Origin of the sequence: Arthrobacter sp. HY1533, from assembly GCF_027568515.1 — a bacterium.
Classification (GTDB): domain Bacteria; phylum Actinomycetota; class Actinomycetes; order Actinomycetales; family Micrococcaceae; genus Specibacter.
Window position 1 is genome coordinate 57,287 of sequence record NZ_JANKZF010000003.1, and the last position, 213,283, is coordinate 270,569.

The window sequence follows — 213,283 nt, forward strand, 5'->3', positions numbered from 1 at the left end:
CGTTCTCCTTGGCCTGCCGACCCACCAGGGCACTGACGGCCTTTTGGTGGTTGAGGTCCAGGGAGAGCAGCGGCTCGTCGCACAGCAGGACCTTGGGGCTGGCGGCCAGGGCCTGGGCGATCCGCAGGCGCTGCTGCTCGCCGCCGGAGAGCATGCCCACGGGGATGCGGCCGTAGCTTTCGGCGCCCACCGCAGCCAGCAGTTCATCCACCCTGTTGCGGTAGGCGCGGCCGCGGATGCGGAAGCCCCACTTGTCGCCGTCAACGCCCAGTCCCACGAGGTCGCGGGCGCGCAGGGCGGTGTCGGGGGCAAAGTTCTTTTGCTGGGGCACGTAGCCAATGGTGCGGCTGCCGCGCTTGGCCGGTGACCCGTCGAGCATGACCTGCCCGGAGCTCAGCTGCGCCAGGCCCAGCAGGATTTTCAGGAAGCTGGTCTTGCCGCTGCCATTGGCGCCCAGCACGGCCAGGAACTCACCCGGGCGGACCTCAAGGTTGAGGTCCTGCCACAGGGTGCGCGGACCGTATTTCAGGGTGGCGCGCTTGAGGCTGACGACGGCGGGGGCCTCACCTTGGAGTGGACTCACGGGGCGGCCGGGGACTGCAGCGCCTTTTCCAGGCTCGAAACGTTCGTATCCATCCACTCAATGTAGCTGGTTTCCTGGGGCAGGGTTTCGGCGAAGTCGGCCACGGGGACGCCGGCGGCCGTTGCCGCTGCGCGCACCTCTTCTGTCTGCGGGCTGCCGGTCTGCTCGTTGTAGGCCAGCAGGTCCAGCTTGCCCGAGCCCATCAACTCAAGGGTTTCCTTCAGGACTGCGGCGGGGACGTCGCTGCCGTTTTCCACGGCCTCGGTGAACTTGTCGGGGGTTTTGTTGACCAGCCCGGCCTGCTCGAGAAGGTAGAGCGGGACGGGCTCGGTGATGGCAGCCGGCTCGCCGTCGTGCTTTTCCTTCAAGGCGGCGAGCCGGGATTCCAGCGCTGCGACCTTGGCCTTGAAGGCGTCGGCCTGCTTGGTGAAATCGGCCGCCTGCTCCGGGCGCAGGGCGCTGAAGCGCCCGGCCAGGTCATCTGCCAGCTTGGTCATGGTGGGCAGTGAGTACCAGACGTGCTCGTTGAAGCCGTCACCCGTGTCCAGGCCCGAGAGTTCGCTGACGTTGATGGTTTCGGCAGGGTCCAGCTGGCCCTTGGCGAGCTGGCCGAAGAAGTCGTCGTAGCCGCCGCCGTTTTCAATGCCAACCTGGGCCTTGGACACGGCCAGCTTGTCCTGGGCATTGGCCTCGTAGCCGTGGGGATCGGCCCCGGCCTTGGAAATGATGGAGTGCACGGTGACGTGGCTTCCACCAATCAATGCGGCAATGTCGCCGTAGACATTGGTGGAAGCCACCACCGCAATGGTCCCGTCCGCGCCGGCCGCCGCCGGGGCCGCATCCCCGGCCCCGGAACAACCCGAGAGTGCCAGGGCGGCGGCCGCGGCAGCACCCGTGAGAAGAAGTGTCCGGCGCGAGAAGAGCATGTGATTCCTTTGCAGCTTGCTAATGAGAATTGTTACCAATAAGACCAGCATAGCGCATATTGGGAATCATTCGCATCAAGCCTTCTTGCGCTCCTGGATGTGGGTCTGCGTGGCGTCGCGGATCTCGCCCACAAGCTGCTCAATCACGTCCTCCAGGAACAAGACACCCATGGTCTGGCCGCCGCCGTCGATCACGCGTGCCATGTGGGTGCCGGTGCGCTGCATGGTGGCCAGCACATCCTCAATTTCCTCATCGGCGGACAGGTTCGCCATGGAGCGCACGCGCCCCTCGCCAATGGGCATTTCGTAGCGCTCCAGCGGAATCCGCAACACGTCCTTCAGGTGCAGGTAGCCCAGCAGGGTCCCGGCGTCGTCGGTGAAGACAAACCTGGAGAAGCCGGTCTTGCCCACCTTGTGCTCGAAGTCCACGGGGGTGGAATCGGCCGGCAGGGTCACCAGCTCCGACAGCGGCACCATGATGCTCTGTGCCGTCTGGGAGGAGAATTCCAGGGCGCCGGTGATCAGGCCTGTCTGGTCATCCACCAGCCCGCTGCGCGTGGACTCCTCCACGATGGACTGCACCTCTTCCAGCGTGTAGCTGGAGGAGACCTCGTCCTGGGGCGTGATGCCGAACAGCCGGACAATGTGGTTGGCCGTCCAGTTCAGCGACACGATGACGGGGCGCACCACCTTGCTGACAAGCACCAGGGGCGGGGCCAGCAGCAGGGCCGCCTTGTCGGCGGCGGAAACGCTCATGTTCTTCGGCACCATTTCACCGAAGGTCACATGCAGGAACGTCACCAGGGCCAGCGTGATGACGAACGCCGCAGGGGCGGCAATGTTGTCCTCGATGCCGATCGCATGCATGGGTTCCGCCAGCAGGTGGTGGATGGCGGGCTCGGCCACGTTCAGGATCAGCAGCGAACACACCGTGATGCCCAGCTGCGAACAGGCCAGCATGAGGGAGACATTTTCCATGGCGCCCAGGGTGATCTTGGCGCGCTTGGACCCGGCGTCGGCCAGGGGTTCGATCTGGCTGCGGCGCGCGGTCATGACGGCAAACTCGGCGGCGACAAAGAAGGCGTTTCCCAGCAGCAGCACCACCAGCCAGGCTATTCCTGCCCACGGGCTCACAGGGAACCACCTTCCTTGGAGTCTTCGGCCGGGCCGGCGTCGTCCTTGGCCGGTGCAGGGATGAACTGGATCCGGTCAACGCGGCGCTTTTCCACCCGGTCCACCACCAGCAGCCCTCCTTCGACCTCCACGGTGTCGCCGACGGCGGCGATGCGGCCAAGTTCGGCCATCATGAAGCCGCCCACGGTTTCATAGCCGGCCTCGTCAGGGACGTTGAGCGGGCCGATGCGCTCGGAGACCTCGTCGGGGCGCATGAGGCCCGGGAAGAACCAGGTGCCGTCGGCGCCCAGCAGGATGCCTGGCTTGACGCGGTCGTGCTCGTCGGTGACTTCACCGACGATTTCCTCCACGAGATCCTCCAGCGTGGTGACGCCGGCGGTTCCGCCGTATTCGTCCTGGACAACTGCCATCTGCAGGTTTCCCTCGCGCAGCTCAAGGATGAGCGCATCGAGGTGGACGGTTTCAGGCACGCGCAGCACATCGGTCATGATGGCGCCAACCTCAATGCGGGGGCGCTTGTGGAACGGGATGGACACGGCCGTCTTGAGGTGGACAACGCCCAGCACCTGGTCCGCGGATTCACCAATGACGGGGAAGCGGGAGAAGCCGGTGCGCCGGGCGGCGTCGATGATCTCATCGACTGTCTTGGTGCTTTCTATGGTTTCCACGCGCATGCGGGGCGTCATGACGTCCGCGGCGGTGCGCTCGGAGAAGCTCAGGGTGCGCGCCACGAAGGTGGCGGTGCCGGCGTCGAGCGTGCCCATGGCTGCCGAGCGGCGCACCAGGGAGGCAAGTTCCGACGGCGATCGCGCGCCGGAGATTTCTTCCTTCGCTTCCATGCCAAAGAGGTTCAGGACCTTGTTGGAGAATCCGTTCAGGACCACGATTGCCGGCTTGAACACGGCGGTGAAGATCAGCTGCGGCCGGGCCACGGCCTTGCCAATTTCAAAGGCCTTGGCGATGGCCATGTTCTTGGGCACGAGTTCACCGATGAGCATGGACAGCAGCGTTGCCACCACCATGGAGATGGCCAGCGCGACGCCGGTGACGGCGGCGTCCGGGACACCCAGGGAGGCGAGGGGGGTGGCAAGCAGGGCACCGAGCGAGGGTTCGATGAGGAAGCCTGTCAGCAGTGTGGTCAGGGTAATGCCCAGCTGGCAGCTGGAGAGCTGGGTGGAGAGGGACTTCAGGCAGCGCAGCAGGGGCTCGGCACCTTTGTCGCCTTCGTTGACGGCGCGCTGAACGGCGGACTGGTCAAGGGCCACGAGGGCAAATTCAACGGCAACGAAGAATCCGGTGCCAAGGATCAGCAACAGGCCTGCGGCCAGGAGGATCCATTCCATTTACTGCACCCCCCTGGTACCGGCGAGGATCAAATGCGCTGCGCTGGTTTGGGGGTTGGCCGCCGGCGGGGGGTGGTCGGCGCCAGGGCCGGCCACTGCGGGGGTCGAAGGGCTGTGGTCACGTGTGCGGGGTTTGCCGGCATGTGCAGTGTGCGTGCAGGAGGCAGATTGACTGCCCCGCAGGCTGGTGCGCCGGCCCCTAGATTTACTTTCCATAGGATTTTCAGTCTACCCCAGCGCCTCCGCCGCCCTGCGGAGGAAGCGCGGCGCAAAGGTGAACGTCAGCTGGGAATTTGCCGGGTACTTCCTAGCCGGCGAGGATGCTGTGGCCGCCCAGGGCATGGAAATTCCGGCTGTGGTAGACCAGCGGTTCACCGGCCGCGTCCGGGGCAATGATGTCCAGCACCTGGGCGGCCAGGAGCAGGGAGCCGCCGGCCGGCGTGCGGCTCAGGATGGCGCAGCGCAGGGCAAATCCGCCGTGGTTGAGCAGGGGTTCGCCGCCCTCGAGCCGGGTCCAGGCCATGGACTCCGTGAAGCGCTCGCTCGTGGAGCTGGCAAAGGTGCGGGCAAGGCCAAGGTCGGCGGTGGTCAGCAGGTGCACCACAACGGTGCCGGCCACGGCGATGGCGGCCGCGGAGCCGCTGGCGGCGGCGAGCGAGAAGGCCAGCAGGGGCGGTTCGGCCGAGACCGATGCCACGGAGGAAGCCGTGATGCCCACGGGGCCCGTTGCGGAGTCGGCGGTGATCACGGCAACGCCGGCGGGGTGGCCACCAAAGGCTGCCTTGAAATCCGCGGTCAGTCCGGGCGCTGCCTGCACTGTCATGGCCAAAAATATCCTCTCACCGTGTCCCGCCCCGTGGCAGGATCCCCCCTGACTCTAGAACCTCAACAATAGTTGAGGTCAAACCGGGCGGCCATGACGCCTCTCACACCGGCGCCGGAGGCGGAAGCTCCGGAGCCTGCCGGCTACAGCGCCCCGTCGAAGGCGCGGGCGCCGGGGCCCTGTCCGGCCACCTCGTCGTCGGGGTTCACAAATCCGCACTCGGCCAGCGACAGGCAGCCGCAGCCGATGCAGCCGCCCAGGCTGCCGCGCAGCTTTTGCAGGGCGGCAATCCGGGCGTCCAGTTCCGCCTGCCAGTGCTCGGACAATCGCTGCCAGTCGGCCTGCGTGGGGACGCCGTGCTCGGGGAGTTCACCAAACACTGACGCGACAAGCGAGAGCGGGATGCCGGCGCGCTGCGCGGCCCGGATCACCGCGACCCGGCGCAGCACGGAGCGCTCGTAGCGGCGCTGGTTGCCGGAGGTGCGGGTGCTGTTGATCAGGCCCTGGCGCTCATAGAAATGCAGGGCGGAGACCGTGACGCCGCCGCGCTGGGCAACCTGGCCCACGCTCAGCGCCTCCTGCGCGCGGTGCCCGGTCCCGGCGTCGTACGCGGGCTCCGGGGAGCCGGTGCTAGTCACGGGTAATGGCGCGAATCCCGGCCACGGAATGGTCCAGGATCTCGGCCATGGTGGCGGAAATGTCAACCACGACGGCGGACTCGTCGCCTTCCAGCGGTTCCAGCGCATCCAGCTGGGAGGCCAGGAGCTTGGGCGGCATGAAGTGGCCGGAGCGGCCCTCGAGGCGGGAGCTGAGCACCTCCAGCGATCCGTCCAGGTGCAGGAAGACAGTGTCCGGGGCCTGGACGCGGATGGCGTCGCGGTACCGCCGCTTCAGGGCCGAGCAGGCCACCACAATTCCGCGGGCCTGCGTGTTGGCCAGCTCGTGTCCCACCAGGTCCAGCCAGGGCCAGCGGTCCTCGTCGGTCAGCGGCGTGCCGGCGGCCATCTTGCGGATGTTTTCCAGCGGGTGCAGGGAATCGGCATCCACGAACGGGAAGTTCATGGCGTCCGCCACGAGGGTGCCGATGGTGCTCTTGCCTGCCCCGGAGACGCCCATGACCACAACACGGGTCACTGTGGATTTCGGCGCGGGGGAAGCAGCTGCGGATTCAGAGGAAGTCATGTCCTCTTGTATACCAAAGGTTGACGCAGATCACCCCACGGGGCCCGCCCGGGCGGCAACACGGCACCGCTTGCGGTTCACAATCCGGTGCCGGGGACTGACCTCAGGGCTGGTTGCGGGCGCGCCCGGCCAGGATGGTGCGCAGGGCCGGCTCCCCCGCCTCGAGGAACGATTCCTCGATCATCCGCACGTAGCCCTCGGAGGATTTCATGTGCTCGCGCATGGCGGCCTCGGCGGCATCGGCGTCGCCGGCCCGGATGGCCTCGGCAATCCGGCGGTGCTGCTGCTGCTCATCGCCCACCAGGTCGTGCACTTCACGGTAGCGGCGCACCTCAACCATGACGGTGGTCAGCTCGGTGCGCAATGCTTCGCTGAACCATTCGAGGGCGCCGTTGCCGGTGGCGCGGGCGATTGCCATGTGGAAGGCAATGTCGAGCGCGGGGTAGCCCTCCGTGTCCAGCAGGGCGTCGTCCATTTGGGCCATCAGGCCGTCGAGCACCTCAAAGTCGCCGCCGGTGGCCCGTTGCGCCGCTAGCCGTGCGGCCTGGATTTCCAGCGGGATGCGCACGTCCATCATGTCCGTCAGGGGGCGCTGGTTGTTGTGCAGGACCCGGGACAGGAACATCTTGATGAGGTGGCCGTCTAGTTCCTTGACCACGGCGTTGCGGCCGTTGTGGACCTCCACGAGGCCCACCGCCTCCAGGGCACTGAGGGCCTCCCGAACCACGGGACGGCTCGTTGCAAACTGCTCACAGAGCGTGGCCGTCGAGGGCAGGGCGCTGCCGGGCTGCAGGTCATCCTCGACGATGTGGGCAATCATGGCGTCGAAAATCTGCAGGCTCAGCTTGGTGCGAGTCAATGGCGTGTGCACGCATCCCCCTCGAAACGGCGCCCGCATCGGCGCATGATGGCTGTGGACCAATTCCACCACCTCATCATAGCGGTGCCCTTTATGCCTGTCATATAGGTTGACAGGCTTATAGGTTCGGGGATAGTTTGTGACTCATGCCACCTACCCCAACAACATCCAGCCAGGCCGCAGCCGTGCTCTCCGGCCCCGGTCTGCTGCAGATACAGCGCCGCGGTCGCCCCACGCCGGGAGCCGGCGAGGTGCTGGTGAAAGTCCACTCCGTGGGCATCTGCGGCTCGGACACCGCCTACTTCAACGGCACGGCCGCCTACACCGTCCAGGAGCCCTTCGTCATGGGCCACGAGGCCAGCGGAACCGTCGCAGAACTTGGCCCCGGCGTGTCCGGCCCGGCCGAGGGAACCGCCGTGGCCCTGGTCCCCAGCCTTTCCTGCGGAAGCTGCGAGCAGTGCAGCTCCGGCTTCGACAACCTGTGCCGGCAGACCCGCTACCTGGGTTCCGCCGCCGTCAACCCGCACCGCGACGGCGCGCTGCAGGAGTACCTGATCCTCCCCGCGAGCCACGTCCTGCCGCTGCCCGAGGGCATCTCCCTGGCCGAAGGGGCCCTGCTTGAACCCATGGCAGTTGCCCTGCACGCGGCAAGGAAGACGGCGGTTGCCGACGCCTCGGTGCTGGTGGTCGGCGGCGGCGCGATCGGGCAGCTGACGGCGCTGGCGGCCCGGGCCCTGGGGGCTGCCACCGTCACGGTCGCCGACGTCAGCAGCCGCCGCGCGCGCACCGCCGTCGAGCACGGCGCGGACAACGGCCTGACCACGGCCGAACTGGCCGCCCACCTTGCCGGCGGCGGCAACTTTGACGTGGTCTTTGACGCCTCGGGCCACCCCGCCGGCGTTGAAGCCGCCCTGAAGGCTGCGCGCCCGGGAAGCGGCCGGGTTGTGCTGGTGGGCAACCTCCCCGCGGGGTCCGGCATCTCGTTCAAGCACATTTCACAGTCCGAATCCTGGGTCACCTCAACGCTGCGCTTTGCCGGCGGGCTGGCACCGGCCCTGGACTTCCTCCTTGAGCACCGGCTGGACATTTCCTGGCTGGTGGAGCAAACCGTCCCCTTCGGCGAGATCCTGGGCGCCTTTGCGGCGCCTGCGGCGGGCGAGGCCCCCCTGAAGGTCCACATCCACTTCACCGAGAACACTTCATCACCGACCACAACGAGCAAAAGGACACAATGATGCGTCACTCACGGAAAATCAAGGGACTTGGCGTCCTGGCGGCACTTTCACTGCTGGCAACGGGATGCTCCACGGCAGGAAACGGTGACGACGCCGTCGCCGCGGACGGGCTGGGCGCCCCCTCAGCCGAGGTGGCGCAGGCCGCCAAGGACTTCCAGGGCACGTTCAGCTATTGGATTGGGCTGACGTTCCCGGAATCCAGCAACGAGCTTGAAGCCGCCCGCATCAAAGCCTGGGGCGACAACCTCGGCATCAAGACCGACATCGTCAAGGTCAACCAGAACGAGGTTGTCCAGCAGACCTCCGGCGCCATCGAGGCCAAGTCGCTGCCCACCGCTATGACGGTGCCCTACGACCTCATGTCCACCATGGCCACAGCAAACCAGCTCACACCGGTTCCCGAGACCTACGCAGCTGTGGGCGGGGCACATGGCGGCTGGCTGGACTCCATTGACGCCGCCACCAACGCCAAGAGCTTTGGCGGAAAGGTCTACGGCGTTCCTTTCGGCTTCTTCGGCAACGTGCTGTTCAGCCGCGCGGACCTGCTCAAGGAGAAGGGCTTCACCACCCCGCCGAAGACCTGGGACGAGCTGCTGGCCCAGTCCAAGGCAACCCAGGACCCGCCCTCCACCTATGGCATGGGCTTTGCACTCTCCAACGTCCTGGACGGCAACCTGACCACCTCCATGATGCAGTCCTTCGGCGGCCGCGTGGCCGACGACGCCGGCCAGAAGTGCACCATTGACAGCCCCGAGACCGCCAACTTCCTGGGCTGGATCAAGGGCGCGTTCGACGCCGGGCAGTTCCCGCCGTCGGCCGTCACCTGGGACGGTGCCGGGGACAACAACTCCTTCACCTCGGGCGAGTCCCTGTTCATCGTCAACACCGGCAGCGTCTACCAGTCCATGAAGAAGGACGATCCCGACCTGGCCGAGTCCAGTGCCTACTCAGCCCTGCCCGCAGGCCCGTCCGGACAGGTTGCCCCCGTGGACCCGCGCTACCGCGTGGTCCCCAGCAGCACCTCCGAGGCCGGCAAGATCCTGGCGCAGGACCTGTTTGAAACCCTGGCCGATGACACCTACATGGCCAGTTTCATGGAAAACGCAACGTACGGCCCGGTCCTGAAATCGCAGCTTGACTACCCCGTCTTCACCGACAGCCCCGTCCACGCGGGCCTGCTGGAACAGGCTGAAAAGGGCACCGCCCCGGCCTTCCCCGACACGGCCAACGCAGCCTACTCCGACTACCAGAACGCCTTCTCCACCCCGCGCATGGTCCAGCGGGTGCTCGTGGACAAGGTCGCCATTGACAAGGCCATGGCCGAAGCCCAGGCCTCCTGCCAGAAGATCTACAGCCAGCATGCAGGCTAGGACTGAACAGGACGCAGTTGCTGCCGGCGCCAAGGCCCCGGCAGCAACTGCGGGCACCGCGCGACGGCCCCGCAAGCCCGTGGCGGCCGGCAAGGAGGCCAGGCTTGGCCTGCTGCTGGTGATTCCGGCAGTGGCCGTCATCGCCATCCTCATCGGCTACCCCACCATCTCCTCCATCTGGTACAGCTTCACGGACAGGATGGTGGGCTCCCCCGGCCGGTTCATCGGCATTGAGAACTACACGCGGCTCGCCACGGACTCCGGATTCCTGTCCGCGGCTGCCAACCTGGTGTTGATCGTCGGCGTTTCACTGCTCCTGAAGCTCGTGCTGGGCACAGTGGTGGCAGTTGTCCTGAACCGCCCCATGCCGGGCCGGAACTTGTGGCGCCTGCTGGTCATGTTGCCGTGGGCCATGCCGGGCTTCGTGGCCTTCATGGGCTTGCGCCTGATGTTTGAGTCGCCGTACGGCGCCATCAACGTGGCCCTGGAAACGTTCACCAGCCCCGTCCCGTTCCTCAGCGACCCCGACTGGGCACGCGTCTCAGTGGTGCTGGCCACCGTGTGGCGCGGCTTCCCGTTCTGGGCCATCTCCATCCTGGCTGCACTGCAGACCATCCCGAAGGAGCTGTACGAGGCCGCCCGCATGGACGGAGCGTCGGCCTGGCAGCAGTTTGTCCACATCACCGTGCCGCAAATCCGTTCCACAGTCGCCGTCGTTGCCGTCATCTCCGCGATCTGGACGGCGAACGGCTTCGAAAACATCTGGCTCATGACCCAGGGCGGGCCGTCAACCACCACCATGACGTTCCCCGTGCTGTCATTCCTGAGCCTGCAGAGCCGCCAGTTGGGGCAGGCAGCAGCCTACGCCGTGGTGATCCTGCCCGTCATGGCGCTGTTCATCATGTTGCTCAGCCGCCGAAAGAAGGAAATCTAATGCAAAAACGGGGCCGCCTGGCCACCGTGCTTGGCATGGCATTTCTTGCCATCCTCGTGGTGCCGCCTGTCTACTACATGATCATTGTGTCGCTGAAGCCGCGCTCGGCCATCTACCGGACGCCATCCTGGCTGCCGGAGCGGACCAGCCTGGACAACTACGCCAAGGTCCTCTTCAACGACCACTTCCTGGTCAACATTGGCAACAGCCTCATCGTGGCCCTGGCCACGACCCTGCTGGCCATGATCCTGGGCGTGCTGGCGGCGTACGCCATTGCCAGGTTCAAGTTCCCCGGCCGCAATGCCGCCAGCCAGCTGATCCTCATGAGCTACCTGACGCCCATGGTGCTGCTGTTCATCCCGCTGAGCGTGGTGGTGGGAAACCTGGGGCTGGCGGACACCCTGCAGGGCCTGGTCCTGGTGTACCTGACCTTCGCAGTGCCGCTGTGCACGTGGCTGATCCTGGGCCACTTCCGCGAGTTCCCGCGCGACCTGGAGGAGGCCGCCTCGATCGACGGCGCCTCCAAGATGCGCACGCTTGTCAGCATCCTGCTCCCGGTCTCCGCCCCGGCGCTGGCCACGGCGGCCTCGCTGGCGTTCATGATGGCGTGGGGCGAGCTGTTCCTGGCATTGACCTTCGTCAAAGGCCAGGGTGTCATGACGGCGCCGGTTGCCCTGCAGCACATGAGCACGGGCGACGTGCAGCAGTACGGCCCCATCATGGCAGGCGCCGTGTTGTCCGCCATCCCGGTGCTGGTTGTCTACTACATCTCCCAGCGCTGGGTGGTCCAGGGCGCCGCAGACGGCGCCTTCAAAGGCTAGCTTCCCGTCAGGAACGCTGAGGGCCGGGTCCGATCATTGATCGGACCCGGCCCTCTTTTTCACTTTCCTGGCGCCGGGTCCGCGCAGCAGGCACAGCCATCCGCCTCCTCGGCCGCCGGCACGGCCTGGTGTGCCACAGGGGCGCAGCAGGCATCGCCGCGCCAGGCGTCCAGGCCCTCCTTGACCGCGACGCCGGCAATCATCAGGGCGGCGATGGGGTCGGCCCACGACCAGCCGAGCACGCTGTTCAGGAGCAGGCCCACAAGGAGCACGGCGGACAGGTAGGTGCACAGCAACGTCTGCTTGGAATCGGCCACGGCGGAACGGGAGCCCAGTTCGCGGCCGGCCCGGCGCTGCGCCCATGAAAGCACAGGCATGATGGCCAGGCTGGCAGCGGCCAGGACGATGCCCACCGTGGAGTGGCTGGCTTCCCTGCCGGTCAGCAGGGAGCCGAGGGCATCGGCCGTGACAATGGCAGCGAGCCCAAAGAAGGAGATGGCAATGATCCGCAGGGCTTTTTTCTCGCGGGTCTCGGGGTCGCGGGCGCTGAACTGCCAGGCAACCGCGGCCGCGGAGGAGACTTCAACAATGGAGTCCAGCCCGAAGCCAACGAGCGCGCTGGAGGAGGCAACGGCACCTGCGGACAGGGCCACGACGGCCTCAATGACGTTGTAGGCGATGGTGGCGCCGACGAACCAGCGGATGCGCCGGTTCAGGATGCGGCGGCGCTCAGCCCCAGGTACGGCCGTTGCCGGCAGGGCGGTGGCGGCCATCAGCAGCAGCCGTCCGTCGCCGATGCCGCGCAGTGCTCCGGGTCCACTGCCAGCACCACCTCAAGCAGGTCCGCCAGGGCGTGCCCGATCTTCGCATCCGCCAACTCATAGCGGGTGCGCCTGCCCTCCGGCACGGCCACCACCAGCCCGCAGCCGCGCAGGCAAGCCAGGTTGTTGGACAGGCTCTGGCGGCTGATGCCCAGGGCCTCGGCCAGTTCCGAGGGGTACGCCGGGGCATCCCGCAGAGTCAGCAGGATCCGGGCCCGCTTGGGATCCGAGAGGGCATGGCCAAAGCGGCCCAGGACGGCTGAATGCACTGCTGTTTCCATGCCCCCAACTGTACAGAATTTTCTGTATTCAGGGAATCGTGAACTTGGCCTAGAGCCTCGTGTCGAAGGAATTGCAGAAAACGTTCTCGTTGAACGTGCCCTGGAATTCGGAGAGGCCCTGGATCTTGTCCACCGTGACCCGGATGGCCTCGCGGGTGTCGGCATGGGCGTGGATGGCCGTCTTGACCATGGGCACGTCGATGAGGTGGTTGGGTTGGTTGAGCGAGACAAACACGGTGGGCACCTCGGTGACGTACCAGGGGATCTCGGCGGCCATGGGCGAGGACCACTTGACGCGGATGGCCGCCTCCTGGGCAAAACCCTTCACGTTGGCAACCACCAGCGCGGCGTCATACTTCTCGGGGTAGTCGGCCGTGGCCTCGTCGGAGATGACGGACATGAAGTTCACGCCCTCCTCCCCCGCCGCCTTGCGCTGCTCCGCCGTCTTGAAGATGTGGACCTCAAAGCCCACCCGTTCCAATTCTTGGGCCACAACGTCAAGGTAGCCCAGCGGGTCAGCCATGGTGAAGTCGGATCCGCCGGAGATGCCATACAGGCGGATTTTCTTGTGCGTTGCCGGCGTCAACGGCAGGTTGTTCTGCGTGTCCTTGACCAGGGTCACTGTCTTGTCGGCGATCTCGGCGGCAATGGCGCGGTGTTCGGCGGAGCCGATCACGGCCAGCGCATCCACGGCCGGAACCAGCTCCGAGCGGTCCGCCAGGTGCAGGCCCAGCGAGGCCTTCAGGGCCAGGATCCTGCGCAGGGCGTCCTGCAGGCGCTCCTCGGTGATGACCCCGTTGCGGTAGCCATCCAGCATGAAGCCAAAGTCCTCGGCAGGGTTGCGGAAGAACAGGAACATGTCACAGCCGGCAGCGATGGCGGCCGGCACCAGGTCCCGGCGCTTCATGGCCTGGGTCATGCCGATCATCTGCGACGCGTCGGTCAGGATGAGCCCGTTGAAGCCAAGCTCGCCGCGCAGCAGCTCCCCAAGGAGTTCCGGGGCCAGCGTGGCGGGAAGAATGTCGCCGTCGGCCAGTTCCGGGCGGAAGCGGCGGGACAGGGCCGGGGCGCCGATGTGACCGGCCATGATGGACTGCACGCCGTGGCCGATCATTTCGCGGTACACATGCCCGTATGTGCGGTTCCACTCCTCGTAGCCGAGGGTGTTGTAGGAGGTGACAACGTGCTGGTCCCGCTCGTCGATGCCGTCGCCCGGGAAGTGCTTCATGGCGCAGGCGGTGGGAGACTCGCTGATGCCGTCGAAGTACTCCTTGGCCCGTTCCACCACCACCTCTGGCGTGTTGCCGAAGGCCCGCGTGGAGATGACCGTGTTGCGCCAGTTGTAGTGGATGTCCACAATCGGGGCAAAGGCCCAGTTGCAGCCCAGTGCCGCAGTTTCAATGCCCGCAATTTGGCCCATCTGGCGTGCGATGGCCTTGTCCGGGTGCGATCCGGCCTGCAGGTGCGTGGAGACAAAGGTGCCGTCGTCGCAGCTGCCGGCACCGCCCATTTCCGGGTTGGATGCAATGAGCAGCGGGATCTTGGTCTTCGACTGGGCGTGGCGGATGTGCGCCTGCACGGCCGCCGAGGGCCCGGGCCGGTAGCGCATGCCGCCCACGTGGAAGTTTTCCAGCACCCCGTCCAGGTACTCCGGCTCGTAGCTGTTGTTGTGGTTGATGAACAGCTGGCCGATCTTCTCTTCCAGGCTCATCGACGCGATGGTCGACTCCACCCACTCGACGGCTGCGGCATCAAGATTGAACGGTGCGGCGGTCATGTCAACGGCGTACGGCATTGAAACTCCTTGGTTCCTGGGTAAATGGTGTCTCTAGTGGCGCTGCTGGATGCGCACGACGGCGTCGCCCACCAAGGCGGCAACCGGCGCCGAAATGTCAATCACCACGGCGGCCTCGTCGGCCTCGAGTGGTTCAAGCGTGGCCAGCTGCGAATCGAGCAGCGTGGCAGGCATGAAGTGCCCGGAACGGCCCTCGAGGCGGGACCCCAGCACCTCGCGGCTGCCGTCCAGGTGCAGGAACACAGCCCCCGGCGCCTGGGCGCGGATGGCGTCTCGGTAGGAGCGTTTCAGCGCCGAGCAGGCCACCACGAGCCCGTTGGCCGAGGAGGCGAGTTCCCGGCCGACGATTTCCAGCCAGGGTGCCCGGTCGGCGTCGTCAAGGGGCGTGCCGGCGGCCATTTTGGCAATGTTTTCCACCGGGTGGAGGGAGTCCCCGTCCGTGAACGGCAGGCCGAGCTCGCGCGCCACGAGGGCGCCGATCGTCGTCTTGCCGCAGCCGGAGACTCCCATCACCACAATGTGCTGCTTGTGTGAAGCGTCGATCACCAGTCGTGGACCGTTCCGTCAACCAGGCGGTTGTAGGGCAGGTAGGCCTGCTGGTACGGGAATGCCGCGGCGGCCTCCTCGTTGAATTCCACGCCGAGGCCGGGGGCATCGCCCGGGTGCAGGTAGCCGTCCTTGAAGGTCATGGACTGCTGGAAGACCTCGTTGGTCGCATCCGAGTGCTGCATGTACTCCTGGATGCCGTAGTTGTGGATGGCCAGGCCCACGTGCAGCTGGGCGGCGAAACCGACAGGGGAAATGTCGGTGGGGCCGTGGAAGCCGGACTTGATCTGGTACTGGGCGGCGAAGTCCATGACCTTCTTCAGCGGGGAGATGCCGCCGAAGTGGGTGGAGGCTGCACGGACGTAGTCAATGAGCTGTTCCTTGATGATGGTCTGGTAGTCGTAGACCGTGTTGAAGATTTCACCGATGGCCAGCGGGGTGGTGGTGTGGTGGCGGACCCAGCGCAGGGCTTCCTGGTTCTCGGCCGGGGTGCAGTCCTCGAGCCAGAAGAGGTCATACGGTTCCAGGGACTTGCCCAGCTTGGCGGCCTGGATGGGCGTCATGCGGTGGTGGCCGTCGTGGAGCAGGGGAAGCTCGGGGCCAAACTCGTTGCGGACTGCCTCGAAGACAGTGGGCAGGTGGCGCAGGTAGGCGCGGGTGTCCCAGTCCTCTTCCTGCGGGAAGGCACCACGGCCGGCGGGCTCGTAGTCGTAGCGCTCACCCGAGGCCTGGGCCTGGGCGGCAACACCGTAAACAGCCTTGATGCCGGGGATGGCCGTCTGGATGCGGACTGACTTGTAGCCAAGTTCCAGGTGCTCACGCACGGAGTCGAACAGCTGCGGGATGTCGGCACCGGAGGCGTGGCCGTAGGCGCGCAGGCCGTTGCGGGAGGCGCCGCCCAGGAGCTGGTAGACCGGCATGCCGGCCAGCTTGCCCTTGATGTCCCACAGGGCCATGTCGACGGCGGCGATCGCTGCCATGGTGACCGGGCCGCGGCGCCAGTAGGAGCTGCGGTACAGGAACTGCCAGGTGTCCTCGATGCGGTGCGGATCCTTGCCGATCAGCAGCTGGGCAATGTGTTCCTTGAGGTACGCGGCAACGGCGAGTTCACGGCCGTTGAGGGTGGCGTCGCCGATGCCCACGACGCCTTCGTCGGTGGTGACCTTCAAGGTGACGAAGTTGCGGCTCGGGCTGGTGACAAATACTTCTGCGGAAATGATCTTCACGTCGGTATTCCTTCCGGGTTTTTGCTGGGCTGGGTGGTAACTGCGGTGATGCGGTGGTGCTGGAATGTCTAGGAGTTTTCCTCGGAGTCGCGGCGGTTCAGGGCGGCGTCGAGGCGTTCCTTGCGGCGGCCTTCAATGTCGGCCACGATTTCCTTGTGCTTGGCGTCGGTGAGCGGGTACAGGAACATGATGGCAATGGCGAGGATGGCGAACACCATGGGCAGCAGGCCCGATCCGACGCGGATGCCGAGCAGCGCGTGGTCACTTTGTGCGGCGCCGCCTGAGGCGTAGCCGCCCCAGGCCAGGGCGTATGCCGCCAGGGCTCCGCCCACTGCCTGCCCGGTCTTGCGCGTGAAGGAGAACAAGGCGTAGGTGATGCCTTCGGAGCGGACGCCGGTGCGCCATTCGCCGTACTCCACGGTGTCGGCCTCCAGGGCCCAGACCAACATGTTGGCCATCATGATGCCCAGCTGGGCGATCAGCACACCTGTGAACGCGAACCAGACCATGGAGGCCGGGGCGATGAAGACGATCAGGCCGCCAACGGCCATGAGCAGTCCGGCCACCAGGTAGAGGCGTTTCTTGCCCGCGAGGCGGACCAGTCGCGGCAGCAGTGCAGCCAGGCCGAAGGTGAGGAAGATGTTCACGATCGCCATGACGGCGTAGAGCGGCAGGGAATGCAGCACGTCGCGGAAGTAGTAGATCTGGATGGAGCTGATGGCCAGCTGGCCCGTGAGAAACAGGAAGGAGCTGATGCACAGCAGCAGCAGCGGCTTGTTGCCCTTGAGCGTGGACATGCTCTGCTTCAGGGACACCTTGGTCACCTCGCGCACCACGCGCTCCTTGGCGGTGAACACCGTAAACATGTACAGGCCCGTGCCGACGACGGCGAAGATGATTGTCAAGGTGGTGAAGAGCGGCTGCAGGTTCTCCCCGCCCTTCATCAGGGGGGCGATGAAGATGCCAAGGAACGATCCGACCGCGACGGCGCCAATCGTGCGCGCGCTGGCCAGCTTGGCCCGTTCGCTGGATACCTGCGTCATGGCCCCGGCAAGTGAGCCGAAGGGAATGTTGACGAAGCTGTAGGCCAGGCCAAGCAGCGTGTAGCTGACGTACGCCCAAATGAGCATGCCTGTCTGCCCGATTTGCGGGATGGAGAACGTGGCAACGCTCAGCAGCAGCAGCGGCACCGAGCCGAACATGATGAACGGGCGGAACTTGCCGAGCTTCTTGTGGTAGGTCTTGTCCACCATGCGGCCGGCGAAGACGTCGGCGAAGGCGTCGAAGATGCGAACCACCAGGAGCAGCGTTCCGGCCGCGGCGGCGCTGATGCCCACCACGTCTGTGTAGTACAGCAGCAGGAACATGGTGGCCGTGGTGAAGGCGAGGTTGTTGGCGGCGTCGCCGGCGCCGTAGCCGATGATGCTGCGCTTGGGCAGCGGGGCCACGGCGGGGGCCGAGATGGCCTGCGTGGAATTCTGTTCAGTCATTGTCATCACTGGGCTCCTTTACCCGTTCCTGGCGCCTGTGGAAGGCGCCAGGTGCACTCACGGATCCAAAAGGCCGGATGCCCTGCGTTGGGCCTTCACGGTGATTCAGAGGCAATGGTTGTTCGGCAAACCCTGTGTGAGCCGACTAACCAAGTGAGCTGTATTACTTCCAGTAAAGCAGCTCTGACAACATTTGGCAACCGCTTGCCACCAGTTTCTTAATTTATGTTTTCGGGCTGCCCGGCCCCGGGCTCGGCCGCAAAACAGAAACGAACGGCGGGCAGTTGCTGATGTTCGCCTCAAACATCAACAACTGCCCGCCGTTCGAAGGGCGTGGCAGCCTCCGGTCCTATGCCCGGACGGCAAACCCGTCGGCCAGGGCTGCCACGGAGGCAACTGCCTGAGCATCTGCGGCGAGCTCCGTGTCCAGCAGGGACACAAGGGCTGCCAGCGACGCGTCGCTGTGGCCGCCGGAGCCGTCAAGCGCCAGCGCGGCGGCAATGGCCGCGGAACCGGCGGCGTCGGCGATGGCGCGCCCGTCGGCATGGGATTGGCGGATGAAGGCCACCCAGGCGGCAACCATGCGCAGGGCCCCGGTGCCGGGGCGGCCAGCAGCGCGTTCAGCCGTATACACCGGAACGGCGCGCATGCGCAGCTTGTTGGATCCGTCCATGGCGATCTGGGCCAGGTGGTGCGCAATCCGGGCGTTGCCGAAGCGTTCCAGCAGCGCTGCCCGGTAGGCGGGGATGTTCAGGCCCTCAGCAGGAAGGTTGGCCTCGGCCTCGTTCCAGAACTCCTGCACCCAGGCGGCACAGACGGGGTCGGCCAGGGCCTGGGCCACGGTTTCATGGCCACGCAACTGGCCCGCGTAGGCCATGAGCGAGTGGGCGCCGTTGAGCAGCCACAGCTTGCGGTTCTCATAGTGCTCGATCTCATCCACAAACACGGCGCCGGCGCTGGCCCAGTCGGGGCGGCCTGCCGGGAAGTCGCCGCTGAGGACCCAGTCGCTGAAGGGTTCGGTGACCACGGGAGAGGAATCCGCGTAGCCGCACTCGGCGGCAACCAAGGCAATTTCGGCGTCTGTGGTCCGGGGCGTGATGCGGTCAATCGAGGTGCCCACAAAGCTGACGTTCCCGGCGACCCAGGCACCCAGGCCCGGATCCACCACATCGGCCAGGCCACCAATGGCGGCGCGCGCCGCGATGGCGTTGTTGGCGAGGTTGTCGCAGGAGACGACGGCGATGGGACCGGCCCCGGCGGCACGCCTGCCGGCCAGCGCCTGGACAAGCCGCCCCGACGCCGTGCCGGCGGCAGGCGGGTTGCCGGCGTCGTGCGCCCCGTCGGGGCTGGTCAAGGCCCGCAGCGCATCAACGTCCGCCTGCACGGCGGGGTTGGCCAAATCCAGGGTGCCGTCAGCCGCCAGGTTGTACGCCGCCTCGGTGATGGTCAGGGTGACCAGGGCCGTGGCGGGCGCCGCAACGAGGCGTTCCAGGGCCGCGACGTCGGCGCCGTCGTGGGCCTCGACGATGCTCGTCATGAGCTCGAAGGAGTCACCGTCGCCGGCCCGCTCGATGAGCGTGAACAGCCCGTCCTGGGCTGCAAGCGCCGTGGCCGCGTCGGGGCGGCGTCCCGTAAACGCCGCAATCCCCCACTGCGCCCCGTCGCTGGCGCGCTGGGTGTACCAGGCCTGATGGGCGCGGTGGAAGGCGCCCAGCCCCAGGTGGACGATGCGCACGGGGGCGGCCGGTCCCGCCTTGGCGGTGCTGCGGTTCAGGGTGGGCAGTATGTCTTGTTCGTGGCTCACAGCTTGAAGGCCCTTCGGGGTGCGGCGTCGACGATGTCGACGATGATCTCGTGTGCGCGGGACTCGCTGACACGGCGTTCGGCCACAAGGCGGGCCAGGAAGCTGGCCTCGATGCGGCGCGAGGTGTTGTGGCGGGCCGGGATGGAGCAGAAGGCGCGGGTGTCGTCGATGAAGCCCGAGGAGCGGGAGAATCCTGCGGTCTCGGTGACGGCGGAACGGAAGCGCAGCATGGCATCCGGGGCGTCGAGGAACCACCAGGGCGCACCGATGAAGACCGACGGGTAGAAGCCGGCCAGCGGGGCGATTTCACGGGAGAACACGGTCTCGTCGATCGTGAACGGGATGAAGTGGAAGCCGGGCTCCGTGCCAAAGTCCTCCAGCATGGGGCGCAGGGCCTCCGTGTAGCTGACGGCGAATGGGATGTCATGGCCGGTATCGGCGCCGAACTTGTTGAACGAGTCCGTGTGGTGGTTGCGGAACACGCCCGGGTGAATGGTCATGACCAGGCCGTCGGCCACGGCCATGCGGGCCATCTGGTACATCATGTGCGCCTCGAAGACGTCGGCATCCTGCGCCGTTGCCTCGCCGCGCAGGGCCTTCTCGAACAGTGCGGCGGCGGCGGATTCATCCAGTTTCAGGGTCATGGCGGTGCGTGCCCCGTGGTCGCTGGAGACCGCGCCGTGCTCCACGAAGTACTGGCGGCGGTTCTCCAGGGCGCGGATGTAGCCGGCGTAGCCGCCGATTCCGTCGCCGGCCGTCTCTATCAGCCTTGCCACGCGTTCGGCCCAGCCGGACGCGGCGAACTTGATGTAGGCATCCGGGCGGAAGGTGGGCAGCACCCGCCCGGTGAACGTGGGGTCCTTGGCGATGGCCGCGTGGGAGGCCAGGTCATCCAGGGGGTCGTCGGTGGTGGCCAGGACTTCGATGTTGAAGTCCTTGAACAGCTGGCGGGGCCGGAAGGCCGGGCTCTTGAGCTTGGCGTCGAGCTCGTCGAAGAGGGCATCAGCGTTCTCGGCGTTGACTTCGCGGCTCAGGTTGAAAACATGCTCAAAGGAGTCGCGCATCCAGTAGCCGGATGCCGTGCCGTCAAACAGAGGCCAGGCCTTGGCGAACTCGCGCCAGGTCTCGCGGGGTTCCACGGCTGCGGTGCCGCCCATGCGCAGGCGCTCGAGCGGGACGCCGCTGGCGTGGATCAGCCGGGTGACGTAGTGGTCGGGGCTGACCAGCAGCGTTGCCGGGTCCGGGAAGGGTGTGTCCAACTCCAGCATGGACGCCTCAACGTGCCCGTGCGGGGAAATGATGGGCAGGTCTTCAACGCGTGCCAGCAAATCGCGGGCGATGGCGCGCGTTCCGGGGTCGGCAGGCAGCAGGCGGTCGGGGTCGGCGGCGGGGGACGGCAGTGTCCCGGCGGCGGACTCACTGGTGTCGGTGGGCGCAAGAGAGTGTGACATAGATCAATCGTCCATCCACCCGCCAGTTTTGTCAACCGGTTGCCAAACATTGCCAAACTGTGGTCAGGCCACGCGGGCGGCCCCCGTGGAACCGCGCAACACAAGTTCCGTGTCGGGCACGGGGCCCGGGCCGGGCCCCGTGCCCGAATCCGCACCTGCACCTGCACCTGCACCGACCGTGTCAAGGACCTGCATGAGGGCGGCAACGCCGAGTTCATGCAAGGGCGACTTGATGGTGGACAGCGGAGGCGTGGTGAAATCCGAGCCGAAGATGTTGTCGAAGCCCAGGATGCTCAGCCCGGCCGGGACATCCACCCCGGCGGCCTGCAGTTCGCGCATGAGCCCAATGGCCATGAGGTCGTTGTAACAGAAAACGGCAGTGGCCTGGCCGGCCCTCACGGCGGCCGCAGCCCGGCGGCCGCCCTCCACTGTGGGCACGCCTGCTGCCACCTGCGACAGGGCAATGCCGTGCCAGTCGCAGCGGGCCTTGATGGTTTCCCAGCGCCTCTTGGACATCCAGGAACGTTCCGGGCCGGCCACGTAGGAGATGGAGGTGTGGCCCATGGCGGCCAGGTGCCGCACGGCATCGGCAACGCCGGGCTCGAGGTCGGCCACGACGGAGCAGACGCCGTCGACCTTGCGGTTCACCAGGATGACGGGCTTCTTGGCCGCCAGCACCTGGATCTCCTCATCTGAAAGGCGTGGACTGGCAAGGATCAGGGCGTCCACGGTTGCCAGCATGCGCCGCGCCGCCGTCATTTCGTGCTCGGCCGATTCCGTGGACTCGGCCAGCATCAAGGTGTAGTCACGCGCTGCGGCGGCGGTCTCGGCCCCGCGGATGATGTCGAAGAACGCCGGGTTGGTGATGTCGGAAACGATCAGGCCCACCGTCTGCGTCCTGCCCGTGGGCAGCGCCCGGGCAAAGATGTTGACCTGGTAGTTCAGTTCCTCGGCGGCGTCCATGATCTTCTGCGCTGTCTTGGCGCTGACGCGTCCTGGCTTGCTGAGGGCCCGGGAAACCGTGGAGGGATTCACCCCGGCGCGCTCGGCGATGTCGTAGATTGTGGGCGCGGCCTTGGCCGCCCTTGCCCGGCTGCCGGGCTGCTCCGTGCCGTCGTTGGCCGGGGTGGTTTCAGTCATGGGATCCTCCGCAATTGGTTGCCAACGCAAGCTTAACCCAGCAACCGGCCGGTCCCGTCGAATGACGGAGCCGGCCGGCCTGGGCGCCCGGCCAAGGAGGCGGGCGGGAGGCGAAGCAGGGCTAGTGGCGCTCGGGGTACTTGCCTTCTTCGCGGATACGGTCGTTGAGCATCGAAAGGTATTCGTCCTCATCGAAGTCCAGGCCCACTTCCTCGCCCTTCCAGCTGGAAAGGTGGATGGCGTTGGCCAGGCGGACGCCGTTGATGCCGTCGGAGCCCGGTGCCAGCAGCGGAGTGCCGTCGAGGATGTTGGCGGCAAAGTTCTCCAGCACGCCTGCATGCTGTGCGCCCCAGACAGAGTCGAACTCGACGATTTCGGTGGTGCGCAGCTCGTCCATGTCCAGCTGGCCCATGAACAGCTTGCGGACATCGTCCAGGCCCATGCTTTCGCTGATCTCGCGTTCCTTCTTCTTCAGGCGCGTGACGGTGGCGGTTTTGGAGCCCTCCACCACGATCTTGCCCGCATCGCCCAGGATCTCGAAGCGGTCGGTGCCCACCATGTCGTGGGTGGCCGTGACAAAGGTGCCGGTGGCGCCGTTGCCGTAGTCCACCAGTGCGGTGACCTCGTCCTCAACGGCAATGTCGCGGCGGAATCCGTAGGAGACCTTTGCGAACACGGACTTGGGCACGCCGCAGATCCACTGCCACAGATCCAGCTGGTGGGGGGCCTGGTTGACCAGGACGCCGCCGCCCTCGCCGCCCCAGGTTGCGCGCCATTCGCTGGAGTTGTAGTAGCCCTGCGGACGCCACCAGTTGGTGATGATCCAGTTGGTGCGCAGGATCTCGCCGATCTCACCGTTGTCCACGATTTCCTTCAGGCGCTGGTACAGCGGGTTGTTGCGCTGGTTGAACATGATGGCGAAGGACAGCTCGGGCTTGGAGGCAGCGAACTCATTGAGCTCCTTGACCTGCTTGGTGTAGACGCCGGCCGGCTTCTCCACCAGGGCGTGGATGCCGCGGGAGAGGGCGGCCATGCCCATTTCCGGGTGCAGGAAGTGCGGGACGCAGGTGACGATCGCGTCGACGTCGCCGCTTTCCATCAGGGCAATGTAGTCCTCATAGACGTTGACGCCGGCGTAACTGGACTGTGCCAGTTCGCGCTTGGAGGGGTCGGTGTCGGCAATCGCGCCGATCTCCATGTTCGGGACCATGCCGTCACTGATGAACTTGGCGTAGGCGCCGCCCTGCTGGCCCAGGCCGATGATGCCGAGACGTACTTTCTTGCTCACTGTGTTGCTCCGTTTCGTAGCTGTAATTCGAATAAGTATGGGGGTCTCGACAGGCTCGACCACCGGGCGGTCAGGACAGGCTCGACCACCGGGGCCAGGACAGGCTCGACCACCGGGGGCCAGGCGTCAGAAGAGGTTGCCGAAGCCCATCGCGGTCAGGTTGCGGTGCGAGGTTTCCAGGGCTTCCCACACGGTGCGCCCGTACAGTTCGTCCTGTTCCACGAGCAGGTACTGGGCGCCGGCGGCTTCCGCTGCGGGAATGATGGAGGGGAAATCGAGGTTGCCCTCGCCCACTTCGGCGAACTGGACCACGTTCTTGAACTCCGTCATGAAGTTCACGAAGTCACCGCTTTCCAAGTAGCCCAGGGCCGACTCCGGCATTTGCCCAATCCTGTAGTCCTTCAGGTGGACCATGGCAGTGCGGCCGGCGTACTTCTCCAAGGTGCGGACCGGGTCAAGGCCGCCGCGCTGCACCCAGTGGACATCGATTTCCAGGCCCATGGCCGGGGAGTTCTCGTTGATGATGTCCAGCATGTACTTGCCATCAAACTTCGCGAACTCAATGTGGTGGTTGTGGTAGTAGAGGCTGATGCCGTGTTCTGCCAGGCGTTCGGCGTAGCCGTTGGTTTCCTTGGCAAATTCAATGACGGCGTCAATGGACGTCATTGCTCCGAACGGCAGCATGCCAATCCGCACGAGATTTGTGTCAAGACGCTTGGCATCATCGACGATCTTCTCGAAGTCTTCCTTGAGGGATTCCCCGGGGCGGCCCACGGGCTTTTCCATCATGACCGAGAGCGAGGCAACGTCCATGCCAAGGTCCGCCTGGGCACGCTCCAGCTCGCCCACATTCTTGGCATCCATCGGGATCTGGGAAATTTCGACGGCGTTGTACCCCAGTTCACTGACCTTGCGCAGCGTCTCAAAGGCGCCAACCTCCGCAAAGCTGTCCTTGAGCATCATTGCCTGCACACCGATTTTTGCCATGATTTTCCTTTCGTTGGCCGGCCCTCGACGGGCCGGCCGGAATTGAAGCTGTTTGAAATTGTGGGCGGCCGCTACGCCGTGACGGCGGCCGTGAGCCTTTGTGCCGCGAGCAGTTCGTGCCGGTCGTTGCGCCGCTTGGCCTGGCGGTCCGGGTCGGGCACCGGCGAGGCAAGCAGCAGCCGCTGGGTGTAGGGGTGCTGCGGGTCCCGGGTGACTTGTTCGGAGGTGCCCTGTTCCACGATTTCGCCGTGGTACATGACTGCCACACGGTGGCTGATGTGCCGCACCACGTCCAGGTCATGGGAGACGAACAGGTAGGAGACGCCCGTGTCGCGCTGGATTTGCAGGAACAAATCCAGCACCACGGCCTGCGTGGACAGGTCCAGGGCGCTGACGGGTTCGTCGCAGACTATCAGCTTGGGTGAGAGGGCCAGGGCCCGGGCGATCGCAACGCGCTGGCGCTGCCCGCCACTGAATTCGCGCGGCAGGCGGTTGATGGCATCGGATGGCAGACCCACCTGGTCCAGGAGCTCACGCACGCGCTTGCGGGCGGCGTCGGGCGACTTGCCCTGGACCCCCAGCGGCTCGGCCAGGATGTCGCCGATCTGCAGGGACGGGTTCAGGGACGTATAGGGGTCCTGGAACACCACCTGCAGGTCACGGCCAAGGGATCGGCGCTGCTTGCGCCCTGCCTGCGTGATGTCGTTGCCTTCAAATACCACTGAGCCGCGGCTGATGGGCGCGAGGCCCAGGATGGCCCGGCCCAGGGTTGTCTTGCCGGAGCCCGACTCCCCCACCAGGCCCAGGGTCTCGCCCTGCTTGATGTGGATGTTGATGTCGGTCAGGGCGCGGAAGGGCTTGCGCCGGAACCCCTTGAGTGGGTACTCCACATCGACGCCTGAAACGGTCAGGAGGTTCTCCCCCTGGTTTTCGACGCCGGACGGCTTGCCTTGGGTGCGGGTCACAGGACTGCCTCCTTTTCGTCTTCCGGCTTGGCGGCCGGCGCGCCGGTCGACACCAGCATGGTCATGGGTTCCTTGCCCTCGAGCATGGAGCCCAGGAGCTTCCTTGTGTAGGGGTCCTTCGGGTTGCGCAGGATCTCGCGGACGGGGCCGTCCTCAACGAGGCGCCCGTTCTGCATGACAGCCACGCGGTCGCAGAGGTCGGCAACCACACCGAAGTTGTGTGTCACCAGGATGACGCCAACATTGAGCCGCTTCTGGAGATCGCGGATCAAGTCCAGGACATCCGCCTGAACGGTCACATCCAGGGCCGTGGTGGGCTCGTCCGCGATGATCAGGTCAGGCTCGCAGCTGATGGCGCCGGCGATCAACACGCGCTGGGCCATGCCACCGGAAACCTCGTGCGGATAGGCGTTGAACGTCTTCTCCGGGAACCGGATGCCGACGTCGTCGAGCAGCTTCAGCGCCCGTTCCTTGGCCTCGGCCTTGGAAATCTTCAGGACCCGGACCATGGGGGTCACCAGCTGGTGGCCAATGGTGAAGGCGGGGTCCAGGTTGCTCATGGGTTCCTGCGGGATGTAGGAGATCCTCTTGCCGCGGAACTCACTGAGCCGGGTCTGGCTGACGCGGTCGTCCGTGGGTGCAACTGTGTATTTGCCGTCAAACTGGATGCTGCCGGCCACGATCCTGGCTGCTTCAGGCAGCAGGCCCAGGATGGAGAAGGCGGTCTGCGACTTGCCCGAACCGGATTCCCCCACGATGCCCAGAACCTCACCGCGGTCCACATGGAAGGAGACGTCATCAACAACCTTCTTGACGGATCCGTCGGCCTGCGGGTAGCCCACGCCGAGGTGGGAGACCTTGACCAGGTGGTGTTCGGTTCCGGTTTCGACGGCGGATCCGCTCGCACCCTGGGCGGGGCGGACACGCTCGGCCGCGCCGGCTGCACCGGTGCCGCGCTTGGGTGCCTTGATCTTGTCTGCATCTTCCAGGGCGTCGCGGATGGCGTTGCCGAGCAGGACCAGGGCGCCGATCGTCAGGCCGATGGCCGCGGCGGGCCACACGAGCAGCAGCGGGTTCAGGTAGACGTTCTTGAAGCCCTCGTTGAGCATGACGCCCCAGGTGGCCACGGTGGGATCGCCCAGGCCCAGGAATTCAAGGCCGGACTGGATGGCAATGGCCACGCCGCAGATCATGGAGGTCTGGATGATGATGGGAGCCCGGACCACTGAGAAGATGTGTCGGGAGATGATGGCGGCGTCGCTCAGGCCGGCCACGCGGGCAGCATCGACGTAGAGCTCGTTGCGAACGGACTGCACGGCTGTGCGGGTCAGGCGGAAGTAGCCTGGGCTGATCAGGATGCCGAAGGCAACCATGGAGATCCAGACTGACGGTCCCATGGCGGCACGAACGGTCAGCAGGACGATGATGCCCGGCAGGCTCATGAGCACATTGGTGACCCAGTTGGCTGCGGCGTCGAACTTGCCGCCGTAGTAGCCGCCGATGAGGCCGGCGGGCAGGCCGATGGCAATTGCCACGGCGGCGCACAGCAGGGCCGAGAGCAGCGTGGTCCGGGCGCCGAAGACCAGGCGGGACCAGACGTCGCGGCCAACGCTGTCGGTGCCCAACAGGTTTTCCCCGCCGGGGGCGGCCAGGGTCTTGCCAATGTTGGCGAAGTTTTCGTCAAAGGGGGCCAGGAAGTTGGCGAACACGGCCAGGCCCACCATGACGGCCAGGATGGCCAGGGCCAGCAGGCCCAGGGGGTTTTTGACGATTTTCTTGACGACGGAGGACCGCACAACCGTGCCGGTCTGTCCCGTCAGCTCGACTGTTTGACTCATGACACACGCACCTTGGGATTCAGCCAACCGTTGATGAGGTCCACCAGGAGGTTGACGATGATGACGATGATGACGGTGTACAGCACGACGCCCATGACCAGGGGAATGTCACCCATGGTGGTCGACTGCACTGCGAGGGCACCCATGCCGGGGAGGGCAAAGATCTGTTCGATGATGACCACACCGCCAAGCATGCCCACAAACTGCAGGCTCAGCACTGTCAGCCCGGCCGGCGCGGCGCTGCGCAGCACGTGCTTGAACAGGATTTCTCGCTCTGAGATGCCGCGGCTGCGAAGGGTCCTCACGTAGTCCTTTTCCAGCTGCTTGATGACGGCACTGCGGATTTGCTGGGCCGAGCTGGTGACGCCGTTGATGACCAGTGCGATCACGGGAAGTGTCATAGACAGGACCCAGGCGTTGGCCCCGGAGTCCGGGGCGATGCTGCTGGTGGCGGGGAAGAGCTGGAGCTGGATGGCGAAGATGGTGACCAGGATGATGCCCAGGACAAAGTTGGGGATCGCGTCGCCAACCACGGCCGCCCCTTGCACGAGCCGGTCGATCCAACCGCGCTTGACGGCGGCGGCCATGCCCAGCAGCGTCGCAACTACTGCGATGCAAACGATGGAGACGACAACCAGGGTCAGGGTGATGGGCAGGCGGGTGGTGATCGCCTGGACCACGCTTTCAGAGTTGAACCATGAAGTGCCAAAGTCGCCTGTGATGGCGTGGCGTGCCCAGTCGAAGAAGCGGGTGAGCAGCGGCTGGTCGAGTCCGAGCTCGATCTCCTTGGCTGCTACTTGTTCCTGGCTGGCGTACTCGCCCAGGATGTTGCGGGCGATGTTGGTGCTGGAGAAGTACAGCAGGATGTACGTGAAGAAGGAGATGGCCGCCAGGACAACAACACCGGCGCCGACTCGCTTCAAGATGAAATTAAGCATGATTCGCTCCAAAAGCGTGGCTCAGGGGTGGGGTGGGGCGGGGGCTGGTAAACACAAACCCCCCCCCGGGCCCCCCCAACAGGGGGGGGGGGCGTTGTAGATGGAAGGAACGGCCTGCTGCAGCTGCGGCTGGACGTCAATCTTCTTGTTGGAGTAGAACATCTGGTTCAGGCGGTACATGGGCACGAACCAGGCGTTTTCGGTGATGTATTCATTGACCTTCTTGGCGGCTTCGCCGCTCTTCTCGCCCGCGGCCTGGACGTCCTTGATCAGGGCGGTCAGTTCGGGGGTTTCGGTCTTGAAGGCGTTGTACAGGGCTGTGGTGGAAACCATCTGGTTGATGGCAACCCAGGGCTCGCCCTGGTACAGCTGGAACGTTGCGGCCGAGTACTTGGCACCGGCAATGTCTGCCACCAGGTTTGCCGGCGGGATGCTCTCGGTCACGAGGGTGATGCCAATGTCGGCCAGCTGCTGCTTGAACACGGCGTTGATGCCGTCAAATGCCGCCACGGTGGGGATCTTCAGGGTGAAGCCGTTGGGGTAGCCGGCTTCCGCCATGAGGGCCTTGGCCTTGGCGGGGTCGTACGGGTAGCGGTTGTCGAGGGAGTCGACGTAGGCGCCGCTGTCCGGGCCGAAGACCTGGTTGGTCACGGTGCCCTGGCCCAGGTACTGCTGGTCGAGGATGGTCTTGCGGTCGAACGCGTAGTTCATGGCCTGGCGCACCTTGACGTTCGCCAGTTCGGGGGTGATCTTGCCGTCGCGGTCCATGAGCAGGAGCCCCTGCCAGTCCACCTGGCTCGCGTGCAGCACCATGCCGGAGCCTTCCGCCTGCTTGCCGGACTTGGGGTCCAACAGCGCAGCGTCCACCTGGCCGGAGACCAGGGCGTTGGTGCGGGCGGTCAGGTCAACGAGGTACTTGATGGTGATCTTGTCGAACTTCTGCAGGTCCTTGTTCCAGTAGCCGTCGCGCTTGGTGAAGACGTACTGCGAACCCTTGACCGTGTTCTTGGTGTCGAGCTGGTACGGGCCGGATCCCTCGGGGTCGGTCTTGATTCCCGGGGTGCCCAGCGCCTTGGGGCTGGCCATGAGGCCGGCTGCCTGTGTCAGGTAGTAGGTGAAGGCCGGGTCGGGGGCGGTGAGTGTGATGGCCACGGTTGCCGGGTCAACAACCTCAACGCCCTTCAGGGAGGCGACCTGGTAGACGTCCTGGCCCTTGGCCTCCTTATAGTGTTCCAGGTTGGCCTTGACGGCGGCGGCGTCGAACTTTGCGCCGTCCGTGAAGGTGACGTCGGTGCGCAGCTTCAGGGTCAGGACGGTGTTGTCCGCGTTGTACTCCCACGATTGCGCCAGCATGGGGCTGAGCTTGCCATCCGGTTCCCGCAGGATCAGGGAGTCGTACGCTGCCTGGTAGAACGGCATGGTGTGGCCGATGTGGGCGTCGCTGGGGTCAAATGTCTTCAGGTCGTTGACGCTGGCAATTGTCAACGAGCTAGCTGCCGGGCCGTTGTTGCCGCCGGCATTTCCGGCTCCGCCGCCGCCACAGGCGGCCAGCGCCAGGGTTGCGGCCGTGACTGCTGCAAGTACCGCAGCTTTTGGACCAAACTTCATTGTTGGCTCCTACTTCTCAGTGGATGAAATCATTGGGGGCAAACTGTGGCGTGCACCACATTTGTCGTTGCATGAAACACATTACTTGGGTTGCCCATTTTTGGCAACCGATTGTCAAAAGATGCCGCAAATCGTTACATTCGAGTCAATTTCCCCCGGAATACTCACCTTCACATGGCACAAAAGCGGTGACAATCGGTGGCTTTGTGTCGTCACAAACGGGTGGCATGGCAATGCCCGGACGGTAATCGTCCGGGCATTGTTGGTGTGGTGCTGGTGCCTGTCTGCCTAGGAAACTTCTGCCACCCGGTCCGGGTAGCTCTGGGCGTAGACGTCCTTGATGATGCGCAGGGTCTTCAGGGCCTCGTCCGGGTTGATCCAGAACGGCCCGTCCTGGCCCAGCTGGGAGTAGAAGTCGGCAATGTACAGCTGGTGGGAGACGCCCCAGTAGTCTCGCCCGCCCGATTCGGCGCGGCGTTCCTGCACCACTTCCTCGCGGCCGTCGGAGTGCGTGATCGCCAGGTCCCCGCGCAGGTGCAGCGTGGCCTTCTCGGCCACGATGTCCACTGTGATGGGTGCATTGACGGAGTTGGCAAGTGTTGCGTAGAAGACGCTGCGGGCGCCGTTGGCGTGGGTCAGCACCAGCTCGGCGGTGTCCTCCACGTCAATGGTTGCGCCCAGTGCATGGGTTGCCGCATGGCCCGAGACGCTGGTGGGCTCGCCCATCATCCACTGCAGCAGGTCAAGGGTGTGGATGGCCTGGTTCATGAGCAGGCCGCCGCCGCCACCCTCCCAGGATCCCCGCCACGGCCGGTTCAGGTAGTAGCCCGCGTCGCGGCTCCACATGACAGTGCCCGAGCCGCCCAGGATTTCGCCAAATTCACCAGAGGCAAGCCGCTGCGCCATGGCGGCAACCGCCTGGTTGTAGCGGTTTTGGAAGCACACGCCAATGCGCGCCGAACTGGCGGCGGCAGCGGCGGCCAGCCGTTCGCCGTCGGCCAGGGTGCTGGCAAGCGGTTTCTCGCTGATGACGTTGATGCCGCGCTCCAGTGCCGCAATGGCGGGGTCGGCGTGCTGGTTGTGCGGCGTGCAGACGTGGACCACGTCGGGGCGCACCTCATCGAGCATGGCCGCCACATCCGCATAGCCGGGCACGCCGCGGGCCACCGACGCCTCGGCAAGGCGGCCCGGATCGGTGTCGCACACCGCGACCAACTCTGCCCCCTCGATGGCGGCAATGGCCTCGAAGTGGACTGTGGCAACGTCTCCGCAACCAATGACGGCAACTCTGGGCATGGTGACTCCTTTGTCTGGTGCTGGTGGTTGATGCTGGGTCAGGCGAGCGTGACGCCAATGGCGTCGGTTGCCGCACGGAATGCCCGTGCCGCCTCGCCAAACGCCTCGGGGCCGGAGAAGCCGCCCAGTTCATGCTGGGCGGCCAGGTGCGGTTCCAGCGATGCGAAGCCTGTGTAGCCGTCCTGGCTCAGGGCCGTCAGGGTCTCCACCAGCTGGCCGTCGCCGCGCCCCGTGGGGACAACCTCGCCGCTGCCGGCAATGGCATCCTTGACCTGCAGGTATTCCAGGTAAGGGCGCAGCATGGCGTAGGCGTCGGTGTAGGGCTTGACGCCCACCTGGACAAAGTTGGCGTTGTCCCAGGCTGCGCGCAGGGCCGGGGAGTTGACGGTTTCCAGGATGTCCAGGACGCGCTCCGGGGTGTCGCCGTAGATGTCTTTTTCGTTCTCATGGATGAGCACCACGCCGGCAGCCTCGGCTTCGCCGGCCAGCAGGGTCAGGCGCTCCATGACGGCGTCGCGGATGTCTTCCGGGCTCTTGTCCTCGGCACGGAAGAAGGAAAACATGCGGATGTACTTGGTGTCCAGGGTCTTGGCAACCTCGATGATGCGGCGTAGGCGCTCCACCTCGTGGGCCGCGGGAAGGCTGGCATCCACCTTGCCGATGGGGCTGGCGACGGCGGAAACCTTCATGCCGGAGGCGTCAAGGATCCCCTTGAGTTCTGCCAGCTGGGCATCGCTGAGTTCAACAACATTGACGCCCCAGGCACTTCGCACCTCAATGTGCGAGGCGCCCAGCGCCAGCAGTACTGCGGCCTGGACCTTGGGGTCCGGGTCGATCTCGTCGCCGAAGCCGGAAAGAGTCCAGGTGGGGTTTTGGGCGTTGCTCATGCGGGCCTCCAGGATTGTTGCCGCATGCCCGGCTGCGCTCCGGCAGCCGGCAATGCGGTGATTGAGTTCACAATAGTTTGCTTGTGGCCTAGCCTATCGCCGAAGCAACCGCATGACAACCGATTGCCATTTCTGGCCAAAGTCCGTATTCTTGCGACTAGGACAGTGCTGTCCATCACATTTTGGCCGCCGGGCAATGCTGCCCCCACGGTCCTTCCCCCAATCACAAGGACGTGTCCCATGAGCGCTCCCCCCAGCACCGGCTCCGGCGCCCACACAGGCAAGCCGGCGACGATCCACGACGTTGCCGCACTTTCGGGCGTGGCTGCCTCGACGGTCTCCCGCGCATTGTCAACGCCGGCCCGGGTCAACTTCCGCACCCGGGCACGCATCGAGGCGGCCGCCGCAGAGCTGAAGTACGTTCCCAATGCCCAGGCCAAGGCGCTGAGTTCGGGGCGGACCAAGGCTGTTGCCGTGCTGGTCGCGGACATCACCAACCCCTTCTACTTCGACATCATCCGCGGCACCCAGCTGCAGCTCAAGGCAGCTGGCTACACCCAGCTCCTGGTCGACACGGAGGAATCGGACGAGGTGGAGGTCAACACCATCGAACAATTGCTGCAAACGGCCGACGGCGTCATCCTCACCGCCTCCCGGCTCAGCGACAGCGCCATCGCCGAAGCGGCAGCCAAAATGCCGCTCGTCACCATCAACCGTGACGTCCCCGGCGTCCCCACGGTCCTGCTGGACACACCCACCGCCACCAACCAGGCCCTGGACCACCTAATTTCCCTCGGCCACTCCCACATCGCCTACCTGGGCGGCCCGGCGTCCTCCAGCTCCAACATCCGGCGCTGGGCAGCCCTCAGCGCAGCTGCGGAGGAGCGCGGGGTTTCGGTGGTCAACCTGGGACCCTTCGCGCCGCGGACCCATTCGGGTGCCGCCGCGGCAGATGCCCTGGTCCATTCCGGGGCCACCGCCGGCATTGCCTTCAACGACCTCATGGCCATCGGCATGTTGCAGCGGCTGGCGGCCCGCGGCGTCAGGGTGCCGGCGGACATCAGCATCGTGGGCTGCGACGACATCTTCGGCGCCGACTTCTGCAGCCCTCCCCTGACCACCGTCACGGCCCCCGTGGAGCAGGCCGGCCGTGTTGCCGTGACCATGCTGCTGAGCCAGATCGACCCCGGGCTGGGGTCCCTGCCCCGCAACCAGTCGGTGCTGCCAACCTTCCTGACCATCCGCGACTCCACCGGCCCCGTGGCCAGCTGAGCCAAGCGCCAGCTACCAGCTTTGCGGCAGCGGCCGGCCTTCCTCATAGCCGGCCGCCGACTGCACACCCACAACGGCACGCTCCCGGAACTCGGCCAGTGACGCGGCACCGGCATAGCTGAAGGAACTGCGCAGCCCTGCCGTGATCATGTCCAGCAGGTCCTCGACGCCGGGCCGGGCAGGGTCCAGGTACATCTTGGAGGTGGAGATCCCCTCTTCAAACAGGCCCTTGCGGGCGCGTTCAAAGGCGCCCTCGCTGGAGGTGCGGTTTTGCACGGCACGCGCCGAGGCCATGCCAAAGCTCTCCTTGTACGCACGCCCGTCCGCATCGAGCTGCATGTCGCCCGGGCTTTCGTACGTTCCGGCAAACCAGGAGCCGATCATGACCTGGCTGGCACCGGCGGCCAGGGCCAGGGCAACGTCGCGCGGATACCGCACTCCCCCGTCGGCCCAGACGTGGGCACCGAGTTCGGCAGCCGCCGTCGAGCATTCCAGCACGGCGGAAAACTGGGGCCTGCCCACGGCGGTCATCATGCGCGTGGTGCACATGGCGCCGGGGCCCACACCCACCTTGATGATGTCGGCGCCGGCCTCCACCAGGTCACGGACGCCGGCGGCGCTGACCACGTTGCCGGCGGCAACGGGCACGGCGGGCGAAAGTGAGCGCACTGCCCGCAGGGCCTCCATCATCTTTTCCTGGTGCCCGTGCGCCGTGTCCACCACCAGGGCGTCAACGCCGTACTCGAGCAAGGCGGCGGCCTTGGCGGCCACGTCCCCGTTGATGCCCACGGCCACGCCGAGGCGCAGGCGGCCGGCGGCGTCAAGGGCGGGCTGGTAGATGGTGGAGCGCAGGGCGCCGGTGCGGGTCAGCACGCCCACCACCTCGCCTGAGCGAAGCACGGGGGCAAAGTCGGTTCCGGCCGCATCCAGGACGGCAAAGGCCTCCCGCAGGGCGGCGTCCGTGAGCGCCTTGGCGGCGGCAGGGTCCAGGGTGCCGGCGTCGGCCTGTTCCCGGATGGCGTCAAAGGGGGCGGCGTCGAGCGTCAGCGCGTTGGGGCGCATGACCGAGGCGAGGGAGGAGAAGCGGTCCACGCCCTCGCAGTCGGCGCCGCGGACCACCCCCACAAAGCGGTTCCCGTCAACCACCACAACGGCGTTGTGGGACCGCTTGCCCATGAGGTGCACGGCGTCGATGACGATGTCGGCCGCGTTCACCAGCAGCGGGGTTTCATAGAGCGAATCGCGCAGCTTGACCCATTCGCTGACGCTGCGCAGCACCTCCAGCGGAATGTCCTGCGGCAGGACTGCCATGCCGCCGCGGCGTGCCACGGTCTCCGCCATGCGCTTGCCGGAAACGGCCGTCATGTTGGCCACCACGAGCGGGATGGTGGTGCCTGTGCCGTCCCCGCTGGAGAGGTCCACGTCCAGGCGCGAGGTCACGGTGGATCGGGAGGGCACCAGGAACACGTCGGAGTAGGTCAGGTCGGTTGCGGGCTGGTTCAGAAAACGCATTACACTCCCTTGCTGTGGCACGCGCCCGAAGGCAGCGTTCGCGGGGCGGACGGCTGCCGCCGGGTTCGAGTCTAGCCACCAAAAAAAGGCGTTCGCCGCAATATCGCCCACAATTACGCCCCTGCTGTGGCGCGCCGCGCCCGAGATTGGCCTACAGGCGGTGAGTCTTACTAGACTTGCAGCGGAACGGGGTTACTTGGCCCCGGGACAACTTTTTATTAGGCTTGGCAGGTTTGCGCCCTGCGCATCCGGCAAATCCGGGTGTGTGCGGCTTGCGCAAAGATGCACAGCGGGCAACAAGAACTCATGGAAGAGGCGTAATACACGTGCCAGAGCAATCCATCCACCGTCTACCCGAAGAATTTGGCGGCAACGAGTGGCTCGTCGATGAACTGTATGAGCGCTACAAGGGCGACAAGAATTCAGTGGACACAAAGTGGTGGCCACTCTTTGAAGGGTTCGCCGCGGATGATGCGGCAGGCAATGGCCGCCACACCGCAGCACCGGCTCCCATCACCGCCCAGATCCCGGTAGTGCCGGCCCCCGCAGCAGCCGCGCCCGTGGCCCCTGCCGCTCCCGCAGCAAGCACGACGGCGGCAGCTCCGGCCGCCGCCCCGGCAGCACCCGCCGCGGCCCCCAAGGCCCAGGCCGCACCGCGGCCCCCCGCCCCCGCCAAGGACGCAGCCCGCACCGGCACCACGCCCATCCCGGCCCAGCTGCCCAAGACTGCCAAGGACAAGTCCGTCCCGGAAGAGTCCGTCAAGACCATCCTGCGCGGCCCGGCCAAGGCCATTGCGGCCAACATGGTCACGAGCCTGGAAGTGCCCACGGCCACCAGCGTCCGTGCCATCCCGGCCAAGCTGCTCATTGACAACCGCCTGGTCATCAACTCCAACCTTGCCCGTGCCCGCGGCGGCAAGGTCTCCTTCACCCACTTGATCGGCTACGCCGTCATCAAGGCCCTGGCCGCCTTCCCGTCCATGAACGTGATCTACGACGAGATCGACGGCAAGCCCGTGGCCGTCCAGCCCCCGCACGTGAACTTCGGCATTGCCATTGACATGCCCAAGCCCGACGGCACCCGCCTGCTCATGGTGCCGAACATCAAGCGCGCCGAGACCATGAACTTCGCCGAGTTCTGGCACACGTACGAGGACCTGATCAAGCGCGCCCGCGCCAACAAGCTCACGGCAGATGACCACTCGGGCACCACTGTCTCGCTGACCAACCCGGGCGGCATCGGCACCGTGCACTCCGTGCCGCGCCTGTCCAAGGGCCAGGCCGCCATCATCGGCGTCGGCTCGCTGGACTACCCGGCCGAGTACCAGGGCGCCAGCCCCAAGATCATCGCCCAAAACGCCGTCTCCAAGATCCTGACGCTGACCAGCACCTATGACCACCGCGTCATCCAGGGTGCCGGCTCCGGCGAGTTCCTGAAGAAGGTCCACCAGCTCCTGCTCGGTGCCGAGGGTTTCTACGACGAGATCTTTGAATCCCTGCGCATCCCCTACGAGCCCGTCCGCTGGAGCCTGGACGTCCAGGTTGACCCGGCCGACGAGATCAACAAGGTCGCCCGGATCCAGCAGCTCATCCACTCCTACCGCGTGCGCGGCCACCTCATGGCCGACACCGACCCGCTGGAATACGTCCAGCGCAAGCACCCCGACCTGGACGTGCTCACCTACGGCCTGACGCTGTGGGACCTGGACCGCGAATGGCCCACGGGCGGCTTCGGCGGCAAGGCCAAGCTGCTGCTCCGCGACATCCTCGGAGTCCTGCGCGACGCCTACTGCCGCACCACCGGCGTGGAGTACATGCACATCCAGGAGCCGGAGCAGCGTGCCTGGTTCCAGGACGAGCTGGAGCACCCCTACTCCAAGCCCAGCCGCGAAGAGCAGCTGCGCATTGTCTCCAAGCTGAACTCCGCGGAGGCGTTTGAGACGTTCCTGCAGACCAAGTTCGTGGGCCAGAAGCGCTTCTCCCTGGAGGGCGGCGAATCACTGATCCCGCTGCTGGACTCCATCATCTCCGACGCGGCCGACGACGGCCTCGACGAGGTTGCGATCGGCATGGCCCACCGCGGCCGCCTGAACGTTCTCACCAACATCGCCGGCAAGACCTACGCACAGGTCTTCCGCGAATTTGAGGGAACCCAGGACGTGCGCAGCATCCAGGGCTCCGGCGACGTCAAGTACCACCTCGGCACCGAGGGCACCTTCACCTCCGACGCCGGCAACGAGACCAAGGTCTACCTGGCCGCCAACCCCTCGCACCTGGAAGCCGTCGACGGCGTCCTGGAGGGCATCGTCCGCGCCAAGCAGGACCGCCTGGACCAGGGCGAGAACTTCCCCGTGCTGCCCATCATGGTCCACGGCGACGCCGCCTTCGCCGGCCAGGGTGTTGTTGCCGAAACCCTGAACCTGTCCCAGCTGCGCGGCTACCGCACAGGTGGAACCATCCACATCGTGGTCAACAACCAGGTTGGCTTCACCACGGCGCCGTCGTCCTCGCGCTCATCGGTGTACTCCACCGACGTGGCCAAGATGATCCAGGCCCCCGTGTTCCACGTGAACGGCGATGACCCGGAAGCAGTGGTCCGCACGGCCCAGCTGGCGTACCAGTTCCAGCAGCGCTTCCGCAAGGACGTTGTCATCGACCTGGTCTGCTACCGCCGTCGTGGCCACAACGAGGGTGACGACCCCTCGATGACCCAGCCGCTGATGTACAACCTGATCGAGGCCAAGCGCTCGGTGCGCCGCCTGTACACCGAGGCATTGATTGGCCGCGGCGACATCACCGAAGAGGAAGCCACGCAGCTGCTGCGTGACTACCAGGAACGCCTGGAGCGTGTCTTCGCCGAGACGCACGCCGCCCAGACCTCCCCCATCCCGATCATCACCAAGGATTCGCAGGCCGTGTCCGACCTGGAGCGCCCTATCGCGCAGCAGGCCGACTCCGGTGTCAACGATCCCCAGGTCACGGCCATCAGCGCCGACGTGCTGGCACACATCGGTGACACGCATCTGGCCATCCCGGAGGGCTTCGAGGTGCACCAGAAGCTCAAGCCGCTGCTGGAAAAGCGTGCCGCAATGTCCCGTGAAGGCGGCATTGACTGGGGCTTTGGTGAGCTCACGGCCTTCGGTTCGCTGCTCATGGAAGGTGTTCCCGTCCGTGTGGCCGGGCAGGACTCCCGCCGCGGCACGTTCGTGCAGCGCCACGCGGTCTTCCACGACCGCGCCAACGGCAACGTGTGGACCCCGCTGGCGGAGCTCAGCGAGGACCAGGCCAAGCTGTGGATCTACGACTCCCTGCTGAGCGAATACGCCGCCATGGCGTTTGAGTACGGCTACTCGGTGGAACGCCCCGACGCCCTGGTGGTGTGGGAGGCCCAGTTCGGCGACTTCGTCAATGGTGCCCAGACGGTCATTGACGAGTTCATCTCCTCGGCCGAGCAGAAGTGGGGCCAGCGTTCCTCGCTCGTGCTCATGCTGCCGCACGGCTACGAGGGCCAGGGCCCGGACCACTCCTCCGCCCGCATCGAGCGCTTCATGCAGATGTGTGCAGAAGAGAACATGATCGTGGCCAACCCGACCACGCCGGCCTCGCACTTCCACCTGCTGCGCCGCCAGGCCTACCGCCGTCCGCGCAAGCCGCTGATCATCTTCACCCCGAAGCAGCTGCTGCGCCTGAAGGCTGCGGCATCCTCGGTGGAGGACTTCACCCAGGGCGGCTTCCGCCCCGTCATCGGGGAACACGCGGCACTGGACAACAACGCCGTCGACCGCGTCATCCTGGTCTCCGGCCGCCTGTACTACGACCTGCTCGCCGCACGCGACAAGGCCGGGGACACCAAGGCAGCCATCGTCCGCGTGGAGCAGCTGTACCCGCTGCCCCTGGATGAGATCAAGGCAGAGCTGGCCAAGTACCCCAACGCTGACATCGTCTGGGCGCAGGACGAGCCGGCCAACCAGGGACCGTGGCCGTTCATGGGCCTGAACTTGGCCCCCGAGCTGGACCGCAAGCTGGGCCGCAAGCTGGGCCGTGTTTCACGCCCGGCCTCGGCCTCCACGGCAACGGGTTCGGCCAAGAACCACGCTGTTGAACAGACGCTGCTGGTCAAGCAGGCGTTCGAGCGCAGCTAGAACCACACTGATGCCCGGTCTGCACCATCAGGCCGGGCATCTTTTTATTTTTTTCGCTTGAAGTGCACAAGGAAGAGGGCGCCGTGGAAAAACGGGAACTGCGAATAGTGGCTGTTGGGGACGAGCTGGTTGCAGGTGTGGGCGACCCCCGCGCCCTGGGCTGGCTGGGACGGGTCCTGGCCCGCACGCCGTCGGACGCCGTCTTGATCGAGCCGTTTGTCATGGCGGCCCCGCGCGAGGGCACGGAGGCGCTGGCCGGCCGCTGGCTGCAGGAAGCCGGCCGGCGCTTTGACGACTTCCACGAGAACCGGCTCGTGATCGGCCTCTCCGGCCGCGACATCGAGTACGGGCTCTCCACTGCGCGCAGCCGGCTGAACCTGGCCAACATCCTGGACGGCGCCACGCAGCTGAACATCCCGGTGTTTGTTGTGGGCCCCCCGCCGTCCCTGGACCCGGCGCTGAACCGCAAGCTGGCAGAGCTGAACACCGCGTTCGCCGACGTCACCACACGCCGCAAGCACCACTATGTTGACACCTTTGCCCCGCTGCAGAACCACGAGCAGTGGCGCAACGATGTCGCCGCCAACGCCGGATCCCCCGGACAGGCCGGCTACGGCCTCATGGCTTGGCTCGTGCTGCACCGCGGCTGGTACCAGTGGCTGGAGATTCCCGAGGCGGTCTAAGGCTCCCTCCCGCGCCGAAGGCGCAGTTGTTGCCGGTATCCACGCGGATAACGGCAGCAACTGCTCCTTCGGCGCTTTTTTATTTCGCGATATATCTTGATCTGCGGCGAAACGCGTTATATCGTGAAGTCATACACGCGATATAGCTCGAAGAAGGGAGCAGTCATGGACCAGGAATCATGGTCGGTCAGCGAACCGCAGACCATTGAGCTCGCCGGCGTCGCCGAGGTCAAGGTGGCGCTGGTCAAGGGCCGGTTCGACATAGTGGTCACGGAAGGCACCGGCACCACCTTGGAAATCTCCGAGGTGGACGGCCAGCCGCTGGAGGTCAACTTCAGCAACGGCACGCTGAAGGTGGAGCACTTCAACGCATCCAACTGGCTGCAGCGCCTCATCAACTTCCAGCAGGCCGCCACGGCCGTCATCAGCATCGCCGTTCCCGCCGGCACCTTCGTCACGGCCAGCACGGTCAATGGCGACGGCATGGTCAGCGGCAGCGCCAAGACCACCCTGCGCACTGTCACCGGATCCCTCATGGCCGACGCCACCGAGGGCATGCTGAACCTTGACACCGTCAGCGGGGAGATTATTGCCCGGGACCACCGCGGCCCCCTGGTGGTCAAGAGTGTCTCCGGGGAGGTCATGGCCTCGGGCCAGATGAGCGATGTCCGGGCCAGCACAGTCTCCGGAAACGTCAGCTTTGACCTGCACGGGCACCCCAGCAGCGTCAACGCAAAGTCGGTCTCGGGCGACATCACGGTCCGCGTGCCGCAGGACTGCGGCGTCAACGCCACAGCCACGAGCGCCTCGGGCACGCTGCTGCTCAACGGCGAACGGTTCAGCAACCTGGGCCAAAACACCAACGCCTCGGCCGGGCCGGATTCGCCGCGGCTCACGGTGCACACCTCCACCGTCTCCGGCACCGTTTCGATTGTGCATGCCCAGCCGGAACGGCAGAACGGGCCCTCGCTTGCAAAGGAGGACTCCTGATGCCTCCCGTCTTCGCCCACGGCGCCCTCCGGCTTTACCTTTTGGCAGCACTCGAGGAAGGGCCCCAGCACGGCTACGAAATCATCCGCGCCCTCACCGACCGCTTTGGCGGCACCTACTCCCCCAGCGCCGGCACGGTGTACCCGCGGCTGGCCAAGCTTCAGGAGGAGGGGCTGCTGGAAACCACCATGGACGGCCGGCGCACCATTTATTCGCTGACGCCGGCCGGGCACGCCGAGCTTGACCGCCGGCGGCACGAGCTCAACGAGGTGCAGGCCAACATCACCGCCTCCGTGCGCCGCCTGGCCGACGACATCCGCACCGATCTGCAGGAGAACATGCGCAGCCTCAGGGCAGACCTTGCCGCGACTGCGGAGACGGCCAGGACTGCGGCCAGGCCCGCCCCCAAGGCGCCCCACCGCGAACCCGCAGGAACCGGCAGGGCCCTAAAGGAGGCCGAATTTGCCTTGGCGCAGTTCCGCGACGACATGCGCATTGAGCTGCGCCTGCACGCTGCCAAAAACGGCCTGGACGAGGTGGCAGTTGACACCCTGCGCAGCGTCCTGGACCAGGCCGCCACGGCCCTGAGGTCCACTTTGGGGCGGTGAACCGGCCCGCCGGTTAGGTGCGCATGTGCCACTTATGCGAAACTAGAAGCAGATCGGTTTTGAAGATCTTTTAGATGATTGGAGGCAGCTATGTCGAAGCGTTCACGTAAGCGTCGGGATCGTAAGCGTGGCGGCGCTAACCACGGTAAGCGTCCCAACACGTAAGTCTTGACTTATAAAAACGAAAGCCCGCTCCGCCATCCGGCGGGGCGGGCTTTCGCATGTCCGAAAGACAGCGATGCCGGCGGCTACACTGCGGCCGGGCTGCTTCCATGCAGGCGTGCCAAAATGGCGGCCTTGAGGGTCTCCGGCGCCGCTTCCTTGCAGGAGCGCTTCACGACGGAGCGGATGACGCACTCAAGGTCGTACTCGTCCGAACAGTCGGTGCAGGTGTCAAGGTGGGACTTGATGTCACCCAGGTCCTCGCGGGACAGTGCACCGTCGAGGTATTCATAAATCCGAACGATGCGCTCGTCGCTGCAATCGCCCAGGCTGTGGCAGTCGCCCATGGTCATTTCTCCGTTTCAGTCATTGGGTCGGCATCCTTGAGATACCCGCGTTCCACGGCGTAGTCCGCCAACATTTCACGCAATAGCTTTCGTCCCCTGTGGAGCCGTGACATCACGGTTCCAATGGGGGTGTTCATGATTTCCGAGATTTCCTTGTACGCAAACCCCTCCACGTCGGCGAAGTACACAGCCAGGCGGAATTCCTCCGGAATGGCCTGCAGTGCGCTCTTGACGTCGGAATCGGGCAGGTGGTCCAGGGCGTCGGCCTCCGCGGAGCGCAGGCCCCGGGACGTGTGCGACTCGGCCCTGGCAAGCTGCCAGTCCTCAATGGAATCCGCATTCGACTGCAGCGGTTCGCGCTGCCGCTTGCGGTAGAGGTTGATGTACGTGTTGGTCAGGATCCGGTACAGCCACGCCTTCAGGTTGGTGCCCGGCTTGTACTGGTGGAAGGCGGAAAACGCCTTGGTGTACGCCTCCTGGACCAGGTCCTCGGCATCGCTGGGATTGCGGGCCATGCGCATCGCCGCCGAATACAGCTGGTCGACGTACACCATGGCATCGCGCTCAAAGCGGGCGCGCCGCGCCTCGGTGCTTTCATTGGCAACGTCCACGTCCGCGACGTCCGTCACGGCAGCAGCTTCGGCCTCGGTTTCAATGGCAGGCACGGCAGTTTCGGGCACCGCAACGGCTGCAGCGGTCGCGGATTGCGCCGCGCCGGCGTCCTGTGCGGAGTCTATGGCTTGTCCAGGCTCGGAAATGTTCATCACTGCTGAGTCTATGCGCACTCGCAGTTTCAGTCCCGTTGCCGGTGGTGCCAAGTGGCCCAGAGTTTGCATTGCCGCCTTTCCTTCGCGCCGGATGTACCAGTGGATGGCAACGCTTCCCGCGTTGCCCGGCCGGCACCTTTCACACGGCGTCGACAATCATGCAAACCGTGCAAAGCCGCCGGATATTCCGCATGCACCGCAAACGGTGCGGCAAATCATGGGAGACTTGAACACAGCATGAGCCAACGGCCAGGCGGCCCCGGCCGCTTGGCCGTTGGCTGCCGGCACCACTGAAGGAGACTTCCTTGTCAATTGTTCGCGCTCTCGCCCGCCCCATGCTGGCGTCCTCATTCATCTTCTCAGGCCTGGACAGGCTGCGCCACGCGGACCAGACGGCGGCCCAGCTTGCCCCGGTCCTGCGCCCGCTCAGCTCCGCGCTGCCCATTGAGGCCAGCGAAAAGACCCTGGCCCGGGTCCTCGCCGGCACGCAGCTCGGCGCAGGCGTCCTGCTGGCAGCCGGCAAGTTCTCCCGGCCCGCCGCCGTCGTGCTAGCCCTGACGGCCGGGCTGACCACTGTGGTTGAGTACCGCAGCGCGGACACCAGCACCAAGGAAAACCGGGCACACCGCCGCAACCAGCTGACCAAGAACATTGGCCTGGTGGGCGGGGCCCTGCTGGCCAGCGTGGACACCGCCGGCCGCCCCGGCCTGGCCTGGCGCGCCGAAAAGCTCGTTGAGAGCGGCAAGAAGACAGCCAAGACCCAGTTGAAGAATGCGGACAAGCAGGTCCGCGCGCTCGCACACGACGTGACAGGACAGTAACCACCCATGAGCACCGCCCTTTGGCCCGCACCGTTTTGCGCAACACCCCTGGATGCCACTGTGAGAATCCCGGCATCCAAGTCGCTGACCAACAGGTACCTTGTCCTGGCCGCCATTGCCGACGGCGAGTCCCGGCTGCGCTCCCCCCTGCAGTCCCGTGATTCCGAACTCATGGTGGGCGCGCTGCGTGCCCTGGGCGCCGGCATCACCGAGGTCCCCGGCACGGGCGATGTCCCCGACCTGGTGGTCACCCCCATCCCGGCCGGCTTCCAAGCTCCCGCGGGCGGCATCGCGGTGGACTGCGGACTGGCCGGAACTGTCATGCGCTTTGTCCCGCCGCTGGCCGCCCTCGTCACCGGCGCCGTGAGGTTCGACGGCGACCCCGGCGCGCTCGTGCGCCCCATGGCCCCCATTGTGGCCGCCCTGGAAGGCCTCGGCGTGCGGGTCGAGGACGGCGGCGACGGTTTCCTGCCGTTCACCGTCCACGGCACGGGTTCCGTGGACGGCGGCCATGTAAAGATCGACGCCGGCAGCTCCTCGCAGTTCATCTCCGCCGTGCTGCTGGTGGCCGCCCGCTTCGGCAACGGCATCCACCTGGAACACACGGGCGAATCCGTGCCCAGCGTGGACCACATCAGCATGACAGTTGAGATCCTGCGATCCATGGGAATCTCGGTGGACGATTCCACCCCGAAGCACTGGATCGTTCAGCCGGGCCGCATTGCCGGCTTTGACGTCTCCCTGGAGCAGGACCTCTCCAACGCCGGCCCGTTCCTGGCCGCAGCCCTGGCCACCGGCGGCACGGTGCGCATCCCGGAGTGGCCCGCCAACACCACCCAGGTGGGCGACAAGTGGCGTGAAATCCTGCCCCAGTTCGGTGCCACGGCATCGCTTGAGGACGGCATCCTGACTGTCACCGGCGGCCCCGAAATCCGAGGCGTGGACCTGGCCGACACCTCCGAGCTAGCCCCCTCCATCGCCGCCATCTGCGCCCTGGCCGCAACGCCGTCTCGCCTGCGCGGCATTGCCCACCTGCGCGGGCACGAGACCGACCGCCTCGCCGCCCTCGTGGCGGAGATCAACGCCCTGGGCGGGAGCGCCGAGGAGACCGAGGACGGGCTCATCATCAACCCCGCTCCCCTGCACGGCGGCGTCTTCCACAGCTACCATGACCACCGCATGGCCACGGCCGGGGCCATCATCGGCCTGGCAGTGCCCGGCGTCGAGGTGGAGAACATTGCCACCACCTCCAAGACCATGCCGGAGTTCCCGGCCATGTGGGCTGCCATGGTGGCCCAAACGGCCGAGCCGGGCGGCGGCATGGACCATGCTGCGGCGGTTGAAGCCGGGGCATAGGGCATGGCAAAGGACTACAGCAACTGGGACGAATCCGATGTTCGGGTGCGGGCCAACAAAAAGGGCAGCCGCCCCCGCACCAAGGACCGGCCCGCCTACGAGGAAGCCATCATTGGCCGCATCGTCACGGTGGACCGAGGGCGCTACACGGCCATCATCGATGAGAATGAGCCCAGCGAACGGACACTGATCGCCGCCAGGGCCAGGGAACTGCGGCGCAACCCCGTGGTGGCCGGAGACTTCGTGGCCCTCGTGGGAGACACCTCAGGCAAGCCGGACACCCTGGCCCGCCTGGTGCGGATCGAGGAACGCCGCACACTGCTGCGCCGCAGCGCCGATGACACGGATCCCGTGGAGCGTGCCGTGGTGGCCAATGCCGACCAGCTGGTCATCGTGGTGGCCGCAGCCAACCCGGAGCCCCGCACCGGCTTCATCGACAGGGCCCTGGTGGCCGCCTACGACGCCGGCATTGCACCGCTGCTGTTGATCACCAAGGCGGACATCAAGGACCCCTCGGAGCTGCTGGCGAACTACGAGCACCTGGACATGACAGTCATCATCAGCCGGACGGCAGCGGACGGCGCGTCAGGCATTGACGCCCGCAGCGACGACGGCGACTCCGCCCTGCTGGCCGGCGGCGCCGTGGAGCAGCTCCACGGCTACCTGGACGGCAAGGTCAGTGTCCTGGTGGGGCATTCGGGCGTGGGCAAGTCCACCATGGTCAACGCCCTGACGGGCTCCCAGCGCGCCACCGGCGGCGTCAACGCCGTCACGGGCCGCGGCCGCCACACCTCCTCCTCGGCACTGGCACTGCGGTTGCAGGACGCCCAGCCGGGGTCCTGGATCATCGACACCCCCGGCATCCGCTCCTTCGGCCTGGCCCATGTGGACGCGGACCGGATCCTGCAGGCCTTCCCCGACCTGCAGCCCGGCACCGACGACTGCGAACGCGGCTGCAAGCATGACACCGCCGCCGTGAACTGCGGCCTTGACCCCTACGTTGCCGCAGGCCACGCAGGCGACGCCGGACCGGCCCGCCTGGCTTCGCTGCGCCGCCTCCTGGGCACCAGCGACCGCACGGAAGGCCGCGCCGCGGAGAAGGAACTGGGCGTCACGGAGTAGTCCCCACCCGCCGGCCCGGGCACCCGGCGAGGCGGAGCAGGCGTTTTTTGTAGGCGACGTAAAGGAGACGCCAAAGGCCGCCCGCGGCCGACGTGTCGGATAGTCGCCGGAAAAATGCCTGGCCGCCCCGACTGCAAACCATCGCCAACGTTCAGCAACTGTTCACCCCGCGGCACTGGCGTCCTGGCGGGGGTTGGCACTAAACCGCGATAGCGTGAACTACATGACGACCGAACCCCAGACGTACAACGACGACCTCCGCCTGGCCCATGTCCTGGCCGACAGCGTGGATTCCCTGACCATGTCCCGCTTCAAGGCGCTGGATTTGGCCATTGAGACCAAGCCCGACCTGACGCCGGTGACGGATGCCGACAAGGCCGCCGAGGAGTCCATCCGCAGCCAGCTGGCCCGGGTTCGCCCGCGCGACTCCGTGCTGGGCGAGGAGTTCGGCAGCAGCGGCCACGGTTCACGGCGCTGGATCATCGACCCGATCGACGGCACCAAGAACTTTGTGCGCGGCGTGCCTGTCTGGGCCACGCTGATCGCCCTGGTCGATGACGGCGTCCCCGTGGTGGGCCTGGTCAGCGCCCCCGCATTGGGCAAGCGCTGGTGGGCTGCAAAGGGCACGGGCGCCTACATGGGCAAGTCATTGGCCGCCGCCACGCGCATCCGCGTCTCCAATGTTGCCGAGCTCAAGGACGCATCGCTGTCCTACTCCTCGCTGGGCGGCTGGGCCGAGCGCGGCAACCGCGAGGAATTCCTGGCCCTGACCGACGACGTCTGGCGCACCCGCGCCTACGGCGACTTCTGGTCATACTGCATGGTGGCCGAAGGCGCCGTCGACATCGCCTGCGAGCCGGAACTGAACCTGTACGACATGGCTGCCCTGGTCCCGATCGTGCAGGAGGCCGGGGGCCGCTTCACCTCGCTCGAGGGTGCAGACGGCCCGTTCGGCGGCAACGCCCTGGCCACCAACTCGATCCTGCACACCGAGGTCCTGCGGCGCCTGAACCCGAGCTGGGACGACCTCCTGGCCCAGTAGCACAGCTGAGTTAAGGAACGACGGCGGCCTCCCGCCGTCGTTCCTTTTTTTGCACCTTCCGCCCCGGTCCGGCGGGCAGGGGCAACGAAACGTAATAAATGCGGTGCCGAAAAACTTGGGCTACCATTTTTCTTAGGTCACGAGTGCCAGCGCTAAACCCCGGTTTGCTGGCCGGCAACCCTCCTTTCGCGGCGGGGTGCCCCGGGTGACGACCTGGCCAGGCCGGAGCGGTCATGGCAAGCGCGGACTACTTGGCAACCCAAGTGTCCTTGTAGTTGAAGGATTCACCCATGAGCCACGCCCTGCTGGAAAAAAACACACCCGAGGCACCGTCAATTGCCGCCTCCCCCCTGCTGCCCGTGGTGGGCCAGGACCTCGCAGCACCCCTCATCCAGGGCGGCCACGTCCGCTACGCAAACCTTGACTACGCGGCCTCGGCGCCCGCCGTCGAAGAGGTGGCGCAGCACCTGAACGAGGTTTTGCCGTACTACGCCAGCGTGCACCGCGGCGCCGGCTTTGCCTCCCAGGTGAGCACCTCGGTGTACGAGAACGCACGCACCATCGTTGCCGGCTTTGTGGGGGCCCGCCCCGATGACACCGTCATCTTCACCCGGAACACCACCGATTCGCTGAACCTGCTGGCCGGCTGCGTGGAGTCCATCCTGAAGCAGCGCGGCTATGCCGAGGGCCGCTCCAACGTCCACGGCGAAGTCCTGTACCTGGACATTGAGCACCACGCCAACCTCCTCCCGTGGCAGGCCCTCCCCCACCGCTCAGTCGTGGCCGCCGGTTCCATCGCCTCAACCTTGGCACGCGTGGAGACCCAGCTGCGGGCCGGAAACGTGCTGCTGCTGGCCGTCACGGGTGCCTCGAATGTGACCGGCGAGGTGCTGCCCGTGGCCGAACTGGCCGAACTGGCGCACCAATACGGCGCCCGGATTGTGGTGGACGCCGCCCAGCTGGCCCCCCACCGCCGGATCGACCTGGCCGCCAGCGGAATCGACTACCTGGCGTTCTCCGGCCACAAGCTCTACGCCCCCTTCGGCTCCGGCGTGCTGGTGGGCCGCCCCGACTGGCTCGACGCCGGCGCCCCGCACCTGGCCGGCGGCGGCGCCGTCCGGGAGGTCCGGCTGGAGTCGACAACCTGGACCGAGGGCCCCGCCCGGCACGAGGCAGGCTCCCCCAATGTGCTGGGTGCCGCCACCTTGGCCAAGGCCGCCAACGTGCTGTCATCGCTGGATGCCGACGACTGGCACTGCCACGAGCAGGAGCTGCGCTCCCACCTGGTTGACGGGCTCAACGCGCTCGAGGGCGCCACTGTGCACTCGCTGTTTTCCGACGCCGACACCCACCCGGGCTGCGGCAGCATCGGCGTGGTGAACTTCTCCGTGACCGGCTATGACGCCGGCTTGGTCGCCGCCTACCTGTCCGCCGAGCACGGCGTGGGCGTGCGCGACGGCAAGTTCTGCGCCCACCCCCTGCTGAACAGGCTGGGCCTGCCGTCCGGCTCGCTGCGTGCCAGCTTCGGCGTGGGTTCCCGGCTCGAAGACGCCCAGCGTCTCATCGACGGCGTTGCAGCCCTGCTGCGCGACGGGCTGGGCTGGGACTATGTGGTTGATGCCGGCCGCTGGGTCCCCGCCAACGACAACCGCGTGTACCCGCACTGGGCCCCGAACACCCCGGGCACCGCCGGCGCGGCCCCCTGCACCACGGAGGACTGAGCGGGCCGGCCCGTGCCGCGGCCGCGGTAAAGTTGTACGGCGGCAAACCGCACAACTTTTCCAAGGAGCGTACATGACAGGCACCGGCGGACCGGTCTTCGACGCCGAGCGGCGCAGGCACATGGCCGCGGCCTTCCTCGAAGGCGGGGACCACTACCACCGGGTCCGTCCGGGCTACCCCGCCGATTCGCTGGACTGGCTGCTGGCCGGCGCCCCTGCCCCCGTCCGGGACGTGCTGGACGTAGGGGCCGGAACGGGCAAGTACACCCAGCTTTTGGCACAGCAAGGCTGGAGCATCACCGCCGTCGACCCTTCAGCGGACATGCTCGCCCAGCTCGCCGCCAGCCTGCCGGAGGCGCGCACCATGGTGGGCACCGCCGAGCGCCTCGAATTGGCCAGCGCCTCCATGGACCTCGCTGTGGTGGCCCAGGCCTGGCACTGGTGCGATCCCCTGGCCGCCAGCACCGAGATTGCGCGCGTGCTGCGCCCCGGCGGAACACTGGGTCTCGTCTGGAACCAGCTCGACGTCGGCATCCCCTGGGTGCACCGGCTGGCCCGGATCATGCACGCCGGTGACGTGCACAAGCCCGACTTCCGCCCCGCGGTGGGCCCGGAGTTCTCCGTTGCGCAGCCGCACGACAGCCGCTGGTCCCAGACCATGACTCCCGAGGGCATCATGGAACTGGCCAAGTCCCGCAGCTACTACCTCAAGGCCTCCGGGCACACCAGAGCCAAGGTCATGGCGAACCTGGCCTGGTACTTCTTCGAGCACCTGGGCCTTGCCCCGGGGCAGGAATTGGAACTGCCCTACGTGGCGCAGAGCTGGCGGGCCCGGAAGCTGTAACAAACAGCCCCCACACTCGACAGCGGCCCATCACACCCCCTATAGTTTCGGTATGCCTAAATATTTGAATTAGGTCTGACGAAGGATGGAATTGTGCTCGACACCGCCAAGGAAACACGGCTGCGCCGCCCACGCGGTGGACTGCTCCTGCTGCTGGGACCGGCCTTTGTTGCGGCCATTGCCTATGTGGATCCCGGCAATGTGGCCGCCAACCTCACCTCCGGCGCCAGCTACGGCTACCTTCTGGTGTGGGTCCTGGTCGCGGCCAATGTCATGGCCATGCTGGTGCAGTACCAGTCCGCCAAACTGGGTGTGGTCACGGGCAAGTCCCTCCCGGAGCACCTGGGCCAGCGCTTCGGCACCCGCAGCCGCCGCCTCTACTGGCTGCAGGCCGAGCTCGTGGCCATGGCCACCGACCTGGCCGAGGTGGTGGGCGGCGCGATTGCCCTGAACCTGCTGTTCCGGATCCCCCTTCCCGTGGGCGGGCTCATTGTGGGCATCGCCTCCATGGTCCTGCTGAGCGTGCAAAACCGGCACGGCCAGCGCCCCTTTGAATCGGTCATCATCTTCCTGCTCGTGATCATCACGATCGGCTTCCTCGCCGGCCTGGTGCTGAGCCCGCCCGACCCCGCGGGCGTGGCGGGCGGTCTCGTCCCGCGCTTTGACGGCGCCGGAAGCGTCATGCTCGCCGCCGGCATGCTGGGGGCAACTGTCATGCCGCACGCCATTTACCTGCATTCCCAACTAGCCAAGGACAGGCACCCGGACTCACGCAGCACCCCGGCGCGCCTGCGCCAGATCATCAAGGCCACCCGGGTGGACGTGGTCCTTGCCCTGATCCTGGCCGGCGCCGTCAACATCGGCATGCTGCTCCTTGCTGCCTCGACCCTCGGCGGGATTGCCGGAACCGACAGCATCGAGGGTGCCCATGCGGCAATCGTGGACAACCTGGGGCCCGTGATCGGCGTCGTGTTTGCCGTGGGCCTGCTGGCCTCGGGCCTGGCCTCCACCTCGGTTGGCGCCTATGCCGGCGCCACCATCATGCACGGGCTGCTCAAGGTCCGCATTCCGCTGCAGGCCCGGCGCATGGTCAGCCTGATCCCCGCCGTCATCTTGCTGTCGGCCGGAGTGGACCCCACCTGGGCGCTGATCGTGAGCCAAATTGTGCTCAGCTTCGGCATTCCCTTTGCCCTCATCCCGCTCCTTCGCCTGACGGCCAGCAAAGACATCATGGGCGTGCACCGCGACGGCCTGCCCCTCCGCCTGGCCGCACTGGTCAGCGTGGTGCTCATTGTGTCCCTGAACGCCGTGCTGCTGTGGCTGACGTTTACGGGCCAGGCCTGATCCGGCGGCAATCCGCCGGCGGCAGCGGGTAGGCTGGGGGACGTGAAACAGACAGCCACCTCCTCCAGCATCGAAGACTATGTCAAGGTCATCTATGCGTACACGGAGTGGCAGGACAAGCCCATCACCTCCTCCGCCCTGGCCGCCAGGCTTGGCGTGGCGAACTCCTCGGTGTCCGAGATGGTGCGCAAGCTCAAGGACCAGGGCCTGGTTGACCACCAGCCCTACAGCCCCATCCACCTGACCCCCAAGGGCCTCACGCTCGCACTGGCCATGGTCCGGCGGCACAGGCTCCTGGAGACGTACCTGGTCCGGGAGCTGGGCTACACTTGGGACGAGGTCCACGACGAGGCCGAGCAGCTTGAGCACGCCGTTTCCGAGCACTTTATTGAGCGCATGAGCGCCAAGCTGGGCCATCCCGTCCGCGACCCGCACGGCGACCCCATCCCGGACCCGCACGGCCGCATCACCATGGCGCCCTCGCACCGGCTGGACGAGCTCGATGCGGGCCACACGGGCCGCATCTCGCGCATCAGCGACCACGACCCCGAATTGCTGCGCCATCTTGAATCACTGCATATAGGCCTCGACACTGAACTGACGGTGGTGGGCCGGCCCCGCTTTGGCGCAGGGCTGCAGGTGCTCCTTGCCGGTTCCACGCCCGACGCCGGTCCCCAGACCCTGGGCGAAGAGGTTGCGGCATCGCTGTGGCTGGCTTCCACGCAAACGCATCCGGGATGCTCCGTGCAGGAGCTCACCGGGGGCTCGCTCATGAGCCCGCACACCGCGCACTAGGGCGGCCACTGCCCGTTCAGCGGGCCAGGTGCCGGGAGACGGCCAGGTTCGCCACGGCGAACACCGCCATCAGGGCGCCCAGGACAGGTGCCCCGGCGGCAAACAGGGCCGCCGATCCGGCCAGGAAGGCGCCCAGCGACACCCAGCGGACCGCACCTGCCCCCAAGCGGCGTTCGCTGCGCGGCGCCAGGAAGACGCCCCACAGCACCACTGCCACGGCCGGGATGCCAATGCCCAGCAGCATGTTCCAGGGCGGGGCCTGTGTGAACCCCCAGAAGACGAAGGCCGAGAGCATGGCCACCTCCAGCGCGAACCCCACGAGCGCGTTGGCCAGCCCCAGCCCGGCCCCAGCCCGGACCTGTGCCCTGGCGCGTTCCCGGGATTCGGCGCGCTGTGCCGTGTCGACACCGGGCTGCCGGGTTGTCTGCTTGTCCAAGATTTTCCTTACGTCCCCTGCTCCTGCTGGTCCATGTCGGCGCGCCGGCGGCGCAGCACGTAGCGCTGCACCTTGCCACTGGGCGTTTTGGGCAGTTCCGCCACAAAGTGGATCCTGCGCGGGTACGCATGGGCGGCAAATTTTTCCTTCACGAGCTGCTGCAGTTCCGCAGCCAGCGCATCGGAGGCCTCCGCCGGGTCATCGAGGACAACAAAGGCCTCAAGAACCTCGCCACGGATCGCATCGGGTGTGCCGATCACGGCGGATTCGGCCACGGCCGGGTGCCTGGCCAGCACGGATTCCACGTCAAAGGGGCCAATCCGGTAACCGGCCATGATGATGACGTCGTCATCCCGCGAGGAGAAGTAAATGCAGCCGTCGGCGTCGCGGCGCCCCGAATCCCCAGTGATGTACCACTGCCCGTCGGCGGACTGGCGCTCGGCGGTCTTTTCCGCATTGCCCACGTAGCCGGTGAACCACATGAATGGGCTGCCGGGGACATTGACAGCCACCCGCCCCGCTTCACCGGCGGCGGCCGGGGCGTCGCTGTCCGCTGCCAGCACATCCACCTGCCAGCCGGGCAGCGGCCGGCCCATGGAGCCGGGCCGCAGCGGTTCGCGCAGCCCATCCGCCCAGGCGTTGCCGGCCACCATGCCCAGTTCGGTTTGTCCGTAGTGGTCCCGGACCTCAATCCCAAAGGCTTCCCTGCCCCAGTCAATGACGTCCGGGGTCAGCGGCTCCCCGGCGCTGGAGGCGCGGCGCAGGGCATGGGCGCTGCCGGCGGCCGAGCCTGCCCGCAATGAGCGGTACACGGTGGGGGCGGCGGCGAAGTTGCTGACCGCAAACTTGTCCATGACTGACCATGTCAGGCCGGCATCAAAGCCGGCGGTCAGCAGAAGGGAGCGGTGCCCGGCGGCCATGGGGGCGATGATGCCGAAGTAGAGTCCGTAGGCCCAGCCGGGATCGGCCATGTTCCAGAAGACGTCGCCGTCCTGCACGTCCAGGCCAAATTCCTGGTAGCCCACAAAGGAGGCCACTGCGCCCAGCGGAATGGGGACGCCCTTGGGGGTGCCGGTGGTGCCAGAGGTGAAGAGCTGCACGAGTGCACCTCCGCCGCCCACGGCGACGGGGACGCCGTCGGGCTTGTCATTGGGGTCCGCCACAAGTGAAAACGGACCGGTTCCGGCCACCATCTCTGCCATTGAGTGGTCATAGCCGAAGGCTTCTCCCCTGGCCACGACGATGGGCAGGGAGGCGTCGGAGGGGACCTCGCCCGGGGGGACAAGCTTGCTGCGCTGTCCGGCGTCGCAGATGGCCAGGCGGGCGCCGCTGGCCTGCAGGCGGAAGTCGATCGCGTCGTGGGCGAAGGCGGTGAACAGGGGAACATCCACGGCACCCAGGCGCCAGATGCCCAAAAGGGCTATGACCAGTTCCGCGGACTTGCCCATGAGCGTGGCCACGTGGTCCCCGCGCCCCACCCCCAGGGAGCTGAGCGCGGCGGCGAACCGCGTGGATTTCTCCCGCAGTTCGCCGTAGCTGATGTCGACGTGGCCCAGATGGGCGTCGACGACGGTAAAAGCAGTGTTGCCCGCCGGGCGCCGGTCGCACAACAGCTCGGCCGCGTTCGCACCGGGCACCGCAAAGGTGTCCAGCAGCTCCTGCACTCGTGAGGTCATGGTCGGCTCCTGTGGTGGGTCGCGCCCTGGCCGGCGGCACGCAGCTGCGCACCGCCTTGGGTCAGGACTGTTTAGCCTTCACAGTCCTTGCAGAAGAGCAGTCCGTTCTTTTCACGCGCAACCTGGCTGCGGTGGCGGACCAGGAAGCAGGACGAACACGTGAATTCGTCCTCCTGGGCCGGGATGACCTGGATGATGAGTTCCTCGTTGGAGAGGTCTGCACCGGGCAGGTCCGTGCCTTCTGCCGTGTCTGAATCTTCGACGTCGATGTGCGCCGTCTGTGCACCGCCGCGCTGGACCTGAAGAGCCTGAAGTGACTCTGTCTCGTGGTCTTCGTCCTTGTTGCGGGGTGCGTCGTAATCCGTTGCCATTCGGTTTTCAAACTCCTGAAGTGCTGGTGGTTGTGGCTGGGTCTTTCAGCGCCCCATCCTAGCCCTAGAAAGCAGGATTTGTGCCGTTAAATTCCCAATGTTTTCCCACAGCATAGGTGATGGTGCCCAAATTGTGGTGTATTGTCACGAATTTTCGCATCGCGACCCGACGCCATCGCCGGAATTGTGGGGATTCTCACCCCCAAATACGCTCCGCCGGCCACCATCGCGGGGTCCCCGGGCGTGCCACGGCGGCCCCGGCAAACTAAACTTGATCCAACATGGCAAACAACTCTTCCTCCCGCCCGACGCTCAACCGCCGGCAAGTGGCCCAGGCCCTGAACATCCCGCCGGAAATGGCTGCGCGGAACGGCATCCCCTCGCGCATGGCCGCCGAGGAGGTGGCCGCCATTGACGCGAACCCGCCAGCCTGGCTGGCCCAGTCCCGTGCCAACTCCACCGGCAAGCGGCCCGTGTGGGTTGAGTTGCGCTGCTACCTGTGCGACTTCCATGAAGTGGCACGGCCCAAGAAGTGGTGGCCCGAGTTCAGCTTTGTGATCTGCGATTTCCACGGGAACTCCGAGCTGCCTGATGCAGCCCCCGGCTGGCGCCGCAGCGAGTACGACGGCGTGGGCTCGCGTTTCCGTGGCATCGTCGACTCCCAGGACCCCTGAGCCGCCCTCGGGGCGCTCCCGGCTTCCTCGCGTAGACTTCTCGGCGTGACGGTCCCGGCAAAACTCTTTCAGCAATGGCTTGGCGCCGTTGCCGGCAACACCAGCCAAGCCGCTGTGTGCCGCGCAGCGGGCATCAAGCGCTCCACCCTGGCCCAGCAGCTCGTGCGCGGCCGCGTCTCCGTGGCAACGGTGGCCGCCGTGAGCCGATCGCTGGACCTGCCCGTCGTGGGCACCCTGACGGTTTTCCCCAAGTTCAGCGACCTGTCCTCCGGCATGAAGCCACCCACCAACGCCGAGTTGATCAGCCAGATTTCCTACGCGGACCTGCTCCAGGAAATCCTCAACCGCAACGTCGCAGTCGAAACGGCCGCCGCCGCGGAGACCATCAGGCTATCCCCCGTGCCGCACAGGTTTTCCGTGCGGGACTGGCTGGACGCCATCGACGCCTCCGACCTGAGGCAGCAAGTGGCCCGGCGGGTCGCCATCGCACCGCAAAACCTTTCAGCCCAGATCAGCGCCAACAGGCTCACGGCCGAGCTGGCCGTTGAAAGCGCCCGCATCGCCGGGGTGGGCCTGGCCAACGGCCTGGTCTCCACCGGGTTCCTCAGCCCCGAGGAGGCGGGCTGGGAACCGGATTCCCGGTCGGCCGCGCTGAAGTCAACCTCCAACAGCGCCCTGGTGCTGCTGGCCGCCCAGCGCCTGGACGCACTGGGCAAGGTTTTGCGGCGCAATGAAGACGACACGGCGGCAGCACAGAGCATTTGGGAGAACCTGGGATGACATTGACACTTCAGTGGGTCGCCTTGGCAGTTTGCCTGGGGTGCACGGCCTGGCGCATTCCGGCCCTGGCACAGCGCCGCAACCGCGGCATGTTTTGGACCTTTGCCTTTATCTCCATCTGCGTCGCCCTGAGCATCCATGCCATCTACATGCCGCTGGACGGTCTTCTTGGCGGGCGCAACCTGACAAATGTGTTCCTGCGCCTGAGCCTGTTTGCCGTCTTCTACCTGCTGGCCTCCAGGGTTGCCGCCGCCTACAACTCACCGCTGGCCAGAAGGCTTATCAAGGGACCCGTGGGGCTGGCCATACTCATTGCCTGCTCCCTGGGCATTTGGATCAGCTACTTCCTCTCGGATGTGGACGGCTCCAGCACGGGGATGGCCAGCCTTGCCGACCAGCCCTCCATTGAGGCCTACAAATGGTTCGGACAGGCCTACATGGCCTACGCCGCAGCCGTGGTGGTCATTCCCACGGCGAAGGCAGCCTTCTCCAACCGGCCCCCGCTGGACCGGGCCGCAGCACTGTTGATGTGCATTGGCTTTGCCATGGTCTGCGCCACCATGCCACTGCAGCTGCTGGAAGACGGGGCCATTGAGACACGTGTGGCCTTCGCTTCAATCATCTTCGTGGCGGCCGGACTGGCGCTGGTTTGGGTGTCGTTCATGCGCAGGCCGGTGCCCCCCAAGCCGCGCAGCTAGCAACAATCCAGGGCAGCCCGGAACTCGATGTACACAAATCCATTAGTCTCTGGCATAATAATGAATGTGTGAACATGGTTTGCCAAATCACAATGCACATAACTTTGGGGGTGGGTGGTGGCCCGGTCTAGCGACCAGGCCACCACCCAATTATTTAACCCCCCGGAACACGAGCTGTTGCAGTTGACATACACTGATGTGGTTGTGGCTCCACGCAATGAAGTACCGGGGGAAGGGACTTGCGGGTCGCATGAGTTTGGCCGAATACGACTATGACGGAGCCCTCGCGGGCCGCGCGCCCCGGTTGCCCGGCAACCACTTAGTTCTTTCCCGTCCCCGCCTGACTGACCTTCTGGAAGCGGGCGCGGCGGCTGCCTTGTGCATCCTGCGCGGACCCCGAAACAGTGGCAAGTCAACGGCCCTGCGGCAATGGGCAGCGGCCACGGACCGCACGTTGGTGTGGCTTCACCTGACGGAGGATACCGGGTCCGTGGCGCAATTTTGGCACCAGTTCCAGGGTGCCTGTGCCGCCGCCTTCGGCACCGCCCCGCCCCTGCAGGAATTTCCCCGCGCGGGCCCGCCCCCATCACACGCCATTGCTGCCATGATCCACGGCGTGCCACCCTTCACGCTTGTCATCGAGAACTTCCACTGGGTTCAGTGCCCGGATGTTGAGGCGGGGCTGTTGCGGCTGCTCGACCATGCCCCGGGGCTGGGCATCGTCCTGGCAGCCCGGTCTGCCCTGGTCGTAGAAGGCCTGCAGGCCACCTCGGGCGTTGACTTGTGCGTCGTGGGACCGGAGAGCCTGCGCTTTGATGCAGCGGAGGCAGCGGCCTTCCATGCAGGCAGCACGCTGGCTCCAGTCAGCGCTCCGCTCAACGAGCGGCTCCATGGTTCGCCTGCTCTGCACGGCTCGGCCAGGCGGGCTTCAGCGCAGCCGCGGAGGCAGAACGTGAGTCTCGTCGAGGACATTGCCCTCAAGGTTGCCGCGTCATTGGGCAGGGAATTCTCCGCCACGAGCTCGGAATGGCTGGATGACAGCATGGCAGGGTTTGTGGCAGCCACAGTTTCCCTGCAGCATTTCGACCTTGACCTTGCCCGGATTGTGGCACCCGGCCGTGACGCAGAAGCCATGGTGCGCCAGCTGCAGGAGATGGGCTTCCTGTGGTCCCGGGATGCGCATGGGACTGTCGTCCACGGCTATCCGGAGATCATCCGGCAGTCCCTGGACACCGTTCTGGCGGGGGAAATTTCCGCCCGCCGGACCGAATCATTGTTGGCGGCGGCGGAGGCTGAATCAGCCAGGGAAGAGTACCTGCCTGCCTTCAGCTACGCGATTGCCTCCGGAAACTACAAGATGGCCTCAAGCTTGATTGTCCGTTCCGGCCTCCAGTTGTTGTTTGAGGCCAATGCCGAGTTCGCCAAGGCCCTCAAGTCCGTCCCCCACGTACAGATCGTCAAGCATCCCTTGTTGGCACTGGCCCTGGGCCTGATCCATACCGTGGACAGCAGGACCCGCTTGACAGGTTTGGAGTACTTTGACTTGGTGCTGGCCTCTTCCAGCGTCCCTGGCCGGACTCTTCCCCCTGAGGAGCGCCTGGCACTCAACCTGGCCCAGACCGTCGCACTGAGATTGACGGGCCAGTTCAAGCAGGCGGCCGCGATGTCCCGGTCGTGCCTGAAAGACCACACCGAGCTCGCGCTGGCCGACAGGGACCAGCTGCCACTCCTGGAATCCATCGCGCTGGCCCATTGGGGCTTGTCGCTGATCTTCGCGGGCGACTTTGCTGCGGCTACCAAGGCCCTGCACCGCGCAGTGGCTGCCGGTGGCGCTGCCGGCGGAGCTGCGGGGTCGGAGCAATCAGTGTTCTTTGCGACATCCCTGCTGGCCTACCGCTACGCCATTGACGGCGACCTTCACCTCGCGGCCGAGTACGCCTCATCCGCGCAGGCGTGCATGCCAGATGCCCTCACCCTTGAGCTGTACCACCAGACACCCCTTTACGCGGCCCTTGCCATGGTCGAGCTGGGCAGATTGGCCCCCGAGACGGCCGCCGGCCACCTCGGGAAGGTCCTTTCGGAGGCCACGACCAGCGAGTTTTGGGGCAGGTTGAGGGTCATTGAGGCACAGATTGACTTGCTGCGTGGCCACGCGGGCATTGCCTCGGGGCGGTTGGAGCTGGCCCTGGCCAACAGGAAGGAACTGCCGGCATTGAACCCCTTGGATGCCGCCGTCCTCGGGGCAGTGCAGTCCGATCTGCTGCTGGCCAGCGGCAACGCCTCCGCCGCTGCCGCCCTGCTGGGCAAAAACGGCGGCGGCAGGGGAACGTCTGCCAAGTTGGCCCAGGCCCGCCTGAGCCTGTCGATGGACCGCTCCGAGGAGGTGGTGGGATTGTTGGGCGCACCACTGCACCGTCCCACCGCCGTGCAGTCCCTTGACGCCCTGGTGCTGCTGACGGCCGCCCGGCTGCACTTGCAGGCACCACCCACACTGCGTGCCGACATCGAAAGAATCTCGGGCATCGCTGCTGCGCTGGGAAACAGCTGGCCGCTGGCCATGTTGCCGGCCAAGCCTTTGGAATGCCTGACCTCGGCATGGAGCCAGCTGGGTGTCCCAGGTCCACCGGAACCCGCAACGGCACTCATCCCGGCGTCACTGTCAATGGTCACGTTGACCGCCCGCGAAGCGTCGATCCTGGCGACCCTCGCCACGACGGGCGACCGTGCGGCGATTGCCCGCATCCATTTCGTCAGTCTCAACACCATCAAGTCCCAGCTGCGCACGCTGTACCGGAAACTGGGCGCGGCCAGCCGGGAGGAGGCGCTCCTCGTGGCGCACCGGGAGCACCTGCTCGACTGAGCGGCCGGCACTCGCGCGAGGCGCCCGCCTCTCGTGCCTGCCCACATAAAAACAGCTGCGGCCCTGCCCCCTTTCGGGTGCAGGGCCGCAGCTGCCTAGCGGACTCTCACATTAGTGCCGTGCCGGGGATTGACGACGGCGCCGGGCAGTGAGTGCCACCGCGCCACCTCCCAGCATCGTCAGCAGCAGGCCCATTGCCATGAGCACTGGGCCGTCGAAGCCGGTATTGGAGAGGTTCCCGGCGGCCGGAGCCGTAGTGGCCGGTACAGGAAGAAGCACAAAACCGAAGTCCAGGCTCGGATCCCGCTCGCCATCCTTGCTCAGGCCCTCAGAGGTGGCAGTCCAGGTTGAGGAATCCCCGGTCCGATCACCCTGGCCGGCCGTGGTGGGCTGGTACGGAGCGAGTGCGTTGGCGGAGGCCTTGCGGTCGATCGTGACGGTGTAGGACTCGCCGTCCTTCAACACCGGCAAGTTCTCGAAGGAGTACTTCCCGTCCTTGTCAGTCTTGACCGGCTCAACAACGTTGCCAAACACATCAACAACGGGCTTGCCATCCGGACCAGCAATGGTCAGAACAACATCCTTGATGCCAGGCTCGCCGGCATCCTGCCGTCCGTTGCTATTGCTGTCGACCCATACATAGTCACCCACGGAGACCTTGGGCAGAACAAAACCGAAGTCCAGGCTCGCGTCACGGTCCCTGTCCTTGCCCAAACCTTCAGAGGTTGCTGTCCAGGTAGAGGAGTTCGTGCCACGATCGACACCCGTGTCAACGGTAGGAATGTACGGCGCCAACGGATCCTTCGAGGCCTCTTTGTCGATGCTGACGGTGTAGGACTCGCCGTCCTTCAACACCGGCAGGTTCTCGAAGGAGTACTTCCCGTCCTTGTCAGTCTTGACCGGCTCAACAACATTGCCAAACACATCAACAACGGGCTTGCCATCCGGACCAGCAATGGTCAGAACAACATCCTTGATGCCAGGCTCCTTGGCAGGATCTCCCTGAACACCATCACGGTCAGTATCAACCCACACGTAATCACCCACGGAGACCTTCGGCAGAACAAAACCGAAGTCCAGGCTTGGATCCCGCTGACCATCCTGAGTCAGGCCTTCAGAGGTGGCCGACCAGGTCGAGGAATCGCCTCCACGGTTCCCCTCGGTCTCAACCGTGGGGATATACGGCGCCAACGGATCCTTCGACTTCTCCTTGTCGATGCTGACGGTGTAGGACTCGCCGTCCTTCAACACCGGCAGGTTCTCGAAGGTGTACTGGCCGTTTTCATCTGTCGTGACCGGCTCAACAACGTTGCCGAACACATCAACAACGGGCTTGCCATCCGGACCAGCAATGGTCAGAACAACATCCTTGATGCCCTTCTCACCCTCGGACTGCAGACCGTCTCGGTTGGTATCAACCCACACGTAGTCACCCACGGAGACCTTCGGCAGAACAAAACCGAAGTCCAGACTCGGATCATGCTGGCCATCCTGAGTCAGGCCCGTCGAAGTAGTGGTCCAGTCAGATGAATCGGTGCCCAGATTGCCCGAACCCTGCACGGTCGGAATGTACGGCGCCAACGGATCCTTCGAGGCCTCCTTGTCGATGCTGACGGTGTAGGACTCGCCGTCCTTCAACACCGGCAGGTTCCCAAAGGAGTACTTGCCGTTCTCATCAGTCTTGATCGGCTCAACAACATTGCCGAACACATCCGTCACGGGCTTGCCGTCCGGAGCCGTGATGACCAGAACCACATCCTTGATGCCCTTCTCACCCTCGTCCTGCACGCCATCACGGTTGGTGTCAACCCACACATAGTCGCCCGCAGAGACCTTCGGCAGAACAAAACCGAAGTCCAGGCTCGGATCCCGCTGACCATCCTGAGTCAGGCCTTCGGATGTGGCCGTCCAGGTTGAGGAGTTCGTCCCCCGGTCGGCACCCGTGTCTACTGTCGGAATGTACGGTGCCAACGGATCCTTCGACTTCTCCTTGTCGATGCTGACGGTGTAGGACTCGCCGTCCTTCAACACCGGCAGGTTCTCAAAGGTGTACTTGCCCTTCTCATCCGTCTTGACCGGCTCAACAACATTGCCGAACACATCCGTCACGGGCTTGCCATCCGGACCAGCAATGGTCAGAACAACATCCTTGATGCCAGGCTCCTTGGCAGGATCTCCCTGCACGCCATCACGGTTGGTATCAACCCACACGTAATCACCCACGGAGACCTTCGGCAGAACAAAACCGAAGTCCAGGCTCGGATCCCGCTGACCATCCTGAGTCAGGCCTTCAGAAGTGGCCGTCCACGTCGAGGAGTTCGTGCCACGATCGGCACCCGTGTCAACTGTCGGGATGTACGGCGCCAACGGATCCTTCGACTTCTCCTTGTCGATGCTGACGGTGTAGGACTCGCCGTCCTTCAACACCGGCAGGTTCTCAAAGGTGTACTTGCCCTTCTCATCCGTCTTGACCGGCTCAACAACATTGCCGAACACATCCGTCACGGGCTTGCCATCCGGACCAGCAATGGTCAGAACAACATCCTTGATGCCAGGCTCCTTGGCCGGATCTCCCTGCACGCCATCACGGTTGGTATCAACCCACACGTAATCGCCCACGGAGACCTTCGGCAGAACAAAACCGAAGTCCAGGCTCGGATCCCGCTGACCATCCTGGGTCAGGCCTTCAGAGGTTGCTGTCCAGGTTGAGGAGTTCGTGCCACGATCGGCACCCGTGTCAACTGTCGGAATGTACGGCGCCAACGGATCCTTCGACTTCTCCTTGTCGATGCTGACGGTGTAGGACTCGCCGTCCTTCAACACCGGCAGGTTCTCAAAGGAGTACTTCCCGTCCTTGTCAGTCTTGACCGGCTCAACAACGTTGCCGAACACATCCGTCACGGGCTTGCCATCCGGACCGGCAATGGTCAGAACGACATCCTTGATGCCAGGCTCCTTGGCCGGATCACCCTGAACACCATCACGGTTGGTATCAACCCACACGTAATCACCCACGGAAACCTTACCGGGGGTCAGCACGAAGCCAAAGTCCAGGCTGGGGTCCCGGTCGCCATCCTTGCCCAGGCCCTCAGAGGTGGCAGTCCAGGAAGACGAGTCTCCCTCCCTGTCGCCTTGGCCGGGCTTGGTCGGGTGGTAGGGCGCCAGCGGCTTGGCCGATGCTTCCCTGTCGATGCTGACGGTGTAGGACTCGCCGTCCTTCAACACCGGCAGGTTGTCGAAGGTGTACTGGCCGTCGCCGTCCGTCATGGTTGGCAGCACGGGGTTGCCGAACACATCGGTGACCGGCTTGCCGTCCGGACCAGCAATGGTCAGGACCACATCCTTGATGCCGGGCTCATCCTCATCCTGGCGGCCGTCCTTGTCCTCGTCGATCCAGACATGGTCGCCCACTGAGACTTTTTCCGCCGGGACAGGGCGGAAGGTGATGCCTGTCTTGATGGGTTCCTGGCTGCGGTAGTCGGCCTTGCCGTTGACGATGGCCCTGGCGTGGTAGCCAAAGGAGTTCCATGCCGGCGCCAGCGCTTGAACACCTTCAGGCATCTCAGTGGCCGACTGCGTGGTGAAGGTTAGTGACACCTCGCCATTCGGTTCGAGACCTTGGGGGAAGTCCATGACCAGCTTGATGCCACGGATTTCTTTCGGGTTGGCGGGGCGGTCAATGACCCAGTTGGTGTCGCAACCAGCCCACGGATCCTGTTTGTTCTTGCCGTTGGGCTTGCATGTGGCAGGGTCCCCGGTCAGGTACGAAAGGACCATCTTTGTTTCGGCCGGAACCACAGGCAGCTTCACATCCAGAAGGATTGGTGTCCACTGCGATTCACGGGACTTGCCGTTCTGCGTCGAGGTGACACCGGTATCGCCCGGGAACGGGAAGATATCCAGGATTTCCAGGTGCTGCGCATCAACATTGCCCGTGTTGGCCACGCTGAGTTTCCATTCGGCGGTGCCGCCGGGTTTGGTCTCCACGACGCAAGGGTAACGGTAGAAGCCGCCGCCGAAGTCGTAGCACGACTTGTCGTTTTCTACGCCCGTCTTGACGTTGTGCACACCAGTGGGTGCAGTCTGGCCTTCAACGGGAACTTCCCGCACCAGCTTGCGGGATGCGTATGCCTGGCCTTCGATGAGATTGACCTTGGCTTCGCCGCCAGCGGTGTCAGTCTTCTCGCCACCGAATTCGACCTGGTTGGTGAGGTCTGTGCCTGCCCTCAATCCCGCACGCACTGTCACAGGAATGACGATGGTGTAAGACTCACCCGGGTACAGCTTGGTTCCGGCGGGGAAGCTGAACGTTATCTCGTTGCCGTTGCGCAATTCGGCTTTGACCAGATCGGCATCTTTGGTCATCGAGGTGCCCGGGGGCGCCTGAAGGAATTTCGGTTTGAAGTCGTAGCTCAGTTGCGACACCCAGTCGTCGTCAAGCTGCAGCAGGAGCCCTTGGGCATCCTTCGGCAGTTTGTCGGTGATTGTGGGGTTCAGAATTGCCTCGGTGCCGCTGTTGCTCACCTGGATGGTGTAGTTGACGGCCTCACCGGCAGAAATTCCATTGGGGTTGGCGTTCGAGTCCTTCGTGACACCGGCCTTGCTCTTGCCTGGGATGAACTGGTACTCAGCCTCATCTTTTAGGTCACCGTAGCCCTTGCCCAGGCGTTCGACTGTCGCTGTGGCGTCGTTCTCCACCGTGGACTTGGTGGCGTTGTCTGCCTCGCCAGGGTTGGAGGTTTGCCCATCTATGCTGTTCAGCTCACCTGTGCGCAAAGTGTAGCGCGGCAGGACATTGAACTTGACCACGTTGACGGTCTTGTTCAACGGTTCGTAGTCGTTGCCCTGCATGGTGACGCGAAGACCCTGTACATCTGCATTTGCAGGTGCCTTGGTAGCCCAGGTACCACCCTGGACCTTGACGTTTCCGTTGTCGGTAGTGAAGACAGCGCCACTGAAGTACTCAATGGTGACCTTGCCGTTGCTGGCCGGAACGGGGTTCCAACCGGCAAAGTCGAAGGCGTTCCAGAAGGTTTCATCCACGTCCTCGATGACAATCTTGTCAGCGGCGTCGGTGCCTGTGTTCAGGTTCAGGGACACCGTGACCGGCTTGGGCGTCCCGTTCTCCGGGAAGAAGGTGAGCGCACCGGCCGGGTCGAAGGACTTTGTCAGAACCGGCTTGATGACAACCGAGTTCTTGGTGATGACCTTCACCGGTGCTGATTTGTCCTCTGATACGTCCGGGTCGCCTGCACGCTTGATGGTGGAGGTGGCGGTGTTCGGGATCGAGTACTTCGGATCGAGTTCAGACAACGCAACGTCAATGAGCTTGGAATCGTCTGTGCGCAGCCTGTCACGCAATGATGTGGGCACCGTGAGATCGAACCCGGCTCCGCGAATAACTTTGTGCTGGCCGCTGGGCAGGAGCGAGAATCTAAAGCCGACAACGTCAGCCCAGCTCTTTCCGTCCGTGAGAACAGGCTTCAAGGCCGCTCCGCCTGTGAACGAAGCGGTTGCACCGCCATCGAAAGTCACTTCAAGGTTGGCCGTGGCGGGATTGACACCTGCGCGAAGTGTGGCTGTGAATCCGGTGATGTTGACGTAGTTGAACGGGTTTACGCCGCCTGCCTTCGGATCCACGAGGGTCAGTGAGTCGACAGGGTACGTCGAGGCGTTGACTGCGTTGAGCCTCAGCACATTCGTGGGGTTCATGTCTGACGGTTTCTGCACAATGGTCGTCTTGCCCCATGACTTGCCGCTGCCGAGCTTCATGACCTTGTCGACGGTGACGGTTCCGGTGGAGTCCTTGCCGTTGTTGATGCCAAGCGTATTGCTGAACACAAACTTTTCGGCGGCAAGGTCCTGGAGTTCAAAATCAACCTTGGATACAACGTTCTGGCCATGCGGGAACGATCCTGTGCCGCGGGTGTAAGTCACGCGAACACCGGTAACGTCCTTGCCCTCAAGGATCAGCCGTTCCTTGTCCAACGCGGCATCTTTCAGGACAACCCAGGCGCCTGCAGAATTGCGGTACTCAACAAGTACGTTGTCGGCCTTTTGCGAGTTGTCCACAGTGATTCCGGTAGCTTTCCATGCCGGATACATGTCATGTGTTTCGGGATTGTCGTCTAAGAAAATGTCAGTCTGCACGATCTTGCGCACGTCGACGTTGGTGCTGGTGGGGGCGCCGTCAACCTTGGTGTCCAGGATGGCCGTCGTTGTGTCGCCCTTGATGCCTTCAACGGTGGCTGGACTAAAGGCCTTCGCTCCAATGAGGGTTTCCTTCGGATCAACAACCGTGATGCTGTCAGTGGCATTGTTCTCTACCGCAGGGCCGCCTGCCAGCGGGTCGCCGCTTGCGAGGATCGTGTTGCTGTATGCCTCGGTGCGGGCTGTGGTGCCCAGTATGGAAAAGTCCAGCGCGAAGCCTGACCCAGGCGCAAACTCGCCGGCGAAGCCGATTTCGAAGGACGTGACGTTTTTTCCAGCGGGCAGCCCGGCCGGGAATTTCAGCTGGCCGTTGTTGTTGGTCAGTTCGTAGGGCGTTCCGGCAATAATAATTTGGCCCGAAGTTGCGCCTGCCGGCCAGGTGCCGGAGATGAACTTCTCAAAGTCAATGCCGTTGCCGAACGGCGCCGTGCCGCTGGCCGGTTCCTTGATGCTCATGGTTTTCAACGGCTGGTTGGAGCCGTTTACGGCACCAATCTTTACCGTGGAGCGGTTCTTGCCGTCACCAATGCTGGCTTCGTCACCAGCAACAACAAACTTTGGTGTGAATGACTTGGTGGCGGCAATCGCGTAGTTGGTTTCCACAATGACAAAGCTGTCTTCGGCGAAGGCCGGCTGTGAGTTGCCCTTGGGTGTCTCCGCGGAAATGCTGACTTTGTTCTTGACTGGCTTGTCTGCTGGGGCGGGCTTGGCGCCATCACGGAGCTTGGTCTGCAGGACAATGGAACCTGCGGCACCGTTGGCTGCAATGCCGCCCTTCTCAGCGGTGGATGCTGAGGAGCTGAACGTGAATTCAAAGCCGGTGATCCCCGGGAAATCTGTGCCTGCCGGGAATGCGGGTGGCGCATTGGGTGCGGCGGTGAGTTTCTTCACCTCTCCGGCAATTGTGTAGCTGACCTGGAGGCGGTCTGCGCCTTCAGGATAAACAATGTTGCCGAAACCGGTGAATGCGACGGCGGCGAATGGATCGGTGCCGCCTGTCGGTTCGACGATGGTCAGCGAGGTGGCACCCACCTTGGAGGTGTTCTTGATGCCACCAAGCGTGAGCGCATTGTCCTGGCCGGACCCTTCAAGCACGCTATCCTTGGCCCATGCCTTGCTGATGGAGGCGCCGGGAGCTGCATCTACTTTGACCCCTACCGGGTCAGCTTCATCGGTGACCTCGCCAGCCTTCGAGGTGAGCGTCGCCGTGTTGGTCAGTTCAGCGCCGTCCCACTCGGGGGACAGTGCTGCGGGCAATTTTGCCGTGATCGTGACGGAGTAGTCGGCGCCGTCGTTCAGGCCCGTGCCCTCACCATCCGGAAACACCTCGTTGAAGGTCAACTTGACCCGGTTGTCGCCCTCGGCGCCATCCTGTGTGACTGGTTTCTTGAAACCGAAGGTGGTGACCTTTTTCAGGACGAGCGGTGCAGGCAGTACGTCCACGAGCGTCGCATCGGCGCACGGTTCCGTCAACCCCGTGCAGCCAACAATGAGCTCGTACGTCACCTCGTCGCCAGGCCCAACCGGTCCGGCGGTCGTCAGTGTCTTGGTCAAGGCCATCCCGTCGCCGCCGGCTTTCGCCCCGGCGTCGGACTTTTCCCCCTGAACCAGCAGACCAGGAGCACCAGGTGAGGCAATCGCCATGGATCCCCCTGTCCCCAAAGCAAGTAGCAGCGCAAGCACAATGGCCAGACCTCTGCGCAATCTCAACATCAATTCCCCTATTTGAAGGGCTTCGGGCATGCCTGGGGCCTGCCGTTCACCACGTGCCTACTAACGTTTCGCCGACGCACTGCACATTCCGTCACAGCTGTCCATCGAACATGCTTGCACTGTCCAAACGGACAGTTTTGCCCAAACGCGAGAAATCACCCCGGGGTTCACCCCCAAGCGCCCTGCGCATGTGAGCCACTTCACGCCATGGAGCCAGATGGATGCGGTCCCGCACTTCCCACAAGGGACCGGCGGTAATATTGGTAGCTACAGCAGACGTCACAACGGATGCGCCACAGCCTCGAGAAAGACCAAGCCATGAGCGTCGGTGTTTTTGATTTGTTTTCAGTGGGAATCGGTCCCTCCAGTTCCCACACGGTGGGGCCAATGCGTGCCGCAGCCGCCTTTGTCAGGGAAGTTGAACAAGCCGGCCTGCTGGCACGCGTTGACGCCGTGCAGGTGGATCTCTACGGCTCCCTTGCGGCCACGGGCCGGGGCCACGGCACCATGACCGCCGTGCTGCTGGGCCTGGAAGGCAGGGAACCGGAGTTGATCCTCCCCGCCGAGGTGGATGCCCGACTTGCCGCCTTCGCCGCCGGGGAGCCGCTGCTGCTGGGCGGCAGCCGTGCCTTGGCGTACGGCGCCGAGGACATGGTGCTGCACCCGCTGACCATCCTGGACCGCCACACCAACGGCATGAAGTTCTCCGTGTCCGACGCTGCGGGCCACGCGCTGCACGAGGCCACCTTTTTCTCCGTGGGTGGCGGCTTCATTGTCCGCGAGGGCGAAATTGATGCTGCAGCCGCGGAATTGGAAAGTTCCAAGGCAAAGCTCCCCCATCCCTTCCGCACGGCCGCGGAGCTGCTGGAGCACTGCGGCAGCACCGGGAAGAATTTCAGCGGAGTCATGCTGGCCAATGAGCTGGTGGAGCGCACCGAGCAGGAAGTCCGCAGCGGCCTGCTGCACATCCGTGACGTCATGGAAGACTGCAAGAATTCCAGCCTGGACCGCAGCGGCCTGCTGCCGGGCGGGCTGAAGGTTCGCCGACGGGCGCCGGACTGGCATGCCCGGCTGCGCAAGGAAGACCCGGACCGTGATCCGAAGTTCTGGCAGGAATGGGTCAACCTGGTTGCCCTGGCCGTCAATGAGGAAAACGCCTCGGGCGGGCGTGTTGTCACGGCCCCCACCAACGGCGCAGCCGGCATCATCCCGGCCGTCATGTTCTACGCAACCCACTACACAGAGGGCATGGCGGGTGCCACGCAGGAGAAGATCGACGACGTGGTGGTCACCTTCCTGCTCGCCGCCGGAGCCGTGGGCGTTCTCTACAAGGAACAGGCTTCCATTTCCGGCGCCGAGGTGGGCTGCCAGGGCGAGGTGGGATCGGCGTCGTCCATGGCGGCGGCAGGACTCGCCGAGGTCATGGGTGGCACCCCCGAGCAGGTGGAGAACGCGGCGGAAATCGCCATGGAACACAACCTGGGCCTGACCTGCGACCCCATCGGAGGACTGGTGCAGGTGCCCTGCATCGAGCGCAACGCCATCGCCGCAGCGAAGGCCATCAACGCCGCGAAGATGGCCTTGTGGGGCGATGGCCAGCATCGCGTCTCCCTCGACGAGGTCATTGTGACCATGCGCGAGACCGGCCGTGACATGAGCTCCAAGTACAAGGAAACCGCCATGGGCGGCCTGGCCGTGAACGTGGTGGAGTGCTAGCCACCCCATGAAAAAGGCCTGTCCCCCGCCGAAGCGGAGGACAGGCCCAATAGGGATGTGGAGATGGGGAGAATTGAACTCCCGTCCGATGTTGTGTTGTCAGGGCTTCTCCGGGTGCAGTTTGCAGCGGTTTTTCTCGGCCCCAGCTGTCTCGCAAACAAGCAGCTGCCAGGCCCAGTTGCATAAAAGTCCCCCAAGTTCCTGCAACAAGAACTTAGAGCAGTGGCCCTCTAGATGACGCCAGGATCCGGGACGAGAGCATTCCCGGGCTGACGGACTGTCTTACTGCTTAGGCAGCAAGAGCGAAGTCAGTGCGATTTGATTCAGCACTTATTTTTTTACAGAGATCGTTTACGAGATAACCCTGTATCCTCGACCCGCTTCACCTGTCTCGACATACACCGTCGAAACCGATCATCCCCTATTGTTTTTTCAAATCCACGTCCGGCTCCCTTGCGGGAAACTATCCGTGGACTATCCATGCTAGCGCATGTGGCGCCGAAAATATTCCGGCCACCACCCGCTCAGCCAAGCAGCCCTTTCGCCACCTTGGCCTGCAGGACCAGCAGTGCCGCCGCGTCCACGGCCTTGGCGAAGGCCGGATCCGCCTTGGCCGCATCAACCATGCCGGCATACATGCCCGGCAGCAGTGCCTGGTTGGTGCACAGGGCCATGGTGCCGCCGGCCGCGATGAACTTGACGCCGCGTTCGGAAACGGGCACAGCGGAAACCTGGACGGCGTCGCAGATGTCATCACTGACGATGATCCCCTCGAAGCCCAGGTCGCCGCGGACCATGTCGTTGACGATGGTCCGGGAGAACGGGGCCAGCTGGCCGGGGTCGATCTTCGGGTAGTCCGCATTGGAGATCATGAGCCACGGGACACCGGCCGCGGCTGCGTCGCGGAAGGGCAAAAGGAATGGGTCGTTGCGGACAGTGGTGGCGTCGGTGACGTCGGCGTCCACATCCGTGTTGGCGGTGACCCTGCCCAGTCCGGGGAAGTGCTTGACGGTGGCGTCAACGCCGGCAGCCGCCATGCCACGGGCAAAGGCGAGGCCATGGCTGGAGACAGCCTCCGGGGTGTAGCCGTACTCCCGGCCAAAGGCGCCGATGGGCGCATTCTGCGGGGCGAAGGCGGCACTGGGGACGGTGTCCAGCACGGGTGCCAGGTTGACGTTGACCCCCACTGCCGCCAGCTGCTGCCCCCACGCCGTGGCGTCGGCCTGCAGGGCGGCGGGGTCCAGCTGCCCCTGCTCAATGGCCTGGGGCATCTCGGCAAAGCCGGGCCCGCGCATGATCTGCACAAGCCCGCCTTCCTGGTCCGTGGCCACAAAGGGGCGCACCCCCTGGGTTCGGTCTCCGGACACATGCGCGGCAATGTTCGCCACCTCGGCGCCGATCCCCGCCGTTCCGGCGGTGCTGCGCCCCTTCATGAAGATGTTGCCCACGTAGAGGGTGTCCAGCGCGTAGAGCGAGTTGGCGTCGGCCCCGGTCACGGGCGAGGACACCATGAGCACCTGGCCCACCCTTTGCTCCAGGGTCATGGCCGCCAGCTTGGACTCCGCCACGCCCTGTGCCGGGGCGGACGACGCCGGAGGCGGGCTTGCGCTGGGTGGCGGCGCCGCCGTCGTGCTGGGTGACGGCGACGGGGAGGCGCTGGGCGAACTGCCTGCGGCCGGCTGCGGGCCTGCACTGTTGGTGAAGAGCACGGCCAGGACCGCCGCCAGGGCCGCCGCGAGCACAGCTGCGCCGATGATCCACTTGTTCCGCTGTGTCAGTGCCACGGCTCCCGCCTATCCGCGTTGGTGCAGGTGGGCGGCATTGAGCTCGTCCATCTGTTGGTCTGTGAGCTCATCCAGGATTTTCCGTTCGCCCCTGTCTGATTTGGCCATGCGGACAACGAGGAGGATCAGGACCGGGAGGTCCATGATCTCGGCGACGAACCACAGCCAGTCCCCCGCGAGCTGCTGGTCAGCCAGTGCGGTGGGAAACCAGGCCGGCCTTGCCCCGCCCAGGGCGGCTGCGCCGTCGAACACTGTGGGGCTCAGGCGCATCAGCAGGCCCGGGATGGCGTCAGCGAGCAATTCGATGAAGGCAAACACGAACTGCACCATGATCAACCCCGTGCCCACCCGGGTCTTCTCCTCCACCATGGGGAGCACCATCAACAGGCCCAACAGCGGAATGGCCATCCCCAGCAGGCCCTCCCACAATGGACTCATGCGGGTGATCCCGGCCAGCGGCGTCAGCATCATGGACAGCACCACAAGGCCAAGAACGGGGGCCACGGCGCTGTTGGAGAAGAGCCGCACAGGCCTGCGGGCCACGGCGGCCAGGACGGAGCGCAGCCGACCTTGCCGAATCGCCACTTTCGCCAAGCCGAGTGGGAGGCCCAGCGCCAAACCGGCCGGCACCACAAACAGGAGCAGGGCTATCCGGATGGAAAATGCCCAGCGCAGTTCAGGTGAGTGGGTGCCCAGGAAACCGAAGCTGATGGCCGCGTAGCTGCCCAAGCCCACCATGTAGAAGGCCGCAATGCGCCACAGCGGCCAGCGGCTGCCAGCCCGGGAAGCCCTGAGCAGGCCCCAGGCGTACAGGCCCCCGGCCGCAAGCAGAAAGCACAGCGCCCACAGGTCCAGGCTCCAGGTTCCCAGGAAAGTGTCCAGCGCCGGCATCAGTGGCTAGCCGCGGTTCTTCTCGCGCATGACCCGCAGTGCCTCGCGGTTGTCCTGCTTTTCGCGCAGTGACTGGCGCTTGTCGTAGTCCTTCTTGCCTCGGGCAATGGCGATTTCCACCTTGGCGCGGCTGTCCTTGAAGTACAGCTGCAGCGGAACAATGGTGAAGCCGGACTCGCGGGTCTTGCGGTCGATCTTCTCCAGCTCTTCGCGGTGCAGCAGGAGCTTGCGGCGGCGGCGTGCCGTGTGGTTGGTCCAGCTGCCGTTGAGGTACTCCGGAATGTAGACGCCCTCGAGCCACAACTCGTCGTTGTAGAACGTGGCAAAGCCATCCACCAGCGAGGCCCGTCCCTCACGCAGGGACTTGACCTCGGTGCCCATCAGGACCAGTCCGGCCTCATAGGTGTCCATGATGTGGTAATCATGCCGGGCCTTGCGATTGGTGGCCACCACCTTCAGGCCACTTTCCTTGGGCACGGTACAACTCCTCTTGTGTTTGCGGGCCGCCGGATGGCAGCGGTCCCAGTTTAGCAACAGCCCACACGGGGCCGGGACTGGCTAGAGCAGGCCCATCGGGTCCACGGGTGCCCCGTTGAGCCAGGTTTCAAAGTGGGCGTGGCAGCCGGTTGAGTTTCCGGTGTTGCCCGAGTAGGCCACCAGCTGGCCGCGTTGCACGGTCTGGCCGGCCGAGACCAGGACCGCGGAGTTGTGGTAGAAAACTGTCATGAGGGCGTTGCCCTGCATGACGCCGTGGCTAATCCACAGCACGTTTCCGCCGCCCCACACCACGTTGGTCTGCCCCGCGAGGGTGACCGTGCCGTTGGCCGGCGCATAGATCGGGGTGCCGCAAGGGGCGCCAAAGTCGATGCCCGTGTGGTCGTAGTAGCCGGTGCCGTTGAAGTCGGCGGTTCCCGGGGGAACCGGGCGGTTGCGGACAAACGGGGAGGTGATCGGGATGTTGGCTGCGAACGGGTGCTGCAGGCCGAATGCGGACACGTTGCCCTGGGCCGGTGGCACGTAGGGCGGGGGCACGAACCCGCCGCCGCCACCGCCGTTGTTGTTTGCGGCTGCCTGCTCCCGGGCAATGCGCTCTGCCTCGGCCTTGGCGGCGGCTTCGGCTGCTTCACGTTCCTTGCGCTGGATCTCGGCGATCTGGGCGGCCACGGAGCTCTGCTGGGCCTGGACGGCCTTGAGCTGCTGCTGGATGCGCGGCTTCTCGGCCTCCAGCTTGGCGTTCAGGGCGGCGGAATCGCTGATGAGCTTGTCAACCGTGGCCTTTTGGGCAGCGGCCGCGTCGCGGGCCACCTGCTCCGCTGCCAAAGCTGCCTCGGCCTGCTTCTTGAGGTCCTTGATCTCCACTTCAACGGCAACCAGGCGGGCCTGGGCGTTTTGGTTGGTGGCCTTCTGAGCCGTAAGGGCCTCGAGGGCGGCCGTCTGGCTGCGCAGTGCCTGCTCGGCCAGGTCGATCGAGTTCGCGAGGTCGTTCGTGGAGCCGGCGCCCAAGATGAGCGTCAGGTTTACCGGAAGCCCGCCTGCCTTGTAGGACTGTGCGGCAATCTGGCCGATCATGGCCTTGGTTTCCGTGGCCTTTTCGGCATCGGCGGCTATCTGGGAGGTGATCTTGTCCTTGCTTTGCTGGGCAAGGTCGATGCGGGCGGCGAGCGAATTGACCTCGGCGGTGGCCGCAACAACGCGGTTCTGCGCATCGGCCAGGGCAGCCTGGGCCCCGGGGAGCTGGCCCTGGTACATGACCAGGTCCGCGGCGGACTTGGCAATGCCGGCGTCGACAAACTCGAGCGAGGTCTCCACGTCCTGGGCTTGCTGCGCCAGGGCGGCGGCCTTGTCGTTGAGGTCCTCGGCCTGCGCCGCGGGCACGAGTCCCAGGAGTCCCACGGCCAGCAGTACGGTGACGGAGCCGGCAATCCCGCGGGCAACGCGGCGCGGGTTCGCACGCCGAGTTACCCCGCTTGGTTTCGAATACATGCCGCGATGCTCCTTCAATAAGCCTGCTAAATTCATGCCGGACCTGGCTGACAACGCCAGTCACACAAGTAACACCTGTAACAGTGCCACCCTCCACCTTACACTTTCAGGTTTTTCCTCAGGGAGACGGCCGAGGCCACCCCTGCCAGGACCACTCCCAGCAGGATCAGCACAGGGTAAATCACAAAGGCGTCCGAGGCGGAAATGAAGGGTGTCCCGGAGTTGGAGGCGGCCAGGTATCCACCCATGAAGAAGTGCACAATGGACCACACCGCGCCCGAGGCCAGCAGCGCACCCACGGTGGCTGCGATGACGCCCTCCAGCACGAAGGGAAGCTGGATCACGGTTCGCGAGGCGCCCACCAGGCGCATGATTTCAATCTCCCTGGTTCGCGACTGGGCGGAAAGCCGGATCGTGGTGGAAATCAACAGCGCCGCACAGACTGTCATGAGGGCTGCCACACCGATGGCAACGTACGTGGCGATGTTCATCCAGGAGAACAGCTTTTCCAGCACCTTGCGCTGGTCCACCACGGAGTCCACACCGGGGGTGGCCGAGAACGTTTCGTTGATGATCTGGTACTTCTCGGGGTCTGTCAGCTTGATGCGGAACGAGGAGGGCAGGTTCGCGGCCTCCACGGAGTCCACCATCGGGGAGTTGGCAAACTGCTCGCGGAAGTGGGCCAGGGCCTCGTCCTGGCTTTCAAAGGACCAGGTCTCGATGTACGGCTTGACGGCGGCCGATTCCAGCATGCCCTCGATGTTCGCCTTCTGGTCCTCGGTGACGGGCCCGGACACGCAATTTGTGTTGGCAGGAACGTCGTTGCACAGGTAGATGGTGACCTGGACCTTGTCGTACCAGAAGCCCTTGAGTTGGCCGATCTGCATCTGCAGCAGGCCGGCGGCGCCAACAAAGGTCAGGGACACGAAGGTCACCAGGATGACGGAAATGACCATTGTCATGTTGCGGCGCAGGCCACTGCCCAGCTCGCCCATGATGAAAGCAAGTCTCACTTGAGGTCCTCAATCATAGAAGTCTCTGTTTCGGCGACTGCCGCCACGGGGAGGCTGTCGCGCCGGCGCACGAGGCGCGGCGGCATGGACTCCTCGTCGGGGCCGCTTGCCTGGGCGGCACTCACGATGCGCTGGCGGCGCGTCTGGGGCTCGGCGTCGTCCTGCACGGAAGGCTCGACGGCGGCTCCCTGGCCTGCCGCCGGGGCCACGATCGGGATCATGGAGGTGTATTGCGCGGCGGGCTCGTCGCGGATGACCTTGCCGTGGCGCAGCTCAATGACGCGCTTGCGCATGGAGTTGACGATGTCCTCGTCGTGCGTGGCCATGACCACAGTGGTGCCGTTCTGGTTGATCTTGTCCAGGATCTCCATGATGCCGGCGCTGGTGGTGGGGTCCAGGTTTCCCGTGGGCTCATCTGCCAGCAGGATGCCCGGCTGGTTCACAATGGCGCGGGCAATGGCCACGCGCTGCTGCTCACCGCCGGAAAGTTCTGTGGGCTTGCGGTGGCCCTTGTCCGCCAGGCCCACGAGCTCCAGCACGCGGGGCACCTCGGAGCGGATGGCGGCGCGGGACTTGCCCAGCACGGCCATGGCATAGGCAACATTGGCAAAGACCGTCTTGGTTTGGATCAGGCGGAAGTCCTGGAACACCACGCCAATGCCGCGGCGGAACTTGGGCACACGCCAGCTGGGCACGGTGGCCACGTTCTGGCCCGCCACGTAGATCTGGCCGTGCGGGGTCTTGTACTCCCGCAACACCAGGCGCAGGAGCGTGGACTTGCCGGAGCCGGAGGAGCCCACCAGGAACACGAACTCGCCGCGTTGCACATCCAGGGAAACGTCATCGAGCGCAGGCTTGGACTTGCGGTCGTAAGCGATGCTCACATTTTCAAAACGAATCATGACTTTTTCATTGCCGGGCCGCGGGGGTGGCGGCCGCCGGTGGCAGGGCAGGGTTTGGGGGAAGAAGCCGCCAGCATAACGACTATAGGCGCGAAAATCGGCGATTGCCGGTTCCGTGGCGGTGTGTCGGGCCTTGGGCCTTGCTGTGAATCCGTGGGCTTTCCGGGCCGGCGGGGGCCGGGGTTCAGCCCGCCAGCGGCACCATGTCGCTATGTTCGTCGCGGATCGGGGCGTTGATGAGGGCGTGGTCGTAGAGGACCTTGGCGTTGTTTTGAACAATGAGTTCGTTGGCAATTTCGTTGCCGGTGCGCTTGTCACGGACGCTGCGGTAGACCTTGTTGCGCCTGTAAACGTCCTGGCCCACGGCCTGGAAATGGGCGTCCTGTTCCTTCAGGTGGTACTTCACGCCCAGGGCTTCGGCGGCCCGCAATTCGCCACGCAAATGTTCCTCGGTGAGTGAGATGCGGAACTGGAAGGTGTTCTGGGTGGGGTTGTGCACGCGGTAGTCCAGGTAGTTGTACACAATGGAGGTGCCCGTGCCGAAAGGGATCTGCCGGTTGAAATCCGGGAACAGGTCAATTTCACCGTGGTGGTGGTGCTCAACAATTTCCAGGGGGCTGTGCAGCACCATCCAGTGCAACAGGTTGGTGAACTGGCACATGCCGCCGGCGATGCCGGAGGCGGGGCCGTTGTTGTTGATCGTCAGGCCTGTGCGGTAGCCCTTCCTGGCTGAGCAATGGCCCACCAGCTTCCAAAACGAGAAGGTCTCCCCCGGCCGGATCAGGACGCCGTCAATGTGCGGGGCGGCGAGTCCCAGGCTGATGGCCTTGTTTTCCTGCAGGGCCACATCGACGTTGCCCAGCTTGCGCCTGATCAGCGAATTGTGGCGGTACACGGCCACCGGCAGGTCTTCCATGCTGCGGGTTGTTGCAAGATTGGTTCGCCGGAGCAGGTCGGAGACCTGGCGTGCGATGATCTGCCGCTTGACGGCGATGGCATACGTGAACGGGGAAATGTCCCCAAAAAGCTTCCGGCCCAAAGTGCTTGCGTCCCCCACAACTTGGGCGCCCCTGCAGGGCGCCCGTCAATGCCGCACGGCGGCCCGGACGAAATCCAGGCGCCGTTTCGGCCCAATGTAAGTAACGCTACCGCCCGTTCTTGGCCGAGGCGGCATCGTGCGGCATTGTTACGGGCAGAGCTGGCGCCTAGGCCTTTTCGGCGTTCCGCTGGTCGGCGCGCCAGCGGATGCCCGCGTCAATAAAGTCGTCGATTTCACCATCGAGCACGGCTGCGGCGTTGCCGACTTCGTGTTCGGTGCGCAGATCCTTGACCATTTGGTAGGGGTTCAGCACGTAGGAGCGCATCTGGTCACCCCACGAAGCCTTGACGTCGCCGGCCATGGCCTTCTTCTGGGCGTCTTCCTCCGCCTTCTTCAGCAACAGCAGGCGCGACTGCAGCACGCGCATGGCGGCCGCCCGGTTCTGGATCTGCGACTTCTCGTTCTGCATCGAGACCACGGTTCCCGTGGGGAGGTGGGTCAGGCGCACGGCGGAGTCGGTGGTGTTCACGGACTGGCCGCCGGGGCCGGAGGAGCGGAACACGTCCACGCGGATGTCGTTGTCAGGGATCTCAATGCTGTCGGTTGACTCGATGAGCGGGATGACCTCCACGGCGGCGAAGGACGTCTGGCGCCGGCCCTGGTTGTCGAAGGGGCTGATGCGCACCAGCCGGTGCGTGCCGGCTTCAACGCTCAGGGTGCCAAAGGCGTAGGGCGCCTTGACCTCAAAGGTGGCGGACTTCAGCCCGGCTTCTTCGGCATAGGAGGTGTCCAAAACGGCCGTGGGGTAACCGTGGCGTTCGGCCCAGCGCAGGTACATGCGCAGCAGCATCTGGGCAAAGTCTGCCGCATCCACGCCGCCGGCGCCGGAGCGGATGGTGATGACGGCCTCGCGCTCGTCCCATTCGCCGGCCAGCAACGTGACAATTTCCAGCTCTTCCAGGGCCTTTTGCAGGCTGGGAAGTTCCTTGGCGGCCTCGGCGAGGGAATCGGCGTCGCCCTCTTCCTCGGCCATCTCGACCAGAACTTCGAGATCGTCGATCCGGGCCTCGAGCTTGCGCAGCTTTTCCAGCTTGGACTGGGCGTGGCTGAGCTTGGAGGTCACCTTCTGCGCGGCGGCGGGGTCGTCCCACAGATTGGGCGAACCGGCCTGGTCCGAAAGGTCCTCGATGTCTTCAAGGAGCTTCTCCACCTCGGAGACCTGCTCAATGGAGGTGTAGGTTGCGCGGAGCGCCTTGAGTTCTGCGGAAAAGTCGATCGCTGCCATGATATTCAAGCCTACGTCATGTGTGGCGCCGCCGGTCACTGGCGGCCGGCCCCTGCGTCACAGTTCCAGGTTGGCGCGGGCCGTGCTGGTGACCTTGATGGGGATGCCGTCGGGCACCAGGAAGTTGATGAACAGGGGATGGACGACGGCGGTCATGGCCACGTACGCTGTGTGCCCGTCGGGTGCGCCTGTGCCCGGGGCCAGGGCAATGCCGCCAATGGTGGTGGGCGTTTCAATCCCGGCGAGGTAGTCCTGCGCGGCGGAGAGCACGCCCTGGTTGTTCAAGAGCGTGCCCGGGTCCCCCGTGGAACTGCCTCCGCTGAGCACAAAGGTGTCGGCGGCTGCGAGCGCTGCGCCGTCGGCAATGGACAGCAGCTTCTTTTGGCCCAGGTAGAGGCTTCCCGCGGCGGCAACCACCGTGACCACCAGCAGGGCCAGCAGCACGTAGCCGATCATCAGCACCATGACATGCCCGGCGTCCGTGCCGTCATGCGGCTCCGGCACCTTCCTCACCTGAACCTCCCCACCTTTTGCGATGCCGAGGCATCCACGGTGGCCGCCGTGGCCGTGACGCCGGGGACGGAGCCCACCACGGGCAGCTCAATGCGCAGTTCCACGCGGGCGTGGACCGTGGCGCCGGCGGTGAGGCAGCCGCCGTCGCACGTGATGGCGAGCGTCGCATTGGCCGCGTCGAAGCCCATGTCCTCCACGGCGAGCCTGACCGCCTGCTCGGCCGCCTGCTGCGCCGAGGGGAGGTCGCCGCTGAGCACGTACACCTTGGCGGCCTGGTCGGCGGCACCCACCACAGCGTAGGCCCCGGCCTGGACCTGCCCCACAGTCAGGATCAGGTACACAACGGGAATCATGAGCAGCACGGCCAGGAAGATGAACTCCACCACTGCGCTCCCCCGCTCCGTGGTCCCTTCGGGCACTGGATCCCCCGGCGCCGGTTCCTGCGAGGCACGTCCCTGGCCGCTACCTCGTGATGACAGCATGGCCCGTCATTTCCAGGGTGCGGGCGGGCCCGAACAGCCCAATGAGCGGCAATGGGGCACTGATCGACACGGTGAGCACGCGCAGGCCGTCACGGCTCTCCACGGCGGCCCGCACATCCTGGGCGTAGCCCGGCCCCAATGCCGATGCCACCAGCAGGCGTGCCCGGTCCTGCGCATCGGCGGCCGTCCTGTCCCCCAACGCCCCGTAGCGGGCTGCCGAGGAGGCGGCGTCGGCCACCGTATTGCGCACATGCTGGGCCAGGGCCAGTTGGATCAGCGCGACAAAGATGACAGTGACCAGGGCGCCGACCAGCACAAAGTCGACGACGGCCGAGCCGGCCTCGCGGGCACGCAGCCTCCGCCCATGCGGCGGGGCGGCCCCGTCCCCTAGGGCTGAACCTGCTCCATGGCCTGGTTGAACAACTGCTGCAGGGCCGGCCCGGCGATGGCCAGGAGCCCGGCCACCAGCACGGCAGACATTAGTGTGATCAGGACCCAGCCGGGAACGTCGCCGCGGGAACTTCCGCCCACCGGACGCGGCACGGTCAATCGGCGGGTGAGCGCCCCCAACGTTCGTGCCGGGCCCGCAAGCTTCCGCCCCAGCGCGACATGCAGCGACGCTGCGATTCCCAACAACTTGTTGCTGAATTGCATGGTTCTTTCCCTCCACATGGTGACTTGCATATTGAAGCTGTGGTTCCCTGCCGGTGCGGTGGCCAGTGTCCATCTAGAAACCGATCTGCAGCATGGCCAGGCCGGGGAAGACGGCGAAGACAACTGTCAGCGGCAGGACGCCGAAGATGAGCGGGACCATCATGCCGATCTCCTTGCGGCCCGCGGCCTCCATGAGTTCACGCTTGGCCACGTCGCGCACGTCCTGCGCCTGTGCCCGGAGAACATCGGCCAGCGGCGTTCCGCGGTTGATGGCAACACTGATTCCATCCACAAAGCGGGACAGTGCTGCGACGTTGACGCGGGCGGAGAACTGGTTGAGGGCCTCCACCAGTGGCATGCCGGTGCGGGTCTGGGCCAGCACCTTGGAGAATTCCGCCGACAGCACCCCATTGGAGGTCCGGGCCACGCGGTCCAGTGCGCTTGCAGCGCTCTCGCCGGCACCGACTGCGAGCGCCATGAGCTCGGCCAGGGCCGGAAACTCCGCCAGCATGCGCGCCTGCCGGTTTTTGATGCGCCTGCCCAGGAGGTGGTCGTAGAGCATGTAGCCGCACACCATGGGGCCCAGCGTGAGCGCAAGGGCGCCCAGGGGATTCAGGCTGCCACGCCAGAGCAAGAACAAGGCAAACACCACACCCGCAAGCAGGCCTGCGCCCGCCCACAGGAACTGCATGGCCCGAAATTCCAGGGGTGATTCACTCCGTCCGGCCTGTTCCAGCCGCGCGCCGAGGCCGTGCACGCTGACGTTGAGGCGGCCCAGGCGGTGCACGGCATCGGACAGCACCAGCCGGAAGATCTTCTCCAGCGGCCCGAAGAGTGTGCCGGGCCCGTCGCCGTCCATGAGCCGGGAGCGGCCAACCACATTCCGCAGCTGCGGCTCCACGCGCTGGGCAAAACTTGGCCTGCGCATGGCGGGGAGCCGCAGCCATGTCAGCCACAACCCTGCTCCCAAGACCAGCCCCACGCCTGCAACCGCCATCAGGTGCCCGTTCACTGGAGCACCCGCTGTTCCCCGGGAAGTGCCCCGATGCGCAGCATGATCCGGTAGCAAACCAGCGAGGTCAACAGCCCGCCGCCCAGAACCGCCCAGCCCGCGGGCGAGTTGTAGGCTGCGATGGCCTCGGGCCGGGTGGCCATCAACATGAGCACGATCCAGGGCGCGGCTACGGCGAGGCGGGCTGCGTTGACGGTCCATGACTGCCTGGCCTCAAGTTCGCTGCGCGTGCGGGCGTGGTCGCGCAGGAACTCGGACAGGGTGCCCAGGAGCTTGCCGAGGTCGGAGCCGCCCACGTCCCGGGTCAGCCGCAGGGCTTCAATGATCCTGTCCGCCACCGGGTCCGCCAGGGAGGACTTGAGCCTTTGCAGGGACGCCTCGAAGTGGCCCGAGGCCCGGTAGTCGGCGGCGAAGGAGTTGAACTCGGGGCGGAGTTGCACCGGGCCCTTGTTGCCCAGCTGGACCAGCGCCTCGGGGAGTGACAGCCCGGCCCGGATGGCCGAGCGCAGGTGGTCCACAACATCGGGCCAGAGTTCGCGCAGCACGGTCGCCCGGCGTCGTGCCCTCATCTTCAGCAGCGCAAAGGGGAGGTAGGCGCTGATGAGGCCCAGGCAGGCGGCGATGGGCGGAGCCCCGGTCAGCACAAAGACCAGCAGCATGACCAGCACGGCCAGGCCCACTGTGCTGGCCACGAGTGACGCCGGGGTGACCTGCGGGGCGCCTGCCTGCTGCAGGAGCTGCTCGAGCTTGCTGCGGCGGCCAAGGCCTGGCCGGCGGACGGGTGAGCTCCAGCAGGCGGTCCAGACCAGGAACAGGCCCATTCCGGCCAGCAGGCCCACGACGGCCGACATCAGGCATCCCCCATGAGGGCTGCAACGCTGTAGCCGGCCAGGGCAAACTTTTCCGGCGGCGGCAGGGCGGTGTCGGAGGCGGTCAGGCGGCCCTCGACCGTGCTGAAGATGAGGCTGGATTCAATGATGCCGTTCTCCACGCGCCTGCCCAGGGCCAGTATTTCCCCAACGCTGCGGCGGCCGTTCGGGGCACGGACGCAGTGCACCACAAGGTCGATGCAAGCTGCCACAGTGGGGACCACGAAGGCCGCCGTGATGTTCTCGCCGGCCAGCAGCGGCAGGGTGCAGATCTTGACGACGGCATCGTGGGCCGAGTTTGCGTGCACGGACGCCATGCCGGGCATTCCGCTGTTCAGGGCGATGAGCATGTCCAGGCTTTCGGCCTCGCGCACCTCCCCCACGATGAGCCGGTCCGGGCGCATGCGCAGCGCCTCCTTGACCAGGCGACGCAGAGGAATCTCCCCCATGCCCTCGAGGTTGGGCTGGCGGCACTGAAGCCCAACTACGTCCCGAAGCGGCAGCCTCAGCTCGAAGATCTCCTCCACCGTGACCACCCGTTCGCGGGATCCGATCCCTGCGGCCAGGCAGTTGAGCATGGTGGTTTTCCCGGCCTGGGTGGCTCCGGACACCAGGATGTTCAGCCCGCTGCTGACGGCGGCGCCGAGGAACCTGGCGGCCTGCGGGGTGAGGGAGCCCAGGTCCACGAGGTGTTCCAGGCGGCTGGCGCGGGCAGTGAACTTGCGGATGTTCACTGCCCAGTGGGTTTGGGTGATGTCGGGGATGACAACGTGCAGGCGGCTGCCGTCGGGCAGGGCGGCGTCCACGAAGGGGCTGCTCAAGTCGAGGCGGCGGCCGGAGCTTTTGAGCATGCGTTCCACCAGGTCCCGGACCTGCTGGGGTGTAAATACTATGCCTGTCAGTTCGGATTCGCCGTGGCGGGCCACATACACCTGGTCGGGTGCATTGAGCCAAATTTCCTCGATGTCCGGGTCGTCCAGCAGGGGTTGGAGCTCGCCGAACCCTGCAACGGCGTTGAAAACGTGGCGCTTGGCGTCGTGCCCCTGGGCCAGGACCGGGACGGCTCCGAGCAGCGACCTCTCGCCGTAGTCGTTGACAGCCGCCTCGACCAGGGCGCGCACCTCGTGCCCCTGCCTGAGGGGATCCAGGCCCCTGCGGCGGATGAGTTCACGGACCTCATCTTCGAGAAGTGCCAGCGCATCCAAACCAGATACCTCCGCCCCTTTGCGGCGCCCCCAACGCTGTTGTAGTTCAGGAGCCTAGACCTGACACGGGCGCCACGCCAGAGGCAGTCCGTAACTGTGGACAACTGCCATCGGGACTCCTACATCACTTCCCAGCCTCTCGAGACCGCAATGCGCTGGCCCAGGGCAGGCATCAGAGCCGCCGGAGGCAACGCACTGGGCGATGCTGCTGGCAGACCGGGCGTTGAAACTGACGCCAATGACTTCAGTCTCCGAGCCAACAGGGCCCCCTTGAATTCCTCGAACTGCGAATCGGCCACGACCATCGTCGTCTTTTTGACTGGCGATCTCCTTGAATTGGCTGCAACCGGTGACAATTCCCGGGTTGCTCGTAGCCATGGCGCCTGCGCCGCTTTGTCGCGCGGAAGCCAGCGCCAACTCGTTCGCATGGAGGCGAAGTTGCCATGATTTGCACCCAACCGCCCATATGTTGGGCACCAACCGGCGAGGGGTGCCCCGGGGCCTGGCCGAGACCCGAACTCCGAATTGTTAGTATGGTTAGTGGCCCCGGTCAATTACGCAGCACATTTGGGCATGTGCCCGTAGGAGAGTTCTAGACTTTATGACTTGGTTTCAAGCCCTGCCCGCGTTGGCAACGGCCCTGCTCATAGTATTTCTGCCAGGCACCGTGCTGGCACGTTGCCTCGGTGCCCGTGGAATGACCTGGCTCGGAGTCTCCGCGCCCCTGTCCATGTCACTGGTCGGTGTTGGCGCAATTGCCACCCAAATGGTCAACGTTCGCTGGTCACTGTTGGCGCTGGCACTCGTGACACTGCTGGCATCGGGTGCCGGTCTGGGACTTCGATACGTCCTGGTCATTCGCAAGTCGGCCCCCGCACCCTTGTGGATTCGGCCCACTCCGGGCATGGTTGCTGGCATGTTGGCCGGCCTCGGTTTCGGCGCCGGCGTCATTGCGTGGCGGTTTACCAGGATGTTTATCCATCCGGGGAACATCTCCCAGTCGTACGACAACGTGTTCCACCTGAACGCAATCCGTTACATCATCGATTCAGGCAACGGATCCTCACGCTTTCTGGGAACGCTCGAGGCCGGAGGCGGCACTTCCTTCTATCCTGGCGCATGGCACGACCTGGTGGCCCTGGTGGCCCAAGGCAGCCAGGTTTCCATTCCTGTCGCCATCAACAGCGTCAACATTGTGCTCGGTGCGCTGGTATGGACCGTGTCGAGCATGTACCTTGCAAGCCGCATTGCCGGCACCCGGCCTGCCACTCTGCTCGTGACAGGCGCCCTCGCCGGGGCGTTTGCGGCATTCCCGTACCTGCTTGTGGATTTTGGGGTTCTGTATCCAAACTTCCTGGCTATCGCGGTGCTCCCTGCCATGATCGCCCTGGGTTGCGACGCATTGGGGCTTTCATCAAGTTCGGCGCCACACCCCGTACTGGCCTGGGTCCTTCTTGCCACGGCTGCCCCTGGCCTGGCCCTGGCGCACCCCAATGTGTTCCTGGCCATGGCCGCCTTCGCGGTGCCCATGCTGCTTTTTTGGCTGGTCCTGCAGAGCATCCGAAAGTACAGGAAGTCTGCCGGGTGGTTGCAATACGGCGGCTCGGTCGTGGCTGTGGCTGCCTATCTGGTCCTCCTGCTCACGGTTTGGGAAAAGGTCCGCCCCAGCAAGGCCGCGTCATTCTGGCCACCCACCCAAACAATCGCACAAGCATTTGGCGAAGCAATTTCCAGTGCCCCACAACGTGGTCCCATTTCCTGGGTCATTCTTTCCCTGACGGCCCTGGGCCTGCTGGCTATATCCAGGGACGGCAAGAAACTGTGGTTCCTCGGGGTCTACGCGGTCGGTGTCATGTTCTATGTGGTGGTCTCGGGATTCGCCACGGGAGACTTGCGCTCATTCATTACAGGCGTCTTCTACAACGACAGCTTCAGGTTGGCTGCAATGCTGCCCGTGGCTGCCCTGCCGCTGACAGTCCTGGGCGCCGTCTGGCTTTTCAGCTCGCTGCTTGAACGGGTGCCCACCCGCTGGCGGGAATCTCGAGCAATCTGGTGCAGCATTCTGGTGTTGGGTTCCGCGGCAGCCTTGGCGACGGGTATTGCTGCCCAGGACAACTCAGTTGACACAGCACAGGACAAGGGTTTCAACATGTACGAGCTGACCCCCGACTCACTGCTGCTATCCACCGATGAGGCCAAGCTCATTTCCCGCGCCTCCGCTTCCATTCCGGAGGGCTCCACCGTCATCGGCAATCCGGCCACAGGTGCTTCATTGGTGTATGCCCTTGCCAACCGCAATGTCATTCTGCCGGCAGTGGCAAGCAGTCCCAGCACCGACGACAAGATTGTCACCGAACGGCTTGGCCAAATCCTTGCCGACCCAACAGTGTGTGAGGCTGTCGAGCGCCTCAACTCGTTCTACGTTTTGGACTTCGGTGAAAAAGCAGTCAACAACATAGTTATTCCGTTCCCAACATCAGAAGAACTGGCGGCAAATCCAGGGCTGACGTTGCTTGACCAGGAGGGCCCGGCCAAGCTTTACAAGATCAACGCCTGCAGATAGGGCCATCCAAGGCGCATCTGCGGGCCCCGAGCCTTCCCGGGCCCTGAACGAGTGTGTCCCTGCAGATTGCCTGCAGGGACACACTTTGCCAGTGGCAGGTCAGTGGGGCGCAGCGCCTGCTATGCGCCGTAGCCCTGCGGGTTGTTGAACTGCCAGCGCCAATGGTCTTCACACATTTGTGCCAGGTTTCTGTGGGCGGACCATCCGAGGTCGGCCAGGGCCGACGAGGGGTCCGCATAGCTGACAGCGGCATCGCCCGGACGGCGCGGGGCAAATTCGAAGGGCACCGGCTTGCCGGCCGCATCCCCAAACGCCTGGATGACCTCGAGAACCGACGAACCGTTTCCTGTCCCCAGGTTCCAGCGGAACACACCAGCGTGGGCTGGCAGGTAGTCCAGGGCCGCCAGGTGTCCGGCAGCCAAATCCATGACGTGGATGTAGTCCCGGATGCCCGTGCCATCCGGTGTGGGGTAGTCGTTCCCAAAAACCATGACTTTTTCGCGCCGGCCCACGGCAACCTGTGCGACGAACGGCAGCAAATTGTTGGGGATGCCTGAGGGGTCCTCACCGATCCGGCCGGATTCGTGGGCGCCCACCGGGTTGAAGTACCGCAGCAGGGCCACCCGCCAGCTGGGATCGGCGGCACCCAGGTCGGTGAGGATGTCCTCGATCTGTTCCTTGGTGCGTCCGTAGGGGTTCGTGGCGTCCAGCGGCATCTTTTCGATGAGCGGGACTTCCTCGCTGGCGCCGTACACCGTGGCGGAGGAACTGAAGACGAGCGTGCGAACGCCGTGCTTGTCCATTGAGGCAAGAAGGTTCAGCGTGCCGACAATGTTGTTTTGGTAGTAGCGCAGCGGCTGGGCAACAGACTCGCCCACAGCCTTCAGGCCCGCAAAGTGGATGACCGCGTCAATGCCTTCGCTGGCAAATAGGGCGTCGACGCCCTGTGCGTCCAGCAGGTCCAGTTCCACGAACTTCGGATGCCTGCCGGTAAGCTCCTCCACCCTGCGCAGTGATTCGGCCGAGGAGTTTGCCAGGTTGTCCAGCACGACGACGCTGTGCCCGGCTTCCAGCAGGCAAAGGACGGTGTGCGAACCAATGTATCCGGCGCCGCCGGTGACTAGTACTTTCATGCGATCCAGCCTATACGGGGTTCCCGGTAGAATTTAATGTTGTGTCCTCCTACAGCTCCATGGAAAAAACCATGGTCTCCCCTCCTGCCACCCAAGCCACACGCCGCACGGCCGCGTCCTTCCGGCCGGAGATTCAGGGTCTTCGCGCAGTGGCGGTCACTGCCGTCGTGCTCTACCACCTCTGGCCCAAACGGCTCACGGGAGGATTTGTGGGCGTCGACGTATTCTTCGTCATCTCCGGGTATCTCATCACCGCCCACATGTACCGCGAGATCAAATCCCCATCCGGCTTCTCCCTCATCAAGTTTTGGGGCCGTCGCATCCGCAGGCTGTTGCCCGCTGCATTTGCTGTCCTGCTTGCCTCACTGGCCGCCGTGTTCTTTTTTGTTCCTCAGACACTGTGGCAGTCCAACGGCAAGCAGATCGGGGCCAGTGCCCTGTACCTGCAGAATTGGGTTCTCGCCGCCGACGCCGTGGACTACTCGGCACTGAATGCAGATGCCACAGTAGCGCAGCACTACTGGTCCCTTTCCATTGAGGAACAGTTCTATTTCTTGTGGCCACTGGCCATTGTTGGCCTGTTGTGGCTGCTGGGCAAGGTGGCCAGGCGCGTCCCGGCACTGGCCCTTTCTCCCCGCTCGGCGTTGATTGCAGGGCTGGGAGCCATCGGCGCGGCGTCACTGCTCCACTCAATTCACGAAACCTCCGTGAACCCTGCTGCCGCATACTTCGTGACGCCCACACGGGTGTGGGAATTTGTTGCCGGCGCCCTGGTCGCCCTGATCTTCCTGGACCGCCAACTGTCCGGGCCGGTGGCAACCACGCTGGCGTGGGCCGGCCTGGGCGGAATCCTCGTCTCGGCGGTGCTCTACAGCGGGCAGACCCCGTTCCCGGGGTACACGGCCCTGCTGCCCGTCGTGGGCACCGCATTGTTGCTTTGCTGCAGCGGCAACACCTCCATTGCCGGCCCGGCGTGGCTGTTGTCACGGCGGCCTGCCACCTTTGTCGGGGACATCTCCTACGCCGTCTACCTGTGGCACTGGCCCCTGATAGTCATCGCCCCCTTCGCGCTCACATCAGATCTCAGCTGGGACACAAAACTGGGCATCCTGGCCCTGTCAATCCTGTTGTCCTGGCTGACCAAGGTGTTGCTGGAAGACCCGCTCCGGAGAGGGTCCCTGCTGCGCGGTTCCGCCCGGACCTACTCCTTTGCCGCGGTGGGGATGCTGGTGGTTGCCGGCTTGTCACTTGGGCTGGTCTCACTTGCCAACGCCCCGGCCCCTGCGGACACGGAATTTCAGTCGTCGCATTGCTACGGCCCGGCAGCCTTGGATCCAGCCAACGCCTGCGCCACTGTACTGGGTTCCTCGGCCCCCAACCCGCCGGCAGTGTCAGTCTCAAAGGAAAACACCACCCCTCTCTACCCCGGGTGCCAGGCCAGTTTTGCCGGCTCGGAGCTCGTGACGTGCAGCCTGGGTGTTCCTGCGGCCTCCGCCACGGCCACGGTTGCCATGGTTGGCGACTCCCATGCCACCGCCTGGTACCCGGCGGTGGAAGCCTTGGCCAAGAAGCACAATTGGCGTGTGGTCACCTACGCAAAGGCGTCCTGCCCTGTCACGAGCGCCCTGCGCATCCTGGACAACGAGAAGACGCCGCAGAACCAGGCGGATTGCCATGCCTGGGTGCAGAAAGTCAATGAAACGCTGACAGCCGATCAATCGATTTCAACGATTTTCACGGCGTCCTACTCATCCGCCTACACGTACACTTCGGCGGCGGGAGAGGAGCTGGGGAATCCTGCCGTTGACGGCTTCACCCGCATGTGGGCTGGTTGGCAGGCCGCCGGGAAGCAGGTTGTCGTTTTCGACGACGTGCCGCGCACCAACGGCCAGTACATTCCCACCTGCCTGGCCCAAAACGCACAGGACCCCATGAAGTGTGCCTCGCCCGTCAGCCAGGCCATTCCTGCCACCATGAACATCACCCGGGCCGCCGAAGCTGCCGCCAAACACGGAATCATCCGGATCAAGTTGCGCGAACAGTTTTGTGATGCCCAGTGGTGCTATCCGGTGGTCGGCTCGGTGATCGTCTACCGCGACTATTCCCACCTGAGCGCCTCCTATGCCCGGGCGCTGGTACCGTTTGTTGATGCCCAGCTCCAAGCCCTGAAGATTGGACAACCATGACCGCCCACAGCGACGGCGCCCGCATCCTGCACCTCGGAGACATCTCCGGAACATCCAAAAGTGTCATTGAGGTGGCCCGCACGAAGGGCCTGGATTGGGTGCTGCGTGACGTTCCTGCCGGCCGGGGGGCGAATCCTGCGCTCATCATGGCGCGCAGGCTGCGTGACCTGGTTTCAGTCCGTGCCCTGCGGCCGCGGCCGGATGTCCTGCACATCAACTACGGGGTCTCCGGCTACTACGGCTGGGGGCGAAAGAACGTTGTCCTGCACCTCCACGGAACTGACGTGCGCAGCGACCTGTTGTCACCAGTCCTGGGGCCAGTGGTCCGCCACTCCATCAAGAGCGCCGATGTGGTTCTGTTCTCCACGCCCGACATGGGCGACGCCGTTCATCGCCTCAGGCCCGACGCGCAATGGTTTCCCGCACCCCTGCCGCCCGCCGCCGCAACGATGCAAACCCTGAAGAGGCCACGCGCAGGCAAGAAGATCTTCTTTGCCAGCCGCTGGGACGATTCCAAGGGCGCACCCGGCCTCCTTGAGCTTGCGGCATCGCTGCAACGCCACCGCACAGACCTTGAACTCGTGGGCCTGGACTGGGGCAGCCATGCCGGGCAAGCCAGGGACCTTGGCCTGCGCCTGCTGCCGCTCATGTCCACCGAGGAGTTCCGGATGCAACTGGCCGAGTCCGACGTCGTGATTGGACAGATTGCCGTGGGGGCCCTGGGGCTCAGCGACCTCGAAGCAATGGCCCAGGGCCGGCCCCTCGTGGCCAGATTCACCCTGGACGCCGAGTACGGCGGTCCGGCGCCCTTGTTCAACACCGAGGACGCCGCCCCGTTGTCGCTGGTCCAACAGATCCTGGCCGACCCTGCCGCGGCGGCGGAGGTGGGCGCCCGGGGACGGGAGTGGGCGTTGGCACACCATGGCGCAGAAAAACTGGAAGCCCGCTTGGAAGCGATATACGAAAAACTCCTGTAGATCGCCGCCCCGGCACTCCGGGCACGACACTGGCCCCAGCCACGGCAGTGTTTCTAGCGCGGCAGCTAAGCTATTGGCACACCCTATAGAAAGTCCGAGGCCGGCAGTGTCAGAACTCAGTGTGATCATCCCAGTCAAAAACGGGATGCCCTACCTTCCACGCACCATTTCCAGCACGCTGCGGGCAATGCCCCGGGATGCTGAACTGCTGGTCATGGACGATGGCAGCACTGACGGCACCGCGGGATACCTCTCCAGCGTGCGTGACAAACGCCTGAAGGTGTTCCGCAATGACGAATCCGTGGGGGTTGCAAACGCCGCGACTGCCCTGCTGGGTCATGCGGAGGGCAAGTTCGTGGCACGCATGGACGGCGACGACATCTGCCTGCCCTGGCGGTTCGCTGCCCAACGCCGGTCGCTGGGAGACGCGGACCTCCTGTTTTCCGGGGCCTTGTTTGTCAACGGACAGGGAAAACCATTTCCACCCACGTTCCAGCCGGGGATTTCGCCTGCTGCCATGCCGATTCACTTGTTGATGACAAACGTCCTGATGAACCCCACCATGTATGGCCGAAGGACCGTCCTGGAGGGACTTGGGGGTTATCAAAAGACTCCCACGGAAGACTATGACCTCTGGCTCCGTGCTGCTGCATCCGGGGCGCGCATGAAGCGCATGGCATATGTGCCAACAATCGTTTACCGGCGCCACGCCACCCAGCTGAGCCAGGCGCGCGCCTGGGCCACGGAAAACGGCGACACCATACTGTCTGCATCCTTCCGCGCCTTGGCTTCACAACAATTGGGCTTCCAGGGCTCAGCCTCCACCATCCTGTACAACCGCCCCATGGCGGGTCAGCCGTATCCCGAAGACCCCGACATCACCGACTTTGCCCACCTTGTCCTCGAAGCAGCCGGACGATTGGGCGAAAAGGACCGCAAAGGCGTTGAGGACCGACTGCGGTCCATGTACCGGCTGTGAGCTAAACACCCCTTTTGGCGTTTCACACGTCCTGGCCACTTACACTTAGGCGGATTCATTCCATGTTCTCCACGTCGGCGCCGCGATTCATCAGCCACACCCCTGAACCATCACCCCATAGGCTGGTGCGGCGGGCCTGCGCCAGCGTTGTGGCCGTCGCGCTGATCCTTGGAATGGGCGCCCTGCCCGCCGGGGCCGCTCCCGCACCCACCCCTGCCGTGGATGCGCCGACACCCAGCAGCCTGGCCAGCCCCACACTGGAGGGTGCCGCCCCTGAAGCTGGGTCCACCCCGACGCAGGTCCCGGACGCAGGCCCCACTGGGCAAGCCACGGCCACCGCCACAGCGGAAACGATGCCTCCCGCCAATCCCGGCGCCTTTATGGGCCAGGGCGCCTCCCGGGCCCTGCGCGGGGTAGCTGCCAATGCGCCGATGTCCGCTCTCCTGGGTGAAGTGGAAGCCGCGCAGCCCTACGACGCCAGGGCCCTTCCCTCGGGAGTGCAGGGGATGGACGTCAGCGGTTGGCAGGCCGATCCGGAAACGTACTCGGTCAGCCAGGTAAATTGGGCCCAGCATTGGTCCATGGGGTCGCGTTTTGTGTACGCCAAGGCCACCGAAGGCGACTATTTCGTGGACGCCTCACGCCCCTCGCACCTGAAGGGTGCCACAGGGGTGGGCATGCTCACCGGCGCCTACCATTTTGCGCTGCCGGGCCAATCCTCCGCCGTGGCACAGGCGGATTTCTTCCTCAGGAACGGCGGTTCCTGGGCGGCAAACGGCAACACCCTTCCGCCGTTGCTGGACATGGAAAACAACCCGTACACCAATCCAAGCAAACGGCCGTACTACGGCAACAACTGCTACAACATGACCCCAAGCTCCATGGTGGCGTGGATCAAGGCCTTTTCGAACCGGGTGTTGGCCCAGACAGGCCGACTTCCTGCCATCTACACCAACTACTACTGGTGGCAGGAGTGCACCGGAAACTCCAAGGACTTTGCCAAACAGCCACTCCATATTGCCGCCTACGGCGCGTCTTCCCCCTGGATTCCGGGCGGCTGGCAGGACTACCAGTTCTGGCAATACAGCGACAGCGGCCCATTCGCCGGCGACTCGAATGTCTGGAACGGAACATTGGCCGGCTTGAAGGCTTTTGCAGGGGCTTCCGACAGCCCGGCAACGGCACCGTCCATCCCGTCACCGGCCGACCTGGTGGCGGCCGACTCCTCGGGCCAGCTATGGAACTATCCTGGCACGTCCGCAGGCTCGTATGGGCCGCGGAAATTGATAGGCACGGGCTGGACGGGCCTGCGGTCCCTGAATGTCATCGACTGGGATGCCGACGGAACGCTGGACATCGTGGCGCAATGGACGTCGGGCCGCCTGTCCTTCTACCGGGGACAGCCAACGGGAGGATTCTCAACCCCCTTGACGCTGGCGGCGTCAGGTTGGGGCACCGCGCAACTCACCCTTGGCTATTGGCTGAACTCCAGCAACCGCCCACAAATTTTGGCAAAATCACCCGACGGCACCCTGCGCCTTTGGCGCAATGATGAGGCTGGGACGATTTCCGGCGGCAATGTCATCGGTTCCGGATGGGGCCAGTTCAATGTGACAATGGTTGACTTTGATGGCGATGGAAAACAGGACCTCCTTGCCCAAGACACGGCAGGTTCGCTGAAGCTCTACCGTTCGAATGGAACCGGCGGCTTTGTCGACGAAACCCGAAAAGTCGTCGGAGTTGGCTGGAACGGCTTCACCAGCCTGAGCGTCGCTTCAGGCTTTGCAGGTCCGGGCACGGTGGGGCTCGTGGCCCGCACCAAGGCTGGAGCGCTCTACTACTACCCGGTCCCGGGCAATTCGCGATTCGGCTCAGCCGTGGCCGTGGGACAAGGCTTCACCACGTTCCTCATTGCAGGAGGGGAAACCATCAATGTGGCTCCCCCGCTGGTCAGCCCTTCACCCACGCCTACGCCGGTTCCGCCCATCACCGGCCCGTCGATCCAGGCTATGTCGGATGTTGTCACAGTGGACGGATCCGGCGTGCTGTGGCGCCGCCCCGTGGCGGCTTCGGTTCTTGGCCAGCCCAAGCAAATTGGGGCCGGATTCAACGGCGCAAAGTCCGTCCACGTTGTCGATTGGGACGCCGACGGGGTTCTTGACCTCATGGTCCAATGGGAGAACGGCAAGCTGACACTCTACCGGGGCGCCCGCTTGGGCGGCTTCAGCGCTGTCGCACTCGGTTCATCGGGTTGGAACGGTGTTGACATGACCGTTGGCCAGTGGGTCAAGGGGGCAAAATACCCCAGCATCGTGGCCCGCAGCATTTCCGGGGACCTGCTGAGCTACACAACAATCAACGGATCTTCGGTGTCTGCCGGCATTGTGGTCGCCAAGGGCATGACCCGAGTGCACCCGGTCATCAGCGACTTCGATGGTGACGGGAACGCCGACATTCTGGCGTTCGACAACATTGGCCGCATCAACCTGCTGCGTTCCACCGGCAAGGGCACCTTGATTTCGGAGGCCCGTCCTGTGGTTGGAAACGGGTGGAAAGCCATGACGAGCATTGGCTCCGCCATTGGCCACACAGCAAACGGTTCCAGCGGCCTGCTGGCCCGGACATCGGCCGGTTCCTTGACGTACTACCCATTCAATAAGTCCACGTTTGGCACCCCCGTGGTTCTCGCCAACGGCTGGAACGCGTACACCATTGCCGGCAGCGAACGCTTGATCCCCTCAAGCCCACTCACCAGCCTTGCCGATGTTGTGACGATTGACGCTTCAGGAGTGGTCTGGAACAGGACCGCCTCAGGGGATTCAAAACTCTCGGCCGCGTTTCCCATCCAGGGCGGTTGGCGCAACGTGAAGAGCCAACATGTGACCGATTGGAACGCCGATGGTGTTCCGGACCTTCTGGTCCAGTGGGAAAACGGGACCGTGGATGTCTACTCAGCCTCGCCCCAGGGCGGCTTCTCCGCACCTGTCCGCATCGGCTACAACGGCTGGGCCGGAATTGATCTCATGGTTGGGCCGTGGATGGCCGGTTCACGGTACCCCAGCCTGGTTGGCAGAACCTCCACCGGTGACTTGGTGCGCTGGGAGAACAAGAATGGGCGCGATCTCAGTCCTGGTGTCAAGATCGGCATTGGGTGGAAGTCACTCGAGCTCGCGATGGTTGACTTTGACAAGGATGGCAGGGCTGACATTCTGGGGGTTGACACGGGCGGCACCATGCGGCTGTACCGTTCCAATGGCCTGGGGACATTCATGGGCGAAACGCGTCCAGTAGTTGGAACTGGGTGGTCGGGGTTCCGTCAATTCACCGGCATTTCAGCCTTTGCAGGCCAAGGCACCACAGGTGTCATGGCTACTTTCCAGAACGGGGCGCTGCGTTACTACCCCCTCGTGTCAAGCAGGCGGTGGGGAACCCCCGTGGACATCCAGCCATAACTTGGGGTGTCCTCGAACGCGCCGCCTGCCGCACCCTATTCAGGCACGCCCCGGCCCTTGACGCGCCTTGCCGCGCGGGTGAAGACTTGGGGCATGTTCAGGCACTTGGGTGACACAGACTGGCTTCGTGCGGTGCTGGTGGGCGGCGCCACGTTGTTGGCAACCGTGGGTGTGGCTGCCTGCGCCCAGCAATCGATCAGCGGGACAACACCAGCGTCACCGGCCACGGCCCCGGCCCCAGCCCCAGCCCCAGCCCCAGCCCACTTGATTTTGACGGACTGGGTCAACGGGGATGACGGCATGTTGGCCCTCACGAACGGCGTGCTCATCAAACAGGCCGACGGGTGCGTGGGCCTGAAGAATTCCAGCGGCCGAAAACCAGTGCTCCTGCGCTGGCCGGCAGGAACAACCCTGGCCACGGATGAATCGGCAGTTATCGGGCTGTCGGGGGCAAAGTTCCCCTTCGACAGTGAAATTGGCTTTGGTGGCGGCTACGGCGGCATGCCGGTGCCAGGGGAATGCAGTTCCCAGCTTTGGGGCGGCGTCTTCGAAGTGCAGCAGCCGCTCTAGTCCTGAACTGCTCGCAGCCTTGACCTGCCGCTACTTCTGTACGATGGCCTCAATGGCGGATTCCCAGGCGCGCATTTGGGTCGCCGCGGACAGATCGTGGGCGGCCGCATCGGCCGCAGCCTTCCAGCGATTGATGTCGGCGGCGTTCAGTCCTGACAAGGCCGCGCTGAGCGAGTTGATGGTGAAGTCCTCTGTCACAACGCCCAGGCCATACTGGTGCAGAGTGTCGGCCATGTCCGGGGATGGACCCGTCACAATGCCCAGACGTGCCTGGACGGCTTCAAAGAACTTGTTCGGCAGTGCGTTGGCCTGGTTGAAGTTGGTTGGCGGCAAATAGGTGACGCAGACATCGTATTCCGCCATCTTTGAGACCAACTCGGTGTACGGCACCGGATCAATCATGGTTACATTGTCGATGCCAGACGCCAGCTCCCTGAGCTCCTGGACGTAGGCGGGTTCATTCGGCACCGCAATCATGTCCAGGTGAATATTTGCCGGGACATCCTTCATGGCGTGCAGCACATGCTCCAGCTTGCGGAAACGCTGGCCCGCACCGCTGTAGATCACCTTGATGACTTCTCCGACCGGCTTGACCGGCAGGTCATGGTAGGGAGCGGCGTTGGTTGCCACCCCGACTGCGATCCCATAATCCTTCGTGTATTGGCGGGCGATGGCGCCCGAGACAGTCGTGACGGATTGGGCTTTCGGCAGGTAGTTTCGGCACAACCACCGCATAAATGGCGCAACAAAGGTCCGCCACTTGAGATCGTCATCCTTTTCCCTTGGCGCAAACTCGTGCAGGTCCGAATGAACCCCCTTGCGTGGTTGCAGCGAAAGTGCCAGTGGCAGTGCATTGAGGTCGTTGGCCAGAATGACATCGAAGCCAGCCACTGGCAGGATCTCTTTCGCCGCCTGGACAGCCGTCAGCCCCTCATACACCCTCGTATACATCCTGGTGATCAGGCCCACGCGGTCGGTGCTCCAGCCTCGGGTGCCTTCCGGCAGGGAATAGTGCTCGGCAGCACCCTCCGGAGCAGCCCCAAACCCGCAGGTGACAACATGGTATTTGTCCTTGAACAACTCAACTTGCTTCAGGACGCGCGGATCCGAAGGGATGTTGGAGAAGGACAAAATCAGCAAGGACGGCTTGGGGCTCATGGAATCAGCTTTCATTCTCGAAAATCCAAATCTGCGGTACTTCTAGGCCTTGGCCCGGAACATGGTCATACGGTCCAGGACGGTGTGAATCTTCAATCTCAACTGGTGCCGCACCACGCTGTCCGGCCTGAGATTGGCCAGCAGCCTGCGGTTGAACAGTTTGGCGCCGTAGCCCGCATCGATGTACTCCCGCAAGGCTCTCCGCAGCGCGTCGCCATCGGCACGCGAATCGGACAGCCGCGCAACGAGCGTACTTTCGGCAACCGTCAGGGACTTTTCGACTGTGGGGGAAATTTCGGTGGCCCGGACCACGAATTGATGCACTGCCCTGCGGTCAGGTTCCGGCCAATCGCCTCCCGGCCCACGCCTGAGCAGCGCGCCCAGGAGGTGGATGCGCAGCAGTTTGGCAGCTATGGACTGCCGTTGCGAAGCGGAAAGTGATGACAGCCAGGCCTGGTCAAGGGCCAGGACGGCCCTGAATTCCTCAGCCAGTGGCAAAACGTCGGCAGTCACCCGGTCGAGCGCGTCTTCGCCAAGCACATAGTGCGGTCCCTGCCACGGAAACTCAAGTTTTGCGCCGGAAAACCAAAGGCGCAGGCCTGCGTCCAGGTCCTCGGCCGTGCGCAGCCCTGGGGTGTACCGGAACCCGATCGACTCCAGCAATTCCATGGACCACAGGCCGCGTGGTGCCGTGGCGTAGGCCAGCTGGTCCTTGACAGGGTCCAGCGAGCTCCCGCGCAGCAGCCTGGCCCGGGGCGTGCGGATGACGCCGCCGCCTTGCCGCTTCAAGGGGGCAATGACACCATCCACTTTTGAGCTGACAAGCAATTCCAGCCACTGGGCAAGGGCGCCGGGCTCCAGGTAGTCATCGGAATCGAGGACGAGAACGTACGGTGTGCTGCAGTGGGCCAGGCCCATGTTCTTCGGCCCCGCGGGAGAGGAGAGACCGTCGTCCAGCTGCAGGTAGCTGATGTCCGCGTCGGAGGGCAGGGCAACGTTGGCCTTGATGGCGGCCATGTCGATGTTGTGGCACACCACCAGCACCTTCACCTTGCCCGCAAGGCTGGGCGACAGGCAGGATTCGATGGCCCGGGACAGTGGCCGCTGGGCGGTGTGAACCGCTATGACGACAGTTGCCAGTGCGCCCCCGGGAGTGTCGATTCCTTGCACCTAGTTGACCAATCCCGCAAGCGTGGCTTGGTGGGCGAAGTCCGGAACCGCCTCAATGAGTTCATCGAAAGTGCCGCTGGCACGAATCTCACCGTCGGCCATGAAGTAGATCTGGTCTGCGTGGCGAATGGTGGAAAGCCTGTGGGCGACCAACACGACCGTGACCTTGCCGTGCAGGTCCTGGATGGATTTGCTGATGGCCGCTTCCGTGGCCGAGTCGAGGGCGCTGGTGGCCTCGTCCATGACCAGCACGAGCGGATCGGCATAGAGCGCACGGGCAATGCCCAGGCGCTGGCGCTGGCCGCCGGAGAGGGAGAGCCCACGCTCGCCCACCCGCCGGTCGATGCCGCCCTCGCGGTTTTCCACCACGTCAAGCATTTGTGCCTTCTCCAGCGAGCTCTTCACCAGTTCACGGTCGAATTCGTCGCTCCACGTCAGGGCCACGTTCTGTGCCACGGTGGCGTCAAAGATCGCCACTTCCTGGGGGACGTAGCCCACCCTGGAGCGCCAGTCCGCGGCCATGGCACCCAGCGGAGTCCCAGCGATGCTGGCTTCTCCTGACGTTGGTTCAATCAGGCCAAGCACCAAGTCAACCAGGGTCGACTTTCCGGCGCCGGAGGATCCGACAAAAGCCACGGTGGCACCAAAGGGAATGCTCAGACTGATGTTCTTGAGGGCATCCTCGCCATCGGCGGAATAACGGAAACTCACGTCGCGCAGGTCCAGCGAAGAGGCTCCCTGCGGCAGTTTCTCCCCTGTCCGGTCATCCTTGCGTTCGACGGCGTACTTCTCAACGGTCTTGATGTCGGCAACCACCACCTCGGCGAAAGGCGCGCTGGTTGAGGTTTGGGAGATGATTCCCTGGAAACGCTGCAGCGACGGGGCCATGCGGAAGCCTGCCAGGGCAAACAGGGCCACGGATAGCATGGCCTGTTCGGGGCCACCGGCCAAATAGCCGACGCCGCCAACCACTGCGAATCCGCCAATCAGGGCTGACTCCAAAACGTAGCGGGGAACAATGCCCAGGAACTGAATGTTGGCCCGGGCCCGGGAGGTGTGAATGCGGTTTGCGTGCACCACGCCTGCAACCTCGCCCTCCTTGTTGCGCAGCGTCACTTCCTTCAGCGCAGTAACCATCTCCGTCAAGAGTTGCGCAACCTTGAAGGAATAGTCGCGGTTCACCCGCCCGGCGACCACCGCGCGGCGCGAAACGAGGAAGTACAGCACCATGGCCACGGCACCCAGGTAAACCAGGGCAACAGCTGCTGTCAGCGGCTGGGCAATCGCCAGGACCAGGACCACAACAACAAAAGTGAGCACCTCGCCAGTCAAAGTCATCAGGGGAAGCAGGAAACCGGCAATGGTGTTGGCAATGCCGACGTCGGCAATCCGTACCAGGTCCGAGGAGTTGCGGCGGAGCCGGTCCACCCAGGGAGCCGCCAAATAGGAGGCAAACAGCTTGTCGCCCATGGCGAGTTCCAGCCGCGCAAGCTTGCGAGTCGCCCACCACTGCAAGACCAAGGCCAGCACACCCTTGAGGATGATGATTCCGCAGACTACACCGATGGCGACAATAAGGCCCGTGCCGCCAACTTCAACGCCGATGACGGGGACTTTCCAGGCGGACCCAGTCGCCAATGGCGTGAGGATCAGGGCGAGCAGGGCCATGGCGAAAGCATCGAACATGGCAAGGAGGGCGAGCAGAACTGAATAGGTTCGCACAAAGCCGATGCTGGAGCTGGGAAGGATTGACAACACATTCTTGAACGTGCCCCACAATGCCTTCACTCGTTGCCTCCGTTTGCGGCGAAAAACGTGGCCGGAATTGCCGTGGAAGCTTGTGCACCATCAGTCATACGCATCTTTATCACCATTGCATTCTACCGCCCGGGGCCCGGCCCTTCCGCCGGGCACCACATTCACCGCCCAGTGTCTATGTGCAACGACCGGGCCGGAGCGGACGCTAGAGCAGTGCTGAAGCCGCCATGAAGCGGAGCGGGGATTCAGCACTAAATTGCGATGCCGGCCGCGAAGCCAGCAGGGTGGCGGGGGCGCCAAATTTCCTGCGCAGGCGGCTCAGTTGAACCATGTCTGCGCTGCTTGAGCTCGGATCGGCAATCGCAGAGAACAGGCGCACATCTGCCACCGACAAGGCGTGAAGTGAGTTGGGTGCGGCCGCGAGGACAGTCTGGGACACTTCGGCCAGGTCCGCCCGCTGGGCACTTGTCCAGAGGGTCGCAGTGCGGGAAGCTGCTGCGGCAAAAACATGGACCCTGATCAACTTGGTGACAATCGCACGCCTTGACGGCTCAGGGAGCGCCTTGAACCACGGCGATTCCACCAGATCCAGGGCGAAGAGGAAATCTTCCTTGACCGGCCGGGCTTCACTCGTCACCCGGTCCACGGCGTCAGCCCCCACCACGTAGTGGCCCGCGCCACGGGCGTAATCCAGGCGCCCGCCGCCAAAATACAACTTCGCTGAAAACTCCTGGTCCTCCCCCGTCCTGTAACCGGCGGTGAAGCTCAGGCCCAGCCGCCGGATCTCGGCGGTTGCCAAGAGCCCCAGCGGCGCCGTGCGGTAGCTGAGCCGGTCCTTGACGGGGTCCAGGTTCAGCCGCCGGCCAACCCTCACCGGCGGCGTGCGCACCTTTGCCCCGCTTGCGTGGCGCTGGGGAGCCAAAACGGCAGCTGAACCGTGGCGTTGGGCAAGCTCAAGCCATTGCTTCAACGAGCCCGGCTCGAGGAAGTCATCGCTGCCCATGATGCTGACATAGGGGGCGGTGGCAGCTTCCACGCCGGCATTGAACGGGCCCGCCGGGCTTGGAATTCCGTCGCGGCACTCCAGGAACCTGACGCTTTCACGCAACGTCTGCCCAATGCGTTCCTTGATAAGGTCCGGATCAATGTTGTGGCACACGACATTGATCCGCAGTCCACCATCGACATTCAGCGCCAGGCCGGCAAGTGCGGCCGATTCGACAGCCCGCTCAATGGGACGCGAACTGCTGTGGACGGCGATGACCAGATCGACTGCCGGGGAAAAGTTGGGGACATCAGGGTGCATGCCTGCACATTATCACCGACGGCCCAGCCTTCCGGCAAGGACAGCCAGCCTATGATTGAGGGAGCAGATTGCGCGAAACAGCGCCGGCCCACAACGCTAAGGAAGTCCCTTTGCCCTCCGAACCCAAGGTTCTCCAGTTCAACGACTGCGCCTATGTTGCCGGAACAATGGTCAACGCAGCCCGCCGGGCAGGCATTGAATGGGACTATTTGCCGCCGCAGCAGGTGCGGCCCATGGGCCCGGCCCCGCGCAACCCGCTGCTGGCCAAGGCCAGGTTCGCCCCGTTCCTGGCCCGTCGGGCGGCAAAGCTGTGGTCCACGGACGTAGTGCATGTCCACTATGGCACCAGTGCCAGGCTCATCAGGGCCACCGGCATGCCCCGGCGCCCCTATGCACTGACCCTCCACGGCAGTGACATCCGCAGCCAGTGGAAGGACCCCCGGTTCCATGATGAGATCCAGCGGGCCGTTGACGGCGCCTCCCACGTGTTCTACGCCAACACGGACAACGTCCACGATGCCACGGCAGCCAGGGCCGATGCCGAATTCCTGCCATCGTTTGTGGACGTACCCAATCTGCCGTCCTGGAAGCCCGCATCTGCCCCGAAGGTGTTGTTCATTTCCCGGTGGGATGACGACAAGGGCGTCAAGCGCCAGGTCCAGCTGGCGGAACAGCTTGCAAGGGCGCTGGCAGGAAAGGCTGAGCTGGTGGGGCTCAACTGGGGCCCCGGCGCGCAGGAGGCCGAACGCATGGGTGTCAGGCTCCTGGAAAAGATGCCCCGTGCCCAGTACCACGCTGCACTCAGCGAGGCGTGGGTCGGTGTTGGCCAGGCGTCCGAGTACTTTTCCACCAGCGAATTTGAGGCCTTGACCATTGGCTTGCCTGTGGCCGCCCTGGGTTCCCGGCTCCCACGTCCCGATGACGGAACCGTGCCTCCCGTCATGGAAGGCAACGTCAGCGACGTCGTCGAGCAAGTTCTTGCAGCACTCGCGGATCCGCAGGCAGCGACTGCGCGACTGGGTGGCCGGGACTGGGCGCTGCCACGATATGACGCGGCGGCCTACATTCCCAAGCTTGCGGCCTTGTACAAGGGCATGGCCGGCTAGCTTACGGCTTTCTGGCCCCTTCGGCGGATTCGCTCTCCCACGTCCGCGGGGTCTCATCCAAGGCGATCCTGCGGGCCAGCAGGGTCAGGGAGTTCTCCAGGTGGCGGAAACGCTGGTAGGTGGTTGCCATGTACACCAGGAAACTCACTATGAGGGCATACAGCACCAGGTCTGTTCCACGACCGATGCCCAGCAGCCGCGCCAAGTGTGAGAGCGCCGTCGGGAAAAATACGGAGAATATGGCCACGCCGGCAAAGAGCACCAGCATGATGCGCCGGATGGCAAGATGGCGTGCGTTGGAACCGCCGCGCATCAGTGCCACTGACACCAGGATGACGGCAATGACCAGAACTATTTGGACCAGGATTTGCACGTTCTCACCTAAAGAAGAGGTCCGCAACAATGTTGACGGAGTTGAGTAAGGACTGGCCCTTGGAGCGGGAATAGTCGGTGTAAATGATGACAACTGGCTGTTCAACCCACCGCGGCTTCATGTCCGCCAACTGCTGGACGAGCTCGGAGGCGTGGGCCATCCGGTTTTGCTTCAGGTGAATGCGCCGAGCCACATCTGGATGGAAGGTGCGCAGCCCGTTGTGTGCATCGGTCAGCGCCATGCCCGTGGAAAACCGTGACTGGACGGCGGCAACCCTCAGGACGATGCGCTTCAACGGCGACAGCTTGGTCCGGTTGTCAAGGAACCGGGAGCCAAGCACCACGTCGGCTTCCCCGGAATGGATCCTGGCCACCATGGCTTTGGCATCCTCAACACGGTGCTGTCCATCGGCGTCGAAGGTGACTATTGCATCCACCTCAGGGTCGCTCAGGGCATACTCAATGCCTGTCTGCAAAGCTGCACCCTGGCCGAGGTTCACGGGATGCTGCACCACCACGGCGCCGGCTTCGCGCGCTATGCGCTGGGACCCGTCGCTGCTTCCATCATCAACGCAGACAACGTTGGGAAATTCCGGGAGCAACCCGCGGATTACACTGCCGACGACAGTAGCTTCGTTGTACATCGGTATGACTATCCAGGTGCGACTCACCCACCCAGTATCCCACAGAGAAAGCCGGGGCCGGACATTGCAGGGCCTTGGCACTGCCATGTCCGGCCAAATCCAGAGGCAGGCGTGCCGCACACGGAGCTGGGGACGGTGCCTAGCGCCGGCCGGCCGCTGCCGCGTCCAGGACTGCCTTGGCTCCCATGGCCCCGACCGCCTGCAGCGAATAGTTTTCGTGCACCCAGTGCGACAGTTCCGCCCGCCGCCCAGGCGCCACGGGGTGCTCCAGCATGGTCCTCATGGCCGCTGCCACGGCGGCAGCGTCCCATGGACAGGCGATGCCCAGTCCATGGTCCTTGACAAGGTCGTTCATGGGGCCGACGCCCGAGTAAATCACAGGGGCTCCGGCTGAAAGGCCGGCCAGTGCCTTGGTGGCAAACGCAAAATCATAGCCCTTGCCTGGCCGCACGGAGGCAAGATTGGCCACGGCCCCGCGGTGCCATTGGGCAATTTCCGTGCCCTCCGTGGGTGCGAAGAATTTGATCTGTTCGGCACAGGAGGCGGACCTGGCCTTGAGCTCAGGCAATTCCACGCCCTGGCCAAACATCACCAGCTGCACGTCGGGGTATTCACGGGCGATCGTCAAGAATGCATCGATGAATACGCCTGCTCCTTGAATCTCCGACATGGTTCCGGCGTAAACAAAATACCTTTTGCCGATCTCTTTCACGGGTCCAAGCGGGGAAAAGGCGGTCGTGTCAACACCGGTTCCAACGTTGACCACCTGGGCCCGTCCCTTGGTGAGTTCTGCAATCTCTGTTTCGACCCCCGCAGAAACCGCCAGCACAGTCGCCGCCGAGGTGAGAATCGAGCGTTCCACTGCGGTCACGGCGGCAACAACGGCATTGTTGACGCCAATCCCCCGCGCCGCGCTTGATGAGACATCCGCGGAGAAATACACGAATGGAACCCGTCGCAACCTTGCGGCCACCTTGACAGCAAATCCACTGGTAGGCGGCGGCTCGACGACAAAAACGTCTGGCCGCGCCCCAAAGAGGATCCGGAAAAACATGGGGATGTCAAAGCTCAAGTACTGGATGTAGCCGCGCACGTTTCCGCCGGCATCGCGCAGGACGGGCCAACGGCTAATCGCATAGCTGGCGCTAAAGGGTTTGGCTCCCCTGGGCGCCTTCGTCGTCACAACGTTGACCCGGGCACCAGCATCCACAAGGCCGTCGACAAGGGCCTTAAGGCGGAAGGCTGCCGCCCCCACCTCTGGTGCATAGAGGCGGGAGACGACAGTTACCTTCTTGGTTTTTGCATCAGTCACGGAGTTGCGATTTTCACATTCGTTCCGGTGCGGGAGGATTCCAGCACGGCCTCTGCCACGAGCAGCGTGTCCTGGCCTTCGGCCATGGTGACGACGTCGTTGCGCAGGCCAAGGACTGCGTCGCGGAATGCCTCGTGCTCGGTGCGCAGCGGTTCCGGCTTGGCGATGGCCAGGCGGGTGACGTTGCCCTCGGAGACGCCCCGGAAGGCGGCCATGGAGTCCCATTCGGTGGCTACCGTGCCGTTTTCGAAGAACGTCAGGTCCGCCGTGACTGTGTCCGCGACGAGTGCGCCCTTCTCACCGGTGACGATGGTCAGGCGTTCCTTCATGGGGGAAAGCCAGTTGACCAGGTGGTTGGTGATGACACCGTTGGCCAGCTTGCCTGTTGCGGCAACCATGTCCTCGTGCGGACGGCCGCTGCGGGTGGTGGTCTGGGCAAAGATCGATTCGAATCGGCTCTGGGCGAGCCAGGCGGTCAGGTCGATGTCGTGCGTGCCCAGGTCCTTGACCACGCCGACGTCGGCAATCCGGGCCGGGAAGGGGCCCTGCCGGCGGGTGGCGATCTGGTAGACCTCGCCCAGTTCACCGTCGGCGATGCGCTTGCGCAGCGACTGCAGGGCGGGGTTGAACCGTTCAATGTGTCCAACGGCGCCCACGAGCCCCTTGGCGGCAAAGGCTTCCACGAGGCGTTGGCCTGCCGGTGCGCTGGCCGCAATGGGCTTCTCCACCAGGGTGTGGATGCCGGCCTCGGCCAGGGCCAGGCCAACTTCCTCGTGCATGCCCGTGGGCACGGCGGCCACGGCCATGTCGATGCCGGCGGCAATGAGCTCCTCGACGCTGCCCAGGACCGGCAGGTCCCTGGCGACGCCGTGCGGGTCGCCGTAGGCGTCCGCCACGGCAACCAGGTCAACACCCTCAACTTCGCGGATGACCCGTGCATGGTGGCGGCCCATCATGCCCAGGCCGATGAGGCCTACTCGCAAGTTAGCCACGATTATGCACCGCCCTTGACGATGGTGTTTACAGCAGTGACGATGCGCTCGAGGTCATCCTGCGTCAGTGACGGGTGGACCGGCAGTGACAGGACTTCCTTCGCGGCGATCTCCGTGTTGGGCAGGTCCTCGGTGCGGTTGAACGAGGGCAGGCGGTGGTTCGGGACCGGGTAGTACACACCGGAGCCAATGTTGAACTCCGAGCGCAGTCGCGTGTGCAGCTCGTCGCGGCCCTCGGGGACGCGGATCGTGTACTGGTGGTAGACGTGCTCTGCACCCTCGGCGACCTTGGGCGTTCCAACACCCTCAAGGTTGGCGGTGAGGAATGCTGCATTGTCCTGGCGCTGCTTGGTCCAGCCCATGACCTTGGTCAGCTGCACGCGGCCAATGGCGGCATGCAGGTCGGTCATACGGTTGTTGAAGCCGACCAGTTCGTTCTGGTACTGGGTTTCCATGCCCTGGTTGCGCAGCAGGCGCAGGTTGCGCTCCACGGTGGCATCCGAGGTGGAGACCATGCCGCCCTCGCCGGAGGTCATGTTCTTGGTGGGGTACAGGCTGAACATGCCAAACTTGCCGAAGGTGCCAACCTTCTTGCCGTTGACGGCCGCGCCGTGGGCCTGGGCCGCATCCTCGTAGAGGTCGATCCCGTGCTTCTCTGCCAGGGCCGCGAAGGCCTCGGCGGCAAAGGGGTGGCCGTACAGGTGCACCGGCATGATGCCCTTGGTGTTCTCCGTGATCAGCGACTCAACGTGGGCTACGTCCAGGGCGTAGTAGTCCAGCTCAATGTCGGCGAAGACAGGCGTTGCACCTGTCAGCGCAACCGAGTTGCCTGTTGCGGCAAAGGTGAAGGACGGGACAATGACCTCGTCGCCCGAGCCCACGCCTGAGGCGAGCAGGCCCAGGTGCAGGCCGGAAGTGCCTGAGTTCACGGCAACGCTGGCGCGCCCGTCCAGCAGGACGTCCGAGAATTCCGTCTCGAAATCGGCCACCTGCTTGCCCTGCGCCAACATGCCCGAGGCCATGACGGCGTCGACCGCTGCACGTTCCTCGTCACCGATGATGGGTTTTGCTGCGGGAATGAAGTCCTGGCTCATGCGTTGTCCTCTGCCTCTTTCAGGGAAATTCCATCTTCAACATACTTTGCACCGGTTTCCGGGCACACCCAGAAACCACCGTCTTCCTTCAACGGGAAACCTGCCTTGCCAACCCAGCCCACACGGCGGGCGGGAACGCCCACCATCAGTGCGAAGGCGGGAACATCCTTGGCAACCACCGCACCGGCGGCAACCGTTGCCCAGCGGCCAATGGTGACCGGGGCGACGCACACGGCACGGGCGCCAATGGACGCGCCGTCCTCAATCGTCACGCCAACAGGGGTCCAGTCGTGCGCACTCTTGAGCGAACCATCCGGACTGATGGACCGGGGGTAGGTGTCGTTGGTCAAGACCACGGCCGGGCCAATGAAGACACCCTTGCCCAACACGGCCGGTTCATATACCAGGGCGTAGTTTTGGATCTTGGTGTTGTCGCCGATCTTCACGCCGGTGCCCACGTAGGCGCCCCGGCCAACAATGCAGTTCTCGCCAAGAACGGCTTCTTCACGCACTTGGGCGAGGTGCCAAATCTTGGTGCCGTCGCCCAGGACAGCCTGCTCCGACACGTCGGCGCTTGGTGCTACATAACTCATGCAGAAATCCTTCCAATACTCTTACTGCGCAGTTCTTGGCGCATCCACAGCGGGCGCACATTTGCCTTGTTCACCGATTGGCCCCTGCGGCAAGCTCTGGAGCGTCTGCACGCGTTTCCCCGGGATGCAGGCCTGATCCAAGACTATCCTGCCGGTGCACTTCGCCGCCGTTGAGTGGACTCTGCCGCGCTGCAAGCAACAGGGCAGCAAAGGCAAGGACACCCAGCGCCGCCGGGATGCTTCGATACGTGAAGAATGCGTGGATTTGGCTGTGGTTGCTCAACACTTCGTACCAGATGACAACGACCAGCGCTGCAAGCGACAAAAGGGGCCAAAACGCAACTGCACGCAGTCCGTTCCGGCGCCACGCGACCAGCAATGCCAAGACAATGGCCAGCACGGTCAGACACAACACAACTTTGGCTGTCGGCAGGTGGCCTAGCCAATAGTTCCAGTTCGCTGCAGTGGGGGCAAACAAGTCCTTGCTGACATTGTCCCACTCGCCTGTGGTTCGGAAATCAACCGTCGCGCGAACGTTCTTGTAGGTTGTGCGGACACCAAGGAACAATGCCGCAATGGCCCAACGTGACGCCCAGGTGCCAGCAAACGCTATGATCCAAACCGCGGCGGCCAAGATGCCGCCTTGCAGCACAGCCTTGGCGTTGCGCGTTCTAATGTAGGTAATTCCGGCTACAACAGCAGTGCACATCGCCCAAGACATGGCAGGTGTGGTCAACAGGTCCATGTAGCAGAACAGGGCCGCCGAAAATCCGACGCCGAACACCATCGTGCGAGTCGACTTCCCGGCCGCCCACGCGCTGATGGCAACACCGAAGAGGACCGTCGACACCGACATGGCGTGGCTGAAGGAATTGGATGGGGTTGACATAAGGTTTGTCGAAAAAAAGAGTGGCAGCAGCAAACCGGCAGCCGCCCATTTTCCGGCCCGGCGCGCCACCACTGAAAAAGCAACAACCAAACTCGCAGCCAGCATTCCGCCGGCGACTATCCGCAGCCCATCCAGGCCAAAGAATGCCAGCACGGGACGTGTGATCACTGTGTATCCCGCCCAGTACCTGTAGTACTGGCCCACTTGCACGGGATCCACCTGTCCGCCTGAGGCGAGCAGCAGAATCTGGTCTTTGCCCGTGTGGCAGCTGCCAATTCTGGGCATGGCAATGGCACGCTCGAATGCGTTTTTGTCGACCGAGCCGAGGCCGGTCCCGGCGACAACGCACTCTGTGAATGTGTCCGCGGAGCCGCCCATGCGATCGGCAGCGCCGGAGAAGCCGTAGGTGCCGTTCGCCACCGAGACAGCCAGCTTGTCAATGATTGGTTTGTCGGGCACGGCCTGGCCTGCGATGAGAAGGCTAAAGAAGACCATCTGCAAAGCCGCCGCACCAAGGATGAATACAAGGGCCACCCGTCGAATCTCGCGCCAATTCCACGGGCCCAACTTTTTCCGCGATTCAGTTGTTGGCGGTGTAGTCACGATTCAACCTTCAATGCTGGTATGGCGAGATAGCTCGTACGGATGTTCTCTTGCCTGACTTTTCGAAGCCCATCCAGGATCACACCTATCATCAGGGTCAAAACGGACAGGAGAACGAGCGTGGAAGCCAGAACTGCAGTCGGAAGTCTTGGGACAAGCCCAGTCTCCGCAAAATCGACCACTATGGGGGTGCCAAGGACTATCCCCGCCAGGAACAGGACGGCTGACAGCAGGCCGTAGACCATCAACGGCCGCTCCTGCTGGAGCAGTTTCCCAATCATGGACAAAATGCGGAACCCGTCGTGGTAGGTGCGCAGCTTGCTCTCGGTGCCTTCGGCCCTGTCCTTGAAGTTGACGGGCACCTCCACTTGCGGCATGCGCGCATTGATGGCGTGGACGGTCAGTTCAGTTTCAATTTCAAAGGCCCGCGACACGGCGGGAAACGACTTCACTAAACGGCGCGAAAAGACCCTGTACCCGCTGAGCATGTCCGTTGCCGGGTAGCCGAAAATCTTGCTGACAACGGTGTTGAAGGCCTTGTTGCCCAGCTCATGGCCTGCCCGGTAGGCCGTCGCGGTCTGCTGGGTCCGGACCCCCGTCACCTGGTCATGAGGACCTGACAACAGCGCTTCGATAAGGTCGGAAGCAACGGACGCGTCGTAGGTGTCGTCACCGTCGATCAGCAGATAGACGTCGGCGTCGAGGTCTGCCATGGCCCGCCGGACCACATTGCCCTTGCCTTTGAGCGTTTCGTACCGCACATGGGCACCGGCGGCCCGCGCCACCTCATCTGTGCCGTCGGTGCTGGCATTGTCATAGACGTAGATCTCAAGATCAGGGACCGCCGTCCGAAGATCAGTCACCACCTTGGCAATGGCGCCAGCCTCATTGTGGCAGGGGATGATTGCAACTTGACGTAAAGACACCCGTCCTACGCCTTGCCGATGACGCGGTAGGTGACGCCGTCCCACTTGTCTGCGGAGCTCACGCGCCGGCCATCGATGAATGCCTTGATGCCGGGCAGGCTGGCCGGGGTCAGTTCGCGGTATTCCGCGTGGTCGGCCTGGACAACTGCGGCGTCCACGGCCTCGCCGAGGTGGTACGGCACAAAGCCGAGCTTGGCCAGTTCCTCATCCGTGTACATGGGGTCGTGGACCAGGGCGGTGCCGCCGCGGCGGTTGATGGCCTCAACGGCGTCGAACACGCCGGAGAACGCAGTCTCCTTCACACCGCCGCGGTAGGCGGCGCCCAGGACGACGACGCGTGCCCCGGTGAGGTCGCCGTAGGCACCTTCCAGCAGGCCAATCGTGTAGTCGGGCATGTCGGCGTTGGCCGCACGTGCTGCCCGCACCACCGTGGCTTCCGGATCGTTCCACAGGTACAGGCGGGGGTAGACGGGGATGCAGTGGCCGCCCACGGCGATGCCGGGCTGGTGGATATGGCTGAACGGCTGCGAGTTGGAGGCGGCGATGACCTGGTAGATGTCGATGCCGGTCTTGGCGGCGAAGCGGGCAAACTGGTTGGCCAGGCCGATGTTGACGTCGCGGTACGTGGTTTCTGCCAGCTTGGCCAGCTCGGAGGCCTCGGCCGAACCCAGGTCCCACACGCCGTTGGGGCGGGTGAGGTCGGGGCGGTCATCGAAGTCAAGCACGGACTCGTAGAATTCCACTGCCTTGGCCGCACCGGCCTCGGACAGGCCGCCAACGAGCTTGGGGTACTTGCGCAGGTCCTCAAAGACGCGGCCGGTCAGGACTCGTTCCGGGGAGAAGACGAGGTGGAAGTCCTGGCCCTCGACCAGGCCCGAGCCGGCTTCCAGTGCCGGCTTCCAGCGGCTGCGGGTGGTTCCAACGGGCAGGGTGGTTTCGTAGGCCACCAGCGTGTTGGGGGTCAGGTGGCGGGCCAGCTCGGCTGTTGCCGTGTCCATCCAGCCGAAGTCAGGGTTGGCGTCCTTGTCAACGAAGAGCGGCACCACCAGCACCACGGCGTCGGCGCCGGGCACAGCGTCGGCGTAGTCCGTGGTGGCACGAAGCTTGCCAGCGGGAACCAGCTCGGCGAGCATCTCCTGCAGGTGCGCTTCGCCCGGGAACGGCTCCGTTCCGGCGTTCACGAGGTCCACGACGGCCTGGTTGACGTCGACGCCAACCACCTCGTGCCCCTTGGATGCAAACTGAACTGCCAGGGGCAGACCAATCTTACCGAGCGCGATAACTGCAATCTTCACGTTTTAGTAGCCTTTTCTGTGGAACCTTGGTGGCGGACCGGAGCATGCTCAACCGGCAGTTACTGACTAGAATATCGACATTTGGGCCTTGCTCGCGTCAGGTGAGAGCTAAACCACTTTGAGTTCGCCCGATCCTTCGCCGCTATTCGGCGAGCTTGCGCGCTATGAAGGGTGCCATCAAGGTGGAAAACTCACCATTGAGATGGTCCGGGTCGTAGTACACCGGCATCCGGCCCACAACGGCGTAGCAAAGGTTCTGGTCGCAGAAGTGCTCCGTCAGGTCAACGAGTTTCACCCGCTCCGATTTGAGGGCAATGGCTGCCGCAACGAGCGGGTCGGCAGGGTGGGCTTTTTTCCGGTCCACGGCGCAAGACAGGGGATCTTCCGGGTTGAGCGCCACGCAGTTGCTGTCCCGGATTGAACCGTTCAGCGGCGGGTCGGCCAGCACCACAACGGTGCTGCCGGCCTCCGCCCAACGGTTCCAGAACTTCGGCAATGCCTGGACGTATTGGTCCTGTTGGCTGCGCCCGGAGCCGTCGTCGATCAACTCATCCCTGGCGAAAATGGAATAGAAGACCTTGCTGGGCCGCTCTTCCTCAATCATGGAGGCTATGGAGCGGGCGCCTTCCATGCACGCCTGGGTTACCTTTTCGTCCTTGTTGCCACGGTAGCCCTTGAAATTCACCTCTGCCACGGGACACCCGCCCAGCAGGGCATAGTTCAGCTTCCACTGGTTGGCCTTGGCCAGTTCAAGGACAGCCAATTTCCACTGCTCTGCATGTGAATCCCCTGTGAGCCAGACAGATTCGGCGTCCTTCTTTCCACCGGAGTAGTCGCAGACAACAACATCCTTGACACCCGGAGGCGTTCTGGAGGGGTCCACGACGCATTCCGGCGCGGAGGCATAGTATCTGTTGGCGTCACCCATGACAGTGCTCGTGGCCGGGCCAAGCGGGTCCGGGCATTTCTCTGAGACGGGCAGCGCGGCGGGGCCGGCGCAAGGGTTTTGAAGCAGTTGTGCCGACACCAGCAAGGCTTGGTCCTGCCTACTGCCGGCCCCCAGGACAAGGCCCCCGGACAGCAATCCGAGGATCACTATTCCCGCGCCCATTGCCGCGAAGGTGGTTCGCGGCCTTGTTCCCATGACTCGCCACGACTTGCCGTTGTCCTCCACCAGGGTCTTGGTTGCCCAGGCCAATGGCAGGCACAACAGCGCGATTGCCATCTTGTGCCAGGAGTTCAAGGGCATTGACAGCAGGAATGGGGCCACCACGATCATGGGCCAATGCCATAAATAAATGGAGTACGACACGTCTCCCACCAGCTGCACCGGCTTCCAGCCAACCACTGAGTTGAGCGGGGACCTTACCTGGTTCATGCCGCCTGCAATGACCGCCAGTGTTCCCGCCACCGGCAGCATTGCCGTCCACCCCGGGAATTGTGTGGCCGGGCTGAACGTGAGGGCCGCGCCGGCTATGGCAACCCAGCCGGCCGCTGCCAAGGCGGTGCCCATTGCCCGGGTCGGCACGACTCTTGAGGCCAGCAGCCCCAACAGCCCTCCACAGGCAAACTCCCACACCCGCACGGGCGTGGCGAAGTATGCCGGGCTGGGGCTTGTGGCCGTGAAGTAGATGGAGAAGGCCAGGCTGCCCAGGCCCATTGCGGCCATCCCGAGGAGAAGTGCACGCCTGGGCGTGCCAAGCTTGCTGCCCAGGAGGTAAAGACCGTAGAGGGCAAGCGGCCAAAAGATGTAGAACTGTTCCTCAACGGACAGGGACCAGTAGTGCTGGGCTACTGTGGCTTGGTTGTTCAGTGCCGAATAGTCAACGGACTGGGCGGCCAGGGACCAATTCTCCACGTACAGCACACTCATCAGGGTCTCCCGGGCCGTTGGGGCCCAGTGCGCGTAGGGCACCCACAGGAAAACGGCCACAGAGCTGACGGCCAGTACCAGGAAGGCGGCAGGCAGCAGGCGCTTGATGCGCCGTGCATAGAAGGTGGCCAGGCGGATTCTGGACGTTGCCGAGAGTTCCTTCACCAGATGCGTCGTGATGAGAAAGCCTGAGATCACGAAGAAAACATCCACGCCCACAAAGCCGCCAGTGATGCGGTTGGGCCACAGGTGGTTCAACACCACCAAGCCCACCGCAACGGCGCGGAGGGCTTGGATGTCTGCACGAAAAGCTGCCCGGGCCGGCCGCCGGCGCAATGCTTGCTGCGGTGGGAGCACAGCGTCTTCGCGTTGATCCGCAGTCACAGGTCCTCAATCCGATCATTGGTAACCCACATCGGGCATTGTTGGCCGATGGGGCAAGGGGGCTTGCCTTATGCGCCGCGCATTTTCGCCACGGCCTCATGGATTGGCCCGTCGAAACGGACTTCGCCGTGATCGAGGAGGACGCCGCGGCTGCAGATCCGTGAGACGAGGTCCAGGTCGTGGCTTACCACCACAAGGGTCTTGCCCTCGGCTGCCAGTTCCTGAATCTTGGCAATGCATTTCTTCTGGAACGGCTCGTCGCCAACGGCGAGGATCTCATCGACCAGGAACACTTCCGGATCCGTGTGGACCGCAACCGAGAACGCCAGGCGCAGGTACATGCCTGAGGAATAGAATTTCACTTCGGTGTCAATGAACTGCCCAATTTCGGCAAAATCCACGATCGACTGGAAACGGTCATTGATTTGTTCCTCGGACATGCCCAGGATTGCGCCATTGAGATAGACGTTTTCCCGCCCGGAAAGATCGTGGTGGAAGCCAGCGCCGACCTCGATCAGTCCCGCGACCCGCCCCCGGGTCCGCACGGTGCCGCTGTCTGGGATCATGACCCCGGAGATGTGCTTGAGCAGGGTGGACTTGCCTGAGCCGTTGAAACCCAGCAGCGCAACGGTTTCGCCTTGCTGGACGTCAAGGGCAACACCCTTGAGCGCATGGAACTTCTCGGACAGTTCTCCCTTGCGGCCCTTGATGAGCCACACAAATGCTTCCTTGATGGATCGGGAGTGGCGCAACACAAATTGCTTGTTGACGCCTATTACTTCAATGGCAGTTGTCATGCTAAAGCTCCTGCGCGAATCGGCCTTCGAGCCTGCGGAAAGTCAGTTGACCCCAAAGCAGGATCAAGGCGGATATGACCAGTGCCACCGGAACCCACAGTGAAATCAGGTTGGGCGGAATGCTTGCACTTCCGTCTGTCGTGGGCAGCCAAAACGCGTAGTGGAAGGTTTCCACGGCCACGGTGATGGGGTTCATCTGGTACACGATGAACCAGGCTTCCCCCAGCTTGGCCTGCACCATGGTCCAGGAATACATCACCGGTGAAGCCCAGGTGGCCACCATCAACAGCATGTCCACGAAGTTTTCCGAGTCCCGGAAATAGACATTTGCCGCCCCGAACAACAGGCCCAGGCCTGTTGCCAACAAGGCCACGATGACAAATCCAAGCACCGCGGCAAACAACTGCAGCAACGACGGGTGCCAACCACTGAACAGGCAGGCTGCCAGCAAGATCACCAGCTGGGGGAAGAAGTGGACGGCCGAAACCCAAACCGACGCCACCGGGAACAACTGGCGGGGCAGATAGATCTTCTTGATCAACCCGCCATTGCCCACGATGGACCGTGAGGCGTTTCCCAATGCCTCAGTGAAAAAGTTGATTAGGACAATGCCCGAGAACAAGTAGATTGCGTAGTTCGGCAATCCGGACTTGTTCGTCGGGCTTTGCTCCAGCCCCAGGAAAACACCGAGTGCAATGTAAAAGACAATGAACTGCACGCCAGGCTTCACATAGGACCACAGCAGGCCCAAAACAGAGCCGCGATAGCGGACCTTCAGTTCCTTGCGGACCAAAAGCTTGAGCAGGAACCGGGCCCGCACCACGTCCGCCAGTCCGCCACTAACCCCCGGGCGGACCAGCTCACTGTTTGATTGCGTCATCTGCTATTGGTTCTCACTTTTTTCACTGTGTGCGGCAAAAGTCTTTTCCCAGGCCGCGATGGAGGTGATCTCGCCCAGGGCAGCCTTGTACTGTGCGCTCAGCTTCTGCCAGTCCTTCAACAGGGCCGCGTGCAGCTTGGCGCTTTCGGCCATCATCCTGCGCAGTTGCTTGGGATCGCGCTTGTACCAGGATGCGCCTGTGCCTTCTGCGTTGGAAACGACTGCTGAATCGTACTGGGACATGCGCCACCACCGGTTGTCCTGGTGGGCAACATTGGCCTGGGGCCGGTCCTTGCTGGATTCGGAAACCGGCGCGGAGAGCTGGCGGACAACGGTTTTTGCTGCCCACGGCAACAGTCCAACGTAGGACGGGGGTGTCACGCCGTGGCCGCGCTTGGGCGGCTTGTCCATCTTCGGTGCCGGGAATGAGTCCGGGTCGGAGGAGAACTGCGAATCCGAATAGCTGCCCATCATGGAACGGATCTCCGGCAGCTTGCCCGGCAGCAGGCTGTGCAGCTGGTCAGGTCCGTCCAGGAGGTCGCGCAGCGCCATGATGCGGCCCTGTGCGGTGGCGTACTGCATCGACACGAGGTGCTTGACGTCGTAGGAGTATGACTGGCGCACCACCTTGCCACCGAACTCGTAGGGGCTGTGAATCAGCGCAGCGATGAAACGGTTCCGTGCGTGGAAGTATGCCTGCCAGCCAACGAGGTCGTCCTTGTCGATCCATGACACGTGCCAGACGGCAGCACCGGGCATGGAAACCGTGGGGTAGCCCGCAGCCTTCGCGCGCAGGCCGTATTCGGCGTCGTCCCACTTGATGAAGACCGGCAGCGAAAGGCCAATTTCACGGATGACCTTGGTGGGGATCATGCACATCCACCAGCCGTTGTAGTCAACATCGGTGCGGCGGTGGAGCCAGCCCGTGTGCCGCAGGTTGGAGCTGAGGAAGTCGTGGCCCAGGGTCATCTCGTCGCTGGGGACATCCGGCTGGAACGAGTACGGGTTCACGACTTCACCGAAGGTGTGCAGCACGGTGCGGTTGTACAGGTCGAACATGTGCCCGCCGACAATGGTCGGCGTCTTGCACAGGTCAGCAAAGGTCAGCAGGCGGATGATGCTCTCGGGCTCCACCACGACGTCGTCGTCCATGAGCAGGGCATAGTCGCTGCCATTTTCAACGGCCTCGTACATGCCGCGGGCAAATCCACCCGAGCCGCCCAGGTTGTCCTGGTTGATAATGCGCAGCTTGCCTGCCAGGGCCTGTGCAACCTCGTCGAAACCGGGCGCATCGGCAACCTTTTGGGTGCCCTGGTCCACCAGGATCAGTTCCTTGACGTGCTCCAGTGCCTGCGGGTTCTCCGCCAGCAGCTTGAGGTTGTTGATGCAGAAATCGGTCTTGTTCAGCGTCGTGATTTCCAGGGTGATGGACCCGGGTTCCTTGGCCTCGCCTTCGGCCTGCCACTCGGCAGCCTTCAGGATCACCGGGGTGGAACCGGCCACCAGGTCAAACCAGTACCAGCCGCCGTCGCCGAAGGGCTGCAGCGAAAGGTCAAAGTTGCTGACGGTGTCGCCTTCAACCCGGACAGAATCAACGCGCTGCAGGGCGCCACGGGCGTTGGACTTGTAGACGATGACGGCGCCCGTGCCGGAGGTTTCAACGGAGAGCCGCACGGAATCGACTGTGGTCCAGCGGCGCCAGTAGCTCGCCGGGAAGGCGTTGAAGTAGGTGCCGAAGGAGACACGTTCGCCCGACCGGACGGCTGTTGAGTAGCGCGAGAGGAAGTCCTCAACATGGACTTCCTTGCTGGGTGCGCTGACCGTTTGGGTGCGCTTTGCATCGCGCATGTTGTTGCCGCCGCCGATGGTCGGCAGTTGCACGCCTGTGGCGCTGCCGGTGTCCATGTACAGGGGGGCAGTGTCCATCTGGCTCTGCTTGGGCAAGATGACCCGCTGCAGGGTGCGCCACTGCACGGACTCCGGTGCCGCCGTCGTGTTTTCCAATGACTCAACTACGCTCACGCGTCAACTCCTCCGCTTTGCAGCTTTGCTCCGCCGGTGAAGTGCGGTTTGATCTTGTTGTCGTACATGTTCAGGGCCGAACCGATGGCCATGTGCATGTCGAGGTACTTGTAGGTGCCCAGGCGGCCGCCGAAGAGCACGTTGTTCTCGCCGCGGGCAAGGTCGCGGTAAGCCAGCAGCTTGCTGCGGTCATCGCTGGTGTTGACCGGGTAGTAGGGCTCGTCGCCCTTCTCTGCGAAGCGGCTGAACTCGCGCATGATGACGGTGGCGTCCTTGGTGTAGGCGCGCTCCGGGTGGAAGTGGCGGAACTCGTGGATGCGCGTGAACTTCTGTGCCTCGTCCGGGTAGTTCATGACGGCGCAACCCTGGAAGTCCTCGATGGGCAGGACTTCCTGCTCCAGGTCGATCGTGCGCCAGGAGAGGTCGCCCTCGGCGTAGTCGAAGTAGCGGTCAACGGGGCCGGTGTAGATGACCGGGACCTGGCCGGTGACGGCCTTGCGGGAGTATTCGCCGTCGTCGAAGAAGTCGGTGTTCAGCACAACCTCAATGTTCGGGTGGTCGGCCATCCGCTCAATCCACGCGGTGTAGCCGTCAACGGGCAGGCCCTCGTAGGTGTCGTTGAAGTAGCGGTTGTCGTAGTTGTAGCGGACAGGCAGGCGCGAAATGATCTCAGCCGGCAGGTCCTTGGGGTCTGTCTGCCACTGCTTGCCCGTGTAGTGCTTGATGAACGCCTCGTACAGGGGGCGGCCAATGAGCTGGATGCCCTTGTCGTTCAGGTTGGCCGGATCGGTGCCGGCCAGCTCGCCTGCCTGCTCCTGGATCAGCGCGCGCGCCTCGCCCGGGCCCATGGAGGAACGGAAGAACTGGTTGATGGTGCCCAGGTTGATGGGCATCTGGTAGACCTCGCCGTTGTGGGAGGTGTACACCTTGTGCTGGTAGTTGGTGAACTGGGTGAAGCGGTTCACGTACTCCCAGACACGTTCGTTGGAGGTGTGGAACAGGTGCGCGCCGTAGCGGTGCACCTCGATGCCGGTCTGTGCCTCGTTCTCGCTGTAGGCGTTGCCGCCGATGTGGTGGCGGCGGTCGATGACGGCCACTTTCAACCCCAGCTCGGTGGCGGCACGTTCTGCAATGGTCAGGCCGAAGAAACCTGAACCGACGACGACTAGGTCAGCGTTCACAAACTCTCCTGTGGTGCTTGGTAGCGATTTCCGGGCACAGCGGAGCCACGGACTATCTTCCTAGGTTACCCGACCGTTACCCGGTGGCCTGTCCCGCGTGGCCATGCTCACAGCAACTCGGGAGGCCGGTTCCTCCACAGGTGCACCAACCCACTGCGTTGTTGACAATGCACGACGCCGGGCACCTCCTGCGTGTTCGGCCCGCCTAGGCTGGCGGAACGGGGTGAGGGTCAAGGGGCGTTCCGGCCCGCATCCCCGGGCTGGACATGGAAGGGGAAGTGCCATGCTGCTGGAAATCACTGTGGTGGCCGGGCCGGGACTTCACGGTGCGGCCCTGAACCAGCCGGAACCCTTCCCACTGGGCGGGTTTGGCACGGTCGCTGCGGGGACCCACGGGGATGGCCTTGGCCTTGTGGAGCTGACAGTCACCTGGCCGGAGGCTGCGGCTGCCACCTGTTCGGGCAAGTCGCTGGCCACGGCCCTTCACACCCTCTGGCCGGGCCGGACATTCACGGTTGCGGACGCTCCGCTGGAATCCCTGCGGGCAGGGGTTGCACCCCTGGTGCACGGCGCCGTGGTGGTGGCCTGGCCCGGGGAGCGGGCAAGCAGCGGCCTGGCTGCAGTGCCGGCAGCAGTGTCGGCTGCAGGCAGCACGGTTGGCAACGTCGGGGCCGCGGCCGTGTTGGCGGTCAGCGCCGGTCCCGGCGCCGGGGCCGTCTTTGCCCTGCACCGGGGCGAATACAGCCTTGGCCGCGGCCGGTGCCGGATCCAGTTGGCTGACCCCTCACTGTCCAGGCACCACGGCACGCTCACTGTCGGGGCGCAGACGGTCACGCTTTCCCCCGCACCCGGCGCTTCCGGTTTCACAGTCCGGCCTGCAGGGCGGTGGAGCCCGGCTGGTCCGGTCCACAGCCGCGGCACGGTGGCCTTGGCGGAAGGCACCACCATTGGCTGTGGCAGCAGCCTGCTGGAACTCCGCTTCCCCGGGTTGCCCGGTGAGGCCCCGGATGGCAGGAACGGCACGGACTCCGGGCCGCCGGGCACCTTCATGCTGGATCCCGCAGCACTTGAAGCGCTCGTCGTGGCAAAACCTTCCGGGCCGGCCGGTGGCCGCTGGGCCCTTGCGATGGCCGGCGCCCTGCCCCTTATGGTGGGGATCGGCCTGGCGGTGGCAACGGGCTCCTTGATGTTCCTGGCATTCTCGGCGATGGGTGCTGTGACGTGGCTGGCGCCGCTGCTGGGAGGCTCCCGGCGCCGGAAGTCTTTCCGGGCAGCCGTGCTCAGGGCAGTGGCCCAAGATGTTGCGCGCCAGGCGAAAGCCTTTCCGGATGCCGCGGCACTTGTCATGGATTCCCCCCTGGCCACAGCTCCGCCCAGAATGGCGGGTTCTCCCAGGGCATCAGCGGGCCTGGCCCTGCGGCTCGGGACAGCCACACAGCCGGCGCATGTCACGGTGTCCCCCGAGGACCCGTCGTTCGCCGTGCCCGCGATTCCGGCACTTCCGCTCTGTGTTTCCCTGGAGTCCGGCCCGGTGGTGGTCAGCGGGCCCGCCGGGGCGGTGCTGCACATGATTCACTTTGTGCTGATGCAGCTGGATGCGGCAGGGGTTCCCGTGGTTGTCCTTGGCCCTGCCGGACGCATCCCCCTGTCCGCCCGCTTCCTGCCCCACACTGTCCTTGCAGCCACCGCCGGGGCAGCCGGCCAGGCCCTGTCCAATTTCTGCGGGGACACCGGCAGCCCCTCGCCGGCTGCCGTCCTGGTCAGCCTCGACACGCCGGCCCCCACCTTGCCTGCTGGGCTCTCCGGCGTGCGCCAGTTGCATTTTTCAACTGAGGGCACGGACCGGGTGGGGTCGGCGGCTTCCCACTCCAGCGTCATGCCGGCGGCCCCTTCCAGTTCGCCACCCGCAGCGGCGGGCCCGGCGGGGCACCCGCAGCCGGTCATGGCGCCACGGCCCACGGTCTGGCTGGAGGCGGCGGGCAACAGGGTGGTGGGATCCTCGGCGGGGCGGCTCTTTGTGCCCGACGGCGTCCCGGCACGCGTCTTCGACGGCTACGCCCGCAACCGGGGCGGCCGGGAATCAGCATGGCGCACGGTTGGCCCGGGGGCCGCCTCCTTCCCGGCTGGATCCACCTCTCCCGGTTCCGGTGCCTTGTTGCCATCCACGGTGCCCCTCGCTGGCCAGTGCACGCCGGAGGGCCTGGAGCGCGAATGGGCGTTGTCGAGGTGCGGGCCCTTGCGGCCGGTGCCGCTGGGGTGCTCCGCCACGGGAGTCACCATGCTGGACCTTCGGCGCGACGGCCCGCACCTGCTGGTGGGCGGCACCACGGGCTCCGGCAAGTCTGAGCTCCTGCGCACGCTGGTCGGAAGCCTGGCGGCCGCGCACTCCCCCGCGGACCTGCACTTCGTCTTCATTGACTTCAAGGGCGGGGCGGGGCTTGGTGTCCTGCGCGGGCTCCCCCACACCAGCTCGCTCGTCACGGACCTGGGCGGTGGAGGGATGGAGCGCACCCTGGCGTCGCTGAGGGCGGAACTGCAACGCCGCGAGGCCGCCTTGGCCCGGGCAGGGGCCGCGGACGCCCTCGAGTACCGGACCATGGCTTCGGCCCGGCCGGCGGAGAATGCACAGCTGGACGGAGCCAGGCGGCGGGATCCGCTGCTGGCCGGGGAGCACTGCGCCATGGCCCACCTCGTGGTGGTGGTTGACGAATTCCGCGTCTTGGTTGACCAGTTCCCGGATGCCATGAACGAGCTCATGCGCATTGCAGCAGTGGGCAGGTCACTTGGCATGCACCTTGTCCTGGCCACCCAACGGCCCCAAGGCGCGGTCAATGCCGACATCCGTGCCAACATCACCAGTTCCATCTGCCTGCGCGTCCAGAGCGCCTTTGACTCCACGGACGTCATTGGCACGGCTGCGGCCGCCGGCATCGGCGTCTCAACGCCGGGCCGCGCCTTCATCAGCAGGGCCGGCAGCGCGCCGGAAGAATTTCAAAGCGCCACCCTGCGCCTGCCTGCCGGCCCGTCAGGTGGACTGCCGCGGGTGGAGCAGGCCGGGGACCGGCTCCGGGCCCTGGGCCCGGAGGAAACCGCCGCGGTCCACGGCCCGGGACCCAGCCTCGTGGCAGCGGCAATGAACGGCGGGAGCGGCGTGGAGGGCGTTGCCGCCGTGATGCACGAAGCCTGGCGGAGAATCAACAGCAATGGAAACCCGGGGCCGCAGGCGGCGCCTGCCGTGGTGGCCCCCGAGTTGCCCGACAGCACCGCCGTCGGGGGTGCCTGCCGCGCCATGGAAGGGCCTGGGACTGCCGGCCGGCACGCGCATCCGCAGCGCACCGAGGGCGTTGTCCTGGGCATGGTGGATGTGCCTGAACAGCAGAGGGTGGGGCCGCTGCTGTGGCAGCCGGGCGTCCACTCCCATGTGGCCTTTATTGGCACGGCCGCCGAAACTTCCTCCGCTGTAGCGCTGCTGGCGGACCAGCTGTTGGATGGCAATGCCAACGACTCCCCCGGTTCTGAACCGGTCCTGCTCTACCTGCTCGACGGCGACGGCTCGCTGGCGGCGCTGGCCGAAAGCCCATGGGTGGGCAGCCATGTGTCCCCGGATCAGCTGAGGACCACTGCCCGGCTCGTGGCAAGACTTGCCGAGGCCTCGCGCGCCGCTTCCGCCATGCTGGTGCTGTGCATCACCGATTGGGGGCGCTGGACCACGGCCTTGCGGAACAGCCCGTGGCACGGCACCGAGGACGGCATTGCCGAGCTGGTGCGCTTTGGCGGACCGTTGCTGGCGGTTGTTGTGGGCGGCGGCAGGGAATTGCTGGGCTCCAGTTTCCTGCCCTCCGTCCCCAACAGGGTCTTCCTGGGCCATGGCAGCAACACCGATTCAACGGCTCTCTGGCCCAGGCTGCCAGCGTTCAGTCCCATGCCCGGCAGGGCTGCCATCGCCGGCCCCATGAATGCCGCGGCCTCAGGCGGGGCCGGTGAGGCAATGCATGTGGCCCAGTTTGGCCGGCCCGTGCCTGCGGGAGCCCGCCCGCACGCCGCAAGGCCCGCGGCTGCCGGCAGCGCGGCCGCAGGGACGCTGCGGGTGGTGCCGATCCCCTCGATCCTGGCCATGCCCGAGATGACGCGGACAACCGGCGCGTCGCGTGAGCCCACGGCGCCCGGACGGTCCCTGTTGCTGGGTCTGGGAGGGGATGGAAGGCAGCCCGTGGTGGCCGCACCGGCCCCGGGCATTGTCATGCCGGTGGTGGGAAGCCCGGGATCGGGGAAAAGCAGCTTCCTGCGGTCGATGATCCAGCTGAACGGCGGCACGCTGCTGGGCCCGACGTCTTCGCTGCCTGCCGGTCTTGAACCGGACCGGCCGCTATGGCTGGACGACGCAGCTTCGCTGTCCCCCGGCCTGCTGCACGCTGCCGGACAGTGGCTCGAATCCGGGGGCGCCGTGGTGGCGGCGTTCAACCACCCGGGCCCGGCCCTGTCCCGGCTGCCCCTTGACTGGGGGTTGCGGTCGACCCAACAGGGCATTGTGCTCAGGCCGCAGCGGCCCGGCGATGGCGAACTGCTGGGCGTCCGCCTCGACACTTCCGGCGACGAGCCGCCGGGGCGTGCGGCGCTCATTGACCGGGGGCGCATCTCCTGGTTTCAATTCCCCCTGGCGGCACCGCAAGAATCCCCCTGAAATCCAAGGCCAAAACCGGAACATTGAAATTGGTTGAAGAAAATTCGTGAAGGATTTACATCACATTGTTTTGCGCGCCTGTGCGCTGGGAAAACTCCACGACCTTGGGGGTGAACAGGAAATACGCGACAGCCACTGCGGGCAACAAAAGGGCAAGGCCAAGCAGGGTGTTGCCCTCAAGGAGGGCGGGGACGGCCAGGGCCACCATCAGCAGCTGCCACACGAACGCGGCCGAGCGCGTCCAGCGCATCCCCTTGAAAGCGTTGAAGGCAACCGCTGCCAGCCCAGCGGCAAGAGCCAGGAGCAGCACGATCAGGAACACGCCGCTGGCCGCTGAATACATGGGCGTGGTGAACGCCGAAATGATCGATCCCACACCCATCGCCGCGATGGCGAGGGCTTCGAGTCCCACCACGACGGCAATCACATGGACTCCCAGCGGGCGGGGGGCATCTGCAGCGGGACGGCTTTCAGGCGCCGCATCAGCATCGTTTTGACGGGCCTGTTCGGCGGGATTTTGGGCTTCATTTTCCACAAGAGCACCCTATCGGAGATTGCCTTGAGGAAGCTGGGAGGACATGGGAGGTTGTGACGCATCGCTCACGGGAATGGGCCAACATTTACTCACCAACCCCTTGTTTACATAGAGTTAACATGACACGCTTAAGTCAATGACCTAAAGGGGCCCAGAGAGGGCCTTTTCTTATGTGGCCCAAAGTGAATTTTTTCACAAGATGCCTCCCGTTTCTAAAAGGAGTGAGTGATCAGCATGGACTGGCGTAGTCGCGCAGCCTGCCTCGACAAGGACCCGGAACTGTTTTTCCCCGTGGGAAACACCGGCCCGGCGTTGCTGCAGATCGAGGAAGCAAAGAGCGTGTGCCGACGCTGCCCCGTTGTTGACACCTGCTTGAAGTGGGCCATCGAGTCCGGCCAGGATGCCGGCGTCTGGGGCGGCCTGAGCGAGGACGAGCGCCGTGCCATGAAGCGCCGCGCAGCCCGCGCCCGCCGCGCCAGCTAGCGTTCCTGTTTTTGCCGGGAGCCCGGTTTGCCTGCCAGTCCGCTGTTTGGATTGGCAGGCAAACCGGGCTCCCTTGTTTTTCCCGGGCACTTGACGTGCTCAAGGATCACCAGGGAATGCCGCCTCGGGCAGTCCAGGTGACAACGCCAAATTGGAACCGCTGCTCGCAATAGCCGTTGGCACAAACCTCGTTCCAAATCGGATAGCCGACGCGGCCGCCGGGGCCGCCAAGCTTGTTCCATTGGGCCTGGATGCCGTTCTTGACGAATTGGGCCGCCCCAACCTTGGGCGACCAGTACATTCGGCCCGTTTGAAACTGCTGGTAGCAACCGTTTTGCGCGAGGCCGCACACCTCCTCACCCAGCGGATACCCTGCCGGGAAAAAACGATTGTGTGCCGCCCGTATCCCACCGCGCAGTGAATATGCTCCGGAGCCCGGGGACCACAAAATGTCTCCGCCCTGGAATGATTGCCGGCACCCGCCGCCAGACATGCCGCACACTTCACTGGAGGTGGGATAGCCGAGGGTCCCGTTCTGCGCGCCCAGGGCCCGATACTTCCCAGCTATGGCGCCGTAAACCATGTGTGACCCGGTGGTGGGCGACCAGAAGATTTGCCCGTTTTGGAAGTTCTGCAGGCACCCCTTGGCACGAAGGCCGCATGTCTCATCCTTCAGGGGCAACCCAAGCCTGCCTTGTATTCCGTTGCTGTCCACGTAGCGGGAGCCGATGCTGCCCCTGAGCACCACAGCACCAGTCTTCGCGGACCAGACAATGATCCCCCCTTGGAAAACCTGGGCGCATGTGCCGACCCCCCCGGAGCAGTCTTCATCCCATTCCGGGTACCCGAGGATGCCATTTTGCGCCGAGAGGCTGGTCCATTTGGCACGCACCGCCCCCAAAATCACGGTAGCCCGTGTCCCGGTTGACGACACGAGGGTGCCTCGATCATAGGTTTGGCTGCAGCCGTCATTTCGCAGGCCGCAGGTCATTTTTGCTGTGGGATATCCCAGCCAGGATATGCCCCCTCGGGTCAGCCAGGAATATCCGACCTCGGAATTGGCTTCCACCGGCAGAATCCCGTACTGGGCCCGCCACGTCAGGACATGCGATCCCCAGCCATTGAATGGTTTGAACTGCTGGAACGACCCTCCCCCGGCGAAACTTTCATCCGATTCCGGGTACCCGTAGGTGGAAGCCAGCCCGCCCGAGGCAAACCAATGCGGTCCAGTGTTTCCGAGCGTGCGGTAGACGACCACAACTGTTCCTGAACCGAGGGAAAAGATTGTTCCGCCGTCGAATTCCTGGTGGCACGGACCGCGGCTGCAATTCAGCTCTGCGATGGCATTTCCCAGGCTGCCGTCGGCCCCGCCAAGCGCCTGCCATTTGGCAGCGATGGGGCCCACAACGGAAATGACGGGAACCGGGGCGGGTTCCGGTGCCACACCTGTTGGTGTCGCTTCGGGCGTCACTGGGGGCGCAGGCGTTTCGGCCGTTTCCGCGGCAGTGCCCGGGTCAGCCGGCGTCGGCGTTGGAGAAATCTGTTCAGTCGACGCCGGCGGTGGAGACGCCTGTTCGGCCGCCGCCGGGCTGATCCCCCACGCGGCCAAGGCCATGGCCAGCGTGCTCACCAGTAGTGTGGCTCGTATTCTCAATTGTGTCCCCAATATTCACGTGGCAATCCTGCTGATGAATATATTCTGAGATGCCACGGAACGCAAAGGCATCCTGCGTGTCAGACGGCTCCGTTCCGGGCTAGTGGCGGGGCATGAGGGCCATGCGCAGTTCCACCACGGTGCCGCCGCCCTCGCGCGGGGACCAGTCAATGGTGCCGCCAAGCTCGCTCGTGACAAGGGTGCGCACAATTTGCAGCCCCAGCCCCTCGGCGATGTGGCCCTCGGGGAGTCCCACGCCGTCGTCGGCGATCTGCACTGTCAGGGCATCGTCGCCGGAGGCGTTCTTGTAGCGGTTGGCCATGAGCCACACCGTTCCGCCCTTCTCCTGCAGGCCGTGTTCGACGGCGTTGGTCACCAGTTCGTTGATGACCAGGGCCAGCGGGGTGGCGAAGTCGCTGGGCAGCTCGCCAAACTCGCCCTCTCGCTCGGTCTTCACACGCTGCAGCGGCGAGGCCACCTCGGCCGACAGCCTGAACTGGCGGTCAATGAGTTCGTCGAAGTCCACGTTCTGCGCCAGGCCCTGGGACAGCGTCTCATGCACCAGGGCGATGGTCGCCACGCGCCGCATGGCCTGCTCCAGCCCCTGCTTCGCTTCCTCGCTGTGCATGCGGCGGGACTGCATGCGCAGCAGCGCGGCCACTGTCTGCAGGTTATTCTTCACCCGGTGGTGGATCTCGCGGATCGTGGCGTCCTTGGTCACCAGCTCCTGCTCGCGGCGCCGCAGCTCGGAGACGTCGCGGCACAGCACCAGGGCACCAAAGCGCTCGGTGGCGTCGCGCAGCGGGATGGCGCGCAGGGACAGGCTCACGCCGCGCGATTCAATTTCTGTTCGCCACGGCATCCGGCCCGTGACAACCAGCGGCAGCGATTCATCCACCATGCGCCGGTCCTTGAGCAGTTCCGTGGTGACCTCGGCCAGCGAGCGGCCCTCGAGGGATTCGCCGTCGCCCAGCCGGCGGAAGGCCGACACCCCATTGGGGCTGGCGTACTGGACAATGCCGTCCACGTCCAGGCGCAGCAGCCCGTCGCCCACGCGCGGGGCGCCGCGGCGTGAGCCGGTGGGCGAGGCGAAGTCCGGCCACAGGCCCAGCGTGCCCATCTTCAGCAGGTCGTAGGCGCACTGGCGGTAGGTCAGTTCCAGCCGGGACGGCATCCTGGAGCTGGACAGGTCCATGTGCGTGGTGATGACGGCCAGTGTGCGACCGTTGCGGACCATGGGGATGGCCTCCACGCGCATGGCCATGTCCGAGTTCCAGATCTTCGTCTCGTGCGAGCGCTCGATGTTCTGGCTCTTCCAGGCCGACTGCACAAGGGTTTCCAGCTCTGGCTGGATGCGCTCCCCCACAAAGTCCGCGTGGAACATGGTGTGGGACGTGGACGGGCGCACATGGGCCAGGGCCACGAAGCCGCCCTCGTTGGCCGGAAACCACAGGACCAGGTCGGCAAAGGACAAGTCGGCGATCATCTGCCAGTCCCCCACCAGCAGGTGCAGCCATTCGGCGTCCCCCGGGCCCAGGACCGAGCTATCCCTGATCATGTCGGCAAACACTGCCATGAGGGCTCCTTATGTGAGTCGTTTGGCGGGGCCCGCCGGATCCGGCGGGCCCCGCACAGTGTCCAGCCGGGCAGGCTGCGGCGCCGTGTGCGCCTAGCGCCGCACGATTGAACGCAAGAGCCTCAATGCTACCGACAATGACGCCATGTCGTCTTGTTCCAGCTCGTTGACCTCGGCAAACATGCGCACTGCCCGTGCCAGTTGTTCCTGGTTCTGCCCTTCCCAGGCGTGGATGCGCTCCATGGTGGGATCGCCGGCAACCGTGCTGTCCATGACATTTCGGGTCATGTCCGCCGTGGTTGCATAGAGGTCATCGCGCAGCGCCGCGCGGGCCAGGGCCTGCCACCGGTCGTTGCGCGGCAGCGCCGTGATCCGTTCCAGGAGCGCATCCACTCCGTACCGGTTGTACAGGGCGAAGTAAACGCTTGCCACGGATTCCAGCGGCTCATGCAGGGTTTCGCTGACCGTGGCCACATCCAGCAGCGGGAAGGTCTCGAAGAGCTCCGCCCAGCGCCGGCCCAGGGTGACGGGCATGTCGAAGGCCGTGGCACGGCTGTACCAGGTGGCAACGCGGTCAACGTCGACCCCCTGGAAGAAGTCGCCAATGCGGCTGCCCAGCGTGCCAACCACGGGCTTGAAGCGGTTGACCACCTCCTCGATTCCCTGGGAGCCGATGCCCTCGTTGACCAGCCAGCGCACGGCCCGGTCCAGCAGGCGGCGCATGTCCAGGTGGACAGTGCACCACTGCTCGGTGGGGAAACTGGGCGGCAATTCCCGCAGTTCCGCGGCCATGGCGCCAAAGTCGAAGATCTCAACAAGTGACACAAATGCCTTGGCAATGGTCAGCTCATTGGCCGAGGATTCCTCCATGGCACGGAAGGCGAAGGTGATGCCGCCCAGGTTGACCATGTCGTTGGCCACCACTGTGGCAATGATTTCCTTGCGCAGCGGGTGGGTGTCCAGCTCCGCGTCAAAGCGCGCGGCAACCTCAGCCGGGAAGTAGCGGCGAAGCGTCTTCCTGAACCACGGGTCCTCGGCCAGCTCGCTGTTGCCCAGGGCCTTTGCCAACTCCATCTTGGCGTAAGCCAGCAGGACGGCCAGTTCCGGGGAGGTGAGCCCCTGCCCGGCCGCCACGCGCTCGTCGAGCTCTGCGTTGCTGGGCAGTGCCTCCAGCTCGCGGTTCAAGTCGGCATGCTCCTCCAGCCAGTCCATGAAGCGCTGGTAGCTGGGCGTCCATTCAACAACACGCTGGCGGTCATTGAGCAGCGTGATGTTCTGCTCAATGTTGTCCTCCAGCACCAGGGTGCCGATTTCATCCGTCATGGACATGAGGAACTCGGTGCGCTCGGCCGGGTCCAGCCTGCCGGCTGCCACCATGCGGTCCACGAAGATCTTGATGTTTACTTCATGGTCGGAGCAGTCCACACCGGCCGAGTTGTCAATGGCATCCGTGTTCAGGATGACCCCGTGCAGGGCTGCCTCAACACGCCCGCGCTGGGTCATGCCCAGGTTTCCGCCTTCGCCGATGACCTTCACGCGCAGTTCGGCCCCGTCGACGCGGATGGCGTCATTGGTTTTGTCGCCCACCTCGGCGTGCGTCTCGGTGCTTGCCTTGATGTAGGTGCCGATGCCGCCGTTGTACAGCAGGTCAGCCGGTGCCAGCAGGATGGCCCGGAGCAGTTCCGGCGGGCTCAGCTTCACAATTCCCTCGGGCAGGCCCAGGGCGGCACCCACCTCGGGCGAGACGGGGATGGACTTCAGCGAACGTGAGTACACGCCGCCGCCGGCGCTGATGAGATCCTTGTTGTAGTCCTGCCATGAGGAACGCGGAAGGTCGTACAGGCGCTGGCGCTCGTCAAAGGACACGGCGGCGTCCGGGTTCGGGTCCAGGAAGATGTCGCGGTGGTCAAACGCCGCCAGCAGCCGCACGTGGCGGGTGCGCAGCAGGCCGTTGCCAAACACGTCGCCGGACATGTCCCCGACGCCAACCGCCGAGAACTCCTCGGTCTGGGTGTCGACGTCGAACTCGCTGAAGTGCCGCTTGACCGACTCCCAGGCACCGCGCGCGGTGATGCCCATGGCTTTGTGGTCGTAGCCCACGGAGCCGCCGGAGGCGAAGGCGTCGCCGAGCCAGAAGCCGTATTCTGCCGAGATGGCGTTGGCGGTGTCGGAGAAGGACGCGGTGCCCTTGTCCGCGGCAACCACCAGGTAGCTGTCGTCACCGTCGTGGCGGACCACGTTCTCCGGCGGGAGCAGGACCTCGCCGGCGTCGGAGGCCACGAGGTTGTCGGTGACGTCGAGCAGGCCGCGGATGAAGGTTTTGTAACTCTCACGCCCCTCCTCCATCCAGGCACCGCGGTCGACGGCCGGGTTGGGCAGCTGCTTGGCGAAGAATCCGCCCTTGGCGCCCGTGGGGACGATGACGGCGTTCTTGACGGTTTGCGCCTTGACCAGGCCCAGCACCTCGGTGCGGAAGTCCTCGCGGCGGTCGGACCAGCGCAGCCCGCCGCGGGCCACCTTGCCGAAGCGCAGGTGCGTTCCTTCCACGCGCGGGGAGTAGACCCAGATTTCAAACATGGGCAGCGGTGCGGGCAGGCCTGCGATGCTGGACGGGTCAAGCTTCAGGCTCAGGTAGTCGCGGCCGCGGTAGAAGTTGGTGCGCAGCGTCGATTCGACCAGGTTGGTGAAGGTGCGCAGCACGCGGTCGGCGTCCAGGGTGGGCACGCTCTCCAGGGCCGTGTTGAGTCGTTCCCGGACCCCGGCCAGCAGGCCCTCGCGGTCCTCGGCGCCCAGGGCCGGGTTGAAGCGGGTCTCGAACAGTTCAATGAGGCCGCGGGTGACATCCACGTTGTGCAGCAGGGTGTCGGCAATGAAGCCGAAGGAGTTCGTGTTTCCCATTTGGCGCATGTACTTGGCGTAGGCGCGCAGGATCACGATCTGGCGCGAGTGCATTCCCTCGGTCAGCACCAGGCGGTCAAAGAGGTCGGATTCGCTGGTGCCCGTGATGGCCGCACCAAACGCCTCGGTGAGCAGCTCCGCCGTCGCCAACGGGTCTGCGCCGGCAGGGTACTTCAGGCCGAGGTCGTAGAGGAAGAAATCGCGCTTGTCGGCGGTTTCAATCTCGAACGGGCGCTCGTCCAGGACCTCCAGGCCCAGGTTGTGGAAGTACGGCAGGATCTTGCTCAGGCTCTGCGGGTGTGCCATGTAGAGCTTGACCCGTGCGTCCTCTTCGAGTGCGTCGCCGGCACCCTCGGGCAGGTACACGTGCATGCCGGGCGCGCACTTCTCCGGGGGCAGCCCGGCCGCCGTGGCTTCCTTGTAGCGGGTGTCAAAGGCCTCGAAACGGCAAATGTCCGCGAGGGCATCCTCCACCTCAAAGTCCACCCGGTAACCGGGCGGGAAGGCCTCGGACCACTTGTCCACGAGGCGGCCGGCGCTGTCCTCGGGCTGCGAGTCCCGCAGCACCTGGGCGATGCCCTCGGGCCAGGACCGCGCCGCGCGCACCAGGCGCTGCTCCAGCTCCGCGGCGTGCAGCTCCGCGGGGACCACATAGTCCTTGGGCAGGCGGATGCGGAAGAACAGGCGGGCAAGCGCGGATTCGCTCATGCGTGCCTCGAAGTCGATGGACACGGCGTCGAAGGTGCGGGTGAGCTCCTCCTCGATGCGGTGCCGCACGGCCGTGGTGTACCGGTCGCGGGGGATGAAGACCATGGCCGACATGAAGCGGCCGTAGATGTCCGGGCGCAGGAACAGCCGCGTGCGGCGGCGCTCGGCAAGCCTGAGGATGCCGTCGGCAATCTCAATGAGGTCGGCGACCTCCATCTGGAACAGCTCGTCGCGGGGGTAGGTCTCCAGCACGGCGAACAGGTCCTTGCCGGAGTGGGAGTTGGGCGGGTAGCCGAAGTGGCGCAGCACGGCGTCGACTTTTTCCCGCACCACGGGGATGTTGCGCACGGAACCTGTGTAGACGGCCGAGGAGAACAGGCCGATGAAGCGCTGCTCGCCGTTGACGTTGCCCTGCGAATCGAAGGACTTGACGCCAATGTAGTCCAGGTAGGCGCCGCGGTGCACCGTGGAGCGGGAGTTGGCCTTGGTGATGACCAGGACCCGCTTTTCGCGGGCCTTGCGCCGGCCGGTCCGGGTCAGGTGCTGGATGGTGGGGTGGCCGGAGCCGTCGCGCAGCAGGCCCAGGCCGCTGCCTTCGCGGTTGACCAGGACGTCTTCGCCGTCGCGCTTGTGCAGGTCGTATTCACGGTATCCGAGGAAGGTGAAGTTGTCCGCCTCCATCCAGTGCAGGAGGTCCTCGGCCTCGGCCAGGTCCACAATGGATTCCCCTTCCAGGACCGAGGCCAGGATCTCGGCCCGGCTCAGGGCCTTCTCCCGCATGGCCGGCCAGTCCTCGACGGCTGCCCGGACGTTGGCGAGAACACCCTCAATCCCGGCGGTGAGCTGTTCCTTCGCGGCGTCGTCGATCTTGGGGATTTCAATGGCGATCCACGATTCCAGGACGGAGCTGTTCTCGCCGTCGCCCAGCAGGTGGGCAATGTTGGGCATGGCGGAGGTGTCGCCGCTGGCCACGCCGGCGTGCGTGGGGACCTTGGTGACCGAGTGCAGGGTGTGGGTGGCCTTGTCGCGCGAGACCACAAAAACCGGGTGCGTGACCAGGTGGATGGCAAGGTTTTGGCGGAGCAGTTCAGCGCTGACGGAGTCAACCAGGAATGGCATGTCATCGGTGATGATGAAGACGACGCTCGCATCGCGTTCATCCCGGATTTCCATGTTGGCACTGCCAGGGGTGCGGCGTTCGGCCAGCTCCTGGTGCACATGCGCCCGGGCGTTCAGCACCGTCTGGTCATACACGGCAGCATCTTCGGTGGAGAGCTGCACAAAGTAGTCGGCAAGAAATGAGTCGCCGCCAAAGCGGGCCTGGTCCTGCACGGGCTCGTGGCCGGGTGTGTGCGATGACATGAAATTAACGCCTCCGTCAAAGAGAAAAGACCGCCTCTTTGCGGTCACACCCATGAGCCTAGCCCTGAAAATCAGCCTATGCTGTGGTCTTTGAGACAGCGATTTTTGGCTTTTGCTGGTCAATTGCACAATCCAGCCCGCGAATGGCACGGCGCAGCGGGGCATCCGGGGAAAGCTCCAGCAGCAGCCTGCCCTCGAGCAGTGCCTTGTCCGTCAGTTCGGGATCCCACGGCAGGAAGTGGCTGATGCCCCTGGCCGGGCCGAAGCGCTCCCAGGCCTGCCCCAGTGATTTCTCCGGTGAGCCGCCCACGGCCCTGCGGCGCACCTTGTTGACCACCACCTGCACCTCGGCGGCGGGAAACGCCAGCTCCAGCTCACCAAGTCCCCGGATCAGCCGCGGAATGCCAATGGGGTCGCCGTTGCCCACTGCATAGATGAGCTCGGCCTGGGACAGGACCGCCAGGGTGGCGGCATTGCGCCGCGGCGCCACGGTGTCGTAGCTAAGCTCCTCGTCGTTTTCCAGGGCAAAGCCGCAGTCAACAATGACCAGCTCCGCCATGTCCCTGGCCGTGGACAGGACCCTTTCGACGGCGGCGGCCCTCAATTCCGGCCACCTGTCCGCCCGGGTCAGACCGGTCAGCAAGTGGAAGGTTCCGCCGGCGAACACCACCTGCGTGGCGGTCCGGGCCAGGTGCGCCAGGTTCAGGATGCCTTGGTCGGCGGCCCTGCAGGCCTGGGCGAAGGACGCGGATTCGTCCAGCAGGCCAAGGGCCGCCGCGACACTGGCACCGTAGCTGTCGGCGTCAATCAGCAGCACTTTCCTGCCCGCCGCCGACTGTTCCGCGGCCAGGTTGACGGCCAGGGTGGTGCGGCCGGGCGATCCAATGGGCCCCCAGACGGCAACGATGGCGCCAGGCCCGGACCCCTGCCCCGGTGCGGGCGGCAGGACCTGCAGCCGGCCGGCCTTCTTGCGGGCGCCGCCGGCCCCACGGGGCGTTGCCGCCGAGATCCTTGCCCACAGCCCGGCCCGCGCCTTGGGGTCCCTTGGCCCGCCGCTTGCCGGCGGAGGCGCGTCCAGCGCTGTTGCCGGCGCGGCCTGGGGTACCGTGCCGGGAGCGGTGTCAGCGGAGCCAGCGTCCCCGTCCACCCCGGCCTCCACTTCGCCGGGACCCATGGTTCCCGTGCGGGGATTTTCCTCCCGCTCCCCCAGTGGGTTTCCGTCCCGCACGCCACCACCGGCCAAGGTGCCGCCCGCCAGGGGATGGCGGGGCCCGGCGTCGTGCGCCAGGTCCGCAACATCCGCGGCCGGGACGGAGAATCCGGCCGCGCCGTGGTGGCGGCCTTCGACGGCGGCCACCACCGCCTGCGCGAGGACCTCGGCCGTGGCCTGCTCCGTGACGGTCGAGACCCCAATGCCGCGCAGCCGTCGCGCCTCATCCGCCGTGGTGGCCACGGCGACGACGCAGACGCCCACCGCCGCCAACCGGTCCACGAGGGTGGCCGTGAGGTCGGGGTGCGGCGCGGCGATGACGGCAGCCTGCGCCAGGCCGCTCTGGCAGGCGGCCAGCAGGCCGGCAAGTTCGCTGCAGCGGCGCACGATCCGCAGCCTGCCGGGATGCTTCTCCATTCCGGCGATGAGGTTCGTGGGGGTGTCGCCGACCGACACGACGCTCACCGGCTTCACGGGGCCGCACCCGGGTTCCAGACAACGGAGACCTTGGCCTTGTTGGCCACGGCGCCGAGGAAGCCGGGCATTTGCGCGTCGGTCACCAGGACGAGCAGCTGGGTGTTCCGGCCCGAGCCCAGCGAGGCGTTTGCGACATTGAGGGCGGCAACCTCCGCGCCCGGAAGCATGAGGACCGGGGGCTTGAAGCCGTTGCGTTCATCCGGGAGCGAGACCCAGACGTCGACGTGGGCACCCACAACGACTTCCTTGGGCAGGGGTTCATCCACCGTGACGGACGCCGGCTTGCGGTTCAGTGCGTCAACGCGGCCGATGCTGGAACGGGAAATGAGCTCGCCCTTGGGAACCATGCGGACGGCCACGGCGTGTTCATCCAGGGCATCGTCCGGGGAGAGATATTTTCCGTCAACATCGCCCAGTTGCACCTGGACCACGGTGAAGGAATCCGGGGTGATTTTCTGTCCCACTGTCAGTACTTCCCTGGCCGCATACATGGGGACCGTCCTGCCTGCGCTGCCCACGAGTGCCACCACACCGGCCACGGATGCCAGGACCAGCAGGATGCCAATCAGCAGCCGCGGGTCCTTCCACGACGGCTTGGTCAACCGTGGCGCCTGGCCCTGCCCGTCCATCCCCATGGGGCCTCCCCTTGGAACGTTCCGCCGGGCGTGGCGTGCCTCAACCCTTGAAGCGGCCCATCCGCCCACTTGTGCCGCAGGATTCGGTGGCCCGCAGCCGTCTACCATTTGTACCGCCGATCGAAGGGCGTTGAAAGGGCCAATCAGGATTTGCCCGGAATCTGTGGACAACTGGCCGCGCTTCCCGGAGCGGGATGTTCCGATTCCCTGTGGATATCGCGCAAAACCTCGTCAAAGGTGGCCAAAAGGGGCATAATGGCTTCATGCCCCGATTCCTAACACTTGCCGATGTTGCCGAACAGCTGCAAATCTCCGCCGCGGCCTGCTACAACCTGGTCCACAGCGGGGAGCTCCCCGCGTTCCAAATTGGCGGGCGCGGACAGTGGCGAGTGGACGAGGCCCGCTTCGAGGAGTTCATTGAGGCACGCCACGCCGCGGCCCGCTCCATGCTCGCCGCGCAAAAAGAGCCGGCCTCGGACCAGGCCTGACCTCGCGCCCGCTGCGCCGTGATGTTGCAACGGCTGCGGCCGCGCCCAGTCAGAACTCGTTGTCAGTGGCTGATGCGATGGACACCAGCTGCCGCAGGGGCAGCACAAGGCTGCCCTGTCTGTTGTCAGGGCTCCGGCCCACCCCGTCGGCCAGCTGCATGAGCTGGACGTAGTCCGCGCCAACCTGGTCAAGCACCCCGCGCACCACCGCCGGACGGGGCGAATCCAGCTCCAGGACAACTGCTGACCTGTTCCTGGCCAAAAGCCGCAGGGCAGCGGCCAGGGTGTAGGGAATCCTCGAAGCCGACTTTGCCCGCAATGTTCCCAGGCCATGGACATGCAGGACCTTGGCCAGTGGGAGCAATACCTGCCGGTTGCCCTCCCCGAGCAAGAGCCATTCGGGCTCCACCTTGAGCAGCATTCCGTGGAAGGCTGTGCCGTTGGCCGCGGCGATGGACAGTTGCGTCCCCAGGGCCCCACGCAGCGCCTCGGCAAGTGTGAGCTGTGAAGCCTCCACCCGCGCCAACTCGTTGATGCGGCGTTCAAGTTCCTGGGCCGTGGCCTCGTGCAGCTGGGCTTCCAGGTCGCCAAAGAGCAGTTCCCATCGCATGCCGCCACGCTAGGCCCGGTGCAGAGGCGCCGTCAATGCCACTGCGCCGGCCCGCTTCCCGCTGTCCACAATTTTCCGCACTGCACTGGACACTGGACACGGATGGGTTCAAAATTATGTGTACACATTCAAGCAACGTCTAACAGTGTCAAATGATGCCAAAGGACTATCCTCATGAAACGGCAAACTCGCGCGGACCTGGCCATGGCGGCGGCAATACTGTTGCTTGGGGCCTCCCTCGTATTCAGTGGCTTTTCCCTGCTGAAGCTGCATTGGGGATCCGGCGGGGCCACCAGGCCTTTCGGGTTGGCGGAACTCCTGGCGGTCGGATGCGCCGGCGCCGGTGCCGCCCTGCTTTGCTGGTGGCTGCTGGCCCTGGCCTGCGCATTTCTGGCAGCCACGGCCCAGGTGCCGGGCGCCGCGAAACTGGCGGCCTTCTCGGAGTCGGTCTCCCCCGCGTTCATGCGCCGGCTTGTTGTTGCGGTGCTGGGCATGAACTTGCTGGCCGCCCCGCTGGCCCACGCCGTGGGGGCTCCCGCCATCGATCCGCGGTGGCAGCCCGAAACAGTGGCAACGGAGCCTGCCGCGGCGTCGGCCCTGCCCACTGCTGGGCCGGCTGCGTCCACGGGCGCCGCCACGGGGTCCGCAGACATCCTGCCGCCGGCCTCCATGGAGCCCGTCGCCCCGCAATGGGTTCCACAGCATGCCGAAACCGATCCCGGGCCGCTGGTCCGCCCGGAACTGCGGCCCGGCCCGGTCATTGGTGGCGTGTCCCCGGACGGCGCAAGCCCCGCGGAGCCGTCTGCGGCCAGCCCAACCCACGAGGGGCCGGCAGGCGCGGCGGAGGTCCCGGCGTCGGGCGTTCCTGCCAGTGCCGTGGCCGGAACCGACGTGGTGGTGAAGCGCGGGGACAGTCTCTGGGGAATTGTGGCGGCGGCCTTGGGTCCGTACTCCACGGACGTGGACGTGGCCCTCGCGTGGCCGGCCTGGTACAGGGCCAACCGCGAAACCATTGGCGCGGATCCGAACCTCATCCTGCCCGGCCAGGTGCTCCACGCACCGTAGCGGAGCGAACCACACAGGCACAAAAATCCTGCCGGTTCGCAGACCGGCCCGGCCAAGCACAGTGCAAAGGAGCACCCCATGAACACAGCATCCACCTCCCAGGCAGCCAGGCCCGCCCTGCTCGTTGTCAGGCCTGTCCCCGCGCCCGACGGCGGGCAGGGCGGCGCCAACGTTGTGAAGCTGCCGCCCCGCGCGGACCGGGCCGCCCGGGCTGCAGGCGGCGCCCCTTCACCGGGAGGCGGGACAGTCAAGGTCCTGGACCCGGTGGCTGCCGAGCGGACAGTGGTGTGCGCGATGTCGTGCAAGGTGGCCCAGGCTTCCTTGGAGGTGCTCAGCGGCGTCCGCTCCGTCCAGCAGCTCTCGCGGTGGCTGAGCACCATGTGCATGGATTCGCTGACCACCCGTGCCCGGCTGCACGCCGAGGCCGCCCGCTTGGAACTGCGCAGGCACAGCAGCGACGACGGCAAGGTCCACACGCTGTACCACCAGCCCCAGGTTCGCTCGGTGCACTGCAGTGCGGTGCTGCCGGGGATCTACGAGACCTCGGTGGTGGTTGCCGATGCGAGCCGTTTTCGCGCCATCGCCATGCGGTTCGAACAGTCACAGGGATTGTGGAAGGTCACTGCGCTGCAGATTGGCTAACCGTTCCTGCGCGGGCCGGCTAGAAGATGGGGCTCAGGCCGGCCCAGCCGTAGCCCACCTGGATTCGGGAACCCCATGTTGCATTCCCGGTTCTCGGATACAACCACAGCTTCCCTGCACTGTCGTAGGCCAGTACATCGGCAGTCCGGTCGCCGTTGAAGTCACCGGGACTCATCATGGCCGGCAAGGAGTTCCAGCCGCTTCCCACGAGGATTTGTGGTTTCCAGCCGCCCGTCCCACTGCCCGGGTACAGCCACAGGGCCCCTGTGGCGCTGTCCCGGGCCAGCACATCAGCCGTTCCGTCGCCGTTGAAGTCACCCGGGCCCACCAAGGTGTTGAAGATTCCCCATCCATTCCCCACAAGCACCCGGGGCAGCCAGCCGCCGCTGCCGTTGCCGGGGTACAGCCACAGCCGCCCGGTCAGCCGTTCCCTCGCCAACAGGTCAACATTCTGGTCGCCGTTGAAGTCACCCGGACCCACCAGGGCGTCGAAGCCGTTCCAGCCGTTTCCGATCACCACCGGCGCCAGCCATCCACCGTTTCCAGCACCACGGTACAACCACAACAAGCCCGTGGCCGGCACCCTGGCAATCACGTCAGCATGGCCGTCACCGGAAAAGTCGCCAACGGTCTCAAGGGCGTCAAATCCGTTCCAACCGTTTCCGATGGTGGCGGCTGCCCCGAACGTGCCGCGGCCGGTGCCCGGATATTGGCGCAGCTGGCCGCTGGCCGCCACCCGGGCCAAAACGTCAGTGTTCCAGTCGCCGTTGAAATCGGACGTGGAGGCGGACAGCGATGATCCCGGCATGGGAAGTGCGGCCAGCGCGTAGTTGGAACAGGTGATGTCGTAGTCCCGAACATCGTCATACCACTGCGACAGGTACACCTTGCCACCTGAAAAACTTGGCTGCACGCAGCGGTCCTGGGCCTCCGTGGGATAGTCAAGCCGGCCGGCCGTGGCCCAGACGGGAACGCCAGGCAGGCGCCAGGAAGCCGTGATGGATTGCCATCCGCTGGCAAAGGAGTACAGCCCGTAGGAGAACCCGGCATCTCTGAGTCCCCGCATCAGCCCTTCAATCACCAGCCGGTTCTCACGCTGGGAAGCAGCCGTCGCCGTGGGCCACGGTTGGGCTGGGCGGGGCTCGACGTCGATCCACACCATGGCAGGACGGAAATTGTTCCGGGCCAGGCTCGCCACCGCGTAGCTGGCCTGGGCATAGCCAACGTTGGACAGCTGCCCGGCCCGGGTGGTTGCAGACCACGGACCGCTCGAACGATAGCTCAGCAACTGCGAGGCCGAGGGAAACGCTGCCATGGTGTAGGCCTGGGCAGGCTTGGAATTTGTTCGCACCCAGGTGAGCTGGCTGCCCAGGCACGGGTTTTCCGTAAAAGGCAAACCCTTGGTCAAGCCAACCACAACAAATTGTGTCGAGGTTGGTGGCAGCGGCAAATCAAATCCGCCTGCAGCTGCGGGGCATTGGGGCCAGGAAATATCGTGTCCCGACAGGGTGGCAGCATGGGCCGGTGGCGCCGCGACAAGGATGCCCAAAATCAGGGCCAGGGTGGCAAGCACGCCTTGGATCAGCACGGGGGCGGACGCCGCCGTCTTGTGGACTCCTGCCTGATGTTCGGTTTGGCCGAAATATTGAGTCATGGCTTCACCATCCAATGCAAGTCAACCACGCCCGGGCACCGGGCGCCAGATGTTGGCCGGAGGCGACACCATGGAGTTTGGGCAGCCCTGGGCCGGATGCAAAAAACGCCGCCCGGCGTTTCCACGGTTGGTCCGTGGAAACGCCGGGCGGCGGCATTCCGGGTTGGCTGCTAGCGCTTCTTCTTCTTTTTGGCACCCTTGCTGGCGGGGCGCTTTGCCGACGGCGGCAGCCCGTCTCCGCTGCGGCGCTCGACGTGGGTTTCGGCGTCGCCCTGGGCATCCGGGGCGGTGAACTGCAGCTGCGCGGGCTTGGCCGGGGCTTCCAGGCCGGGGGCCGTGATCCGCGGAGCGGCGTGCTCGTGCTCGTGCTCGTGCTCGCCAGCTTCACCCGATGCACCGGCCACCCGGTCCATGAGCGCGGACGGCTGCTCGGCGACAACACCAACGGCGGTCTCCGGGGCGTTTTCAACCTGGACCTCGAGGTTGAACAGGAAGCCGATGCTCTCTTCGCGGATGGCGGCCATCATGGACAGGAACATCTCGTAGCCTTCGCGCTGGTATTCCACCAGCGGGTCGCGCTGGGCCATGGCGCGCAGGCCGATGCCTTCCTTGAGGTAGTCCATCTCGTAGAGGTGTTCCTGCCACTTGCGGCCCACGACGGAGAGCACCACGCGGCGTTCCAGCTCGCGCATGGTCTCCGAGCCCAGTGCCGCTTCACGTTCCTGGTAGGCGACGCGGGCGTCCGAGAGCAGCTCGGTCTTGAGCAGCTCGGGGGTGATGCGGCCTTCGCCGCCCACCTCCTCGGCGATCTCATCGAGCGTGACCGTGACGGGGTAGATGGTGCGCAGGTTGGTCCAGAGCGTGTCGAAGTCGTATTCTCCGGCATGGCCCGAACTCAGGGAGGCGTCGATGATCTCGTTGACCGTGTCCTCCAGGAAGTGCTGGACCTTTTCGTGCAGGTCCCCGCCTTCCAGGATGCGGCGGCGGTCGCTGTAGATGGCTTCGCGCTGGCGGTTCAGGACGTCGTCGTACTTCAGGACGTTCTTGCGCTGCTCTGCGTTGCGGCCCTCGACCTGGCCCTGTGCGGAGGCAATGGCCTTGGAAACGAGCTTGGATTCCAGGGCGACGTCGTCCGGCATGGAGGAGCGCGACATGAGGCGTTCTGCGGCACCGGAGTTGAACAGGCGCATGAGGTCGTCGGTCAGCGAGAGGTAGAAGCGTGACTCGCCCGGGTCGCCCTGGCGTCCGGAACGGCCGCGGAGCTGGTTGTCGATGCGGCGGGATTCGTGGCGCTCGGTGCCCAGAACATACAGGCCACCGGCCTCAAGGACTGCCTCGTGCTCGTCCTTGACGGCCAGCTTGGCTGCCTCGAAGGCGTCGTGCCAGGCGGCCTCGTACTCCTCCGGGGTCTCCTCGGGGTCGAGTCCGCGTGCGGCCAGTTCAGCCACAGCGTTGAACTCGGCATTGCCGCCGAGCATGATGTCGGTGCCTCGGCCGGCCATGTTGGTGGCGACGGTGACGGCGCCGCGGCGGCCGGCCTGGGCCACGATGGCTGCTTCACGTGCGTGGTTCTTGGCGTTGAGGACCTCGTGCTTGACGCCGGCCTTGGCCAGCTTCTTGGAGAGGTATTCGCTCTTTTCCACGCTGGTGGTGCCGACCAGGACGGGCTGGCCGGTTTCGTGGCGTTCCACGATGTCGGCCACGACGGCGTCGAACTTGACGACCTCGTTCTTGTACACCAGGTCGGACTGGTCCACACGCTGCATGGACTTGTTCGTGGGGATCGGCACAACACCCAGCGAGTAGGTGCCCATGAATTCGGCGGCCTCGGTCTCGGCGGTTCCGGTCATGCCGGAGAGCTTGCCGTACAGGCGGAAGTAGTTCTGCAGCGTCACAGTGGCCAAGGTCTGGTTCTCAGCCTTGATCTCCACGCCTTCCTTGGCTTCGATGGCCTGGTGCATGCCCTCGTTGTAGCGGCGGCCGGCCAGGATGCGGCCGGTGTGCTCGTCAACGATGAGGACTTCGCCGTCCATGATGACGTAATCCTTGTCGCGCTTGAACAGTTCCTTGGCCTTGATGGCGTTGTTCAGGAAGCCAATCAGCGGGGTGTTGGCGGATTCGTACAGGTTGGAAATGCCGAGGTAGTCCTCAACCTTTTCAATGCCTTCCTCCAGGACGCCCACCGTGCGCTTCTTTTCGTCGACCTCGTAGTCCTCGTCGGCGTTCAGGCGCAGGACCACCTTGGCGAATTCGCCATACCAGCGGTTGGCGTCGCCCGAGGCCGGGCCGGAAATGATCAGCGGCGTCCGGGCCTCATCAATGAGGATGGAGTCAACTTCATCGACGATGGCGTAGTTGTGGCCGCGCTGGACCAGCTCGTCCTTGCTCCACGCCATGTTGTCGCGCAGGTAATCGAAGCCGAATTCGTTGTTCGTGCCATAGGTGATGTCCGCGGCATACTGGGCGCGGCGGACGGCAGGGTCCTGGTTGGAGATGATGCAACCGCTGCTCTGGCCCAGGAAGCGGAACACGCGCCCCATGAGGTCCGACTGGTACTGCGCCAGGTAGTCGTTGACCGTGACCACGTGGACACCCTTGCCAGACAGCGAGTTCAGGTAGGCCGGGGCCGTGGCCACCAGGGTCTTACCTTCACCGGTCTTCATTTCGGCAATGTTGCCCAGGTGAAGTGCGGCGCCGCCCATGAGCTGGACGCGGAAGTGGCGCAGGCCCAGGGTGCGCGAGGAGGCCTCGCGGACGGCAGCAAACGCCTCGGGGAGCAGCTCGTCCAGCGTTTCGCCGTCCTTGTGCCGCGCCTTGAGCTTGTCGGTTTCCTCACGGAGTTCGGCGTCGGTGAAGGTCTGGAAGGAATCCTCCAGCGAATCAATGGCGTCCGCCAGGACGTTGAGTCGTTTAAGCGTCTTGCGATCGCCCGTGCGAAGGACCCGCTCAAGAAGTGATGGCACGAAATTGCTCCCAATCTATTGCTGCCTAAAAGTGGCGTTTTCAGTCTACGTGAGAAGAGGCACAGCTTCAGGACAGCCGCTTCCCTATTCAGCAAGTTCCCAGCCTGGCCGTTTCAGGCCATGGCCTCGGCAAGGGCCGGGGCCAAATCCCCGTGTTGGTGCACCACCACGGCGTCCAGTCCCAGCCATTGGGCCATGAGCGCCAATTCCCCGGCAAGTTCGACGGCGGTGTGCGCCGGCGCGTCCGGCTCGCCAAAGGCGCCCCGGACCAGCAGGGTGCCGGACTGGCGGTCCGCCTTGAGGTCCACGCGGGCCACGATGTTCTCGCCCAGCAGAAAGGGCAGCACGTAATATCCGTACCTGCGTTTCTCCGCGGGGGTGTAAATCTCCAGCCGGTAGTGGAAGCCGAAGAGCTGCTCCAGGCGGCGCCGTTCAAAAACGAGGGAATCGAAGGGGCTCAGCAGGGCACGTGCCACGGCCTTTCTGGGCCTGGCGGCATCACTGTGCACATAGAGCTCGGCATTCCAGCCTGCCACGCTGGCCGGGCGCAGGGTGCCCCGGCGCACGAGCGTTTCCACCGCGCCGGCACTCTCGCGCACCGGCAGGCGGAAGTAGTCGGCAAGGCAGCGGACTGTCCCGATGCCATGGGCAAGCGCCGAGGCCTCGATGAGCCGGAGCATGGCCTCGGACTTGTCGGGGCTGCTGTCCCCGTCGTGCCTGAGCGCAGGCGGCAGCACCTTTGCGGTCGGGGCATACCTGCGTTCAAACTGTTCGGTGCGCCCGGCCGCGCTTACGGCACCCTTTTCAAAGAGACCCTCCAGGGTGCGCTTGACGGCGTTCCAGTTCCAGCCCCATTCGTCCTTGTTGCTGACTTCCTCGTGCCCGATCCGGGCAGTCACCTCGCGGGCGGTCAAGGGCCGGCTGCGCCCAAGCAGTTCGAGGATTTCACCCTCCAGTCTGTCCCGCAGCGCCGCTTCCATGCTCTCGGAGCCGACCCACGTGCGGCTTTGCCACACCCGCAGGTCGTGGAAGTGCTCGGGCCTGATGAAGCTGGCCTCGTGGGCCCAGTACTCCATCATCTTGCGCTGTGCGCTGGAGGACAGCGTGGCCAGCAGGTCCCTGTCATAGTTGCCCAACCGGGCAAAGAAGGGCAGGAAGTGGCTGCGGGAGACAACGTTGACCGAATCGATCTGGACCAGTTGCAGACGGGCAAAGGTCCGGCCCACGGCCCGTGCTGTGACGGGTTCCGTGGACCGGACCTTTGCCAGTCCCTGGGCCTGGAGTGCGATTCGGCGGGCCTGTGGCAGGCTCAGCCGTTCAATCATTCCTTGGCTTTCGGGGTTTTGTGGGTGGCAGTGTGTGGATCAAACCCTGGCGGGCTCATCCGGTGAGCGGTAGGCGGAGATTTCCTCGACCCCCGCGGCGTTTTCATCCAGCGAAATGACCCCGTAAGTCCATCCCTTGCGGCGGTAGACCACCGAGGGGATGCCTGTTGAGGAATCGATGAACAGGTAGAAGTCGTGTCCCACCATTTCCATGTTGTCGACGGCGTCGTCGAGTGAGAGTGCCGTGGCAGGGAAAACCTTGCGGCGGATCAGCACGGGCGAATCGCCGGCAGGGATGTCGTTCTCGATGTCGTAGGGCGACTTTTCCTCGACAACCGCTTCAGCCTTCTGGGCGTAGATCGGTTCGGAGGAGCTGACGGGAGGCAGTGAACCGGTGGCCTCGTTGACGGCCACGGGGGCGTGCCTGCCGTGGTGGACCTTCTTCTTGTCCTTGGCCCGGCGGAGCCGCTCAAGCAGCTTTCCGTAGGCCAGGTCGAATGCAGCAAACTTGTCCGATGCGGCAGCTTCCGCACGGATCACCGGACCCCGGCCCAGAACCGTGAGCTCCACCGTGAGGGGGGCTTCTGCTGTGCGTGCCTTGCTCTCCTTGGAAACCTTCACATCAACCCGCTGGACCTTGTTGGCCAGCTGTTCGATCTTCGTGAGCTTCTCGCCAGCATATTCGCGGAATCGGTCCGAAACACTCAAGTTGCGACCGGTGATCATGAACTCCATGGTGCCCTCCAAATATCTTCGGTGACACGGCGGCCGGGTAGCGATTGGTGTGCCAATCCTGACCGCCGACGGGCGGTTTCCCCTCGAAAGGGGTACCCGTTCATTCACGTTAGTTCACTGGCACCGTTTATTCATCTTTTGCGGAAAACTTATTTTGGGCGAGTCCTTCCACGGCGGAAATTGGGTGGCCTTGATCGGGTGCCCTGGCCGCTGCCAGCACCGCCGCGGCAACCACGACAAGCCCCGATTTTCCCAGTGTTTCGGCAGCTTCGCGCAAAGTGGATCCCGTGGTGAGGACATCGTCAACGAGTACGGCCCGCTGTCCGTTCGGCTTCGCTTGAAGCGGAAATCCGGACACGCCACACCCCCTGATTTTCATAGTGTTACGCACGTTGCGGCGCCTCGCCGAGCGGCCCAGCCCCTTCTGGTGCCGTTGGCGCCACGGCAGCCTGGCCCGGATGCCAAGGACAGGTGCAACAATTGCCCCGGCGGGCAGCCGGCCCTCCCTGAGCATTGCCCGCAGCAACAGCGCCACGGGGTCGTATCCCCGGCGTCGCCATCCAGTGCCGGTGCTGGGTACGGGAACAAGCAGCACGGGCCCGCCACCTGCCGGTGGGTGGCCTTCCGTGGCCAGCGCGGCCTCGAGGCTGCGGGCAAGGCCGCGGGACAGGACCGGCGCAAGCTCGGTGCGGCCGTGGTTCTTGAAGGCCAGGATGGCTGCGGACAGCGCATCACGGTAGTTCCCGGCCGCGACCACCGGCAGCAGCGCCTCCCCCAACACACCCACAAGGGCATCCGCGGTGGCCTCGGCACGGAATGGCACAGCCGTCTGGCGGCGGATTTCCGTGGCACATTCGGCGCACAGTGCGTGGTCCTCCATGCCGCAGACGGCGCATTCGGCGGGCATGACCAGGTAGAAAAAGTCGCGCAGTGCCGCCTCACAGGCAGTCCACATCCGCAGCCAGGCCGGCCGTGGCAGCGCGCGGTGGCTGCCCCTTGTGCCGTGGCTGCCCGGGCCGCCAGCCGCCCCGGAATCCGCACCATGCTCAACCCCGGGACCGGTCTCCATGCCCCCAGCGTGGCCGCAGCGCTTCAGTTGCGCCAGCACGCCTGAAGGGATTGTGGATAGGCACGCGCACGGCCCTGCCTGTGGAGGACTCGTTGTGCCAGTCCGAATCCCTGGCCGCCAACCCACCGGAGGTGTCCACTGGAACGCCAAGCCGGGCGTTGAATCCTTAGCCTGCGAACGACGCCTGGCGCAGCTCCTTGGCCACCACTTCCCAGCTGTTGCCCACGTTGGCGTAAAACTCGGTGGCAGTCTGGGCGTGCACATTGCGCACCCCGGATCCTGCGCTGAGCCATTCCAGGCCGGGAAGTTCATCCATGGTGGTGGGCGTCCGGGCCAGGTCGAGGATTTCTATGGAGACCGGGTCGACTGTGGACGGTGCCATGACGGCGACGCTCGACTCCCCCGCCCACACCCCCAGGGTCGGTGATCCGGTGTGCACCATGGACAGGGGCTCGGTGAGCTGCTTGGGCGCATCGCCGGACTTGAAGATGCCGGTGATGCTGACCTGGCTGACGCCGTTGGCCTGCGAGATGACAAGTGCCCGCGTGCCGTCCCTGGACACGCGCAGCGTGGTGACTTCCTGTCCCACGAGCCACGGAACCGTCAGCACGACCGGAACACCCAGCTTGCCGCCGTCGTCCGGGTTGATGGCCATCACCGTCCCGGAACCGTCCCCGGCAGCCGAGAACAGCCAGCCGTTCGGGGCGAACGACGGCGGTGTCATGGCAACCCCTGACAGGGCTACAACGGGCTGCTGGCCCGGCACCACCGTGTAGATCCGGTTGCCGCCGGAACGGAAGGCAAACCGCTTCCCGTTGTAGGAGATGGCAGGCGCCGTGGGGAGCAGCTCCGCCACGGAGGGCATGTTGGGGATGGCCGTGATCTTGGTGCCGTCAAAGCTGACCAGCTCATTGTTGGACAGGGCCACCTGCGTGGGCGGCACCAGGTTGTCAATGACCATGGGTGTGATGGCGTCGACGGGCCCACCCATGTCGACTTCGCGGTCGTCGGCCAGGAACTGCACCTCAATGACGGTGCTGAGGGCCTTCTGCAGGGTCACGAGCAGCTGGGAATGCATCTGCTGGCGCTGCTTGACGGTGGTCTCCAACAGTGCATCGGCAGTCAGGCCCACCTTGGCAAGGCCGTTGTTGACCGGGACGGAATCGCGCTCCAGCGCAATCCCGTTGGGAAAGGCGCTCACAACGGCGCCCTTCAGGTAGGGGGCGGGCCCTTCCAGCATGGCCTTCACAATGGCGGTGGGCGTGCGCGACGACCGCCCGGCCAGCCAACGCACATCCGGCACCCCGTAGGTGAACGTGGGGTCAAAGAAGTACAGCGGGAACGGGCTGAACAGCGTCTGGAACGTGGCTTCGCTGAGGATCAGGCCATTGGGCGTCTTGGAGATCCGCCACTGGCCGTCCACCTGTTCCAGCGTCATCTGCACCGATTCCTTGGCGCCTTCGCCTTCCGGGGTCAGCACGCCCATCGAGTCCACCGTGGAGACCACGTCAAAGGTCAGCACGTAATTGTCCTTGTCGGTCCCCGGCGCCACTGCGAAGGCGTCCCGGTACACCAGGGTGCGCTGGTCCGGGGACCACGACTGCGCGAGCCCGGGTGCCAGGAACTGCCGCGCGACCTGGAAGTCGTCGTTCAGGCCCGTGCCGGCCTCGATGAAGCCGCGCACAATGCTCTCGGGCGAGGCGTCCTCCACCGGCGCAAATTGCTGGAAGTTGACGTTGACGGAGTTGTTCCGCGGGGCCAGGGGGTCGCTCTTGCCCACTGTGCCCTTCATGGGGATGGTGGCGCAGCCTGCCAGCGCCAGAAGCACGACGACGGCCATCACCAGGGTGCCAAGCGCCCCGTTCCGCCGCAGCCTGCCGCCGGGACGGCCGCCCCGGTTCCTGTGCGTGGGTGCCATCACGGCTCCACCCTTTCCTGGGAATTGCCGCCGGGCCCGTTGTGGTGGTCGGCGCCCTTGCCCAGCGCACCCAGCTCCGCGGGGCTGTCGACTGCCGGGATGGCGCCACTGGCGGGATCGTGCGCAGGTGCCTTGAACTTGCCGAGTGCACCCACCACACCCATGGCGCCGGTGTTTGTCAGGAGCGGGCCGGTGGTGAGCGACGGCGCGTGGCCGGCCTGGCCGCCGTCGGGCGGCAGTGGAACAGGCGAATGCGTCAGCACCCCGCCACGCTGGCGCGGCAGGGTGAGCCGGAAGCAGGAGCCTTCGCCGGGAACGCCCCAGGCCTCGAGCCAGCCGTCATGCAGCCGGGTGTCTTCCATGGCGATGGACAGGCCCAGGCCGCTGCCGCCGGTGGTGCGGGCGCGGGCGGTGTCGGCGCGCCAGAAGCGGTCAAAGACGTGTTGCAACGCCGAGGGAGACATGCCGACCCCGTAGTCGCGCACGGCCACCGCCACGGCGGTGTCGTCGGCGGAGACAAAGATCTTCACGGGGTTCCCCTCGCTGTGCTCCACGGCGTTCAGGACTAGGTTGCGCAGGATCCTATCGATCCGGCGCGAGTCCATCTCCACAACGCACTTGTGGCTGCGCAGGCGCGTCACCACCGAAAGCTCGCAGCCGTTGGCCTCGGCGACGGGGGCGGCGCCGTCGATCACGGAATGGATCACGGAGAAGATGTCCAGCTGCTCGGCGTCGAGATCGGCCACGCCGGCGTCGAAGCGGGAGATTTCCAAAAGATCGGCCAGCAGCAGCTCGAAGCGCTCCACCTGGTGGAAGAGCAGCTCCGAGGATCGCTTGTTGATGGGGTCAAAGTCCTCGCGGGCGTCGTAGAGGACCTCGGCGGCCATCCGGACTGTGGTCAGCGGGGTGCGGAGTTCGTGGGAGACATCGGAGACGAAGCGCTGCTGCATCTCCGAAAGTGAGGCCAGGGCGGTGATCTGGTCCTGCAGCGAGGTGGCCATCTTGTTGAAGGAGGTGGCCAGGCGGGCCATCTCGTCCTCCCCCTTGACCACCATGCGTTCCTCGAGTTCGCCGGCGGCCAGCTTTTCCGACACTGCGGCTGCCTGGCTGACGGGGTTCACCACTGTGCGGGTCACATACCAGGCGATGGCGCCGATGAGCAGCAGCAAGATGGCTCCGGCCAGCCACAGCACGGACTGGATGTAGTTCAGGGTCTCCTGGGCCGTGTTCAGGTCGTAGATCATGTACAGCTCGTAATTGGTCTTGAGCAACTCAACCTGGCTGCCCACCACCACCGCCGGGTGTGCCCCGGAACTGCCGGTCGGGAGGGCGATCGACTGCCAGAACTGGCCGTCGGCATCCCCCTGGACGGCGCGGCGCAGCTCGTCGGGGATGATGGCCGTGGTGACTCCGCCGGAGTCCGAGGAGCTGACGGCCAGGCGGCTGTTCTGGCCCGGGATCTTGACCATGAGGTACTTGCGGTTGTCGTCCGCGCCGCCCACTTCAAGCAGTTTCAGCGTGTCCACAACGTAGGTGGACACGCGGGTCTGGTCGCTGAGGCTGGCGTTGGAAAAGCTCTCCTGGACCTGGGTGACGCCGCGGGCGGAGTCCTGCTGGGCCTGGATGAGGCGTTCCTTGAACAGGCCGTTGGAGATCTGGCCGGCCAGGTAGCCGCCTACGCCCACCACGGCAACGGAGGCGATCAGCAGAGTGGTCACCACTGTGCGGAACTGCAGGGACGTGCGCCATTGCCGGGACCAGGAGCTGCGCAGGCGCAGGGCCGCCCTGCCCACGGCACGGCCGGCCGCACGCAGTGCCAGCAGCGCACGGGCCAGCACGACGGCGATGGGCGAACCGTGCGCCTCGGGCCCGTCAGGGGATTCGGTCTCGGCTGCGGCGCCAGCTGGCGGCACGGCGCCAAGGTGGGTGACGGCGTCGTTCCCGGACTGCTCCTGGCTCATTGCCCCTTCACCACCGCAACACCATGTCCGCGGCTTATGACCCGGCCTTGTAGCCCACGCCGCGGACGGTCAGGACAACTTCGGGGGCTTCGGGGTCGCGTTCAATCTTGGAGCGCAGGCGCTGGACGTGGACGTTGACCAGGCGGGTGTCGGCGGCGTGGCGGTAGCCCCACACCTGCTCGAGCAGCAGTTCGCGGGAGAACACCTGCCACGGCTTGCGGGCCAGGGCCACCAGGAGGTCGAACTCCAGGGGCGTCAGGGAGATCTTCTCGCCGGAGCGGCGCACGGAATGCCCGGCCACGTCGATGCTGATCTCGCCAATGATGAGTGTCTCGGGGACCTTGACGTCGCCGGGGCGCAGCCGCGCACGGACGCGGGCCACGAGCTCGGCCGGCTTGAAGGGCTTGGCCACGTAGTCGTCGGCACCTGATTCCAGGCCGCGGACCACATCGGAGGTGTCGGACTTTGCTGTCAGCATGACGATGGGCACGTCGGATTCGGCGCGGATGAGCCGGCAAATCTCGATGCCGTCGATTCCGGGCAGCATCAAGTCAAGCAGGACCAGGTCCGGCTTGTTGGCCTGGAAGACCTCAAGGGCCTTGGCTCCGTCGGCGCAAAAAACGGGGTCAAACCCGTCGTTGCGGAGCACAATGCCGATCATTTCGGCCAGTGCCTCGTCATCGTCAACAACTAAGATGCGTGCCTTCATGCTTCTATATTTGCCTATTGGACCGCGAATGTCCCCATCGACGCTCCACAAGTGGCGTTTCGGGGGCGATTCGGCCGGTTCTGCCCCCTCTCGATGGCACTGAAGGGTGGTGGATGTGCGCCGGCGGCATCTCTTTGTGCAAATCTGACTCCATTCACGGAGATTTCCCGGCACTTCCCTATAGGGTTTGAGGTGGACGCAGCCACACACCATGTCCACTGCCACAACCACCGCAGGGCGCCACCCCAGCGGCCGCGGCCACGTGCACGGCAGGGGCTGCGGAAAGATTTACTGGGGAGAAAATCAGGGAGCAGCATGACGCAGGAACCGCAGCAACCACCCGTGGAACCACAGGGCCACGAAGGACAGCCGAATGAGTGGCCGCAGGGCCAGCCCGTGCAGCCACCTGTGCAGCCACCCGCGCAGCAGTGGGGCCAAGCGGAACAGCCCGCGCAGCCGCAGTACGGCCAATATGCTCAACCGCAGTATCCCCAGTATGTGCAGCCTCAGTTCAGCCCGCCGCAGCAGCCCGCCCAACCCCAGTGGGGGCAGTATGCCCAGCCGCAGCAAGGCCGCCAGCCCTGGCCGAGCGAGCTTCCGGGCGGGCCCGGGCCGTTCGGGCACAACTATGCCGCCCCGCCCAAGCCCGGCGTGATTCCGCTTCGCCCCCTGGGCCTGGGCGAGATCCTGGACGGGGCGTTCCAGGCCGCCCGCCGCAACGGCAAGGCCATGTTTGGTTCGGCCCTGATCTTCCAGCTGGCCACCACGGCCGTGACGCTGCTGGTCATGTTCGTCGCCTTCGGCCAGTTCATGGGCCAGCTACTCAGCTTCGACTCCACTTTTGACGAAACCGACCCCGCCGCGGCTGCCGCCCTGGGCGGCGGAATCATCACGTATTCCGTCTCAATCCTGCTGACGGCATTCCTGTCGGTCATCATCCAGATGGTCCTGCAGGGAGCCCTCGTCATCCCCGTGCTGCGCGCCGTCCTGAACCGCAAGACCTCCTTTGGGGAAATGTGGCGCCTGGCCAAGCCGCGGGTTGGCAGCCTGATCGTCCTGGCCCTGCTTTACGCTGCGGCGATGGTCGTGGCGATAGTGGTTTATACGCTGATCGTCGTGGGCCTGGTCTTCGCCGTCTCCCCCGACAGCGAGACCGGCGTCCTGGGCATCATTGGCCTGGCCGTGCTCCTGAGCCTGCCATTTTTGGCCGCAGGCATCTGGCTCGGAACCAAGGTCCTGGTGGCCCCGGCGGCAGTCGTGGTTGAGAACATTGGCGCCGTGGCCGCCGTCAAGCGTTCCTGGCAGCTGACCAGCCGCAACTGGTGGCGCACCTTCGGCACCTCGCTGCTGGCGGCCATCATTGCCGGCGTGATTGGCAGCATCATCACCACGCCCGTCGCCTTCCTGGCCGGTTTGCTGACGCCCATGATGCTCGGCACCGAGGCCACACCCGAGCAGCTCGTCACCCAAATGATCATCATCCAGGCCATTTCCGGCGTCATCGGCGCCCTGGTGGGTGCCGTCACCCTCGCCTTCCAGACGGGCGTCATGGCCCTGATCTACGTGGACCTGCGCATGCGGCGCGACGGCTTTGACATCACCCTCCTGAAGGAGGCCGAGTCGGGCAAGGACGACGGCGGGATCCCCGGCTCCCTCGTCGCCGCCGCCTTTGTGCCGTCTCCCTATGCAACGGGCACAACCGGCACTGGCCCCTACGCCCCGGGACCGCCTCCCGGCAACTACGGGCAGTAGGTCCGGACACCCATGGCATTCCCCCTGTCCGCCGCTGCGCTGCGCCCGTCCGAGGTGCCAGTTGTCCCCGGGTCCGGCGAAGCCAGGCAGTGGGCGCAGGAGGAGCTGGCCAAGCAGCTGTACCAGGACGCCAAGCCGGGCTGGGCCGAGCAACTTGGCCAACTCCTCATGCAGGCGCTGGCGGAGCTGCTCCAGAAAGTTGGCGTCGCCCCTGGCCAGACCGGCCTGGTGATCGTGGGCGCCGTGGCAGTCCTGGCCATTATCGCGGTGGTGCTCATTGTCAGGCCCCGGCTGAACCGCAGGAAGGCGCAAGAATCGGCGGTGTTTGAGGGCGCCGCGGTGCTTTCCGCCAATGAACACCGTGCCCGGGCCAGGGCAGCCGCCGAGGCGGGCGATTTCCGCGCAGCTGCCACCGAGCAGTTCCGTGCCATGGTCCGATCCGCCGAGGAACGGGACATCAGCATGCCGGCGCCGGGACGCACCGCCGTCGAAGTCGCCACCGAGCTGGAACGTGCCTTCCCCGCCCATGCCGAGCCCTTGCACCGCAGCGCCGAACTGTTCAACGCCGCACGCTATGGGCAGCAGACACCCACGGCGGACATGTACCGGCAGATGGCCGACACCGACGCTGCCGTCGCGGCGGCAACACCCGTGTACGCCGACCAGGCCGGGGCGGTGCAGCCGTGAGCGCACAGGCAGCGCCGGCGCAGGAGGCCGCAACACCCGGACCCGCCGCCGGCACCGACGGGCTGTTCCGCGACACCGGCCCCGGCAACCGTGCGCGTGCCCGGGCCTGGTGGCGACGGAGCAGGTTTTGGGCCATCTGCGCCGCCGTGTTCATTGTGCTGTCGCTGATCGCCTTCTTTGCGGCAGGATCCGGCAACCGCAGCAGCGCCACACTGTCCATCACGAACCCCGCCCCCGCCGGCGCCCGGGCAGCGGCCGAGGTGCTGCGCAGCCAGGGCGTCAACGTCACGGCCATGGACTCGCTGGCCGGCACCACCGCAGCCCTTGCAGCCAACGGTTCCGGGAGCAGCACCGTGTTGTTCAACGATCCGGCGCAGCTGTTGTCAACGGAGCAGGTGGGCGAATTGGCCGCTGCGGTCCGTTCCGCCGGCGGCCGGCTCGTCGCCATTGCGCCGGGCCCGCTGGCCGCAGGGGCCCTGGACGCCGGCATCACCAGCGCCGGCTCTGCCTCTGAAACCCCGGCCGTGCAGGCCGGATGTGGCAACGCCGACGCCGCAGCGGCCCAAACCATTGACGGCGGCGTCTCTGCCATCGCCGGAATCGCACCCGTTCGGACCGCCCTGCAGCTCTACAAGGGCGCGCAGACGTGCTTCGTCCCGGACGGGGCGGGGACCGGAAACAGCGGCGGATACCTGGCCCTGGACACCACCGGCTCCGTTGCCGTGCTGGGCAGCCCGGGCATTGTCATCAACCAAAACCTGGCAAGCCGCGGCAACGCCGCCCTCACCTTCAGGCTCCTGGGCAGCACGCCCGAGCTGCTCTGGTACACGGCGTCGCTGAAGGATGTTCCCGTGGCGGAACAGCCACCCTCACTTGCCGACTTCACGCCGCAGTGGATCTTCCCTGCCACGGCCTGGCTGCTGCTCGTGGCCCTGCTGGGCATGCTCTGGAAGGGGCGCCGCAACGGGCCCCTCGTCACCGAGCCGCTGCCCGTGGTGGTGAAGGCCTCCGAGACCCTGGCCGGCCGGGCCCGGCTCTACCAGGACGCACGCGCCTCCGGGACCGCCGGGCGCACCCTGCAGCACGCCACGCTGACCCGGCTGGCACACAAGCTGCGGCTGGGGCACACGGCCGAGCCGGCCGCCGTGGTCGATGCCGTGGCAACCGCAACAGGGCGCAACCGCCAGCAGGTCAATTCCCTGCTGCTGGGCGACGCCCCCAAAACCGACAAAGACATGATGAGCCTGGCCGTTGAACTTGCGGCCCTAGAGGAAGAAGTGGCCCGCCGATGACTACACCCCACCCGGAGCAGCCCGCCGCACTGGACCTGCAGAAGCCGACGCCGGAGGCCTGGCAGCAGTCCGGGCAAGCCGCACCCGAGGCACCCCGGCAGGCTCCCCCGGCATCGCAGCCTGGCGCCAGCCACGCCGCCGCGGCGCTGCTGGCCGTGCGCGGTGAGGTGGCCAAGGCTGTGGTGGGCCAGGACGCAACCGTGACGGGATTGCTCATCGCCCTGCTCGCCGGCGGGCATGTGCTGCTTGAGGGCGTGCCCGGCGTGGCCAAGACCCTGCTGGTCCGGGCGTTGTCCACGGCGCTGAGCCTGGACACGAAGCGAGTGCAGTTCACCCCCGACCTCATGCCCGGCGATGTCACCGGTTCGCTGATCTACGACGCCAGCACCTCGGCATTCACGTTCCGCGAGGGTCCCGTGTTCACCAACATCCTGCTGGCCGATGAGATCAACCGGACGCCACCCAAGACCCAGGCTTCGCTGCTGGAGGCCATGGAGGAGCACCAGGTCTCGGTGGACGGAGTGTCGCGCCGGCTGCCGTCGCCGTTCATGGTGGCCGCAACCCAGAACCCCGTGGAATACGAGGGCACCTACCCACTGCCCGAGGCCCAGCTGGACCGCTTCCTGCTCAAGCTCACCATGGAGCTGCCCGCTCGGGATGAGGAAATTGAGGTGATCCGACGGCACAGCCTCGGCTTTGACCCGCAGGACCTGCACGCCGCCGGGGTGCGCCCCGTGGCCGGGGCCGCCGAGCTCGCTGCGGCCCGGGACGAGGTTGCCCAGGTGGGCGTGGCCGCGGAAATCCTGGCCTACGTTGTGGACCTGGTGCGGGCCACCCGCACGGCCCCGTCATTCCAGCTGGGCGTTTCCCCGCGCGGGGCCACGGCCATCCTGAAGTCGGCCCGCGCCTACGCCTGGCTGTGCGGGCGCAGCTTCGTCACGCCCGACGACGTCAAGGCCCTGGCCCTGCCCACGCTGCGGCACCGCGTGGCACTGCGCCCCGAGGCCGAGATGGACGGCGTGTCCGCCGACCACATCCTGCTCTCCATCCTGGCCACAGTGCCGGTCCCCCGCTGACCGGAAAGTAGCGCGAACATGGCAATATCGGGCCGCTTCCTTGCCCTGGCACTCGCGGCACTCGTGCCCATCGTCGTGCTGCCTGGCGTGGCCACGTGGCTGGCGGCGCTGGGTGTGCTGGCCGCCGTGCTGGTCCTTGATCTCAGCCTCGCAGCATCCCCCCGCCGTGTGGCGCTCCAGCGCACCCTGCCCGCCGGCGTCCGCCTGGGCGAGCGGGCATCCGCCGTGCTGCGGCTGTCCAACGAGTCACCGCGCCTGCTCCGCGCACAGGTCAAGGACGGCTGGCAACCCTCTGCAGGGGCCTCCAACGCGCTCCAGCAGGTCCGCATCCGGCCCGGTGAGCGGACAGCACTGCACATTGCGCTGCTGCCCTCCCGCCGCGGGGACCTGCTGACCCACCACGTCACCGTCAGGTCCTTTGGCCCGCTGGGCATGGCCGCAAGGCAGCGGACCATCGCGGCGCCGGGCACGCTGCGGGTGCTCCCGCCGTTCCACTCCAAACGACACCTGCCCTCCAAGCTCCGCAAGCTGCGCGAGCTGGACGGCCGGGCGGCCGTGCAGATCCGGGGGGCGGGCACGGAGTTTGATTCCCTCCGCGACTACGTCCGCGGCGACGATGTCCGCTCCATCGACTGGCGTGCCACCGCCCGGCGCCGGGACGTTGTGGTGCGCACCTGGCACCCGGAACGGGACCGGCGCGTGGTGGTCGTGCTGGACACCTCCCGCACCTCGGCGACCAGGATCCAGGACGAGACGGCCCTGGACACTGGAATTGAGGCCTCCTTGCTGCTGGCCGTGCTGGCGGAGCGCGGCGGCGACCGGGTCAGCCTGCTGGCCTACGACCGCCGTGTCCGGGCCAAGGTTTCCTCCACGGGCAAGGGAAACATGCTCAATGCCATGGTGCAGTCGCTGGCGCCCCTGGAACCGGAGCTGATTGAGCTCAACGCACCGGCCATCGCCGGACAGGTCCGCGACATCACGGCCCACCGGGCGCTCGTTGTCCTCGTGACGTCCCTGGATGCCGGCGCTGCCGAGGAGGGCCTGATCCCCATGGCGGTGCAGCTGGCCCACAAGCATGTGGTGGTGGTCGCTGCCGTCCGCGACCCTGCCGTGGACGAGGCCCGCATGGACCGTTCCAGCACCACCTCCGCCTACCGCGCCGCCGCCGCCGAACACGCCCTGAACCGCAGGGCCGCCATCACGGCCGTGCTAAAGCAGTCGGGGGTGGAGGTGGTTGATGCGCCGCCGCAGGAGCTTCCCCCGCAGCTGGCAGACATGTACATCCGGCTCAAGGCCGCCGGCCGCCTCTGACCGGCCGGGCCGCGAGGGAATGGGCTAGTTGTTTTGGATGCCGCCCAGGGCGTCGGCCACCTCGAGGGTGCGGCCCAGCACCGCACGGGCCTGTTGCGGCGAAAGCTGCGCCAGGCTTGATTCGGGCGTGATGCGCAGCTGCTGCAGCCGCGACTCCTCCAGGCCGAGTCCGCGCCACGGGCGCATGATCCGCTCCACCAGGACGGAGTACTGCGGCAGGACGCCGCCGGCACCGGCAGGAACGGTCCCTGCCCACACACCGAGGCCGGATTCAATGGCGCCGGCCAGCTGCTCCCAGTGGCCCGTGTCCAGGTTTTGCAGGGGCAGCGCAACGGCGTCGGCCCCGCTGTCGATGGCCGTGTCCAGCGCCATGCGCCACGCGGCGGCTTCCGCGGCGGCCGGTTCCGTTTCCCCGGGGCGGGCCGCTGACCCTTGGCCGGCATCGCCGGGGGCAAGGTTGAGGGCAATCGTGGCGAAGCCTGCGGCCCGCGCCGCATCCACCAAGGTGCTCCAAGTGTGGCGCAGTTCCGCTGCGGGGATGGAACGCAGGGTCCGGTAGCCGGAGGCGGTGGGGATGGTGCCGGCCGCGGCCGCTGCTATGAACGGCTCATCGATCTGCAGGGTCAGTGCGGCCCCGGGCACGGCCGCCGCCACTTTGGCGGCGTGGAGCGCCAGCCCGGCTGCCAGGGAGTCCGCAATGTCGCGCCGGGCTCCGTGGTCGCGCAGCGCGCGTTCCCCGTAGTGGAGGTGGATGGACGCCGCAAGGGACAGCGGCCCCATGGCGTGGACCTTGAACTGTGCGGGGACCTCGCCCGCTGCACCCACCACGTCGGCCAGCACGTTGATGTCCGTGGACAGGGCCGAGACGGCCCGGCGCTGGTCAAGTCCCGGCCGGTCGGCAAAGCGCCAGCCGTAGGGCTGGATGTCGACGGGAAGCTCCACGAGCATCGCGGCGGTGCGGCCCACGGCGTCGGAACCTGTGCCACGGCCCGGCAGGGCAGCCAGTTCCGGCAGGTGCGGGGCAGGGAAAACGCCCAGGGCGACCTTGGCCGCCTCGACGGGGTCGGTGCCGGGCCACTGGCCCAGGGCCGTGGCTGTCGCGTGGCCGGGAAAAGCGTTGGGTGAGTGGCTCACGTGGCCTGCGTGCCGGCGTCGTCCCCGGCTGTGGCGTGCGCCGCGGCATGGGGATCGGCAACGAAGCCCTGGCCATCCAGGCTCACCACGGGCACCACACCGGTGGCGGCCACGGCGGAGTGGCTGTCGGAGATGGCCTGGTGGTGGTGGATGACCTCGCTGATGATGAAGTTCAGGAACTTCTCCGCGAACGCCGGGTCCAGGTTGGCCGATTCGGCCAGGGCGCGCAGGCGCTGGATCTGGGCCTTCTCGCGGTTGGGGTCGGCCGCCGGCAGCTGGTGCGTGGCCTTCAGGATGCCCACACGCTGGGTGGCCTTGAAGCGTTCGGCCAGCAGGTACACCAAGGTGGCGTCAAAGTTGTCAATGCTGGAGCGGATCGAGAGCAGCTCCGCCATGACGGCCGGGTCCACGGCGCCCGTGAGGGAGCTGGCGGAGGGGTCAAAGTCGTCGACGGACAGATGCTGCGGGTGGCTCGGTTCGGTCATAGGGACAGTTTAGGCGGTGCACCGGGCGGACAAAATTCATGTCCACGCGGGCACCGCCCACTGTCAGCCGCCTGCAGGGTTGCAGAGTCCTACTTGGCCGCGATCAGCGCCTGGTGGATGGCCCGGCGCTCGGCCTGCTCGGCCGGGTTGGGCACCGGCAGCGAGGCAATCAGTCGCTTGGTGTAGTCATGCTGTGGATTGCCCATGACCTGGTTGCCAATCCCCTGTTCCACCAGCCGGCCCTTGTAAAGAACACCGACCCATTCGGCAAGGATGTCGACCACGGCCAGGTCGTGGCTGATGAACAGGGCCGCGAAGCCCAGCTCTGCCTGGATCTCCAGGAACAGCTCCAGCACCTTTGCCTGCACCGACACGTCAAGGGCCGATGTGGGCTCGTCGGCGATGAGCAGCTTGGGTTGCAGGGCCAGCGCCCGGGCCAGCGAGGCACGCTGGCGCTGACCGCCGGAGAGTTCGTGCGGGAAGCGGCGGGCATAGCCGCGCGGCAGTTGCACCGACTCGAGCAGTTCCTCCACCTTTTTGGTGATGGCGGGGCCGCCCAGGCTGGTGTGGATGGCCAGCGGCTCGGCAACACATTCACCAATGGTCAGGTGCGGGTTGAAGGATGCCGCGGGGTCCTGGAACACGAAGCCGATGTCCTTGCGCAGCGGCCGGAAGGTGCGCTCCCGGTAGTCGCGCATCTCGTACCCCAGCACGTTCAGCGAGCCGCCCGTGGTGCGGTTCAGCCCGGCAATGGCCCGGCCAATGGTGGTCTTGCCGGAACCGGACTCCCCCACCAGGCCGAACACCTCCCCGGCGCTGATGGTGAAGGACACCTTGTCCACTGCCCTGAACGCCGGGCTGCCAAGGCGTCCCGGGTATTCAATTTCCAAGTCCGTGGCCCGGACCAGCACCTCCTTGTCCTGGAAGGCACGCTCCGTGAAGCCCTCCGAAGCGGAATTGCGGCCCAGGTGCGGGACGGCGGCCAGCAGCTTTTGCGTGTACTCCTCCCTCGGGTTGGCAAAGAGCGCCTCGGAACCGGCCTCTTCCACCACGTCGCCCTGGTACATGACCACCACGCGGTCGGCCAGGTCGGCCACCACCCCCATGTTGTGGGTGATCAGAACAATGGAGGTCCCGTAGCGGTCACGCAGGTCACGCAGCAGCTCCAGGATCTCGGCCTGGACCGTGACGTCCAGGGCCGTGGTGGGCTCGTCCGCGACGATCAGGCCCGGGTTCAGGGCCAGGGCGGCGGCAATGACCACGCGCTGCTTCTGGCCGCCGGAGAACTGGTGCGGATAGTAGTCCACCCGCTTTTCCGGGTCGGGGATGCCCACCTTGCCCAATGCCTCGATGGCCAGCTTGCGGGCTTCCTTCTTCCCCACACGCTTTCCCTCGGGCCGGTGGGCCCGAAGCCCTTCGGCAATCTGCCAGCCCACCGTGTAGACGGGGTTCAGGGCCGTTGACGGTTCCTGGAACACCATGGCCACGTCCCGGCCGCGGATGGCCCGCAGCTGGGCGGGGCTGACGGTGATGACATTGTTGCCGGAGATGACAACGGCGCCGCTGCTCTGGGCCGTCTCCGGCAGCAGGCCAAGGATGGCCTTGGCCGTGACGGTCTTGCCGGAGCCGGACTCGCCCACAATGGCCACAATCTCCCCGGGCGCAACGCTCAGGGACACATCCTTGACGGCAAACACGTCCCCCGCGTCGGTGGCAAAGGTGACCTTCAAGTCCGCGATGTCCAGCACCGGGCGCACTCCGTCCGCTGTGGCACCTGGCTTTTCACTGTGCCGGCTCATGCGTCCACCAACTCCTGCTTCTTCTTTCCGGCCCGCCTGCGTCCTCGCAGCCGGGGGTCGTTCAGGTCATTCATGGACTCGCCCAGCAGGGTAAGCCCCAGCACCGTCAACACAATGGCAGCGCCGGGGAAAACCCCTGTCCACCAGATCCCGGCGGTTGCATCGGACTGCGCCCGGTTGAGGTCGTAACCCCATTCGGCCGCGTAGGTGGGTTCGATGCCGAAGCCCAGGAAGCCCAGCGCCGCCAGTGTCAGGATCGCCTCGGAGGCGTTGAGCGTGAAGATCAGCGGCAGCGTCCTGGTGGCGTTCTTGTAAATGTGGCGGGCCATGATGCGCACGCTCGAGGCGCCCACCACGATGGCGGATTCCACGAACGGTTCAGCCTTCAGCCGGATGGTCTCGGCCCGGATCACCCGGAAGTACTGCGGGATGAACACGACAGTGATGGAAATGGCCGCCGAGAAAATGCCGCCCCACAGGCTTGAGCTGCCGCGACTGATGGTGATGGACATGACGATTGCCAGCAGCAGCGTTGGAAAGGCGTAGATGGCGTCGCTGACCACCACCAGGACCCGGTCCACCCAGCCGCCAAAGTACCCCGACACCAGGCCGAGGATGACGCCGGCGAAGATGGACAGCGCCACGGCAATCACCACCACCAGGAATGCCGTCTGGGCTCCCCAAATGGTGCGGGAAAAGACGTCGTAGCCTCCCGCCGTCGTGCCCCAAATATGGGCGGACGACGGCGGCGACTGGGTTTCGCTGAACCCCTGGCTGAAGCCGTAGGGGGCTATGAGCGGCGCGAAGGCAGCGGTCAGCAGGAAGGCAGCGGTGATGGCGATGCCCGCCACGAGCATGCCGCGCTGCAGCCCCACGCTCTTGCGCAGGTGCGCCACGACGGGCAGGCGGCTGAAGAAGGATTCATTTGCCTGGGCCATGTCAGTACCTCACCCTCGGGTCGATGAGCGCCGCAATGACGTCCACAATGAAGTTGCTGATGGCCACGATCACGGCCAGCAGGACCACGATGCCCTGAACGGCCACAAAGTCGCGGGCGGTCAGGTAGGAGGCCAGCTGGAAACCAAGGCCCTTCCATTCAAACGTTGTTTCGGTCAGCACGGCGCCGCCCAGGAGCAGGGCAATCTGCAGGCCCATGACAGTGATGATGGGGATCAGGGCCGGCTTGTAGGCGTGCTTGGTGACCAGCCGGAATTCACTGACGCCGCGGGAACGGCCGGCTTCCACATAGTCCTTGCCGAGCGTGCCGATGACGTTGGTGCGGACCAGGCGCAGGAAGATGCCAGCCGTCAACAGGCCCAGGGCAACGGCCGGCAGCACCGAATGCTGGACCACGTCCCAATAGGCCGCCATGTTTCCGCTGCGCAGTGCGTCGAGCCAGTAGATTCCGGTGGGCGAGGCAAGCTGCGTCATGGCGATCTCGGTGGACGTTCCGGACCGCCCAGCCACCGGCAACCAGCCAAGCCAGACGGCAAAGACCAGCTTCAGCAGCAGTCCGGCGAAGAAGACAGGCGTGGCGTAGAACAGGATCGCTGACACGCGCAGCACGGCATCCTGCCATTTGTCGCGCTTGTAGCCTGCCAGCATCCCCAGCGGAATGCCCACGGCCAGGGCCACGATGAGGGAGTTGACGGCCAGTTCAAGCGTTGCGGCCCCGTAGGTGGCCAGCATGTCCGTCACCAGCAGGTTGTCGGAAATGGTCCGGCCAAAGTTGCCGGTCAGGAGTTGGCCCAAGTATTCAAAGTATTGAACCATGACGGGCCTGTCGTAGCCCGCCTCGTGGATGCGCTGGGCCAGCTGTTCAGGTGGCAGCCGCCCGCCCAGGGCCGCCGTGATGGGATCGCCGGTGATCCGCATCAGGAAAAACACCATCGTGACGAGTATGAGGATGGTGGGGAAAATCAGCAGAAACCTTATCAAGAGGTATTTGCCCAAGCTCCCCCCGGACTTGTTCCTACGTTTGGGTGCCTGCGCGGCGGGTTCCTCCACCGGCAGGTCAATCATTGCGGTCATGTGCGCCTGATTCCTGTGTTGCTGAGCTGTTGGATGCAGTTGTCTTGCGCCGCTGGCATCCGGGGCCGCGCAAAAGGCGGGGCATTCCTTGCAGAAAGCCCCGCCCGTTGCAGTGTGGCCGGATGCACTGCGGCCACCGAGGCGTCCCTACTTGGACAGGACGCCCAGGCGGAACTTGAACGATGCATCCAGGGTTGTCTTGACACCGCTGACGTTCTTGCCGGAAACGGCCACCTGGGCACCCTGGAGCAGCGGCAGCGTGGAAATGTCCTTCGCCACTGCGGTCTGGATGTCCTCGATGAGCTTGGTCCGCGCGGCGGGATCGGTCGTGGAGCGCTGCTCCTCGATCTTGGCCTGGACGTCCTTGTTGTCGTAGTGGTTCTTCAGGAAGTTGTTGGAGCTGAAGAACGGTGACAGGTAGTTGTCGGCGTCGGAGTAGTCGGGGAACCAGCCCAGCTGGTACAGCGGGTAGGTGTCCTTGACGCGTTCCTTCTGGTAGGTCACCCACTCGGTTGACTGGAGGTTGACCTTGAACAGTCCACCGGCTTCCAGCTGCGACTTGACCAGGGCGTACTCGTCGGCCGATGACGGGCCGTAGTGGTCGGGGTTGTACTGCAGGTCAAGGGTCACGGGGGTCGTGACGCCGGCGTCTGCCAGGGTCTTCTTGGCCTTGTCCGCATCCGGACCGCCGCTGCCGTTGCCGTAGGCCTCCTTCATGGGCTCGATGGCGCCGGTGAATCCCTGCGGAACCCACGAGTAAGCCGGCAGGTAGGTTCCCTTGTACACCTGGGAGGCAATGGCTTCCCGATCCACCAGGTCTGCAGCAGCCTGGCGAACGGCCAGCGACTTGGCGGCATCGGGTGTGGCGGAGGTGGCCCCGAACGGCATGGTGTTGAAGTTGAAGACAATGTAGCGCAGCTCGCCACCGGGTCCGATGTCCACCTGGACCTTGTCATCCTTCTTCAGGCTTTCGATGTCGGTGGCGGTCATGCTGCGCCACGCCACGTCGATGTTGCCCTGCTGCACGTCGAGCTTGAGGTTGTTGGAGTTCGCGTAGTACTTCACGGTTGCGGCGTCGGACTTTGCCGCCCCGAGCATGCCCTTGTAGTCGGGGTTCTTCTTGAAGGAAATGAGCTCGTTCTTCTTGTACGAATCAATCGTGAACTGGCCGGCGAATGACTTGCCGGCAATGATGGCATCGTCTTCGGTGGCCTTGTCGGGGCTGAATACCGTGTCATCGACGATGGGGCCCACCGGGCTTGTCAGCACCTGGGCAAAGGTCTGGTCGTTGGGCGTCTTGAGCTTGAACACCACTGTGGTGGCATCGGGGGCGGTGACGCTGTCCAGGTTGCCCAGCAGGGTGGCGGGACCGTTGGCGTCGTTGATCTTGACCTGCCGGTCAAAGGTGAACTTCACATCCTTCGAGTCCAGGTCCGTGCCGTTGGCCCACTTGAGCCCGGCCTTGAGCTTGACGGTGTACTCCGTGGGTGAAGTGAACTCCGCGGACTCGGCAATGTCGGGCTTCGGGTCGGCGCTGCCGGGCGCCGAGTTCAGCAGGAACGGGTAGATCTGGTTCATGACCATGAACGAGCCGTTGTCGTAGGAGAATGCGGGGTCAAGGAATGTGACCTTGTCCGTGGTGCCAACCACGACGGGTCCCCCCGTGGTTCCACCTGTCGCCGTGCCGCCGCCTGTTGGTCCCGTGCAGGCCGTCAAGGCCAGGACCGACACACCTGCAACGGCGAGCACCGCATTGAATCCAAACTTCTTCTTAGCCATCAGCAATCTTTCTCTTGTGGATTCCATGGAACAGGCCACACATCATTGTGTGACCTGCACCACTTGCCTGATGGTTAAGTCTTACCAGACTTGCCGCCCCCTCCCGGCACGCCCGGTGATTTTGCAACCGGATGGTTATGCAAGCGAATTGGCATGCGGGCCCGCCCTGAAGTACGGGCTGCGGCCAAACCAGCCGGCCAGCTTCGCATAGGGATCCGCGGCAATGGGGACCCTGACCTCCGGGCCAATGCCCTTTTCAACGCTTCGATGCTCCGGCTTGAGCGTCCGCTGCGCCCAGGCCAGGGACTGTTCAGCCAGCACCGGGTCAAGATTCACGGGCACGCCGGTTGCCCTGGCGAGGTCCCAGGAATGGACCGTGAACTCGGTGATCTGCAGGCCTATGCGGCTGCGCAGGGGCGCCTCTCCCCCTCCGGGCAGCGCCACCTGGGTGCTCAGGTCAGCCGTGGCCCAGGCCCTCATCAACAGTGCGGCGCCGTCGCTGAACCGTGTGGACCAGTCGGCACCCACGGTGGCCTCGGAGGCCAGGGGGTCAACGTTGTGGCCGCGCGCCATGATGCTGTAGTTGTGCAGGTCCTGGACCACAAGGTGGTGCAGGAGATCCTGGACGGTCCACTCAGCGCAGGGCGTGGGCCAGTCGGCCTGGTTGGCCGAGATTGCGCCAATGATTTCAGCGCACTGGTTCAGTGCACCGCCCAGATACTGCAGCGGGTTGGGAATTGTGTGCGGGGGCATTGTGTAAACCTTCCGTGATCCAAGTCACCTGTAATGGAAGTTTACGCCAGTGGCACAAGCCGCGGCTGGATGTGTCATTGCCCTGCCCCATCCCCGGACGCGGCATCAGCAAGAACAGCAAAAAGGACAACCCCGCACCACGGGGTGATGCGGGGTTGTCGAAAAGCCGACGTCAAGTGATGCCGCGTTGGGACGTGGGCTAGGACAGTTCGGGGCGGGCCAGGGAGCGTGCGGTGTCAATCGTGGCCTGGCCCAGCACGCGGGAGCCCTGGTACAGCACAATGGTCTGGCCTGGGGCCACGCCGCGCAGCGGCTCAACCAGGGTGACGTGCAGCTGCTGGCGGGTGCCGGCGTCGTCCGTTTCCTCGGTGACAAAGGCACGGGCCGGAACGGGGTCGCCGTGGGCGCGGACCTGGGCGTAGCAATCGAACTCCTCGCCGGTGGCCACTTCTGCGATGGGCAGCCCGGCCCAGGAGACCTTGATGCCCTGGATGGAGTCAATGGCCAGCAGCGCGTGCGGGCCCACGACGACCTTGTTTTCCTTGGGCCGGATCTCCAGCACAAAGCGGGGCTTGCCGTCGGCGGCGGGGGTGCCGAGCTTCAGGCCGCGGCGCTGGCCCACGGTGAACTGGTTGGCGCCCGTGTGGCCACCCACCTTGTTGCCGGTTTCATCGACGATGTCGCCGTCGGTCATCTCAATCTTCTCGGCCAGCCAGCCGGCGGTGTCGCCGTCGGAGATGAAGCAGATGTCGTGGGAGTCCGGCTTCTTGGCCACGGAGAGGCCGCGGGCCTCGGCTTCGGCGCGGACCTCGGCCTTGGACGGGGTGTCGGCCAGCGGGAACATGGAGTGCTTGAGCTGTTCGTGGGTCAGCACGCCCAGCACGTAGCTCTGGTCCTTGGCCCAGTCCGCGGCACGGTGCAGCTCCGGGTTGCCGTCGGCGTCGGTGATGACCTTGGCGTAGTGGCCCGTGCAGACGGCGTCAAAGCCCAGGGCGATGGCCTTTTCCAGCAGTGCGGCGAACTTGATGCGCTCGTTGCAGCGCATGCACGGGTTGGGCGTGCGGCCGGCGGCGTATTCGTCGATGAAGTCCTGGACCACGTCCTCCTTGAACCGTTCGGAGAAGTCCCAGACGTAGTACGGAATGCCGAGCTTGTCGCAGGCACGCCACGCGTCGTTGGAGTCCTCCACGGTGCAGCAGCCGCGGCTGCCGGTGCGCAGGGTTCCGGGCATGCGGGAGAGCGCCAGGTGGACGCCGACGACGTCGTGCCCGGCATCCACCGCGCGTGCTGCTGCGACGGCGGAGTCAACCCCGCCACTCATGGCGGCCAATACTCGCATTACTTGCCTTTCAATTCATGGTCAATTCTTGCGTGCCCGGTGCCTGTCGAGATCTCGACAAGCTCGATCACCGGAGGGTGCCCGATCACCGGAAGGTGCCCGATCACCGGAGGTTGCCCGATCACCGGAAGGTGCTTGCAGTTTCAATGCTGGAAACATGGGCGGCCATGCCTGCTGTTTTTGCGCGTGCGTGGGCATCGGGCAGGGCGGCCGCAAAGGCATCAACGTCTTCCGGGGTGGATGTATGCCCCAGGCTGAAGCGTTGTGCGCCACGTGCCGTGTCCTCGTCCAGGCCCATGGCGAGCAGCACGTGGGAGGGGCGGGGCACCCCTGCGGTGCAGGCGGAACCCGTGGAGGACTCGATGCCGGCCATGTCCAGCAGGAACAGCAGGGAGTCGCCTTCGCAGCCGGGGAAGGTGAAGTGTGCGTTGCCGGGGAGCCTGCCGGCCGGGTTCACGGCCGGGTCGGCGCCGCGCAGCACGGCTTCGGGGACCAGCCGGCGGACTGCGGCAATGACGTCGTCGCGGAGCCCGGCAATCCGGGCACTCTCCGCGGCCAGGTTTCCGGTGACGTCCGCGGCGGCCGCGGCGAAGGCGGCGATCCCTGCGGTGTCGAGCGTGCCGGAACGCACGGTGCGCTCCTGGCCGCCACCGTGCTGCACGGGCGTGAGCTTGACGGCACGGCCCAGCAGCAGCGCGCCAACCCCCACGGGGCCACCGATCTTGTGGCCGCTGATGGACATGGCGGCCAGCCCGGATTCGCGGAAGTCCACGGGGATGGAGCCGAAGGCCTGGACGGCGTCGGAGTGCACGGGAATGCCGTGCCTGCCTGCGAGCGCCACGACCTCGGCGATGGGCTGGATGGTGCCGACCTCATTGTTGGCCCACATGCAGCTGAGCAGCGCAACCGAGTCCGCGCCGCCGTCGGCCAGTTCCTTTTCCAGTGCGGCCAGGTCAAGGGTTCCGTCCGCGTGAACGGGCAGCCAGACCGCTTCGGCGCCTTCGTGCTTTTCCAGCCATTCGACGGTGTCCTGCACGGCGGCGTGCTCCACGCTGGAGACCAGGATGCGGGTGCGTGCGGGTTCGGCGTCGCGGCGGGACCAGAACAGTCCCTTGACGGCGAGGTTGTCCGCCTCGGTGCCGCCGGAGGTGAAAATGACCTCGGTGGGGTGGGCGCCGGCAGCTGCGGCAATGGTTTCGCGGGCCGCCTCCACCGTGGCGCGGGCGCGGCGGCCCGATCCGTGGAGGGACGACGGATTGCCGCTACGGGTGATAACGGAGGTGAGTGCGGCGAGGGCCGGGGCCGAAATAGGCGTGGTCGCCGCGTGATCTAGATACACGGGCACCGCTCAATTCTACGGCACGGGCGTGGGTCACCGCGGCGGACTGTTGACAACATCACCCTGTGAGCTGAGGTCCGTGGTCGGGGTCACCTGAAGCGCCTCCAACACCTCTGAGTGCACGACGGCGTCGACCAGTTCCGCCGTTCCGCCCACCAGGGTGGAATCAAAGTCAATCTCCGTGGCCAGGCACCAGCTGCGGTCCGCCGGCCAGGCCAGGTTGGCCGTGGGTGAGCTGAAGCCCAGGCCGTCGTCGAACCAGGGCGGGTGGGCCAGTTCGCCCAGGCTCCCCCGGAAGACCCAGTATTTGCGCAAGCCGTTGGCCACAGTGAGCGCCTGGCCGGGGCCACTCGGGATGCTGCCTGTGCCGGGCTCGAAGCCGCCCCAGCCCACCCACGCGGCCTGGAAGATGTCCTGGCCCTTGGCAGTGTGGCCGCCGAGGAGGGCCGCGAGCGCCAGCAACTGTGCCTCATCGAGTTCTCCCATATTGGGCCGCATGTACTCCGCGCCGCCGGCCCCGTCGAGGACGGCGTTTTGGTAGAGCTCGGTTTGCGCCAGCCGGTGGAACTGCGCCGCGGCGTGCAGCCGGGTCCCCTTGGCCCGGGCCACATCGGCCCAGCGGCGTTCCGGCCCTTGGCCGACGTCCATCCGGTGGAAGATGCGCGCGTAGGCCTGGAAATGGTCTGGAATCGTGGCGGCCACCGTGCCGAACGATTCATCCCACAGCTCCCTGGTGAGGCGTCGCCCCAGGGCATCGGCGATCCATTGGCCCTCTGCTGCGCTGGCGTCTTCCATGCCCGGAGCCTACCGCGGCCGCATCGGCAGGCACGCTGACCTTTTGGCCAATCCCTCCGCGGCGCGTTTGTCAATCCTTGTCAAGGCTACGGAACCGGTGGCAGGATCAGCGTGTCCCACATCACCCTCACTCGATCCATGGGAGATCCATTACATGAAATCTGCATTCCTCTCGCGGTCAACCGCGGCCGCGTTTTGCGCCGTCGCCGTTGCCGCAACCACCATGCTGGGCAGCAGCGCCTCGGCAGCACCGAACAATTCACCCTCGACCCCTGTTGAATTTCCGGCAGCGGACGGCCAGCTCATGAGCTACGTGGTCAACGCCAAGTCGAGCAACGGCAGCAAGACCCAGGATGTCCTGAAGGCCATCACGGCGGCCGGCGGCGTTGCCGTCCAACAATGGCCGGAAATCGGCGTGGTCATTGCCCAGTCCCAAAGTGCCGGCTTCCGCACCAACGTCCTCAAGCAGGGCAAGTCCTCCGTGGAATCCGTGGGCGCAACGCGCACAGCCACGGTGGCAGAGGGCACGCCGGAGGGCATTGCCACGCCATGGCAGCAGTCACCGCAAAGGCAGGCAAAGAAGCTGGCCAACGCCGATCTGCTCTACGGCGACGCCACCTTCGACGGAACGGCACTGGACCCCCGCGAGGCCGAAAAGTGGGATCAGGTGCAGATCAAGGCCGACCAGGCACACCAGCTCACTGACGGTTCACGCGACGTCCTGGTGGGTGTCCTGGACAGCGGGATCGACCCCACGCACCCTGACCTCGTGGCCAACATCGATGTGGCCAACTCGGTCAACTGCGCCAACGCGGGTCGCCCCGACTCCTCCCCGGGCGGCTGGTTCCCCACAACGTCTTCGCACGGCACACACGTGGCCGGCATCATCGGTGCCGCACGCAACGGCGTGGGCATTGTGGGCGTGGCCCCCAATGTGCGCATGGCCTCCGTCAAGGTGGTCAATGACGACGGCTACATCTACCCCGAATACGCCATTTGCGGTTTCATGTGGGCCGGCATGAAGGGCATGGACATCACCAACAACAGCTACTTCATTGACCCCGTGGAGTTCTGGTGTGACGACCAGCCCGACCAGGCCGCCGTGCGCACCGCTGTGGAACGGGCCGTGAAGTGGTCCACGGACAAGGGTGTGGTGCATGCGGCAGCCGCGGGCAACGCCTCCTACGACCTGGCCAACAAGACCACCGACAGCGACAGCCCCAACGACGGCACCACGATTGAGCGTCAGATCGGCAACCAGTGCAAGGACATTCCCACCGAGCTGGACGGCGTGGTGACGGTGTCCTCCACCGACCAGGCCGGCAAGCTGTCCTCGTTCTCCAACCGCGGCCTGAACGTGATTGATGTGGCCGCCCCCGGCTCCCGCATCCTCTCCACCCTGCCGAACAACAAGTACGGTCTGCTCAGCGGCACTTCCATGGCATCCCCGCAGGTTGCCGGCGTCCTGGCACTGATGAAGTCCGAACACCCCGGCTGGAAGCCGAAGCAGCTGGTTTCCGAGCTGCGCAAGCAGGCCGAGGACCACCTCTGCATGCCGTCGGCAACCCCAACCGGCTCCGCATGCGTGGGCAAACTGCGCGACAACAGCTACTACGGTGAGGGCATCGTCGACGCCCTGGCCGCCGTCATGTAACAACAGCAGGAAAGCACAAAGCCGTTGGCCACCCGCGGGCGGCCAACGGCTTTGTGCTGGGCGGCGGCAGCCCGCCGTCGTGCTACTGGGAGCCGGTTTCCGTTGCAGGCACCAACCGTGCGCAGCAGTGCGAAATTTCGGCGTCGGGGGCAAGGGCAAGCCCGCTTTCGGCACACCCCTCCAGTGCCCCTGTGAGCAGCGAGCCGTTCAGCGCGCAAATGACGCCCGTGTGGTCCCGGGACAGGCGGTGGAAGGGGCAGTTGGCCATGATGGTGCCGCCCCCGCCGTCGGGTTCGGGGCTGTACCCCGTGTTGGCTAGCAGCTGGTGGATGTCCCCGGCCTCGCTGCCCATCCGCCGTCCCTCTTCAGAGGCGACCTGCGCAAGCGATTGCTCAATGCCGTCCCCCGTGTCAATGGAACGCTGGACCCCTGCGGCCAGCAGGCTTGCGGCGAGGTCGTAGTGCCGTGGCGGCACGGAGGCGCTGACCTCGCTGCGGGCCACGGTGTACAGCTTGGTGGGCCGCCCCGAGCCGGGTCCTGTCCGGTTGCCGATCTTGCGGAATTCCACCAGCAGGAGCCGTTCCTGAACCAGCCGGTCCAGGTGGGCCCGGATGGTGCTCTTGGGCAGGGCCAGGGCCTCGGCGCAGTCGTCGCGGCTGAGGGCCCCTGCTGCATCACGCACCAGCTCGAAGAGCTTCCGGCGGACCGGATCGCCCAGCGACGCCACGGCACGCAGGCGCTGGGATTCATCCAGCGTGGGGTCCAGCACTGATTCCGGGCCGGCCCCGTGGAGGCGTTGCCCGTCGCCCGAAGGCCGGGAGGTGCCGTTGCGCACCGGTTCAGTCGTGGCCATTGGCCTTGTGCTCTCTAGTACTTGCACTGCCCGCCGCGGGCAGTTTGCGGATTGCTTCATGCTACTTGACGCCTTGAGCGTGCGCTTCTAAAGTCAATAATACAAGCTTTAGAAAGGGTTGAACATGAGCCATGCCAACGCACCCCTGCCGGACCTGCTCGGCTTCGACCTCCCCGAACCGCTGGAACCCGGGTCCGTGGGACCCGCTCCCGACGGCTCCACCCCCGCCATTGACCTGCCCCGGGCCCAGGCCGCCATCGCCGAATTCCTGCGGGCGTTGGGGCGCGACGAAACGGATCCCCACCTGCTGGACACCCCGCGACGGGTCGCGGCGGCCTATGCCGAAATGCTGACCCCGCGTGAGACGTCGTGGACCACCTTCCCCAACGACGACGGCTACCAGGGCCTGGTGCTGGTCAAGGACATCCCCTTCCACTCGCTGTGCCAGCACCACCTCCTGCCGTTCCGCGGCGTTGCCCATGTGGGGTACCTGCCCGGAACGCGCCTGTTTGGGCTCTCCAAGCTGGCCCGCGGCGTGGAACGCTTTGCCCGCGACCTCCAGGTGCAGGAACGCCTCACGCAGCAGGTCGCCGACTGGCTCGAGGGAACACTTGCACCGCGCGGGGTGGGCGTTGTCATGGAGGCCGAGCACATGTGCATGTCCCTGCGCGGTGTGCACACGGCCGGCACCATGACTCGAACCTCTGTCTTCACCGGGCTGCTGTCCGGGGATGGGCCCCTGCGCGGGCAGTTCCCCCTCTGACAGCGGCAGCGCAGGGGCGCATGATTAACCAAGGAAGCCACAGCTTGTCCCACGGAAAAGAGTTTGGACCATGAGCCACTCACCCAGCACAGCAGCAAACGGCACGGACCCGGGCATGGTGATCATTGGCGGCGGGCTGGCCGCAGCCACGGCCGCCGAGACCCTGCGCCGCGAAGGCTGGCAGGGGCCGGTGACGGTGGTGGCCGGCGAGGATGAAACCCCGTACCAGCGCCCTCCCCTGTCCAAGGGGTTCCTGGCCGGCAAGGAGGGGGTCGATGCGCTGCTCCCGCTGCCGGAAAGCTGGTACCCGGAGCATCAGGTGTCCGTGCTGCGGGGCGTGCGCGCCGCGGCCCTGGACACCGCAGCCCACACCGTGTCCCTGGACAACGGCGAAACGCTTCCGTATGCCAAATTGCTCCTCGCAACAGGTGCCGCACCGCGCCGGATCCCCTTTCCCGGTGTCGACCTGGCCGGCGTGCACACCTTCCGGACCAAGGCCGACGCCGTTGCGCTGCGCGAGCAGCTGTCCGGCGGAGGCAAAAACGTGGTCATGGTGGGCTCGGGCTGGATCGGCATGGAGATTGCAGCCACGGCCACCGAGCTGGGCAACCAGGTGGCGCTGCTGGGGCTCGAGGAGGTCCCGCTCTCGGTGGCCATCGGCGCGGAGCTCGGCACCGTGTTCACCGCCCGGCACAGGGAGGCCGGCGTGCGCTTTGAGCTGCCGGCCAGTGCCGCCGAAATCCAGGGCAGCGGCGGAAACGTCACCTCGGTGCTGACCACAACGGGCGTTACCCTGCCGGCCGACATCGTCATCGTGGCCGTGGGCGTTGCCCCCAACACGGAGCTGGCCGCGGCCGCGGGCATCACGGTCAACAACGGCATCGAGGTGGACTCCTCGCTGCGGACCTCCGCGCCTGACGTGTTTGCCGCAGGCGATGTGGCCAACGCCCTGCACCCGTTCACCGGCACGCACCTGCGCTCCGAGCACTGGGCCAACGCCATCGCCGGGGGCAAGGTGGCGGCACTGTCCATGCTGGGGCAGGACGCAGTGCTCGATGACATCCCCTACTTCTACACCGACCAGTTTGACCTCGGCATGGAGTATTCCGGCTTCGGCACACTCACCGGGGACGCGGAGCTTGTGGTCCGCGGCAGCCTGGAAACGCGCGAATTCATCGCCTTCTGGGTGCGCGGGGGCCGGGTGGTGGCGGGCATGAACGTCAACACCTGGGACGTGCAGGAGGCCATCAAGGGCCTGATTTCCTCGCGACGCACTGTAGACACGGCACGGCTGGCTGACCCGCAAACCCCGCTTGAGGATATTTGATGGAAGGCATGAGGACTTCCGCAGTTTCCCAATCCGTGGCCACCGCCGCCCCGTTCTTCACCCCGCCCCTGCTCCACCCGGTCCACGACTTTGGCCCGCGCACCATCGACTTCAGCCGCCAGGTGGCGCTCATGGCCATCATCAACCGCACCCCGGATTCCTTTTACGACGGCGGCGCCACCTTTGCACTCGATGCGGCCGTTGCCGCTTCCCTTGCGGCCGTGGACGACGGCGCCGACTGGGTGGACATTGGCGGTGTCCCGTTCGCCCCGGGCCCTGCGCTGGGCGCCGATGAGGAAGCCGAGCGGGTGGTGCCGGTAATCGCCGCCGTGGCCGCGGCCAGCGACGCCATCATTTCCGTTGACACGTTCCTGCCGGAGGTGGCGGCCGCCAGCATTGCCGCGGGTGCCCACGTCATCAACGACACCACGGGGCTCTCCAACCCCGAATTGGCCCAGGTGGTGGCCGAATCCGGCGCACACCTGGTCATCACGCATTCCCTTGCCAAGCCGCGCACCGTGTACCCCCGGCCGCAGTATGGCGACGTGGTGGCCGAGGTGGCGGCGTTCCTGGCGGCAAAGGTGGAACTGGCCATCTCCCTGGGCGTCCCGGAGGAGAAGATCATCATCGACCCCGGCCACGACCTGAACAAGAACACGCTGCACACGCTGGAGATCACGCGCCGCTTCAACGAGATTGCGGCCCTGGGCCTTCCGGCACTTGCAGCCGTGTCCAACAAGGACTTCATCGGCGAGACCCTGGACCGGGCCAAGCAGGAACGCCTGTCGGGGTCGCTGGCCTCGGCCACCATTTGCATGCTGGGAGGGGCCCGCATCCTGCGCATGCACAACGTTGCGGCCTCGGCCGACGCCATCCGCATGACCGAGGCCGTGCTGGGCTGGCGCGAACCTGCCTACCAGCTGCACAACATGGGCGACGTCAACCGGCCGGCCCATCCGGGACGCCCCGGCGACGCGGCGGCGACGTCCACAGCGGGGCGGGGTGCCACGCCGTGATCGAGCGCCTGTTCCCCAACCCGGCGCCACTGCCCCACGGGGCCCTCGAGGATGAGATGCGCGCGGCCCCGGCGTCCCGGCCGCGCAGCAATGCACCATGGCTCAGCTTCAACTTTGTGGCCAGCATCGACGGCGCCGCCACCGTGGACGGCCGTTCGGGCCAGTTGGGCAACGCCTGGGACCAGAGGCTGTTCATGCTGCTGCGCCACACGGCCGACGTCATCGTGGTGGGGGCCCAGACCATCCGCGCCGAAGGCTACGGCGGGGAGCTCCTGGGTGCAGAGGCGCAGCAGTGGCGCAAGGACAACTGGCTGTCCGCCCACCCGCCGCTGGCCATTGTCTCCGGCTCCCTCAACCTGGACCCGGACATGGCGGTCTTTGCCCAGGCACCCGTGCGGCCGCTGGTGCTGACGCTGGAAACGGCACCGGCGCAGCGGCGCGAGGCACTGGCGGAAGTGGCCGACGTCGTCAATGTGGGCGTGGCATCCCTGGACGTGGAGCGGACCATGGCCGAGCTGGCCTCCCGCGGCTTCAGGAACATCCACTCCGAGGGCGGCCCCACGCTGCTGGGCACCTTTGCGGCGGCCGGCCGGGTCGATGAACTGTCGCTGACGGTTTCACCGCTGCTGGTGGGCGGTCCGGCCAGGCGGATCGCGCACGGGCCCACGGACGCATCGCAGGGCATGGTCCTGGACCGCGTGCTGAAGGCCGATTCAATGTTGTTCCTGCGCTACGTGCGCCCCACGCACTGAGCCGCGGGCCGCCCTGGCACGCTAGCTCGACGGCGGTGCGACCGACAGTTTTGCCATGACCTTCGGGGTTGTGGCGGCCAGGAGATCCTCCGTGGGGCATGCCAGGGTCACGAGCAGTCCCGTGTTGGCGGTGCCGAGCAGGCGGGCCCAGGCGGTGCTGGCCATGACACCTGGCCCGGCCTTGGTTTGGAATGCCAGGAAGGAGATGGCCGGGCCCTTGCTGCCGGCCTCTGCCACCCACGGCAGTTTTGCCTCGGTGAGCGAGGACTCGATGACCGAGGGGACCAGGTACTTCATGAGCGCCACGGTGGACGCCCTGTCATCCCCTTGTTCAATGATCGGGCCCTGGTTTGTGGTGGTCCAGTGGGCCAGCTGGCAGCCGGCGGCGTTGCTGTACTGGGTCTGCCCCGCCACGTTGGCACGCAGCAGTTTCCATTCCGGCGGGCCGGGAGTTTCGGAATAGTCGGCCGGGGCGCCGAGGATGTCGCTGAAGCCCACGGGAACCCCGGGCGAGAGCGTGTTTCCGGCTTCGAAGCTCATGGGCGCGGCGGCCACGGCCCTGGCGTCGTGCCCCGCCACCACCGTGGGAGGGGCGAATGTTGGCGCGGGGGCCGGGGACTCCGTCACGGCGGGTTCCGGGTTGGGGATGGTGATGCTGCAGCCGCCGAGCCCCACGGCCGCCGCCAGGGCCGCTGCCGCAACGGCTGCGGCTGGGGTCCGTTTCTGTGGCCGCCCCGGGCCGTGCACGTGCTGTCGTTTCACAGCTTCCACTGTACCCAAACGCCTGCGGACCCTTGCCAAACCGGCTACGCCCACACCGCGAGGGCGCCCGGGTCCACATGGATGGTGGCAGGCAGCGGCCCCACCCGTTCCCCGTCGGCATAGGACACCAGGGACGGCGCGTTGATGGACACCTGCTGCACCTGCTCGATGGAAATCTTCGGGTGGGAGGTGTGCCGCCCCGAAAACACCAGCGGGAAAATCTTCAGGAACACCAGCCGCGAAACAGGTGAGACCACGAACAAGTCCAGCCGGCCGTCGTCGTGCTTGGCATCGGGGGTGATCTTCATGCCGCCGCCAATGGAGGTGCCGTTGGAGACGGAAATGAGCATGGCGCGCTGGAGGCGGGCCGCGCCGTCCACCACGAGCGAGTACTCCAGCGGCTTGAGCACCGCCAGCTCCCGCAGGATCGCCAGGTTGTAGCGCATGGGCCCGCGCGGCCACCGCCAGCCGTTGGCACGCTCGTTGACCAGGGCGTCAAAGCCCGCCGAGAGCGCGCCCATGAACCACACGGGGGCTTTCCCGGCCCGCTCGATCCGGCCCAGGTCGACGCGCCTCGGCTGCTGCCTGCACCGTTGCAGGAAGTGCTCGACGGCGGCGTCTGGGTCTGCGGGGTCAAGGCCCAGGCCGCGGGCGGCGTCGTTGCCCGTGCCGGCCGGGATGATGCCCAGCGGGATGCCGGTGTGGGCCAGGGCGTTCACGCCGAGGTGGACCATGCCGTCCCCGCCCACCACCAGGACGGCCTGGGTGCCGGCGGCAACTTCGGCCTCGACGGCTTCACGCAGGGCATCGTAGTCCCGGCGGCGCAGCACTGTGACCTCGTGGCCCGCGGCGCGCAGCCGCAGCACGGCCTGTTCGCCGGTGTTGCCGGAGGTGGCTTTCCGGCTGCCGCCAAAGGCTGCCCTCGGGTTGATGGCAACGGCGATCCGCAGGCCGGGGGCGGCATCTGTGCGGTGTGTGGGGTGTGTGTTCATGGCAACAGCAAGTATGACAGCGGCGCCCGCCGGCGCGGGGTGGACGCGCAGGAGCGGCGGCTAGAATGAGCTTTTGGCACGGCAGGGCAAGCGAAAGGTCACCTGTGGGCGAGAAGTTCCTCACGCACTACCAAGTCCTGGGACTTGCGCGCTCCGCCTCCGAGCGCGACATCAAGATTGCCTACCGCAAGGCCGCCCGGATCACCCACCCGGACCGCGGCGGGGACCCTGCCCTGTTCCGCCAAATCACCGAAGCGTACGAGGTCCTGGGCAACCCGACGCGGCGCCAGGCCTACGACCGTTCCTACGGCGCCGCCGGCCACTCCCCCCGCTCTGCGGGCTCGACGGCGGGCCCCTCCTCGCGCGGCTACGGCACCCCGGGCGCCGATGGCGCGGGCGGCTTTGGCGGCTTCACCACCCGGCGCGCACCGGAGGACCGCGGGACCGCAGGCGACCCTGCCATTTATGTTCCCGCCTACGAGGACCTGGCCCCCGGCGAGGTCCCGCTGCTGCCGCGGCGCACGGCGGCCCAGCCCGTGCACGGGGCACCCCGGAAGCGCGGCGTGTTCGGTGCATCCTCCCGCCTGGCCCGCGAGGCCCGGACGGCGCAACTCATCATGCAGCAGGTGCTCCCGGGCATTCCGGCGGCCAGGCTCATCAACGGACTGACGGCGCCGTACAACAACGGCTACATCGACCACGTGCTGGTTTCCGGGTACCGGATTGCCATTGTGGGTTCCATGCTGGTGCCCGACGGCGCATTCCGCTGGGACGGCAGCATGCTGGTGCACGGCAGCAGGGTGGCCGCCCCGCCGCAGCTGCTTCCGGCCGCCCGCCAGTTCCAGGAACTCTTTCCCGAATGCAACGTCACCTCCTGGGTGTGCGTGCACAGCAACACCGGCAACTTGTTTGAGCCAGTGATCGACTACGCCCGCGGCACCGAGCCCGACGGCTCCAACCTTGTCAACGTGGCCAACGCCGCCCGCTTTGTCCGCGAGGCCAAGGGGTTCCTGGCCGCCGGCCCCACCCCGAATGTGGTGGACCTGCATGTCCTGGGCCGGCTGCTCGGCGGCATGTACTGACACCTGGCCGTTTGGGTCCGGGCCCGGTGCCCGGCGCCCCGGCCCGGGCGGTAGGATGAAACACGTGTTTCGCATCCTATTTGTAACCCCCGAGATCCCCGGCAACACCGGCAACGCCATCCGGCTGGCCGCCATCACCGGCGCCGAACTGCACCTCGTCGAGCCCCTGGGCTTTGACTTCGAGGACTCCAAGCTGCGCCGTGCCGGCCTGGATTACCACGACCTCGCGGTGGTCACTGTGCACAAGAGCCTCGAAGCTGCGTGGGAGGCGCTGGCCCCCGAGCGGGTCTTTGCGTTCACCTCCGACGGCGAAACCAACTACACGGACATTGCCTACCAGCCCGGCGACGTGCTCATGTTTGGCCGCGAATCCGACGGCCTGCCCGAGGACATCAAGCACGACTCCCACGTCACTTCCCGGGTCCGGCTGCCTATGCTGCCGTCCCTGCGCTCGCTCAACCTTGCCAACGCCGCCTCCATCGCCGTGTTTGAGGCGTGGCGCCAGAACAACTTCGCCGGGGCACAGATCCAGGCGTAGCCCGCGGTCCGGCACCGCCGGGCCCACCACATCCACTTCACCATTTGGAGGCATCCATGTCCGCACGCGATCCAGGCCTGGCGTTCACCGACGGGGCGCTGCAATTTGAGGCCTGGGCGGACAAGCTTTGGGACCCCATGGGCCGCGACGTGGCCGCCGCCGCCGCGCTCAAGCCCGGCGAAAAGGTGCTCGATGCTTGCTGCGGAACGGGCGCTGCCACCATTCCCGCCGCTCTGGCCGTTGGTCCGGAAGGAACGGTCGACGGCGTCGACCTCTCCACCGGGCTGCTGCGCATTGCCGCGGCCAATTTGGGCGAGCGCGGCATCATCAACACCACACTGACCGAAGCCGACGTCACTCGCTGGCGCGGTCACCGCACCTTTGATGCCGTGCTGTGCTCCTACAGCATGTTCTTCTTCGCCGACATGGAGGCCGGTGTGGAGCACCTGGCCTCGATGCTGCGCCCCGGCGGCCGCATGGTGCTGAGCACCTGGATCGAAGGCGCCCTGGAGCCCTTTGCCGGCCGCATCCTGGAAGCCGCCATCAAGGAACGCCCCCGACTGGCCGGGGTGGAACCGCTGGCCAACGTGAACATGGCACGGGTCAACTCCCCCGAAAAGCTCTCGGCATGGCTTGGCGAACGCGGGCTGGAGGACGTCTCCGTCTCGCTCAACCCCTTGACGCTGCAGGTAGATGACGCCATGGCCTGGAACCTGGTCATGGGAAGCGGCTGGCGCACCCTGCTCCCCCGCGACCCCGAGGCCATTTCCCGCGTCCGCCGCGACTTCATCCAGTCCGTGGGCCCGCACATTGAAATGAACTCCGACGCCATGATCGCCACGGCGTCCGTCCCGCGTTAGGCACCCCGGGAACCCTTCCTGGCAAAAATGACACCGATCCCCCTAAATGATCCCGGAATTCCGGGATCATTTAGGGGGATCGGTGTCATTTCCCGCTAAGGGTGGATGGGGACTACGCCCGGCGACGCTTGATTTCCTCCACGGCCTGCGGCAGCACCTGGAAAAGGTCGCCCACAATGCCGAAGTCGGCAATCTCGAAGATGGGCGATTCCGAGTCCTTGTTCACTGCCACAATGAGCTTGGAGGTCTGCATGCCGGCCTTTTGCTGGATGGCGCCGGAGATGCCCACCGAGATGTACAGCTGCGGGGACACCTTCTTGCCGGTCTGGCCCACCTGCGAGGCGTGCGAGATCCAGCCGGCGTCGGTTGCCGCACGCGAAGCGCCAACGGCCGCACCAAGGACGTCGGCCAGCTCCTCGATGGGGGTGAAGTCGCCGTCCACGCCGCGGCCACCGGCCACCACGATCCGGGCGTCTTCCAGTTCCGGGCGGCCCGAGGCGGCCCGCGGCGTGCGGGACACCACGCGGGCACCCAAGCTGGCGGGGGCAAATGCCACCTCAATCGCCTCAACGGCGGGGGCCGTAGGCGCTGCGGCCGGTGCGGCCTCCACTGCGTGCGACTTCACGGCGATGACGGTGACAGCGGACGTGGCCCGCGCCTCCACGGTCCAGGAACCTGCCAGGACGGACTTGTGCGCCGTGAGCGTCCCGCCGTCGACCGTCACCGAAACGGCGTCGGTGATGACGCCGGCGTTCAGGGTGACGCCAACACGGGCCGCGATTTCCTTGCCGGCGGCGCTGTTGTCCACCAGCACTGCGCTGGCGGAAACGGCGGCCGCGGCCTGGGCCACGAGGTCGGCCTTGGGGGCCACCAGGAACTGGCCCAGTTCGGGCTGCTCGGAGTTCAGCACGCGGGCCACGCCGTAGGTGCCAAGCTCGGCGAGAACGTCCGCACCGACGGGACCGGCCACAACGGCCACGGGCTCGCCGGCGCCGCGGGCCAGGGTCAGCAGCTGTGTTGCCGTGCCGGAAAGCTTGCCGGGCACGTCGAGCTGATCTACAAAAACAACAATTGCACTCATGAAATATGGTCCTTAGATCAGTTTCTGCGCGGCCAGGAAGTCGACAAGCTGGATGCCGGCATCGCCCGAATCGGTGATGATGGTGCCGGCGGTGCGCGCGGGGCGCTCGGCTGCCGCGGTGACCTGGGTCAGGGACCCGGCGTGCCCGACGGCGTCCGGGGAGACTCCCAGCTCGGCCAGGGACACCGTGGTGACCTTCTTCTTCTTGGCGGCGAGGATGCCCTTGAAGTTGGGGTAGCGCGGATCGTTGGCCTGGTCGGTGACGGAGACCAGGGCAGGCAGCGTGGCCTGGATTTCCTCGGAGAAGTCGTCGCCGTCGCGGCGGGCCGTGACAGTGGTGCCGGCAACGTCCAGCGCCGAGGCGAAGGTGATCTGGGGCAGGCCCAGGCGGGCGGCCAGCTGGGCCGGGACAATGGAGGTCTCGGCGTCGGTGGAGGCCATGCCGGTGACGACCAGGTCCACCGGGCCCAGGGACTTGATGGCTGCTGCGAGGACCAGCGAGGTGGCCGAGGCGTCGGAGCCTGCGAGCGCTTCGTCGCTGACGTGCAGGCCCTGGGTGGCGCCGATCTGCAGTGACTTCTTCACGGCGACTGCTGCCGATGCCGGGCCCACAGTCAGGGCCGTGACGTTGTTGCCGGCCTTGGTGCCGCCGCGCGCGTCGGTCAGCGCCAGGGCTGCCTCCAGCGCGTATTCGTCGAGTTCGGAAAGGATGCTCTCGCTGCGGTCGATCGTGCGGGCATCGCCTGTGAGGTGCCGGTCAAACTGCGCGTCTGGCACATATTTGACCAGTACCACAATGTTCAGTGCTGAGTTTTCCACTGCTGTCCTTTGTGTCATGGACGGATGGCTGCGCCGCCCGTCCCCTTGCCGGGGCGGGTGCTGCGGCTTCGCCCTTGGCCTACCCCCACAGCTTAGTTCGTGCCGGCCCGGAGCTGGAATTTCACGCGACGAAACTTTACTCCGGGCGAACACGGGCGCCGTATCGGGAAAATCACTTTGACGTCCATGGCGTTCTTGGGCCACAGTGAAAGCTGCAATCTTTGTTCATTCCCCTCCCCTGGTGGTGCCTTCAACATGCCTGCTTCGCCCCTGCAGTCCACCACCAGGGCAGCCTTCGGTCCCGCCCACGGGCGCACCTCAATGCTGCGCCCGGCGACGCTGCTCCCGAGCCGGGGCGACCGGCGGGCTGCAGCACGCATGACCCTCAGCTTTGGCGTGCCCGTGATGTTGCTGCTGGCGGCGGGGCACCCGGAACTGATCATTTACGCGGCATTCGGCTCCTTTGTGGGCATGTACGGCCGCGACGAGAGGCACCAACTGCGGCTTCTGCACCAGGGGCAGGCGGCTGGACTGTTGCTTGGCGGGGCGTTGCTGGGCATATTCTGTGCCGTCGCCGACCTGGGCCCCTGGACCTTGATTGGCATCGAGGCGCTGCTGGCAGGGGCTGCTTCACTTGTCGCGGACCGGTTCGGGCTCAAGCCGACAGGCCCCTTTTTCACCATCTTCGCCTTCGGCGCGCTGGCCTCGGTACCTCCCATCGCCGCATGGTGGGGGCCGGCCTGCGTCAGCATTGCGGCGGCGGCATTTTCCGTGCTGGTGGGATTCTCCGGCTGGGTGGGCAAACGCTCCTGGCACCCGGGTGCGGCGCGCGCCGTGGTCCACCCGCACGCCTCTGCCGCGGCGGTCCACGCCCTGCGCTATGTTCTGGCCGTTGGCGCGGCCGGCAGCATTGGACACCTGCTGGGCATGGGCCATCCATACTGGGCCATGGCTGCCGCGGCCGTGCCCCTTGCTGCGGAAACCCTCAACGGCCGGCTCCGCCGCGGTGTGCACCGTGTGTTCGGGACGTTCGCCGGTGTGGGCGTCACGGCGCTCATCCTGTGGCCCCAACCGTCAGTCCCCATGCTGGCGGTGGCAGTGCTGGCGCTCATGTACCCCTCGGAGTTGTTCATGCAGCGGCACTACGGCATGGCCATGGCGTTCTTCACGCCGCTGATCCTGCTCATGACGCTGCTGGCCGTCACAGGGGACCCCTCCGTCTTGATTCGGGACAGGGCTGTGGAAACCGCTGTGGGTGCCCTGGCCGGGATGCTCGTTGCCGTGGTGATCCGTGAACCCCGCCGGGCAGGATCGGCCGAAGCGCTCAAGCCGGCGGAGCAACACCCCCTGCAGTAGGTGGGCCTCCTACCCCGGGTGGATGCCGCCGGCAAAGGTTCCTCCCCCGGCCCGACGCTTCAGCACCGCGGCCCGGGCAGGCTTGGTTCATGACAACTTCTACTGCAATCCTGGGTGCACGTTCCCTGGCCAAGCGATACGGCGCCGGCATCGCCCTGAACAACGTGGACCTGGACGTCTTCCCGGGCGAATCCGTGGCCATCATGGGCGCCTCCGGCTCGGGCAAGACCACGCTCCTGCACACCCTGGCCGGCATCACGGCCCCGGACTCCGGCACCGTCAACTACGCCGGCACGGACGTCACGGCCCTCAATGAGACCCAGCGCTCCAAGCTGCGGCGGGAGTCCTTCGGCTTTGTGTTCCAGTCCGGGCTCCTGGTGCCGGAGCTGACGGCCATTGAAAACGTGGCCCTGGCCCTCATGCTCAACGGTGTGTCCCGCCGCGACGCCGAGGGCCAGGCCGCAGCCTGGCTGGCCCACCTGGGCCTGGCCGGCATGGAGAGCCGCCGCATCGGCGAGCTGTCCGGCGGGCAGGCCCAGCGTGTCGCCATTGCCCGGGCCCAGGTCACCGGCGCCCGCATCGTGTTCGCCGACGAGCCCACCGGAGCCCTGGATTCCCACACCTCGGCGGATGTCATGGGCGCCCTGTTGGATGCCACTGCCGGCCGCGGCCACACCCTGGTCCTGGTCACGCACGACCCCACGGTGGCTGCCCGCTGCTCCCGCACCCTCTACATGCACGACGGCGTGCTGTCGCCTGTTGCGCCTGCCCGCCCGGCTTTGGCCCCGCAGGGCAATCCGGCCGCGGGCACCACATTCCTGCCGCAGGCGGGGCCGGCGCCGCAGGAACAGAACTGGGCGGGTCGGCCGTGAACCAGCTGAAATCCTCCCTGTCCATCCTGTGGATGATGTCCCGCCCCTCCCCCGGCAGCAAGGCCGTCATTGCCCTGCCGGCCGTGGCCTTCGCGCTCGTGACTGCCCTGCTGCTGATTGTCCTGGCCGGGGCCCTGAGCTTCTACACCAACCCCGCCGCCGAGGATCCCACCGGCATGGCCGGCACCTACCAGGGGCTGGCGGCCTTTGCCATCACCCTCATGGTTCTGCCCATGCTGACACTGGGCGGCTCGGCGGCCAGGCTGTCGGCTCGCCGCCGGGACGAGCGGCTCTCCACCCTGCGGCTGCTGGGCGGGACGCCCGCGCTTGTTGCCTCGATGACTGTGGTTGAGTCAACCCTCGTGGCCCTCCTTGGCGTGGTGTCCGGCATTGCCTTGTATGCTGCCGCACTGCCCGCCATTGCGCTCATCCCGTTCCAGGGCAAACCGCTGGGACTGGCCGGCCTGTGGCTCCCCGCGGGCGTGCTCGTGATTGCCGCCACCGCCCTTGTCCTGCTGGCGGCGGTCAGCGCGGCGGCCGGCCTGCGCCAAGTTGTCCTGTCACCGCTCGGTGTGCGCACCAGGCAAAAGGCGCCCACGGTGCACTGGGTGAGAATTGCGGCTGGGGCCGGTGCCGCGGCGGTGCTGTACGGCTTCATGGCCAACCTGACGGCGAGCGGCACCTTCGCGGCCATGATGGTCATTGTGTGCGCCTGCTTTGCCGGTGGTCTGGCCCTGCTGAACCTCATGGGCCCGTTTGTGCTCAGCTGGCTGGCCGGTCGGGCGCTGCGCAGAGCCGAAACTCCGGCGAGGCTGCTCTCTGCCCGGACCGTCCTGGAATCTCCCAAGGCGGCGTGGCGGCAGGTCAGTGCCCTCTCCATGACCAGCTTCATTGCCGTGGTGGCCGGCACCGGGCTGGCCGTGCTCTCTGGCGGCGGTGAAGGTGGCAATCCGGCCGAGGCCAACCTGACCACTGACATGCGCACAGGCGTGTTGATTACTGTGGCGGCCTCGTTCCTGCTGGTTGCCGCAAGCGCCGGGGTCAACCAGGCGGCCTCGGTGCTGGACCGCAAGGACCTGTACGTGAGCCTTGACCGGCTCGGCATGCCCCGCGGGGTCATGGACGCGGCCCGCAGGCGTGCGGTGATGTCGCCGGTGCGGATTGTCACGGTGGGTTCGGCCGCCATGGCCGCCCTGCTGCTGTTCCCGCTGACAGGGGCCGCCATGATTTTTGCGCCGTTGTCGCTGCTGGTGATTGCCGGCGTGCTGGCCGGTGGCATAGGGCTGGTGTGGCTTGGCCTGGCCGCCACGGGGCCCGTGCTGGACAAGGTGCTGGCACAGACATAGGCCGCAGCGGCCCCTGGGCTGCGCGCCATTAAGCACAAACGGTGCGCCACTTCAGAAGTGGCGCACCGTTCGAGCCCAACCAGGCGCAGCTTCAGGGGCTGCGGACAAGGGTCAGCTGGCGGGCATGGTGTCCAGCGTGACGTCCACCGACTGGGCCTTGCCGTCGCGGGTGAAGTTCAGCTTCACCGTGGCGCCGCCCGGCTGTTCACGGACCGCGGCCGTGAGGTCTGCGGCGTCGCTGATGGTGCGGTTGCCCAGCTGGGTGATGACATCACCCTTCTTGATGCCGGCCTTGGCACCGGCGCTGCCGGCCGTCACGTTCTGGACCGTGGCGCCGGAGGAGAAGGCGCTGTCGGTTCCCGTGGCGGAGGTGCCGCTGACGGTGACGCCCAGCTGGCCGTGAGTGGCCTTGCCGGTCTTGATGATCTGCTCGGCCACCTGCTTGGCGTGGTCGATCGGGATGGAGAAGCCCACGCCGATGTTGCCGCCCTGGCTGCCGGAGCCGGAGGAGCTGCCCGTGGAGGCGATGGCCACGTTCACGCCAATCACCTCACCCTGGGCGTTGACCAGTGCGCCGCCGGAGTTGCCCGGGTTGATGGCGGCATCGGTCTGGATCACGTTCAAGTTGACCGTGCCCTGGGCCGCAGTGGTGTCCTGCCCGCCGCCGGGAGGCGAGAAACGGAAGCCGTTGCCGCTGTCGTCCGGGGTCTGGGAGGAATCGCTGGGCGTTTCCGGAACGGCCGAGGAGGCCACCTGGATGGTGCGGTTCAGGGTGGAGACGATCCCGTCGGTGACCGTGTTGTCCAGGCCCAGGGGCGAGCCGATCGCGATGACGGTGTCGCCCACGTTGATCTTGCCGGACTCGCCCAGGGTGGCCGGCACCAGGTCAGGTGCGTCGATCTTGATGACGGCGAGGTCGGACAGCGGGTCGGTGCCCACGATGGTGCCCGCATAGACCTTGTTGTCGCTGGTCTGGACCTCGATCTTGGCGTGTGCGGCGGCACCGTCCAGGGTCACCACGTGGGTGTTGGTCAGGATGTAGCCGTCGGTGTTCAGGATGATGCCCGAACCCGTGCCGCCGGAGTTGCCGCTCGTGGCAGAGATGGTCACCACCGAGGGCATGGCCTTTGCCGCGGCGGCCGTCACCTGGTTCACGGAGTTGGTGTTGTTGACCACCAGGGGCGCGGACTGCGAGGACGGCGCGGCGCCGTTGCTGCCCGTCTGGCCCATCAGGGCCATGGAGCCGCCAGCCACGAGGCCGCCCACGAGCGCAGCTGCCACGACGCTGCCGGCGAACAGGCCCAGGCCCACCTTCCTGCGTTCCTTGGGCACAGCGGTCACGGCCGGCGCCAGGGCGTGGGGGTAGGCGTTCGACGCCGGGTACCCGGGACCTGCATGGCCGTTCGCCTGGTGTGCGGGCTGGCCGGGCTGCGCTGCTGCCTGCGGGGTGGTGCCGGAGCCCGCGTTTTCCTGCTGGACTCCGGGGATGCGCTCAGTGGGGTTCTGCGAGGCAGCGGGTGCACCGTAGGGTGCCGGCGCGCCGTGGCGGCCCTGGGGTGCTGGTGCGCCGTAGGGGTTCTGGTTGGCGGCCGGGTTCGGCGCTGCCGGGGCTCCGTAGGCGGAGGGGATGGGCAGGGTGGGGTGCTCGGTGGCCGGGATGGGCTCCGTGGGGCTGCCAGCCGGGGCTCCTGTGCCGGACTGGGCAACGGGTGCCTGGGCCGCGGGCGCCTGCCAGCGGTTGGCGGCCGGCTCGGCCTCCCGGGCTGCGGGCCACTGTGCCCGGGCTGCCGGTGCCTGCTCGGCCGCGGCTGGTGCCTCTTGGCCCGGAATGGCCTGCGTCTCGGCGGCCGGTGTTGCAGCGGCCGGTGTTGAGGGGGCGGGCGTTGCAGCTTCAGCTGCGGGCGTCTGGTTGGCCTCGGGTGCCTTGTGCTGCAGTTCCCCGTTGTTGGTGGTCTGTTCCCCGTTGTTCTCGGACATCAGCTTTCCCTTCGTTGAAATCTCATGTGATGAATCCTTGCTTGAGTTTCATCATGTCGGCCGCGGCTGGTGCCTTGGCGAACGTTCGCTGGAAGGCAGCTGTGAAGGTTCGCCAGCTTCATTATCTCCCCCGGCAGGCTTCCGGAACATTATTCGCAAGGCGAAAAACGCGGCGGTGAAAGCAGCCGCAAACAAAACGCCCGCCATAGTATCGTTTGTAGCAACAGGCCCCAGTCCCCCAGTGGTCCGGCAGCGGTCCCACATCAAAGGTGAGCGATGATTGCACGGTTGAAGGTATTCTCCCCATTTCTGGCAGCCCTGGCCCTGGCGGTGCTGATGCTCGCCCCGGCCGGCCTTGCACAGGCTGAACCGCCCGTGACAATCCCCGGCGGCACCTACATTGTTGACAACGCCAATGTGCTGGGCGGGCAGAAGGCCGACGTCCAAAAGGCCATCAACGAGCTGTCCCAAAAGCACGGCATGACCTTGTTTGTGGTCTATGTCGATTCCTTTGACGGCCAGAGCGGCGAAGCCTGGGGCACGGCAGTGGCTGACAGCAAGCAGCTCGGCACCGGCGACGCACTGATGGTGGTGGCCGTCAAGGACCGGAAGTACGGCCTCCTGGCAGATACGGCCATGGTGCCGGACGCCAAAAACACCAATATCCAGACCAACGTGATCAAGCCGCAGCTCGCCGCAGGCAACTGGGCGCAGGCGGCCATTGACACGGCAGCAGCACTGGGCGACGCGGCCGGCGGCGGCAAGGGCGACGTTCCCAACCCCACGGGCGGCTTCGTGGCACTGGGTGTGGGCGGTGCGATAGTGGTTGGCGGTGCAGGCACAGCCCTGTTCATCCGCAACAAGCGCAAGAAGGCATCGGCCGACGCCACCGCCAAGGGCTACGGCGCCGACGGCAAGGCCGTGGACGCCAACGCCGGCATGACTGTCGAACAGCTGCGGTCAAAGGCCGGATCCCTGCTCATTGCAGCCGACGACGCCATCAAGACCAGCGAGCATGAAATTGGCTTTGCCCAGGCCTCCTACGGCGACGAAGCGGTCAAGCGTTTCCAGGCCGCCCTGGACAGCGCCAAGGCGCACCTGAGCGAATCCTTCAAGCTGCAGCAGCAGCTGGACGATGAAATCCCCGACACCCTGGAGGAACAGCGCAGCTGGCTGGGTGAGATCATCAAGCGCAGCGAAGACGCTAACGCGGCCCTCGACGCTGAGAAGGCAGCCTTCGACGAACTTCGTGAACTGGAACGCACGGCACCGCAGGTCCTGGCCGGCATCCGCAGCCAGGCTGCCGAGTCCCGCACAACGGTTGCCGGCGCCGAACAAAAACTGGCAGGGCTGGCCGCCCAATATGCAGATTCGGCACTGGCCCCCGTGCGCGACAATGTGGCCCAGGCCAAGGAACGCCTGGACTTCGTGGACACAGCGGCCAGCGATGCGGACGCAAAGCTCGCCGCAGCCGACACCGCCGGCGCGGCGGTTTCGGTCAAGGCGGCCGAGGAAAGCCTGCTCCAGTGCACGGTGCTCCTGGAGGCCATTGCCACTGTGGAGGCCGCCATCCATGATGCCGCCGCCACCCTGACCACGGCCCTTCCTGCAGCACTGGCCGACCTTGACCAGGCAAAGTCCATGGTGGCCTCGCAACAATTTGCCCGCTATGCACCCACCGTCCAGGCTGCCGAGGCCCTGCTCAACGACGTGCGAATGAACTCGGCATCGGGCAAGTCCGATCCCGTGGCCCAGCTGGCCAGTGTGCAGGCTGCCCACGGACAGCTCGATGAGCTGCTGACAGGCATCCGTGACCAGCAGCAACAGGCGCTGCGTGCCCAGGCCGCGCTGCAGCAGGCACTCGCCGGCGCGCAGGCAACCATTGCCACGGCCAAGGACTTCATCGCCGCCCGCCGCGGCGGCGTGGGAACCGAGGCCAGGACACGCCTGTCCGAGGCCCAGCGCAACCTTGACTACGCCGCGAGCATCGCGGATTCCGATCCCAGCAACGCCCTCGCCTATGCGCAGCAGGCCCAGGCCCTGGCCAACCAGGCCATCCAGTACGCGCAGAATGACGTGGACCGCTTTGGCGGCGGAGGAGGCTACGGCGGCGGAGGCCGTGGCGGCGGCTCCATGGGAGGCGGCATGGGTGGGGCCATCCTCGGCGGCATCATTGGCGGCCTGCTCTCCGGAGGCGGGGGCGGCGGCGGATTTGGCGGCGGTGGCGGCTTCGGTGGAGGCGGCGGCGGCGGATTTGGCGGCGGGGGAGGCGGCTTCGGCGGCGGCGGCGGCAACTTCTAGGCCGCGTAGCCCCGGGTCCTGGCACCCGCGGACTGCGCTCCCGTCCCGGCCCCGGCCGGCGGCAGGGGCGGCGCGACGAGGCGCAGGAGGTGCCCGGCGTCGTCCATGGAAAGGCATTGCACACGGGCACAACGTAAGGCAAGAATTGGGAATGCTCCCCTAGACTCAAACCACGGGGAGCCCCGGTAAGCATTTTTTTGAGATTTTGTTTGCAGCAACCAACAGAAATACAAAGGGGAAACAATGGTAAAGCAGTCAATTTTCGGCCGTATCGCACAGCTGGCCAAGGCCAACATCAATGCCCTGTTGGATCAGGCCGAAGACCCGCAGAAAATGCTTGACCAGATGGTGCGCGACTACAAGGCCAACATCACCGAGGCCGAGGGTGCCGTGGCCCAGACCATCGGCAACCTGCGCATGCTCGAGGACGACTACAACGAGGATGTGAAGAACGCCCAGGACTGGGGCTCCAAGGCCCTGGCCGCAAGCCGCAAGGCCGACGAGTTCCGTGCCGCGGGCAACGCCGCCGACGCACAGAAGTTCGACAACCTGGCAAAGGTGGCACTGCAGCGCCAGATCGCCTCGGAGAACGAGGCCAAGGCATCCGCGCCGAACATCGCGGCCCAGACCGACGTTGTGGACAAGCTCAAGACGGGGCTGCAGCAGATGCAGGGCAAGCTGAACGAGCTCAACGGCAAGCGCAATGAGCTGATCGCCCGTTCCAAGACCGCCGATGCACAGCTGCAGGTCAACGATGCCCTCAAGAGCATCGACATCATGGACCCCACCAGCGAGGTCAGCCGCTTCGAGGAAAAGATCCGCCGCGAAGAGGCCAAGGTCCGCGGCCAGAACGAACTCGCAGCCTCCAGCCTGGATGCACAGTTCAACTCCCTGGAAGACCTGGGCGAGCAGACCGAGGTGGAGGCCCGTTTGGCCGCACTGAAGGCCGGCGCCACACCGGCCCCCGCTGCCATCAGCGCCGGGGACAAGGTCGACGAGGCCGATTTCGACAAGCTCTAACACGCCTCTGCACCGGGCTCCCGCCCGGCGCTGACAAGGCAGCCCCGGACCGTATGGTCCGGGGCTGCCTTGTTGCCTGCCACCTCGGGTGCCGGCGCCTTTGGCGCGATGCTACAGCTGCGTGAACGCTGCCACTGCGGGATCGGCACCGATGCGGTGGCCCGCCTCCAGGCCGGAGACCAGCTCCAGCTCGGCGTCGCTGAGCTTGATGCCGGCTGCGGCCAGGTTCTCGGCCATGCGCTCCGGGGAGACCGTCTTGGGGATGACAATGTTTCCCGTGCCGAGGTGCCAGGCCAGGACCACCTGGGCCGGTGTGGCCCCGTGTGCCTGCGCCAACTCGGCCAGGACGCCACTTTCCAGGTCCTGGCCCTGGCCCAGGGGGCTGTACGCCTCAACCGCGATGCCGTGGCCGCGGCTCTTCTGCGCCAAGGCTCCCTGTTGGAAGGAGGGATGCAGTTCAATCTGGTTGACCGCCGGCACAACGTTTGCGCCGGCCAGGAGTTCATCCAGGTGCGGCGGCAGGAAGTTGGACACGCCAATGGCACGGACCAGCCCCTGCGCGTACAGGGACTCGAGTTCCTTCCAGGCCTGTGTGAAAAGGCCCTGCGACGGGACGGGCCAGTGGATCAGGTACAGGTCCACCCAGTCGATGCCAAGTGCCTTGCGGCTGGCCTCGAAGGCGGCGCGGGGGCTGCCTTGCTCGCCGTTGCGCAGCTTGGTGGTGATGAAGATGTCCTCACGCGCCAGGCCGGATTGCGCAATGGCAGCGCCCACGCCTTCCTCGTTGCGGTAGGCCGCGGCGGTGTCGATGTGGCGGTAGCCGGCCTCGAGGGCCTGCCCCACGGCAACGCGGGTTTCTTCCGGCGGCACCTGGAACACGCCGAAGCCTAGTTGCGGGATGGTGACGCCATTGTTCAGGGTCAGCGCGGGAACGGCCGCTGCCGCTTCTGCGGCCCTCGAGTCAGTCATGAAAATTCGGTCCTCTCATTGCCTCCGCCGCAACGCGCGGCTTCCCCCAGCCTAGGCCCGGGGGCAGGCAGCCGGGTTGCTGATGACGCCGGACTGCCCCTGGTGAACATCCCGCCGTCACAATTGCCGCGCAGGTGCACAATGGGGACATGCGCCGCGGCACTGCACCCGCCTGGCGCCACCGTGCCAACCGAAGGAGCCAGCCATGAAGTACACGCACCTGGGCCGCAGCGGACTGTCGGTGTCGAGGCTTTGCCTGGGCACCATGAACTTTGGCCCGCACACGGCCGAGGCCGACTCCCACGCCATCATGGACCAGGCGCACGACGCCGGGCTGAACTTCTTCGACACGGCCAACGCCTATGGCGGCAAGGGGCGGCTGGGCTGGACCGAGGAGATCATCGGCCGCTGGATCGCCCAGGGCGGCGGCCGGCGCGAGCGGACCGTGCTGGCCACCAAGTTGTATGGCGACATGGTGGACTGGCCCAACAACGGCAAGCTCTCCGCCCTGAACATCCGGCGGGCCCTGGATGCAAGCCTCAAGCGCCTGCAAACGGACTACATCGACCTCTACCAGTTCCACCACGTTGACCGGGGCACCCCGTGGGATGAGATCTGGCAGGCCATTGACGTGGCCGTCACGCAGGGCAAGATCCTCTACGCGGGCAGCTCCAACTTTGCCGGCTGGCACATCGCCGCCGCCCAGGAGGCCGCGGCCCGCCGCCCCGTCACGGGCCTGGTCAGCGAGCAGTCCATTTACAACTTGATGGAGCGCAGCGTGGAGCGGGAGGTCATCCCCGCCGCCGAACACTGCGGACTGGGCCTGCTCCCCTGGTCGCCCCTGCACGGCGGCCTGCTGGGCGGTGTGCTGCAAAAGCACGACGACGGCGTGCGGCGCCTGGAGGGCCGCGCCGCCGACGCAGTGGCCAAGTCCCGGGACGCCATTGCCGCCTTTGAGGCCTTCGCCGCCGAACTTGGCCATCCCCCGGGTGACGTGGCGCTGGCCTGGCTGCTGCACCAGCCGGCCGTGACCGCACCCATCATCGGGCCGCGGACTGCCGCCCAGCTGGATGCCGGGCTCCGCGCCCTGGAGGTCTCCCTCGATGAGGCCTCCCTGGCCCGGCTCGATGAGATCTTCCCCGGCCCCAAGACCGCCCCCGAGGACTACGCATGGTGAGCGCGGCCGGATCCGGCCCCGCCGTGCCGGGTCCCCGGGTCCTGTTCATGGGCGGCACGGGCATCATCAGCTCGGCCGCCGTGGCGCTGGCGGTGGCACAGGGATTCACCGTGACAGTGCTCAACCGCGCGGCGAGTTCCGTGCGCCAGGTGCCGGCCGGCGTCGAACTTCTGGTGGCGCATGCCAGGGACACGGCTGCCGTTGCGGCAGTCCTGGGGAACCGGACCTTCGATGTGGTTGCCGACTTCATCACGTACCTGCCGGAGCAGGCCCGGGTCGCCGTGGAAATGTTCGGCGGCAGGACGGGGCAATACCTGTTCATCAGCACCGCCTCGGCGTACCAGAAGCCGCCGGCCCGGCTGCCCGTCACGGAGTCGACCCCGCTGCGAAACCCGTTTTGGCAGTATTCGCGGGACAAGATTGCCTGCGAGGATGTCTTCACGGCCGCATACCGTGACCACGGCTTCCCGGTCACCACTGTGCGTCCCTCCTCCACCTACGACCACACCAAGCTGCCGCTGCTGTTCGGCTGGAGCGATGTCCACCGCATGCGCCTGGGCCTTCCGGTGGTGGTCCACGGCGACGGCACCTCACCGTGGACCCTGACGCATGCGGCCGACTTCGCCGTGGGGTTCGTGGGGCTCTTCGGCCTGCCCGTGGCCGGCGAGGCGTTCACCATCACCTCCGACGACGTGCTGCTGTGGGACGCCGTGTACCGCAGCGTGGCGGCCGCCGCCGGTGCACCCGAACCGCGGCTGGTGCATGTGGCCAGCGAGAGCATCGCGGCCCTGGCCCCGGAGCTGGGACCTGGCCTGTTGGGCGACAAATCCCATCCGGCCATTTTCGACAACACCAGGATCAAGTCACTGGTGCCGGACTTTGCCACGCGGATCCGCTTCCCGGACTCCGTCCGGGCAACGCTGGCCTGGCATGACGCCCACCCGGAGGCCTGCGTGGTGAACCCGGCCTACATGGCGCTCTCGGACCGGCTGGCCGGGTTGGGGGCGGCGCCTCGGGGCCTCGGGCCTGAATTTGCGGGCCAGAAACCACTTCCATTCCGCAAATGAGGATATAGACTGCGGTCATGACTCTCATACGCGTCTCCGAGGCGGCCAGATTCCTGGGCGTCAGCGACGATACAGTTCGCCGCTGGCTCGAGAACGGCACACTGCACGGCAGCAAGGACCAGCACGGCAAGATGGTGGTGGACGGCGTCGAACTGGCGGCCCTGGCCAAGAAACAGTCCCAGCTGCCGCAGGACCCGGCAGGGGTGGGCAGCTCCGCCAGAAACCGCATGGTGGGCCTGGTAACCAACATCATCATGGACAAGGTCATGGCCCAGGTTGAGATGCAGTGCGGCCCGTTCCGGGTGGTCTCGCTCATGAGCAGCGAGGCCGTCCGCGACCTTGGCCTGGAGCCCGGTTCCGTGGCCACGGCCGTGGTGAAGTCAACCAACGTCATCATTGAAGTGCCTGCGAAGGGAAACCCGGCATGAGGCTTTTCACGAAGGCCGCCGCAGCCGCACTGCTGGTGCTGGGCCTGGCCGCCTGCGCACCCGCCACGGACACCTCCCCCGGCGCGGCGTCCACCCCTGCAAGCCCGGCACCCGCCGAACTCTCCGGCACACTCAACGTGTTTGCGGCAGCCTCTCTCAAGGGAACGTTCACCGAGCTGGCCACGCAGTATGAACAGGCGAACCCGAAGGTCAAGGTTTCCCTGAGCTTCGACGGTTCCTCCACCCTTGTCACACAGATCAAGGAGGGCGCACCCGCAGACGTCTTTGCCTCCGCCGACAAGGCCAACATGAAAAAGCTCAGCGACGCCGGCCTGGTCCAGGGCACCCCCGCCGACTTCGCCAGCAATGTGCTCACACTGGTGGTGCCGCCCGGAAACCCGGCCAACATCAAGTCCTTCGCCGATGCCGCCAAGGCCGGGGTGAAGCTCGTCATCTGCGCCCCGCAGGTGCCGTGCGGCGCGGCCAGCCAGTCGGATGCCAAGGCCGCCGGGCTCACACTTGCCCCTGTCAGCGAGGAACTCAACGTCACCAGCGTGCTGGGCAAGGTCACCTCGGGCGAGGCCGACGCCGGCCTGGTCTACGTCACGGACGCCAAGACCGCCGGGGCCAAGGTGACTGCCATCCCCCTGGGCCTGGACAAGCCCACCGTGAACCTCTACCCGATCGCCGCCGTCAACACCTCCAAGGTGCCTGACCTGGCACAGGGCTTCATGGACCTTGTCACGGGCGCAGAGGGCCAGAAGGTCCTCTCGGATGCGGGCTTTGGCAAGCCCTAGAACCTCCGCCAAGCCTGACGGCGGCACGCGCGCGGGCCGGGGGACGCGCCGTCGTGCCTGGCAATACACAGGTGTCCCGGCCTGGATCTATGTGGTGGCGGCACTGGGCGCCCTGTTCATCCTGCTGCCGCTCACGGGCATGGTGGCGCAGGTCAACTGGGGCCAGTTTTGGCCATTGGTCACCTCGGAATCGTCGGTGGCGGCGCTGGGCCTGAGCCTGAAGACGGCCGCCGCAAGCACGGCCCTGTGCATTGTTTTCGGCGTTCCGCTGGCGCTGCTGCTGGCCCGCGCGCAGTTTGCCGGGCAGCGGATCCTGCGGGCGCTGATCCTGCTGCCGCTGGTGGTGCCGCCGGTGGTGGGCGGCCTAGCGTTGCTGTACACCTTTGGCCGCTCGGGGCTGATCGGGCGCACGCTCGAGCTGGCCGGCATCAGCATTGCGTTTTCCACCACGGCGGTGGTCATGGCGCAGACGTTTGTGGCGCTGCCGTTCCTTGTCCTCAGCCTGGAGGGCTCGCTGCGCACGGCCGGGCAAAAATACGAGGCCGTGGCCGCCACCCTCGGCGCCCGTCCCGGGACGGTGCTGCGCCGCGTGACTTTGCCGCTGGTGCTGCCCGGGCTCATTTCCGGCGCCGTGCTGTCCTTCGCCCGCAGCCTGGGCGAGTTTGGCGCCACGCTGACATTTGCCGGCAGCCTGCAGGGCGTCACCCGGACACTGCCGCTGGAGATTTACCTGCAGCGTGAAACCGACCCGGATGCCGCCGTGGCGCTGTCCTTTCTGCTGATTGCCGTGGCCGTGGTGGTGGTCGCCGTGACATACCGGGCACCGAGGTCGCCGCTGCGGACACTACTGTCCGGACCCGTTGCGGAGAGGAGCGATGCGGCATGACGCTGCACCTCAACGCGGTGCTGGCCGCCCGCAACGTTCAGATCTCACTGTCCGTGGCCCCCGGCGAGACCCTGGCCATCATGGGGCCCAACGGCGCCGGAAAGTCGTCAGTGGTGCAGCTGCTCGCGGGGTTGCTGAAACCCGATTCCGGCACGGCAACCCTCGACGGCAAAACCTTGTTCGAGCTCTCCCCCGGCAGTGCCTGGCTGCCCCCGCACTTGCGCGGCGTTGGCGTGCTGGCCCAGGAGCCGCTGCTCTTCCCGCACTTCGATGTGCTGGACAACGTGGCTTTTGGCCCGCGCAGCCAGGGTGCCGGACGGCGCGAAAGCCGCGAAACGGCCCGGCGCTGGCTCGCTGAGGTGGACGCAGCGGGCCTCAGCGCCCGCATGCCGTCCCAGCTCTCCGGCGGCCAGGCACAGCGCGTGGCCATTGCCCGGGCACTCGCCACCGACCCCGCCCTCCTGCTGCTGGATGAGCCCATGGCCGCGCTGGACGTCAACAGCACCCCGTTCCTGCGCAGCCTGCTCAAACGGGTCCTGGCCGGGCGCCGCGCCATCATCGTCACGCACAGCGTCCTGGACGCGCTCATGCTCGCGGACCGCACCATCGTCATGGACGGCGGGCACATCGTGGAATCCGGCCCCACGGCAACCCTGCTGGCCCACCCCCGCAGCACCTTCGCCGCATCGCTGGCGGGGCTCAATGTCCTGCCCGGCACCTTGTCCGGCTCTTCCCTGGTGATGCACGACGGCGTCCAAGTCGCCGGCCAGCCTGCCGTTGGCCCGGGCGCGGGACGGGCGGGAGACGGTGCGGGAGACGGTGCGGCACCGGTTCCCGAGGCGGCAGGTGGGATGGACGGCATGGCCGCGTTCCCGCCGTCGGCGGTTTCTGTCTTTTTGGAGCCGCCCGTGGGCAGCCCGCGTAACTGCTTCCGGGTGCACGTGACCGAGCTGCAACCCCAGGGCGGGCACATCCGGGTCAGGGCCGGGGACCTGGCAGCCGACATCTCGCCGGCCGCGACCGCCGAGTTGGCCCTGGAGCCGGGCTCCGAGGTGTTCTTTGTGGTCAAGGCCGCCGAGGTGGTGTTGTACCCGGCGTAGTGCCTAGGCCTTCGCGATGGCTTCCTTGAGCGCCGCGAGCACGAACACTACTGAGGCGTTGTTGGCGTTGGGGCCCATCATGCCGATGCGCCACACCGAGGAGGCGAACTGGACCACGCCGGCGCCGATCTCCATGCTGAAGTTCGCCAGCAGGTAGCTGCGCACGGCGGCCGAATCCACGCCGTCGGGCACGCGCACAGTGGTCAGCGACGGCAGCCGGGAACCCTCCGCGGCGAACAGCTCCAGTCCCATTTCCTGAATCCCGTCCTGAAGTGCACGTCCTGCCGCTTCGTGGCGGGCCTGCACGGCGCTGAGCCCCTCCGCCAGCACCCGGTCCAGGCCGGCTTCAAGGCTGGCGATCATGGGCACGGGGGCGGTGTGGTGGTAGGTCCGCTTGCTGCCGCCGGCCGCGCCCACGTATCCGCCAAGAAGTCCAAGGTCCAGGTACCAGGACTGGGGATCCTTGATGCGGCGCTCGAACGCGGCGTCGGAAATGGTGAACGGGGACAGGCCCGGCGCCACGCCCAGGCACTTTTGGGTGCCGGCGTAGCCCACGTCGATCCCCCAGTCGTCGGCGAGCAGTTCCAGGCCACCGATGGAGGTCACGGCGTCGGTGACCAGCAGGGCGTCGCCCTTGAGCTTGCCCAGCGCTGCGATGTCGGAGCGCACGCCCGTGGACGTCTCGGCGTGGACGGCGGCAATGACCTTGGGGTTCGGGTGGGCGGCTGCAACGCGTTCGGGGTCAATGGGCCGGCCCCATTCGTGGTCCACGCGCACCACCTCGGCACCGGTGCGCCGCGCCACCTCGCACATGCGCTCGCCAAAGAGCCCGTTGACGGCCACCACGGCCACGTCCCCGGCGCCCACGGTGTTGACGAACGCCGCCTCCATGCCGGCCGAACCCGTCCCGCTCAGCGGCAGGGTGCGGGCGTTGCTGGTGCCCCAGACCTGGCGCAGCCCGGCGCAGGTGTTGTCCAGCACCTCAAGGAACAAGGGGTCCAGGTGGCCCAGCACGGGATGGCCCAGGGCCTCGATGGCCTCCGGGTAGCAGTTGCTGGGGCCGGGGCCGAACAAGTGGCGGAAAGTCAGCTGGCGGGACATGGCAACTCCTCGTGGGGTGGCGGATCACTCACTCCAAGGGTACGTCCGGTGTGTATTCCGGCGGCATCCCGCGGGCTCCGCGTGTCCGGGCGCCGCACCTGCTTGGCCCGGGTTAAACGAAAAACCCCCGGCCATTGGCCGAGGGTTTTCCTCATCTGGTTGCGGGGACAGGATTTGAACCTGTGACCTCCGGGTTATGAGCCCGGCGAGCTACCGAACTGCTCCACCCCGCGTTGCGTCCTCAACAGTACATGCCTTTGCCGGAATCACCAACTCGAGAGGGTCCCCTGCGCACAACCGCACCTTTTGCGCTCATCGGCGGGTAGCTGACCGCGGATAAGCGCGAATGGTGCGGTCATGGTCTCGACAGGCTCGACCGCCGATGCGGCACCAACCTACCGGTGCTTGAACTCGGCGGCTCGCTTCTCGGTGAAAGCCGCCATGCCCTCTTTTTGGTCCTCCGTGGCGAAGCAGGAGTAGATGCCGCGGCGTTCGTGCCGCACGCCCTCGGCGAGCGTGGTCTCAAAGGCCGCGTTGACGGCCTCCTTGGCGATCATGGCCACCGGCTTGGACATCGCGGCGATGGTGGCAGCCGTGGCCAGTGCCTCATCCAGCAGCGAGTCCACGGGAACCACCCGGGCCACCAACCCGGTCTGTTCAGCTTCCACGGCGCCCATGACCCGGCCGGTCAGGACCATTTCCATGGCCTTGGCCTTGCCAATGGCCCGGGTCAGGCGCTGCGAGCCGCCCATGCCGGGGATGACGCCGAGCTTGATCTCCGGCTGGCCGAACTTGGCGTTGTCGGCGGCAATGATGAAGTCGGCAATCATGGCCAGCTCGCAACCGCCGCCCAGCGCATGGCCGGCGACGGCGGCAATCATGGGCGTGCGGACCCTGGCCAGCTCGTCCCATACCGAAAACCAGTTGGAGACGTACATGTCCACGGAGGACTTGTCCGCCATCTCCTTGATGTCCGCCCCGGCCGCAAAGGCACGGGAGGAGCCGGTGATGACAATGGCCCCGACCCCGGGGTCGTCGCTGAAGGCCTGCGCCGCGGCCAGGATCTCCTTGCCCATGGCATCGCTGAGGGCATTGAGCGCCTCGGGGCGGTTGAGCGTAATGAGGCCCACCCGGCCGCGCTGCTCGGTCAGGATGAGGGAAGGCTGCGTCATGGTTATGGGATTCCGTTCAGTTTGGTTCAAGGCTCTACTCGGATGGGGCGGTGTTGCAATGCTCAGTCGGCGCCGCCGCGTTCGGAGCCGTCGCGGATGGTGTTGATGATGCCGGAGAAGTCGGTGCCGGCGCCGCCGCCCAGGGCGAACTCGCGGTAAATCTCCTCCGCCATGCGGCCCAGCACGGCGTCAACACCCGTGGCGTTGAGGGCCTCGACCGCCAGGCCCAGGTCCTTGGCCATGAGCGCGCCGGCAAAGCCCGGCTGGTAGTCACGGTTGGCGGGGCTGGCCGGGACAGGTCCGGGCACGGGGCAGTTGGTGGTCAGCGACCAGCACTGCCCGGACGCGTTGGCTGCCACGTCGAAGAGCGCCTGGTGGGTCAGGCCGAGCTTCTCCCCCAGGACAAAGGCCTCGCTGACGGCAATCATGGATACCCCGAGGATCATGTTGTTGCAGACCTTGGCGGCCTGCCCGGAGCCGGGCCCGCCGCACAGCACGATCCGTCGCCCCATGACACCCAGGATGCCACCGGCCGCGGCGAAGTCCTCCTCGGAGCCGCCCACCATGAACGTCAGGGTGCCGGCCTCGGCGCCCACCACGCCGCCTGACACGGGCGCGTCCAGGCCCCGGTGCCCGCTGGCCACCACCATCTCGTGGGCCGTGCGGGCGTCCTCCACCGAGATGGTGGAACACTCCAGGAACAGGGCCCCGGGCCGGGCCGCGGCCAGCAGCCCGCCGCCCGGGCCCTCGCCCTCGAAGGCCGCGAAGACGTGCTTGCCGGCGGGCAGCATGGTGACAATGACATCCGCCCCCTCGGCCGCGGCAGATGCCGAGGCTGCCACCACCACGCCGGCGCCGGACGCCGCCTCCAGCGCCGCCGGGACCACGTCAAAGCCCGTGACCTGGTAGCCGGCGGCCACGAGGTTGGCCGCCATGGGCCCGCCCATGTGGCCCAGGCCGATGAAGGCAATTCTTGATTCAACGCCCAACACTTCACTGCCCATGCTGTTCATTCCTTTCGCCCTTCAATGGCACCGCGCAAACACACCGCCGTGTAAATCAGTCGTCGGGGCCGCTCAGGCCCAGTTCCCGCTCCCCCAGGCCGGCAAACGCGCCGTCCACCAACTCCGGGGAAACTTCCGCCAGCGTGGCAGGGCTCCATCGCGGGTTGCGGTCCTTGTCCACCAGCTGGGCCCGGATGCCCTCGGCAAAGTCCGGCCAGCGCAGGGCCCGCAGCGACACCCGCAGTTCCTGGTTCAGGGTTTCCTCCAGCGATGGCTGCACCCGCGCCCGGCGCAGCGCGGCGAGCGTCACGGCCACCGCCGTGGGCGACTTGCCCGCAATGGTCTCCGCCGCCGCATCGGCCGCGGGGTCTCCAACTCGGGCCAACCGCGCAAGGATGGTCCCGGCGTCGTCCGCGGAATAGCAGCTGTCAATCCACCAGCGCTGGGCGGCCAAGGCGGACTCCGGAGGCACCTGCCCGTAGCGCCCGACGGCGGCACTTGCGCTGCGTTCGGCCAGCTCGGCTGCCAGCGTGGGCAACGTGGCGGAGTCGACAAAGTGGCTGGCCAGGCCCATGAGGATCGCGTCGGCGCCACTGACCATGGCCCCGGTCAGGCCCGCGTGCGTGCCCAGTTCGCCGGGCGCGCGGGAGAGCAGGTACGTGCCGCCCACGTCCGGGACAAAGCCGATGCCCGTTTCCGGCATGCCGATCCGGGAGCGTTCGGCCACGATGCGGTGTGAGGCGTGCGCGGAGATGCCCACGCCGCCGCCCAGGACCACGCCGTCCATGAACGTGACAATGGGCTTGGGGTAGCGGCGGATGCGGGCGTTGAGGTGGTACTCGTCGCGCCAGAACTGCTCGCTCGTGTTCCCGCCGTTGCGGGCGTCGTGGTAGATCGAGACGATGTCGCCGCCCGCGCAGAGCCCGCGCTCGCCGGCGCCGGAGATCAACACGGTGGCCACGGAATCGTCGTGCTCCCATGCGTCCAGCGCGGCGGCCACGGACAGGACCATGCCGTGGTTCAGGGCGTTCATGGCGGCGGGCCGGTTCAGGACCAGGTGGCCCAAGTGCCCGGAACGCTCAAGGCGGACCTCGTTGTTTTCCATGGATTCATCCTCCACTTATTGGCGCTCCACGGCCAGACGCCCCACGATCAGGCGCATGATTTCATTGCTGCCCTCCAGGATCTGGTGCACGCGCAGGTCCCGGACCAGCTTCTCCAGGCCGTATTCGCTCAGGTAGCCGTAGCCGCCGTGCAGCTGGAGTGCCTGGTTGGCCACGCGGAAGCCTGCGTCGGTGGCCACGAGCTTGGCCATGGCACACAGCTTGACGGTGTCCGGGGCGCCGGTGTCCAGGGCTTCGGCGGCGCGCATGAGCATGGTGCGCGAGACCTCCAGCTCGGTGTCCATTTGGGCGATCTCAAAGAGCAGGTGCTGCTTGTCGATGAGGGGCCCGCCGAACGCCTGGCGTTCCTTGAGGTAGGCAATGGACTTCTCCAAGGCTGCCCGGCCGCCGCCCAGCGAGCACGCGCCGATGTTGACGCGGCCGCCGTTGAGGCCCTTCATGGCGATGCCGAAGCCGTCGCCCTCCTCGCCGAGCCTGTTGGACACCGGGATGCGCACATCTTCGAACACCACCTGGCGGGTGGGCTGGGCGCGCCAGCCCATCTTCTTCTCGTTCGCCCCGAAACTCAGGCCCGGGGTGCCGGCGGGAACCACGACGGCGGTGATCCCGCGGCTGCCGAGGTCCGCCGTGCGGACCATGACCAGGTACCAGGCTGAGGTGCCGGCCCCGGAGATGAACTGCTTGGTTCCGTTCAGGATGTAGTCATCCCCGTCGCGGACGGCCCGCATGGTCAGGGCCGCGGCGTCGGAGCCGACGCCGGGCTCCGACAGGCAGTAGCTGGTCAGCTCCGTCATGGCCGTGATGCCCGGCAGCCAGGCGGCGCGCTGTTCGCTGTTGCCGAAGGCGTCGATCATCCAGGCCACCATGTTGTGGATGGAGATGTAGGCGGCAATCGTGGGGTCCACGGCGGCCAGCTCCTCGAAGATGAGGACGGCGTCGCTGCGGCTCAGCCCGGAGCCGCCATGCTCCTCCCCCACGTAGATCCCGCCCATGCCCAGGGTCCCGGCCTCGGCCAGCACGTCCACGGGGAAGTGCTTGTTTTCATCCCATTCGGCGGTGTGCGGGGCCAGGGCGTTGGCCGCGAAATCGCGCACCATCTCCACCATGGCGTCCTGCTCGTCGGTGCGTGCAGTCATGGGGTCCTCCTTCTGCCGCGTCTTTGCGGCCAAGCGGAGAGGTGGCGGGTGGCCATCTCGTGGTGGCGGGCCCGCCCAGGGTGGGGCGGCCGCCGTCGTGCTATTTGGTGACCTTGCCCATCAGGGATGCGACGGGTCGCAGGAACAGCGGCTGGGCCAGGAACCAGGCCCCGGCCATGACCACCAGGGAGGCGGCAAAGATGCCAAAGCCCCACCAGTTGACCACGTCGCTGGAGGTGTACATGTGGTTGAGGTTGCGCAGGGCGCCGGTGGCCAGGACCAGGGTCACGTGGACCACGATGAAGGCCACGAAGTACAGCATGACCGGGAAGTGGATGGCCCGGGCCGCCGTGATGGGGTAGATCTTGTTCAGCGTGGCGGCGTTCTTGGGCCAGGCGCCGGACATGCGCAGGCCCGTGGCAATGGCCAGCGGGGCCGCGATGAAGACAGTGGTGAAGTAGGCCAGCAGCTGCAGGCCGTTGTAGTTGACCCAGCCGTTGTCGGTGGGCCAGTCAAGGGAGAGGTACTGCAGCCCGGCGGAGATGGCGTTGGGGAACACGTCCCAGCTGGTGGGCACAATGCGCATCCACTGGCCGGTGGCGAACAGGACGATGATGAAGATGATGCCGTTGAGCACCCAGAGCGCGTCCAGGGTCAGGTGGAACCAGAGGTCCAGGCTGATCTTGGTGGGGTTGCCGGGGGTCTTGATGAGCCCCTTGTTGTTGCGGATCCAGTGTGCGGCGGGGCGCTTGGTGGTGCGCACCTGCCAGCCGGAGCGGATGATCAGCAGGATCAGGAACATGTTGATGAAGTGCTGCCAGCCCAGCCATGCCGGGATGCCCACGGGCGCGCCGGCGGGCAGTTCGGAATGGCCCGGGTAGGTCTCGATGAACGAGGCCACGGGTGCCATGCCCACGAGCAGCCGCGCCACGAGGACAAGCACCGCGAGCACCAGCACGAGGGCGGCCGCGGACACACCGATTCTGGACCACAGGCCCATTTCCTGCCACCGTCCCTTGATGGCGGCGGCCTGCTTGTTGGTGGGGGTCGACATTGTCTTCAAACCTCTTTCAGGTGCTGCTGCGGAAGCTGCCACCGCTCGCGGGTGGTTCATCAAACTCTATTTCTAACATCCCGCCGGGCGGAAACAGTGATCGCCGGTCATATTTGGACCGGATGCACGACGGCGGCAGCCGGGTTTGGTGGGCCCGCACGGCTTCGCGGCGGGACCGCTCAGTCCGGCCGCGCCGCCAGTGCCTCGACGAGCTGCGGCACCACAGTGAACACGTCGCCGACAATCCCGAAGTCCGCCACGTCAAAGATGGGCGAGTCGCCGTCCTTGTTGATGGCCACGATGGTCTTGGCCGTCTGCATGCCGGCCCGGTGCTGGATGGCGCCGGAGATGCCCAGGGCAATGTACAGCTGCGGCGAGACACTCACCCCTGTCTGCCCCACCTGGGCGTGCTGGTCCACGAAGCCGGCATCCACGGCGGCGCGGGAGGCACCCACGGCCGCGCCGAGAGCGTCGGCCAGCTGCTCCACGAGGGCGAAGTTTTCTTTCGAGCCCAGGCCGCGCCCACCGGAGACCACTGTCTTGGCGGTGCGCAGTTCGGGGCGGCTGCTGCTGGCCGCAGCCTGGTTCACCGAGGTGATGCGGGCTCCCGGCACTGCTCCACTGAGGGGGACGGTGGCGGATTCGCCCGCGGCTGCCGGGGCGGCCCCGTCAATGGCGCCCTGGCGGACGGTGATGACGGGCAGCCCGCCCTCCACTGCCGACTCCACGTCGTAGGCGCCGCCAAAGATGGAGTGCCCGGCGACGATCCGGTCCCCGTCCAGGCGCACGGAGACGGCGTCGGCCAGCAGGGCGCCGCCAGTGCGGACGGCCAGGCGGGCGGCAATTTCGCGCCCGTCCACCGAGTTGGCGGCCAGCACGGCAGCCGGGGCATAGGTGGCCACCGCGGCCTCGAGGGCTTCCACGGCCGGGGCCGTCAGGATGGAACCGGCCTGCGGGCCCACGCCGGTGAAGACCACGGCGGCCCCGAGCTGCCCCAGGCGGGCTGTTGTGCCGGCGTCGGGCCCTGCGGTGGCGGCGAGCACGGCCACGGGTGTGCCGAGCGAGGCGGCGGCTGCGAGCAGGCCGCGCGTGGAGGCGGCCGGCTCGCCGGCGGGGGTGAGTTCAATGAGGGCAAGGATGTTCGCCATGGGGTGCCTTCCTAGACCAAGCGGTTTTCAATGAGGAAGCCGGCCAGCTGCGTGCCCGCCGTGCCGTCGTCGGTGATCTTGCGCCCGGCCTCGCGCGGCGGGCGTTCGCTGTGCGCCAGGACCACGGCGCGGGCAGGGGTTGCCGGCAGCTCGAGCTCGGCCAGGGAAAGCGTGGTGACGGGCTTGCGCTTGGCCGTCAGGATGCCCTTGAAGTTGGGGAAGCGGGCCTCGGCGCTGCGCTCGGTCACGGTGACCACGGCAGGCAGGGGTGCGCTGACATTCAGCGAACCGGTGTCGGAGCTGCGCTCGCCGCAGACAGTTCCGCCGCCCAGCTCCACGGAGTTGAGCCCGCCCACGAGCGGCAGGCCCAGGTGCTCGGCCACCATGGCCGGAACCACCCCGCCCCTGCCGTCGGTGGATTCGTTGCCGGCCAGGACCACGTCGGCGTTGACGCCGCGCAGCGCTGCGGCGAGCACCGCGGCGGTGCGCCTGGCATCGGCGCCGGCCAGTCCGCCGTCGAGCACGTGGATGCCGGAATCGGCGCCCATCGACAGCGCCTTGCGAATGGCCTTGGCAGCCTCCTCCGGGCCCATGGCCAGCACCACCACCTCGGTCGACTTGTCGGCATCCTTCACCTGCAGGGCCGTTTCCAGGGCACGTTCGTTGATTTCATCCACCAGGCTGTCCGCGGCCGCGCGGTCCAGCCAGCCGGTGGCCGGCACGAGCGTGCGCTCCTCCGCGGTGTCCGGCACCTGCTTGATGAGAACTGCGATCTTCATTGATTGCCTTCCGTCACTGTGTTGCCCGTCTCATTGCAGATTACTAGGTACCACTAGCATTTACTAGGGATGCCAAGTAAATTGTTGTTCCAGTTGTTTTGCCCTCCACCGCAGGAAAGGAATGCCCATGGCATCCCCCACGCCGCTGCCCATGGACCCGATTGCCGAGGCCAGGCGCCAGTGGATTGCCCATGGCTGGTCCGGCGCGGCCGACGCCATGGCCGCCTTCTCCTCGGTCATGCGCGCCCACCAGATCATGTACGGCCGGGTTGACGCCACGCTCAAGCCGCTGGGGCTTTCCTACGCCCGGCTGGAACTGCTGCGCCTGCTGTCCTTCACGCGCGACGGCGCCCTGCCAATGGCAAGTGCCAGCGCCCGCCTCCAGGTCCATCCGACGTCCGTGACGAGCGTCGTTGACCGGCTGGAACGCGACGGGCTGGTCCGGCGCGAGGCCCACCCCACGGACGGCCGAGCCACCCTGGTGGTGCTGCTGGAGGCCGGCCGGGAACTGGTCGAACAGGCCACGGATGTGCTGAACTCGGATGTTTTTGCCGAACCGGGCATACCCGCCGAGGACCTGCGCACCATGACAGCCATCCTGGCCCGCTTCCGCCGCGACTCCGGCGACTTCACGGATCCGATGCAATACCCCGACCCCCTCTAGACGCTCCCTCACTTCTAGGGCATATTCACCAATCCCTCCCTCACTTTTAGGCCATTTTTTGCCATCCCTCCCTCACTGGTGGGCATGCGGTGCGCCAAGCTCCCCCTGTTGTGAGGGAGCGTCGGGAGAAACACCCCAACAAGTGAGGGAGCGTCAGCAGAAACACCCCTAGAAGTGAGGGAGCGTCGGGAGAAACACCCCTAAAAGTGAGGGAGCGTCGCATTCAAGGGGCGGGGGTTGGGGTTGGGGCGCCACGGCTGACGTCGATGCCCACCTCGACGCCGCGGGCGCCCAGGTACACCAGGTGGCTGGCGGTCTCGGCCAGGGCCAGGCGCAGCGTGAATCCGCGCAATGAGTCGAAGCCGCGCGACCACGTCAGCTCCCGCGACACGTCCCACACCGTCGCCGCCTCCCCCACGGCCAGCACGGCCATGACCTCCCGGGAGCGTTCCAGCGTGTGGAAGCGCAGCTCGGCCAGCCGCGTGGGCAGCCCGCGGAAGCGGTACTCGTGGGCCGGCAGCACCTCCATCTCGGCTCCCACATCCATGATGCCCAGGGAGTGCAGGTAGTCGCCCAGCGGGTTCACGTGGTTGGCTGCCTCCAGCGAGACGTGCGGGGTGATGCGCGGCAGCACGTGGTCGCCCGTGAGGATCAGCCCGTTCGCCTCATCGACCAGGGCGATGTGCCCCGGCGTGTGGCCGGGCGTGGCCAGCACCCGGACCTGCAAGCCGGAGATTGGCAGCAGTTCCCCGTCGGCGAGCCGGCGCTGCGGGGCTGCAATGGCCGTCATCTGCGCCCATGTCTCCTCCTGGAAGCTGACCTCCCCCAGGTATTCGGCGGGCACGCCCCACGCCGCAAACTGTTCCCGGTCCTCGTCCACAAACTGCAGGGGGTCCCCGCGCCAGTGCGTGGGCAGCGGCTCGTTCTCGCCCAGGGCCACCCACGCCCCCGAGGCCGCACGCAGCCGGGCCGCCATGCCCAGGTGGTCGGGGTGGAAGTGGGTCACCACAATGCCCGTGACGTCCTCCGGGCCCAGGCCGGCCGTGGCCAGCCCCGCCATGAGCGCCTCCCAACCCTCATCCGAGTCCCAGCCGGGGTCCACGAGGGCCGATTCGCGGTCGCCCACCAGCAGGTAGGCCAGCGTGTAGCGCATGGGGTTGTTGATGAACGGCACGGGGATGGACCACACACCGGGGCGGACCTCCTCCACGGGCGGGAGCACCTTGGCCTGCCATGCCTTGAACTGTTCCGGTGCCGTAACGCTGATCAAGATGCCCTCCAGGAGCTCAGTATGCTGTCAAAATCCGTGTCGCCGGCGGGTTCACGAGCCACCGCCACCGTGCGGGAGAAGTGCGGTGCCGGGGCGGCGGCCACGTGCATGCCGGAACCGGAAAGCGTGCCCCGGGCTGCCAGGTGGCTGTTTTCGGCGGCCTCCGCGTACGTCAGCACGGGCGTGACGCACGCGTCGGTGCCGTCAAAGACGTCCGCCCATTCCTCGCGGCTCCGTGCCGCCAAGGCCGCGGCAAGAATGCCTGCGAGCGCGGGCCAGCTGGCGGGGTCGTCGCGGTCGGGCAGTGAGTCCGCCTCCAGGCCCAGGCCGGCCAGCAGCTGCGCGTAGAACTGCGGCTCGATGGCCCCGACCGCCACATGCCCGCCGCCGGCACAGGCATACGTCCGGTAAAAGGGTGCGGCGCCGTCCAGCAGGTTGGCCGCCCGGGTGTCGTTCCACAGCTTGACGGAGCGCAGTTCCAGGATGATCTGGGACAGCACGCTCACGCCGTCCACCATGGCCGCGTCAACCACCTGTCCCTGCCCCGAGCGTTCCCTCTCCCACAGGGCGGCCAGGATGCCGGTCAGCACAAACATGGAGCCGCCGCCAAAGTCGCCCACCAGGTTCATGGGAGGCAGGGGCGCGTCGGCGGTGCCCATGGCGTGCAGGGCGCCGGTCAGCGCGATGTAGTTGATGTCGTGCCCGGCCGTTTGGGCGAGCGGGCCGTCCTGGCCCCAGCCTGTCATCCGGGCGTAGACCAGGCGCGGATTCGCCGCGAGGCACTCCTGCGGCCCCAGCCCCAGCCGCTCCGTGGTGCCGGGCCGGTATCCCTCCAGGAAGACATCGGCCTCGGCAAGCAGCGCACGCACCCCGGCGAGGTGTGCCGGGTCCTTCAGGTTCGCCCGGACGGTGGTGCGGCCGCGCTGCAGGTGGGTGCCGACGTCGTATCCGCCAACCGGAGGGGCCGGGCCCACCACGCGGACCACCTCGGCACCCAAGTCGGCGAGCATCATGGCAGCGTGGGGCGCGGGCCCGATGGCGGAGAGCTCCACCACCTTCAGCCCCTGCAGCGGACCGCCCACCCGCTGCCCCTAGGCCCGTGCCGCGGCGAAGGAGTCGCGCAGCTCGCGCTTGAGGATCTTGCCGGCCCCGGACATGGGCAGCGCCTCGGGGAACTCAAAGCTGCGCGGCACTTTGTACCCGGCAATGTGCTCCTTGCAGTGCGCGGCCAGCTCGGCCTCCGTGGCCTGCTGCCCCGGCGCCAGGACCACGACGGCGTGCACGCGCTCGCCATACTGTTCATCCGGCACGCCGATGACGGCGGAGGCCGCAATGGCGGGGTGCTTGCTGAGCGCATTCTCCACCTCGGCCGAGTACACGTTTTCCCCGCCCGTGATGATCATGTCCTTGAGCCGGTCCACCACAAACACAAAGCCGTCGGCGTCCACGTAGCCCAGGTCTCCCGTGTGGAGCCAGCCGCCGCGGAGCGCCTCGGCACTGGCCTCCGGCTTGTTCCAGTAGCCCTGCATGACGTGGGCGCCCTTGCAGCAGATCTCGCCCACGTTCCCCCTGGCCGCTTCCTTGCCGTCAAGGTCCAGGATGGCCACCTCGGAATGCGGGGCCGCGCGGCCTCCGGAGCGCATGCGGCTGCCCTCATGGTCGTCGGGCAGCAGCAGGGTAATGACCGGGGAGGCCTCGGTCTGCCCGTAGGCCTGGGTCAGGCGCAGCCCCGGGAAGCGGGCCTTGGTGCGGTTGAGCACGCCCTCGGAGATGGAGGAGCCACCGTACAGCATGCGCTCCATCGAAGAGAGGTCGTAATTGTTGGAGTCGGGGTGGTCCACCAGGATCTGGATCATGGTGGGCACCAGCAGCACATCGGTGGGTCGGTGCTGCTCGATGGCCTTGAACACGGAGGTCGGTTCAAAGTACGGCACCATGACGTGGGTGCCACCCAGGATGGTCAGCCCGCACCAGGCGGCAAGGTCGGCAAGGTGGAACATGGGGGCTGCGTGCAGGAGTGTGGCGCCGGCCTTGAGCAGCTCGCCGGTGGCGATGGTGCCCAGGCCCGAGGTGACAAAGTTCGTGTGGCTGAGCATGACGCCCTTGGGGAAGCCCGTGGTGCCGCCCGTGTAGTAGACGCCGGCCAGGTCGTCGCCGCCGCGGTACGCATCCGGCACGGGGTCGCTGCCAGCCACGAGGTCCTCGTAGGACAGCATGCCCTCCGGGGTGGGTCCGTCGCCGCAATGGATCAGCGTTGTCAGCCCCGGGGCCTTCTCCCGCAGGATCGGTGCCATGGGCACAAAGGCGTCGTCGATGAGCAGCACATGTGTCTCGGAGTCGGTCATGGAGTAGGCCACCTCCGCCGGGCTCCACCGGATGTTGACGGGGTTCACGGCGGCCCCGGCCCACGGCACGGCGAGCAGGTATTCGGCGTAGCGGTCCGAGTTCATGGACAGCATGCCCACCCTGTCCCCGGCCTGCACACCCAGTTTTTGCAGGGCCCCGGCAAAGCGGGCAATCCGGTCCACGTGCTGCGCATATGTGCGCACACGGTCTTTGTAGATGGTGGCAATGGCCTCCGGATTGGCTTGGAGGGATCGGTGCAGCCCTTGCGTGAGGTACATGGTGACTCCTTGAAAAAATCGACGTTGACTTTCAGGACGAAAATGCGCTGGTGTTGCCTACTTGCCTTCTACTTGCCTTCAAAGATTGCCGGGCGGCGCTCCCCCATGGCCGCCACGGCCTCCAGCAGGTCCTCACTGTGCAGGAACGCTGAATTCCAGAGCGCCACGTGCCGCAACCCGCGCGCAATGTCCTCCTCGCGGCCCTCGTTCAGCACGGCCTTGGTGCCTGCCACGGCGAGCGGCGAGTTCGCCGCCATCTCGGCGGCCATGTTCAGGGCAGCCTCCATGAGCGCTTCCTGGTCCGGCAGCACGTCGTTGACCAGGCCGATCCGCCCGGCCCGCTCCGCCGTGATGTCCTTGCCGGTCAGGGCCAGCTCGCGCAGCTGCCCCTCGCCGATGATGCCGCGCAGCCGCTGCAGGCTGCCGACGTCGGCCACGATCGCCAGCCGCGCCTCCCGGATGCTGAACTTGGCGTCGGCACTGGCCAGCCGGACGTCGGCGGCGCTGATGAGGTCCACGCCGCCGCCAATGCACCAGCCGTGCACTGCCGCGATGACGGGCTTGCGGCAGGCGGCCACGGAGCTGATGGCATCCTGCAGTGTCCTGATCACGCCCAGCAGCTCGGTGCGCTGGGCCGCCTGGGCGGGGGCTCCGGGTCCCAGCTTGCCCAGCCAGGACCCGAGCACCTCTGCCACGTCCAGGCCAGTGCTGAATTGGCTCCCGGCGCCGGCGAGCACCACGGCCCGCACGCCGGGGTCGGCGTCGAGCGCGGCAAAGACCTGCGGGAGCTCGGACCAAAAGGCGAGCCCCATCATGTTGCCGCGCCCCGGCCCGGCAAGGCGGACGACGGCGACACCCGGCGTGGGTGCCCCTTCCACCGTGAACGCCGTCCAGGGTTGGGTGAAGGCGGGGCCGGGCCCCTGTGCGGCAGCGGCCATCAGTACTTTTCGCCCTTCTCGGCCATGGCCACGAGCGAGGCCGGCGGCAGGAAGTGCTCACCGTACTTGGCCGCCAGATCGCGCGCCCGGGCCACGAATCCTGCCGGGCCGCCGCTGTAGCCGTTGATGTACTGGAGCACACCGCCGGTCCAGGCGGGGAAGCCGATGCCCAGGATCGAGCCGATGTTGGCGTCCTCCACGCTGCGCAGCACGCCCTCGTCCAGGCACCGCACGGTTTCCAGGGACTCGGCGAACAGCATGCGCTCCACCATGTCGGCGAAGGGAATTTCCGCCGTGCCGCCATAATTTTCCGCCAGGCCCTCCCACAGCCCGGTGCGGTGCCCGTCGGCGTAGTTGTAGAAGCCGGCGCCGGCCAGCTTGCCCTTGCGCCCGTGGGTCTCCAGCATGGTGTCCACCACGTCGTAGCCGGCGTGGTGGCGGTACTGTTGCACGCCGCCGTCGGCCTCCAGGCCCGCCTTGGTCTCCTTCTGGATCTTGGACATGAGCGTCAGGTTCAGCTCGTCGGCCAGCTGCAGCGGCGCGGCCGGGTAGCCGGCCTGCAGCCCCGCCTGCTCAATGCTGGGGGCCGCAATGCCCTCGCCCAGCATGGCAAGGGCCTCGTTGATGAAGGTGCCGATCACCCGGGAGGTGAAGAAGCCTCGGGAATCGTTGACCACAATGGGCGTCTTCTTGATCTGCTGGGCAATGTCGAAGGCCCGGGCCAGTGTTTCGTCCGAGGTGTTTTTGCCGGCAATGATTTCCAGCAGCGGCATCTTGTCCACGGGCGAGAAGAAGTGCAGCCCAATGAAGTTCGCCTGTTCCCGCACACCTTCGGCGAGGGTGGTGATGGGCAGGGTTGAGGTGTTGGAGCCGAGCACGGCGCCACCGTCCACGAGGTCCTGGATCTCGGCGAACGCCGCCTGCTTGACGGCCACGTTTTCAAACACGGCCTCGATCACCAGGTCTGCGCCTGCCACATCGGCGGCGGCGGCGGTGGGGCTGATTTGCGCCAGCAGGGCGTCGGCTGCCTCCTGGGTCTGCTGGCCCCGCGCCACGGCCTTGTCGGTGAGTGACTTCGAGTAGGCCTTGCCGCGCTCGGCGGCCTCGAGTGAAACGTCTTTGAGGACCACATCCATGCCGCCGCGGGCGCACACATAGGCAATGCCGGCGCCCATCATGCCGGCGCCCAGCACGGCCACCTTCTTGGCCGTGTACTTCTCGAAGCCTGCCGGGCGGCTGCCGCCGGCGCTGATGTGCCCCATGTCGAAGAAGAACGCCTTGATCATGTTCGTGGACACGGGGCCCGTGACAACTTCCACAAAGTAGCGCGACTCAATTTCCAGTGCGGTGTCGAAGTCCACCTGGGTGCTTTCGACGGCCGCGGCGAGGATGGCGCGAGGGGCCGGGTAGTTGGCACCCTTGAGTTGCTTGCGGAGGTTGGCCGGGAACGCCGGCAGGTTCGCGGCGAAGGCAGGAGTGCTGGGGGTGCCGCCGGGGATCCTGTAGCCGGGCACATCCCAGGGCTGCACGGCCTCCGGGTTGGCGGCGATCCAGGCCTTCGCGGCGGGGATGAGCTCCTCCACGGTGTCCACCACCTGGTGCACCAGGCCCACCTCTTGGGCCTTGCGGGGCTTGTACTTCTGCCCCTGCAGCAGCACCTTCATGGTGGCGTCGGCAATGCCCATGAGCCGGACGGTGCGCACAATGCCGCCGCCGCCGGGCAGCAGGCCCAGCGTGACCTCGGGCAGTCCGATGACGGAGCCGCGCGTGTCCGCGGCGATGCGGTGGTGTGCGGCCAGGGCAATTTCCAGCCCGCCGCCCAGTGCCGCGCCGTTGATGGCGGCCACCACGGGCTTGCCCAGGGTTTCCAGGGTGCGCAGCTGGGCTTTGATCTGCTGGCCCAGGTCAAAGATCTTCTGTGCGTCCGCCGGGGTGGCGGCCAGGAGGTCGTTGAGGTCTCCGCCGGCGAAGAACGTCTTCTTGGCCGAGGCAAGCACGACGCCGGTGACGGTCTCCTTCTCTGCCGCGAGACGCTCCACGGCCGCCTGCATGGAGGCAACGTAGTCGCCGTTCATGGTGTTGGCGGACTGCTTGGGGTCATCCAGCGTGAGGATGACAACGCCGTCGGCGTCCTGTTCCCAGCGGATGGTGTTTGTGTGGTTCACGTTTTCCTCGCTCATGCCTGGACCCTCTCAATCAGTGTTGCCACGCCCATGCCGCCGCCAATGCACAGCGTCACCACGGCCCGGTGCTTGCCCGTGCGTTCCAGCTCGTCCAGCACGGTGCCCAGGATCATGGCCCCCGTGGCGCCCAGTGGGTGGCCCATGGCAATGGCGCCGCCGTTGACGTTCAGCCTGTCATCCGGGATGCCCAGGTCCTTTTGGTACTTCAGGACCACGGAGGCGAAGGCCTCGTTGATCTCAAACAGGTCAATGTCCTCCACCCCAAGCCCGGCCGTCTTCAGCAGCTTTTCCGTGGCGGGAGTGGGGCCCGTGAGCATGATGGTGGGGTCGGCGCCCGAGGTGGCCGTGGCAACAATCCGTGCCCGCGGCGTCAGGCCCAACTGGGCACCCACCTCGGCACTGCCCACCAAGACCAGGGCGGCGCCGTCGACAATTCCCGAGGAGTTGGCGGCGGTGTGGACGTGGTCGATCTTCCCCACGGCGTGGAATTTCTGCAGCGCCACGGCGTCGAAGCCGCCGGCCTCGCCCATCGCGGCGAAGGCGGGGCGCAGGGTTGCCTGCGACTCGGGCGTGGATTCGGGGCGCATATGCTCATCGACGGCCAGGACCACCAGCCCGTTCTGGTCCTTCACGGGGATGACGGAGTTGGCGAAGCGCCCCTCGGCCCAGGCCCGCGCGGCCAGCTGCTGCGAGCGCACGGCGTAGGCGTCCACATCCTCGCGGCTGAAGCCCTCCATGGTGGCGATGAGGTCAGCGCCCACGCCCTGCGGGACAAAGTAGCTGTCGTAGTTGGTGGCCGGGTCCATGGCCCAGGCGCCGCCGTCGGAGCCGATGGGCACGCGCGACATGGATTCCACGCCGCCGGCAATGACCAGCTGGTCCCAGCCCGAGCGCACCTTTTGGGCGGCCACGTTGACTGCCTCCAGGCCCGAGGCGCAGAAGCGGTTGAGCTGCACGCCTCCCACGGTGTCCGGCAGGCCCGCGGCCAGAACGGCGGTGCGGGCGATGACGGCGCCCTGGTCGCCCACGGGCGAGACGACGCCCAGGACCACGTCGTCGATGAGGTTTTCATCCAGGCCGGGGTGGCGCTCGCGCAGAGCGTCGATCAGGCCCACCACCAGGTCGATGGGCTTGGTCCCGTGCAGGGAGCCCTTCTTGCCGCGGCCGCGCGGGGTGCGGATGGCGTCGTAGATGAATGCTTCGGGTTGTTCGCTCACGTGAGCTTTCCTTCCATTGACGTCCCCGCCCCGGTGGGAAGGGCGGGTGGCAAAACCTGGTACTAACGGTGAGATGGGCCCCACACCGCGAGGGTCCCGCTGCGAGCTTGCGAGCAGTGGGAGCGGTGAGGGATTACAGGGAGCGGGCGATGAGTTCCTTCATGACCTCGTTGGCGCCGGCCAGCACGCGCAGCACCCTGTTGTCGGCGTACATGCCGGCAATGGGGTATTCCATCATGTAGCCGTAGCCGCCAAAGAGCTGCTGGCAGCGGTCCACCACCTCGGCGGTCCTGTCGGTGATCCAGTACTTGGCCATGGAGGCGGTTGCGGCGTCGAGTCCGCCGTTGGCGTGGCGGGTGATGCAGTCGTCCAGGAAAACCCGGTTGACGCGGGTGATGGTGGCGCATTCGGCCAGTTCGAAGCGGGTGTTCTGCAGTTCAAACAGGGGCTTGCCGAAGGCTTCGCGGGTCTTGGTGTATTCCAGGGCTGCCTCCACGGCGGCCTCGCTCATGGACTGGGCCAGGATGGCTGTGATGAGCCGTTCCTGCGGCAGCTGGGCCATGAGCTGGTAGAAGCCCTTGCCCTCTTCGCCGCCGAGGATGTTGGCGGCCGGGATGCGGAGGTTGTCAAAGAACAGCTCGGAGGTGTCCTGGCCCTTCAGGCCAAGCTTGTCCAGCTTGCGCCCGCGGGTGAAGCCGGGTGTGTCCGCTCCCACCTCGGCCACGAGCAGAGAGATGCCCTTGGCGCCCTGGGCGGTGTCGGTCTTGACGGCGATGACCACCAGGTCGCAGAGCTGGCCGTTGGAGATGAAGATCTTGGAGCCGCTGACCAGGTAGTCGTCCCCGTCGCGCACGGCCCGGGTGGTGATGGCCTGGAGGTCTGAGCCGGTGCCGGGCTCGGTCATGGCGATGGCGCCGACCCATTCGCCGCTGCACAGCCTGGGCAGCCAGCGCAGCTTTTGTTCCTCGGAGGCGTAGGCCAGCAGGTAGTGCGCCACGATGCCCTCGCTGACGGCGAAGCCCAGGCTGCCTGCCCCGGCCCGGGTCTGTTCCTGCAGGAGCAGTGCCAGGTTGGCGAAGTTACCGCCCCCTCCCCCGTATTCCTCGGGGATGGACATGCCGCACAGGCCAAGCTCGCCGGCCCGTGCGTAGAGGTCCTTGTCCGGATGCCCCTGCTTCTGGAATTTCTCCTCCAGCGGGGCCACCTCCCTGGTGAAGAATTCCTTGAGCAGGGACGCGACGTCGCGCAGATCGTCGTCGATCCAGGCCGATGAAAACGTAGTTGTTGACATACCGCCAATAGTTCAGGACTATTGACATCGTGTCAATAGGTGGCGCGAGTCTTAACTTTCCGTCCATGAAAGCGATGGCCATGACTGCACAAACCCCTGATTCCTACACGGCCATCACCTACTCCGTGGCGGACCGGATTGCCACCGTGGCGCTGAACAGGCCCGAGGCACGCAACGGCTACACCCTGGCCATGGCGCACGAGCTCGAGCACGCCTTCCTGGCCGCCGATGCCGACCCCGCGGTGCAGGTGGTTGTGTTCACCGCGACGGGCAAGGACTTCTCCGTCGGCGCGGACCTCAGCGGAGGCGGCTTTGACATGTCAATGACCGATTCCGCCAGCGATTGGCAGGAGCCTGCCGGGCGTTGCTCCAAGACCATCTACGGCATGAACAAGCCAGTCATTGCGGCCCTGCGCGGCGTGTCCGTTGGCGGCGGCATCACCATCACGCTCTCCTGCGACTTCCGCCTGGCCTCCACCGACTCCCGCTTCTCCTTCCCCTTCAGCCGCCGCGGCATCTTCCCCGAGGGCGGCTCCACCTGGTACCTGCCCCGACTGGTGGGCATGACAAAAGCCGCCGACTGGATGCTCACGGGCAGGCTCTTCGGCGCGCAGGAAGCGCTCGACGCCGGCCTGGTCACCTCCGTGCACGAACCCGACGACGTGCTGGAGGCCGCCTACGCCCTGGCCCGTGACATCATCGCCAACACCTCCGAGGTGTCCACGGCCGTCATCAAGCAAATGCTCAACCGGCTCAGCGGCCTGGACTCGCCCTTCCCCGCGCACGCCGTGGACTCCCGGCTCATCGCCGGGCTCCCGGGGCACGCAGACACGGTGGAGGGCGTGAAGTCGTTCCTGGAAAAGCGGTCCCCCTCCTTCCCCCTGACGGTGCCGGCGGACCTGCCGCAGTGGCTGCCCTGGCTGGACACGGAGGCAACACCGTGATGGGGACCAGCCCGGCCACCGCCGCACTTGAGGTGCCCGGCGTCGAACTTCACGAGGAGCACCGGCGGCAGCGGCTCAACCCTGATGAGCGGCGCCAACAGATTTTTGCCTGCGCGCAGAAGCTGTTCAACGAGCGCGCCTTTGAGGACGTCTCCGCGACCGACATTGCGGCGGCGGCGGGCGTGGCGCGCGGGCTCATCAACCACTATTTCGGCAACAAGCGCGGGCTGTACCTGGAGGTCGTCAAGGTCAGCTCCACGGTGTCGGCGGTGGCCGTGGCGGCACTGCCGGACGGGACGCTGCAGGAACGGATAGCGATTGCCGTGGACTGGTTCCTGGATTCACTGGAGACCTCCGGGGCCACCTGGCTCTCCTTTGGCGGAGGCATGGGGCGCGACCCGGACCTGGAAAAGATCCTTATTGCGGCCGAGAACGAGTCCATTGAGCTGCTCATTGAGGCGTGCGGGCTGGCCGGGCGCACCGCAGGGCGCGAGCAGATCCGCGCCATGTTCCGGATCTACGCCCAGCTGGCCCGCAGCGGCGGGCGCGAATGGCTGCTGCGCAAGACTCTCACTCGCCCGCAGGTGCATGCCCTGCTGGCGAGCACACTGACGGTCATCGTGGAAGAAGCCGTCCCGGCGATTTAGCAGGCCGGTGGTCGGGCCGGACCCGGTGGTCGAAGCGGACCCGGTGGTCGGGCCGGACCCGGTGGTCGAAGCGGACCCGGTGGTCGAAGCGGACCCGGTGGTCGAAGCGGACCCGGTGGTGGGGGGGGGGGGGGGGCCGGGGGGGGCGCCCCCCCACCCCCCCCCGCCCCCCACACACCCGC

173 protein-coding genes, 1 tRNA gene, 1 other RNA gene, 1 pseudogene and 1 riboswitch (1 of these 177 only partly in view) are annotated in these 213,283 nt (G+C 65.9%); of the genes and pseudogenes, 62 read left to right on the plus strand and 114 right to left on the minus strand.

Going from position 1 to position 213,283, the window contains the following annotated elements:
* The 8 genes from PCK14_RS03570 to PCK14_RS03605 form a co-directional block, all read right to left on the minus strand.
* Positions 1–583: the 5' portion of a metal ABC transporter ATP-binding protein gene (locus PCK14_RS03570; RefSeq protein ID WP_269937092.1), read on the minus strand. Its footprint begins 272 nt before the window's first position; the window shows 583 of its 855 coding nt (coding positions 1–583); the start codon lies at positions 581–583; its stop codon lies beyond the left edge, outside the window.
* Positions 580–1,509 carry a metal ABC transporter solute-binding protein, Zn/Mn family gene (locus PCK14_RS03575; protein ID WP_269937093.1) on the minus strand — a complete coding sequence of 310 codons (930 nt, stop codon included), beginning with the start codon at positions 1,507–1,509 and terminating at the stop codon, positions 580–582. The genes PCK14_RS03570 and PCK14_RS03575 overlap by 4 nt, the downstream gene beginning before the upstream one ends.
* A gap of 75 nt (positions 1,510–1,584) precedes the next feature.
* Complete coding sequence (locus PCK14_RS03580; RefSeq protein WP_269937094.1) at positions 1,585–2,643, minus strand: hemolysin family protein; 1,059 nt, start codon at positions 2,641–2,643, stop codon at positions 1,585–1,587.
* Positions 2,640–3,986 (minus strand): hemolysin family protein, encoded by a 1,347-nt coding sequence (locus PCK14_RS03585; protein WP_269937095.1) that lies wholly within the window; start codon positions 3,984–3,986, stop codon positions 2,640–2,642. Before PCK14_RS03585 ends, PCK14_RS03580 begins: the two co-directional genes overlap by 4 nt.
* A 307-nt stretch (positions 3,987–4,293) precedes the next feature.
* A complete protein-coding gene (locus PCK14_RS03590; RefSeq protein WP_269937096.1) occupies positions 4,294–4,809 on the minus strand; it encodes a flavin reductase family protein in 516 nt (171 codons plus the stop codon).
* A gap of 143 nt (positions 4,810–4,952) precedes the next feature.
* A complete protein-coding gene (gene soxR, locus PCK14_RS03595; RefSeq protein ID WP_269937097.1) occupies positions 4,953–5,447 on the minus strand; it encodes a redox-sensitive transcriptional activator SoxR in 495 nt (164 codons plus the stop codon).
* A complete protein-coding gene (locus PCK14_RS03600) occupies positions 5,440–5,991 on the minus strand; it encodes a gluconokinase (protein ID WP_269937098.1) in 552 nt (183 codons plus the stop codon). Before PCK14_RS03600 ends, soxR begins: the two co-directional genes overlap by 8 nt.
* A gap of 103 nt (positions 5,992–6,094) precedes the next feature.
* A complete protein-coding gene (locus PCK14_RS03605) occupies positions 6,095–6,862 on the minus strand; it encodes a FadR/GntR family transcriptional regulator (RefSeq protein WP_269937099.1) in 768 nt (255 codons plus the stop codon).
* A 134-nt stretch (positions 6,863–6,996) separates the two neighbouring features.
* Between PCK14_RS03605 and PCK14_RS03610 the strand changes: the two genes are divergently transcribed.
* Genes PCK14_RS03610 through PCK14_RS03625 form a run of 4 tightly spaced genes read left to right on the plus strand, consistent with a single transcriptional unit; the run spans position 6,997 to position 11,210 of the window.
* Positions 6,997–8,085: a zinc-dependent alcohol dehydrogenase gene (locus tag PCK14_RS03610; protein WP_269937100.1), complete on the plus strand. Its 1,089-nt coding sequence runs from the start codon at positions 6,997–6,999 to the stop codon at positions 8,083–8,085.
* The gene (locus PCK14_RS03615; protein WP_269937101.1) at positions 8,085–9,455 is read left to right on the plus strand and encodes a sugar ABC transporter substrate-binding protein; all 1,371 of its coding nucleotides are present in this window, start codon (positions 8,085–8,087) and stop codon (positions 9,453–9,455) included. The genes PCK14_RS03610 and PCK14_RS03615 overlap by 1 nt, the downstream gene beginning before the upstream one ends.
* Positions 9,445–10,389: a carbohydrate ABC transporter permease gene (locus PCK14_RS03620; protein WP_269937102.1), complete on the plus strand. Its 945-nt coding sequence runs from the start codon at positions 9,445–9,447 to the stop codon at positions 10,387–10,389. Before PCK14_RS03615 ends, PCK14_RS03620 begins: the two co-directional genes overlap by 11 nt.
* Positions 10,389–11,210: a carbohydrate ABC transporter permease gene (locus PCK14_RS03625; RefSeq protein WP_269937103.1), complete on the plus strand. Its 822-nt coding sequence runs from the start codon at positions 10,389–10,391 to the stop codon at positions 11,208–11,210. The genes PCK14_RS03620 and PCK14_RS03625 overlap by 1 nt, the downstream gene beginning before the upstream one ends.
* A 59-nt stretch (positions 11,211–11,269) precedes the next feature.
* Here PCK14_RS03625 and PCK14_RS03630 read toward each other — a convergent pair whose 3' ends face one another.
* From PCK14_RS03630 to PCK14_RS03710, 16 genes and pseudogenes are all read right to left on the minus strand, one after another.
* Positions 11,270–11,983 (minus strand): cation transporter, encoded by a 714-nt coding sequence (locus PCK14_RS03630; protein WP_269937104.1) that lies wholly within the window; start codon positions 11,981–11,983, stop codon positions 11,270–11,272.
* Positions 11,983–12,312 (minus strand): ArsR/SmtB family transcription factor, encoded by a 330-nt coding sequence (locus tag PCK14_RS03635; RefSeq protein WP_269937105.1) that lies wholly within the window; start codon positions 12,310–12,312, stop codon positions 11,983–11,985. Before PCK14_RS03635 ends, PCK14_RS03630 begins: the two co-directional genes overlap by 1 nt.
* Positions 12,313–12,361: 49 nt before the next feature.
* A pseudogene (locus PCK14_RS03640) lies at positions 12,362–14,617 on the minus strand (gluconokinase, GntK/IdnK-type).
* Positions 14,618–14,649: 32 nt separating this feature from the next.
* Positions 14,650–15,879 carry a D-mannonate dehydratase ManD gene (gene manD, locus PCK14_RS03650; RefSeq protein ID WP_269937108.1) on the minus strand — a complete coding sequence of 410 codons (1,230 nt, stop codon included), beginning with the start codon at positions 15,877–15,879 and terminating at the stop codon, positions 14,650–14,652.
* A 68-nt stretch (positions 15,880–15,947) separates the two neighbouring features.
* Complete coding sequence (gene uidB / locus PCK14_RS03655; protein ID WP_269937109.1) at positions 15,948–17,369, minus strand: glucuronide transporter; 1,422 nt, start codon at positions 17,367–17,369, stop codon at positions 15,948–15,950.
* A 349-nt stretch (positions 17,370–17,718) separates the two neighbouring features.
* Positions 17,719–19,173 carry a mannitol dehydrogenase family protein gene (locus PCK14_RS03660; RefSeq protein WP_269937110.1) on the minus strand — a complete coding sequence of 485 codons (1,455 nt, stop codon included), beginning with the start codon at positions 19,171–19,173 and terminating at the stop codon, positions 17,719–17,721.
* Positions 19,170–20,624, minus strand: a complete 1,455-nt coding sequence (gene uxaC, locus PCK14_RS03665) for a glucuronate isomerase (protein WP_269937111.1) — start codon at positions 20,622–20,624, stop codon at positions 19,170–19,172. The genes PCK14_RS03660 and uxaC overlap by 4 nt, the downstream gene beginning before the upstream one ends.
* A 63-nt stretch (positions 20,625–20,687) precedes the next feature.
* Positions 20,688–21,764, minus strand: a complete 1,077-nt coding sequence (locus PCK14_RS03670; RefSeq protein WP_269937112.1) for a LacI family DNA-binding transcriptional regulator — start codon at positions 21,762–21,764, stop codon at positions 20,688–20,690.
* A 121-nt stretch (positions 21,765–21,885) separates the two neighbouring features.
* Positions 21,886–23,052, minus strand: coding sequence for a Gfo/Idh/MocA family protein (locus PCK14_RS03675; RefSeq protein ID WP_269937113.1), 1,167 nt, complete (start codon positions 23,050–23,052; stop codon positions 21,886–21,888).
* A 126-nt stretch (positions 23,053–23,178) separates the two neighbouring features.
* Complete coding sequence (locus tag PCK14_RS03680) at positions 23,179–24,039, minus strand: sugar phosphate isomerase/epimerase family protein (RefSeq protein ID WP_269937114.1); 861 nt, start codon at positions 24,037–24,039, stop codon at positions 23,179–23,181.
* 71 nt (positions 24,040–24,110) lie between these two features.
* Positions 24,111–25,004, minus strand: coding sequence for an ATP-binding cassette domain-containing protein (locus PCK14_RS03685; RefSeq protein WP_269937115.1), 894 nt, complete (start codon positions 25,002–25,004; stop codon positions 24,111–24,113).
* On the minus strand, positions 25,001–26,842 hold the full coding sequence (locus PCK14_RS03690) for a dipeptide/oligopeptide/nickel ABC transporter permease/ATP-binding protein (protein WP_269937116.1): 1,842 nt from the start codon (positions 26,840–26,842) through the stop codon (positions 25,001–25,003). The genes PCK14_RS03685 and PCK14_RS03690 overlap by 4 nt, the downstream gene beginning before the upstream one ends.
* Positions 26,839–27,780 carry an ABC transporter permease gene (locus PCK14_RS03695; protein WP_269937117.1) on the minus strand — a complete coding sequence of 314 codons (942 nt, stop codon included), beginning with the start codon at positions 27,778–27,780 and terminating at the stop codon, positions 26,839–26,841. The genes PCK14_RS03690 and PCK14_RS03695 overlap by 4 nt, the downstream gene beginning before the upstream one ends.
* Positions 27,781–27,801: 21 nt before the next feature.
* Positions 27,802–29,388, minus strand: coding sequence for an ABC transporter substrate-binding protein (locus tag PCK14_RS03700; RefSeq protein WP_269937118.1), 1,587 nt, complete (start codon positions 29,386–29,388; stop codon positions 27,802–27,804).
* A gap of 288 nt (positions 29,389–29,676) precedes the next feature.
* Positions 29,677–30,684, minus strand: a complete 1,008-nt coding sequence (locus PCK14_RS03705; RefSeq protein ID WP_269937119.1) for a Gfo/Idh/MocA family protein — start codon at positions 30,682–30,684, stop codon at positions 29,677–29,679.
* Between the two features lie 38 nt (positions 30,685–30,722).
* Positions 30,723–31,571 carry a sugar phosphate isomerase/epimerase family protein gene (locus PCK14_RS03710; protein ID WP_269937120.1) on the minus strand — a complete coding sequence of 283 codons (849 nt, stop codon included), beginning with the start codon at positions 31,569–31,571 and terminating at the stop codon, positions 30,723–30,725.
* Between the two features lie 240 nt (positions 31,572–31,811).
* Between PCK14_RS03710 and PCK14_RS03715 the strand changes: the two genes are divergently transcribed.
* Positions 31,812–32,843, plus strand: a complete 1,032-nt coding sequence (locus tag PCK14_RS03715) for a LacI family DNA-binding transcriptional regulator (protein WP_269937121.1) — start codon at positions 31,812–31,814, stop codon at positions 32,841–32,843.
* A gap of 12 nt (positions 32,844–32,855) precedes the next feature.
* On the opposite strand, the gene PCK14_RS03720 is transcribed toward PCK14_RS03715, so the two are convergent.
* A complete protein-coding gene (locus tag PCK14_RS03720) occupies positions 32,856–34,355 on the minus strand; it encodes a GuaB1 family IMP dehydrogenase-related protein (protein WP_269937122.1) in 1,500 nt (499 codons plus the stop codon).
* 326 nt (positions 34,356–34,681) lie between these two features.
* Here PCK14_RS03720 and PCK14_RS03725 point away from each other — a divergent pair, with 326 nt between their 5' ends.
* From PCK14_RS03725 to PCK14_RS19340, 5 genes are all read left to right on the plus strand, one after another.
* Positions 34,682–38,497 (plus strand): multifunctional oxoglutarate decarboxylase/oxoglutarate dehydrogenase thiamine pyrophosphate-binding subunit/dihydrolipoyllysine-residue succinyltransferase subunit, encoded by a 3,816-nt coding sequence (locus tag PCK14_RS03725; protein ID WP_269937123.1) that lies wholly within the window; start codon positions 34,682–34,684, stop codon positions 38,495–38,497.
* Positions 38,498–38,580: 83 nt separating this feature from the next.
* Positions 38,581–39,180, plus strand: a complete 600-nt coding sequence (locus tag PCK14_RS03730; protein ID WP_269937124.1) for a GDSL-type esterase/lipase family protein — start codon at positions 38,581–38,583, stop codon at positions 39,178–39,180.
* Positions 39,181–39,345: 165 nt separating this feature from the next.
* The gene (locus tag PCK14_RS03735) at positions 39,346–40,170 is read left to right on the plus strand and encodes a DUF4097 family beta strand repeat-containing protein (RefSeq protein WP_269937125.1); all 825 of its coding nucleotides are present in this window, start codon (positions 39,346–39,348) and stop codon (positions 40,168–40,170) included.
* On the plus strand, positions 40,170–40,778 hold the full coding sequence (locus tag PCK14_RS03740) for a PadR family transcriptional regulator (RefSeq protein ID WP_269937126.1): 609 nt from the start codon (positions 40,170–40,172) through the stop codon (positions 40,776–40,778). The genes PCK14_RS03735 and PCK14_RS03740 overlap by 1 nt, the downstream gene beginning before the upstream one ends.
* 90 nt (positions 40,779–40,868) lie before the next feature.
* On the plus strand, positions 40,869–40,943 hold the full coding sequence (locus PCK14_RS19340) for a 50S ribosomal protein bL37 (protein ID WP_411802843.1): 75 nt from the start codon (positions 40,869–40,871) through the stop codon (positions 40,941–40,943).
* A gap of 83 nt (positions 40,944–41,026) precedes the next feature.
* Here the strand turns inward: PCK14_RS19340 and rsrA are convergent, their stop codons facing one another.
* Together rsrA and PCK14_RS03750 are read right to left on the minus strand one after the other, a co-directional pair.
* Complete coding sequence (gene rsrA / locus PCK14_RS03745) at positions 41,027–41,287, minus strand: mycothiol system anti-sigma-R factor (protein WP_269937258.1); 261 nt, start codon at positions 41,285–41,287, stop codon at positions 41,027–41,029.
* Positions 41,288–41,289: 2 nt separating this feature from the next.
* Complete coding sequence (locus PCK14_RS03750; protein WP_333474340.1) at positions 41,290–42,051, minus strand: sigma-70 family RNA polymerase sigma factor; 762 nt, start codon at positions 42,049–42,051, stop codon at positions 41,290–41,292.
* A 308-nt stretch (positions 42,052–42,359) separates the two neighbouring features.
* Between PCK14_RS03750 and PCK14_RS03755 the strand changes: the two genes are divergently transcribed.
* The 8 genes from PCK14_RS03755 (at position 42,360) to PCK14_RS03790 (ending at position 51,099) form a co-directional block, all read left to right on the plus strand.
* A complete protein-coding gene (locus PCK14_RS03755; RefSeq protein WP_269937128.1) occupies positions 42,360–42,875 on the plus strand; it encodes a DoxX family protein in 516 nt (171 codons plus the stop codon).
* Positions 42,876–42,881: 6 nt separating this feature from the next.
* Complete coding sequence (gene aroA / locus PCK14_RS03760; protein ID WP_269937129.1) at positions 42,882–44,231, plus strand: 3-phosphoshikimate 1-carboxyvinyltransferase; 1,350 nt, start codon at positions 42,882–42,884, stop codon at positions 44,229–44,231.
* Between the two features lie 3 nt (positions 44,232–44,234).
* The gene (gene rsgA, locus PCK14_RS03765; RefSeq protein WP_269937130.1) at positions 44,235–45,353 is read left to right on the plus strand and encodes a ribosome small subunit-dependent GTPase A; all 1,119 of its coding nucleotides are present in this window, start codon (positions 44,235–44,237) and stop codon (positions 45,351–45,353) included.
* 223 nt (positions 45,354–45,576) lie between these two features.
* Positions 45,577–46,395, plus strand: a complete 819-nt coding sequence (gene hisN / locus PCK14_RS03770) for a histidinol-phosphatase (protein WP_269937131.1) — start codon at positions 45,577–45,579, stop codon at positions 46,393–46,395.
* Positions 46,396–46,530: 135 nt separating this feature from the next.
* Positions 46,531–46,644, plus strand: a riboswitch (SAM riboswitch).
* Between the two features lie 41 nt (positions 46,645–46,685).
* Positions 46,686–48,116 (plus strand): aminotransferase class V-fold PLP-dependent enzyme, encoded by a 1,431-nt coding sequence (locus tag PCK14_RS03775; protein ID WP_269937132.1) that lies wholly within the window; start codon positions 46,686–46,688, stop codon positions 48,114–48,116.
* A gap of 73 nt (positions 48,117–48,189) precedes the next feature.
* The gene (locus PCK14_RS03780; RefSeq protein WP_269937133.1) at positions 48,190–48,960 is read left to right on the plus strand and encodes a class I SAM-dependent methyltransferase; all 771 of its coding nucleotides are present in this window, start codon (positions 48,190–48,192) and stop codon (positions 48,958–48,960) included.
* A 93-nt stretch (positions 48,961–49,053) separates the two neighbouring features.
* A complete protein-coding gene (locus PCK14_RS03785; protein ID WP_269937134.1) occupies positions 49,054–50,304 on the plus strand; it encodes an Nramp family divalent metal transporter in 1,251 nt (416 codons plus the stop codon).
* Between the two features lie 42 nt (positions 50,305–50,346).
* A complete protein-coding gene (locus PCK14_RS03790) occupies positions 50,347–51,099 on the plus strand; it encodes a metal-dependent transcriptional regulator (protein ID WP_269937135.1) in 753 nt (250 codons plus the stop codon).
* A gap of 16 nt (positions 51,100–51,115) precedes the next feature.
* Here the strand turns inward: PCK14_RS03790 and PCK14_RS03795 are convergent, their stop codons facing one another.
* The 3 genes from PCK14_RS03795 to PCK14_RS03805 all read right to left on the minus strand — a co-directional run bounded on the left by PCK14_RS03795 (position 51,116) and on the right by PCK14_RS03805 (position 53,582).
* Complete coding sequence (locus PCK14_RS03795; RefSeq protein ID WP_269937136.1) at positions 51,116–51,535, minus strand: YrdB family protein; 420 nt, start codon at positions 51,533–51,535, stop codon at positions 51,116–51,118.
* Positions 51,536–51,543: 8 nt separating this feature from the next.
* The gene (locus tag PCK14_RS03800; RefSeq protein ID WP_269937137.1) at positions 51,544–53,211 is read right to left on the minus strand and encodes an AMP-binding protein; all 1,668 of its coding nucleotides are present in this window, start codon (positions 53,209–53,211) and stop codon (positions 51,544–51,546) included.
* 71 nt (positions 53,212–53,282) lie between these two features.
* Positions 53,283–53,582, minus strand: a complete 300-nt coding sequence (locus PCK14_RS03805) for a DUF4193 domain-containing protein (RefSeq protein WP_269937138.1) — start codon at positions 53,580–53,582, stop codon at positions 53,283–53,285.
* Positions 53,583–53,863: 281 nt separating this feature from the next.
* On the opposite strand from PCK14_RS03805, the gene PCK14_RS03810 reads away from it, so the two are divergent.
* The 4 genes from PCK14_RS03810 (at position 53,864) to PCK14_RS03825 (ending at position 58,594) form a co-directional block, all read left to right on the plus strand.
* Entirely contained in the window at positions 53,864–54,256 is a 393-nt protein-coding gene (locus PCK14_RS03810; protein ID WP_269937139.1) for a hypothetical protein, read from the plus strand.
* 45 nt (positions 54,257–54,301) lie between these two features.
* Entirely contained in the window at positions 54,302–55,036 is a 735-nt protein-coding gene (locus PCK14_RS03815) for a hypothetical protein (protein WP_269937140.1), read from the plus strand.
* Entirely contained in the window at positions 55,033–55,734 is a 702-nt protein-coding gene (locus PCK14_RS03820) for a hypothetical protein (RefSeq protein ID WP_269937141.1), read from the plus strand. The genes PCK14_RS03815 and PCK14_RS03820 overlap by 4 nt, the downstream gene beginning before the upstream one ends.
* A 250-nt stretch (positions 55,735–55,984) precedes the next feature.
* Positions 55,985–58,594, plus strand: a complete 2,610-nt coding sequence (locus tag PCK14_RS03825; RefSeq protein ID WP_269937142.1) for a helix-turn-helix transcriptional regulator — start codon at positions 55,985–55,987, stop codon at positions 58,592–58,594.
* A gap of 111 nt (positions 58,595–58,705) precedes the next feature.
* Here PCK14_RS03825 and PCK14_RS03830 read toward each other — a convergent pair whose 3' ends face one another.
* A complete protein-coding gene (locus PCK14_RS03830) occupies positions 58,706–66,448 on the minus strand; it encodes an SdrD B-like domain-containing protein (RefSeq protein WP_269937143.1) in 7,743 nt (2,580 codons plus the stop codon).
* Between the two features lie 387 nt (positions 66,449–66,835).
* On the opposite strand from PCK14_RS03830, the gene PCK14_RS03835 reads away from it, so the two are divergent.
* Positions 66,836–68,233, plus strand: a complete 1,398-nt coding sequence (locus PCK14_RS03835; RefSeq protein ID WP_269937144.1) for an L-serine ammonia-lyase — start codon at positions 66,836–66,838, stop codon at positions 68,231–68,233.
* Positions 68,234–68,288: 55 nt separating this feature from the next.
* On the opposite strand, the gene ssrA is transcribed toward PCK14_RS03835, so the two are convergent.
* The 16 genes from ssrA to PCK14_RS03915 form a co-directional block, all read right to left on the minus strand.
* Positions 68,289–68,655, minus strand: a transfer-messenger RNA (tmRNA) gene (ssrA, locus tag PCK14_RS03840).
* 102 nt (positions 68,656–68,757) lie between these two features.
* The gene (locus tag PCK14_RS03845) at positions 68,758–70,017 is read right to left on the minus strand and encodes a glycoside hydrolase family 3 N-terminal domain-containing protein (protein ID WP_269937145.1); all 1,260 of its coding nucleotides are present in this window, start codon (positions 70,015–70,017) and stop codon (positions 68,758–68,760) included.
* Positions 70,018–70,026: 9 nt separating this feature from the next.
* A complete protein-coding gene (locus tag PCK14_RS03850) occupies positions 70,027–70,908 on the minus strand; it encodes a cytochrome c oxidase assembly protein (protein WP_269937146.1) in 882 nt (293 codons plus the stop codon).
* A 6-nt stretch (positions 70,909–70,914) separates the two neighbouring features.
* Entirely contained in the window at positions 70,915–71,385 is a 471-nt protein-coding gene (smpB, locus tag PCK14_RS03855; RefSeq protein ID WP_269937147.1) for an SsrA-binding protein SmpB, read from the minus strand.
* Positions 71,386–71,466: 81 nt separating this feature from the next.
* Entirely contained in the window at positions 71,467–72,891 is a 1,425-nt protein-coding gene (locus PCK14_RS03860; protein WP_269937148.1) for a peptidoglycan DD-metalloendopeptidase family protein, read from the minus strand.
* Positions 72,892–72,989: 98 nt separating this feature from the next.
* Positions 72,990–73,904 (minus strand): permease-like cell division protein FtsX, encoded by a 915-nt coding sequence (gene ftsX / locus PCK14_RS03865; RefSeq protein WP_269937149.1) that lies wholly within the window; start codon positions 73,902–73,904, stop codon positions 72,990–72,992.
* Positions 73,901–74,806: a cell division ATP-binding protein FtsE gene (gene ftsE, locus PCK14_RS03870; protein ID WP_269937150.1), complete on the minus strand. Its 906-nt coding sequence runs from the start codon at positions 74,804–74,806 to the stop codon at positions 73,901–73,903. The genes ftsX and ftsE overlap by 4 nt, the downstream gene beginning before the upstream one ends.
* 184 nt (positions 74,807–74,990) lie before the next feature.
* Positions 74,991–75,845 (minus strand): VanW family protein, encoded by an 855-nt coding sequence (locus PCK14_RS03875; protein WP_269937151.1) that lies wholly within the window; start codon positions 75,843–75,845, stop codon positions 74,991–74,993.
* A 166-nt stretch (positions 75,846–76,011) separates the two neighbouring features.
* Positions 76,012–77,130 carry a peptide chain release factor 2 gene (prfB, locus tag PCK14_RS03880; protein ID WP_269937152.1) on the minus strand — a complete coding sequence of 373 codons (1,119 nt, stop codon included), beginning with the start codon at positions 77,128–77,130 and terminating at the stop codon, positions 76,012–76,014.
* A gap of 57 nt (positions 77,131–77,187) precedes the next feature.
* A complete protein-coding gene (locus PCK14_RS03885; RefSeq protein ID WP_269937153.1) occupies positions 77,188–77,634 on the minus strand; it encodes a pilus assembly protein TadG-related protein in 447 nt (148 codons plus the stop codon).
* Between the two features lie 5 nt (positions 77,635–77,639).
* Positions 77,640–78,125 (minus strand): hypothetical protein, encoded by a 486-nt coding sequence (locus PCK14_RS03890; protein ID WP_269937154.1) that lies wholly within the window; start codon positions 78,123–78,125, stop codon positions 77,640–77,642.
* The gene (locus PCK14_RS03895) at positions 78,106–78,441 is read right to left on the minus strand and encodes a pilus assembly protein (RefSeq protein ID WP_442864659.1); all 336 of its coding nucleotides are present in this window, start codon (positions 78,439–78,441) and stop codon (positions 78,106–78,108) included. The genes PCK14_RS03890 and PCK14_RS03895 overlap by 20 nt, the downstream gene beginning before the upstream one ends.
* A 71-nt stretch (positions 78,442–78,512) precedes the next feature.
* Positions 78,513–78,779: a hypothetical protein gene (locus PCK14_RS03900; RefSeq protein ID WP_269937267.1), complete on the minus strand. Its 267-nt coding sequence runs from the start codon at positions 78,777–78,779 to the stop codon at positions 78,513–78,515.
* Between the two features lie 73 nt (positions 78,780–78,852).
* Positions 78,853–79,791: a type II secretion system F family protein gene (locus tag PCK14_RS03905; RefSeq protein ID WP_333474341.1), complete on the minus strand. Its 939-nt coding sequence runs from the start codon at positions 79,789–79,791 to the stop codon at positions 78,853–78,855.
* Positions 79,788–80,642, minus strand: a complete 855-nt coding sequence (locus tag PCK14_RS03910; protein ID WP_269937155.1) for a type II secretion system F family protein — start codon at positions 80,640–80,642, stop codon at positions 79,788–79,790. The genes PCK14_RS03905 and PCK14_RS03910 overlap by 4 nt, the downstream gene beginning before the upstream one ends.
* Positions 80,642–81,865: a CpaF family protein gene (locus PCK14_RS03915; RefSeq protein ID WP_269937156.1), complete on the minus strand. Its 1,224-nt coding sequence runs from the start codon at positions 81,863–81,865 to the stop codon at positions 80,642–80,644. Before PCK14_RS03915 ends, PCK14_RS03910 begins: the two co-directional genes overlap by 1 nt.
* 601 nt (positions 81,866–82,466) lie before the next feature.
* Here PCK14_RS03915 and PCK14_RS03920 point away from each other — a divergent pair.
* Positions 82,467–84,428, plus strand: coding sequence for a DUF6541 family protein (locus PCK14_RS03920; protein WP_333474342.1), 1,962 nt, complete (start codon positions 82,467–82,469; stop codon positions 84,426–84,428).
* Between the two features lie 119 nt (positions 84,429–84,547).
* On the opposite strand, the gene galE is transcribed toward PCK14_RS03920, so the two are convergent.
* A complete protein-coding gene (gene galE / locus PCK14_RS03925) occupies positions 84,548–85,561 on the minus strand; it encodes a UDP-glucose 4-epimerase GalE (RefSeq protein ID WP_269937158.1) in 1,014 nt (337 codons plus the stop codon).
* Between the two features lie 71 nt (positions 85,562–85,632).
* Between galE and PCK14_RS03930 the strand changes: the two genes are divergently transcribed.
* From PCK14_RS03930 to PCK14_RS03950, 5 genes are all read left to right on the plus strand, one after another.
* A complete protein-coding gene (locus PCK14_RS03930; RefSeq protein WP_269937159.1) occupies positions 85,633–87,747 on the plus strand; it encodes an acyltransferase family protein in 2,115 nt (704 codons plus the stop codon).
* The gene (locus tag PCK14_RS03935; protein ID WP_269937160.1) at positions 87,744–88,724 is read left to right on the plus strand and encodes a glycosyltransferase; all 981 of its coding nucleotides are present in this window, start codon (positions 87,744–87,746) and stop codon (positions 88,722–88,724) included. The genes PCK14_RS03930 and PCK14_RS03935 overlap by 4 nt, the downstream gene beginning before the upstream one ends.
* The gene (locus PCK14_RS03940; protein ID WP_269937161.1) at positions 88,669–89,703 is read left to right on the plus strand and encodes a glycosyltransferase family 2 protein; all 1,035 of its coding nucleotides are present in this window, start codon (positions 88,669–88,671) and stop codon (positions 89,701–89,703) included. The genes PCK14_RS03935 and PCK14_RS03940 overlap by 56 nt, the downstream gene beginning before the upstream one ends.
* 62 nt (positions 89,704–89,765) lie before the next feature.
* The gene (locus tag PCK14_RS03945; protein WP_269937162.1) at positions 89,766–93,155 is read left to right on the plus strand and encodes a GH25 family lysozyme; all 3,390 of its coding nucleotides are present in this window, start codon (positions 89,766–89,768) and stop codon (positions 93,153–93,155) included.
* Positions 93,156–93,248: 93 nt separating this feature from the next.
* Positions 93,249–93,725 (plus strand): hypothetical protein, encoded by a 477-nt coding sequence (locus tag PCK14_RS03950; RefSeq protein WP_269937163.1) that lies wholly within the window; start codon positions 93,249–93,251, stop codon positions 93,723–93,725.
* A 30-nt stretch (positions 93,726–93,755) separates the two neighbouring features.
* On the opposite strand, the gene PCK14_RS03955 is transcribed toward PCK14_RS03950, so the two are convergent.
* From PCK14_RS03955 to PCK14_RS03970, 4 genes are all read right to left on the minus strand, one after another.
* A complete protein-coding gene (locus tag PCK14_RS03955) occupies positions 93,756–94,898 on the minus strand; it encodes a glycosyltransferase family 1 protein (RefSeq protein WP_269937164.1) in 1,143 nt (380 codons plus the stop codon).
* Positions 94,899–94,925: 27 nt separating this feature from the next.
* Positions 94,926–96,053: a glycosyltransferase family A protein gene (locus tag PCK14_RS03960; RefSeq protein WP_269937165.1), complete on the minus strand. Its 1,128-nt coding sequence runs from the start codon at positions 96,051–96,053 to the stop codon at positions 94,926–94,928.
* A complete protein-coding gene (locus tag PCK14_RS03965) occupies positions 96,054–97,841 on the minus strand; it encodes an ABC transporter ATP-binding protein (protein ID WP_269937166.1) in 1,788 nt (595 codons plus the stop codon).
* Between the two features lie 175 nt (positions 97,842–98,016).
* Positions 98,017–99,117 carry a glycosyltransferase gene (locus tag PCK14_RS03970; protein WP_269937167.1) on the minus strand — a complete coding sequence of 367 codons (1,101 nt, stop codon included), beginning with the start codon at positions 99,115–99,117 and terminating at the stop codon, positions 98,017–98,019.
* Between the two features lie 110 nt (positions 99,118–99,227).
* On the opposite strand from PCK14_RS03970, the gene PCK14_RS03975 reads away from it, so the two are divergent.
* Complete coding sequence (locus PCK14_RS03975) at positions 99,228–100,223, plus strand: glycosyltransferase (protein ID WP_269937168.1); 996 nt, start codon at positions 99,228–99,230, stop codon at positions 100,221–100,223.
* Position 100,224: 1 nt separating this feature from the next.
* On the opposite strand, the gene PCK14_RS03980 is transcribed toward PCK14_RS03975, so the two are convergent.
* From PCK14_RS03980 to glf, 14 genes are all read right to left on the minus strand, one after another.
* The gene (locus PCK14_RS03980) at positions 100,225–100,596 is read right to left on the minus strand and encodes a DUF2304 domain-containing protein (RefSeq protein ID WP_269937169.1); all 372 of its coding nucleotides are present in this window, start codon (positions 100,594–100,596) and stop codon (positions 100,225–100,227) included.
* 4 nt (positions 100,597–100,600) lie between these two features.
* On the minus strand, positions 100,601–101,239 hold the full coding sequence (locus PCK14_RS03985) for a glycosyltransferase family 2 protein (RefSeq protein ID WP_269937170.1): 639 nt from the start codon (positions 101,237–101,239) through the stop codon (positions 100,601–100,603).
* A gap of 139 nt (positions 101,240–101,378) precedes the next feature.
* Positions 101,379–102,551, minus strand: a complete 1,173-nt coding sequence (locus tag PCK14_RS03990; protein ID WP_269937171.1) for a glycosyltransferase — start codon at positions 102,549–102,551, stop codon at positions 101,379–101,381.
* Positions 102,548–103,543 carry a Gfo/Idh/MocA family protein gene (locus PCK14_RS03995; RefSeq protein ID WP_269937172.1) on the minus strand — a complete coding sequence of 332 codons (996 nt, stop codon included), beginning with the start codon at positions 103,541–103,543 and terminating at the stop codon, positions 102,548–102,550. Before PCK14_RS03995 ends, PCK14_RS03990 begins: the two co-directional genes overlap by 4 nt.
* 2 nt (positions 103,544–103,545) lie before the next feature.
* Complete coding sequence (locus tag PCK14_RS04000; protein WP_269937173.1) at positions 103,546–104,637, minus strand: DegT/DnrJ/EryC1/StrS family aminotransferase; 1,092 nt, start codon at positions 104,635–104,637, stop codon at positions 103,546–103,548.
* The gene (locus PCK14_RS04005; protein WP_269937174.1) at positions 104,634–105,230 is read right to left on the minus strand and encodes an N-acetyltransferase; all 597 of its coding nucleotides are present in this window, start codon (positions 105,228–105,230) and stop codon (positions 104,634–104,636) included. The genes PCK14_RS04000 and PCK14_RS04005 overlap by 4 nt, the downstream gene beginning before the upstream one ends.
* A 70-nt stretch (positions 105,231–105,300) precedes the next feature.
* Positions 105,301–106,722 (minus strand): hypothetical protein, encoded by a 1,422-nt coding sequence (locus PCK14_RS04010; RefSeq protein WP_269937175.1) that lies wholly within the window; start codon positions 106,720–106,722, stop codon positions 105,301–105,303.
* The gene (locus PCK14_RS04015; protein WP_269937176.1) at positions 106,719–107,648 is read right to left on the minus strand and encodes a glycosyltransferase family 2 protein; all 930 of its coding nucleotides are present in this window, start codon (positions 107,646–107,648) and stop codon (positions 106,719–106,721) included. The genes PCK14_RS04010 and PCK14_RS04015 overlap by 4 nt, the downstream gene beginning before the upstream one ends.
* Before the next feature lie 5 nt (positions 107,649–107,653).
* Complete coding sequence (locus PCK14_RS04020; protein WP_269937177.1) at positions 107,654–108,943, minus strand: nucleotide sugar dehydrogenase; 1,290 nt, start codon at positions 108,941–108,943, stop codon at positions 107,654–107,656.
* Between the two features lie 142 nt (positions 108,944–109,085).
* Positions 109,086–111,200 carry an acyltransferase family protein gene (locus tag PCK14_RS04025; RefSeq protein ID WP_333474343.1) on the minus strand — a complete coding sequence of 705 codons (2,115 nt, stop codon included), beginning with the start codon at positions 111,198–111,200 and terminating at the stop codon, positions 109,086–109,088.
* 68 nt (positions 111,201–111,268) lie between these two features.
* Positions 111,269–111,997, minus strand: coding sequence for an ABC transporter ATP-binding protein (locus PCK14_RS04030; RefSeq protein WP_269937178.1), 729 nt, complete (start codon positions 111,995–111,997; stop codon positions 111,269–111,271).
* A 1-nt stretch (position 111,998) separates the two neighbouring features.
* On the minus strand, positions 111,999–112,877 hold the full coding sequence (locus PCK14_RS04035) for an ABC transporter permease (RefSeq protein ID WP_269937179.1): 879 nt from the start codon (positions 112,875–112,877) through the stop codon (positions 111,999–112,001).
* Between the two features lie 3 nt (positions 112,878–112,880).
* The gene (locus tag PCK14_RS04040) at positions 112,881–114,803 is read right to left on the minus strand and encodes a glycosyltransferase (RefSeq protein ID WP_269937262.1); all 1,923 of its coding nucleotides are present in this window, start codon (positions 114,801–114,803) and stop codon (positions 112,881–112,883) included.
* Positions 114,804–114,895: 92 nt separating this feature from the next.
* Complete coding sequence (gene glf / locus PCK14_RS04045; RefSeq protein WP_269937180.1) at positions 114,896–116,080, minus strand: UDP-galactopyranose mutase; 1,185 nt, start codon at positions 116,078–116,080, stop codon at positions 114,896–114,898.
* A gap of 283 nt (positions 116,081–116,363) precedes the next feature.
* On the opposite strand from glf, the gene PCK14_RS04050 reads away from it, so the two are divergent.
* Entirely contained in the window at positions 116,364–120,761 is a 4,398-nt protein-coding gene (locus tag PCK14_RS04050) for an FtsK/SpoIIIE domain-containing protein (protein WP_269937181.1), read from the plus strand.
* Between the two features lie 55 nt (positions 120,762–120,816).
* Here PCK14_RS04050 and PCK14_RS04055 read toward each other — a convergent pair whose 3' ends face one another.
* Positions 120,817–121,296, minus strand: coding sequence for a hypothetical protein (locus PCK14_RS04055; RefSeq protein ID WP_269937182.1), 480 nt, complete (start codon positions 121,294–121,296; stop codon positions 120,817–120,819).
* Positions 121,297–121,530: 234 nt separating this feature from the next.
* Here PCK14_RS04055 and PCK14_RS04060 point away from each other — a divergent pair, with 234 nt between their 5' ends.
* Positions 121,531–121,779, plus strand: a complete 249-nt coding sequence (locus PCK14_RS04060) for a WhiB family transcriptional regulator (protein WP_103464761.1) — start codon at positions 121,531–121,533, stop codon at positions 121,777–121,779.
* A 106-nt stretch (positions 121,780–121,885) separates the two neighbouring features.
* Here PCK14_RS04060 and PCK14_RS04065 read toward each other — a convergent pair whose 3' ends face one another.
* From PCK14_RS04065 to PCK14_RS04085, 5 genes are all read right to left on the minus strand, one after another.
* Entirely contained in the window at positions 121,886–123,409 is a 1,524-nt protein-coding gene (locus PCK14_RS04065; RefSeq protein ID WP_269937183.1) for an LGFP repeat-containing protein, read from the minus strand.
* A gap of 124 nt (positions 123,410–123,533) precedes the next feature.
* Positions 123,534–125,009, minus strand: a complete 1,476-nt coding sequence (locus tag PCK14_RS04070; protein WP_269937184.1) for a sensor histidine kinase — start codon at positions 125,007–125,009, stop codon at positions 123,534–123,536.
* A 93-nt stretch (positions 125,010–125,102) separates the two neighbouring features.
* Complete coding sequence (locus PCK14_RS04075; RefSeq protein ID WP_269937185.1) at positions 125,103–129,977, minus strand: NAD-glutamate dehydrogenase; 4,875 nt, start codon at positions 129,975–129,977, stop codon at positions 125,103–125,105.
* A gap of 76 nt (positions 129,978–130,053) precedes the next feature.
* The gene (locus tag PCK14_RS04080; RefSeq protein ID WP_269937186.1) at positions 130,054–131,661 is read right to left on the minus strand and encodes an AAA family ATPase; all 1,608 of its coding nucleotides are present in this window, start codon (positions 131,659–131,661) and stop codon (positions 130,054–130,056) included.
* Complete coding sequence (locus PCK14_RS04085; protein WP_269937187.1) at positions 131,658–132,299, minus strand: SAF domain-containing protein; 642 nt, start codon at positions 132,297–132,299, stop codon at positions 131,658–131,660. Before PCK14_RS04085 ends, PCK14_RS04080 begins: the two co-directional genes overlap by 4 nt.
* 263 nt (positions 132,300–132,562) lie before the next feature.
* On the opposite strand from PCK14_RS04085, the gene PCK14_RS04090 reads away from it, so the two are divergent.
* On the plus strand, positions 132,563–132,787 hold the full coding sequence (locus tag PCK14_RS04090) for a helix-turn-helix domain-containing protein (RefSeq protein WP_269937188.1): 225 nt from the start codon (positions 132,563–132,565) through the stop codon (positions 132,785–132,787).
* Between the two features lie 49 nt (positions 132,788–132,836).
* On the opposite strand, the gene PCK14_RS04095 is transcribed toward PCK14_RS04090, so the two are convergent.
* A complete protein-coding gene (locus PCK14_RS04095; RefSeq protein WP_269937189.1) occupies positions 132,837–133,397 on the minus strand; it encodes a hypothetical protein in 561 nt (186 codons plus the stop codon).
* 174 nt (positions 133,398–133,571) lie between these two features.
* On the opposite strand from PCK14_RS04095, the gene PCK14_RS04100 reads away from it, so the two are divergent.
* Together PCK14_RS04100 and PCK14_RS04105 are read left to right on the plus strand one after the other, a co-directional pair.
* The gene (locus PCK14_RS04100) at positions 133,572–134,462 is read left to right on the plus strand and encodes a LysM peptidoglycan-binding domain-containing protein (RefSeq protein WP_269937190.1); all 891 of its coding nucleotides are present in this window, start codon (positions 133,572–133,574) and stop codon (positions 134,460–134,462) included.
* Positions 134,463–134,540: 78 nt separating this feature from the next.
* Positions 134,541–135,104 carry an Rv3235 family protein gene (locus PCK14_RS04105; RefSeq protein WP_269937191.1) on the plus strand — a complete coding sequence of 188 codons (564 nt, stop codon included), beginning with the start codon at positions 134,541–134,543 and terminating at the stop codon, positions 135,102–135,104.
* Positions 135,105–135,123: 19 nt separating this feature from the next.
* Here PCK14_RS04105 and PCK14_RS04110 read toward each other — a convergent pair whose 3' ends face one another.
* From PCK14_RS04110 to mtrA, 8 genes are all read right to left on the minus strand, one after another.
* Positions 135,124–136,758 carry an FG-GAP-like repeat-containing protein gene (locus PCK14_RS04110; protein ID WP_269937192.1) on the minus strand — a complete coding sequence of 545 codons (1,635 nt, stop codon included), beginning with the start codon at positions 136,756–136,758 and terminating at the stop codon, positions 135,124–135,126.
* Between the two features lie 170 nt (positions 136,759–136,928).
* Positions 136,929–139,721: a preprotein translocase subunit SecA gene (secA, locus tag PCK14_RS04115; RefSeq protein WP_269937193.1), complete on the minus strand. Its 2,793-nt coding sequence runs from the start codon at positions 139,719–139,721 to the stop codon at positions 136,929–136,931.
* 113 nt (positions 139,722–139,834) lie between these two features.
* Positions 139,835–141,046 carry a winged helix-turn-helix domain-containing protein gene (locus tag PCK14_RS04120; protein ID WP_269937194.1) on the minus strand — a complete coding sequence of 404 codons (1,212 nt, stop codon included), beginning with the start codon at positions 141,044–141,046 and terminating at the stop codon, positions 139,835–139,837.
* A 39-nt stretch (positions 141,047–141,085) separates the two neighbouring features.
* Entirely contained in the window at positions 141,086–141,781 is a 696-nt protein-coding gene (gene hpf / locus PCK14_RS04125; protein ID WP_269937195.1) for a ribosome hibernation-promoting factor, HPF/YfiA family, read from the minus strand.
* 127 nt (positions 141,782–141,908) lie between these two features.
* The gene (locus PCK14_RS04130) at positions 141,909–142,850 is read right to left on the minus strand and encodes a ComF family protein (RefSeq protein ID WP_269937196.1); all 942 of its coding nucleotides are present in this window, start codon (positions 142,848–142,850) and stop codon (positions 141,909–141,911) included.
* A 166-nt stretch (positions 142,851–143,016) separates the two neighbouring features.
* Entirely contained in the window at positions 143,017–144,768 is a 1,752-nt protein-coding gene (locus PCK14_RS04135; protein WP_269937263.1) for an LpqB family beta-propeller domain-containing protein, read from the minus strand.
* Positions 144,768–146,729, minus strand: a complete 1,962-nt coding sequence (gene mtrB, locus PCK14_RS04140) for an MtrAB system histidine kinase MtrB (RefSeq protein WP_269937197.1) — start codon at positions 146,727–146,729, stop codon at positions 144,768–144,770. The genes PCK14_RS04135 and mtrB overlap by 1 nt, the downstream gene beginning before the upstream one ends.
* Before the next feature lie 34 nt (positions 146,730–146,763).
* Positions 146,764–147,438 carry an MtrAB system response regulator MtrA gene (gene mtrA, locus PCK14_RS04145; RefSeq protein WP_269937198.1) on the minus strand — a complete coding sequence of 225 codons (675 nt, stop codon included), beginning with the start codon at positions 147,436–147,438 and terminating at the stop codon, positions 146,764–146,766.
* Positions 147,439–147,753: 315 nt separating this feature from the next.
* On the opposite strand from mtrA, the gene PCK14_RS04150 reads away from it, so the two are divergent.
* The 5 genes from PCK14_RS04150 to PCK14_RS04170 are packed head-to-tail and all read left to right on the plus strand — an operon-like array spanning position 147,754 to position 153,556.
* A complete protein-coding gene (locus PCK14_RS04150) occupies positions 147,754–149,190 on the plus strand; it encodes a DUF7847 domain-containing protein (RefSeq protein ID WP_269937199.1) in 1,437 nt (478 codons plus the stop codon).
* Between the two features lie 12 nt (positions 149,191–149,202).
* A complete protein-coding gene (locus PCK14_RS04155) occupies positions 149,203–149,877 on the plus strand; it encodes a DUF4129 domain-containing protein (RefSeq protein ID WP_269937200.1) in 675 nt (224 codons plus the stop codon).
* Positions 149,874–151,169: a DUF4350 domain-containing protein gene (locus PCK14_RS04160; RefSeq protein ID WP_269937201.1), complete on the plus strand. Its 1,296-nt coding sequence runs from the start codon at positions 149,874–149,876 to the stop codon at positions 151,167–151,169. Before PCK14_RS04155 ends, PCK14_RS04160 begins: the two co-directional genes overlap by 4 nt.
* Positions 151,166–152,245 (plus strand): AAA family ATPase, encoded by a 1,080-nt coding sequence (locus PCK14_RS04165; RefSeq protein WP_269937202.1) that lies wholly within the window; start codon positions 151,166–151,168, stop codon positions 152,243–152,245. The genes PCK14_RS04160 and PCK14_RS04165 overlap by 4 nt, the downstream gene beginning before the upstream one ends.
* Positions 152,246–152,263: 18 nt before the next feature.
* The gene (locus tag PCK14_RS04170) at positions 152,264–153,556 is read left to right on the plus strand and encodes a DUF58 domain-containing protein (protein ID WP_269937203.1); all 1,293 of its coding nucleotides are present in this window, start codon (positions 152,264–152,266) and stop codon (positions 153,554–153,556) included.
* 24 nt (positions 153,557–153,580) lie between these two features.
* Here PCK14_RS04170 and PCK14_RS04175 read toward each other — a convergent pair whose 3' ends face one another.
* From PCK14_RS04175 to PCK14_RS04220, 10 genes are all read right to left on the minus strand, one after another.
* The gene (locus tag PCK14_RS04175) at positions 153,581–154,690 is read right to left on the minus strand and encodes a hypothetical protein (RefSeq protein ID WP_269937204.1); all 1,110 of its coding nucleotides are present in this window, start codon (positions 154,688–154,690) and stop codon (positions 153,581–153,583) included.
* On the minus strand, positions 154,687–155,175 hold the full coding sequence (locus tag PCK14_RS04180) for a chorismate mutase (protein WP_269937205.1): 489 nt from the start codon (positions 155,173–155,175) through the stop codon (positions 154,687–154,689). Before PCK14_RS04180 ends, PCK14_RS04175 begins: the two co-directional genes overlap by 4 nt.
* A gap of 89 nt (positions 155,176–155,264) precedes the next feature.
* The gene (locus tag PCK14_RS04185) at positions 155,265–156,974 is read right to left on the minus strand and encodes a dipeptide ABC transporter ATP-binding protein (protein ID WP_269937206.1); all 1,710 of its coding nucleotides are present in this window, start codon (positions 156,972–156,974) and stop codon (positions 155,265–155,267) included.
* Positions 156,971–157,912, minus strand: a complete 942-nt coding sequence (locus PCK14_RS04190; protein WP_269937207.1) for an ABC transporter permease — start codon at positions 157,910–157,912, stop codon at positions 156,971–156,973. The genes PCK14_RS04185 and PCK14_RS04190 overlap by 4 nt, the downstream gene beginning before the upstream one ends.
* A gap of 1 nt (position 157,913) precedes the next feature.
* Positions 157,914–158,996 (minus strand): ABC transporter permease, encoded by a 1,083-nt coding sequence (locus PCK14_RS04195; RefSeq protein ID WP_269937264.1) that lies wholly within the window; start codon positions 158,994–158,996, stop codon positions 157,914–157,916.
* Between the two features lie 156 nt (positions 158,997–159,152).
* Positions 159,153–160,784 carry an ABC transporter substrate-binding protein gene (locus PCK14_RS04200; protein WP_269937208.1) on the minus strand — a complete coding sequence of 544 codons (1,632 nt, stop codon included), beginning with the start codon at positions 160,782–160,784 and terminating at the stop codon, positions 159,153–159,155.
* Between the two features lie 135 nt (positions 160,785–160,919).
* Positions 160,920–161,537 carry a TIGR03086 family metal-binding protein gene (locus PCK14_RS04205; protein ID WP_269937209.1) on the minus strand — a complete coding sequence of 206 codons (618 nt, stop codon included), beginning with the start codon at positions 161,535–161,537 and terminating at the stop codon, positions 160,920–160,922.
* Between the two features lie 199 nt (positions 161,538–161,736).
* Entirely contained in the window at positions 161,737–162,876 is a 1,140-nt protein-coding gene (gene mnmA, locus PCK14_RS04210) for a tRNA 2-thiouridine(34) synthase MnmA (RefSeq protein WP_269937210.1), read from the minus strand.
* Positions 162,877–162,997: 121 nt separating this feature from the next.
* On the minus strand, positions 162,998–164,221 hold the full coding sequence (locus tag PCK14_RS04215; protein ID WP_269937211.1) for a cysteine desulfurase family protein: 1,224 nt from the start codon (positions 164,219–164,221) through the stop codon (positions 162,998–163,000).
* Positions 164,222–164,248: 27 nt separating this feature from the next.
* Positions 164,249–165,010, minus strand: a complete 762-nt coding sequence (locus PCK14_RS04220; protein ID WP_269937212.1) for a hypothetical protein — start codon at positions 165,008–165,010, stop codon at positions 164,249–164,251.
* A gap of 154 nt (positions 165,011–165,164) precedes the next feature.
* Here PCK14_RS04220 and PCK14_RS04225 point away from each other — a divergent pair, with 154 nt between their 5' ends.
* Positions 165,165–166,664, plus strand: a complete 1,500-nt coding sequence (locus PCK14_RS04225) for a S8 family peptidase (protein ID WP_269937213.1) — start codon at positions 165,165–165,167, stop codon at positions 166,662–166,664.
* Positions 166,665–166,746: 82 nt separating this feature from the next.
* Here the strand turns inward: PCK14_RS04225 and PCK14_RS04230 are convergent, their stop codons facing one another.
* A complete protein-coding gene (locus PCK14_RS04230; protein ID WP_269937214.1) occupies positions 166,747–167,517 on the minus strand; it encodes a helix-turn-helix transcriptional regulator in 771 nt (256 codons plus the stop codon).
* 124 nt (positions 167,518–167,641) lie between these two features.
* Here PCK14_RS04230 and folE point away from each other — a divergent pair, with 124 nt between their 5' ends.
* The 4 genes from folE (at position 167,642) to PCK14_RS04250 (ending at position 171,375) form a co-directional block, all read left to right on the plus strand.
* Positions 167,642–168,280 carry a GTP cyclohydrolase I gene (gene folE, locus PCK14_RS04235; protein WP_269937215.1) on the plus strand — a complete coding sequence of 213 codons (639 nt, stop codon included), beginning with the start codon at positions 167,642–167,644 and terminating at the stop codon, positions 168,278–168,280.
* A gap of 70 nt (positions 168,281–168,350) precedes the next feature.
* Positions 168,351–169,607, plus strand: coding sequence for an NAD(P)/FAD-dependent oxidoreductase (locus tag PCK14_RS04240; RefSeq protein ID WP_269937216.1), 1,257 nt, complete (start codon positions 168,351–168,353; stop codon positions 169,605–169,607).
* Positions 169,608–169,615: 8 nt separating this feature from the next.
* The gene (folP, locus tag PCK14_RS04245) at positions 169,616–170,623 is read left to right on the plus strand and encodes a dihydropteroate synthase (protein WP_269937217.1); all 1,008 of its coding nucleotides are present in this window, start codon (positions 169,616–169,618) and stop codon (positions 170,621–170,623) included.
* On the plus strand, positions 170,620–171,375 hold the full coding sequence (locus tag PCK14_RS04250; protein ID WP_269937218.1) for a pyrimidine reductase family protein: 756 nt from the start codon (positions 170,620–170,622) through the stop codon (positions 171,373–171,375). Before folP ends, PCK14_RS04250 begins: the two co-directional genes overlap by 4 nt.
* Positions 171,376–171,396: 21 nt before the next feature.
* Here PCK14_RS04250 and PCK14_RS04255 read toward each other — a convergent pair whose 3' ends face one another.
* Positions 171,397–172,137 carry a hypothetical protein gene (locus PCK14_RS04255; protein ID WP_269937219.1) on the minus strand — a complete coding sequence of 247 codons (741 nt, stop codon included), beginning with the start codon at positions 172,135–172,137 and terminating at the stop codon, positions 171,397–171,399.
* Between the two features lie 44 nt (positions 172,138–172,181).
* Positions 172,182–173,129 carry a diacylglycerol kinase family protein gene (locus tag PCK14_RS04260; protein WP_269937220.1) on the minus strand — a complete coding sequence of 316 codons (948 nt, stop codon included), beginning with the start codon at positions 173,127–173,129 and terminating at the stop codon, positions 172,182–172,184.
* A gap of 65 nt (positions 173,130–173,194) precedes the next feature.
* Between PCK14_RS04260 and PCK14_RS04265 the strand changes: the two genes are divergently transcribed.
* From PCK14_RS04265 to PCK14_RS04275, 3 genes are all read left to right on the plus strand, one after another.
* Complete coding sequence (locus PCK14_RS04265) at positions 173,195–174,211, plus strand: J domain-containing protein (RefSeq protein ID WP_269937221.1); 1,017 nt, start codon at positions 173,195–173,197, stop codon at positions 174,209–174,211.
* Positions 174,212–174,275: 64 nt separating this feature from the next.
* Positions 174,276–174,749 (plus strand): tRNA (cytidine(34)-2'-O)-methyltransferase, encoded by a 474-nt coding sequence (locus PCK14_RS04270; protein ID WP_269937222.1) that lies wholly within the window; start codon positions 174,276–174,278, stop codon positions 174,747–174,749.
* A 56-nt stretch (positions 174,750–174,805) separates the two neighbouring features.
* Entirely contained in the window at positions 174,806–175,609 is an 804-nt protein-coding gene (locus PCK14_RS04275; protein ID WP_269937223.1) for a class I SAM-dependent methyltransferase, read from the plus strand.
* Between the two features lie 112 nt (positions 175,610–175,721).
* Here the strand turns inward: PCK14_RS04275 and PCK14_RS04280 are convergent, their stop codons facing one another.
* Both PCK14_RS04280 and PCK14_RS04285 read right to left on the minus strand, forming a co-directional pair.
* Complete coding sequence (locus PCK14_RS04280; protein ID WP_269937224.1) at positions 175,722–176,690, minus strand: electron transfer flavoprotein subunit alpha/FixB family protein; 969 nt, start codon at positions 176,688–176,690, stop codon at positions 175,722–175,724.
* Between the two features lie 12 nt (positions 176,691–176,702).
* Positions 176,703–177,494, minus strand: coding sequence for an electron transfer flavoprotein subunit beta/FixA family protein (locus tag PCK14_RS04285; protein ID WP_269937265.1), 792 nt, complete (start codon positions 177,492–177,494; stop codon positions 176,703–176,705).
* A gap of 270 nt (positions 177,495–177,764) precedes the next feature.
* Here PCK14_RS04285 and PCK14_RS04290 point away from each other — a divergent pair, with 270 nt between their 5' ends.
* The 3 genes from PCK14_RS04290 to PCK14_RS04300 all read left to right on the plus strand — a co-directional run bounded on the left by PCK14_RS04290 (position 177,765) and on the right by PCK14_RS04300 (position 181,083).
* A complete protein-coding gene (locus tag PCK14_RS04290) occupies positions 177,765–178,865 on the plus strand; it encodes an FUSC family protein (RefSeq protein WP_269937225.1) in 1,101 nt (366 codons plus the stop codon).
* 89 nt (positions 178,866–178,954) lie between these two features.
* Entirely contained in the window at positions 178,955–179,737 is a 783-nt protein-coding gene (locus tag PCK14_RS04295; RefSeq protein WP_269937226.1) for an ABC transporter ATP-binding protein, read from the plus strand.
* Positions 179,734–181,083, plus strand: a complete 1,350-nt coding sequence (locus PCK14_RS04300; RefSeq protein WP_269937227.1) for an FtsX-like permease family protein — start codon at positions 179,734–179,736, stop codon at positions 181,081–181,083. Before PCK14_RS04295 ends, PCK14_RS04300 begins: the two co-directional genes overlap by 4 nt.
* Positions 181,084–181,194: 111 nt before the next feature.
* On the opposite strand, the gene PCK14_RS04305 is transcribed toward PCK14_RS04300, so the two are convergent.
* Positions 181,195–183,060 (minus strand): S1C family serine protease, encoded by a 1,866-nt coding sequence (locus tag PCK14_RS04305; RefSeq protein WP_269937228.1) that lies wholly within the window; start codon positions 183,058–183,060, stop codon positions 181,195–181,197.
* A gap of 276 nt (positions 183,061–183,336) precedes the next feature.
* On the opposite strand from PCK14_RS04305, the gene PCK14_RS04310 reads away from it, so the two are divergent.
* Positions 183,337–185,361 (plus strand): TPM domain-containing protein, encoded by a 2,025-nt coding sequence (locus PCK14_RS04310; RefSeq protein WP_269937229.1) that lies wholly within the window; start codon positions 183,337–183,339, stop codon positions 185,359–185,361.
* A 243-nt stretch (positions 185,362–185,604) separates the two neighbouring features.
* On the plus strand, positions 185,605–186,381 hold the full coding sequence (locus PCK14_RS04315; RefSeq protein ID WP_269937230.1) for a PspA/IM30 family protein: 777 nt from the start codon (positions 185,605–185,607) through the stop codon (positions 186,379–186,381).
* 111 nt (positions 186,382–186,492) lie between these two features.
* On the opposite strand, the gene PCK14_RS04320 is transcribed toward PCK14_RS04315, so the two are convergent.
* Positions 186,493–187,350 carry an aldo/keto reductase gene (locus PCK14_RS04320; RefSeq protein ID WP_269937231.1) on the minus strand — a complete coding sequence of 286 codons (858 nt, stop codon included), beginning with the start codon at positions 187,348–187,350 and terminating at the stop codon, positions 186,493–186,495.
* Positions 187,351–187,555: 205 nt separating this feature from the next.
* On the opposite strand from PCK14_RS04320, the gene PCK14_RS04325 reads away from it, so the two are divergent.
* The 6 genes from PCK14_RS04325 to PCK14_RS04350 are packed head-to-tail and all read left to right on the plus strand — an operon-like array spanning position 187,556 to position 192,805.
* Positions 187,556–188,527, plus strand: coding sequence for an aldo/keto reductase (locus tag PCK14_RS04325; protein WP_269937232.1), 972 nt, complete (start codon positions 187,556–187,558; stop codon positions 188,525–188,527).
* Complete coding sequence (locus PCK14_RS04330) at positions 188,521–189,594, plus strand: NAD-dependent epimerase/dehydratase family protein (RefSeq protein ID WP_269937233.1); 1,074 nt, start codon at positions 188,521–188,523, stop codon at positions 189,592–189,594. Before PCK14_RS04325 ends, PCK14_RS04330 begins: the two co-directional genes overlap by 7 nt.
* 17 nt (positions 189,595–189,611) lie before the next feature.
* Positions 189,612–190,022, plus strand: coding sequence for a TOBE domain-containing protein (locus PCK14_RS04335; protein WP_269937234.1), 411 nt, complete (start codon positions 189,612–189,614; stop codon positions 190,020–190,022).
* A complete protein-coding gene (modA, locus tag PCK14_RS04340) occupies positions 190,019–190,819 on the plus strand; it encodes a molybdate ABC transporter substrate-binding protein (protein ID WP_269937235.1) in 801 nt (266 codons plus the stop codon). The genes PCK14_RS04335 and modA overlap by 4 nt, the downstream gene beginning before the upstream one ends.
* Positions 190,797–191,705, plus strand: a complete 909-nt coding sequence (locus PCK14_RS04345) for an ABC transporter permease (protein WP_269937236.1) — start codon at positions 190,797–190,799, stop codon at positions 191,703–191,705. The genes modA and PCK14_RS04345 overlap by 23 nt, the downstream gene beginning before the upstream one ends.
* Positions 191,702–192,805: a sulfate/molybdate ABC transporter ATP-binding protein gene (locus tag PCK14_RS04350; protein ID WP_269937237.1), complete on the plus strand. Its 1,104-nt coding sequence runs from the start codon at positions 191,702–191,704 to the stop codon at positions 192,803–192,805. Before PCK14_RS04345 ends, PCK14_RS04350 begins: the two co-directional genes overlap by 4 nt.
* Before the next feature lie 3 nt (positions 192,806–192,808).
* Here the strand turns inward: PCK14_RS04350 and PCK14_RS04355 are convergent, their stop codons facing one another.
* The 9 genes from PCK14_RS04355 to PCK14_RS04395 form a co-directional block, all read right to left on the minus strand.
* A complete protein-coding gene (locus PCK14_RS04355; protein WP_269937238.1) occupies positions 192,809–193,906 on the minus strand; it encodes a pyridoxal-phosphate-dependent aminotransferase family protein in 1,098 nt (365 codons plus the stop codon).
* A gap of 156 nt (positions 193,907–194,062) precedes the next feature.
* A tRNA-Met gene (locus PCK14_RS04360) sits at positions 194,063–194,139 on the minus strand.
* Positions 194,140–194,301: 162 nt separating this feature from the next.
* Positions 194,302–195,078: an enoyl-CoA hydratase gene (locus tag PCK14_RS04365; protein ID WP_269937239.1), complete on the minus strand. Its 777-nt coding sequence runs from the start codon at positions 195,076–195,078 to the stop codon at positions 194,302–194,304.
* Between the two features lie 62 nt (positions 195,079–195,140).
* A complete protein-coding gene (gene mmsB / locus PCK14_RS04370) occupies positions 195,141–196,082 on the minus strand; it encodes a 3-hydroxyisobutyrate dehydrogenase (protein WP_269937240.1) in 942 nt (313 codons plus the stop codon).
* A 55-nt stretch (positions 196,083–196,137) separates the two neighbouring features.
* Positions 196,138–197,187 carry an enoyl-CoA hydratase/isomerase family protein gene (locus tag PCK14_RS04375; protein ID WP_269937241.1) on the minus strand — a complete coding sequence of 350 codons (1,050 nt, stop codon included), beginning with the start codon at positions 197,185–197,187 and terminating at the stop codon, positions 196,138–196,140.
* A gap of 15 nt (positions 197,188–197,202) precedes the next feature.
* On the minus strand, positions 197,203–198,342 hold the full coding sequence (locus tag PCK14_RS04380; protein ID WP_269937242.1) for an acyl-CoA dehydrogenase family protein: 1,140 nt from the start codon (positions 198,340–198,342) through the stop codon (positions 197,203–197,205).
* 100 nt (positions 198,343–198,442) lie between these two features.
* Positions 198,443–199,342: a cytochrome b/b6 domain-containing protein gene (locus PCK14_RS04385; protein ID WP_442864660.1), complete on the minus strand. Its 900-nt coding sequence runs from the start codon at positions 199,340–199,342 to the stop codon at positions 198,443–198,445.
* Between the two features lie 233 nt (positions 199,343–199,575).
* Positions 199,576–200,544, minus strand: a complete 969-nt coding sequence (locus tag PCK14_RS04390; RefSeq protein WP_269937244.1) for an electron transfer flavoprotein subunit alpha/FixB family protein — start codon at positions 200,542–200,544, stop codon at positions 199,576–199,578.
* Positions 200,545–200,555: 11 nt separating this feature from the next.
* A complete protein-coding gene (locus PCK14_RS04395; protein ID WP_269937245.1) occupies positions 200,556–201,323 on the minus strand; it encodes an electron transfer flavoprotein subunit beta/FixA family protein in 768 nt (255 codons plus the stop codon).
* Positions 201,324–201,450: 127 nt separating this feature from the next.
* Between PCK14_RS04395 and PCK14_RS04400 the strand changes: the two genes are divergently transcribed.
* Positions 201,451–201,987: a MarR family winged helix-turn-helix transcriptional regulator gene (locus tag PCK14_RS04400; protein ID WP_269937246.1), complete on the plus strand. Its 537-nt coding sequence runs from the start codon at positions 201,451–201,453 to the stop codon at positions 201,985–201,987.
* A 223-nt stretch (positions 201,988–202,210) separates the two neighbouring features.
* On the opposite strand, the gene PCK14_RS04405 is transcribed toward PCK14_RS04400, so the two are convergent.
* The 7 genes from PCK14_RS04405 to PCK14_RS04435 form a co-directional block, all read right to left on the minus strand.
* A complete protein-coding gene (locus tag PCK14_RS04405; RefSeq protein ID WP_269937247.1) occupies positions 202,211–203,257 on the minus strand; it encodes an MBL fold metallo-hydrolase in 1,047 nt (348 codons plus the stop codon).
* On the minus strand, positions 203,254–204,339 hold the full coding sequence (locus PCK14_RS04410) for a CaiB/BaiF CoA transferase family protein (RefSeq protein WP_269937248.1): 1,086 nt from the start codon (positions 204,337–204,339) through the stop codon (positions 203,254–203,256). The genes PCK14_RS04405 and PCK14_RS04410 overlap by 4 nt, the downstream gene beginning before the upstream one ends.
* Before the next feature lie 9 nt (positions 204,340–204,348).
* Entirely contained in the window at positions 204,349–205,881 is a 1,533-nt protein-coding gene (locus PCK14_RS04415) for an acyl-CoA synthetase (RefSeq protein ID WP_269937249.1), read from the minus strand.
* Between the two features lie 68 nt (positions 205,882–205,949).
* The gene (locus tag PCK14_RS04420; RefSeq protein ID WP_269937250.1) at positions 205,950–206,819 is read right to left on the minus strand and encodes a crotonase/enoyl-CoA hydratase family protein; all 870 of its coding nucleotides are present in this window, start codon (positions 206,817–206,819) and stop codon (positions 205,950–205,952) included.
* Positions 206,819–208,999: a 3-hydroxyacyl-CoA dehydrogenase NAD-binding domain-containing protein gene (locus PCK14_RS04425; RefSeq protein ID WP_269937251.1), complete on the minus strand. Its 2,181-nt coding sequence runs from the start codon at positions 208,997–208,999 to the stop codon at positions 206,819–206,821. Before PCK14_RS04425 ends, PCK14_RS04420 begins: the two co-directional genes overlap by 1 nt.
* Positions 208,996–210,219 carry an acetyl-CoA C-acetyltransferase gene (locus PCK14_RS04430; protein ID WP_269937252.1) on the minus strand — a complete coding sequence of 408 codons (1,224 nt, stop codon included), beginning with the start codon at positions 210,217–210,219 and terminating at the stop codon, positions 208,996–208,998. The genes PCK14_RS04425 and PCK14_RS04430 overlap by 4 nt, the downstream gene beginning before the upstream one ends.
* Before the next feature lie 133 nt (positions 210,220–210,352).
* Complete coding sequence (locus tag PCK14_RS04435; RefSeq protein ID WP_269937253.1) at positions 210,353–211,510, minus strand: acyl-CoA dehydrogenase family protein; 1,158 nt, start codon at positions 211,508–211,510, stop codon at positions 210,353–210,355.
* An 80-nt stretch (positions 211,511–211,590) separates the two neighbouring features.
* Here PCK14_RS04435 and PCK14_RS04440 point away from each other — a divergent pair, with 80 nt between their 5' ends.
* Positions 211,591–212,454: an enoyl-CoA hydratase-related protein gene (locus PCK14_RS04440; RefSeq protein WP_269937254.1), complete on the plus strand. Its 864-nt coding sequence runs from the start codon at positions 211,591–211,593 to the stop codon at positions 212,452–212,454.
* Positions 212,454–213,101 (plus strand): TetR/AcrR family transcriptional regulator, encoded by a 648-nt coding sequence (locus PCK14_RS04445; RefSeq protein WP_269937266.1) that lies wholly within the window; start codon positions 212,454–212,456, stop codon positions 213,099–213,101. The genes PCK14_RS04440 and PCK14_RS04445 overlap by 1 nt, the downstream gene beginning before the upstream one ends.
* Positions 213,102–213,283 lie beyond the last annotated feature (182 nt).

Bases quoted from the DNA above. Each gene is read 5' to 3' on its own strand.
- PCK14_RS03630 (WP_269937104.1), bottom strand. From the start codon at position 11,983: ATGGCCGCCACCGCCCTGCCGGCAACGGCCGTACCTGGGGCTGAGCGC.
- PCK14_RS04320 (WP_269937231.1), bottom strand. From the start codon at position 187,350: ATGACTGACTCGAGGGCCGCAGAAGCGGCAGCGGCCGTTCCCGCGCTG.
- PCK14_RS04090 (WP_269937188.1), top strand. From the start codon at position 132,563: ATGCCCCGATTCCTAACACTTGCCGATGTTGCCGAACAGCTGCAAATC.
- PCK14_RS04030 (WP_269937178.1), bottom strand. From the start codon at position 111,997: ATGACAACTGCCATTGAAGTAATAGGCGTCAACAAGCAATTTGTGTTG.
- PCK14_RS04035 (WP_269937179.1), bottom strand. From the start codon at position 112,877: ATGACGCAATCAAACAGTGAGCTGGTCCGCCCGGGGGTTAGTGGCGGA.
- PCK14_RS03940 (WP_269937161.1), top strand. From the start codon at position 88,669: ATGGCGCAGAAAAACTGGAAGCCCGCTTGGAAGCGATATACGAAAAAC.
- PCK14_RS04085 (WP_269937187.1), bottom strand. From the start codon at position 132,299: ATGGGGATGGACGGGCAGGGCCAGGCGCCACGGTTGACCAAGCCGTCG.
- PCK14_RS04335 (WP_269937234.1), top strand. From the start codon at position 189,612: ATGACTCTCATACGCGTCTCCGAGGCGGCCAGATTCCTGGGCGTCAGC.
- PCK14_RS04180 (WP_269937205.1), bottom strand. From the start codon at position 155,175: ATGACCGAACCGAGCCACCCGCAGCATCTGTCCGTCGACGACTTTGAC.
- PCK14_RS03690 (WP_269937116.1), bottom strand. From the start codon at position 26,842: ATGAGTCAAACAGTCGAGCTGACGGGACAGACCGGCACGGTTGTGCGG.
- folE (WP_269937215.1), top strand. From the start codon at position 167,642: ATGAGCCATGCCAACGCACCCCTGCCGGACCTGCTCGGCTTCGACCTC.
- ftsE (WP_269937150.1), bottom strand. From the start codon at position 74,806: ATGATTCGTTTTGAAAATGTGAGCATCGCTTACGACCGCAAGTCCAAG.
- PCK14_RS04375 (WP_269937241.1), bottom strand. From the start codon at position 197,187: ATGGAAAACAACGAGGTCCGCCTTGAGCGTTCCGGGCACTTGGGCCAC.
- modA (WP_269937235.1), top strand. From the start codon at position 190,019: ATGAGGCTTTTCACGAAGGCCGCCGCAGCCGCACTGCTGGTGCTGGGC.
- PCK14_RS04040 (WP_269937262.1), bottom strand. From the start codon at position 114,803: ATGGACACTGCCCCCCTGTACATGGACACCGGCAGCGCCACAGGCGTG.
- PCK14_RS03720 (WP_269937122.1), bottom strand. From the start codon at position 34,355: ATGCGTTTTCTGAACCAGCCCGCAACCGACCTGACCTACTCCGACGTG.
- PCK14_RS03900 (WP_269937267.1), bottom strand. From the start codon at position 78,779: ATGCAATTCAGCAACAAGTTGTTGGGAATCGCAGCGTCGCTGCATGTC.
- PCK14_RS03945 (WP_269937162.1), top strand. From the start codon at position 89,766: ATGTTCTCCACGTCGGCGCCGCGATTCATCAGCCACACCCCTGAACCA.
- PCK14_RS04310 (WP_269937229.1), top strand. From the start codon at position 183,337: ATGATTGCACGGTTGAAGGTATTCTCCCCATTTCTGGCAGCCCTGGCC.
- PCK14_RS03775 (WP_269937132.1), top strand. From the start codon at position 46,686: ATGAGCCACGCCCTGCTGGAAAAAAACACACCCGAGGCACCGTCAATT.
- PCK14_RS03615 (WP_269937101.1), top strand. From the start codon at position 8,085: ATGCGTCACTCACGGAAAATCAAGGGACTTGGCGTCCTGGCGGCACTT.
- PCK14_RS03735 (WP_269937125.1), top strand. From the start codon at position 39,346: ATGGACCAGGAATCATGGTCGGTCAGCGAACCGCAGACCATTGAGCTC.
- PCK14_RS04400 (WP_269937246.1), top strand. From the start codon at position 201,451: ATGGCATCCCCCACGCCGCTGCCCATGGACCCGATTGCCGAGGCCAGG.
- PCK14_RS04165 (WP_269937202.1), top strand. From the start codon at position 151,166: ATGACTACACCCCACCCGGAGCAGCCCGCCGCACTGGACCTGCAGAAG.
- folP (WP_269937217.1), top strand. From the start codon at position 169,616: ATGAGGACTTCCGCAGTTTCCCAATCCGTGGCCACCGCCGCCCCGTTC.
- PCK14_RS03800 (WP_269937137.1), bottom strand. From the start codon at position 53,211: ATGACCTCACGAGTGCAGGAGCTGCTGGACACCTTTGCGGTGCCCGGT.
- PCK14_RS04315 (WP_269937230.1), top strand. From the start codon at position 185,605: ATGGTAAAGCAGTCAATTTTCGGCCGTATCGCACAGCTGGCCAAGGCC.
- PCK14_RS03670 (WP_269937112.1), bottom strand. From the start codon at position 21,764: ATGACTGAAACCACCCCGGCCAACGACGGCACGGAGCAGCCCGGCAGC.
- aroA (WP_269937129.1), top strand. From the start codon at position 42,882: ATGAGCACCGCCCTTTGGCCCGCACCGTTTTGCGCAACACCCCTGGAT.
- PCK14_RS04075 (WP_269937185.1), bottom strand. From the start codon at position 129,977: ATGTCATCGCACACACCCGGCCACGAGCCCGTGCAGGACCAGGCCCGC.
- PCK14_RS04345 (WP_269937236.1), top strand. From the start codon at position 190,797: ATGCGGGCTTTGGCAAGCCCTAGAACCTCCGCCAAGCCTGACGGCGGC.
- PCK14_RS04060 (WP_103464761.1), top strand. From the start codon at position 121,531: ATGGACTGGCGTAGTCGCGCAGCCTGCCTCGACAAGGACCCGGAACTG.
- PCK14_RS04130 (WP_269937196.1), bottom strand. From the start codon at position 142,850: ATGGAGACCGGTCCCGGGGTTGAGCATGGTGCGGATTCCGGGGCGGCT.
- PCK14_RS03950 (WP_269937163.1), top strand. From the start codon at position 93,249: ATGTTCAGGCACTTGGGTGACACAGACTGGCTTCGTGCGGTGCTGGTG.
- PCK14_RS04200 (WP_269937208.1), bottom strand. From the start codon at position 160,784: ATGGCTAAGAAGAAGTTTGGATTCAATGCGGTGCTCGCCGTTGCAGGT.
- uidB (WP_269937109.1), bottom strand. From the start codon at position 17,369: ATGACTGAACAGAATTCCACGCAGGCCATCTCGGCCCCCGCCGTGGCC.
- uxaC (WP_269937111.1), bottom strand. From the start codon at position 20,624: ATGTCACACTCTCTTGCGCCCACCGACACCAGTGAGTCCGCCGCCGGG.
- PCK14_RS03830 (WP_269937143.1), bottom strand. From the start codon at position 66,448: ATGGCGATTGCCTCACCTGGTGCTCCTGGTCTGCTGGTTCAGGGGGAA.
- PCK14_RS03695 (WP_269937117.1), bottom strand. From the start codon at position 27,780: ATGCTTAATTTCATCTTGAAGCGAGTCGGCGCCGGTGTTGTTGTCCTG.
- PCK14_RS03700 (WP_269937118.1), bottom strand. From the start codon at position 29,388: ATGAAGTTTGGTCCAAAAGCTGCGGTACTTGCAGCAGTCACGGCCGCA.
- PCK14_RS03810 (WP_269937139.1), top strand. From the start codon at position 53,864: ATGGCAAACAACTCTTCCTCCCGCCCGACGCTCAACCGCCGGCAAGTG.
- PCK14_RS04220 (WP_269937212.1), bottom strand. From the start codon at position 165,010: ATGGAAGACGCCAGCGCAGCAGAGGGCCAATGGATCGCCGATGCCCTG.
- PCK14_RS03600 (WP_269937098.1), bottom strand. From the start codon at position 5,991: ATGACTTCCTCTGAATCCGCAGCTGCTTCCCCCGCGCCGAAATCCACA.
- PCK14_RS04365 (WP_269937239.1), bottom strand. From the start codon at position 195,078: ATGACGCAGCCTTCCCTCATCCTGACCGAGCAGCGCGGCCGGGTGGGC.
- PCK14_RS03585 (WP_269937095.1), bottom strand. From the start codon at position 3,986: ATGGAATGGATCCTCCTGGCCGCAGGCCTGTTGCTGATCCTTGGCACC.
- PCK14_RS04135 (WP_269937263.1), bottom strand. From the start codon at position 144,768: ATGGCACCCACGCACAGGAACCGGGGCGGCCGTCCCGGCGGCAGGCTG.
- PCK14_RS03715 (WP_269937121.1), top strand. From the start codon at position 31,812: ATGAGCGCTCCCCCCAGCACCGGCTCCGGCGCCCACACAGGCAAGCCG.
- PCK14_RS04155 (WP_269937200.1), top strand. From the start codon at position 149,203: ATGGCATTCCCCCTGTCCGCCGCTGCGCTGCGCCCGTCCGAGGTGCCA.
- PCK14_RS04330 (WP_269937233.1), top strand. From the start codon at position 188,521: ATGGTGAGCGCGGCCGGATCCGGCCCCGCCGTGCCGGGTCCCCGGGTC.
- PCK14_RS04095 (WP_269937189.1), bottom strand. From the start codon at position 133,397: ATGCGATGGGAACTGCTCTTTGGCGACCTGGAAGCCCAGCTGCACGAG.
- PCK14_RS04380 (WP_269937242.1), bottom strand. From the start codon at position 198,342: ATGACTGCACGCACCGACGAGCAGGACGCCATGGTGGAGATGGTGCGC.
- prfB (WP_269937152.1), bottom strand. From the start codon at position 77,130: ATGGCAGCGATCGACTTTTCCGCAGAACTCAAGGCGCTCCGCGCAACC.
- PCK14_RS03635 (WP_269937105.1), bottom strand. From the start codon at position 12,312: ATGGAAACAGCAGTGCATTCAGCCGTCCTGGGCCGCTTTGGCCATGCC.
- PCK14_RS04240 (WP_269937216.1), top strand. From the start codon at position 168,351: ATGAGCCACTCACCCAGCACAGCAGCAAACGGCACGGACCCGGGCATG.
- mnmA (WP_269937210.1), bottom strand. From the start codon at position 162,876: ATGCGAGTATTGGCCGCCATGAGTGGCGGGGTTGACTCCGCCGTCGCA.
- hpf (WP_269937195.1), bottom strand. From the start codon at position 141,781: ATGGAGTTCATGATCACCGGTCGCAACTTGAGTGTTTCGGACCGATTC.
- PCK14_RS03835 (WP_269937144.1), top strand. From the start codon at position 66,836: ATGAGCGTCGGTGTTTTTGATTTGTTTTCAGTGGGAATCGGTCCCTCC.
- PCK14_RS03820 (WP_269937141.1), top strand. From the start codon at position 55,033: ATGACATTGACACTTCAGTGGGTCGCCTTGGCAGTTTGCCTGGGGTGC.
- PCK14_RS04390 (WP_269937244.1), bottom strand. From the start codon at position 200,544: ATGGCGAACATCCTTGCCCTCATTGAACTCACCCCCGCCGGCGAGCCG.
- PCK14_RS04420 (WP_269937250.1), bottom strand. From the start codon at position 206,819: ATGGCCGCTGCCGCACAGGGGCCCGGCCCCGCCTTCACCCAACCCTGG.
- PCK14_RS04185 (WP_269937206.1), bottom strand. From the start codon at position 156,974: ATGAGCCGGCACAGTGAAAAGCCAGGTGCCACAGCGGACGGAGTGCGC.
- PCK14_RS04325 (WP_269937232.1), top strand. From the start codon at position 187,556: ATGAAGTACACGCACCTGGGCCGCAGCGGACTGTCGGTGTCGAGGCTT.
- PCK14_RS04280 (WP_269937224.1), bottom strand. From the start codon at position 176,690: ATGAGTGCAATTGTTGTTTTTGTAGATCAGCTCGACGTGCCCGGCAAG.
- PCK14_RS03910 (WP_269937155.1), bottom strand. From the start codon at position 80,642: ATGTCGGCCGTCGTGGGCCTGCTGGCCGGAATGGGCCTGTTCCTGGTC.
- PCK14_RS03680 (WP_269937114.1), bottom strand. From the start codon at position 24,039: ATGGCAAAAATCGGTGTGCAGGCAATGATGCTCAAGGACAGCTTTGCG.
- PCK14_RS03740 (WP_269937126.1), top strand. From the start codon at position 40,170: ATGCCTCCCGTCTTCGCCCACGGCGCCCTCCGGCTTTACCTTTTGGCA.
- rsgA (WP_269937130.1), top strand. From the start codon at position 44,235: ATGGCAAAGGACTACAGCAACTGGGACGAATCCGATGTTCGGGTGCGG.
- PCK14_RS04100 (WP_269937190.1), top strand. From the start codon at position 133,572: ATGAAACGGCAAACTCGCGCGGACCTGGCCATGGCGGCGGCAATACTG.
- PCK14_RS04395 (WP_269937245.1), bottom strand. From the start codon at position 201,323: ATGAAGATCGCAGTTCTCATCAAGCAGGTGCCGGACACCGCGGAGGAG.
- galE (WP_269937158.1), bottom strand. From the start codon at position 85,561: ATGAAAGTACTAGTCACCGGCGGCGCCGGATACATTGGTTCGCACACC.
- PCK14_RS04190 (WP_269937207.1), bottom strand. From the start codon at position 157,912: ATGGCCCAGGCAAATGAATCCTTCTTCAGCCGCCTGCCCGTCGTGGCG.
- PCK14_RS04205 (WP_269937209.1), bottom strand. From the start codon at position 161,537: ATGCCCCCGCACACAATTCCCAACCCGCTGCAGTATCTGGGCGGTGCA.
- PCK14_RS04290 (WP_269937225.1), top strand. From the start codon at position 177,765: ATGCCTGCTTCGCCCCTGCAGTCCACCACCAGGGCAGCCTTCGGTCCC.
- PCK14_RS04150 (WP_269937199.1), top strand. From the start codon at position 147,754: ATGACGCAGGAACCGCAGCAACCACCCGTGGAACCACAGGGCCACGAA.
- PCK14_RS04195 (WP_269937264.1), bottom strand. From the start codon at position 158,996: ATGATTGACCTGCCGGTGGAGGAACCCGCCGCGCAGGCACCCAAACGT.
- PCK14_RS04260 (WP_269937220.1), bottom strand. From the start codon at position 173,129: ATGAACACACACCCCACACACCGCACAGATGCCGCCCCCGGCCTGCGG.
- PCK14_RS03750 (WP_333474340.1), bottom strand. From the start codon at position 42,051: ATGAACATTTCCGAGCCTGGACAAGCCATAGACTCCGCACAGGACGCC.
- PCK14_RS03935 (WP_269937160.1), top strand. From the start codon at position 87,744: ATGACCGCCCACAGCGACGGCGCCCGCATCCTGCACCTCGGAGACATC.
- PCK14_RS04005 (WP_269937174.1), bottom strand. From the start codon at position 105,230: ATGAGTTATGTAGCACCAAGCGCCGACGTGTCGGAGCAGGCTGTCCTG.
- PCK14_RS04435 (WP_269937253.1), bottom strand. From the start codon at position 211,510: ATGTCAACAACTACGTTTTCATCGGCCTGGATCGACGACGATCTGCGC.
- PCK14_RS03780 (WP_269937133.1), top strand. From the start codon at position 48,190: ATGACAGGCACCGGCGGACCGGTCTTCGACGCCGAGCGGCGCAGGCAC.
- PCK14_RS03625 (WP_269937103.1), top strand. From the start codon at position 10,389: ATGCAAAAACGGGGCCGCCTGGCCACCGTGCTTGGCATGGCATTTCTT.
- mtrA (WP_269937198.1), bottom strand. From the start codon at position 147,438: ATGAAGGCACGCATCTTAGTTGTTGACGATGACGAGGCACTGGCCGAA.
- PCK14_RS03850 (WP_269937146.1), bottom strand. From the start codon at position 70,908: ATGCCGGCGCTGGACACTTTCCTGGGAACCTGGAGCCTGGACCTGTGG.
- PCK14_RS04070 (WP_269937184.1), bottom strand. From the start codon at position 125,009: ATGGCAGTGTTTGCCGACATGATCAGGGATAGCTCGGTCCTGGGCCCG.
- PCK14_RS03610 (WP_269937100.1), top strand. From the start codon at position 6,997: ATGCCACCTACCCCAACAACATCCAGCCAGGCCGCAGCCGTGCTCTCC.
- PCK14_RS03575 (WP_269937093.1), bottom strand. From the start codon at position 1,509: ATGCTCTTCTCGCGCCGGACACTTCTTCTCACGGGTGCTGCCGCGGCC.
- rsrA (WP_269937258.1), bottom strand. From the start codon at position 41,287: ATGGGCGACTGCCACAGCCTGGGCGATTGCAGCGACGAGCGCATCGTT.
- PCK14_RS04110 (WP_269937192.1), bottom strand. From the start codon at position 136,758: ATGACTCAATATTTCGGCCAAACCGAACATCAGGCAGGAGTCCACAAG.
- PCK14_RS03985 (WP_269937170.1), bottom strand. From the start codon at position 101,239: ATGTACAACGAAGCTACTGTCGTCGGCAGTGTAATCCGCGGGTTGCTC.
- PCK14_RS04350 (WP_269937237.1), top strand. From the start codon at position 191,702: ATGACGCTGCACCTCAACGCGGTGCTGGCCGCCCGCAACGTTCAGATC.
- PCK14_RS03930 (WP_269937159.1), top strand. From the start codon at position 85,633: ATGGTCTCCCCTCCTGCCACCCAAGCCACACGCCGCACGGCCGCGTCC.
- PCK14_RS03710 (WP_269937120.1), bottom strand. From the start codon at position 31,571: ATGAGCAACGCCCAAAACCCCACCTGGACTCTTTCCGGCTTCGGCGAC.
- PCK14_RS03955 (WP_269937164.1), bottom strand. From the start codon at position 94,898: ATGAAAGCTGATTCCATGAGCCCCAAGCCGTCCTTGCTGATTTTGTCC.
- PCK14_RS04000 (WP_269937173.1), bottom strand. From the start codon at position 104,637: ATGAGCCAGGACTTCATTCCCGCAGCAAAACCCATCATCGGTGACGAG.
- PCK14_RS03825 (WP_269937142.1), top strand. From the start codon at position 55,985: ATGAGTTTGGCCGAATACGACTATGACGGAGCCCTCGCGGGCCGCGCG.
- PCK14_RS04230 (WP_269937214.1), bottom strand. From the start codon at position 167,517: ATGGCCACGACTGAACCGGTGCGCAACGGCACCTCCCGGCCTTCGGGC.
- PCK14_RS04120 (WP_269937194.1), bottom strand. From the start codon at position 141,046: ATGATTGAACGGCTGAGCCTGCCACAGGCCCGCCGAATCGCACTCCAG.
- PCK14_RS04295 (WP_269937226.1), top strand. From the start codon at position 178,955: ATGACAACTTCTACTGCAATCCTGGGTGCACGTTCCCTGGCCAAGCGA.
- PCK14_RS04415 (WP_269937249.1), bottom strand. From the start codon at position 205,881: ATGTACCTCACGCAAGGGCTGCACCGATCCCTCCAAGCCAATCCGGAG.
- PCK14_RS04440 (WP_269937254.1), top strand. From the start codon at position 211,591: ATGACTGCACAAACCCCTGATTCCTACACGGCCATCACCTACTCCGTG.
- PCK14_RS03920 (WP_333474342.1), top strand. From the start codon at position 82,467: ATGACTTGGTTTCAAGCCCTGCCCGCGTTGGCAACGGCCCTGCTCATA.
- PCK14_RS04275 (WP_269937223.1), top strand. From the start codon at position 174,806: ATGTCCGCACGCGATCCAGGCCTGGCGTTCACCGACGGGGCGCTGCAA.
- PCK14_RS03590 (WP_269937096.1), bottom strand. From the start codon at position 4,809: ATGACAGTGCAGGCAGCGCCCGGACTGACCGCGGATTTCAAGGCAGCC.
- PCK14_RS04105 (WP_269937191.1), top strand. From the start codon at position 134,541: ATGAACACAGCATCCACCTCCCAGGCAGCCAGGCCCGCCCTGCTCGTT.
- mtrB (WP_269937197.1), bottom strand. From the start codon at position 146,729: ATGAGCCAGGAGCAGTCCGGGAACGACGCCGTCACCCACCTTGGCGCC.
- PCK14_RS04355 (WP_269937238.1), bottom strand. From the start codon at position 193,906: ATGTCCCGCCAGCTGACTTTCCGCCACTTGTTCGGCCCCGGCCCCAGC.
- PCK14_RS03970 (WP_269937167.1), bottom strand. From the start codon at position 99,117: ATGCACCCTGATGTCCCCAACTTTTCCCCGGCAGTCGATCTGGTCATC.
- PCK14_RS04225 (WP_269937213.1), top strand. From the start codon at position 165,165: ATGAAATCTGCATTCCTCTCGCGGTCAACCGCGGCCGCGTTTTGCGCC.
- PCK14_RS03620 (WP_269937102.1), top strand. From the start codon at position 9,445: ATGCAGGCTAGGACTGAACAGGACGCAGTTGCTGCCGGCGCCAAGGCC.
- PCK14_RS03890 (WP_269937154.1), bottom strand. From the start codon at position 78,125: ATGCTGTCATCACGAGGTAGCGGCCAGGGACGTGCCTCGCAGGAACCG.
- PCK14_RS04265 (WP_269937221.1), top strand. From the start codon at position 173,195: ATGAGCTTTTGGCACGGCAGGGCAAGCGAAAGGTCACCTGTGGGCGAG.
- hisN (WP_269937131.1), top strand. From the start codon at position 45,577: ATGACGACCGAACCCCAGACGTACAACGACGACCTCCGCCTGGCCCAT.
- PCK14_RS04050 (WP_269937181.1), top strand. From the start codon at position 116,364: ATGCTGCTGGAAATCACTGTGGTGGCCGGGCCGGGACTTCACGGTGCG.
- PCK14_RS04170 (WP_269937203.1), top strand. From the start codon at position 152,264: ATGGCAATATCGGGCCGCTTCCTTGCCCTGGCACTCGCGGCACTCGTG.
- mmsB (WP_269937240.1), bottom strand. From the start codon at position 196,082: ATGGGCAGTGAAGTGTTGGGCGTTGAATCAAGAATTGCCTTCATCGGC.
- PCK14_RS04445 (WP_269937266.1), top strand. From the start codon at position 212,454: ATGGGGACCAGCCCGGCCACCGCCGCACTTGAGGTGCCCGGCGTCGAA.
- PCK14_RS04385 (WP_442864660.1), bottom strand. From the start codon at position 199,342: ATGGGCCTGTGGTCCAGAATCGGTGTGTCCGCGGCCGCCCTCGTGCTG.
- PCK14_RS04305 (WP_269937228.1), bottom strand. From the start codon at position 183,060: ATGTCCGAGAACAACGGGGAACAGACCACCAACAACGGGGAACTGCAG.
- PCK14_RS04425 (WP_269937251.1), bottom strand. From the start codon at position 208,999: ATGAGCGAGGAAAACGTGAACCACACAAACACCATCCGCTGGGAACAG.
- PCK14_RS03705 (WP_269937119.1), bottom strand. From the start codon at position 30,684: ATGCCCAGAGTTGCCGTCATTGGTTGCGGAGACGTTGCCACAGTCCAC.
- PCK14_RS03860 (WP_269937148.1), bottom strand. From the start codon at position 72,891: ATGTATTCGAAACCAAGCGGGGTAACTCGGCGTGCGAACCCGCGCCGC.
- PCK14_RS03805 (WP_269937138.1), bottom strand. From the start codon at position 53,582: ATGGCAACGGATTACGACGCACCCCGCAACAAGGACGAAGACCACGAG.